This window comes from Oceanithermus desulfurans (genome assembly GCF_014201675.1).
Classification (GTDB): domain Bacteria; phylum Deinococcota; class Deinococci; order Deinococcales; family Marinithermaceae; genus Oceanithermus; species Oceanithermus desulfurans.
In genome coordinates this window covers 55,173-275,174 of the sequence record NZ_JACHEZ010000002.1, presented here as the reverse complement: position 1 = coordinate 275,174, position 220,002 = coordinate 55,173, and the positions used below count along the sequence as shown (strand labels likewise).

Sequence of the window (220,002 nt, the reverse complement as noted above, 5' to 3'; positions counted from 1 at the left end):
CCCGCACCGCATCGTCCACCGCGCCGTCCGCGGCACAGCCCAGGGGGCCGACCACCACGAACTTGTCGGTGTTGTCGCGGGCGTGACGCGAGGGGTCGTTGGGGTCCTCCGCGCCCGCCGGAATGTAGTTGTGCACCTCGTGATCCGGCTCGTAGCCGTCGTCCAGGCAGTTGTGGTTCACCACCACCCGCTGACGCTCCTTCCACTTCGCGGGCACCTCGTCGGGGAAGATCACCAGCTTGGCGAACTGGAACTTTCGGGTCACCGGGTAGGTTCCGGTGGTGCCCAGCGCGAAGAGGTTGGCCGGGTTGGTGAGCCCGTCGTCGGTGTGGTGAACGGCGGTGTTGGTGACGTGGGAGACGATCATGCCGGGATCGTCGAGGCGGGTGTCGTCGATCGCGTCCCAAAAGGCGTCGTCCCAGAAGGGGGAGTGCGGGTAAAGCACGCCCTGGTAGTACGCCGGTCCGTGGTAGGGGGAGGTGGGGTAGTCTTCCGGGTAGTAGCTCATGGGCATGTCGCAGGCGCCGCCGAGGATCGTCCTCGGCTGCCACTGGATGGCGTGGGCGTTGGACGCGCTCTTCTTGTAGTGGTCGTAAACGGTCACGTGGTCGAGCACCACGCGGCTGCACGAGGCGAGCGACATGCCCGCGTTGTTGCCGTGCACCGGCCCCTGGTAGAACCAGGCGTCGCGCCATTCGGGGTCGTCAAAGGGCTGGTTGTGCAGCCCCGTGTTGGCGAAGACGGAGTCGTAAACCACGACGTTCTGGGAATCGAACTTGGCCGCGTGCTTGCCGGAGGCGAAGGGGGGAAGGAGGATCACGTCCTCGGCCCAGCTGGTGTGGATGCGGTCCACGTAGACGGAGTGGGTGGCCCCGCCGCGGGCCAGCACGGCGCGCATGTAGAGCGCGTCGTCGATGGGCCAGGGCGTGAGGTCGGGGTAGCTGCTCACGGGGTCGTCGGGTCCGCCCGGTCCATGCGCCGGGGTTTCGAAGCCGTACATGATGAGCCGCTGGGTGCTCTTGGCGGTGATGGACTGAAGGGTGACCGTCCCCCGGGTCTGCTTCCGGCCGGGGGCGAAGACCACGCCCTGGGCGTGGACCCGCAGGTTGATCACGGTCAGGCGCCACACGGGAACGTCGGGGGCCCAGAGGTAGACGGTGTAGGTTTCCTGGGGTTGCCGGAGGAGCACCGGACGCCGGGTGGAGGGGTCGTAGCGGCCGATGATCCAGACGTCCTCCTGCGCCCTTCGGGCCGTGGGGGCCTGTTTCGGGCCGAGCTCGAGGTCGTGCGTCACTACGATGACGCGCCGCTTGGCTTGGGCGACCGCCTGCTTGAGGGCGTCCGCGTCCGCCGCCTCGACGCAGTCGTGACCGGAGAACTTGGTGAGGTCCAGGTTCGCGCAGCCGCTGACGGGCCGGCCGTCGGTCGAAAAGACCGAGGTGTCGAAGGCCTCCATGTAGCAGTTGTTTTCCCCGTCGCCCACGGGATCGGTGGGGAGGTCGTCCAGCGAGCTGACCCGGTGAAACCCGCGACCGGAGTTCTGGGCGTCGGGGCACCAGACCTTCTGGGCTACACCCTGAGCACCGGGGGTGTCGGGCAGCGGGGTGGAAAAGGGGCTGGACGGGGCTGGAGGTTCGCCGGGCTGGCCCGGGCCCGGGCCGGGCGCACCCGGGTGGCATGCGGCGAGGAGGGCGATCAGCATGGCCAGCGCCGCCAAGGGGCGCAGAGCGCGTGCCTTGGCGGCTATGGAGGCGAGGTAGCGGTAGCGGCCCATGGGTTCATTCTAGCCGCCTCGTGGGCCGGGTGGGGTAAATTCTTCCGTGCCTAACCCATGGACCCGCGCGGCCGCCAGGCCAGCAGACGCAAGGCGTTGGCGGTGACCAGCAGCGTCGCCCCCGTGTCGGCCATGACTGCGAGCCACAGCCCGGTGTAGCCGAGCAGGGTGGTGACCAGAAAGACCGCTTTGAGCCCCAGGGCCACGGCGACGTTGGCGTAGATGTTGCCGAGCGCCGCGCGGGCGAGCTGGAGGAAGTGGGCGAGCCGGGTCAGGTTGGGCTCGACGAGCGCCACCCCGGCCGCCTCGAGCGCTACCTGGGTGCCGCTGCCCATGGCCACCCCCAGGTCGGCCGCGGCCAGGGTGGGGGCGTCGTTCACGCCGTCGCCGACCATACCCACCGGGTGCGGGAGCTCCTGGATGGCGCGCAGCTTGTCCTCGGGCCGCAGCTCGGCCCGGTAGGCGACGCCGCCCAGCTGTTCGGCGAGGCGGCGCACCGCCGGCTCGCGGTCGCCGGAGAGGATGACGGTCTCGATGCCCAGGGCCCGCACCCGCTCGAGCGCCTCGGCCGCTTCGGGCCGGGGGGCGTCCTCGAAGAAAAGCACGGCCACCGTCCGGCCGTCCAGCTTGACCACGCTCGCGGTCTCGCCGTTTTCGCGGGTGCCCTCGGGCAGGCCGCCGGCGGCGGCGGGGCTGCCTACCCAGACCTCGCGGTCCCCGACCCGGCCCTTCACCCAGGCGCCGGGCAGGGCGTCCAGGTCTTCGGCTTCAGGCACCTCGAGCTCCAGTTCCTCGGCGCGCGCCAGCACCGCCTCGGCGATCGGGTGCGCGCTGGAGCGCTCGAGCGCCGCCACCAGCGGCAGGATCTCGCGCTCGTCCGCCCCCCAGACGCGCACCAGCCGCGGACGCCCCTCGGTGAGGGTGCCCGTCTTGTCGAAGGCCAGGCTGGCGAGGCGGCCGGCGGTCTCGAGCACGTCGCCGCCCTTGACCAGCACCCCCATCCGCCCCGAACGGGCCAGCGCCGAGGTGACGGCGGCGGGGGCCGAGAGCACCAGCGCGCAGGGGCAGCCGATCAGCAAGAGGGCGAGCCCCCGGTAGATCCAGACCTCCCAGGGCTGGGCGAAGAGGAGCGGCGGCACCGTCGCCGCCAGCGCCGCGGCGACGACGACGAGCGGGGTGTAGTAGCGGGCGAAGCGGTCGATGACGCGCGTCGTGGGGCTCTTCATCGCGTCGGCGCGCTCGACCAGCTTCTGGATCTGCGCCAGCGCGCTGTCCTCGGCAGGCGCGGTCACCCGCGCCACCAGCTGCCCCTCGAGCAGTACGGTGCCCGCGTAGATGGGGTCGCCCGCCTGCTTGGGCACCGGTGCGGACTCGCCGGTGAGCATCGACTCGTCCACCGCTCCCGTGCCCTCCTCGACCACGGCGTCGGCGGGGATGCGTTCCCCGGCGGGCACCTGGACCCGCTCGCCCACCGCGAGGAGCTCGACCGGCACCTCGCGGACGCTCCCGTCGGCCTCGAGCCGCCGCGCCTTGGTGGGGGCTAGCTTGGCCAGCTCCCGCAGGGTGCCGCGGGCGCGCGCGGCCGCGTGGCCCTCGAGCACCTCGCCGATGAGGAAGAGGAAGACGACGACGAGCGCCTCGGGGGCGGCGTCGATGAGGATCGCGCCCACGACAGCGATGGAGACCAGGGCGTTGATGTCGAGACCGTTGCCGGCGCGCAACACCGCCCAGGCCTTGCGGGCCAGCGGGGCGACGCTGACCAGCGCGCCCGCGCTCCAGACCCAGCGGGCGGCGGCGGGCCAGATCAGCTGGGTCAGCAGCGCCAGCACGATGAAGCCCGCGCTTACGCCCAACATCTTCACCTTGGGGTTCCGCCACCAGGGCGCTTCGCCGGGGGGCTCGCCCTCGGGGCGGACCCGGTAGCCCAGGGGTTCCACTACTTTGGCAACCGCTTCGGGCGCCGCCTCGGCATCGAGCTTGACGAAGAGCTTTCCGCTGCCGTAGGCCACGGACACCTCCTTGGCGCCCGGCAGCTCGCGTACGGCCTTTTCGATTTTCACCGCGCAGTCGGCGCAGTCCAGACCCTCGACGTCGAAGGTGAGTTCACGAACGTCAGCACTCATGGCTCCATCTTATGTAAATATGAGCAGTTGGTCAAGTATTACGTATACGCCAAAACATAATGCAAAGCGTGCTGGCGTGCCGCTACTCTCTAGCGTGCTCGAGCGCGTCTTCCAGGATCTCCTCGACGTGCTGGTCGGCGAGCTGGTAGAAGACCTGGCGCCCCTCGCGCCGCCAGCTCACCAGCCGGGTGTCGCGGAGCACCCGCAGCTGGTGGCTGATCGCGCTCTGGCTCATGCCCAGCAGGTGCGAGAGGTCGCAGACGCACAGCTCCCCCTGCTTCATGGCCAGCAGGATGCGCATCCGCGTGGGGTCGGCCAGGGCCTTGAGCAGCACCGAGGCCCGTGCGATCGTGTCGGCGTCGGGAAGGGCGGCCCGCGCGCGCTCGAGCGCCTCGGGGTGCAGCGTCAACGTGGTGCAGACAGCGTCGTCGTCTCGAGCCACGCCCCCATTCTAGCTGAATCCACCCCTAACGGCAGGGATATAAAGCCGTAGTATGATGAAAAAGCAAGGAGGGAAAGATGAACCACGCGACGAGTGCGGACGGCACCCGTATCGCCTGGACCGCCGAAGGCTCGGGGCCGCCGGTCGTCCTGGTGCACGGGATCACCGAAAACCTGCGGGCCTGGGATCCGGTGGCGCGGCGGCTGGCCGGGGAGCGCACCGTGGTGCGGCTCGACCTGCGCGGCCACGGGGCCTCGGAGCGCGCGGACGGCTACGGGCTGGCGGCGATGGTCGCCGACGCGATCGCGGTCATCGAGGCCGCAGGCGTCGCCCGCCCCGACGTGGTGGGACACTCGCTGGGGGGCCTGGTCGCTACGGCGCTCGGCAACGCCTACCCGGTGCGTTCGGTGGCGAACGTGGACCAACCGCTGGCGCTCGCGGGGTTCAAGGCCATGCTCGAGCCCCTGCGGGCGCCGCTGGAAGACCCCGCTACCTTCGGGCCGGTGATGGAGCAGCTGATGGGCCAGCTCGAGGGCGAGCGCCTGGACCCCGCCGAGCGCACCCGCCTGCAGGCGCTGCGCCGACCGCTCCAGGAGGCCGTGCTGGGCATCTGGCACGACGTCTGGGTCCTTTCGGAGGACGATTTGGCGGTGCTGGTGAACGAGCTGCTCGAGGGGTACCGGACGCCCTACCTGGCGCTCCACGGCATCGACCCGGGGCCGGACTACGTGGACTGGCTGGCGGCGCGCATTCCCGGCGCGGCCGTCGAGGTCTGGCCCGACTACGGCCACTACCCCCACCTTGTCGACCCCGACCGCTTCGTCGAGCGGCTGCGCACCTTCTGGGCCGGGGCCTGACGGGAGGGTTTCGTGAACCCCTTGCGCCATACTGAGGCATGGCGCGGATCCTGATCGTCGAAGACGACCGCGAGATCGCCGCCCTCGCCGCCGCCCAGCTGGAACGCGCCGGCCACGCCGTGCGCGTCGTGCACGACGGCGAGGCGGGGCTGGCGGAGGCGCTCGAGGGCGGCCACGACCTGCTCGTCCTCGACGTGATGCTGCCGGGGGTGAGCGGCTTCGAGATCGTCGAGCGGCTGCGCCGCCGGCCCGGCTACCCGCGGGTGCTGATGCTCACCGCCCGCGCCGAAGAAGTGGACCGTGTGCTGGGGCTCGAGCTGGGCGCGGACGACTACCTGACCAAGCCCTTCTCGCTGCGCGAGCTGGAGGCGCGGGTGCGGGCGCTGCTGAGGCGCGGCGTCGCCGCCCCGGAGGCGGAGCCCGCGGGGCGGCTCGTCTACCGCGGGCTCGAGATCGACCCCGCCGCCCGGCGGGTGCGCGTCGGCGGGCGGCCCGTGAACCTGACGGCCCGCGAGTTCGACCTGCTCTTCGAGCTGGCGCGCCACCCCGGCCGCGTCTACACCCGCGCCGAGCTGCTCGAGCGCGTCTGGGGGGCGGGATTCGAGGGGTACGAGCACACCGTCAACTCGCACATCAACCGCCTGCGCGCCAAGATCGAGCCCGACGCCAAGAACCCCGTCTACGTCGAGACCGTCTGGGGCGTGGGCTACCGCTTCGGAGGCGGAGAGGGGTGAGGAGCCTGGCGGCGCGGCTGGCGCTGGCCTTCTCGCTGCTGGTGCTGCCGCTGGGGGCCCTCTTCGTCTGGGGGGCGCTCGACGCCGCGCGCCGTTACCACCAGGAGATCGCCCAGAACCAGTACCGCGGCCTCGCCGAGAACCTGCTGCACCTGCGGCCGGGGCTGATGGTGGGCGGAGAGCGCGCGGGCGCGCTGGACGCGCTGGCCGCGGAGCTGGCCATGATCAACCCCGGCGTCGAGGTCTACCTGCTCGACGCGCAGGGCCGCATCGTGGGGGCCTCGCCCCCCATGGAGGCGCTGGTGCGAAAGCGGGTGGACCTGCGTCCGCTGGAGCGCTTCCTGCGCGGCGAGGTGCGGGGCCCGCTCCTGGGCGACGACCCCAAGCGCCCCCGCGGCCGCCAGGTCTTCTCCGCCGCGCCGGTGCCCGGCGGCGGCTGGATCTACGTCCTCCTCTCCGACCGCGCCCTCGACTCGGTGGCCGAGGCCGTGGCCGGCAGCACCGTGCTGCGGCTTGCGCTCTGGGCGGGGTTGGGGCTGGTGCTGCTGGCGGCGCTGGTGGCCGCGGGCACCGCCTGGGGGCTGACGCGCCGGCTCACCGCCCTGGAGGCGGCGATGGAGCGCTTCGACCCCGCCACCGAGGTCGGCCTGCCGTCGGCGGCGGCGGGTGAGCGTGACGAGATCGACCGCCTGCACGCGCGCTTCGCCGAGCTGGCGGGGCGGGTGCGGGCGCTGCTGGCCTCCGAGCGCGAGGCCGACCGCCACCGGCGCGAGCTGGTGGCCGGGGTCTCGCACGACCTGCGCACCCCGCTGGCGGTGCTCTCGGGCTACCTGGAGACGCTGGAGCAGGAAGGGGAGCGGCTCGGCGCGGCCGACCGCGTCCGCTACCTGGCCGCGGCCCGCGCCCAGGCGGCGCGGCTGGCGCGGATGACCGACGACCTCTTCACCCTCGCCCGGCTCGAGTCGGGGGCCTGGCCCTTCGCCCCCGAGCCCCTGGCCCTCGCCGAGCTGGTGCAGGACGTGGTCCTCGAGCTGCGGCCGCGCTTCGAGGCCCGGGGGGTGGCGCTCGAGCTGGCCCCGCCGCCGGGGCCGCTGCTGGTGAAGGGCGAGGCGGGGCTGCTGGAGCGGGCGCTCGTCAACGTGCTGGCCAATGCGCTGGAGCACACCCCAAAAGGCGGCCGGGTGGCCGTGCGCCTCGCCGAAAAGGACGGCGAGGCGCGGGTCGCGGTGGCCGACACCGGCTCCGGCATCGCCCCCGAAGACCTGCCCCACCTCTTCGAGCGAACCTTCCGCAAGCGCGACGGCGGCTCCGGCCTGGGGCTCGCCATCGCCCAGCAGGCGCTGCGGCTGCACGGCGGCCGCATCGAGGCGGCGAGCGCACCGGGCGAGGGCAGCCGTTTCGTGCTGCGCCTCCCCGCGATCTGACGCCTCCGGTCCGCCCCCGGCGGTTCATGCCGGGCTCGCCCCGCGCGGGCCGTTCTCCCGGGGGCCGTGCGGAGAGCCCCAGGAGACGGGCGCAGCGCGTCCTCTAGACCGCGCGCTTCCGTGCGGAACCTACAAAGGAAGGGCCCGCACGCAGCGGGCCCGGGTTCGCTGGCGAAGGGGCTTACTTCACCGGCGTGACCGTCACCCGGATCACCGGCCCGGTGAGCTCTGCGCCCATCGCCTCGTGCACCACGCCGCCCTCGTCGGCCCCGTAGTTCTTGCCCATCTGCCGCGGCGCCTGGTTGGGGCCCTCGCCGGCGGGTTCGTTCACCTCGGTGCCGGCGTCCCAGAGCTTGATGAGCGTCGTCACCTCGCCCTCGAGCGGGTGGTCCATGGGGAAGAGCTCGATGCCTTCGGGCCCCGGGGCGTAGAACCAGTCGTTCGACTGCACGAACATCGTGGCCAGCGAAAGCCGCGCCCCCGGGGCGGCGGTCACGGTGAAGGTGTAGGCCTGACCCGGAAGGATCGGGGCGGGGTCCATCTGGCCCTCGGGCACCGCGAAGACGCCCACCACGGCGACCCCCGGCTTCATCTCCAGCGCCGCCGCCAGGGCGGCGGGGTCGCCGTCCTCGGCCAGCTGCTCGAGCCCCAGCCCCGCGGCCCGGCCCGGCGTGAAGAGGGGGTTCGCGCCCTCGTGCACCACCCAGACGCCCGGCGCCAGCGGCACGGCCACGCCGCCCCCCATGGTCTTGAGCGTGCCCGCGGTGCTCACGTTCTCGACCCGCACCTGGAAGGTGTACTCGCCCATCATCTCCGAGCCGCCCATCTTGTCCTTGCCCGCGTCCGAGCCCATCTGCGCCACGGCGCCCAGCAGCAGCCCGGCCAGTCCCAGCGTTACGATCCGTCGTTTCATGTGCGTCTCCTTTCGAGCGTCCAGCTCCCCCGCAGGCTAGGCGCACCCCCTCACGGAACCCTCCCGCAACCATCACGAAGGGGTCACGCCCCCGTGTCGTCTGGGCGACACGGGGGCATCGGCGGGCGGGGTATACTCCCGTGGGCTTTATATGAAACGGTTACGAGAGAGGCTATACCATCTCCGAAACGAGCCGACCAGGAGCAGGATTCCGTAAAGCCCAGGAAAGGATGCCGATGAAGAGACTTGCCCAAGGGATGCGCACCGCAGGCCTGCTTTTGCTCACCGCGGCGGTTCTGGCCGCTTGCGGCGGGGAGGCCGCGCCTCCGCCCGAGCCGGGCTTCACGCTCGCACTCAACCCCGACCAGCTCACCCTGGTGCCCGGCGGCGAGGGCGCCGGGCTGACCCTGACCCTGACCCCCCACGACGGCTTTACCGGAGCGGTGGAGCTGCGCCTGGAAGCCGCGGACGGCACCGCCGCGCCGGCGGGCCTCCACCTGTCCCCCGAGCGCGTCGAGGTGGCCGGCGCCACCGCGCAGCTGACCCTCGACCTCGCCGCCGACCTCACGGTGGCCCCCGACGTTTTGGACCTGCGGTTGCAGGGGCGGGCCGCGGAGGCGACGGCCGCGACGGCGCTGACCCTGACCGTCGCGAGCGGGACGGGGGCCAGCTGGACGCCGCGCTCGGTGGCGCTGCGCGCCGTGGCCTACGAGGCCGACCGCTTCGTGGCCGTGGGGGCGAGCGGCGCCCTCCTCACCTCGCCCGACGGCGCGGACTGGACGCTGCACGCGGCCGACGGGTACCCCCGGTTGAACGGGGTCGTCTACGGCGACGGCGCCTTCGTGGCCGTGGGCGACGCCGGCGCCGTGCTCACCTCGGCGGACGGCGAGGCCTGGAGCCCCCGGACCTCGGGGACGACGCGCAACCTGCTGGGCGTCGCCTACGGCGGAGGGGTCTACCTGGCCGTGGGCGAGGGGGGCGCGGTCTACACCTCGGCCGACGGCGCGGTCTGGGACCAACAGGTCTCGGGTACGGATCAGGAACTCCGCTCCGTCGCTTACGGCAACGGCGTCTTCACGGCGGTGGGGTCCGGCGGCGCCGTGCTCACCTCCCCCGACGGGCGCGTCTGGACCACGCAGGACGCGGGCACGAGCGCTCCCTTGAGCGCGGTGGCCTACGGCGACGGGGGCTTCGTGGCCGCCGGCTTCCGCGGCGCCCTCCTCACCTCACCGGACGGCGCGACCTGGACCGCGCGCGACGCGGGCACGAGCTACAACCTCTCCGCCGCCGCCTTCGGCGGAGGCCGCTACGTCGTCGTGGGCGACGGCGGCGCCGTTCTCAGCTCCGCAGACGGAGCGAGCTGGAGCCTCCACCGCACCGGCGGCTACCACGCGCTGGCCGGCGTGGCCTACGGCGGGGACGTCTACCTGGCCGTGGGCGAGGGGGGCGCGGTCTTCACCTCGTCCGACGCCGCCACCTGGGCGCGCCGCCCGCGCGGCACCCGCGACAGCCTCAACGCCGTCATCGCCGACGGCGGGGGCTTCCTCGCCGTGGGGTACGGCGGGGCGGTGGTGGCCTCCACCGACGGGGCGGACTGGACTGAGCGCGCCCCGGCTTCGGGGTACTCCCTCTACGGCGCCGTCCGCGGGCCCGGGGCCTACGTGGCCGTGGGGGCGGGCGGCACGGTCCTAAGCTCCCCCGACGGCGAAGCTTGGACGTCGCGGAGGTCGGGAACCTACGACGACCTCTCCGCCGTCGCCTACGGCAACGGGGTCTTCGTGGCCGTGGGGTACGGGGGCCAGGTTCTCACCTCGCCCGCCGGCGAAACCTGGAGCAAGCAGGACTCCGGCAGCTACCGCTGGCTCCAGGGCGTCGTCTTCGCCGCGGGCCGCTTCGTGGCGGTGGGCCAGGAAGGCACCCTGATCTCCTCCCCCGACGGCGCGAACTGGACCGCGCACACCAGCGGCACCTACCGCGACCTCAACGCCGTCGCCTACGGTGGCGGCCTCTTCGTGGCGGTGGGCGACGGCGGCGCCGTGCTCACCTCCCCCGACGGCGAGACGTGGACGCTGCGCGACATGGGCGCGGACGCCTCCTTCTTCGGGCTGGCCTACGGCGCGGGCGGCTTCGTCGCCGTGGGCAGCGAGGGGGCCGTGTACACCTCCCCCGACGGCGCGACCTGGACCGCGGCGGAGCGGCCCACGGACGAGTGGCTCTACGCCGTGGCCTACCGCCCGGGCACCTTCGCGGCGGTGGGCCGGGACGGGGTGATCCTGACCTCGCCCTAGGGCTGCGGACGGTCTGGCTACAATGAGGCGATGCGCCGCGAGCCTCTGATCGTCGACACCGACGCCGGGGTGGACGACGCCCTGGCGCTGATGCTGGCCCTGGCCCACCCCGGGGCGCGGGTGACGGCCGTGACCACCGTGGGCGGCAACGTACCGCTCGAGCGCGTGATCCCCAACGTCTTCGAGGTGCTCCACGCGATGGGGGCCGAGGGGGTCCCCGTCTTCCCGGGGTCCGCGGGGCCCCTGCTGCCCGGCGAGCGCGAACACGCCACCGGCTTCCACGGCGCCGACGGACTGGGCGACTACGCGCCGCGACGCGCCCGGGTCCGCCCCCAGCGCGAGGCGGCCGCGGTGGCGCTGGCGCGGCTGGCCCGCGAACGCCCGGGCAAGCTCACGCTGGTGGCGTTGGGGCCGCTCACCAACCTGGCGCTGGCCTTGCGGCTCGAGCCCGAGCTGCCCCGGCTGCTGCGCCGGCTCGTCGTCATGGGGGGCGCCCACGCCGCCCACGGCAACACCCCCCACTGGGCCGCCGAGTTCAACTTCTACTACGACCCCGAGGCCGCGCAGATCGTAGTGCAGGCCTTCGAAGAGCTCACGCTGGTGACCTGGGAAACCACGCTGGCCCACCCCCTCGGCTGGGACGAACACGAGGCGCTGGCTTCGCTGGGCACGCCCCGGGCCCGCTTCTACGACGCCATCACCCGCCGCACCCGGGCCTTCCTGGAGGGCCGCGGCGCGCCGGGGCTGCTCGTCCCCGACCCGCTGGCCATGGCGGCGGCGCTCGAGCCCGGGCTGGTCACCGCCGAGGCGCGCCACCGCGGCTGGGTGGAGACCTGCGGCACCCACACCCGCGGGCAGCTCGTCCTCGACCACGGCCGCAGCGCCGAGCCGCCCAACGTGCGGGTGGTGACCGCCATGAACGCCGCCGGCGTGCGCGCTCTCTTCGAACGCACCCTGCGCGGCTGACCTTTTGTGGCTCGCCCTTTGAACTAACAAACGGCGCACCTCGGCGGCCGGTCTTGTTTCAGCGATAGCTATCGAACCCCATATCCTCGATCCCCACGAGTCGGCTTCTTTGGCGGCGTGTGGTGCGAGGCCTTTTGAACCCACGAGGCAGCACCCATTTGGCGCCGGGTGGGCGGGCCCTGGAATGGGTATAATGAAGCTCACTGGAGGAATCATGGATAGCGGCCAGTACCTGGTGTTGCTGCTCATGCTGGGCGCGGGGGCCTTGTTCATCGTCCTCGGTCGCATGGCCGCGCGCGGCCGACTGAAGCCCAACATGTTTGTGGGGATCCGCACCGACCGCACGCTGGCGAGCGAAGAGGAGTGGTACCTTGTCCACGCCCGCGCCGCCCGGCCCTGGACGGTGGCCGGGGTGCTGCTGGTGGTCCTCAACGCCGCGGTGTTCGCGACCGAGGCCTTTGGGCGCTTGGGCCAGCTGGCCTGGGGGTTTTCCATCGCTGCCGACGTGTTTGTCTTGCTCATTGCCGCCACCATGCCGCTTTGGGGCGAATCGGAAGGGTCGCACCAGGGCGGGCCGGAACAGGAGCGGCTCGAGCGCAACGCCCTGGCGGCTTTGCTGGGCTTCCTGACCTTCGTGCTGGCTGTAGGCGCAGTCTTCGGCTACATGCTCGGCAGCGGATCCATTGGCCCCAACGGCGCCGTCGGCGTGCGCGTACCCGAAACCCTGGCCAGCCCCGAAGCCTGGTACCGCGTCAACCGGCCCGCCGGCTGGGCTTTCCTGGTGAGCAGCCTGGCGGGCGCACTCGCGTGTGTCTGGGGCGCGTTCGCCCTCCCCCGCTCCCGGCGTCCGGGGCGGGTGCTGGCGGTTTCTTTGGCGGTGGTCTTGCTCTCGTTCGCAGCCCTGGTGGTTTATACCGCGCTGCTGCTGAGTGCGCTCGGGGGAGCGTAGCCGATGGCCGGTCCGGTCGGATAGGTGCGGTGCGGGTGCGAATTCGCTCACGCTGTGAACGCAATTCGCTCACGCCGTGAGCGTCTTGCTATACTGTAGCCGTGTTCCCGCGCTACCTGACGCCCCGGCTAACGGCCGCCCTGAACCGCAGCCCCGTCGTGTACCTCACGGGTGCTCGTCAGGTGGGCAAGACCACCCTGGTCCGCCGGCTGGCAGGCGACCGGGGAATGGCCTACTACACCCTCGACGATCCGGCGGTGCTTGCGGCGGCGCGCGCCGACCCCGTGGGCTTCGTTACCGGGCTCGCCGGACCCGTCGTGATCGACGAAGTGCAGCGCGCCCCCGACCTGCTGCTGGCCGTCAAGATGGCGGTGGATTCGGATCGCCGCCCCGGCCGCTTCCTGCTCACCGGTTCGGTGGGGTTCAAGTCCCGTTCGGAAGCGGCGGCGGCGCTGGTGGGGCGGGCCGAGTTCCTTACGCTGCGGCCGCCGGCTCAGGGCGAGCTGGAACGCAGCAACCGCAACTTCGTGGCCGGGCTGTGGGCCGGTGACGCGCGTGAGCTCATGCGGCCCGGGAATGGGCGAAGCCTCGTCCCCCGCGTGTGTGCCGGCGGCTACCCACCCGTTCAGGGCAAGAATGAAGCCGACCGCACGGCCTGGTTCGCCAGCTACCTGGCCGCGCTCATCGAGCGCGACCTAATGAGCCTGGCGCGAATCGAGTACCCCGAAAGGGCGCTGGCGCTGCTGCGGGCCGTGGCAGCAGCCACGGCCACCCCGCAGAACGTGGGTTCGCTCGCGGCCGAGCTGGGCCTCCCCGCAGCCACGGCCCGGCGCTACGAGGAGCTCTTCGAGCGCCTCTTTCTGGTCGAGCGCCTTCCGGCTTGGACCGCGAGCTTGAAAAAACAGCTCACGCGCCGGCCCAAGCTCGTGGTCAACGACACCGGGCTGGCCGTCTACCTGCTCCGAATGAATTGCGAAGGTCTGGACCAACGCCCGGAAATCCTGGGGCGGCTGGTCGAGAGCTTCGTGCTGGCCGATCTGGCCAAGCAGGCCTCCTGGCTTGACCCCGAACCGCAGCGATTCCATTACCGCACGCGCGCCGGCGCCGAGGTGGACGCGGTGCTCGAGCACACCGACGGCCGGGTGGTCGGCGTCGAGGTCAAGTTGGCCGGCAAACTTCCGCGCCGGGCCCTTTCGGGGCTCAAAGCCTTGCGGGAAGACGTGGGAGAACGCTTCCACCTGGGCATCGTGCTCTATACGGGAACGCAGCCCCTGCCGCTGGGTGAGCGGATGCTGGCCCTGCCGATCGCGGCTTTGTGGAGCTAGCTGCAACCTCCCAAGCCGCGGATCCTAGAGCCGACGGCCGCGGGGGCCCTGTTTTTGGAGACCGCAAGCCGCGGACTCCTTCCGGCCCCTTGGGGGGTCGGCGGCGAAGCCTCCGGAGGGGGCGGGACGTAGTGCGTAGTACGTAGTACGTGGTGCGTAGTGCGTAGTACGTGGTAGGTGGTGAATGGGTAGTGGGTTGTGGGGTGTGGGAGGTGGGAACGGCGCAAGATGGGTTTCCGCAGGCCGCCGGTAGCGGCCACAACCACAACCACAAGCTACAGGCTACATGCCACAAGCTACAAGCTACAAGCTACCCACCCCCTTTCCCGCCTCCCCGGGCGAGGCCGGCCTGCCGGCCGAGACCCGGGGTCCATGCCACAAACGACGCCGAGGGTAAGGCTGCTCGCAACCTTTCCACCACGAGCCACAAGCTACGAGCTACAGACCGCTGCTCACGAGCCCATTTTCAAAACCCCCACCCCGGCCCTCCCCTTTGGGGAGGGCGCTTTCGTCTTTCCGCGACGAGCGCGGCGTCCCGACCCCGCCTTTGGATAAGGCCCGGGTCCCGGCTTTCGCCGGGGTGACGAGAGAAGCCGGTGGCGACGGGGCGGCGTGAGCCACACGTTCGACTTTTCAGCTGGTACCGACGAGAAGGTTACGCGGCGCAAATCACAGCCGCGGTTCAGCGGGCTTCCCGCAGCATCGGCCACACCGGCGGGCCCCGCATGAGGCGCACCTCGCGCTGCACCCGGAACCCGTGGCGCTCGTAGAGCCTTCGCGAGCCGGGCGAGCTCGCCACCAGGTAGGCCGGAAGACCGTCGACGTTCGCCCGCGCCAGCCCGGCGTCGAGCAGCGTACCGCCCAGCCCCCGGCCCTGCCGCTCGGGCGCCACCCCCAGGTAGAGCAGCAGCCAGTGCGGAAAGCGCGGCCGCCGGCTTTCTACGAATAAGGCCCAGAAAAGCCCCTTGGGCAGGCGGTCCGCGTAGAGACTCAGGTAAAAGCGCACGTCGGACGCCGTCACCGGCGTACCCGGCGGCACCCAGACGGCCGCGGCGCTGTGCTCGTCGTTCGTCCAGACGGTGCCCCGGGGCAGGTGTTTTTCCAGCACGTGTTCGAAGAGGCGCGTAAGGCGGCGCTCACGTGCACGCGGCTGCGGGTCGAACCAGACCATGACGGGGTCGTCCATGAAGGCTGTGACCAGCACGCGCAAAACGGAGGCCGCGTCATCCGGTCCGGCAGGGCGGGGCTCTGGGGTCACGCTTCCATCCTACGACCGAAACCGGGAACAGGCCGCCAAACCGGTGAGTTCGTACCGTGCCCAAAGAGGAACAAGTATAATCAATGCATGCCCGTGCACGCCGGCCCCGCACAGGCCCCCCTCTTACGGGAGCTCGTGGAGTGCCGCGTGCCCGTGGACGTCCACCTGGTCGTGGACCTGCCGACCGGCTACACTCTCTGGGGTTTGGATCCGCTGCCCGCCCCCGCGCTGGCGGTCACCTTCAACCCGCACCCGCTGTACCTGCTGGACCTCTTCGAGCGCAGGCCCGCGGGCGTGCTGGTCGAGCCCAAATCGCTCAGCGAAATCAACACCGCGCTGGACCTCGTGGCCGCGGGCCGGCGCGTGGGCTCCCCACCCACCGTTCCCTTCGACCTCCCCACCCGTCGCGAGCGGCAGGTGCTGCGCCTGCTGGCCCAGGGGTTCTGCAGCGACGCGATCGCCCGCCGCCTGGGGGTCAAGCGCGACACCGTCTACAGCTACTACCAGGCTCTGCGCGAAAAGCTGGGGGCCGGCAGCCAGCACGAGCTCGCCCTGACCTACCTCGGCTTGATCCCCATCCGGCCGGCCGGTTAAAGACGCGCTCCAAGCCGCCAAGACCCACGGCTGCACGAACCCGAAAAGCGGGTTCTTCCAGATATCTGGGGGGCTCCAGGTTTTGGGATGGAATCCTACGCATTTTCACCCTAGTCTGGAGATGCAAGTCAGGCATGGATGCATGAAAGGAGGGCCATATGCGCTTGTCAAGACCCTATACGATACTGACCTCCTTGGCGCTAGGGCTTAGCATGCTGCTAACTTCATGCCAGAGTTCCGAGACCCAAACCCCAGGCATCCCCGTCAATCTGGACGACGCTGCAAAGGAGCAGGAAGTTCAGGAAACGGTAGCGATGGACGCAACGCGAGACGCAGGGCTGAAGGAAGTGGCTCCAGGGGTCTGGGTTGACGTGCGCGCGGACGGCGTGCGCATTCACATGGACCCCCCATTTTTCACGGAGCGCACGCTGCCCCGGTTTGAAAGTTTCCTACAGAATCTTGACGTGAACAGCATCGCCAAGGACCGCTACGCGGCCGAGATGATTCTGGGCCAGCTCGACCACGCCTTAGACAATATCAGGCTGGGGTGGGAAAACCTTCAGCGGCTCTCGCCCGCCCAAAAGCAAGAGCTTTACGAACGGGTTGTTCTGCCAAACCTCGCTCAGTAGGACGAAAAACCCCATACCTGGATTGCTACCCGCTTGGACCGTGCGCTGGGCCCGGTCCGAGGGCGCGCCCATGCTGGAGGGCTGCGTGAGACCGTTCGCGGCAGCCCGTAAAGCTTTTGCTTTTTAGAAAACCAACTTTCCCGGCCTTGCTCGCTCCGAACCGCATACGAGCATTCGGGTGAGCGCTCCAGATTTTGGGATTGATGCAAGGGAGTCTGGGTGGCTAGCCTGGTGAAAATAGGCGGCGAAGGACTGATGGAAAGGAGGCATAGCAGGGCGGAGACCCTTCCTATTCTCTCCCTTACCCTGTTCGCGGTGATGGGGCTCGTATACGCTCGCAGAACCCAGGTGAAGCCCCCTTCGTCTAGTGCTATTGGGCATGGGGCTTTAGTTGTTGGGCCAGCCCGCTTGCTCCCAACGGCCAGAGCCGGATCGAAAAGATCGACCTTTACAACTACAACGGCTACGAGCACGACCACCACAGCGTCACCTACGGTGGCTGCTGCAGCGACTACTGAGCCAACCAGGGGCGCGCCCGGGCGCGCCCCCCCAGTGACACGCGAGGAGCCGAAGCATGGTCAAGAAAGAACGGCCCCCGGCGGCGCCCATGGCGGGTTCGGCTTGGTGGCTGCCGCGCGCGACCCTTGCGCTGGCGCTGCTCATGGTCCTGGCTGCGGTTGCGGTCGGGGCGTTCCACACCCGCCGCGAAGCGGGGCGGCTGGGAGCCTTGCGGGTGGGCCAGGCGCTCCCTGAGCTGGTTTTCGCCTCCCGGGAGGGCCCGGTGGGCCTGTACAGCAGGCTAAACGACACGGGGCTCACGCTGCTGGCCTTCTTTTCCGCAACCTGCGACGCTTGTCCGGAAGACCTGCGCGACCTGACGGAATGGTTGAACGCGGACCCGTCCCGCCCCTTGCGCGCCGTCGTGATCGCCGACGAGCTGGCTCGGCCCGAGGACTACGAGGCACCGCCCGGCCGCCTCGAATGGCTCTTCGACCCCGGCCTGCGCCAGAGCCGGCGGCGGCTGCGCATCGGCGGCGTGCCGAGCTACGTGGTGGTGGACGAGCAGGGAACGATCGTCTACCTGCAGCGCGGTCGGCGCCTGAAAAGAGGGGCGAACGTCCTGCTCGCCGAGCTCGAGCACCTAGTCGACCACCACCTGGGAGAGGAAGATGAGCCTTGAGATCAAGAACCTCACGCACGTATACCGCAACGGCGTACGGGCACTCGACGACGTAACCCTGGAGATCAACGGAACCTTCGGGCTCGTCGGCCCCAACGGTGCGGGCAAGACCACCCTGATGCGCATCCTGGCCACCCTCCTGCGCCCCACCGCGGGCACGGCGAGGATTCACGGAGTGCCTCTGGACCGGGTTATGGAGATCAGGGGCATGCTCGGCTACCTGCCCCAGAACGTGGACTTCTACCCCACCCTGTCGGCTCTGGAAACGGTCGAGTACTTCGCGCTCCTCTCCCACCTCACACCGCGGCGGGACAAACTGCTGCAAGTTCTCGAGCAGGTGGGCCTGGCCGAAGCGGCGGACCGGCGCGTCGGCGGGTTTTCGGGGGGAATGAAGCGCCGCCTCGGGCTGGCCGTAGCCCTCGTGCACGACCCCCGGGTTGTGATCGTGGACGAGCCCACCTCGGGCCTCGATCCCGAAGGTCGGTTGGAGGTGCGCAGGGCGCTGGGCGCCCTGGGCGGCGACCGAACCGTGCTGCTTTCGACCCACATCCTGCCGGACGTGGAAACCACGTGCAGCCGCATGGCGGTGCTTCACAAGGGAAAGATCCGGTTCACGGGCAGCCCCGCCGAGCTCGCGGCCCGGGCCAAGGGCAGGCTGCTGAAGGTCCGGCTACCGCGGGAAGCGATCGAAAAGATCGAACGAGAACGGGCGGTCGTCTCGATCCGCTACGACGGCGAGCAGGCCGTTGCGCGCGTCTTCTGGGAGGGCGGCGAACCTCCCTGGCCGCACGCGCCCGCCGAACCCTCGCTGGAGGACGGCTATTTCTACCTGCTGCACCGGGAGGAGCGGATCCCGGCCGAAAGGAGCTGAAGGTGCTGCGGCTGGCAACCCTGGAGCTGAAACATCTTCTGCGCTCGTGGCCCGCATTGCTGGTCGCCTGCCTCGCCAGCGCCGCGTACGTGGTGGGCGAGGCCACCCGCCCGTTCAGCGGCTGGGCGCTGCTGGGACGCCTCAGCGGCATCTGGGTGGCGATGTGGTTTTACCTGGCCTATTTTCCCACCGTGCTTTCCCTGGGGTGGTTTCGCAACGACGCAGCCCGGGAGCTCATCTGGGTCCGGCGGGCGGGTACGGTGCGGCTCCTGGGCGCAAGGCTCATCGCGCTGGCGGCGGTGGCGCTGCTGGTATGGGCGGCGAACGTCGCGCTGGCGTTCGTGGCCGCCCAGATCGCGCACCGTCCGGAGACGCAGCACGCATGGGCGCTCTTGAAGATGGCCCTGTTCAGCCTGCCCGCGCCGGGTTTCGGCCTTGCCTTCCTGCTTTTGCTCGCCGCGCTCTTCCAGCGGCGGGAGCTGGCCTACGCCCTGGCCGTGGTTTACTTCCTCCTCCTCGCCCTTGCCACGAACCCCAACCGCTCCGCCTACCTGCTGCCGCACTTTTTCCCTTCCGACCGGCTCATTTCCGAGTTCGTGGGCTTCGGCTCGTTTGCCACGGTCGTCTACCTGCAAAAGGGCTACGTTCTCGCGCTGGCGCTGGCCGCGTGGTTGCTGGCCGTTTCCGCCACGGGACTGCGCCGGAGGGTCCGCGAACCCGCCGCGACGCTCGCGGCGCTGGCCGGGCTCGGGGCCGCGCTGACCTTGGGGGCTGCGCTGCTCGGGCAGCCGCCCATCGCGGTATGGCAGGAAAGGGTCCGTGAGGAGTGGACGGCGCTGGCCACCGACGTAGGCACGGGTGCGCTCCCTCCGGAGGCCGTTTTTTACCGGGGAGTCTACCGCCACCCGGCGCTCCCCGGCGGCTTTGCGGCCTTCGCAAAACCCGCAGGCTGCCAGACGGCCTTTCTGGGACGCTACGTTGCTACGCTGGAGCTGTTCGCCCAGGGCGCGCAGGTCGGCGCCGCGGCCGAGGTGCCTTACCGGAGGAGTTCCGCCGTGCGCAGCAGGGTGCTGCTGGTGCCGGAGCGCTACCGCTTCAGAAAGCGGCCTTGGTGCGAGCGCAGCGCCCTGCGCGAAGCCGCGGGCCTGATCCTGCCCGCACCCGACCGGCGCGTGCTCCTAGAGTCCATAGACTCCCGGAGCCCAGCCGACGTGAAGAAGGTACTGGCCGAGAAAGAGCGGATCGAGACCTTGCGTCTGCTCGCCCAGTGGTATGCCGCATACGCGCTGCTGGGGGGCGCGCGCCTGGAAGAGGAGCTGCGCCACTGGGAGCGGGCCCTCACGGGCGCCATACCCTTCCAGAAGCTCAGCGCCCTTGGGGCAATCGGAAATCGCGTGAGCATCTCTCCGGACGCAATCAAGCAAGCACTTCAACTATGGCGGACGCTCGGCGCCGGGGGCGTCAGAGATTACGTCCTCGAACAACTTCGCCGCGAAAGGAGACGCTCATGAGGCGGCTGTGGCTGGAGCTTACCCTGACCCCGCTGCCCCTGGCCGCGCTGGTCGCAGGGCTGCTGGCGGCGCTTTGGATCAACCCGTACACCCTCTATTTGTCAGGGGCAAGCGGCCCTCTGGCCGTGCGGCTCCTGGACGTGGTCGCTTTCGTTGTGGGGGCCATGCTGGGCGCGCAGCTGCTCACGCCGGAAGAGCAGGGCCGCACCCACGAGGTCGTCGCCGCCCGCCCTTCGGGCGTCTCCGGTGTGCTGCTCTACCGGATCGCGCTCGTGCTTGGCGCCTGGCTCGTCGCCTCGTACTGGATGGCGGCGTTGCTGTTGTGGTCCGACCCGGGGCGGAATGCCGTCTTGCTCACGCTCACCTTCTTTGCGTCGGGAGCGGCGGGGCTGGCGCTGGCGCTGGCGGTGCTGGCACGGACCGGCAGCCCCACGCTGGCCATGTCCGCCGGAGCGCTCGTGCTCGGGGTCTTCCTGGCCCTGCGCGCCGGAGGTCTGGCGACGGGAGCGCTCGAGCTTTTCCCCGCCTACGCGTTTTACCCCGACGGCCTGCTGCTGCGCAGCAAGGCGCTATGGTTGCTGGTGGCTGCGCTGCTCGCGGCCTACGCCGTGGCCGCAGTGCACCGGCCGGTCGCGTTTATGAACGGCGACTAACCCCGCCGGACGGCTCCGGCCGGTACCGAAAGGCCGTCGGCCGGCGGTCTTACCCCAGCGCCACGTCGAGCACCATCATCAACGTGAAGCCGATCATCACCCCGAGGGTGGCGAGGTCGCCGTTGCCCGACGACTGCGACTCGGGGATGATCTCCTCCACCACCACGAAGATCATCGCCCCCGCGGCAAAGGCGAGCGCGTAGGGCAAAAGCGGCTGCACCAGCAGCACCCCCACCGCGCCGACCACCGCGCCAACGGGTTCGACGATGCCGGACAGCTGGCCGTAGAAGAAGCTCTTCCCCGGCGAGAGCCCCTCGCGCCGGAGCGGCATGCTCACCGCGGCGCCCTCGGGCAGGTTCTGCAGCCCGATGCCGATGGCCAGCGTGACCGCGCCCGCCAGCAGCGCCGCCGCTTCCTCGCCCCCGCCCAGCACGTGGGCGGCGCCGAAGGCCACGCCCACGGCCAGGCCTTCGGGCAGGTTGTGCAGGGTGATGGCGAGGATGAGCAGGGTGGTGCGCCGCCAGGTGGTGCTCACGCCCTCGGCGGCCTCGTCGGGCTGGAAGAGGTGCAGGTGGGGGAGGTACTTGTCCACCAGACGCAGGAAGCCGCCGCCGAGCAGGAAACCCACCGCGGCGGGCAGCCAGGGCGGCGCACCCGCGGCCTCGGCCAGGTCGATGGCCGGCAGCAGCAGCGACCAGACGCTGGCGGCGATCATCACCCCGGCGGCGAAGCCCAGCATGGCGTCGAGCCAGCTGCGGGGCAGGTCGCGCGCCAGCAGCACCGACGCCGCGCCCAGCGCGGTCATCCCCCAGGTGAACAGCCCCGCCAGCAGCGCCAGCAGGGCGGGGTGGTAGCCCTGCAACCCCTCGAACACTTCAGACTCCCAGGCCGGCGAAGGCGAGCAGCAAGAGGTTCAGCGCCACGATAACGCCGGTGCTGATCCAGGCCAGGGCGCGGAGGAGGGGCGGGTTGGCGAGGTCGCCCATCAGCCGCCGGTCCGAGGTGAAGAGGACGAGCGGGATCACGGAGAAGGGCAGCTGCATCGAGAGGATCACCTGGCTGAGGACCAGCAGCGTGACCGGGCGCACCGAGAACCAGACGGCCACCAGCGCCGGGGCCATGGTGAGGAGGCGCACGAAGAGGCGCAGCGCCGCGACGTTGCGGACGCGGACGGCCAGGAACCCCTCGAAGACGACCTGGCCCGCGAGGGTGCCGGTGGTGGAGCTGGAGATGCCCGAGGCCAGCAGGGCGATGGCGAAGGTGAGGGCGGCGGCCTGGCCCAGCAGCGGTTTCAGGGTCAGGTAGGCCTGGTCGATCTCGGTGACGAGCAGCCCGTTCTGGTGGAAGACGGCCGCAGCCATGACCAGGATGGCGCCGTTGACCAGCCAGGCGGCGGAGAGGGCGGTGACGGTGTCGACCACGCTCCAGAAGAAGACGCGCTGCTTGCTCTCGGGGTTGTTTCGGGTGCGCGTCTTCACCTGCGCCGAGTGCAGGTAGAGGTTGTGGGGCATGACCGTCGCCCCCAGGATGCCCATGGCGATGAAAAGGGCGGTGGTGCTTTCGAAGACGGTGCCGTTGGGCACGAAGGCGTTCCAGGCCACCGCGCCCAGCGCCGGGTGGGCGAAGAAGATCTCGAGCACGTAGGCCATCCCGATCGTGGCCACGAAGGCGAGGATGACCATCTCGACCCAGCGGAAGCCGAAGCGCTCGAGCCAGAGGATGAGCAGCACGTCGAAGACGGTGAGCACCACCGCCCAGGTGAGGGGGATGCCGAAGAGCAGGTTGAGCGCCAGCGCCACCCCCATGAACTCGGCCAGGTCGGTGGCCATCATGGCCAGGAAGGCGGTGACGAAGAGGAAGCGGGCCACCGGGGGCGAGTAGCGCGCCCGCATGGCCTGGGCCAAATCCATGCCGGTGGCGATCCCCAGCTTGGCCGAGAGGACCTGCATCAGCACCGCGATGGCCGAGGAGAGGGTGACGATCCAGAGCAGCGCGTAGCCGTAACGGCTGCCTGCCTCGAGGCTGGTGGCCCAGTTGCCCGGGTCCATGTACCCGACGGAGACCAGGAAGGCGGGGCCCAGGTAGAACCAGAAGGGTCGTTGAAGGCGAACGTGGGCGGTTTTCATGGGGCTTCCTCCACCTCGAGCGCCGCCGCCAGCTCCGGCGGCAGCAGAAAGCGGCCCTCGGGCAGCTCGACGCGGGCCCCCTCAGGACCGCGCGAGAGCAGCTCGAAGCGCGCGCCGGGAACGAGCCCCAGCCGCGCGAGCAGGGCCAGCGTGCCCTCGTCCTGGGCGCGCACGCGCAGCAGCCGGTAGCGACCCGGCCGGCTCTCGCTCATCCGCGCGCCCTCGGGGTGGGGCAGGGACAGGCCCGCGGTGGGGATGGGGTCGCCGTGGGGGTCGCGTTCGGGGTGGCCCAGCCACTCGGCGATGCGCGCCTCGAAGGCCTCGGAGATGTGGTGCTCGAGCCGCTCGGCCTCCTCGTGAACCTCGTCCCAGTCGTAGCCGAGCGCTTCGGCCAGGTAGGTTTCGATCAGCCGGTGATGGCGCAGCACCTCCAGCGCTACCGCGCGGCCCGCCTCGGTGAGGGTCACCCCCCGGTAGGGGGCGTAGTCGACCAGCCCCAGGGAGGCCAGCTTCTTGAGCATGCCCGTCACCGAAGCTGGGCGCACCCCCATGCGCTGGGCGAGGGCCTGGGTGGTCACCGGCCCCTCCCCCGAGAGCAGCAAGACCTGCTTGAGGTAGTCTTCCTGGGCTTCCGAGAGGTGGGCGCGGTGGGATTTAGTCATACCTAAAACTCCTGGTATAATAGTTTAGACCTACCTAAACCAATCCGCAAGCCCCGGGTGGTATCCTCAGGGATAGGGACGTGCCATGCTGGATAAACTGAAAAAACTGGAAGAAGAATACCGCGCGCTGGAGGGCGAACTTGGGGACCCCGAAGTGCTCGCCGATGCCGCCCGCTTCCGCGAGAAGAGCCGCCGGTACGCCGAGCTGGGCGAGGTGATCCAAACCTTCCGTGAATTCCAGCGTGTGCAGGACGAGCTTGAGCAGGCGCGCGAGCTGGCCGCCGACCCCGAGCTGGGCGAGATGGCCCGCGAGGAGGCGGCGGAGCTGGAGGCCCGGCTGGCCGGGCTCGAAAAGAAGCTGGAGCTGCTGCTGCTGCCGCGCGACCCGGCCGACGTCAGGAACGCCATCGTCGAGATTCGCGCCGGTACCGGCGGGCAGGAAGCCGCGCTCTTCGCCGGCGACCTCTTCGAGATGTACACCCGCTACGCCGAGCGTCTGGGGTACCAGGTGGAGATGCTGGAAAGCCACCCCACCGACCTCGGCGGGTTTTCCAAGGTGAGCTTCATGGTGAAGGGGGACGGCGCCTACGGCGTCTTCAAGTACGAGTCGGGGGTGCACCGGGTGCAGCGCGTACCCGCAACCGAGACCCAGGGCCGCATTCACACCTCCACGGCCACGGTGGCCGTGCTCCCCGAGGCCGAAGAGAGCGACGTGGAGCTCGACATGAGCGAGGTCCGCATCGACGTGATGCGCGCCTCCGGCCCCGGGGGACAGGGGGTGAACACCACCGACAGCGCCGTGCGGGTGGTGCACGAGCCCACGGGCATCATCATCACCATTCAGGACTCGCGCAGCCAGATCAAGAACCGGGAGAAGGCGCTTTCGATTCTGCGTAGCCGCCTGCTGGAAATGAAGCGCGCCGAAGAGGAAGCAGCCCTGCGCAGCAACCGCCTGGCCCAGATCGGCAGCGGCGAGCGCAGCGAGAAGATCCGCACCTACAACTTCCCGCAGTCGCGGGTCACCGACCACCGCATCCACTTCACCACCCACAACCTCGAAGGCGTGCTCGCGGGTGAGCTGGACGAACTGACCGAAGCCCTCAAGAAGGCCGACCAGGAGAGGATGCTTGAAGAACTCAGCGGACAGGCCCAGAACGCTTAGGCGTGAGCTGCTCGTCGCCGCGGCGATCCTCCAGGACGCCCGCGGCCGGGTGCTGCTCGTGGCCAACGACTGGGGCCGCCGCGGGCGGGTGCGCTACACCCTGCCCGGGGGGATGGTCGAGCCGGGCGAGACGATCCCCGACGCGCTGGTGCGCGAGGTGCGTGAGGAGACCGGCCTGGTGGTGCGCAGCGTGGATCAGCTGGCCTACGTGGCCCAGGTGGAGGACCGGCGCAAGCGCGAGCGCACCATCGCCATGGCCTTTACCGCCAGCTGGGACGGGCTCCTCAACCCCCGCGACCCCGACGGCCACATCGTCGAGGCGCGCTTCTTCGACGCCGAGGAGGTGGCTGAGCGCCTGAGCACCCACCTGCCCCTGGCCGAGCCGCTGCTCCATTACCTGGAGACCCACGAGGTGGGGCGCTTCTATGCCTACACCAGCTGGAGCACCCCGGGTCAGCCCATCTGAGCCATGCACGTCGTTCACGTCGCCGCCGAAGCCCTCCCCTTCGTCAAGGTGGGGGGGCTCGCCGACGTGCTGGGCAGCCTGCCGCGGGCGCTGGCCGCGGAGGGGGTGCGCTCCACCGTGCTGCTGCCGCGCTACGCCGAGATCGCGCACCCGCTCGAGCCCCAGGGCGAGTTGGCCTACCGCTGCTGCGGCGAGGCGCGCCGCGCCCGCGTCTGGGGCGCCGAGGCGGGCGGCGTCGCCTACCGCTTCCTCGAGGTGGACCCGGACTGGTCCGCCCCTTACGAGCCCCCGGAGGACGCGCGCTACCTGGCCTTCGCCCAGGCGGCGGCCGCCTGGCTTGCGGGCGAGCGGTACGACCTGCTGCACGCCCACGACTGGCACGCCGCCTACACGGTGCGGCTCGCCCGCCGCCCCACCGTCTTCACCATCCACAACCTGGCCTTCCAGGGCGAGCTCGAGCCCGACCGCTTCGAACGCCTCACCGGTACGGCGCCGGACGCCGAGCTGCTGCACGAGGGCCGGGTCAACCTCATGAAGGGCGCGCTGCTCGCGGCGGATCGCGTGACCACGGTCAGTCCCCGCTACGCCCGCGAGATCCAGACCCCCGAGTACGGCATGGGGCTCGACGGGGTGCTGCGCTCCGTAGCCGACAAGCTCAGCGGCATCCTCAACGGCCTCGACACCGAGTACTGGAACCCCGCCACCGACGGCTTCCTGCCGCAGAAGTACGACGCCGACCACCTGGAGCGCAAGCGGCGCAACCGCATGACCCTGCTGGCCGCCCTGCGCCTCGACCCGGGGCTGCCGGCGGTGGGGGCGGTCACCCGGCTGACCTGGCAGAAGGGGTTCGACCTGGTGCTCGAGACTCTGCCCCAGGTCCTGGATCTGGGGGTCAACTTCGTGCTGCTGGGCACGGGCGAGGCCGAGCTGGAGCGGGGCTTCGCCGAGGCGGCGCGCCGCTACCCGCGGCGGGTGGCTTTTCACGCGGCCTTCGACGAGGCCCGCGCCCATCGCATCTACGGCGGCGCCGACTTCTTTCTCATGCCCTCGCGCTACGAGCCCTGCGGGCTGGCGCAGATGATCGCGATGCGCTACGGCACGCCCCCGATCGCCCGCGCCACCGGCGGGCTGGCCGACACCGTCGAGGACGGGGTGACCGGGGTGCTCTTCGAGGAGGCGAGCCCCGAGGGGGTGCTCGCGGGGGTGGAGCGGATGCTCGATCTCGATGCCGAACCCCTGGCGCGCGCGGGGATGACGCGCGACTTCTCCTGGGGGCCGCGAGCGCGCGCCTACCGTAAACTTTACGAGGAGATCCTGACGTGAACGACGAAGTTTCCACGCTCGTACGCGAGGGGCGCATCGCCGAGGCGCTGGCGCGGGTGCGCCTGAAGGGCGAGGGGCCCCGCGAGGCCCTGGAGGCGCTCGAACGGGTCCGCTTGGCGCTGCGCATGCGCGACGCCGAGGGGGCGCGGGCCGCGGCCGCGGCCGACCGCGAGGCCATCGCCCAGCTGGTCGACGCCGAGGAGCTGGAGCGGGCGCTCGCCGACCTGGCCGAGGAGCGCTTCGAGGCCTGGCTCGAGCACCCGGTGGTGGGCGCCGAGGCCTGGGTGCAGAAGGGCCTGCTGGACGTGGCCGAAGGCCGGCTCGAGGAGGCGCGCGACGCCTTCGCCGAGGCGGCGCGGCGCGACCGCCAGCACTGGCGCGCCTGGACCAACCTGGGTCACGCCGAGCTCGAGCTGGGAAACCTGGAAGCCGCCGAGGCCGCCTACGCCGAGGCCGAGAAGGCCAACGAGAACTACCCCGAGGTCTACCAGGGCCAAGCGGCGCTGGAAAAGCGCCGCGGCCGCATCGACCGCATGGTGCGCCTGCTCAAGAAGGCCCAGCGGATGCGGCTGCGCCCGCGCGAGGAGCAGCTGCCCGGGGCGGTGCTGCCGCCGCGCCGGCCGCGCGCCGGCGCGCTCTTTTCCTGGCGCAACCGCTGGTGGATCTGGATCGCGCTCATCCTGCTGGTCTACTGGTGGACGCGGCGCTAGCCGGAGGCGGGCCGCGCGCGGTAGCCTGATACCCATGACGGGTATACGTTGGCGCGCGGCGGCGCTGGCCTGGCTGGGCGGCCTGGCCCTGGCCGCCGGTGCAGTGGTGCAGGGCGGGCAGTGGGGCACGCCGGCCTGGGAGGCGGCCTACGCGCTGGCAGGCGGCCGGGTCGTGGGCTGGACCGCCGGCGACCTTTTCGGCGCCGCCGGTGGCGTGGACGTCTTCGTGGCGCGCCCCGACGGCGCCGGCGGCTGGCAGTCGGGCTGGCCGGGGCTCGAGCGCGCCTACGCCGCGCTGGAAGCCGGGGGCGGCCTCTTCCTCGCGGGCACGCTGGCCGAGGGCGCGGACGCCCTGCGCGCCCAGACCGACGCCCTGCTGCTGCGGCTGGACGGGCAAGGGCGCGCCGCTTGGCGGGCACGGGTGGGCGGCCGCCTTAAGGACGCGGGGCGCGCCCTGGCCCCGGCCCCGGAAGGCGGGGTCTACCTGGCGGGCGACGGCGAAGGACGCGTCTTCGGACCCGGCCGCGGCGGGCGCGACGTCTTCGTCGCCCGCTTCGACGCCGCGGGCGAACGCCTCCGGGGCGCGCAATGGGGCAGCGACGACGACGACTACCTCACCGCCGCCGCGCCCGACGGGGCAGGCGGCGTCTATCTGGCCGGGTTCAGCGACGTGGACGAAGACTGCCGCCGCGTCAGCGAGCGCGGTTTTCTGCTGCGCTACGCGGCCTCGGGCGAGCTGCTCTGGGCCTACCGCTGGGGTTTCGGCGCGGCCAGCCGGCCGACGGCGCTGGCCGCGGCGCCGGGCGGCGTCTGGGTTCTGGGCCAGACCGACGGGGCGCTCTACGGCCCCTTCGCGGGCGGACGCGACGTCTTCGTCGTCTTCGTCGCCGCCTCCGGCGAGCCCCGCGGCGGCGTGCAGTGGGGCAGCCCCGCCGCCGACCTGGCGCACGCGCTCGTCCGCGACAAAGACGGCCGCCTCTGGGCGGCGGGGGCGACCGCGGGCCGGCTCTTCTCCGAGCCCCGGGGTGCGTTCGACGCCTTCGCCGCCCGGCTCGATGCCTCCGGCCGGCCGCAGGCCGGCTCGCAGGGCGGCACGCCCGCGCGCGACGAGGCGCTGGCGCTGGAGGCGCGGCCCGACGGGTCGGTGCGGCTCGCGGGCGTCACCTACGGCAGCTTTTGGGGCGAGCACGCCGGCCAGGCCGACGCCTGGGCGGCGCTACTTTGGCTTCCTTGAGGCGAGGGCGCGCTCGCCCCAGATGCGGACGTCGAGGTCCAGCTCGCTGACCACCGCGCGCATGGTGGCGAGCGCGTCGGCGTAGCGCTGCAGCCGGCGCACGTCGACGCCCCGGCGCCACAGCGGCGGCGGCTCGAAGAGGTCGGCGCGGGTGGGGAGGGCGAGGTAGAGGGTGCCGTCGATCACCGCTGCGTAGAGCGGGCCGTGGCGGTCGCGGTAGGCGCGCAGCGCCGCCATGAAGCGGGTGCTGAGCACGTAGCGGGCGGTGACGGGGTCGCTTGCGAAGACGACGAAACGCCGCTCGAACTCCGGATCCTCGAGCCGGACCAGCTCGAGCCCCCGGCTGCGCCCGCCCAGCCGCTGCAGACTCTGGGAAAGCGGTCCCAGCAGGCGCTCGCTGCGGTCGGGGTAGACGAGGACGGCGCCCGAAAACGCCTTGGGAAACTCGGCCACCGCGAAAAGCCCCTTGAAGATCGTCACGTACTCGGTGCGGCAGCCGTCCTTGTCGCAGTCCTCGTGCTCGCGCTCGGCGTGCACCTCGGCGAAGGTGAGGGGCACCCCCGCGACCTCACCGCTGAAGCGGTCCTCGCTGGCGTAGCGGTCCGGGCGGGTCGGGAAGAGGCGGCTCGCCAGGTAGACCTCCTGGGGCAGCCCCGCCTCGGGTTCGTGGAGGAAGCCGGGCAGCACCGCCTCGACCAGGGGGGCGAGCACCCGCCGCTTGTAGGCCTCGTGGTAGGGCCGGGTGACCGATTGGTGGCGCAGCAGCGCCCAGACGAGCAGGGCGAAGGCGGCCACCAGGAAGACGAACCAGCCGAAGGGGCCGAGGAGCGGGCCGCTGAGGAGGTAGACCGCCGCCGCGCCGGCGGCGGCGGAGAGCCAGACGCGCGCCACCGCGGCACGCGCGCGCCGCCGGTCGGCCTCGAGCCCCTGTGCGCGGCGGACCAGGTCGTCCAGGTCGAGCCGCGGCGCGCCGGCCTCTAGGGCCACGTCCCCTCACCCCAGATCCTGCGGTTGAGCCCGAGCGCCTCGACGAGCGCGAGGAAGAGCTCCACGTCCTCCAGGTAGCCGCGGAAGACGCGGGGGCTCGCCAGCGGACCGAAGAGCGGGGGCTCGAGCATGTTCTTGCGGGTGGCCACGGCCATGTAGAGCTTGCCGTAGTGGATCGAGAAGGCCACCGGCGCCCCCACCCGCTCGCGGAACTCGGCCAGCTGCTCCATCAGCGCCGGCGTGAGCGCGTAGTGCGCGGTCTCGGGGCTCGAGGCGTAGACGACGAAATGGCGCTCGAAGCGGGGGTCCTCCATGCGCACGTGCACCAGCCCGCCCTCCTCGTGTCGGGGCTGCAGCGCGGCCGCGATCGGTCCCAGGTGCGGCTCCAGGCGGTCGGGGTGCACGACGACCTGCCCGCGGGTGGGCTTGTTGAACTCGGCGACGAAGAAGAGGCCGCGGAAGACCACCTGCTTGGTGCGCAGCTTCTGCCCGCTGCGGGGGGCCAGCGGGGTGGCCGCGCCGCGCGACTCCACTTCGCGGTAGCCCACCACCTCGGAGAACTTGACCTCGACGTCGTCGTAGCGGCCGATGACCAAGTCCTCCCCCTCCACCCCGGTGAAGGGCGCCTGGAAGAGGAGGCTCGCCTCCAGGTCCAGCGGGCTCACCGAGCCCAGCGGGGCGTAGTCCACGTCCCGCAGGAGCTCGCGCATCATCGGGCGGATGACCTTGCGCTTGAACTCGTGCTTGAAGGGGTAGATCAGGCTGGGCGAGAGCCAGGCGGCCAGCGCCGCCGCGGCCAGCGGCGGCGCCAGCAGGTGGAACCAGCCCCCGCCCAGGCGCCAGAGCCAGATCCCCAGCAGCAACCCCGGGATCACCAGCCCCGCCCAGGCGGCGATCAGACTGACCCAGGTCCGGCGCCGTTCGGGCTCGAGCCCGCGGATGCGGGGGACGAGCCGGTAGTAGGCGCGCAGGGGACCCGGGGAGGTGGGCATCGTCCTAGCTGCCGAAGAGGCGGCCGACGTTGGGGACCTCGGACTCGGCCTCGGCCACCTCGAAGACGCGGCGGCGCTTCAGCCCCATCCACCCGGCCACCAGGTTCGAGGGGAACATCTCGATGGCGTTGTTGAACTCGACCACCGCGGCGTTGAAGGCGCGCCGGGCCGCCGAGATCTGCTCCTCGATCTCGTTGAGGGCCGCCTGCAGCTGCAGGAAGTTCTGGTTGGCCTTGAGGTCGGGGTAGGCCTCGAGCTGCACCAGCAGCCGGCCCAGGAGGCCCGACATCTGGCCCTCCAGCCCCAGGCGCTCGTCGTCCGAGCGCGCCTGGCCGATGCGCGCGCGCAGCTCGGTCACCTTCTCGAGCAGCTCGCGCTCGTGCTTGGCGTAGCCCTTCACCGTGGCCACCAGGTTGGGGATCAGGTCGTAGCGCTTCTTGAGCAGGGCGTCGATCGCGCCCTGGGCGTAGTCGATCTGGTTCTTACGGGCAATGAGGGTGTTGTAGGTAAGAACCATAAATGCGCCGACAATGGCGACGAGGATGAGCAAAATCAAAAGGGCCGTCAAAGCAGACCTCCTCGAAAATAGTTTAAGTTAACGGGGTTTTTACACGGAACCCCCAAATGGGGGATGGATCACTCGCCCTCGGGCACGCGCCGCGCGGCGAAGCGTCCCGCCAGCCAGGGGAAGAAGAGGCTGAGGATCGCCAGCGCCCAGAGCACCTTGGAAAGCGGGCTGGCGTAGAGGATCGAGTAGTCGCCGCCGCTGATGGCCAGCGCCCGCCGCAGGTTGATCTCCATCAGCCGCCCCAGCACCAGCCCCAGGATGACCGGCGCCAGCGGAAAGCCGGCCTTGCGCATCAGGTAGCCCACCACCCCGATCCCGGTCATGAAGAGCAGGTCGAAGGCGCTGTTGTTCACGGCGTAGACGCCGATGAAGCTGAGCGCGGCGATGGCCGGGACCAAGAACCAGCGGGGCACCGTGAGGATGCGCGCGAACCAGCCCACCAGCGGCAGGTTGAGCACGAGCAGCATCACGTTGCCGATGTACATCGAGGCGATCAGGCCCCAGACGATCTCGGGCCGCTGCTCGAAGATCAGCGGGCCCGGAGTGACGTTGAACATCATCAGCGCCCCCAGCAGCACCGCGGTGGTGCCGCTTCCCGGCACGCCCAGGGTCAGCATCGGCACCATCGCCCCGCCCGAGGCGGCGTTGTTGGCGGCCTCGGGGGCGGCCACGCCGCGGGGGTCGCCGGTGCCGAAGGTGCCCTCGCGGTCGACGAGGCGCTTTTCGGTGGTGTAGGCCACGGCGCTGGCGATCGAGGCCCCCGCGCCCGGCAGCACCCCGATGAAGAAGCCGATCAGCGAGCTGCGCAGGATCGTCCACAGCGAGCCCATGAAGGTCTTCAGCGAGACCAGCGCGGTCTCCACCTTGACCCGGGTGGCCGTGCCCAGGAAGGTGTGCTCCATCAGCGTAAGCACCTCGCTGATGGCGAAGAGGCCGATGGCCACCACCAGGAAGTCCACCCCGTCGTAGAGCTTGAGCTCGCCGAAGGTGAAGCGCGGCACCCCGCTGCCGGGGTCGATGCCGACGGTGGCGAGCATCAGCCCGAAGACGCTGGCGATCAGCGCCTTGACGGGGTTCTTGCCGGCCAGGCTCGCCAGCGTGGTGAAGGCGAAGACCATCAGCGCGAAGTACTCGGCGGGGCCGAAGCGGATCGCCCACTCGGCCAGGTAGGGGGCGAAGAGGGTGAGGCCGATTACCGCCAGGGTGCCGCCGATGAAGGAGCTGAGCGCCGAGAGCGCCAGCGCCTCGCCGGCCTTGCCCTTCTGGGCCATGGGGTAGCCGTCCAGGGTGGTGATCACCGCGCCGGCGTCGCCGGGGACGTTGAGGAGGATGCTCGAGATGCGCCCGCCGTACTCGGCGCCGTAGTAGACCCCGGCGAGCAGGATCAGCGCCGACTCGGGCGGCAGCTTGAGGGCGTAGGCGATGGGGATCAGGATGGCCACGCCGTTGACGGGCCCGATGCCCGGCAGCGCCCCGATGAGCGTGCCCAGGAAGGCGCCGGCGAAGGCGAGGAAGAGGTTCAGGGGAGCGAGCGCGACCTCGAAGCCGTGGGCGAGTTGTGCGAGAACGTCCACCGCGCCTCCTCTAGGCGGGCCACCAGCGGCCCAGGGGCAGGGGGATGCCCAGCCCGAAGACGAAGATCACGTAGAGCACGACCGCGAGCCCCAGGCCGCCCAGCAGGCCGGTGCGCCAGCTGGCGCCGAAGAGGCGCGAGAGCCAGGCCATCTCCAGCGTGGTGGCGAGGAGGAAGCCCAGGGGGGCGAGCGCGTAGCTGTAGACCACGAAGCTCGCCAGCATGCCCAGCTGGCCGCTGAGCACGTGCGGCGGCGGCCAGGCGGGGTCGGGGTCGGGGCGCACCAGCAGGTAGAGCGAAAAGACCCCCAGGCTGACCGCCAGCAGCAGCGGGAAGGCGCGCGGGCCCAGGGGGTCGGCGAGAAAATCGGCCTGGAGGCGGCTCGCCTCCAGGCCGTAGCCGGCGCTCACCAGCAGCAGGAGCGCGCCCGCGATGCGGTCGGTGCGCCGGCCGCGTTCCACGGTTACTTGATGAGCCCCAGAGCCTTGGAAAGCTCCTTGAAGTCGGCGACCTGCTGCTTGACGAAGGCCTCGAAGTCGGCGCCGCCCTTGAAGAAGGGGCCGAGGCCGCTCTCGTCACGGATCTTGGCCCATTCGGGGGAGGCCTCGAGCTTCTTCATCGCGTCCACCCAGAAAGCGTAGGCGTCGTCGGGCACGCCCGGCGGCATGTAGAAGCCGCGCCACACCGCCCAGACCGCGTCGTAACCGAGCTCGCGCGCCGTGGGGATGTTTGCGAAGTCGCCCTTCAGGCGCTGCTCGCTGAGCACCGCCAGGATGCGGATCTTGCCCGCCTGCATCTGGCCGATCGTCTCCGAGGCGTCGCCCGGGAAGACCTGGACGAAGCCGCCCAGCATGGCCGTGAGCGCCTCGCCGCCGCCGTCGAAGGGCACGTACTTGAGCGCCTTGGGGTCGATGCCCGCGGCCTTGGCCAGCAGCAACACCTTCATGTGGTCCTGGCCCCCTACGGCGCTGCCACCGCCGATGGCGATCTTGGTGGGGTCTTTCTTGATGTCGGCGATCAGGTCGCCCAGGGTCTTCCAGGGGGCGTCGGCCTTGACCGCGATCACCCCGAAGTCGGCGCCGATGGCCGCGAGCCAGCGCACGTCGCCCGCGGTGAAGTCGCCGTACTTGCCCTGAGCCAGGCGCAGGGTGGTGGCCGGCGAGGCGGCGACGAGCAGGTTGGCGTCGCCCTTGCGCTGGGTGACCACGTGGGCGAAGGCGACGCCGCCCCCGCCGCCGGGCATGTTGGTGACCTTGACCGGGCGGGAAACGAGGCCCAGGTCGTAGAGCAGCTTGCCGCCGGTGCGGCAGGTGAAGTCCCAGCCGCCGCCGGGGTTGGCCGGGGCGATGCACTCTACGTTACCGGGGTTGAATGCAAAGGCCCCGCCGAAAAGCGCCAGGGCCGCAGCGAGAACACCGCTCTTCCAGAACCGCTTCATGGCGACCTCCTTTTCCCTTCGAATAAATTTTATCACACCGCGTAACGGTTATATGGAAAAAAATGCGCTGGAGACGGTACGTTGGTCCCGGCGGCGGGGATCAGGCGCGAAAGCCGCCGTGCTTGGCCTCGCTCTCGGGCTCGACGTGGATCACCGTCTCGGCCCCGGGAAGCGCCTCCGCGAGGGCGCGCTCGAGCCGGTCGGTGATCGCGTGCGCCTCCTCGACGGTCATGGCCGCGGGCACCACCAGGTGGAACTCCACGAAGGCGCGGGGGCCGCTCGCGCGGGTGCGCAGGTCGTGGTACTCGAGGGCGCCGTCGAGGTTCGCCGCGATCGTCCGCTGGATGCGCTCGACCTGGTCCGGCGGCAGCGCCTCGTCCATCAACCCGCCCACGGAGCGGCGGACCAGCCGCAGGCCGACGACCAGGATGTTGAGGGCCACCCCCGCGGCCACCAGCGGGTCGAGCCACCACCAGCCCAGCCGCCAGGCGAGGCCCGCCCCGAAGAGCACGCCCACGGTGGAGGCCACGTCGGTGAGCAGGTGCTGGGCGTCGGCCACCAGCGCCGGAGAACGCACGCGCCGCCCCTGGGCCAGCAGCAGGAAGGCCCAGCCGGCGGTGATCGCGCCCGCCAGGGCCACGAGCCCCAGCCCCAGCGCCGGCTCGGTGAAGGGCTGCGGGTTCAGAAAGCGCGCCCAGGCGGCGCGCAGCATCTCGAAGGCGGCGAAGAGGATCAGCGCCCCCTCGGCCACCGCCGAGAAGTACTCGGCCTTGGTGTGGCCGAAGGGGTGGGTGGCGTCGGCGGGGCGGACGGCGACGGCCAGGGCCACCAGCGCGCCCACGGCGGCGACGATGTTGACGATCGACTCGAGCGCGTCCGAGTAGATGGCCACCGAGCCGGTCAGCTCCCAGGCCAGCCACTTGATCCCGAAGACCCCGAGGCCGACGGCCACGCTCCAGCGCGCCAGGCCGAGGGAGCGCGCGTCCTGGGCCTTCACGCCCCGACCTCCACGGGCGCCAGCGCCGCCAGGCCGCCGGCGGGTAGCCGGCCCGCGCGCAGCGCCGCGTCGAGCTGCTGACGCCAGCGGCGGCCGCCGGGCTCGCCCTTGAAGAGGTTGAAGAGCGGCCGCACCAGCACCCGCAGGGGAACCCCCTCGGCGAGGCGTTCGTGCAGGTAGGCCTGGTAGCGCTCGAGCACCGCGCGGCGGTCGGGGGTGTGGGCGTCGCCCCAGAGCAGCCGGTCGGCCGCGGCCCAGCGCCAGGGGCGGTCCCACATCGCCCGGCCCACCATCACCCCGTCCACGTGCGCCAGGTGGGCGCGGGCTTCTTCCGGGGTGCCCACCCCGCCGTTGGTGACGATGGTGAGCTCGGGGAAGTCGCGCTTCAGACGGTAGACCTTGGCGTGCTCGAGCGGGGGCGCCGTGCGGTTGGCCTTCGGGTCCAGGCCCTGAGTCCAGGCCTTGCGCGCGTGCACGACGAAGACCCGCACGCCCGAGGCGGCCACGACCTCCACGAAGCGCGCCAGGAAGGCGTAGTCCTCGTGTTCGTCCAGGCCCACGCGGTGCTTGACCGAGGGGAGCGCCCCGGTCGCCTCGTAGACGGCCCGCACGATCTCGGCCACCCGTTCGGGCGTGCGCATGAGCACGACCCCGAACCCCCCGGCCTGCACCCGCGGCGAGGGGCAGCCCGCGTTCAGGTTCACCTCGTCGTACCCCCACGGTCGGGCGACGGCCACCGCCCGCGCCGCCAGGCCGGGGTCGGCCGAGCCGAGCTGCAGGGCGACGGGGTGCTCGGCGGGGTGGTAGTCCAGGTGCCGCGCCGCGTCGCCGTGGATCAGGGTGCGGTCGACCACCATCTCGCTGTAGAGCCGGGTGCGGCGCGTGATCAGCCGCATCAGGAACCGGAAGTGCCGGTCCGTGCGCTCCATCATCGGCGCCAGGCTGAGGCGGTGTTCGCTCATCTCACACCCCACCCACACCCGGGGCCACCCGGGCGGGTTCGCGGAAGCGGATCCGCTCCCACTCGCCCTCCTCGACGACCTCCAGGTCGGGGAAGAGCCGGCGCAGGTAGGCGAGCACGTCCTGCACCAGGTCCTCGGGGGTGCTGGCCGCCGAGGTGATGCCCACCGCGCCGACGCCCTCGAACCACTCGGGCCGCAGGTCGGCGGCGGTGTCGATGCGTTCGGCGCGCGTCATGCTGCGGGCGATCTCGTAGAGCCGCATGCCGTTGGAGGAGTACGAGCTCGTCAGCACCAGGAAGAGGTCCACGTGGGGGGCGAGGCGCTTGACCTGGTCCTGGCGGTTCTTGGTGGCGTAGCAGAGGTCGTCGCGGCTGGGCAGCACCAGGTTGGGGAAGCGCTCTTTCAGGATCTCGATCGTCTTGTCGGTGTCGTCGACGCTCAGCGTCGTCTGGGTGAGCACGACGACGCGGTCGGGGTCGGGCACCCGGACGGTGCGGGGGTCGGCGAGGCGCGGGTCGCGGCCCACGTGGGTGTGGACGGCCACCAGGACGGTGTGCTCGGGCGCCTCGCCGTAGGTGCCCTTCACCTCCTGGTGGTCGGCCGAGTCGCCGATGAGCAGCACGGTGTAGCCCAACTCGGCGTAGCGGCGCGCCTCGGTGTGCACCTTGGTCACCAGCGGGCAGGTGGCGTCGATGTAGCCCCAGCCCATGGCGCGCACCTGCTCGCGCACCCGCGGCGGGATGCCGTGGGCCGAAAAGACCACGGTCTTCGCCAGCTTGTGGCGCTGCTCCAGCTCGGCGATCTCGGAAAGGTCCTCGACGAAGTGGACCCCGTGCTGCTCGCGCAGCCGGTTCACCACCACGTCGTTGTGCACGATCGAGTGGTAGACGACCAGGTCGCCCTCGTCCGCCAGCTCAAGGGCGGCCTTCTCCACGGCGCGGATGGCCATGACCACCCCGGCGCAGAAGCCGCGGGGCTTGGCGAGGTAGACGCGCAGGCTCACGGGAGCATTGTACTAAGCCTTCTCCGCGACCGCGCCGCCGGCCCGGCCATGCGCGCGCGCCCCGGTTCGGACAGGTCGTGGAACATGCCCCGGCCTACCCCACAGCCTCGTACCGCCCGCCCGGCAGCGCCCGCACGTGGCCCGAGAGCTCGAGCCGGGTCAGCAGCCCCAGCACCTCCGCCGCCCCCAGGTTCAGGTCGAGCGCCAGGTCGTCGGGCAGGGCCTCGCCGCGCCGGCGCAGGGCCTCCCAGAGGGCGCCCGCGGCCCCGTCGGGTTTCGGGCGGTCCGCGCCCGGGGCGGCGGCCGCCATGCCCAGGGCTTCGAGCACGTCGTCCGGGTCCTGGGCCACCCCCGCGCCGTCGGCGAGCAGCCGGTTGCTGCCGCGGCTGGCCCAGTCGGAGGGCCGCCCCGGAACCGCCAGCACCTCGCGCCCCAGCTCGGCCGCCAGCGCGGCGGTGATCAGCGCTCCCGACTTCTCGGGTGCCTGCACGATGACCACCGCGTCCGCCAGCGCCGCGATGAGGCGGTTGCGGCGGGGAAAGCTGCCGGCGCTGGGCCCGCGGCCCAGGGGCAGCTCGCTCATCAGGGTCAGGCGCGCGGCCAGCTCGGCGTTCTCGGGCGGGTAGACGACGTCCACCCCGCTCCCCAGCACCGCGAGCGACGGCCCCCCGCCGGCCAGCGCCCCCCGGTGGGCGGCGGTATCCACCCCCCGGGCCAGGCCGCTGACCACGGCCACCCCGGCCTCGGCCAGGGTGCGGGCCAGCCGCTCGCTGAAGTCGAGTGCCCAGGGCTGGGCCTTGCGGCTGCCCACCACCGCGACCGCGGGGCGGCCGCCGCTCCAGCCGCCCTTCAGGTAGACGAGCGGCGGGGGGTCGGCGAGGTGGCGCAGGGTGGGCGGATAGTCGGCCTCCCACAGGCCCACGGGCCGCACGCCCGACGCGGCCGCCCGCTCCTTTGCGCGCTCGGCTTCGCCCGCCGCCAGCGTGCGGCGGTAGGCGCGCTCGAGCTCGGCCCCCAGCAGCTCGCCCACGCGCTCCAGGCCCTCCTCGCCCGCCTCGAAGACCTTGAGGAACCGCGCCGGACCCACGCCGGGCGTGAGCGCCAGGGCCAACCAGGACATGGTTCCAGTTTAGCGGCTTCCCGGCTGCGTTTCCGGTCAGGGCCTTCGTCGCGGAAACGGCCCGCGGGCTCGAGCGGTTTGACGGCTCCGGCCGGATCTTGATAGAACGAAGACGCGCCGATTTGAGGCTCAGCTTGCGGGCGCGTTACAAGTGCGGCTAAAGCGAGCGGAAAGGCCAGGCTTTTCTGCGCTCGCTCGGACTCCGGGCGCGTTTTTCGTTGGCGGGCCCCACCGGCGCGGAAAGGTGGAGCCATGAAAGAGAGCCGATTCGTTCCCCTGATCGAAGCCCAGCTGGACCCGGAGGTGGAGCGGCGTATGTCCGTTACCATCCTTGCGGTTACGCACGGCACGCGCATCGTCCGCCTCCCCGCAGACTTCCCCGGCCGGGACGACCACCTCGCCCGGGCGCAGGACGAAGCGAGGAGGCACCGCGCGCACTACCGGCAAAGCGGGTTCTGCGCTTCGCTGCCGATCGTGGGCTACCGTTACTTTCCGGCCCCGGACTGGGGCTACGCGCTGGGGCTGGACGGCGAGCTGCGGGGCACCTTTCGCGGGCGCCCCATCCAAGCGGGATTCCGCACCACGGACGGAGAGGAAATCACCTTCGCCCTGCCCGAAGATCCCTAGGGGTGCACCGTCCAGAAGCCGGCCTGCTGCGACCACCACAAGAGCAGCGCCAGCACCGCCAGCAGCAGCGCCAGCGGCCAGAGGCGGCGCACCGTGAGGCGGAAGCGCACCGCGTACCCCACGGCCGCGGTGAAGAGCAGCGCGGCCGCGTTGACGAGCGCCAGGTAGAACGCGCCGGTGGCCGGACCCGCCCAGCCGATGGCGCTGAACACCCCGGAGGCGACGAGCGGAGGCAGCAGCGCGATGGCCACCATCACGCCCACCAGGGTCTGGCCCTGCCCGCGGATGTAGGAGTAGGCCCCCACCGCGCCGGTGACCAGGGCGAGCGCCAGGTCGAAGAGGTTGGGGGTGCTGCGGGCCACCAGCTGCGTGCCCGGCTCGATGGGAACGACGGCCGCGAAGGCGCGCGCCAGCAGCCAGGCCGCCGCCCAGGCCAGCCCCGCCCCCGCCGCGGCGGTAAGGCCGGCCTGCAGCGTGAGCCGGCGGTGACGCCAGAGCAGGCCGAAGCCCAGCGCCATCAGCGGCCCCATCAGCGGCGCGATGATCATGCTGGCCAGCACCAGCAGCGGGTCGTCGCGTACCAGCCCGGCGAAGGCGATCGTGGCCGAGGCGACGGTAAGGAAGGCGAACCAGGGCGTCAGCCGGGCCGCCTGGTCGAGGTCGCTCTCCAGCTCCTCGGCGGGGGTGGGTTCCTCGCGCTCGGCGGCTTCGGGTTCGGGAAAGGTCCAGGCCGGGGTGTCGAGCGCCATCCAGTCTTCGGGACCGAGGACCGGCTTGAGCAGGGTGAGCAGCTGGTCGGCCTCGGCGGTGTCGACGGGCACGACCAGGTAGAGCTGGTCCTCGCTCGAGCGCAGCACCAGCGGGTGCACGCCCTGGTCCTCCATCACCCCCAAGACCGAGGGCATCCGCGAGGCCTCGGTCTGCACGTAGAGCAGGTGGCGCGCCATACCCCAGCTTATAAGCTGGGGGCATGGAAGAGCGGCTCGACCGGGTGCTCGCCCACCTGGGCCTGGGCACCCGCAAGGAGGTGGGCCGGCTCATCCGCTCCGGCGCGGTGCGGGTGGACGGCGCGGTGGTGTGCGACCGCGGCTTCAAGCTCGACCCCGAGGGCGCGCGCATCGAGGTGCACGGCGAGCCGCTGGCGTATGCGCGCTTCTTCTACGTGCTGCTCCACAAACCGGCGGGGGTGCTCACGGCCACCCGCTCGGAACGCGAGGAGACGGTGCTGGACCTGCTCCCGAACGCGCTGTGGCGTGACGACCTGAAGCCGGTGGGCCGGCTCGACCGCGACACCGAGGGGCTGCTCGTGCTCACCAACCACGGCGAGCTGCTGCACCGCCTCACCCACCCCCGCTGGAAGGTGGCCAAGGTCTACTACGCCGAGCTCGCGTCCGCGCTGCCCCCGGACGCGGCGCAGCGCTTCGCCGAAGGGCTTTTGGGCTTCGCCCCCGCCGGGCTGGAGGTGCTGGGACCCCGCGCGGCGCGGGCGACGCTCCGCGAGGGGAAGCACCGGCAGCTGCGGCGGATGTTCGCGGCGCTGGGCGCGCCGGTCGTCTACCTGCGGCGCGAGCGCTTCGGCCCGCTCGAGCTGGGCGGGCTCGAACCCGGCCGGGCGCGGCCGCTGGAGAGCGACGAGGTGGCCGCGCTGCTGGAGGCCGTGGGGCTCGCCTAGCCCAAGAGCGCGCGCACCGCGGGAACCACCTCGTCGAGGCGGCGCACGGTGCGGTCGGCCGAGTAGAGGAGCATCAAGTTGTGCCGGTGGTCGTACTCGGGGCCGGTGTAGATGCGGCGGCGGCCGCTGGAGTAGAGGAGGACCTTGCGCCCCAGGCCGCGGGCGTAGCCCTGCAGCGCCGCGGTCTCGCCGTCCACGTCGGGCCCGTCGGCGAGCGTGACCACCAGCTCGCTGGCGGCCGCCGCGTTCAGGTCGGCGGCGGCCCGCTCGAGCAGCGGGCCCGCTCCCTCGTAGCGTCGCGAGACCGAGACCGCGAACCCCGCGCGCTCCAGCTCGGCCTGCAGCCGCGCCGCCCAGCAGCGCTGCGTCTCGAACTGGCCGCCCCCGAACTCCAGGTGCACGCGACCGGGCGCGGGCGCCACCGCCGGCAGGGGCGGCGGGTGGTGGGGGCGGAGCACCAGCTCCCGGCAGAGCTCCGCCACCGCGGCCTCGGCCTCGTCGAGGGCGGCGGCCACCCGGCGCAGGTAATCCTCGCGGCCGTCGAAGCGCAGGCTCAGGTCGAAGGCCCCCAAGTTCTCGCTGCGGGCGGCGAGGCGGCTGAGCAGCGGCGGGGCCAGCAGGGTCTCCTCGGTCCCGTCGTAGCGCAGCACGAAGAAGTTGAGCCAGAGCAGGACCGCAGGCGTGCCCACGCCGGCGGCGTAGCCCACCTCGAAGGCGATGCCGCTGTCGGCCTGGAGGTCGCCAAGCGGAGCCAGCAGGGCGAAGCCGCGCTCGATGTGGTCGCGGTCCAGGTCGTAGATGGCGCGGCTGAACTCCTCCGTGGGCACGCCCTGGAGGGCGCTGTTGGAGTCGCGGAAGGGCAGGAAGGTGAGGGGGTCGCGCCCCTCGAGCCCCAGCCCTTCCAAGCCCGCGCGCAGGCCGCGCAGGCAACCGCACTCGAGCCGGGCCCCCAGGTAGCGCCCCGAGGGGTCGTAGAGCCGGGTGGCCACGTAAACGGGCGCCTCCCCGGCGGCCAGCCGCCTCGCACGCGTGAGCGGGCTCATCCTTCGCGCGCCACCATGAAGACCCCCGCCAGCACCAGCAGCAGACCCAGCGCCCGCACGGGCGTCAGCGCGATCACGGGGAGCTCGAAGAGGCCGAACTGGTCGATGAGCGCCGCAGCGATGAGCTGGCTGGAGACGATGGTCACCAGCGCCGCCAGCACCCCCAGATGCTGGATAGCGACGATCGTACCCACGACGACCAGGGCCCCCAGGACCCCGCCCAGAAAGGCGAAGGCGGGGATCCCTTCATCGGGCGCGGTGCGGAAGGCCCAGGCCAGCACGGCCAGCGCCAGCACCACGCCGGCGAGCAGCAGAAAGCGCAGGGTACCGTCGGCGCGTGCGGCCGCGGGGCCGCGCTCGAAGAGCAGCAACCCCACCACCCCCACGGCCAACCCCAGCAAATGCACCACGGCCACCATGCCCCAGGTGCCCAGCCGCGCCTGCAGCGCCGCATTCACGGGTCCGATGATCGCGATGAGCACACCCGTGGTCGCCGCGGCCCAGAGGCCCAGATTCATGGGCGACCCACCCGAACGGTCTGGATAGGCTTCATACTTTCATTCTAAACAAGCTTTGGGGGTTTGGCCAGCGGGCACCGGACCGTCAGGACCCGGGGTTCGAGGCCGGCGGGGAGCCGGGGTTCTCCGGAGCCTGGTCTTCCGGCGCCGGCTGGGCGCCGGGGGCGGGGGCCTTGGGAACAGCGGGCGGGGTGAGGCGTCCGCCGGGGTTGAAGGCGTAGTCCTTGCGCAGCAGCTCCAGATCGGCGGCGTTCACCGTACCGTCGCCGTTGAGGTCGGGGTCGAACGCCGGTGCGGCTTCGGCGCCCTTGGCCGCAGCCTCGGCTTCCGAGCTCGCGTCGGGTTTGGGGGTGGCCTCGGGTGACGGGTTCGCCGGCGCCGGCTCGCCCGCCCCGTCGTCCTCGGTCGAGGCTGGCCCGGCCTTGGTGGACGGCGTCGTGGCCGGCGGGGCGCCCGCAGCCTTTTGCGGGGCCGCGAGCTTGCGGTTCCAGGCCGCCGCCAGCGCGCGCAGGTCTTCGAAGGTGTAGCGGCCCATGTCGGCGGGGCGCTTGGGCGGCGACTTGGTGTAGGGCTTCCCCCCCGCGTCAAAGAACTGCGTCTGAGCCTGCACCTTGGGACGCAGCTTGCGGGCGGGTTCGAGCTTGAGGCGGAAGACCTCGCCGCCCTTGAAGGTCTTGGTGAAGGCGCCGTCGAGGTCGATCGTCTGCTTCTCGGCGTCGTAGCGCAGCACGTAGAGCAGCTCGGGTGCCGCCTTGAAGCCGGCGAGGTCGGGCTTCAGGTCCTTGGCCGTGAGGCGCAGGCGCAGGGCGCTGGCGGGCCGCTCGCTGAGGGTGAAGACGGCGATGAAGGGGGCGTCGGTCTCGGACTCGGGAATCTTGATCCGCAGCGCGGGCGGGGGCGGGTCCTTGACCGCGAGCGTGAAGGAGGTGCTGCGGCTGGACAGGGCGGCGTCGGTGACCACCACGGTGATCTTGAAGCTGCCCTTTTCCCGGGGGATGCCGCTGAGGCGGCCGATCGTGAAGTTCAGGCCCTGGGGCAGCTTGCCCTCGAGCTCGTAGCGGTAGGGGCGGACGCCGCCCGAGGCGGGGAACTTGGCCTCGTAGCGCTCGCCAAGGTACGCAGGGGGCGCCGAGCGCACGGTGATGCGGAGCGGCTCGCCGGCGCCGCCCTCGCTGGTGCCGCAGGCGGCGAGCAGCAGCGCGGCCGCGATCAGGACCCCCGCTAGACGCATGGTTTCAAACTAGCTCCGGTGGCGATGAGATGGCTGATGGGCTCACGTCCGCCGCGCGGCGCGTCCGAGGCGGCAGCCCAGCACCGCGGCGGTCCAGGCGAGGACCACGAGCGCCAGCGGCCGTACCCCGGAAGCCAGGTAGGCGAGGAGCTCGTCGATCCGGCCCGCGGCCCAAGCGCCCAGGGCGGTCAGGAGGGCGAAGAGGACGAGGGCCAGCGTGGCGAAAGAATAGCAAGGCTTCTGCATGCCCCTATGCTAGCCCGGGCGCGCGGCCCATTCGGGTGATAAACGCGGGGATAACACGGCGTTTGTCCGGCGTTTACCCCCGGGGCGCACCCTAAGGGCGTCATGAAACGGACACGCATCCACACCACGCTAATCGCCGCCGCCCTTCTGCTGGTGGGCGCGGCCCTGGCCATCGGCAGCTCGAGCTACCTGAACGGGAGCCAAGTCCCCCCTCAGTTCTTGGACCGGGCCTCGACCGTGCTTCTCTTCGATGCCGCGGGCAACCTCATATGGTCAACGGACTCGCCCCCACAGGTGCAGGGCGACGTGTGCATCCTGGCGTCGAGGGTACAAGTGCTGGATGCCGGAGGGCAGATCCTGTTCGAGGGCCCGGTGCAGTGGGCGCCCCAGGGGGCGGCTTACCCCGATGCCTACGTGGATCTGAACGGAACCCTGGTTAGCCTGGAGTACCTCGTATACCGCATTTCCGGGGCTCAGCTTCACGGGAACGCCTACGGCGCACAGCCTGGCCAAGGCTACATGCCCATGGGGGCCATGGACACGTGCGCGAACGACGCGATGTGGGTTCGCGGGAACAACCCGCGCCGCCCGGGCTCGGGGTACAGCGGGCCGCGCCAGAACTGGGGGTGGTAGGTTATGTAACCAGCACCCCAGCCAGCTTCCTCATTCCTAGGGAGGTGTGCGCGCCGGAGCGGCGCGCACACCTCCTTTCCGTTATGCCCCAGTAGAGGTGAGCCCTGGCAAAGGGCGACGAGCCCGCGGCACCGTGTGGAAAACGGCATGGAGGCGGGTTCGTCAGGGTTGCGCCAGGGGGTTGCCGCCGGCGCCATTGCTTTAGGCTCCGGACGCGCAAGGTCTCATCCCCGACGGGGCGCGTTAACAGGTGGATAATGCGGCGGTAACCTTCCGTTTACCCCCGGGGCGCACCCTAAGGGCGTCATGAAACGGACACGCATCCACACCACCCTGATCGCCGCCGCCCTTCTGCTGGTGGGCGCGGCCCTGGCCATCGGCACCCAGGCCCCCAACCCCCAGAGCACGGACGACGTCCCGCCGCAGATCGTCCTCCAGGCGACGTCCATCTTCCTTTACGACGCGGACGGCAACGTCGTTTGGAGCGATACCTTCACGAACGAGGCGGACGACGCCGTCTTGCGGCAGGCCGCGAGCGTCAAGCTCACGGACGCCCAGGGGCAGACCGTCTTCGAGGGTCCCGTGGAGTGGATCGCAGGCGGTAGCGGCGACTCCTCGCCCGACGCCTACGTGACGATCGGCGACCGCCCGGTGAAGCTCGAGCACCTGATCCGCGCCGTCGTGGGCCACGGTTCGGAGGACGGCTCCTTCGAGGACGACGACCACGGCCAGAGCCGCGGCGACTACGAGCACGACGGCTCGGACGGCGACCGCAGCCACGACGGCGACTACCAGAACGACCGTGACGGCGACCACGACCGCGGCCAAGGCAGCATGTCGGACGACGACCACGGCAGCGACCACAACAGCGACCGCAGCCACGACGACGGCGACGACCACGGCAGCGACGACGACTAAACTCCCCAACCGCCGAAAGGGGCCTGCCACCGCGGGCCCCTTGGCTTTTCTGGCCGTCAGCCGAGCCGCGCGTCCAGCTCCGGCAGCTCGGCCAGGCTCTCGATCACGTAGTCCGGCTTCACGTCGGCCCAGTCGAGCTCCTCGGGGCGGGTCACGCCGGAGAGGGTGAGGATGCCCACGAGCCCGGCGCGACGGGCCATCAGGATGTCCGTGCCCAGGCGGTCGCCCACCATGGCCACGCGCTCGGGCGGCAGCTCCAGGCGCTCGAGCGCCGCCCGTACGGTGTGGGGCGAGGGCTTGCCCACCACCGCCTCCACCTTCTTCCCGGTCGTCGCCTCGAGCGCGGCGATGACGGCCGCGGCGTCGGGGATCTCGCCCCCTTCGACCGGACAGGTGGGGTCGGGGTTGGTGGCCACGAAGCGCGCCCCCCGGCGGATGGCCTGGAAGGCGGTGTTGAGCTTGTCCCAGGTGCAGGTGCGGTCGAAGGCCGCCACCACGAACTCGATGCGTTCGGGGTCGTCGGTGAGCTCGAGCCCCGCGGCCTCCAGCTCGGCGAGCAGCGGCGGCTCGCCGATGGCGAAGACGCGCGCCCCCGGACGTTCGTGCGCCAGGTAACGCGCCATCACGTAGGAGGAGTGGATCACGTCGTCCTCGGTCGCCCGCACGCCCAGCCGGGTCAGCTTTTCGGCGTAGTCGGCGCGGGTGTGGAGCGGCTTGTTCGAGAGGAAGACGATCCGCCGCCCCCGCCGGCGCAGCTCGGCGACGGCCCGGTCGGCCCCCGGGATCAGGCGCTCGCCCAGGTAGACGGTGCCGTCGAGGTCGAGGAGGTAGCCCTGGAGGCCCACGTCACTTCTCCGATTGCATGGCGATGCCCTGGGCGAAGCTCTTGCGCAGCGCGATCAGCACCACCAGCGGCGGCACCATCGCGATCACCGTGCCCGCCATGATCACGTTCCACTCGGGGGCGATCTGCTCGCTGGCGATCAGCATCTTCAGCCCGATCTGCACCACCCGCATGTCGGCGGTGTTGGTGACGATCAGGGGCCAGAGGTACTGGCTCCACATGAAGATGAACTCGATCACGAACAAGGCGGCGATGTTGGTACGGGAAAGCGGCACCAGGATCTGCCAGAAGTAGCGCATCGGGCCGGCGCCGTCCACGCGCGCGGCGTCGGAGAGCTCGCGCGGAACGGTCAGGTAGAACTGGCGGAAGAGCAGGATGCCGGTGGTGCTGGCGAAGAAGGGTACGGTGAGCGCGTAGTAGGTGTTGATCCAGTGGAAGCGGTCCATCAGCTCGTAGGTGGGCAGGATGCGCACCGGCAGCGGCAGCATCTGGGTGATCATGCTGAGCGCGAAGAGAAAGCCGGCGCCGCGGAAGCGGAAGTGGGTGTAGGCGAAGGCGGCCAGCAGCGAGAGCACGATCTTCACGAAGGCCACCACCAGCGAGATCACGGTGCTGTTGAAAAAAAGGCGGCCGAACTTGGCGCGCACCCAGGCCTCCTGCAGGTTGTGCCAGAGCTCGCCCCCGGGCAGCAGCCGCGGTGGGTACTGGTAGGCCTCGCGGAAGGTGAGGGTGCTGGTAACCAGCGCGTAGTAGACGGGGAAGGCAAGCAGCACCACCAGCGCGATCAGCGCCAGGTGGGTGAGCAGCTTCAGGCGTGCGGAACGGGTCATCTGCGCCTCCTCACCGGGCGTACACCGCCTTGCGGGTGGCCACGCGCAGCTGCAGCATGGCGGCGATGGCGATGACGATGAAGATGATCACCGACTGGGCGTTGGCGCGCCCCGAGTCCAGGTGGATGAAGGCGTCGCGGTAGAGGTTGTAGACGAGCACGTTGGTGGCGTCGCCGGGGCCGCCCTGGGTCATGATGTCGATCAGGCCGAAGACCTGGAAGAAGGCGTAGAGCATGTTCATGAAGAGCAGGAAGGTCGTCGTGGGGCTGAGCATCGGCAGGGTGATGTAGCGGAAGCTGAGCCAGGGGCCGGCGCCGTCCACGCGCGCGGCGTCGATGAGCTCCTCGGGGATGTTCTGCAGGCCGGCGAGGAAGAAGACGATGTTGTACCCGAGCATCTTCCAGGTGGCCGCGAGCGAGACGACGAAGAGCGCCAGCGGCCCGTTGGTCATCCAGTTGAGGGTGTAGCCGGGGACCAGCAGCCCCGCCAGCCAGGGCACCAGCCCGGTGGCGGGCGCGAAGAGCAGCGCCCAGATCACCCCCGCGACCGCGGGCGAGATCGAATAGGTCCAGACGAGCAGGATTTGATAGAGGCCCAGTCCGCCGATGCGCTGATTGAGCAGGAGCGCAATGCCCAGTGAGGCCGCCAGCCCGACGACGACCACGAAGGCGGAGAAGTAAAGGGTGACCACGACGCTTTGCAGGTAGTCGGGCGAGCGGAAGAGCTCGATGTAGTTCTCGAGCCCTACGAAGACCTTCTTGTTGCCGAAGAAGGAGGTGATGTAGAACGACCCCCAGACGCTCTCGGCGAAGGGGTAGATCAGGAAGATGACGATGACCGCGAGCGAAGGGAAGACGAGCAGGTAGGGCAGGTAGGGGTGACCGGGAAAGCGTTCCTCGATCATGGGCGGCTCCTTGGGGGGGAGCGCGGGGCGCGCGCCCCGCGCTCCGGGCGGGCTAGTGCAGTTTGTTGTACTGCGCCAGCAGCTGGTTGGCCTTGGCCGCCGCCTCGTCCAGCGCCTGCTTGGGCGTGACCTTGCCCGAGACGGCTTTCTCGATCGCGGCCCGCTCGATCTCGCGGATCTGCACGAAGGGGCCGAGGCGTACGCCGGTGGCCGCCGGGGTGTCGCGCCGCCCCGAGAGGATCTGCAGGAAGGCGGTGAGGTAGTTCTGGTCCTTGCTGAACCAGCCCTCGTTGAGGAGCGCCTGCACCGCGTTGTTCACGGTGGGGAAGTAGCCGGTGCCCTTGTGCCACTGCACAGCCACGTCCTCGCGCGCCAGGAACTTGAGGAATTCCCAGACCGCCGCCAGCTCCTCTTTGCTCTGGCCCTTGGTGACCCAGAGGCTGCCGCCGCCGATCACCGAGTTGCCGCGCGGGTAGCCCTCGAAGCGGGGCAGGAAGGTGGTGCCCACCTGGAAGTCGGCGCCCTTGGTGATGCCCGCCAGCGACGAGGTGGACTGGATCAGCATGGCGATCTGCCCGCCCACGAAGGCGGTGTTGGCCGAGTACTCGGGACCGCCGTAGAGGAAGACCTTTTCCTTGGCCAGCCGGGTCCAGGTCTCGAGCACCATCTGCCCGAAGGGCCCGTTGAAGAGCACCTTCTCGGCGCGCCCCTTACGGCCGTTCTCGTGGTCGGCGAAGAGCTGGTTGTGGTAGGCGAACATCTGTTCGAAGACCCAGCCGGGCCAGCCGAACGAGAGCGCGTGGTCCACCACGCCGCTTTCCACCAGCTTCTTGCCGTACTCCTCGACCTCCTTCCAGGTCCGCGGGGGCTTGTTGGGGTCGAGCCCCGCCTTCTTGAAGAGGTCCTTGTTGTAGTAGAGCATCGCGGTGGAGGAGTTGAAGGGCATCGACCAGAGGTTGCCGTCGGTCGAGTAGTAGTTGGTGATCGGGATGACGTACTGCGCCCAGTCCCACTCCTCGCCGAGCATGCCCGGGATCTTGTACACGGGCACGATCGCGCCGCTGTCGAGCATCGTCTGCGTGCCCACCTCGTAGACCTGCACGAGGTTGGGCGCGGTACCGGTGCGGTAGGCGGCCACGTACTTGGTCAGGGTCTCGGCGTACTTGCCGGTGTAGAGGGCGTTCAGCTGAATGTCGGGATGGGTGGCGTTGAATTCGTCGACGATCGCCTCGACCACCTTCAGCCGCGAGCCGCTCATCGCGTGCCACCAGGTGATCTCCACCTTCTTGGCCAGGGCCGTGCCGAAGAGCGCAAGCGCCAGCAGAGCCGCCAGGCCGAATCGCATGCCTTGTTTCATGAACTGCACCTCCCCTTTCCTTTAGCCGGTCAGGCCGTGTCCTCGAGCCAGCTTCCTTTGCCTTCGCTCCCACCCCCTTCCGCGACCGTGAGGCGCACGTCCAGCTCGCCGAACGCGCGCACGAACTCGGCGGGCGGCGGCCGGTCGGTGATCACCGCGTCCACGCCGCCCAGGTCGGCGACGCGCGCGTGGGTGACGACGCCGAACTTGCTGTGGTCGGCCAGCACGAAGGTGCGGCGGGCGCGGTGCACCACCTCGGCCATCACCTCGGCCTCCTCGAGCGAGGGCAGGGTGAAGCCGTGCTCGAGTGAGACCCCGTTCACCCCCACGAAGGCGGCGTCGAAGAAGACGCCCTCGAGCGCCCGCCGCGCCAGCCCGCCCACCATGCCGTAGGAGACGCCGCGCAGGTAGCCCCCCACCACGTAGACGCTCACCCCCGAGCGTTCCAGCAGCGCCCCCGCGTGGTTGAGGGCGTTGGTGAAGACGGCCAGCCGCTCGAAGCGGGGCAGGTGCCGCACCAGCTGCATCGTCGTCGTCCCGTTGCCGACGAAGACCACCGCGCCCTCTTCCAGCTCGCCCGCGGCCGCGCGGCCGATGCGCGCCTTCTCGGCGCTGCGTTGCGTTTCCTTGTCTTTGTACGAGGGTTCGCGGGCGATCGGCTCGTTGGAGACGGCGCCGCCGTGGGTGCGCTTGAGCGCCCCGGCCTCGCTGAGAGCGTTCAGGTCGTTGCGGATCGTCATCGCCGAGACGCCGAACAACCCCGCGAGCTCCGAGGTGCGCACCTCACCCCACGCCCGCACCCGCTCCAGAATCAGGCGCCGGCGCTGCTCGGTGAGCGGGGAAACCCGCTTCCTTTTGCGGTTCATGGCAACCTCTTGCGTTTTTCTTCCTTTGCATTCTAGCACCGCCCGGCCGCCCCGTCTGGAGGGCCTACAAGACCCGGCTCCGACGGCGCGTTAGACTGGAGGGCATGAACGCGAAACAGCGGGCCACGGTCGCGCTCTTCGGGGCCGCCGGCGGCACGGTGGGCACCTTCTTCGCGCTCCGCGGGGGTGAGGATCCCCTGACCGCCCCGGGGCTGCTGCTGGGCTTCCTGGTGGGGTTCGCGGTCTCCTACGGCCTGCTCGCCCTCATCTACCGCTCGCGCGGCGGCTGAACCCGGAGCCGGCGGCGTCAGCGGCCGAGTTCGCGCTCCACCGCCGTCCGCCAGCGCTCGTAGTTCGCCTCGAGCCCCGGGTTGGGGCGCGGCTCGAAGACGTCGGGGGCGCCGCCCGCCTCCCAGTCCGTCGGCCGCCCGGCGAGCAGGAAGGCGGTGCCTCGGGCCGTGGCCTCGAGCCCCGGCGGCCGCTCCACCACGAGCCCCGCCAGGTCGGCGAGCCGCTGGGCCAGCCCGCCCAGGTTCGCCAGCCCGCCGGTCAGGCGGATGCGCTTTGGCGCGGGCAGGTAGCGGGCCTGCTCCTCCAGGTTGACGGCCAGCATGAAGACGATGCTCTCCACCACGGCCGCGGCCCGCTCGGCGAGGCCGCCCTCGCCCTCGAAGCGCACCGGGAAGCGCGCCCGCCAGAACGGCGAGCCCAGTCCGGAGACGCCGTTCAGGAAGACGAGCGGGCTCACCGGCACCTGCGCCAGCCAGCCCTCGAGGCGTTGGGTCAGGTCCTCCACCGCGTAGGTCCGCTCGAACCAGGCCAGCGCCGAGCCGGCGCCGTTGACCGTGCCCTCGAGCACGTACTCCACCCGCTCCCCGTCCGCGTGCAGCACCCCCGAGAGCAGCCGCCCGGCCCGCACCAGCCGGGGGCCGGTGGCCCGCAGCACGAAGGCGCCGGTGCCGGCATTGACGTAGGCGGTGGCCTCGTCCAGCTCGCCGTAGGCGAAGAGGGCGGCGTTCTGGTCGCCGGTGACGAGCGCCAGCGGCACCTCCGGCGCGGCCGCCAGGGCCCCGAAGCCCCAGGCGTTCGGCACCACCGGGGGCAGCGGGTCACGCGGCAGCCCGAACAGCGCCAGCAGCTCGTCGTCCCAGTCGCGCGTCTCCAGGGCCACCAGCTGGGTGCGGCTGGCGTTCACCACGTCGGCCCCGCGCGCCGCCCCGCCCGCCAGCCGCCCCGCGAGCCAGGCGGCCATGGGCCCGTAGCCCAGCCGCCCCTCCTCGTGGGCCCGCCGCACCCGGGGCAGGTGGTCCAGGCACCAGCGCAGCTTGCTGGCGCCGTAGTGGGGCGTCAGGAAGAGACCGGTGCGTTCGTGGATCCAGGCCTCGCGCCCCCGCAGCCGCTCCACCGCGCGCCAGGCGCGGCGGTCCTGCCAGCTGAGCACCGGGCCCAGGGGCTCGCCCGTCGTCCGGTCCCAGCAGGCGGCGTTGGAGCGCTGGGTGGCCAGCCCCGCGGCGACGGGCGCGACGGGCGCGGCGGCGAGGGCCTCGTCCACCGCCGCGGCCACCTGCGCCCAGAGCTCCGCGCCGTCGTACTCGGCCCGCAGGTCGTCGGGCCTACGGGCGCGGATCGCGCGCGTCGCGGCGGCGAGCGTCCGCCCGCGCGCGTCGAAGATGAAGGCGCGGCTGGCGTGGCCGCCCTGGTCGACGACCAGGAAGGCGGTCTCCGGCTCGGGTCGGGGCATGCGCACTCCTCGAACCCAGCCTACAACCCCCGCGCGGGAGTGGCCCTCCCGGCCGGGATGTGCTATAAAGGGTTGGTATGCCCCACAGGGGCCAAGCGTCGCCCAAGACCCCGGGTTCACCAAATCCAAGCGCCGTGCGCTAAAGGGGGAGCACCCTCTGGGGGACTTGACGCGACGCGGCCGCCCGCGGGCGGCGCACAGGAGGATACAGGCGGATGGAAGACAAGGAACCCAAGACCCCGGCGGAGGCCGGAACCGAAACCCCCGAAACCCAAGCCCCCGAAGCTCAGGCCAGCGAGGCCGAGGTGAAGGCGCCCGCGGCGGAAACGCCTGCGGCCGAGCCCGCCGAGGCCGAGGCTCCGGAGGCCGCGCCGGCGGCCGAGCCCGCCGCTCCGGCCGAGATGACGATGGAGCAGGCGCTCCAGGAGGCCGAGTCCAGGCTGGGCGCCAAGGTGCGCCGCGGCCAGGTGCTGACCGGCCGGGTCGTCTTCGTGGGCAGCGAAGGGGTGGCGGTCGACGTAGGCGCAAAGGTCGAAGGCATCATCCCGTTCAACCAGCTGACCGAAGAACCCCTCTCCGAGGAAGAGCTCAAGCAGATGCTCAAACCCGGGGACGAGGTCGAGGTCTACGTGGTGCGCGTCGACCTTCCCAATAACGTCATCATCCTTTCCAAGAAGCGTGCCGAGGCCGACAAGGCCTGGCGCAAGATCGTGGAGCTGGCCGAGAAGGGCGAGCCCGTCGAGGTGACCGTGCGCGAGAAGGTGCGCGGCGGCCTGGTGGCCTACCTGGAGGGCGTGCGCGCCTTCATTCCCGCGTCGCAGGTCGACATCAAGCGGGTGGCCGAGCTCGACGAGTTCGTGGGGCAGACGATCCCGGTCAAGATCACCGAGATCAACCGCAAGAAGGGCCGGGTCATTCTCTCGCGGCGGGTGCTGCTCGAGGAAGACCAGAAGAAGAAGCGCGCCGAGGTGCTGGAAGGCCTCGAGCCCGGCGCCGAGGTGGAGGGCAAGGTCGTCGAGGTGACCGATTTCGGCGCCTTCGTCAACCTGGGCGCGATCGACGGCCTGATTCACCGCAGCGAGCTCTCCTGGGGCCGCTTCGAGCACCCGCGTGAGGTCGTCAAGGTGGGCGACGTGGTCAAGGCCAAAGTGCTCTCGGTGGATCGTGAGCGCGAGCGCGTCAACCTGAGCATCAAGGCGCTCACCCCCGATCCCTGGCAGACCGCCGCCGAGAAGTACGAGGTGGGCCAGCGCATCAAGGGCAAGGTCGTGGGCCTCACCCCCTTCGGCGCCTTCGTCGAGATCGAGCCGGGGCTGGAGGGCCTGATCCACATCACCGAGATGAGCTGGACCAAGCGGCCGCGCCATCCCTCCGAGGTCCTCAAGGAGGGCGAGGAGGTCGAGGCCGTGGTGCTGCGCATCGACCCCGAGCAGCGCCGCCTCAGCCTGGGCCTGCGCCAGACCCTGCCCGACCCCTGGAAGGAGCTGCCCGAGAAGTACCCGCCGGGCACCGTGGTCAAGGGCAAGATCACCGGCGTGACCGACTTCGGCGTCTTTGTCGAGATCGAAGACGGCATCGAGGGCCTGGTGCACATCTCCGAGCTCGACTACGAGCACATCGACAACCCCGCCGAGAAGTTCAAGAAGGGCGAGGAGCTGGAGGTCGTCGTCCTCAACATCGACGCCACCGACCAGCGCGTCTCGCTTTCGCGCAAGCGCCTGCTGCCGCCCCCGGTGCCCACCGAGGACGAGGAGCAGGAAAAGAAGCGCCGCCCCCGCCAGAAGAAGGCCAAGGGCGGGCCCAAGCGCGGCGGTCCGCGCGGTCCGCGCCGCGAGCGCGAGCTGCCCGGCATCGCCACTGCGCAGGGGGCCGACCTGGGCTCGTTCGTCGGCGGCGAGAGCAACACCAGCGTCAAGCTGGGCGACCTCTACGGCGACCTGCTGGCCGACCTGGGCCTCGAAGAGGAAGCGCCGGCGGAGCCGGCGGGCGAGAGCGAAGCCTGAGCCTCACCCGAACCCGGGCCCCCGCCGTGCGCGGGGGCTTTTCGTTCTATCCTGAGGCTGGAGCCATGGGCGAGGCGCGCACGCTGCCCGAGCTGGAGGGGCAAAGCCGGGTCTTCGAGGACCGGGCGGACGCCGGGCGGGTGCTGGCGCGCTGGCTGGCGCCCGCGTGGAAGCGGGCCGCGGGCGGCATCGTGCTGGCCGTGCCCGCCGGGGGCGTGCCGGTGGGGCTCGAGCTGGCCCGGGGTCTGGAGCTCCCCCTGGACCTGATCTTCGTGCGCAAGCTGCACTACCCGGACAACCCCGAGGCCGGCTTCGGCGCCCTGGGCGAGGGCGGCGAGCTGCTCGTCGACCCCGAGGCGGCCGCGGTTCTGGGCCCCCAGGCGGTGGCCCGCGTCGTCGAACACGAGCGGAAAGACCTCGCCCGGCGCGTCCGCCGCCTCCGCGGGGACCGTCCGCCGCCCGACCTGGAAGGGCGCGCGGTGCTCGTCGTCGACGACGGTCTGGCCAGCGGTTCGACGATGCTCGTGGCCGTGCGCGAGGCCCGCGCCCGCGGTGCGGAACGGGTGGAGGTGGCCGTGCCCACGGCCTCCCGGGACGCGGCCCGGCGCGTGGCCGCAGCCGCCGACCGGGTCTGGGTCGCCAACCTGCGCCCCGGCCCGCCCTTCGCCGTGGCCGACGCCTACCGGCGCTGGCGCGACCTGAGCCTGGACGAGGTGGCGGCGCTGCTGCGCGGCTGAGGTGCAGCGCGCCTGGGCAAAATCGCCGGAATCGGGTATGATGCGTTGTTTTATGGAACTCCGCAACCTTGCCATCATTGCCCACGTCGACCACGGGAAGACCACCCTGGTCGACGCGATGCTGAAACAGGCCCACGCGCTCGGGCGGGGCCACGAAGACGACGAACTGATCATGGACACCGGCGAGCTCGAGCGCGAGCGCGGGATCACCATCCTCGCGAAGAACACCGCCGTGGTCTGGAACGGCGTCAAGATCAACATCGTCGACACCCCCGGCCACGCCGACTTCGGCGGCGAGGTGGAGCGGGCGCTCTCGATGGTCGACGGGGTGCTGCTCCTCGTCGACGCCGCCGAAGGCCCCATGCCGCAGACCCGCTTCGTGCTGCAGAAGGCGCTCGAGGCCGGGCTTATGCCCATCGTGGTGCTCAACAAGGTGGACAAGCCCGAGGCCCGGGCCGAGGAGGTGCTGAACGAGACCTTCGACCTGATGGTCGAGCTGGGGGCCACCGACGAGCAGGCCAACTTCCCCTACCTCTACGCCGTCGGTCGCGAGGGCCGGGCCTGGCGCGAAGGTGAGGAGCCGCGCGACCTGACCCCGCTCTTCGAGACGATCCTCGAACACATCCCCGAGCCGCGGGTCGAGGAAGGCCCCTTCCAGCTGCGGGTGGCCAACCTGGACTACTCCAGCTACCTGGGCAAGATCGCCATCGGCAAGGTGCACCGCGGCTCGGTCAGCAAGGGCGAGACGGTGGTCATCGTCGGGGCCGCCGGCGAGCCGCGCAAGGTCAAGGTGACGGCCGCCTTCACCCACCAGGGCCTCAGCCGCCTGGAGACCACCGAGGTCCTCACCGGCGACATCGTGGCGCTGGCGGGGATGGAGGGGGTGCAGATCGGCGACACCGTCACCCACAAGCTCCACCCCGAGCCGCTTCCGCGCCTGGTCGTCGACGAGCCCACCGTGGCCATCACCCTCACCCCCAACACCTCGCCCTTCGCCGGCCGTGAGGGCCGGTACGTGACCAGCCGCCAGCTGGCCGAGCGGCTCTACCGCGAACTGGAGACCAACGTGGCGCTGCGCCTGGTCGAGCCACGGCCCGACACCTTCGAGCTGCGCGGCCGCGGCGAAATGCACTTGAGCGTGCTCTTTGAGCAGATGCGGCGCGAGGGCTACGAGTTCACCGTGGGCCAGCCCCAGGTGCTCTTCAAGTACGAAGGCGGCCGCAGGCTCGAGCCCTACGAGTACCTGGTGGTGGACGTGCCCGAGGCCAAGTTTGGCGGGGTGATGGAGAACCTGGGCCAGCGCAAGGCCGAGATGCAGCAGATGGAGCCTACGGGCGGCCGCATCCGCGCCGAATACGTGGTGCCCGCGCGGGCGCTGTTCGGCTTTCGCAGCCAGCTCCTCAGCCTGACCGGCGGCGAGGGCCTCTCGAGCCACACCTTCCACGGCTACGGCCCCTACGCCGGCGAGCTGAAGACCCGCACCACCGGCAGCGCCGTCTCCATGGAAAACGGCGTGGCCTTCGCCTACTCGCTGTTCAAGTTGCAGGAGCGGGTGACCTTCTTCATCGAGCCCGGCACCGAGGTGTACGTGGGGATGATCGTGGGCGAGAACGCCCGCGAGGGCGACATGAACGTCAACGTGACCAAGAACAAGAAGCTGACCAACGTGCGCGCCGCCGGCTCCGACGAGAACATCAAGCTGGTCCCGCCGCGCCGGATGACGCTCGAGGAGGCGCTTGAGTTCTTGGCCCCCGACGAGTTGCTGGAAGTCACGCCGCGTAGCCTGCGCCTGCGCAAGGCCGTGCTCGACCCCGGCCAGCGCAAGCGGGTGGAGCGGGGCAAAGAGCCGAGGTAGCCCCCGGCTTATTAGTCGCGCGCATCCAAAAAGTAGACAGGTATGAGCGGCAGCAAACGACGGTATTCCTCAGGGATGGTTTTATAGTATTCGATCCACAACTCAACCAATCGCTCTATATCGACAAGCATGACCCTACGGTTTTCGAGGCGCCTGACCTCGTTTTCGGCTTCTCGGGTAAAGCCCCCGATGCTTACAAATACACCAATATCGCCCTCTCCCAATACCGCAATGAAGCCACGCATATCTTTTACGTCTACCCGCGAAGCCTGGCGCTTAACCTGAACCTTAATCCGGGGACCGGACACACCTAGCGGGTCTTGGTGGGCGATGATGTCGATGCCCCTGTCGGGTCCGGGCGGAGCAACCCAATCCACGTGGTAGCCCATGCCACGAAGCAATGCTGCAACAAGTTTCTGAAAATCGTAGGGGTCTAGCCTGTGTAGGTAATCTTGAATTTCTAACCAGGCGCTCTCGCGTGCTTCTTCCAACGCTATGGCTGCATGTTCAACCTCTTGCTCACTGATACCTTCGTCGACTGCCGGTGTCGGCGACTTGGGCTTCTTGTGTTTTCGCCTCCACTCATTGTAGATTTTTCGTAAATCGCGCCCCATTTCTTCGGGGTCAGAATACTTTTCGAGAGCTTTTCTACCTTTGTCCGTAACGCTCCATTGACCCGTTTTTGTCTTGTTTATCCAACCGGCTTTGACCGCGGGAATTGTGGCAATGCGCACATCTCTGTCGTATCGCATGACGCCAGGGGCGCTATCGTATTCACCCATCTCGCGGGGGTAGGCGGAACAACCGATTTCAACTTAGAGATCGCGTCTTTTGCCTGAAGTCCGTCAGGATTCTCGATAAGCAACTCGAGTACGCCCTTGACCAGCTCGCCCTGCCTCCGCAGCCTGTCACTCGCCATATCAATAGTATAAATACAATTTTTATCGTCTGATCTTCGCAAGTTGGCGCGAGGCAATTTCGACACGCTCTTGTTAGGCCATGCTGTAGGATTTTCGGGTTGTGGCTACAACCCCAACACTTCTCTGAGCCGTCCGTCCAGCGCTTCCATGAGGTCCGCGGGAACGTGCCCGATCACCTTGACGACGCGGCGTTTGCTCACGTGGCGGACCAGGTGCGTTTGGGCTTTGCTGTCGCTACGGGTGCCGATGCGGGCCGCGGGCAGCACCAGCTCGCTGGGGTAGACCCGGCTAAGGTTCGAGGTTAAGGGAACGACCACAACCACCGGGGCGGCGGCGTTGACGACGTTGCTCGACACCACGACGGCCGGGCGCGTCTTGGCCGCCTCGCCGGAGCGTGCCGGGTCGAAGTCCACCAGCACCACGTCGCCACGCCAGCAGGTCGGCACCGGCTACCCCCGGTCCATGAGGTCCAGCGTTTCTTCGAGTCCCGAGTCCACCCACGCTTCGTCGGCCTGCGCGTAGTCCCGCGCCATCTGCCGGTACCCCTCGGCCAGCTCGGCCTCGCGCAGGGCCCGCAAGGCCAGAACCAACACCTCGCTGCGGCTCGTCAGGCCGTGGCGCTCGCGGTACTCCTCCACGTAACGGAGCCACTCCTCGGGCAGGCTCACGCTGATCTTGGCGCTACGGACCGTCTTCACCCCTCTACGGTAGCACAACCAGTCCTACTCATGGTAGGAGGCCGGGGACCTCCAGGTAGACTCGCCGCTGCATGAAATTCCATGAGATTACAAGAGTGCGCGTCCTTCCACCTGTTTCACCCTTTTCCTCCGCGACCGTAGGCTGCCTCGACGAGGTCGGCCAGGCGCCCGTCCACGGCCAGGGGGTACGGCCCGTCGATGGTGACCCGGTGGAACTCGGGGTGTTCGGGGTTGAGCAGCACGTTGTACGTTTCGGGAATCAGCACCGAGGGGACGCGCAAGCCCACGGACGGGGCCTCGCGGTGCCAAAGGGTGCCGATCTTTTGCGCAGAAGGCGGGTAGGGGAAGGCGCGCCAATCGTCGGGCAGGGCGTTCGGGTCAAGGCCCAAGATCAGCTCCTCGTCCACGTCCATCCGGAAATAGACGCGCGTTTCGAGCGTGCGCACGTCCTTGTAGTAGGCGAGCAGCTCCACCATCGCGCCGGCCAGCGACTCGGCGGTGTAGACGACCGGGGTGCCCTTCTCGTTCCAGCGCCCTCCGTACTTGGCGGCTCCCTTTCCCGTAAATGCTCCTTGAACCCGGTCCTTACGGGTAATCCGCCAAAGAAGCCGTCGGGCCACTAGACGAAGACCCCTTCCTGCAGGGCTCCGATCAGGTCCATGGCCCGCTCGTAGTCGGGCTGCGACGCGATGGCGTCGATGGGGCGGCGGTCACCGAGGGCGCGGTTGGGCGTCTTGAGCCAGCGAATGGCCCGGACCTGGTCCCCCTCGTGCAGTTCGGTCGCGGCCTCCACCAGGCTGGCGATGCGGTAGACCCGGTCGCTGGCCAGGGCGTTGAGCCGGCCGCTCTTGCGGAAGCGGCTCAGGGTGCGGGGGTCCACCCCCAGCTTGCGGGCGAAGCTCGCTTTGTTGAGGTCGAGCAACGTCCGTATTTCTTCGGCGAGCTGGAAGGGCACGCCCTCGGACATCTCGCGGGTCATGGTCAAGAGGTTGATCCGAACGCCGACCTCTGTGGCTGGCGGCTTGTCCTTGGGCGGCGTGTACGTGCGCATGGGCACCTCCTCGGTCCGGGACTATAGCATATTGTCGCACATGAAAAGACAGGATGCAACAACTTGCCGGCGCGTTCGAGCCACCGCGGGGCCACGTCGCCGCAAAGGTGAGCTTCCCTGCCCGCGCGGACACGCACACCCCCTGATCGCCTCGCAAGAGGTCCAGCTGACCACGCCCGGGTCGCGAACGAGGGCGATGCGCAGGAGTCGTGTGGGGGTTGAGGTGTTCGCGGGCGACCCTACCCCGCATCGAAAGCAGGTATCCCGTAAAGTAGGGCACCAGCCAGATCGTCCAGACGAGCACGCTGAAGCGGTGGAAGCGGTGCTTGGCGGCATCGTCGCCCTTGGCCAGCACCCAGCTGGCCCACAGGGCGTGCACCAGCATCAGCAGCAGCGCGGTCAGGCCGGTGACGCCGTGCAGGTTCAGCTCGAAGCGTCCGCCCATGATGCGGCGCATGGCCTCGGTGCCGGTCGAGTCGCAGACGAAGCCCGCCCAGAAGAAGGCCAGATGGACCGGGCGCAGCGTCCCCGAAAGGCGCTCCCACCAGACGCCGATCGTGTAGAAGACGAGCGCCAGGTTGATGAAGACCACCGCAAACAGCACGTTCGTGGGCATGGAGCCCTCCTTTGGATCTCGCCTTGCGTTTACGAAAGTATAGCGCAACCGGGCGACCGCGTGCCGTCCGTGTAGGATGGAACCCAAAAGGAGGAGCGTATGAAACGATTGTGGATCCTGGTATGGACGCTTGCGGGCCTGGCGCTGGCCAGCACCCCCGCCTACCCCGAGAACAGCGCGGGGCTGGGCTACGCCCACCCGGGCGCGGGCGTGTTCACGCTGGGCGTGCAGCTGCCCGTAGCCCCGCTGGGCCTCGACACCGGCCTGGACCTGGAGGTGCGCTACCCGCGCCTGGGCGTGAGCGCCACCGGAAAGATCTTGGTGCTGCCCAGCCTGAGCGTGGGCGGGCAGTTCATGGCCGTGGGCGCCTTCGGCGAGCTGCGCTACGCCGACCCGGGCGCCTTCGGGGGCTACCTGGGCGGCGGCTTCAGCTGGGACCTGCCGCCGATGGGGCCGGTCGAGGGGGCGCTCAGCGCCAAGCTGGGCGTGGGCTACTTCCCCAAGGGAAGCCTGGCCGCCTCGCTGTTCAGCTACGGGCTGGGGCTCCGGCTCTACTACGACCCCGTAGCGCTCGAGCTGGCCGCGAACGACCGCGACCTCTTCCGGGCGAGCCTGCTCTTCCTCTGGTAACGCCTCCGGCATGAGGATCCGGCCCAAACCCGCGTGGCTGGGGCTGGCCCCATCGCTGGTGGTGCTGGCCGTCTTCGGCCTTTACCCCTTCGTCGAGGTGGTGCGGTTTTCCACCTGGGACTGGTCGGGGCTCTCGGCCCCCCGGGCGGTGGGCCTCGCCAACTACCGCGAGCTCCTCGGCGACCCCGCCTTCTGGCACAGCCTCCAGGTCACCCTGGCCTTCGCCGCGATCACCCTGCCCAGCTTCCTGGTGCTGTCGCTGCTCGTGGCCTTCGCGCTCGAGGGCCAACCCTACGAGCGCTGGGTCAAGGGGCTCTTGTTCCTCCCGGGCCTCGTCACCCTCTCTGCGGCGGCGGTGAGCTGGTACACCCTGCTCTCGCCCGAGTACGGCGCGCTGCAGACGCTGCTGTACGCGCTGGTGCCCGAGGACAGCCCGCTCGCGGCCTGGCTGGTCGTGCCCGCCTGGGACCGCGAGCCCTTCTGGGCGCTCCTCTTGGTGGTGGCCTTCACCCTCTGGCGCTACCTGGGCTACGGGGTGCTGGTGGTTTCGGCGAGCCTTAAGGGCATCCCCCGCTCGCTCCTGGAGGCCGCCTGGGTGGACGGGGCCACGCCGCGGCAGGCGGTGCGTTACGTGACGTTGCCGCTCCTCCGGCCCGCGGTCACCTTCCTGCTCGTCGTGGGCACGATCCTCACGTTGCAGTCCTACGTCGCCGTCTTCCTGCTCACCCGCGGCGGACCCTTCGGGGGCACGCGGGTGCTCGGCTACTTCATCTACGAGGTGGGGTTCGAGCAGTACCGCCTGGGCTACGCGGCCGCGGCGACGATCGTGCTGCTGCTGCTCACGCTGGGCCTCGCCTACGCCCAGGCGCGCTTCATGGAGGAACGCTGATGAGGAACCTCGCGCGCCACGCCTTCGTCGCCCTGCTCGTCTTCGCCGTGGCCCTGCCCTTCCTCTGGATGGCCTACGCCGCCTTTTTGCCGCCCGAGCTCGTCTACGCCGGCGAGATCACCCGGCTGGGCTTCAGCCTCGAGAACTTCCGGGCGCTGGCCCCCGAGGGCTTCTGGGGGCGGCTCGTCTACAGCCTGGGGGTGAGCGGGCTGGCCACGGCGCTGGCGCTCCTTACCGGCTTCCCCGCGGCCTACGCGCTGCGCGAGGGGGCGCCGCTGCTGGGCCTCTACCTCTTCCTGCTCGCGGTGCCGGCGGAGATGCTGCTGGTGCCGCTCTACGGCGTCCTCGCCGGCACCCACCTGCTGGGCAGCCCCTGGGCGCTCGTCTGGCCCTTCGCCGCCAGCCCCTTCGTCGTCTTCCTTCTCTACCAGGGGCTCCGGAGCGTGCCCTGGCAGGTGGTGGAGGCGGCGCGCATCGACGGCGCCGGCGAGGGGGTGGTGCTCGTGCGGGTGCTGCTGCCCATGATGGCCGGGCACCTGGTCACCGCCGGGGTGCTCTCCTTCGCCGCCCACTGGAACCTGGTCCTCTACCCGCGGGTGATGACCTCGGAAACCTGGTGGACGCTGCAGGTCTGGATGGCCGACCTGGTGCGCAAGTACCCTTCGGACTGGGGCCTGCTCTCGGCGGCGGCGCTCCTGGGCACGCTGCCGCTCGCCGGGGTGTACCTGCTCTTCGAACGCAAGATCGTGGAGACCTTCGAGGGAAGTCTGAAAGGTTAAGGTGGAGCTATGAAACGTTGGTGGATCCTAGCCCTGTTCGTCCTGGCGCCGGCGCTGGCGCAGGTGAACGTGACGTTCTGGCACTCGATGGACGGCCCCGCCGGCGAGGCGATCGACCGCTTCGCCGAGCGCTTCAACGCCGCGCAGTCGGACTACCGGGTCGTTCCTCGTTACGTGGGCGACTACCGCGAGGCCGAAACCAAGCTGATCGCGGCGCTGCGCACCGGCAGCGCCCCGGTCCTCTACCAGGCCGAGATCGCCTTCTTCCCGCGCCTGGTGGCCGAGGGCACAGTGCAGCCGCTCGACGCCTTTACCGGCGGCCTGGACCCCGAGTTCGTGGCCGACTTCTTCGAGGCGCCCTGGAACTACGGCGTGGTCGACGGGGTGCGCTACGGGCTGCCCTTCAACACCTCCACGCCGGTGCTCTTCTACAACGCCGACGCCCTGCGCACCCTGCGCCTGCCGGTGCCGGGCGACTGGAAGACCTTCGAGGACGACGCCCTCAAGCTGACCACCCGGCGCAGCAAGGGGTTCATCGCCATCCTCGACTCCTGGATCTTCGAGGCCATGGTCACGAGCCGCGGCGGCAGCCTGGTGACCGCGGACGGCCGGCCCAACTTCGCGAGCCCCGAGGCGGTGGACGCGCTCGCGATGCTGCGGCGGCTGGTGGACAAGAAGGCCGCGATCCCGCGCAACCTGGCCGAGGCGCAGTTCGCCCAGCTCGACTTCGTGCGCACCAAGGGGATGATGGTCTTCGCCTCGATCGCCAACTGGCCGGCGGCCGAGAAGTACTCGTTCGCCTTCGAGCTGGGCGTGGCCCCGGTGCCCCGCGAGCCCGGCGGCAAGGTGCCGATGGGCGGGGCGGAGCTGGTGGTGCTGAAGGGCGCCTCCGCGGAGGAGGCCCGCGGCGCCTTCGCCTTCTGGAGGTTCCTGATGCAGCCCGAGAACCTGGTCGAGTGGATCCACGCCAGCTACTACGTGCCGCTGCGTCGGTCGGTGCTGCCGCTGCTTGAGGACTTCTACGCCGAGAACCCCTACCGCAAGGTCGCCTTCGAGCAGATCGCGCGCGCGGTGCCGCGGCCGCGGGTGCCGCAGTTCGCGGTCTGGCGCGACTACCTGGACGAAGCGCTGGAGAAGGCGCTCAAGGGGCGCACCGACCCGCGGCAGGCGCTCGAAGAGGCCCAGAAGAAGGCCCTGGAGGTCCGGTGAGGCTGGGGTTTTCGGCGGTCACCGCCGGCCTGGTGGACCCGCGCGAGGCCTTCGCGCTCGCCGCGGAGTTGGGGATCGACATCGAGCTCAGCGTGGACCTGCAGGAGATGTTCCCCCAGCTGCCGGGCGCGCGCGAGCTGCGCGAGATGGGCCGGGCCGCGGGGGTGGGGTTCACCGTCCACCTCCCCTTCGTGGACCTGAACCTGGCCTCGGTGGTGGAGGCAGCCTGGACGACCAGTCTGGAGCGGATGCAGCGGGCGCTCGAGTTCGCAGGCGCGGTGGACGCGCGCGTGGGGGTGCTGCACACGGGGCAGATCCCGCTGCGCCATCCGATCCTGATCGAGGCGGCGAAGGAGCGGCTCGCCCGGGCGCTCGAGCGCCTGGGCCCGCCCCCGGTGCCCGTGGCCGTGGAGAACCTGGCCCTCGACCGCCATGACCTGCTCCAGGAACCCGCCGAGCTCGTCCGCCTCGTCGAGGGCGCGGGCGAGGGGTTCGGCTACACCCTCGACCTGCCCCACGCCTACGTGCAGGGCGGCGAGGCGCAGATCCGCGCCTACCTGGAGGCCATGCAGGCCTCCCGGGCGCCCCTTTTGCACCTGCACCTGCACGACAACCTGGGCGACCGCGACGCCCACCTGCCGGTGGGGGCGGGAAGCCTGCCCTACCCGGCGTTCAAGGGGGCGCTCGCGGGGTTCGCGGGTACGGCGGCGCTCGAGGTGACCGGAGGCGTCGAGGGCGTGAAAAACAGCCTGCGGGCGTTGCACGCGGCCTGGGACATTTGACCTAAGCCTGCGCCGATAGGGTGGCCCCTGAACGTGGGCCCCTCCCGCGCCTTGCTGGGCTACAATAGCAAGGACGCGGTTGCCGCGTTGTAGGCGGCGAAAAAACCACGGTTCACGAGGAGGCGAGGAGACGTATGAATCAGAACATCGAGCGGATCGAGGTCTTCCTGGACGAGTCCAAAGAGCCCCTACAGGTGCTCACCAGCCCTCCGTTCAAGGTCACCCTGGACACCCGCCAGATCCCCGACGGACCTCATACCCTCAGGGTCGTGACCACCTTCAAGGGCGGTCAGGTCGAGGAAGAAATCATCGACTTCGAGGTCGACAACCTGCCCAGCCCCTTCATCGACGGCCTCGACGACGGCCAGCAGGTGCGCGGACCCGTCGAGTTCGAGGTCGTCACCGGCGACTACGCGGCGCCGAAGACCGGCGGCGGGCTCTCGATCGTCGGCGCGGTGCTGAGCGCGGTGCTGGTGCTGGGGCTCGTCTGGTTCTACTTTGCCTTCGCGCCCAGCGCCAAGGAGATCGTTAAGGAGACCGGGGCCGCCCCGGTGGAGGAGGCCGCGGCCGCCGCTCCGGGCGCGGGCGACGCCGCCGCGGGCAAGGAGGTCTTCGCCGCCCAGTGCGCGAGCTGCCACGGCGCCAACGCCGAGGGGGCCTTCGGGCCGGCGCTGGCGGGCGCGCCCATCGTGCAGAACGCCGACCAGTTCGACAGCATCGTCAAGAACGGCACCAGCGGCGGCATGCCCCCCTTCGCCCAGCTTTCCGACAAGGAGCTGGCCGACCTGCGCGCCTACCTGAGCTCGCTGGGCGGCGGCGCGGCTGCGGCGCCTGAGGAGGAGGCCGCCCCCGCACCGGCCGCAGCGGCCGCGGTGGACCCGGCGGTGATGAGCGAGGGTGAGAACCTCTACCTGGCCAGCTGCGCCGGCTGCCACCAGCCGAACGGCGCGGGCGTCGCCACCTTCCCGGCCCTCGCCGGCAACAAGAACCTGGCCGACAAGGACCTGGTCATCGACCGTATCCTCAACGGCAAGGTGCCCATGCCGGGCTTCGCCGGACAGTACGACGACCAGCAGATCGCGGCGATCGCGACCTACATCCGTAACAGCTGGGGCAACGACTTCGGCCCGGTCTCGCCGGACGAGGTCGCCGCCAAGCGATAGGGAGGGGAAATGTACCGCAACGACACGGTTCTACCGTTCTTTGGCATCCTGTTCGGGGTGGCCTTGTGGTACATGGCCTACCTGGACGGGTTGCACATCGCCCGCTTGGCCGGCCACCAGCCCGAAGAGCTCTCGGTCGGTCAGCTGGGCCTGATCACCTTCGGTATCGTCTTCTTCCTCTGGGGGGCGATCGGGTACATCTCCGCCTGGCTCGAAGGCGGCGAGCTGCGCCCCGGGCGCGAGGCAGCGGAAGGAGGCGCGGCCCCGATGGTCGTCGTCTTCGTGCTTGCGCTCCTGCTCGTGGGGCTTTCGGGCCTCTTCGTGAGCGCCATCCTCTACGGGTTGACCGAGGGCCCGGTCAAGTCGTCGTTCCTGGGTCAGCTGTCCGCGGCGATCCTGCTGGTGATGACGCTGCTGCTGGTGGTCTACAAAAAGTTCTTCGTCGACGACGAGGTGCTGGTCGAAGACGAACACTCGGAGGTGCCCTGGTAATGAGCAAGAAAACCGACACCACCCGTCGTGCCATCGTGGGCGCCACCGTCGGGGTGGGCCTGGGTCTGGGGGCCATCTCCATGCTGGTGCCCATCGGGGCGCTCAAGCCCAAGAAGGAAGTGACGCCCGAGACCGAGCCCCCCAAGAAGGGCGACGTCTTCGTCTTCGCCGAAGGGGACAAGAAGGGCGACGAGATCTCCTTCGCCGACCTGCCCAAGGAGGGGCCGGCGGTGCTGGCCTTCCCCAAAGACCCCAAGACCGGCGTGATCAAGAACGGCGAGCGCAACAACATGGTGCTGCTCATCCGCCTCGATCCGGGCGAGCTCAGCCCCGAGACGGCCGAATACGCCGCCGACGGCACCGTGGCCTACTCGGCCATCTGCACCCACCTGGGCTGCACGGTGAGCGAGTGGCTGCCCGACAAAGGGGACCTGATGTGCCCCTGCCACAAGGGCATCTACGACCCGCGCCAGGGGGCCAAGGTGGTCGGCGGTCCGCCGCCGCGTCCCCTGCCGGCCCTGCCGCTGCAGGTGCAGGACGACAAGCCCGTCTGCGCCGGAGGATTCACCAGCCCGGTCGGCGTGGTGGCCGGCCTCGAGCCCCAAGGGGGAAGCTGCGCCGTCTAGGAGGGGATCATGTACCGTTGGTTGGATGAACGACTCAGCTTGTCCCGCTTCAACAAGAAGTTCCTGCGCAAGGCGTTCCCGGTGCACCACTCCTTCTTCCTGGGCGAGATCACCATGTTCGCCTTCATCACCCTGGTGCTCACCGGCATCTTCCTTACCTTCAACTACGAGCCCTCGAGCCGGCTGATCAAGTACATGGGCCGCGAGCTGCCCGCCGCCTACGCCTCCATCCTCTACATCGACTCGTTGCCCTTCGGGGCGGTGCTGCGCAGCGTGCACCACTGGTCGGCGAACGTGATGATCGCGGCGGCCTTCCTGCACATGCTGCGCATCCTCATCTCGGGGGCCTACAAGAAGCCGCGCGAGCTCAACTGGCTGCTCGGCCTCGCCCTCCTGGGCCTGAGCGTCGTCACCGCCTTCACCGGCTACTCGCTCCCCTTCGACGCCTTCAGCGTGACCGCCACCCAGATCGGTTACGGCATCGGCGCCTCGATGCCCTACATCGGCGAGTGGGTCTCGCAGCTGATCTTCGGCGGCGAGTACCCGACGCTGCACTCGATCCCGCGCGTCTACTCGCTGCACGTGCTCTGGTTCCCGCTGCTGCTCATGGCCCTGATCGGCGCGCACATGCTGATCATGATCAAGCAGAAGCACACCCAGCCGGCCTACGCCGAGAAGGTGGCCCCGGGCAAGATCCTGGGCGTGCCCATGATGCCCCAGCAGGGCTACATGATGGGCGTCCTCTTCCTGCTCTACCTGGCCGTCGTCTTCTTCATCGGCGGCAGCTACATCGCCCACCCGGTCGAGGCCTTCGGGCCGCCCACGGCCTCCACCCCGGCGGTCAAGCCCGACTGGTACTTCCTTTGGATCTACGGCATCCTGCAGATCATCCCGGGCGACCTCAAGATTCCGCTGCCCTTCGGCGCCGCCATCAACTCCGAGTTCATCGGCGGCGTGCTCGTGCCCGGCCTGCTGGGCATCGCCGCGGTGCTGCTGCCCTTCCTCGACACCCGCAAGACCAAGCAGCGCTACCTGGAGCTGCCCACCCGCCACCCGGTGCGCACCAGCGTGACCTTCGCGCTGATCGCGTTCCTGCTCACCACCTCGCTGGCGGGCTGGAAGCAGGAGTTCGGCTTCTCCAACCTGCAGCTTTGGACGATCATCATCGTGGGCACCCTGGCCACCTACCTGACCAGCTACCTGATCATCGTCTCCTACTGGGGCAAGGCCCCCAAGGGCGAAGCCGGCGAGCTGGAAGAGGCCTGATCCGCCTTTCGTGAACCTGGGGCCGGGCGCAAGCCCGGCTTCTTCGCGTAGCGGGGGTCCGCGCCGCGCCGCGGCCAGCGCCCGGGCACAGCCGCCGAGGGACTCGGGCCTCCACCGCCACCGTCCTTGCCTTAGGGGCCAGCCCCATCCACCACCGACTTCGCTACACGCCACGCGCCAGGTACCGCCGCCGCCCAGCATTCCAGACGAGCGGGCCGCCCGGACCGCGAGATGGACCAAGCCCGAGACAGGGCCGGAGTCGTGCCACGGGCGCCACGAACACCCGTCGCCCCAAACGAGGGGGGCGCGTGGTCCCCGAGATCCCGGATCAGGTCCGTGACGGGCCCGGAGTCGGAATGCGCAAGGTCAAGGGCCCGGCGGTTGGAAGCGCCAGCGGGTACGGCGGTACGCCGGCTCGCCTTCGCCTGAAGCGCGGCCACGATAAGATCCCCGGCGCGCTGCGCCTCGTCGGGGATGACGGAAAGGGGATGGACGGGCGGCCACCACAAGACCGCGGCGTGCGCGGCCAGCGGCCGCTGACCCGGGGTGGCGAGGGGTAGGAGCGGGAGGCGGTGGCCACGCGACCCGACGCGCGCTCGCGGCGCCCCCTTGCGCGGACGACGAAAGGGAAAGGGGGCCGCAGCAGCGGCGAAGGCGGGTCCGCGCGGACCCGCGCCCCGTGCGCGCCCTGGCCGCTAAGCGGCCGGCCTTACGCCTGGGAGGCGGAAGCGGCACCGGCTTCCGCCTCGAGCTTCGCCAGCAGCTCGGCGATTACGTCGAAGCCGCCCTGCCAGAAGCCGGGGTCGGTGATGTCGAACCCCTCGCGCGCCAGCAGCTCGGCGGGGGCGACGCTGCCGCCGGCCTCGAGGATGCGGAAGAGCCGCGGCTTGAAGGCCTCGCCCTCCTCCCGGTAACGCCGGTAGAGCGCCAGCACCAAGAGCTGGCCGAAGGCGTAGGCGTAGACGTAGAAGGGGGTGCCGTAGATGTGGGGGATGCTGATCCACTCCCAGTCGAATTCGTCCGACAGCTCCACCGCCTTGCCGAACTGGTCTTCCAGATTCCGGCGGTAGGCGGCCTTCAGCTCGTCGGCGCTCGCCCCCTCGGGGATCCGCCGGTGCGCCTCGATCTCGAAGAGGGCGAAGTAGGCCTGGCGCAGGATGGTGGCGTAGTTGCCGTCCATCTGGTCGAAGAGGACCTGGCGGCGCACCTCGGCGTCGGACTCGCGGGCCAGCAGGTGGTCCACCAGCAGCATCTCGGCGAAGGTGGAGGCCGTCTCGGCCAGCGGCATGGGGGCGTGGAAGGTAAAGACCGGGTGTGCGCCGGCGAGCATGCCGTGCACGGCGTGCCCCAGCTCGTGGGCCATCGTGCTCACGTCGTCGGGACGGCCCTGGTAGTTGAGCAGCACCCAGGGCACGGTGCCCGGTGCGGGCGTCCAGCAGAAGGCGCCGCCGGCCTTGCCCTCGCGCACCTCGGCGTCGACGTGGCGGCGTTCGAAGACGCGCGCGGCCAGCTCGGCGAAGCGGGGGTCGAAGGCGGCGAAGGCCTCGTCCACCATCCGGCGCGCCTCGGCGTAGCCGTAGCGCTTCTCGGCGGCGGTGACCGGGGCGTAGACGTCGTAGCGGCGCAGCCGCTCCATGCCCAGCACCCGGGCCTTGAGGCGGAAGTAGCGCTGGAAGAGGGGGGCGTTCTTGCGGCTCACCTCGAGCAACGTCTCCACCACCGCGTCGGGCAGGTCGTTGATCTTGTTGCGCACCGCGATGGCGCTCTTGAACCCGCGCACCTCCAGGTACTCGTTCTTCCAGTCGCTGACGATGTTCTGGTAGATCTGCGCCAGCACCGGCGCGTCTTCGGCGTAGACCCGGTAGAGCTCGCGGTAGGCGGCCGCGCGCACCTCGGGCCGCGGGTCGCGGGCGTAGACCATCAGTTCGCCGCGGGTCAGGGTCAGGCGCTCGCCGTCCACCTCGAGCGTGAACTTGTAGCGGCTGGTGATGGTGTCGTAGAGGGTGTCGAGGGCGGTGCGGCCGGTGGCGTTCTTGAGGTTGACGATCTTCTCCTCGCCCTCGCTGAGGGTGTAGGGCTTCCAGGCGCGCATCTGCTCGAGCCAGTAGCGGTAGCGCTCGCCGGCGGCGGCGATGAGGCGGTCGGCCTCGGCGTCGGGAAGGTCCTTGAACCACAGCTCGAAGAAGAGCGTCTGGTTTTCGACCTCGGCCGACTTCTGGCGCACCCGGGCGAGGAGCGCCTGGGCCTCGGGGTTCTGGGTGTCCTCGTAGAACCACAGCCCCGCGGCGGCGTAGGCGCGGTGCATCAGGTCGGCCAGTTCCTCGACCCGGCGCACGATCTCCAGGAAGCGCTCCGGGGCGAGGCCCGGCTTCAGCTCGTCACGCACGGCCTGCAGCGCCGCGGCTTTTTCGTCGAGCGCTTCGAGCGCCCGCATGAACTCGGGCGACTGCGGTCCGCCAAGCAGGTCTTCGAGGGTCCAGCGTTCGGGGGTGAGGGTGGCGTCCATGGAATCCACCATAACCCGCCCGTCTTAGGGGAGTGTGACCGGGGTTTCGGGGCGGAGGAACCGCGTCCAGGACGGTGGAAATGCATAACCTTGCTGCATAGCGCATACCATGGTATATTGATACTTAGGAAGCCCGGGAACGGGCTCTTTTTTATGGTCCCCGCCGTATAATCGGGGCTATGTACGAGCCGGTGATCGGGCTGGAAGTCCACCTCCACCTCAAGACGAAGACCAAGATGTTCTGCTCGTGCAGCGCCGACTACTTCGGCGCCGCGCCCAACACCCACGTCTGCCCGGTCTGCCTGGGGCTGCCGGGGGTGCTGCCGGTGCCCAACGCCCAGGCCATCGACTACGGCATCATGTTCGCGCTGGCGCTCGGCTGCGAGGTGCCCGAGTGGACCCAGTTCCACCGCAAGCACTACTTCTACCCGGACATGCCCAAGAACTACCAGATCAGCCAGTACGACCGGCCCATCGGCGCCCGCGGCGTCCTCGAGGTGGCTGGCGAGCGCATCGGCATCACCCGGGTCCACCTGGAAGAAGACGCCGGCAAGAGCCTGCACCCGGCCGGCGAGGGCCACACCCTGCTCGACTTCAACCGCGCCGGCAGCCCGCTGATCGAGCTGGTGACGGAGCCCGACATCAAGAGCCCGGAGCAGGCGCGCCTCTTTTTGAACCACCTGCGGGCCATCGCCCAGACCCTGGGCATCTCCGACGCCAACCCCGAGGAGGGCAAGATGCGCGCCGACGTGAACGTGAGCGTGCGCCGGCCCGGCGAGCCCTTGGGCACCAAGGTGGAGATCAAGAACCTCAACTCGTTCAGGAGCGTGCAGAAAGCGCTGGAGTACGAGATCGAGCGGCAGATCAAGATCCTCAAGAAGGGCGGCAAGGTGGAGCAGGCCACCCTGGGCTGGGACGAGAACGCCGGCCGCACCTACCTGATGCGCACCAAGGAAGGCGAGGCCGACTACCGCTACATGCCCGAGCCCGACATCCCCATGCTGCACGTCACCAAGGAGTGGAAGGCGCGGGTGCGGGCGGCCATGCCCGAGCTGCCGGCCGAGAAGAAACGGCGCTACCAGGAAGCCGGCGTGAAGGCCTACGACGCCGAGATTTTGGCCTACGACCGCGAGCTTTCGGGCCTGTTCGACGCCGCGCTCGCGGCCGGGGCCCCGGCGCAGGCGCTGGCCAACTGGCTCAACGCCGACGTGCGCGGCTGGCTGGCGGCCGGCGAAAAGACCGTGGCCGAGACCGGCCTCACCCCCGAGCACCTGGCAGCTTTGGTAAAGCTCGCGGACGAGGGCAAGATCACCAGCCGGGTGGCCAAGGAGCTGCTGCCCGAGGTGATGGAGGGGGCCGACCCGGTGGTGCTGGTGAAGGAGCGGGGGCTCGAGGCGGTGAGTGACGAAGGGGCGCTGGCGCAGATCGTGGACGAGGTGATCGCCGCCAACCCGGCGGTGGTGGAGCAGATCAGGGCCGGCAAGACCAAGGCCATCAACGCCCTTCTGGGCCAGGTGATGAAGGCCACCCGCGGCACCGCCCGCCCCGACCTGGTGCGCAAACTGCTGGCGGAGAAGATCGGGGTGGAGGCGTAGGGGCGGGCCCGCGGGGCCGCCCGAGCCGCGCGAAGGGGCGAACGGGCCTGTGGCCTCACCCAGCCCCGGCCCCGGGGTGGGGTTTGAATGTCTTCGGCCTATAGGAGCGCCACGGCGTGCTTTCGGTGCAGGGCCGAACAGGTAGGGGAGGGTTTGAAACCCTCCCCTACGTTTCAGCGCCTGCGGCGGCCGAGCCCCGGCTTTCCTTCCGGCATGGCCCCCGGATCTCGGCGGCGGGGCCGCCCCGTCCGGGGGATCGAAAAGGCGGCAAGCGGCTTGTAGCTTGTGGCCCGTGGTGCGCGTCGTCGCGCAGTAGGGGCAGACCCATGGGTTCGCCCTGTGGGTACGTGGTGCGGGGTACATGGTATGTGGCGGCAAGATGGCCCAAGGCTCGTGGTTTGTGAAATGCAGATAGGCTCCCTCCCCATCGGGGAGGGCCGGGGTGGGGGTCTTTGTAAGCGGCTCGTAGCCTGTAGCTCGTGGATCGTGCCCCGCGGACTGGAGCCGGTCATTTCCCCCTCCCCTGGGGGAGGGTTGGGGAGGGGGTTGTGGGCGTTGCATGAGCGCTTCGTCCGCTGCCGGTTCACATTCTGCCCCACCCACCGCGCACGGCGTACCGTGTAGCACCTCAAACAACCCCCTCCGACCTGCGGCCACCTCCCCCGAGGGGGAGGCGGGAACCCCACGGGGCGGCGGCCACGTCATCTTGGCGGTTCGCGCGGCATGGACCCCGGATCTCGGCGGCGGGGCCGCCCCGTCCGGGGAGTCGGAACGAGCGGCGTATGGGCTGTGGCTTGTGGTTCATGGGCAGCACAACGTCCGCGGCATGCGGTTCGCATCGGATAAAGTCCCCCTCCCTCGGGGGAGGGCCGGGGTGGGGGTTTGGACGGCGGCTGGTAGCCTGTAGCTCGCGGCCTGTAGTTAGCCCTTTAACGGCAGCGCTTCCTTCGGTGCTACCCACTGCAGGGCCCCCGGATCTCAGCGGCGGGGCCACATCGTCCGGGGCTACGTTGGTGGGTCGGGAAAAAGAAAAACCATCGTATCCCCGGCCAAGCGGGCGAAGCCCGCGCGAGCCGGGGCCCACGCCGCACCATGAACCCACGGCCGGGTTGGCGGATCCGGCCCGATGGCCGGCGAGGCTTTCGTCAGCTTGACGCGCCACGGCCCAACCTCGAATGCGCATTTGGCGCGAACCCCCGCGTTCGCAGGGGGCGGGCTTCAGGTCGTGACCGGGCGGGCTCCCATTCGTCCCCCGGTCGCAGGACCTGGCCGTGCAGCAGCGGCCGACCAACCTCGGGCGTTTGCGGTTCGCCTTCGGTATACTGGCTCCAACCGGAAGGAGGCCGCCATGAAGCTGGGGTTCGTGATCCTCTTCGCGCACGACCTGGCGCCGATGCTGGCGTTCTACAAAGACGCCGTGGGGTTCCGGGCGGGTGCCGAATACCCCGAGTGGGTGGAGTTCGACACCGGCTCCGCCCGGCTGGCCTTACACAAGGCCGGTCCCGACGACCCGGAGACCCGGGGCGTGGGGCTCTTCTTTACCGTAGACGACGTGGACGCCCTGGTGCGGCGGCTCGCGCAGCGTGGGCTCGAGCCCCAGACCCCGCCCGTGGACCAGGACTTCGGCTTCCGCACCGTGGCCTACACCGACCCGCTGGGCAACCGGGTCGAGTTCGGCGAACCGCTGGCGCCATAAAATAAGGTCGATGGCGGGCTCGCGCGGGGCGTTCCTTGTGGCCTTCCTGCTGCTGCTGAGCGCCGCTGCGGCGCAGCGGGTGGTTACGCTGGCCGGCATCGAGCACCACCCGGCGGCCTACGATGGCCGCCGGGTGGTGCTGGTCGGCTACACCTGGAGCTGGTTCAGCAAGACGCGGCCGGCGGCCTGCGAAGACGTTCCCCCGGCGCGGGACAACGTCATGCGCACCCGCTCCGACGGCTACTTCTGCGACGGCACCCGGGTGGCCTTCCTGCCGCCCGGGCGCGATGTGAACGTGCTCGCAGGCCCCGGCGAGCGCCACGGGGCGCTGCAGCTGGTGGCGCGGGTGCACGCCGGCCCCGAGGGCTGGTGGCTGGAGCCGCTGGAGCTACGCTGAGTCCAGGGTCCTGCGCAGCTCCTTGACGCGCAGGTACATCCGATCTGCCCCTGGCAGGTAGCTGAACCCGAAGCGCTCATACACCCGACCGGGCTAAGGCGTTTCCACCGCGAGCACCCTGGCGCCCGCCAGGTCCACCAGCGCGGTCAGGATCGTCTTCTCCGGGGTGGCGAAGCTGACCGTCCAGCGCCCTTCCGCGTCGGGTTCGGCGTAAACCTTCCAGCCGTCGTAGGGCTCCAGGAGCTCGCCCACCCGCTCCGAGGCGTAGGCGATCCGAACGGCGCGGTTCCGGGCCCGGCGGCGCTCCTGTTCGGCGTCGAAGGCCAGCGGATCGAACACCTCCTCGACGCGCCAGCGGCCCTCGTCACGCGCGATGCGCACCCCCACCGCGTCCTCGCCGCGCCAGTAGCGCACGTACCAGACGTCGTCCCACTTGTCGTACTCGATTTCTTCCTCCCAGTCGGCAGGGTCTTCCAGCAGCGCCTGCACCTCGGCGTCGCGCGCCACCAGCCGCCGCAGCTGGGGCAGGATGCGCGCGCGCTCGGCCGGGGTCGGGTCCACCGGAAGGTAGACGTCGTGCACCTCCTTCGTGTCCAGGTCCACGTAGGCCTCGCCCAGCCACTCGTCTTCGCGCTCGAACCAGACGTGCCAGACCGCGCCGTCGTCCTCTTCGGCCCCGGCGCTCCAGCCGGGGTAGCGGGCCAAGCGCGGCCGCGCCTCGCGGCTCTTCGCCACCAGGACGATGGCCCGGCGGGCCGCGGGCTCCAGGCTTTTGAACTCCCGGCTCTTCAGGAACGAGCCGGCGGCCAGCACCGGGGCCAGCACCAGCAAAGCGACTCCGAGCCACCTCTTCATCCCTGCACCTCCTCGAAGATTCCCAGCGGCCGCGGCCGGTAGCCGGGGAAGACCTGCGCCACCTCGGGGTTGCCCAGCCGCCTCGTCACCAGCTCGCCCAGCACGTCGCGGAAGTCGGTGGTGACCGCCAGGTCGCCGTCGGCGAGCTGCTCGCGGGCCAGGCCCGGCCAGCGGCCGTAGACCCTGCCGCCCCGGACCCCCGCGCCCAAGAGCCACATCACCCCGCCGTGGCCGTGGTCGGTCCCGGCGCTGGCGTTTTCCTCGACCCGGCGGCCGAACTCGCTCATCACCACGACGGTAACGCCCCGGGCGTCGTCGCCCAGGTCGGCCCAGAAGGCGGCCAGAGCGCGGGCAAAGGCGGCGGCGTTCGCAGCGAAGCGGCCGTTTTGCACACCCTGTCCCTCGTGGGTGTCCCAGCCGTCCGAGTCCACCGTGGCCACCTCGAGCCCCACCCCCGCCTTGATCAGCCGCGCGACCTGCGCCAGGCCGCGGCCGAGGACGTCGTCGGGGTAGGCCTTTTCGCCGCCCGGACTGCGGGCCAGGTCGGCGAGCATCTCCAGCGAGCTCCAGACGCTGCGCGCCACCGGCTCGAGCGGCCCGCTCCCGGCGTAGAGCCGCCGCAGGGCCGCCTGCATCCGCGGCCACTCGCCGTCGCGCCCCTGCAGGTGGAACTCGGCGATCGAGCGCAGCGCCAGCGGGGTAACCGGCCCCAGCAACGCGTCGGCCACCACGTCCCCCAGGCCCACGGCGCGGAAGGGCGAGCCGCTGCGGCGGGCGGTGAGGGCCAGGTGACGGCCCAGCCAGCCGCTGCGGGCGGACTTGGCGCCCGGGGTGCCGAACTCCATGTACTGCTGGGCGTCGAAGTGGCTGCGCGTTTCGTCGGGCGAGCCGGCGGCGTGGACGACGGCCAGCCGCCCCTCGCGGTAGAGGTCGAAAAGCGGCGCCAGCTCCGGGTGCAGCGCGAAGCGGCCGTCCAGGTCGAGGCCGCCGTTCTTGCGCCCCGGTTCGGGCACGGCCGTGGTGGGGCGGCGGTCGTAGTAGCGGTCGCCCTCGGCGTAGGGGGCCACCAGGCCGAGGCCGTCGGCCCCGCCGCGCTGGAAGACGACGACCAGGGCGTCGCGACGTTCGCGGTCGCCCTCGGCGAAGGCCAGCTGGGCGTGGAGGCCTGGGAAGAGGGTGTGGCTCACGCCCAGCACCCCCAGGGTCTTGAGCAGGCTTCTTCGGTTCACGTCTCCTCCTTCAGATCCACTGAAACTCCGGCGCCGAGAGCAGCAGGGCGAAAAGGCCGGCGCGCTTGCGCCCCGCGAGGGTGGGGGTGAGCGCGCGGTCCGCGCCGGCCCCGTCGGAGGCGTAGTCCACCAGCGCCGCCAGCCGGTCGGGTGCGGGCTCGTGCCCCCAGACCTCCAGGGCGGCGGCACGCACCCAGGCCCCTACGGTGGCGGCCGCGGGCGTGCGCCTCTCCAGCTGCGCGAGCAGTCCCCAGCCCCCATCGGGATCGCCGTCGGCCTCCTGGGTCAGCTCGAGCGCCACCTGCCAGCGGGCCAGCAGCCCCGAGGTCCCCGACCAGGCGCGGGCGTGCGTGGGGTAGCCGTCGGGCGTCTTCCAGCCCAGGTAGGGCTGGCCGAGGCGGTTCAGGGTGTCGCGCAGCCGCCACTCGTCGGTGAAGACGGTACCCGTCGCTTCCATGGCGGCGGTCAGGATCTCGAGCGGCGTGCGCAGGCGCCGGCCGGCGGCGGCGTAGAACTCGGGGGCGCCGAAGAGCTCGCGCAGCACGGGCCGGATCCTTCCGCGCTCGCGCCGGAAGACGGCGGCCAGCCGCTCGACCAGGCCCGCGGGCGGGTCGTCGCTCACGAACCACTGCGCCAGCTTGCGGGCGACGAAGCCGGCGGTGGCGGGGTGTCGGGCTGCCAGGTCGAGCAGTTGCAGCCCGTCGGCGATGCCCCGGCCGGCGGGAAAGGCGTGGCCGAGGATACGCTTAGGGCCGTCGTCGTGCTCGTCGCCGTTGAAGTAATAGCCGTCTTCGCTGCGCGGGTGGGTGGTCCAGCCGGTGAGGGCGCGGGCCGCCTCCTTGACGTCGCGCTCGCTGTAGCCGCCGTCCACCCCCAGGGTGTGCAGCTCCAGCAGCTCGCGGGCGTAGTTCTCGTTGGGGTGTTCCTTGACGTTGCCGTCGGCGTTCAGGTAGACGAGCATCGCCGGGTGGCGGGCGCTGACGAAGAGCAGGTCGCGGAAGCGGCCCAGGGCGTGGCGCCCGAGGCTGCGGTGGTAGTGGGCCAGCCAGAACCCGGCGGCTTCGGCGGGCACGTAGAAGTGGTTGACCCAAAAGGCTTCCAGCCGCGCCGCCAGCCGCCGCCGCGAGCGGCTGTGGAGGAGCAGGTGGCGCTGCAGCAGCCGGTAGTAGGCCCGTTCCTCGCCGCCCTCGAGCCGCGCCAGCTCGCGAGGATGAAGCTCCAGCAGCTTCAGCGCCTCGAGGCCACGGTCCACCTCCGGGTCTTCGGGCAGCCGTTCGGGGTGCAGCTGCTCTTCGACGAAGGCTTCCCGGCCCAGCTCGCTCAGCCGCCGGGCCGCCCAGCCGGTGGGCAAGAACCCCAGGCGCAACAGCAGGTGGGTGTCTTTTTGGCTCAGGCTCACGCCGCCCCCTTTCGCCGCCAGGCTAGCGCCGCCGCCGCCCCGATCCGGACGTTGGGCGACGAACGGTCGATTTTGCGCGACAAGCGGGAGGCTGTCGGTTGGGGGAGGACAAGTCGGCGGGCGGAAACGCACGCTCGAACCCCCGAACGCGGGTCTTAAAGGGCCAACCGGACCGGAGCCACTTGCCCGGCCGGTCGCGCGCAAGAGAAGCGAACGACCGTTCGCAGGGACTCCAGTCCGGGAACCGTCGCCGGGCTCGACACGCAGCGTTTCTTCGTCGCCTTTGGAGAAGGGGAGGGTACGGGCACCGCACCGCAGCACCCGCCAAGCCGCGCGTTCCTGGACCGGTGCGGCGGCGGGCGGCGGGGTGAGTTCTCTCCGCGGCGCTTAGGGCTTGGGCTCCGGAATGGGGCCTCCGGTCGCTGCGTGGATCCTTTGCGGGTGCAGGGTTCCGGGCGCGGATCGGGCCGCCGTTTCCTCGGCCGCCGCGTAGACCAAGTAGCGCTGCGGGCCCAGGGGACCCAGGGCGTTCAGCGGGTAGCAGGTGATCAGCACGAGCTCGTCCCTGTCGCTGGCCAGGCGCAAACGGCTCTGGCGCACGTCCACCACGCGGCTACCCTCGACCCGGTAGCCGTGACGGCGGCCGTCGGGGGTTTCCAGCTCCACCAGGTCGCCCGGTCGCAGCTGCCCCAGGAACGAAAAGTGGGTTTCACGGTGGCCGCTGATGGCGGTCACCCCCGGTCGCCCCGGAGGTTGGCTGGCCAGCAGAAAACCGGGGCCGAAGGCCAGGGTGCGGTTGCTGGCACCGGCGAGCACGATCTGCTCCACGCCCAATCGCGGCACCCGCAGGCGCATCAGCGCCCGGGTATCGGCCCAGGGCCAGGGGCGGGCGTCCGCCGCCCCGACCCGCTCCAGCCGCCAGGACCGCTCCAGCAGCACCTGGGCCAGCTGCGCCTTCAGAAAGAGGTAACCGCCGCCGGCAAGCTGCCACACGCCGAAACCTAGCACCAGCGCGGCGGCAGGCCCCAGCCAGCGGCTTTTCAAACGAGCCCCCTGCGCCTGAGTCGTAACAGGTACGCGGCTAGCAGGAGCGCGAGGGCGCCCGTCAGCATCCGCAGCGGAGCCGCGGTGGCGGTGGTGGGGTAGCCGCTGGTCTCCGCAGCTGCGAACGCGCCCCTCACGGTTACCACGGGCCGCTTCAGTATCTGAGGGGGCACCTTTTGCCCTTCGGGGACCTGAAGCGGCACCTCGTCCGTCTGCAGCGCTTTGCCCGAGGGACGGGCCGGGGTCCGGTCCACGGCCACCAGGCTGGTGTAATCGGTGATCAGGTGGTGCGCCAGCGCCACCCTGGTGATTTCCTGTTCCAGCTTCTCGGCGTCTCCGCCGCGAATCATCGCGTCTTTCAGGCTTTCCACCTTCGCCCGCGCCCACACGAGGGCTATGCGGCCTCTCGGGGCGTCGGCAAGGTTGAGGCTGCGCGCCCAGGTGTGCCCGTTGCTCTCGCCGTGGATGGCGACGACGCTGTTCAGGGTGGGCAGGCGGATGCTGACGACCACGGGCTCGCCCAAATACAGGTTGGGCACGAGGGCCGGATAGACTTCGCTGCCGCCGGGGAGCACCATCCGTATGCCGGTGAGCACGGGGTGCTCCAGCATGGCGAAGAGCTCCTGCATCTTGTCCGCGACCTCGGCGACGTCGCCGATGTAGGTGTAGCTGCCGTGCCCGAACTCGGCCGCTTTGCGCATGAAGTAGCTGTTGGGGGCCGAGCCGATGCCGACGGTGAACAGGTTGGCGCCGAGCAGAAGTTTTTCGATCAGTCCGAACAGGTAGGCCTCGTTGCCTACGCTGCCGTCGGTGATGAAGACGACCTGGCGGAGGTAACCCGCCGGGGGCGGTTCCTTCAGGGCCAGCTGGATTGCTTTGGCCATCTCCGTGCCGCCGTCGGCCACAAGGCCGTCCACCAGCCGCTTCGCCATGAGCACGGTCGCCCGGTCGGCCGCCGCAGAGCGGTCGAAGAAAGCGCGCGCTTCGTTGTCGAACTCCACGACGTTGAACCGATCCCTGGGCGTAAGGCGCTCGAGCGCCAGCTTGAGCGCCTGCTTCGCCTGTTCCATCGAAGTACCCTCCATGGAGCCGGAGGTGTCGATGATGAAGATAAGTTCGCGGGCGGGCCGCTCACGCGGAGGATCGAGGGTGGGCGGCATGAGCATGACCAGGGCGTAGTGCTCACCCGCCACTTCCTCGGTGAAGGCGGCCGCGGCGGGAACGCGGGCCACCCCCGGGTTCCAGACCAGCTCGAAGTCGTGGGCGGTCGTGGTTTCCAGCTCGATGAGGTAGGCGTCGCCTTCGCGGGCGGGCTGCACCTCGTGGTAACGGCTCTCGATCTTGTTCAGCGGAAAGCCTGCGTTCAGGCGCACGCGCAGGGTGACGGGGTGTTGCGTACCCTCGGCGTAATGCGGTGTGATTCGCGAGGCGTCGGGCACCTGGTCGGTGTCGGGCGCGAAACCCCGACCATCGCTCTGCTGGGGCAGGGGCGTACCGGGAGTGTAGCGCGGCGTGATCGCCAGAGGAAAACGCCAGGAGAAGACCCCGCCGCGGTAGTCGAGCACCTCGCTGTAGCCGATCTCGACGACGACCGTTTCTCCGGGGGCGATGTTGGCCACCGAGGTGGTGAACATATTGGGTCGTTGCTGTTCCACGAGGCTGGCGCGCTGCCCTTCCCCCCTGGCCTTTTCGTAGGTCTGCCGCGCCTGCTCGCGCGGCTGCACCTCGCCTACGATCACCCGTTCCCCGATCACCATCTTCAGCTGGTCCACCGCGGCGTCCTCGGGCAACGGGAACACGTAGACGGCCTCCACCCAGGCGTCGCTGTCGTTTCGGAAACTCTGCTGTACGCTGACGCGCGCGACGAGGCCGGAGATCTCGGTCTCCACCCTGGTGGCCACCTTGGTGGCCGGGACGTAGACCCCGCTTTGCTCGGTGGTGAAGAGCAGCTCGCCACTGCCCAAATGCTCCAGATCGACCTTCACCGCCGCGCCTGCGAGCGCGAGGCCCGCAACGAGCCAGACGACTGCGAACCCCGCCCATACGAAGGCTGCCGGTAATCCCTTACCTGCTGCTTTCATTGCGCCCCCTTTCGCTACCGCTTGTTGAGTAGTATACACATTATACACAACTACATCAACATACTCATGTATGCTTCGAAACCAGCGTAGCCGAGCGGGATTGGAACGAACCGGAGCGGATCGCGATCTCCGAACGACCCCAAGCAAGCAAATAGGGGGAGTAGTATGGGATCAAACCAATGCACGATCGCCCGCGACGGGCCGATGGGAGGAGCGTGACGATCAACCAGGAACGGGTGGCATGTTCTAAAGAACCGAGCGAGGCCGCAGGGTTTACCCGGTGGGTGACCGGATGAACGGCTCGCCGGGCGGCCTTCGCCTCCTGGCGGCGGTGGGCGCGCTGGGCGGTAAGTTCCGCCTCTTCTGGGGCCCTTACGGCGTCCTCTCCCTGAGCGACGGCTTTCGGCGCATCGCGGTGCTGCTGTGGGTCTACGAGGTCAGCGGCCAGAGCGGCTGGGCGGTGGCGGCGATCATGCTGGCCGAGGTGATCCCGCGCCTGGTGACGGCTCCCTTCGTGGGCGTCTTCGTCGACCGCGCGGGGCCGGGCCGGGCCATCAAGCTGGCGGCCTTCGCGCTCGCTGGCGTCAGCCTGACGCAGGCGGGCGTGGCCCTGGCCCACCAGGGGGTGGTGGTCATGATCGCTTTGGTGGCCCTCGCGGCCCTGGCCGAGCTGGTTTCCGCGACCGCGTCGGAGTCGCTGCTTCCGCGCATCGTGGCGCAGGAGAAGCTGCAAACGGCCAACGCGGTGCTGATGAGCACCTACCAGGCGGCCCTGATCGTCGGCCCGCCGCTGGGCGCTTTCATGTACGAGCGGCTGGGCCGGGCCTCGGTGTTCCTGGCCGACGCCGCCGTCCTCTTCGCGGCGGCGTTGCTGTTGCTGCGCCTCCCCTCCCGCTTTGCCGCCACGGCAAGCGAAGAGGCGCCCCACTTCTGGTCGCAGATGGTCGAAGGCTTCCGCTACCTGATCGGCCACCCCGTCTTGCTGCTGCTGGCGTCCACCAGCTTCCTGGTGGCGTTCTCGGCGGGCATCAACAGCACCGCGATGGTGTTTTTCATGGAGTCGCTGGGGCGGAAGGCGGCCGACGTCGCCTGGCTGGGGTCGGCCAACGGGCTTTTCCAGCTGCTCGCGGGCGGCTTCGTGGTGGCGTTCGCGCGGCGGATCCCCAGCTCTTCCTGGCTCCTGGGCGCGGGGCTGGCCGTCCTGACGCTGGGGGCGGCGGGGCAGGCGGCGGCCACGGGGTTCCTCTGGCTGATCGTGGCGGTGCTCGTCGGCTCCGCCGGCAACAACCCCTTCAACATCGCCTACAGCACCCTCTTGCAGACGCTCACCAAGACCAGCCACCTGGGGCGGGTCAAAGCCCTGACAGGCGCCCTGGTGAGCGTCACCTTCCTGCTGGGCGCGGGGGCGGCCGGGGCGCTGCTCGCGGTGTACCCGGCCCGGGCGCTGCTGGTGCTCTCGGCGACGGCCATTGCCACGGCGCTGGCCCTCTACCTGCTGGTGCTGCGCCGGCGCCTGGGCGACGCGTAGGTTTGTTAAGGGTTTGGGGTGACCGCGCGAAGGACGCTTCGTCAGCGCCCTCCGCCCGCCTTCCAGAACCCCGCCGCGTGACGGCGCGACATCCGCACCGTGGCGCCGTCCTTGAGGCGGATGCGGTAGGTTCCCGAGAACCAGGGCACCACCTCGGCCACGTGCTCCAGGTTGACGATGGCCGCCTTGTGCACGCGCACGAACTCGGGCGGCAGCCAGGCTTCCAGCTCCTTCAGGGTCTGGCGCAGGCGGTAGGGCCCGCCGGGAGCGTGGGCGAAGACCCGCTTCTCGCGGGCCTCGAACCAGGCCACCGCGCCCAGCTCCAGCGGCTTCAGGTTTTCGTTTTCCAGCTCCACCCAGAGGCGCCGTGGCGGTCCGGCGGGGTCGGGCGCGGGCGCTTCGGCCAGGCGGCGGCGCAGGCGTTCGAGCGTCTGCCCCACCCGCACCTCGTCGTAGGGCTTGACCAGGTAGTCGGCGGCCTCGAGCTCGAAGGCGCGGGCGGCGTGTTCGGCGTAGGCGGTGGCGAAGACCACCAGCGGCCGCCGCGGCAGCTCGGCCAGCAGCTCGGCCAGCTGCAGGCCGCTGAGGCCGGGCATGTTGACGTCGAGGAAGACCGCGTCGAACCCGCCCGCATGCAGGAGCCCCAGAGCGGCCGCGGCCTCGGAGGCCTCGTGCACCTCCAGGTCCGGGCCGCTCTGCTCCAGCGCCCAGCGCAGCTCGGCCCGCGCCGGGCGCTCGTCGTCGACGATCAGGACCTTCACCGCGTTCCCTCCGCGTAGCCGGCGGGCAGCGGCAGCCGCAGCTCCACCCGGGTGCCGCGGCCCGGCTCCGACTCGATGCGCAGCCCGCGCTCCTCGCCGTAGAGCATGCGCATGCGGGCGTCGATGTTGGCCAGGGCGATCGAGGTGGTTTCCTTTCCCAGCCGCGAGGTATCGAAACCCACGCCGTCGTCGCGGACCTGCAGCACCAGCTCGTCCCCCCAGCGCTCCACCAGGATGCGCAGGGTGCCGCCGCCGGGCTTGGGGGCCAGGCCGTGCACCACGGCGTTCTCGACCAGCGGCTCCAGTACCAGCGCCGGTACCCGGGTTTCCAGCAGCTCGCCGGAAGGCCTGGACCACTCAACCCGCAGCCGCTCGCCCAGCCGCGCCTGCTCGAGCGCCAGGTAGGCCTCGGCGTAGGCGAGCTCGTCGGCCAGCGGCACGAAGGCCCCCGAGCGCAGCACCCGCTGGAAGACCTCGGAGAGCTTGAGGAGCAGGGCGCGCGCCTGGTCGGGGTCGGTGCGCACGAAGTAGCGGATGGTGTTGAGGGCGTTGAAGAGAAAGTGGGGGTTGATCTGGGCCCGTAGCGCCGCGAGCTCCGCCTGGGTGAGCGCCAGCTCGCCTTCGCGGGCGCGGCGCTCCGCCTCCTGCAGCCGCAGCGCCTGCAGCATCAACCCCAGACCTCCCAGCAGCCCCGCCCCCGCGAGCCCCAGCGGCAGCAGCGTTCCCGCCCCCTCCGCGGGCACCGGCTCGCCCAGCAGCGTGAAGAAGCGCGCGGCGAGCACCAGCCCGCCGCCGCCCAGCGCCCACAGCGCCACCCCGCCGCCCAGCGCCCGGCGCAGCAGCCCGGCGGCGAGGCCGAGCCAGATCAGCGCGGCGAAGTGGCTGGTGTAGAGCACGTACCAGCGGCCGATGTCGGCCCAGGAGGTGGGCTCGGGCGGCCAGGTGAGCAGGTTGAGGGCGCTGGCGCCGAGGCCGGAGAGGACGCCGAGGACCAGGCCCCAACCGGGGCCCAGCAGCAGCCCGGCGAAGGCCGCGACCAGCTCCCCCTGGGTGAGGTGGCCCACCTCGCGGCGCTCGAGCGCCCACAGGTAGGCGAAGTAGACCAGCTGCACCCCGGCCAGTGCGAGCGCCGCCCCCAGGCGGTCGCGGGCGCCGTCCGCGCCCAGCGCGGTGCGGCGGAACGGCCGCCAGAGGGTGAGCAGCCCCACGAGCCCCACAGGCACCGTCCATTCCTGGACCGCGAGCCCCAGCATGTAGGCGTCGAACCCCGGCGGCCAGAACGCCCGGAGCGACCAGGGTTCGTGCTCGAAGAGACGTCGCAGCCCGCCCAGGTAACCCCAGGCCGCCAGCGTGGCCGCGGCCAGTGCGAAGACCGCCCCGCTGCGGGAGGTCAGCCAGGCGTAGGCCCGCACCCACCCGCGGGGAGCCACCCAGGTAACGACGCGCCCCTTGGACATGCTTCGATTTTACGTCCGGCCGCTATAGCCCCACGCCGAAACCCGTCCGCCGCTTCAGCCGCCGAAGGCCTCGGGCGGCGCCGGGCGGGCGATGCCGAAGCCCTGGGCGTAGCGCACGCCGATCGAGGCCAGGTAGGCGAGGTGGCGTTCGTCCTCCACCCCTTCGGCCAGGACCTCGAGCCCCATCCCCGACATGGCGGGCACCAGCCCCTCGAGCAGCGCCCGCGCCTTGGCGTCGTCCCGCTCGAGCGCCCGCAGGATCAGGCCGCGGTCGAGCTTGATCAGGTGCAGGGGGAAGTCGTAGAGCAGGTTCAGGCTGGCGTAGCCGGTGCCGAAGTCGTCGAGCGCCAGCGCGAAGCCCTCGGCCGCGAGCTCGCGGGCGTGGGCGTGGGCTTCGGGCTTGAGGACGCCGTGTTCGGTGACCTCGAACCCCACCCAGCGGGGATCGGGCCGCTGCGGTACGCCCACGGCCAGCGTGGAGGGCAGCAGGTTGACGAAGACGGGCCGGCCCAGCCGGCGGGCCAGCGCCTCAGCCCGGTCGAGGACGTAGGCGTCGAGGGCGGGGCCGAGCCCCACCCGCTCGGCCAGCGCGATGAAGCGCGCCGGCGGTTCCTTCCAGCGCAGGAGGACCTCGAAGTGGGCGTAGCGGCCGTCGCGCAGGTCGAGGATCGGCTGGACGACCAAGTCGAGGCCGCCGCCGGTCAGCGCCGACTTGAGCTCGATCTCCAGCTCCCGCTCGGCGCTGCGGGCGGCTTCCAGCCCGGCGTCGAAGAAGGCGAGGGCGCGCCCCTCCTCGCGGGCCCGCAGCAGCGCCAGGTCGGCCTTGTGCAGCAGCTCGGGCAGGCGGGTGCCGTCGCCGGGCGCCACCGCGACGCCCAGGGTGATCGAGGGCTGCAGCACCCGCCCCTCGACCTGGACGGGCGCGGCCATGGCCTCGAGGATGCGCCGGGTCGCCTTCTCGGCGCCGGCGGCGTCGCAGCCCCGGAGGACCGCGGCGAACTCGTCGCCCCCCAGCCGCAGCACCACGTCGCCGTCGAAGAGCGCCGCTTTCAGCCGGCGGGCCACCTCCTTGAGCAGCTCGTCGCCCGCGGGGTGGCCGAGGGTGTCGTTGTAGGTCTTGAGCCGGTCCACGTCCACCATCAGCAGCGCCGCGGGCTCGCCGCGGTCGGCGCGGGCGATCAGCTTGGAGCCGAGCTCCACGAAGAAGCGGCGGTTGGGGAGACCGGTCAGGGCGTCGTGGTAGGCCAGGTAGGCCGCCTGGTCCTTCTGCTTCTTCCAGCCGAGGAAGAAGCCCAACGTCCCTGCGAGCAGGTCCATGCGCTCGAGGTCGCGCTCGCTGAAGGCGTCCGTGCGGAAGGCGTCGAGGTTGAGGACGAGCTCCTCCTGCCCCTCCAGGGCGATGGGCACGTAGAGCACCTCGCGGATCTCGGCGGTGTTCGCGGCGGCGTAGAGCCGGGGGTGGCGGGCCTTGCTGCGCTGGTGGGCCTCGGGGGAGAGCCGGAAGACGCCCACCTTGTTCTTGGGGATGGGCCACTGCGCGTGGCTGGGCAGCCGCTGGTGCAGCAGATCGGGCGGGTGGCCGCGCAGGGCGACGAAGAGCAGGTCGCCGCTCTCCTCACGGATCATCAGGCTGCTGGCGTCGGCCCCGGGCACCTGCTCGAGCGCGAAGTCGAGCACCAGCTTGTAGGGGTCCTCGGCCTCGACCACGTGCTGCATCAGCCGCAGCAGCGCGTGGCGGAAGGCGGCCTCCTTCTCCAGGTCGGTGACGTCGACGAAGACGGCGACGACCCCCGCGGGTTCCGGGCCCAGCCCCCGGACCGGCTGGGGGTGGACGCGGAAGCTCCGCCCCTGCCACTGGAAGGGCAGCGGCGGCACCTCGCCGCCCCGCCGCAGCTGCTCGAGCCGCTTCATGAACCCCTCGGGCCCCTGGGGGTGAAGGAGCGGGACCGGGCGGCCGCGGTGCTCGTCCTTGAGCTCGAACACCCGGGCTGCCGCCCGGTTGAAGCGCAGCAGCCGGCCGGCGAGGTCCACCATGATCACCGGCTGCGGCAGCGCGTCGAGCACCGCGGTCAGCTCGGCCTTGGTGCGCTCTTCCGCGCCGGTGTCGCGGCCGAAGGCGACGTAGTGCACCCGGCCGCGGGCCCGCACCGGGGCGATCAGGCGGTCGGAGGGGTAGAGCTCCCCGGTTTTGCGGCGGTTGACGAAGGTGGCGCGGAAGGTGCGCCCCGCCTTGAGCGCCTGCCAGAGGCTGCGGTAGAACGACGGGCTGTGGCGGTCCGACTTGAGGATTCGGGGGTTGCGGCCCAGGGCCTCCTCGAGGGCGTAGCCGGTCTCGGCGACGAAGCTGCGGTTGGCGAACTCGATGCGCCCCTCGGTGTCGGTGATCAGGATGGACTCGGGGATCTGCTCGATGACGGCGCGGAAGAGCTCGAGCCGCTCGCCGGTCTCGAGGCGAACCTTTACCTCGCCCAGAAGCTGGGCGACCCGCTCCAGCATCTCCAGCTCCTCCCCCTCGAAGGCGTCGGCCTCGCCGGCGTAGACCGAGAGCACCCCCAGGGGACGCCCCTCCACCGCGAAGGGGAAGGCGGCGTTGGCCCGCAGGCCGTAGCGCTCGGCCGTGGAGCGCCAGGGGGCGAAGGAGGGGTCTTCCAGCGCGTTCTGCAGGACGACGGGCCGTCCCTCCTTCAGCGCCCGGCCGCCGGGCCCGCGGCCGGTGGGCGCGTCGTCGAGGGTGACCTTGATGCTGCGCGCGTACTCCAGGGCGTCGCCGGCCCCGGCCACGAAGTCGAGGGCCGCGCCGCGGCCGCGGGTCCACACCGCGGCCAGCGGGTAGCCGCCGGCTTCCACCAGGGTCTCCGTCAGCGAGCGGGCGAAGCCGGACCAGCTCTCCGCCTCCAGCGCGGCCTCGAGCGCCCGCAGCAGCACCCGCCGCGCCCGATCGGCGCGGCGGTGCGCCCCGGCCGTCTGCTCGTGCCGCACCACCAGCCCCACGAGCCGGGCCGTTTCCTCCAGGAAGCCGCGGGTCGCGGCGCTCAGCTCCTCTTCGGGCGCGAGGCAGAGGTTGAGCGCCCCCACCGACGCGCCGCCGGCGGGGATGGGGAGGGTGAGGGGCTCGCTGGCGGGGCCGCAGGCGCAGGGGCCGGGCCCGGCCGCGTCGCAGCGGGCGCGCTCCTCGGGCTCGAGCCCGTACGCCGCCGCCAGGCGCAGCCGGCCGCCCTCTTGCAAGAAGACGGCCGCCCGCGGGGCCAGGCCCGGCCAGGGGTTGCGGCAGAGCTGGGCCAGCGCCCTTGCCAGCCGTTCTTCAAGGGGAAGCGGTTCGAGGAGGGTGCCGATGAGCCGGCGCTGTACTTCAAACGTTCGCACTTACGCGTCAAATATAACACCAACGCGAGCGGGTGGGCGGTGAGGATGCACACCAAAGAAGCACGGACGGTAACGTTTCCTATCGCGCGTTGGTACTGTTATCAAAATCATCGTAAGGCGCGCGGCCGGGGGGCGGTCCCGGCCGCGCGGCGTCACCCCGGGGCATGGTTGCGGCGGGCCTTCTCCCGGTAGAGACGCTCGTCGGCGGCGCGGAAGGCGGCCTCGAAGTCGCCCGCGGTGGCGTCGATCCAGCCCACCGAAACGTCCGCGAAGCGCTCCCGCACGCGCTCCTTCAGCGCCTCCGGGTCCCTGAGGTCCAGGTGCAGCCCGGCGAACTCGTCGCCCCCGGTGCGGTAGACCCCGTCGCCGCGCCGGGTGGAGTGGCGCAGCGCCTCGGCCAGGTCGCGTAGCGCCTGGTCCCCCGCCTGGTGCCCGTGGCGGTCGTTGATGCCCTTCAGGTCGTCGAGGTCCCACAGCGTCAGCACCAGCCGCCGGCCGGTGCGCTGGGCCAGGCCCTGCATGCGGGCGAAGTCCTCCTCCATGGCGCGCCGGTTGCCCAGCCCGGTGAGGGCGTCGCGCAGCGCCTGGTGGTGCAGCCGCTCGTGGTAGACCTCCAGGCGCCGCAGCAGTTCGTGGTAGCTGACCCCCAGCAGCGCCGAGAGGAGCCAGGCCATCGCGAACAGCTCGGCCGGGTCGGGCCAGCGGAAAAAGTAGAGGATCGTCCCCGCGGACACCGCCAGGGCCGCGAGCGCGCCGGGCAACCCCATCGTCAGAGAAGCGACGTTGATGGGAAAAATGGCCAGCACCGCGAAGGCCTCGCTCCGGTACGACGGGGGGATCAGGTTGGGACTCTGGGCCACGTAGTAGGCGAAGAGGGGGAGCAGGCCGAGGGTGTGGACGAAGCGGCGGTGGTGGGGGCGGCGGGCCGGGAAGAAGTAGAGCGTGACGCTCCAGGCGGCGATCAGCGCGTCGAGGAAGAAGTCGGCGAAGCTGCCGCGGGCGAGCTGCAACAGCACGGCTACGCCCAGCGCCGCGACCACCGTGAGCCAGTACGAGGCCTCGAGGAAGCGCTCCAGAGGGTTGGAGGTCGCGCGGGGCGAAAGCATGGGCATGCTCGTCGCTATTGTACCTTAAAAATATTTTCGGACCAAGCTCAGCGATGCCGTGCGCTCGGCGGTGCCGGGAAATGGTCGGTGCGCAGAGCGGGCCCGGCCCCAGGGGGCCGGGCCCGAAGCGAGACGCGCCCGAACTAGGGTGAGGTGGTGAGGCTGCCCAGCTCGCCCACCGCCACGAAACGGTGGTTGCCGTAGGCGGCTCCCAGGAGGGGAACGTCCAGGCCGCCGGCGTTCTGCGCACTCCAGCTAGCCCCGCCGTCGTCGGAGGTGTAGACGACGTTGCTCGAACGGGTGGTGACGACGAAGAGGCCCACGCCGTCCCAGTCGTAGCCGTAAGTGACGGCGGTTGCGTCGTCGCCGCCCAGCGACCCCGCAGTCCAGCCGCCGCCGTCGCTCGAGGTGAGCACCACCCCGCCCGCGCCTGCGGCCACGAAGGTGCCGTCGCCGAAGGTTACACCGGCCAAGTCTGCGGTTGTGTTGGAGGTGGCGGCGTCCCAGCTCTGGCCGTCGCTGGAGGTGAGCACCACCCCGCCCCTGCCCACGGCCACGAAGGTGCCGTTGCCGTAGGCGACGGCCTTCAGGTCGTTGGTGGGATCGCCGACGTTTGGTGCCACCTGGGTCCAGCTGCTGCCGTCGCTCGAGCGGACGATCAGCCCACCGGCGCCCACGGCCACGAAGGTGCCGTTGCCGTAGGCGACGTCGTTGAGCCCGCCACTGGGGCAGCTGAAGGCGCCGGCCGCGGCTTCTTGCGTCCAGCTTGCGCCGTTGTCGTTGGAGATGAAGATCTCGCAGGCGGCGCCCACGGCCACGAAGGTGCCGTTGCCGTAACCGACGCCCTGAAGGTTGTTGGCCCCGGTGACCGAACCAGCCGACCAGCTCACGCCGTCCGCCGAAAGCGCGGCCACACCCGGGCCGCTCGTCAGGTTGACCCGCTGGCCCCCACCCACGGCGACGAAGACGGGTGCGGCGTCGTCTCCGTTGTAGGCCACGTCGTAGAGGTCGTAGCTCGTGCCGGAGGCCCGCTCCAGCCAGAACACCGTCATCCGGTAGACGGCCAGGTCGAGGGCGCTCTTCCGAACCACGGTTCCGCCGTCGAAGACGACGTCGAGCGAGTAGATGAGGGGCGAGCCGTAGCTCACGGTGCCGTCGACAGCGACGGTGAGGGTGTAGCTGGCGGTGCCGTCGCTCACGCTCAGGACGTCCGGCGTCAGTACGATGCCTGCGGGTACGCTGCCGCCACCGGCGTCTTCCAGTGCGAGGCTCACGGCCCCGCCCACACCATAGGACTCGATGCTGACGTCGAGGGTCCGCTGCCCGCCGCGGGCGATCCCGAGGGTGTTGAAGTCGGTCGGGGTGACGTTCATACCCTTCAGCGTGAGCGCGAGCGGCGCGGTGCGTGCGCGGGTCACGCCGTTCAGCGTGGCCGTCGCCCGGATCTGCAGGCCGTCGAAGACGCCGAGGCTCGAAGTGCCGGCCACGGAGAGCGTGAGGGTTTGCGTGGTCGTCCCCGACACCGTGACGCTGCCGGGCGTAAGCGTCACGCCGGAGGGTGGGGTGTAGCCCGTCTGGGCTTCGAGCAGCAGGCTCACGTCGCCGCCGAAGCCGCCTGCGGGGGTGACGGTGAGGCCGAGGCTGCCCTCCCCGCCCTGCCAGATCGTGAGAGCGGAGCTGTCGAGAGCAATCGCGAAGTCGGCGACCGAGAGCGTGAGGTCGGCCTCCTTCACGATGCTGCCCGAGACGGCGCGGACGCGCAGGGGGTAGACGTCCGCGGCGACGCTGCTGTCGGCTGAGATCGTGAGCGTTTGCGTGGTGGTGCCGGAAACGCTGACGCTGGTCGGGTCGAGGCTGAGGCCGGAGACCGGGTTGCCTTCCGCGTCCACCAGGCTGAGGGTGACGGTGCCGCTGAAGCCCTCCAGCGGCTCGAGGGTCAGCTCGAGCGTGCCCGAGCCCTCGGTCCAGAACGCCAGCTCGGAGGTGCCGAGGCCGAGGGCGAAGCTACGCACCACCAGGGTGAAGTCGGCGCTGCGAGTCACGCCCGCGGCGGCGGCGACCAGCCGCAAGGGGTAGCTGCCCGCGGGGGTGTCGGCTCCGGCGCCGACGACGACGGTCAGGTTGTTGCTGCCCGGCGAGACGTCCGTGCTGGCCGGCGAGAGGCTCAGCCCGGGGGGCAGCGGGCTGCCGTCCTGGGTGGCCAGGCTGAAGGTGACGGGGTTGGGGAAGGTGTCGTAGCTGTTAGGGGTGCTGACGTTGATCGTCAGGGCCAGGCTGCCGCTCGTTCCCGCGTCCAGGGCGAGCGTCGGTGCGCTGGTACCCAGGGAGAGGCTGAAGTCCTCCACCTTCAGGGCGAGGCTGGCGCTCTGGGTGGTCTGACCGTCGCTCGCGTCGAGCTGGAAGTGGTAGTCGTCGACGGCCGCGGTGTCGTCGGTGTTGAGGGTGAGGGTCGTGCTCACCGCCCCCCCGGAGAGGTCGAGGCTCGTGGGCGTGAAGGTGATGCCGTCAAAAAGCGTCCAGCTGTCGGTGCGGGTGAGGCTCAAGTCGACGGTGCCGCTGTAACCGTTGTGGGGGTAGACGTCGAGCTGATAGGTGGCGGCACCGCCCTTGATCACGGTCTGGGAATAGGGCGAGAGCTCGACGGTGAAGTCGGGCAGGGTGGGCACGGTGAGCGTGAAGGCGGCGTAGGCGGTGGTCTGGCTGGAGGCGGCGCGCAGGCGCAGGTCGTAGCTGCCCGACTCGGCGGAGTTCGCGACGTAGAGGGTGACGCTCACGTAGTTGGTGTCGCCAGCCGAGGCCGCCATGCCGAGGCTGGTGGGGTCGATCGTGAACGCGGCGGGCGCGGCGGAGCCGTCGGCCGACTCCAGGGTGAGTTGGATGGTGTCGTTGAAGTCCTGCTGGAAGCTGAGTTCGAGGTAGAGGGTGCCGCTGGCGCCCACGTCGATCGTCAGGTCGCTAGGGCTGACGGCGGCCGTGAACTCGGGCGGTGGCTGCACGGTGAGGGTGAAGTCGGCAACCTGCTCGTTGCCACCCAGGTCGGCGCGCAAGCGCAGGGCGTAGCTGCCGGTCGGAACCGCCGCGTCCACGCTCAGGGTGAGGGTGTAGGGGCCGCCGGGAACGGCGAGGCTCGCCGGCTGCAGGGTGAGGCCGCCCGGCAGCGGGTCGCCGCTTTGGGTTTCCAGGGAGAGGACGGCGTCGCCGCTGACGCCGTACGCGTTCACCGTGAGCCCCACGGTGGCGGAACCCCCCTGAGGGGCGTAGAGCTCGTGGCTGGCGAGGTCGAGCGCGTAGCCGGCGACGCTCACGTCCAGCCCCACCTGGGCGCTCTCGCCCCCGCCCGTAGCGTGCAGGACGAGGGGGTAGCTCCCGGGCGGCTGGGCGGGGTCGACCTGGAGGCTGAGCGCGGCGTCGGTGGGCGCGCCGTTCACGGTCACGCTCGCGGGGTCGAGGGTGAACCCGCTTGCCGGGTTGCCGCTGGCGTCGCTGAGGGTGAGGGCGAGCGTGGCGGCGAACCCTTGGGGGGGAGCGACGTGCAGCGTGGTGCCGGCGCTCTGCCCCTGTTCCACGGTCAGCACGTTGGGATCGAGGCTGAGGCTCAGACCGGCGGGCTCCGTGACCGTGAGGGTCAAATCCACGCTCTTGGCAACGCCTGAAGCGGTACCTGTGAGCTGCAGCGGGTAGCTGCCCGGCGCGACCGTCGGGTCGACGCTGAGGGTCAGCCCGTAGGGGCCGCCCGGCGCCTGCACCTGGGTGGGGGTGAGGGCGATCCCCGGCGGGGCTGCGCCGCCGCCCTGAGCTTGTAGCGCCAGCGTAACGGTGCCGCCGAAACCGCCCTGGACGCTCACGGTCAGTTCGACCGTGGCCGAGCCGCCGGCGGGCGCCTCGATGCGGTCCGTAGCCAGGGTGAGGGCGAACCCCGAAGCCGACCCCGTTCCCGCGGGCGGCGAGCAGGAGGCCAGCAGCAGGATCGTTGAAAAGAGGGTAGCGAACCAAGCGAAACTTGGGCGTTTTCTTCTATACATAGATTCCCCCTAGCCTCAAGGTAGAAAACGGGCTGGAGGGACATTCAAGGTAATTTTCGGCGATGGAGGGTGACCGCGCTGCGCCGCGCTGGGTTCAGCCGAGCCTTTGCCGGAAGAACTCCTGGTAGGGGCCTTGCAGCTCAGCACCTTCGCGCGCCAGCTCGTGTACGCGCTCGGTGCGCCCCAGCCGCTCGTGGTGCAGCAGCGCCGAGGCGAGCACGTAGCCCAGCACCTCCCGGTGGCCCGAGCGCCGCGCCTGCTCGAGCGCCTGCTCGTGAAGACGGTCGGCCTCGTCGTAACGGCCGGCGGCCGCGGCGATCTCGGCGAAGACCCGGTGCGCGTTCGCCTCGCCCGCGAGGTTGCCCCAGCGCCGGAAGTGGGCCAGCGCGGCGCGGTTGTGCTCCTCGGCGGCCCCGAGTTCGCCAAGGGCTACGTGGCTGATGGCGGCGGTGTTGTGGGCCCAGCCGTGAAAGGCCCAGGCTGGGTCGGGATGCATCTCCAGGGCGGCCTCGACGTCTTCCAGGGCCCGGGGGTGCTCGCCACGGGCCTGGACGGCGACCGCACGGATGTAGAGCGCCTCGGCCCGCAGGCGCGGCTCGAGGCCGCCGCTTTCGAGCAGCTCGTTGGCGATGGCTTCGGCCCGATCGAGTTCCCAGCGGTTGAAGTGGAGCCCCGCCCAGCCGAGGCGGATGGCCGGGCGCAGCGCCTCCCGCTCGGGGGCGCGCGCCAGCTCTTCCGCGCGCCGCAGCAGCTGCTCGGCGTCGTTCCAGTCGAGGAGGGCCAGGAGGATGCGGTAGCGGGCCTCCAGCGTCTCGACCTCGACGTCCGGGGCCGCCTCCGGCGGGGCCGACGCGATGGCCTGGCGGTACTGCGCGAGCGCTTCGCGGAACGCGAAGACGCGCTCGGCCGCTCGTGCGGCGGCGAGGTGGTGGGGGGTGGCGCGCCCGGGGTACCCGGCTTGTTCGAAGTGCAGCGCGACGGCGGCAGGGGGCGCCTTCGGGAGGCGCTCGAGCGCCTCGGCGACGATGAGGTGCAGGTGACGCCGCGTCGCCTCGGAAAGCTCGGCGAGCACGCTCTCCACGACCAGGTCGTGCGCGGGCTGACCCTTGCGGAAAAGTCCCAGCTGTTCGAGCTCGTCGGAGGCCTCCGCCAGCGCCAGCGGCCGCAGCCCCAGCGCCGCGGCCGCCAGGGCGGGGGCGTAGACCGCACCCGCCACCGCGGCGAGCTGGCACAGCTTCCGCGCCGGAGCCGAGGCCTGGCGCAGCCGCCGCGCCACCAGTTGCTGCAGGTCCGCGGTCTGGGGGTCCCCGTGGCGGAGGCGGGAGAGGAAAAAGGGATTGCCGCCGGTGTAGGCCGCGAGCGCCCGCGCCCGCTCGCCGTCTACGCCCAGCATGCGCGCCACGGCCTCGGGCCTTAGCGGCTCGAGCGTCAGCTCGATCGCCCGCCCGGAGGCGAGCCGGTCTTCGATCCAGGCCGCCGCGGCCGGGTCCAGCCGACCGCGGCGGTAGGTCACGATGCCGGCGCGGTCCTCGACGAGGTGGGCCAGCCCGGTGACCAGCCCCAGGCTGGCCGGGTCGACGAACTGCAGGTCGTCGATGCCCCAGAGCCGGTCCGGGGTCTTGAAGGGTTCCAGGGCCTGCGCCACCGCCGCCAGCAGCCGGGCGGGGTTCGGTTCCGGGGGCGCCTCGCCCAGCTCCGGGAGCAGGCGGGCCAGCTCGCGCCGGGCCCAGGGTTCGGGGTCGAAGCCCGCTTCCAGGTACTCGCGCAGGGCCCGGGCCAGCGTCGCGTAGGGCACCGCGGCGTCGCCGGGGCGGCCGCGCAGCAGAAACGGCTCCACCCCCTTGGCGCGGACGAACTCGAGCAGCAGCCGCGTCTTGCCGATGCCGGGCTCGCCCGTCACGAAGACCGCCTGCCCCGCGGCGAGCGCTTGCTCGAGCCGCCCCAGCTCGGGCTCGCGGCCGACGAAGGGCGGCGCGCCGGTGGGCGCGGGCCGCTCGCCGCTGCGGATGAGGTGGGCCAGGGCCCGGGTCTCGGCTTCGGGCGGCAGCCCCAGCTCGCGCTCGAGCAGCTCGGCCTGTTCGCGGTAGAGCTGGAGCGCCTTATCGGTTTTTCCGAGGCGCAGGTAGGCCGTCATCGCGCCGCGGCAGGCGGCCGCGTCGAGGGGGTCCTCGGCCAGCAGCCGCAACCAGTGGGCCACGGCCTCCTGCGGCGGGGCGTGGCGGGCCCGCTCCGCCAGCACCGTGCGCTGCGCCTCCTGCAGGCGGGTCCTCTGGTAGCGCGTCCATTCCGCGAATTCGGGGCTCGCCTCCACCTCCAGCCCCTCCAGGAAAAGCCCGCGGTAGAGCGCCTGCGCGCGGGGCCAGTCGGCGGAGCGGGCGGCCGCCTCAAAGGCGGCGACGTCAAGGTCGAGGTCCGCCAGCGCGAGCACCCCGCGCCGCTCAGCGAAAATCCCGGGGATCGCCCGGTCCAGCCGGTGCACCTCCACCCGCAGGTTGCCCCGGCCGCTGGGGGTGTCCCACAGCAGTGCGGCCAGCCGCTCGCGTGGCGTGGGGCCCTCGAGCGCCAGATAGGCGAGCAGGGCGTACGACTTCAGCGAGCGGAGCCGGACGCGCCGGCCCCGGTGCAGCAGCTCCGGAGGCCCCAGGAGCTTCAGCTCGACCCTGGACATGCGTGGCCGTATCTTAGCAGCGTCCGCGGTTCCCGGCCGCGAGCCGGCTCACGATGCCGCAGCCACAGAGAACCGGCCCCCGCGGGGGCCGGCGAGGGGTGCGCGCGGGCCTACTTCGCGTAGTCCACCGCGCGCGTCTCCCGCACCACGGTCACCTGCACCTGGCCCGGGTAGTCCATGTCGCGCTCGATGCGCTGGGCGATCTCGCGCGCCAGCAGGGTGGCCTTGGCGTCGTTGACCTTGCCGGGCTTGACCAGCACCCGCACCTCGCGCCCGGCCTGGACGGCGAAGGCCTGCTCCACGCCGGGGAAGCTGGTGGCGATCTGCTCCAGCTGCTCCAGCCGCTTGATGTAGTCCTCCATGCTCTCGCGACGGGCGCCCGGGCGGGCGGCGCTGATGGCGTCGGCGGCGGCCACCAGTACGGCGTAGGTGGTCTCGGCGTTCTCGGGGTCGTGGTGGTGGGCGATGGCGTCGAGCACCTCGGGCGGCTCGCCGAAGCGCTTGGCCAGGGCGATGCCGATGTCCACGTGGGTGCCCTCGATCTCACGGTCGACGCTCTTGCCGATGTCGTGCATCAGCCCGGCGCGGCGCGCCAGGCCCACGTCGAGCCCCAATTCGGCGGCGAGGATGCCCGCGAGGTGGGCCACCTGGATGGAGTGCTTGAGGACGTTCTGGCCGTAGCTGCTGCGGAAGTGCAGGCGGCCCAAAAGCTGCACCAGGCCGGGCTTGAGCCCCACCACGCCGGCCTCGAGCGCTGCCTCTTCGCCGCGTTCGTAGAGGTAGTGCTTCATCTCCTCCTTGGCCTTCTCCACCACCTCCTCGATGCGGCTGGGGTGGATGCGGCCGTCGGTGACGAGCTGCTCGAGCGCCATCTTGGCGATCTCGCGGCGCACCGGGTTGAAAGAGCTAAGGATGACCGCCTCGGGGGTGTCGTCGATGATCAGGTCCACGCCCGTCAGCGACTCGAAGGTGCGGATGTTGCGCCCCTCGCGGCCGATGATGCGCCCCTTCATGGCGTCGGAGGGGATGGGCACCACGCTCACCGCCAGCTGGGCGGCCGTCTCCGAGGCCTGGCGCTGCACCGCCTGGGCGATCAGGTGGGCGGCCTGCTTCTTGGCCTCCATGCGGGCCCGTTCCATGGCCGCCTTGACGTGGATGGCCTTCTCTTCCTCCAGCTCCTCGTCGAGGCGGGCCAGCAGCTGCCGTCGCGCCTCCTCGCGGGTCAGGCCGGCGATCTCCTCGAGCTTGAGCTCGATCTCGCGCTCGCGCCGGTCCAGCGCCTCGGCGCGCTGCACCAGCTGGCGTTCTTCGGCGTTCAGCTTCTCTTCCAGCTCGTCCAGCCGCGCCGCACGGGCGTCCAGCTGCTCGCCGCGGCGGGCCAGCCGCTCGTCCTGGCGCTTCAGCTCTTCGCGCTCGCGGCGGATGGCCTCGAGGTCGCGCTCGATGCGCTCGCGGTCGCGGGCCAGGTCGGCCTCCAGGCGCTGGCGTTCCTCGGCCAGGCGCTCCTTCATCTCGGCCTCGAGCTTGGCGCGCAGGCGGTCGGCCTCGGCCTCGGCGCGTTCGCGCAGCTGCCGCGCCTCGGCGCGGGCCTCCTCCAGCTCGCGGCGGGCCTGTTCGCCGATGCGGGCCGCCTCTTCGCGGGCGCTTTGGCGCAGCTGCTCGACCTCGCGCTGGGTTTCCTCGATGAGGCGGCGGCGCTCGGCCTCGAGCCGGCTGCGCTCCTCCTCGGCGGTCTGGCGCAGCTTCTCGATCTCTTCGATCAGCGGCGCGCCCCCGGCGCCGCCGCTGCGGCGGCCGGCCAGCAAAGCGGCGCCGCCGGCGAGGAGGGCGGTGAGGACAACGATGACGATGGTTTCCATGGCGGCCCTCCTCCTAGGCTTCGGCTTCTTCGGCGGTTTCCAGACCCAGCACCTTGGCGCGGATCTCGTCGATCATCTCGGGGTTGGCGCGCAGGTAGTCGGCGGCCTTTTCCTTGCCCTGACCCAGCCGGATCTCGCCGTAGGAGAACCAGGACCCCGACTTCTCGATCACCCCCTGGTCCACGGCGACGGTGACCAGGTCGGCCACCGGGTCGATGCCGCGGCCGAAGTAGAGCTCCAGCTCGGCCTCGCGGAAGGGCGGGGCGAGCTTGTTCTTGGTCACTTTGACGCGCACCACGTTGGCGATGGGCTGGTCGCCCTTCTTGATGGGCTGGCCCTTGCGGCGCACGTCGAGGCGGATCGAGCTGTAGAACTTGAGCGCCCGCCCGCCGGTGGTCACCTCGGGGTTGCCGTACATCACCCCCACCTTCTCGCGGATCTGGTTGATGAAGATGGCCGAGGTGTTGCTCTTCGAGAGCACGCCGGTCAGCTTGCGCAGCGCCTGGCTCATCAGCCGCGCCTGCAGCCCCACGTGAGCGTCGCCCATCTCGCCCTCGATCTCGGCGCGGGGCACGAGCGCGGCCACCGAGTCGACCACGATCACGTCCACCGCCCCCGAGCGCACCAGCAGCTCCACGATCTCGAGCGCCTGCTCGCCGGTGTCGGGCTGGCTGAGCAGCAGGTTGTCCACGTCCACGCCCAGCTGGCGCGCGTAGACGGGGTCGAGGGCGTGTTCGGCGTCCACGAAGGCGGCCACGCCGCCCAGCTTTTGCGCCTGGGCTACGATGTGCAGCGCCAGCGTGGTCTTGCCGCCCGACTCGGGGCCGTAGATCTCGATGATGCGGCCGCGGGGGATGCCGCCGACGCCCAGGGCCAGGTCCAGAGCCAGGCTGCCGGTGGGGATGACCTCCACCTCCTGGCGCGGGCGCTCGCCCAGGCGCATGATCGCCCCGGTGCCGAAGCGCTTTTCAATCTGCTTGAGGGTGCTTTGCAAGGCCTTTTGCCGTTCGTTGTTTTCCACGTTCGTCACGCTCCTTTAGGGCAAAGGTGTCCAAAACCGTGTACTGGGGGCCCCTCGGCGTAAGCCGGCTCTCGACCAGCGCGAAGGCCTCCACGGGGAACTCGAGGTCGAAGACCACCGGCGCTACCCGCGGGGCGGGCCCCTTGCGGCGGGCCAGGGTCAGGTGGGCCTTGAAGGCCCGTTCATCGGCGAGAAACTCGGGCAGCGCCTCGCGCAGCGCCAGGGCGAGGGGTTCGAAGCCGTCGCCTTCGGCGCGGGCGAACCAGACGCGCGGCCGCCCCTCGCCCGGGAAGAAGCCGGTGCCCCGCACCCGCGCGACGAAGGGGCCGCTCGCGCGAGCGGCCTCGCGCCCGGCGCGGCGCACCCGCGCCAGTTCGGCCTCGGGCACGTCGCCCAGAAAACCCAGGGTGAGGTGGATCTGGTCCTCCCGCACCGGTTTCCAGTTGCCGCGCAGCGACCGCTGCGCCTCGGCCAGCGTGCGCTGAACGGTGCGGGGAGGGAAGATCGCGTAGAAGAGTCTCATCGGCGGTGGCTCCAAAACAGCGCCAGGGCCGCGTAGGCGGCGCGCAGGCGCACGGCCTCGCGTCCCAGCGGAGGAAAGCGGTAACGCTTCGTTTGGGTGCCGTCCGGTCCGGCCAGCCCCACGTAGACGGTGCCGACCGGGTGCCCTTCCAACTCGTCGGGGCCGGCCACCCCGGTGGTGGCCAGGCCGTAGGTCGCGTTCAGTTCGCGCCGCGCGGCTTCGGCCATGGCCGAAGCGGTCTCGGCGGAAACGGCCCCGTGGGCCGTGAGGGTGTCGGTAGGCACGCCAAAACGGGCCTTAGCGCCCATAGAATAGGATACCACGCCGCCCAAATAGTTCCGGCTCGCGCCGGGAACCTCGGTCAGCAGCGCGGCCAGCAGCCCGCCGGTAAGGGATTCCATGGTGGCGAGGTGGGCCTCCTCGGCACGCAGGCGCTTTAGCACCTGCCCCGGCAGGGTGTCGCCCTCACGGCCCCATACGTAGCCCTCGAGGCGCGCGGCCGCCTGGCCGAGCCAGCGCTCCACCGCCTCCGCCGCGCCCTCGGCGCTCAGGTGCACGCCGTCGGCGTGGGCGTAGATGCCGCTGGTCACCCCGGCGTCCCAGAGGTCCGCGAGGCGCTCCATGATCTGCGACTCGCCGAGGCCGAAGGTCTTGAGTTCGCGGCGCACGGTGCCGCTCTCGGGCAGCCCCAGCCGCGGCAGCAGCCCGGTCCACATCGGCCGCCACTCGGCCGGCGGACCCGGCAGGACCACCAGGTCGCGGCCGCCGGAGCGCAGCCACCAGCCCGGGGCGGTGCCGCGCGGGTTAGGCAGCCAAGCGGCGGCCCGCGGCTTGACGGCCTGCTTGAGGTTGATCCGCGTCATCGTGCGGCCCAGGCGGTCAAACCGCTCCTCGATCGTGCGCACCATGGCCGGGTCTTCCGCGAGCTCGAGCCCCAGCCCCCGGGCCACCGCCTCGGTGGTCACGTCGTCCGGGGTGGGCCCGAGGCCGCCCAAAAAGACGAGCAGCCGCGCGCCCGGCCAGAGCTCGCGCGCCGTCTGCGCCAGCCGGTCCACGTCATCGGCCACGCGCAGGGTGCGCCAGACTTCCAGCGCGTAGGGGCGCAGGCTTTGGGCCACTTCGGCGGTGTTGGTGTCGAGCGTCTCGCCGCAAATCAGTTCGCTGCCGACGCCGACGATCTCGGCGGTTTCCATCGTCGTTCAGGGGGCGTCGCCCCTTTTCAGTCTACCGCCCGGTTAGGGTTTCAAAGGTGCGAAAGGCTCGGGAAGGAGAGCACATGGTCGGATACGAAGCTATCTTACGTATGGTAAGATATCCTTATGCCCATCACCCGCCTATCCAGCAAGGGGCAGGTCGTGCTTCCCAAGGCCGTACGTGAGGCCTTGGCGCTTGAACCCGGGGACGAACTCTGGGTGGAGATCGAGGATGGGACGATTCGCATCATTCCGCGTAAGAAGCACCGCCTTGAGGAGGTACTGGGGCGGCTCCCCGGACATCCGCCACGCAAACATTTTGATAAAGCTGAAGAGCTGCTTGATGCGGAACGCGAGGAGGCGCGTAAGCGGTGGACACGCTGATCGCCGACGCCAACGTACTCCTCAGGCTGATTACCCGCACGCCCCCGCCCATGTACGAAGCGGCGCGACGTTTTCTTGAGAAGGCCGAAGAGGACGGGACGCGGGTTGAGGTTCACCCGGTTCACGCGGCCGAAGTCGTTTACGTGCTCGAGAGCGACCTCTACGGGCTAACGCCCGAAACGGCGGCCGGGGAGCTGCTGACGCTCCTGGATGCGCGCGTCTTTGCACCCATCGACGAGCCGGTGCTCTTGCGGGCCCTCACCGAGTACCCTGATTCGGGGCTGGACTTTCCCGACGTCTTCTTGCTCGCCTGGGCCCGCGAGCACGGCCTGCAGGCGCTGAGCTTCGACCGCAAGCTGGCCCGGGCGGGCAAGGACGTTATCGTTCCGGGTTAACCATTGAGAAAGGCACTTTTTACCTTCGGATCGAGATCCACAAGTATGTAAAGAACGATAAGGCCATACCTGAGCAGGCGTATATCGCGTTGACCTTGGTGGCCGGGAAAAAGCACCTCTTTAGAACCATGGAACAGGTTGTTTCGCATGTCTTTTAGTGCGTAGTGCGGCCACCGCCCTTCCGAGGTCGTGGTCGCCGCAGGGTACATTGGGTCGCCTTTCCCACGTCAAATTTCCATCTACGACACGCTGGATGCGTGGAGGGTTATCTAGCACGCGATTCAGTGCAGAGGCCAGCCTGCGGTTCTCGGCTACATGTTGTTTGAATTCTGTGACGTTCTCTTGTTTATTGGCGTATGCACACCAATCGGGAGTGCGACTTTTACTGAAATATCCGTTTGCCTTTAAGGCGTATTCGAAGCGCGCAAAGACAACAAAGAATTCAAGTACGAGCCGCACGTTGGCGCAGGGGGGAGTGGTCTACATACCTTCTGAACCAGCTGCGGGCGTTCATTTCCTACCTCCCGTCAGCTCATCTCCTCCAGCCACGCCACCACGGCCTCAGCGGCGGCCAGGTTGGTGGCCAGGGGCACGTCGTGCACGTCGCAGATGCGCATCAGCGCGCTCACGTCGGGCTCGTGGGGCTGGGCGGTGAGGGGGTCGCGGAAGAAGATGACCGCGAGGATGCGGTCCTCGGCGATGGCCGCGCCGATCTGCAGGTCGCCGCCAAGCGGCCCCGACTGCACCCGTTCCACCTCGAGCCCCGCCTTCTGCGCGAGCATCTTCCCGGTGGTGCCGGTGGCGACGAGCGGGAAGCGCGCCAAGAGCTCCCGGTGGTCCTTGGCGAAGGCGATCAGGTCGGCCTTCTTCTTGTCGTGGGCGATCAGCGCCAGCGCCTTTTTCATACGCTCAGCTTACCTGCCTATACTGGGGGCGATGAAACCGGAACTGAACCTCAACTTCTTCGAGGAACTCCTGGGCGCGGTGGGCCCGAGCGGCTTCGAGGACGAGGCCGCGCGCGTCTGGGTGCGCGAGGCCGAGGCCTTCGCCGACGAGGTCTGGCGCGACGCCCACGGCAACAGCTACGCCCGCATCCGCCCCGGCGGAAGTCCGCGCATCATGCTGGCGGGGCACATCGACGAGATCGGCCTGATCGTCACCCACGTCAGCGACGAGGGCTTCGTCTACGTCGAGCCCCTGGGGGGCTGGGACCCGCAGGTGCTGGTGGGTCAGCGGGTGCGCTTTCTGGGCAGGAAGGGGCACGTGCTGGGCGTGGTGGGGCGCAAGCCCATCCACGCGCTCGAGCCCGACGAGCGCGGCAAGGCGGTGAAGCTGAAGGACATCTGGATCGACGTCGGGGCGGCGGACAAGGAGGAGGCCCTGGAGGTGCTCGAGGTGGGCAGCGTGGGCGTGATCGACCAGCCGCTGCGCTACCTGATGGGGCGGCGGGTGGTGAGCCGCGCCATCGACAACCGCATCGGCGCCTTCGTGGCGCTCGAGGCGCTCCGGCGGGCCCAGGAGCTGGGCGGTGAGGCCGAGGTGGTGGCCGTGGCCACGGTGCAGGAGGAGATCGGGGCCTGGGGTGCGCGGACCGCCGCCTTCCGGCTCGAGCCCGACACCGCGCTGGTCGTGGACGTGACCCACTGCAGCCGGCAGCCGGGGGTGGACCCCAAGCAGCACGGCGAGGTGGCCCTGGGCAAGGGGCCCAGCCTGGCCGTGGGCCCCTACGCCCACCCCGGGGTGCTGGCGCGGTTGCGGGCGCTGGCCGCGGAGCACCAAATCCCCTACGTGCTCGAGGCCCACGGCCGCTGGTCGGGCACCGACGCCGACGAGATCGCCGTCACCCGCGAGGGCGTGCCCGCCGCGGTGGTGAGCGTGCCCAACCGCTACATGCACTCGCCCTCCGAGATGATCGACCTGGGCGACGTGGAGCACACCGTGGATCTGATGGCCCGCTACGCCGCGGCGCCGCTTACGGAGCTGGTGCGGAAGTGAGCCTGACCCTGAAGGAAGCCCAAAAGCGGGTGGACGCCTGGATCGGCCGCTTCGAGGAAGGCTACTTCCCGCCGCTCCTCATGCTCGCGCGCCTCGCCGAGGAGACCGGCGAGGTGGCGCGGGTGCTGGCCCACGCCCACGGCAAGAAGCCCAAGCCGGGCGAGGCCACGGGCGAGCTGGCCGAGGAGCTGGCCGACCTCCTCTTCGTGCTCATCAGCATGGCCAACAGCCACGGCATCGACCTGGAGGAAGCCTTCCTGGCGGCGATGGCCAAGTACGAAGCCCGCGACTCGGAGCGCTGGACGCCCAAACGGCCGTGAACTTGCTGCGCTCGCGGCTCCTCGCCGCGCCCCACGGCTTCACCACCCGCGCCGGGGGCGTGAGCACCGGGCCCTACACCGCGCTCAATCTCTCTGCGGCCACCGGCGACGACCCCGCGGCCGTGGCCGAGAACCGCCGCCGGGTGCGGGCCGCCTTCGGCGGCGCGCCGCTGGCGCGGCTCAGCCAGGTGCACGGCACCACCGTGCACGCCGTGCGCGGGCCCGGGGTCTGGGAGGGCGACGGGCTCGTAAGCGCCGAACCCGGCCTCCTCCTCGCCGTCAGCGTGGCCGACTGCTACCCGCTTCTGCTGGAAGACCCCGCCGTCGGCGCGGTGGCGGCGTTGCACGCGGGCTGGCGCGGGGTGCTGGGCAACATCCTCGCCGCGGGGATGGGGCGGCTCGCCGGCCTGGGGGCCGAGCCGGCGCGGCTGCGCCTGGCCGTGGGGCCGGGCATCGCCGGGGTCAGCTACCAGGTGAGCGCGGAGCTGGCCGAGCGGTTCGCGGCGGCGGGCTACGCGGACGCCGTCCTCCCCGACCCCGAGCCGGGGCGGGCGCGGCTCGACCTGCCCACCGTGATCCGCCAGCAGGCGCTGGAGCTGGGGATCGGGCTCGAGCGCATCGAATTCGCGGGCCGGGACACCTTCCGCGATCCCGCGCTCTTTTCCTACCGTCGCGACGGGGCGAAGAGCGGGCGCATGTGGGGCCTCATCCAGGTCCCCCCGCGCGCGGGGTAGGCTGGAGCCGATGCGGCTTTTGTGGCCCAAGGCGCGGGTGCGGCGCGTGACCGAGCTGACCCCCGAGTGGCTGGCGGCACGGGGGCTCTCCGGTTTGGTGGTGGACCTGGACAACACCCTGGTGCCCTACGGCGTCGCCCCGCCGGCGAAGGGCGAGCTGGCCGAGTGGAACCGGTCGCTGGCGGAGGCGGGGATCCCTGTCTTCATCGTCTCCAACGCCAAGCCCGGGCGCACCCGCGCCTGGGCGCGGTCGCTGGGCCTCGAGGGCTGGGGCCTCGCGGGCAAGCCCTTTCCCTGGAGCCTGCGCCGCGCGGTGCGGCGAATGGGCCTTGCGCCGCGCGAGGTGGCCGTGGCGGGCGACCAGATCTTCACCGACGTGCTGGGGGCCAACCTGATCGGGGCCTACTCGGTGCTCGTCGAGCCGATCGAGCCGAAGAAGGGGCTTGTGCACACCCGCTGGGTGCGGGCGCTCGAACGCCGCATCCTGGAGCGAATTCCAGGCCCCCAAAACGGGGGTGCACAGCGCTCGGAATCCGGTGAATAATAAACGAACGCAGCAGGAGCGGGCGACTATACTTGAGCCAAGGCAAAGGCCTGTAGCCCGGATTCGGCTGGAGGAAACCGATGAGCGTATTGACGATTGGCGATAAGCGGCTCGGGGCCGCACTTATTGAACTCGGCCACTTGAAGGACGAGGATTTGCAGCGCGCCCTGGAACGGCACCGCGAGATCGGCGGTTCGCTCGCCGAGGTGATCGTGGACATGGGGCTGCTCTCGGAGCAGCGCATGGCCCAGGTGATCGAAGAGGCCTTCGGGATTCCTCTGGTCAACCTGCACGAGGTCGAGATCCCGCCCGAGGTGCGGGCCAAGCTGCCCGCGGAGAAGGCGCGTGAGCTCGAGGCCATCCCCTTCGCCCTCGAGGGCGACACCCTGCGCGTCGCCTTCACCAACCCCCTGGACACCCTGCGCGTGGACGAGGTGGAGGACCTCACCGAGATGCTCGTTGAGCCCTACCAGGTGCTCCGGCCCTCGTTCGAGTACGCCCTGGCGGTCAACTACCCCGAGCTGGGCCTCGAGACCCCGCCGCCCCCCTCACCGATCCAGGACCACGAGATGCGCCTGGGCGAGCTGCTGCTGCAGAAGGGGCTGATCCAGCGGGAGGCGCTCGAGCAGGCCCTGGTCGAGCAGGAGCAGACCGGCGAGCTGCTGGGCCGCATCCTCGTCGGCAAGGGGCTGATCCAGGAGGTCGACCTCTACCGGGCCCTGGCCGAACAGGAAGGGGCCGAGTTCCTCCCCAGCACCGACAAGGTCGAGGTCGACCGCGACACCGCCAACCTCTTCCTGCGCACCGACGCGCTGCGCTACCACGCGATTCCCGTCCAGCAGGAGCGCAAGAGCGTGCGCGTCGTCGTTTCCGATCTGCGCCACAAGCAGGCCATCGAGGGCCTGCTGGGCAAGCGGGTGAAGTTCGTCCTCACCCTCCCCGAGGAGTGGGAAAAGCTCTTCAGCCGCGCCTACCCGGGTTCGGGCCGCCTCGGCGAGTCGCTCGTCCAGGACGGCAAGCTCGACCGCGACAGCCTGCGGCAGGCGCTGAAGGTGCAGGAGCGGCTGGGCAAGGCGCGGCCGCTGGGCGAGGTGCTGGTCGAGCTCGGCTACGTCTCCGCCGACGACGTCGAAGAGGCCCTCAAGAAGCAGCGCGCCGGCGGCGGCCGCCTCGAGGACACCCTGGTCCAGTCGGGCAAGATCAACCCCGAGATGCTGGCTCAGAGCCTGGCCATCCAGCTGGGCTACGACTACATCGACCCTGACGAGAACCCGCCCGATCCCAGCGTGCTGCACCTGGTGGGCGAGAACACGGTGCGCCGCTACACCGTCTTCCCGCACCACCTCGAGGGCGACGCCCTGGTGGTGCTGATGAAGGACCCGCGCAACATCTGGGCGATCGACGACCTGCGCGTCTTCACCAAGCGCGAGATCATCCCCGCGGTGGCCGCCGAGGAGCAGATCGTCAAGCTGATCGAGCGCTTCTACGGCTCGAGCGGCGACCTCGACGAGCTCACCAAGGAGTTCGCCCACAAGCACCGCGAGGAGGAAGAGGTCGCCACCGACCTCGACGACAACGCGGTGGTGCGGCTGGTCAACACCATCATCCGCGAGGCCTACCTGCAGGACGCCTCGGACATCCATATCGAGCCGCGCGAGACCGACGTGATCGTGCGCATCCGCATCGACGGCGCACTGCGCGAATACATGCGGCTGCCCAAGGGCGCGGCCCCGGCCATCGCCAGCCGCATCAAGATCATGGGCAACCTCGACATCGCCGAGCGCCGCCTGCCCCAGGACGGACGCGTGCGCTTCAAAGACCGCAGCATCGACCTGGACCTGCGCCTTTCCACCCTGCCCACGGTCTACGGCGAGAAGTCGGTGATGCGCCTGTTGCGCAAGGCCACCGAGATCCCCGAGATCGAAGGGCTCGGCTTCGCCCCCGACGTCTTCGAGCGCTTCCAGGAGGTGATCAGCAAACCCTACGGCATCTTCCTGATCACCGGCCCCACCGGTTCGGGTAAATCGTTCACCACCTTCTCGATCCTCAAGCGCGTGGCCACTCCCGACAAGAACACCACCACGATCGAGGACCCGGTCGAGTACGAGATCCCCGGCATCAACCAGACCCAGGTGAACATGGCCGCGGGCCTCGACTTCGCCCGCGCCCTGCGCGCCTTCCTGCGCCAGGACCCGGACATCATCATGGTCGGCGAGATCCGCGACTCGGAAACCGCGCAGATCGCCACCGAGGCGGCGCTCACCGGTCACCTGGTGATCGCCACCCTGCACACCAACGACGCCGCCGGCGCGGTGACCCGCCTGGACGAGATGGGCGTCGAGCTCTTCAACATCTCGGCTTCGCTGATCGGCGTGCTGGCCCAGCGCCTGGTGCGCAAGGTCTGCGACCACTGCAAGGTCGAGGTCGAACCCGACCCCTCGGTGCTGCGGCGCCTCAACCTCGACGAGAAGGAGTTCAAGGACGTCACCCTCTACCGCGGCGTCGGCTGCGAGCGTTGCAACGGCACCGGCTACAAGGGCCGCTACGCCATCCACGAGCTGATGGTCATCGACGATGAGATCCGCCGCGCCATCGTCGAGGGCAAGTCGGCCACCGAGATCAAGGAGCTCGCGCGCCAGAAGGGCATGAAAACGCTGCGCGAGGACGGCATCTACAAGGCCATGCAGGGGATCACCACCCTGGAAGAGGTCATGGCCCGCACGATCGAGTAAGGGAGGCAAGGATGCAGAAGGTTCCGGACATCGTCGATCTTCTCAAGCTGTCGGTGGAGCGGGAGGCCTCCGACCTGGTCATCACGGTGGCGCTGCCGCCGATGGTCAAGATCGACGGCGAGTTCCACCCCACCGAATACGAGCCGCTCACCCCCCAGGACACCCGCAAGCTGATGTATGCGCTGATGGACGAGAAGCAGCAGCGGCAGTTCGAGGAGTCGAAGGAGCTGGACTTCTCCTTCAGCCTTCCGGGCAGCGGCCGCTTCCGCGTCAACGTCTTCTTCCAGCGTGGCTCCGTGGGCGGCGTGCTGCGCGTGGTGCCCACCGTCATCAAGTCCTTCGATGAGCTGGGCCTGCCCAAGAACATCGGCGAGCTGGCGCTCAGTCCCCGCGGGCTGCTGCTGGTGACCGGGCCCACGGGGTCGGGAAAGTCGACCACCCTCGCGGCGATGCTCGACTACATCAACGAGAACCGCCGGGCCCACATCGTCACCATCGAGGACCCGATCGAGTTCTTCCACAAGCACAAGATGTCGATCATCAACCAGCGCGAGGTGGGCACGGACACCCAGGGCTTCCACGAGGCCCTGCGCAGCGTGCTGCGCCAGGCCCCCGACGTGATCCTGGTCGGCGAGATGCGCGACTACGACACGATCTCGGCCGCGATCACCGCCGCCGAGACCGGCCACCTGGTCATGGGCACCCTGCACACCAACTCGGCGCCCGAGACGATCGACCGCATCATCGACGTCTTCCCCCAGAACCAGCAGGAGCAGGTGCGGGTGCAGCTTTCCAACAACCTCGTGGCCGTCCTTACCCAGCAGCTCCTGCCCAAGGCCTTCGGCGACGGCCGCGTGCTCGCCTACGAGCTGATGGTGGCCACCCCGGCGGTGCGGGCGCTGATCCGCGAGGGCAAGAGCCACCAGCTCACCAGCGTGATCCAGACCGGCGGGCAGTTCGGCATGATCACCATGGACGCCCACCTGGCCGACCTCTACCGGCGCAAGGTGCTCTCCTACGAGACCGCGCTCTCGCGCGCCGTCGATCCCAAGGAGTTCACCCGGCTGGCCGGCGTGGGCACCGGCGGCAGCGTGCCCGGCGGAACCCCGACCCCCCGGCGTCGCTAGCGTATCGGGAGCGGGTGCAAGGTACCGCGACGGGTTGACGCGTTCCGGGGCCGCGGGAATAATTAAGCCATCCGGCGCTGCCGGTGGCCCCCTATGACGGAGCCGAACGCGTTGCTCACGCTAAAACACGTTACCAAGCGCTTTCCGGGCGTGGTAGCCGTGGACGGCGTCAGCCTGGAGGTGCGCCCGGGGGAGGTGCACGCCCTGCTCGGCGAGAACGGGGCCGGGAAGACGACCCTGGTCAGCCTCCTCTACGGCCTCTACCCCCCCGACGAGGGGGAGATTTTTTGGCATGGGCGGCCGGTGCGGATCCGCTCGCCGCAGGAGGCCATCCGGTTGGGGATCGGGCTGGTGCCGCAGCACCCGCTGCTGGTGCGGGCGCACACGGTGCTCGAGAACCTGGCCCTGGGGATGCCCCGGGGCTTCCTCTTTCCCACCCGGGGGCTGGAGGCCCGCATCGCCGAGCTGACGCGCCACTACGGCTTCCGCTTCGACCCCCACGCCCCCGTCTGGCAGCTCTCCGAGGGGGAGAAGCAGCGGGTGGAGATCGTGCGCGCCCTGCTGCAAGGCGCCAGGCTGCTCGTACTCGACGAGCCCACCTCGGTGCTCACGCCCCAGGAGGCGCGCGAACTCTTCAAGGTGATCCGCCGCATGCGCAGCGAGGGCGAGGCCGTCATCTTCATCAGCCACAAGCTCGACGAGGTGCTCGAGGTGGCCGACCGCATCAGCGTGCTGCGCAAGGGGCGGCTGGTGGGGCAGATGACGCGCGCCGAGGCCGACAAGGCCGAGCTGGCGCGGATGATGGTGGGGCGGCAGGTCAGCTTCGAACGCCGCAAGCCGCCGGCGCGGCCCGGGGAGGTGGTGCTCGAGCTCGCGGAGGTGCACGCCCTGAGCGACCGTGGCCTGCCGGCGCTGCGCGGCGTGGGCCTGCGGGTGCGTGCCGGCGAGATCCTGGGTCTGGCGGGCGTGGCCGGCAGCGGCCAGCGCGAACTCGTCGAGGTGGTCACGGGGCTGCGCCGGCCCCAGCGCGGTGAGGTACGGGTCCTCGGGCGGGCGCCCTGGAGCCGTCACCGCGCGCGCATCGCCCACATCCCCGAAGACCGCCGCCGCCAGGGCGTGGCCGGCGGCCTCGACCTGGCCGAGAACCTGATCCTGCACGACTACGGCCGTCCCCCCTTCGCACGCGGGCCGCTGCTCGACCGCCGCGCCGTCTACGCCTTCGCCCGCGAGCAAGTCGCGCGCTACCGCATCGACCCGCCCGACCCCCGCACGCCGGCGCGCCTGCTCTCCGGGGGCAACCTGCAGAAGCTGATCCTGGCACGCGAGCTCCACGGGGAGCCGCCCCTGATCGTCGCGGTCCACCCCACCTACGGTCTCGACGTGGGGGCGACCGAGCTCGTGCACGAGCTGCTCATCGAGCAGAGCCGCAGCGGTGCGGCGGTGCTGCTCGTCTCCGAGGACCTCGACGAGGTCCTCGCCCTCGCGGACCGGGTGGCCGTGATTCAGGGCGGCCGCATCGTCGGCGAGGTGGACGCGGAGGCGGCCGACCGCGAGCGCATCGGATTGTGGATGGCGGGGGTGGAGGCGTGAGGCGGATCGGCCCCTTCCTCGTCGAGAAGGACCTCGTCGCCCCGCCGGGGCGGGTGCTGGCCGTTTCTACAGCGGCGTTGGTGCTGGCCTTTCTGGTCGCGGGGCTGGTCTTCTGGGCCTACGGGGTCAGCCCCTGGGTGGCCTACCGCACGATCTTCGTGGAAACCCTGCTCAGCCCCAGCGGCTTCGCCGAGGGGGTGCGCCGGGCGATCCCGCTGCTGCTCGCGGGCGTGGGGCTGGTCCTCGCCTTCCGCGGTCAGTTCTGGAACATCGGCGCCGAGGGTCAGCTGCTGCTTGGCGCGGTGGCCGCCGCCGGGGTGGCCCTCTTCGTGCCCCTGCCCGATCCGCTCAAGCTGCCGGCGATGTTCCTGGCGGGCTTCGCCGCGGGCGGGCTCTGGGCGGCGGCGCCGGCGCTGCTCAAGCTGCGCCTGGGCGTGAACGACGTGCTCACCACCCTGATGCTCAACTACGTGGCCGTCTACCTGGTGGAGTGGTTGATCCACGGGCCCTGGCGCGGCCGCACCGCCTTCGGCTTCGCCTACAGCGACCGCTTTCCGGACGCGGCGATGCTGCCGCTCATCCCCGGTACCTACGTGCACTGGCCGACGCTGCTGCTGGCGCTGCTGCTCGCGGGGGCGGCCTGGTTCGTGCTCGCGCGCACCACCTGGGGCTACCCGGTGCGGGTCACCGGTGACAACCCCGAGGCGGCCCGCTACGCCCGCATGCCCGTCTTCTGGGTCGTCTTCGGGGTGGCGCTCGCCTCGGGCGGGCTGGCCGGGCTGGCCGGGGTGGGCGAGGTGGCCGGGGTGCACGGCCGCCTGCTGGGGGCCTACCAGATCTCACTGGGCTACGGCTACACCGCGATCATCGTCGCCTGGCTGGCGCGCGGCAACCCGCTGGGCGCGGTGCTCACCGCGCTCTTCATGGGCCTCGTCTTCGCCAGCGGTGACGTGATGAAGATCGCGCTGCAGATGCCCTTCCGGGTCACCGACGTCTTCAACGGGCTGATCCTCTTCTTCCTGATCTCGACCGAACGCCTGCTCTACTACCGGGTGCGCTGGGCCCCGGCGCGGAAGGAGCGTTGATGGAGGACTGGATCTGGACCACGCTGGTGCGGGCGCTCGCCTTCGGGACCCCGATCTTGCTCGCGGGGCTGGGCGAGATCTACGCCGAGCGCAGCGGGGTCGTCAACCTGGGGGTCGAGGGGATGATGGCCGTGGGGGCGCTAGCCGCCTTCGCGGTCGCGCAGTCGAGCGGCAACCCCTACCTGGGGCTGGCCGCGGCGGTGCTGGTGGGGGCGTTGATCGCGCTGCCCTTCGCGGTCGCCTCGATCACGCTGCGCGCCAACCAGTACGTGGCGGGCCTGGCGCTCACCATGCTGGGCCTCGGCCTGTCGGGCCTCTTGGGCAAGCCCTACGAGGGCGCGCCGCTGGCGCACCCGCTTCCCGAGACCGGCTTCGTCGTGGCCGCGCTGGTGCTGGCCGCGGTGCTGTGGTTCTTCCTGCGCCACACCTTCGCCGGCCTGGTCCTCCGCAGCGCCGGCGAGAACCCCGAGACCGTGGACGCCATGGGGATCAACGTCTACGCGGTGCGTTACGGCGCGGTCGTCTTCGGTGGGGCGATGGCCGGGCTGGCCGGGGCCTTCCTCTCGCTGGCCTACCGGCCCAGCTGGGCCGACGGCATCACCTCGGGGCTGGGCTGGATCGCGGTGGCGCTCGCCATCTTCGCGGCCTGGCACCCGCTCAAGGCGGTGGGCGCGGCGCTCCTGTTCGGCGCGCTCTACCACCTCTCCTACCGCTTGCAGGCGGCGGTGTCGCCCGAATTCCTCAAGGCGATGCCCTACCTGTTCGTGGTGGTGGTTCTGTCCCTGAGCGCCCTCAGGCGGGGTCCGTCGGGGGCCCCCGAGGCGCTGGGAATCCCCTACGTACGGGGGGAACGCAGGTAGTCGAGGAGGAAGGGTATGCGGAAAGGGTTCTTGGCGTTGTTGGTGGTGCTCCTGGGCGCGCTCGGTTTCGCGCAGGGGGACAAGCTCAAGGCGTGCTGGATCTACGTGGGGCCGGTGGGCGACTACGGTTGGAGCCACGCCCACGACCAGGGCCGCATCGCGGCGGAGAAGGCGCTGCCCTGGCTGGAGACGCAGTACGTGGAAAGCGTGCCTGAGGCCCAGGCGGAGGCCTACATCGACCGGCTGGTGAAGCAGGGGTGCGAGGTCATCTTCGCCACCAGCTTCGGCTACATGGACAGCGTGCTGGCGGCCGCGCGCAAGCACCCGGACGTGATCTTCGCGCACGCCACCGGCTTCAAGCGCGCCCCCAACGTGGCCACCTACATGGCCGACTTCTACCAGCTCTACTACCTCAACGGCCTGATGGCCGGGGCGCTGACCAAGACGGGCAAGGTCGGCTACGTGGGCGCCTTCCCCATCCCAGAGCTGAAGCGCCACATCAGCGCCTTCGCGCTGGGGGTGCGCGCCGTCAACCCCGACGCCGAGGTGCTGGTGCGCTGGATCTACGAGTGGTACAACCCCGCCGCCGCCAAGGAGGCCACCGAGGCGCTGATCGCCGAGGGGGCCGACGTCTTCGCCTTCACCGAGGACACCCCAACGGTGATCCAGGTGGCGGCCAAGAAGGGCCTGCCCAGCTTCAGCCACTACTCGCCGATGAAGCGCTTTGCGCCGGACCAGGTGGTGAGCGGGCAGCTGGTGCACTGGGAGAAGATCTACATCGACTTCCTGGCCAAGGTCTACGCCGGCGTCTACACCAACAAGAACCTGCAGGACGTGGACTACTGGTGGCTGCTGCCCCAGGGCGCGGTGGAGCTGGGGGGCGAGTTCGGCGAGCCGGTGAACCCCAAGTTCGTCCCTGCGCTCAAGGCGAAGAAGGTCAACCATCCGGTCTTCGGCGAGATCAGCGTCTACGACCTGGTCATGAAGGAGCTGGCGCTGATGAGCGACGTGGAGCTGGCCGCCGACCCCTTCCAGGGGCCGATCAAGGACCGCCAGGGCAGGCTGCGCGTGCCCGCGGGGCTGCGGCTCACCAAGCACGAGCTCGAGACCATGGAGTGGGCGGCGCCGGGGATCAAGGGTCCCTGGCCCAACGAGCCCAAGTAGCGTCTGCGCGGTGCGCACGGGGCCGGGCGACGCCCGGCCCCTTCTGTGGACAGCCCCCGGCGGGATTGCCTATACTTAGGCTTGCTGCGCGCCAGCGTAGCTCAGCGGTAGAGCAACCGCCTCGTAAGCGGTAGGTCGCCGGTTCAAATCCGGCCGCTGGCTCCAGAGCCGAACACGGACAGGCCGCCCCCTGCGTCAGGGGGCGGAAGCTTTTTGGAGCGCGCCTTCCACGGCCGCCCTTGCGGCGCGCGGCGGCGTCGGGGTAAGCTGGGGACGTGGACATATCGATAAATGTTGATACAACAAACATCGATACAATGGCGCGGGCGTTCAAGGCGCTGGCCGACCCTACGCGGCTGCGCGTGCTCGAGGTCCTGAGCCGCGGCGAGCACTGCGTCTGCGAGATCCAGGCGCACCTAGACCCCCTGCCCCAGAACCTGCTCTCGCACCACCTGCGGGTGCTCAAGGAGGCGGGGCTGGTGCTCGCGGAGAAGCGGGGGCGCTGGGTGCACTACCGCCTGAACGAGCCCCGGCTGGAGGCGCTGCGCCAGAGCGTTCCGAGGCTGGACCCAAACAAGCAGGTCGAGTGCGCCTGCCGAGGGGCGGTGGAGACGAAATGAGCTTACGGGCTTTCAGGCTGAACGCGTCGTGGAAGCTGCTGCCCGCGGCGCTCCTGTGGGGGCTGGCGCTCTGGGCCGACCGTCCTTTCTGGGACGCGCTGCTGTGGCGGGGGCTGCGCCTCGACCCCGGGGTCCGCTGGGCCGAGGCGCTTCACTTCTTTCTCTACGACACCACCAAGATCCTGCTGCTGCTCGTGGGCATCGTCTACGCGGTGGCGCTGGTGCGCAGCTACTTCAGCGTCGAGCGCACCCAGGCGCTCTTGGGCGTCCGTCGCGAGGGCGTGGGAAACGCCTTGGCCGCGGCGCTGGGGGTGGTGACGCCGTTCTGCTCGTGCAGCGCGGTGCCGGCGTTCATTGGTTTCGTGGCCGCGGGGGTACCGCTGGGGGTGACGCTCTCCTTTTTGATCGCCAGCCCGATGGTGAACGAGGTAGCGTTGGTGCTGCTCGTCGGGCTTTTCGGGTGGAAGGTGGCGGCGCTCTACCTGACCGCGGGTCTGCTCGTCGCGGTGGCGGCCGGCTGGGCCCTGGGGCGGATGGGGCTCGAGCGCTGGGTGGAGCCCTTCGTCTACGCCATCCCGCTGGGCGAGCGCAGCGAGGGCGCCGGCGCCCCCAGCTTCGACGAGCGCATGGCCTTTGCCGCCGAAGAGGTGCGCACCATCGTGGGCAAGGTCTGGCCCTACCTGGTCGCGGGCATCGCGCTGGGCGCGGCGATTCACGGTTGGGTGCCCGAGGGCTTCTTCCTTCGCTTGGCGGGACCCGACAACCCCTTTGCGGTCTTCGGTGCGGTGCTGTTGGGCGTCCCCCTCTACTCGAGCGCGGCCGGGGTGCTGCCGCTGGTGGAAGCGCTGCACGCCAAGGGGCTGGCCATGGGGACGCTGCTCGCTTTCATGATGGCTGTCGTGGCCCTCTCGCTGCCGGAGATGCTCATCCTGCGCCGGGTACTCAAGCCGCAGCTGATCGCCGTCTACGTCGCCGTCGTTGCCGCGGGCATCATCGGCATGGGCTACCTGTTCAATGCGGTGCTGGGGTAAGGAGGCGCGATGGGCCAGAAGGTCGCTGAACACCTGAAGCGCCGGCTGCTCTTCTACGCGCTGCTCGCCATCGCCCTGGGCTGGTGGGCCGGCGCGAACGGGGCGGGGTGGGTGACGGCCCAGAAGGGCGCGCTGCGCGTTCTGGCGCAGTTGCTCGTCTTCCTGATGATCTACCCGATGATGATCAACCTCAACCTGGAATTGCTGCCCAAGGAGGCGCGGGAGCCGAAGCCGGTGGGGCTCAGCCTGGCCTACAACTACCTGCTCACTCCGCTGCTGGCCTACCTGTTGGCGCGGATCTTCATTCCCAACCCGGAGCTGGCCCTTGGCTTTTTCCTGGTTATGCTCATCCCCGGCTCCTCGATGGCCGTGGGCTACACCGGGTTAGTGGGAGGGAGTCTCGAGGTGGCCACGGTCACCCAGGCCGTCAACTTCCTGGTGTTGCCGCTCGCCCTGCCGCTCTACCTGACCGCGCTGGCGCACAGCTTCCGGCTCGCCGTTCCGGTGGCCGGCCTGCTCGCGACGGTGTTCTGGGTGTTGATCCTGCCGATGTTCCTGGGCGACCTCACCCGCCGTGCAGTGCTCGGCCGCTTCGGCACTCCGGGCTTGGCCCGCTTGAAGCCCTGGCTCGGGGTCGTGACCATGGTCACCATGCTGGTCTTGGTGGCGCTCATCTTCATGCTGAAAGGCGCGATGCTAACGCTGAAATGGCCGCTACTCCTGCCCCTGGTGCTCGCTTCCATCGTCTACCTGGTACTGATTCTGGGCCTGGCGACCTGGCTCGATCGCGCGCTCGGGTTGGGCTACCGCGAACACATGGGGGTGGCCTTCGTTTCCAGCGGCAAGAACAACGGCACCGCGATCGCGATCGCGGTGACCGCGATGAGCCCGCTCGTGGCGCTGCCCGCGGCCATCCTGCCGCTCGTGCAGATCGTGGCCCTCGTTGGCTACGTTCACCTGGCCGGCGCCGTTTTGCGTTTCTTTGGTGAGCAGGCGGTCGCCTAACCGCTTGTGAAAAGGAGTTGACGATGGAGCTGGAAAAGGCCTTTGCGATGATGCAACAGAACCTCGGATCCGCCCTCCCGCCGGTGATGGAAAAGATTTACCGGCAAGACCCCGGCCTCTTCGCCAGTCACCTGATGGGCAAACAGTTCGCCAAACCCGAGGGCGGAGCTCTGGACGAGCGAACCCGCGTGCTCGTTCACCTGGCGGCCGCCGTGGCCCTGGGGGCCGAGGGCTGCGCCCGTGCCATGGCGCACCGCGGCCGGGCGATCGGGTTGGACAGGGAAGCGCTGCTGGAGGCCGTGTACATCGCACGTTTTGCGGCAGCAAGCAAGGTACTGGAAGACGCCGAGGTCGTCTTCGACGAGCTCGAATGAACCCGCCCGAAGTCGTGCTCCTGACCGCGCCCGGCTGCCGGCGCAGCGAGCGGGTGCGCCGCGCCTTCAAGCGCGCGGGCCTGCCCTTTCGCGAGCTACCGCTCGATGATCCCGAGGGCGCCCGCATCGCGGCGGAGCACCGCATCCTGGCTTCACCCGGCATTCTGGTCTGTGGGCAGCCGGTGGGGGTCTTCGAGCTGTTTCCGGAATGCCGTTTCGACCCCGCCCGCCTGGCCGCCCGCCTGAAGGAGGTGGCCCCGTGTTGATTTCCTGGAGCGTGCTGCTTTGGATCGCTTTGATCGTCGGTTTCGTGACCTCGTCGCTGCGCATCTGGATCGACCGCGTCTTCGTTACGCTGCTGCTGCTCACCATGGGGCATCTGCCCATCGACGCCGCAGTGCGGGTGAACTTGCTGGTCCTGCTGCTCGCGGCGCTGAGCCACGGCCTGATCCGGCGCGAGGGGTGGTTGTGGGGCGCGTTCGGCCGCTTCCCTTCGTGGGAGGGCTGGGCCGCCGTTTTGGGTGGGCTCGTCGGCGGCGCCTTGGGGCGGGTATGGGCCCAGGGTCTGACCGCGGGCGTGCTGGTTGGCGTGCTCGGGGCCTATGCGATCGCCATGGGGCTGCGCCTGCTGCTCGTTAAACCCGGAGAGGGCAAACCGGCGCCCGAGCACCCCGGATGGATCGCCCCGATCGCTCTGGGGGCGGGCCTGTTCACCGGCCTCATCTCCGCAGGCGGCAAGCCCTTTGCCGTACCGCTTTACAACTGGGCCGTGGGGCACAAGCTGCCCGTCGCCTACGCGATCGGTACCTTTGGGGCGATCGCCGCGGCGGTGGGCGCGGTGCTGGCCGGGTACGCCTACGGGCCCGGGTTTTCGGGCTCGACGTGGGCGACGGCGCTGGCGATCTGGTTCGGGGTTTCGCTGGTGGCGTGGCTTACGGACCGGATCTGGAGCCCCAGGTTGATGAAGGTGACCGCCTTGCTGGTTGCCGTCGTGTTGATAGCGATCGGCGTCAAGTTTCTGGTGCAGGTATCGTAAGGAGGGAAGCGTATGACGGTGTTCAAGGTGCTGGGTGCGGGGTGCAAGAACTGCCGGAGTCTGGAGGCGAACCTGAGGAAGGCGCTCGAGCTGCTCTCGGCCGAGGCGGAGGTGGAAAAGGTGGAGGACTACCCCTCCATCCTGAGCTACGGGGTGACGACCACCCCGGCACTGGTCGTGGGCCGTGAGGTGCTGCTGAGCGGCCGGGTGCCGCGGCCCGAGCAGCTGGCGAAGCTGATCGCGGGGTACCTGTGACCGAGCCGGGAGCCGGGAGCCGGAGCCCGTTGCGCCTGCTGGTGCTCTGCACCCACAACTCGGCCCGCAGCCAGATGGCGGAGGGCTGGTTGCGCCGCCACCTGGCGGAGGCGGGGGTGGCGGCCGAGGTCTGGTCGGCGGGCACCGAGAAGACGCGCGTCAAGCCCGAGGCCGTGCGGGTGATGGCCGAGGCGGGGGTGGACCTGGCGGGCCACGCCTCCAAGACGCTCTTCGAGCTGCCCGACCCCTGGAACTTCGACCTGGTGCTCACCGTCTGCGACGCCGCCGCCGAGGCCTGCCCCGCCTACCCGGCGCGCACGCGCCGGCTGCACGTCAGTTTTCCCGACCCCTCGGGCCGCCCGCTCGCCGAGTGGCGGCGGGTGCGCGACGCGCTGGGGCGCATGAGCCGCGCCCTGGCGGCGGCGCTGGCCGCGGGGCGCTGGCCCGACGAGGCCGAGCTGAAGGCGGCCGCGGGACTAGAATAAGGGCGGTGCACCAGGACCCGCTGTTCCCCGAGTGGAACCCGGCGCCGCCCGAGGACGAGGCCGAGCGCCTGGCCGAGCTGCGCGCCTTCGACCAGCTGGGCCGGCTGGCCGAGCGCTACCGCTCGAGCCGGGCCTTCGGCGCGCTGCTCGACTTCGTGATCCGGATGCGGGACCTTTCCCCCTACAACGCCGCTCTTTTGCACCTGCAAAAACCCGGGGCCACCCAGGTGCGGACGGCCGCCGAGTGGCGGGAGCTGGGGCGTCGGGTGCGCCCGGACGCGCAGCCGGCGCTGCTTTTGCACCCGGGCGGCCCCCTGCGCTTCGTCTTCGACGTGGCCGAGACCGAGGGACCGCCGGCGCCGGAGCCCTCCGCCGCCGCGGCGGCGGACGTGCGCGCGGCGCTCGAGGCCCTGGCGCTGCGGGTGAGGAGCCGGGGGGTGGAGGTGACGGGGCCACTCTTCGGGCCCGAGCCGCCGGGGCGGCTGCGCCGGGGCGAGGGGCGGTTCGTCATCCAGCTGGAGGAGGCGGACGACGCCGCGCGCTACGCGACGCTCGTCTACGAGCTGGCCCGCTTCTTCCTGGGCCACCTCGGCGGGTGTGAGGGGTGTGACCTGGAGGACCGCCCCCCGCCCGACGCGATCAGCGGCCGCTTCGAGGCGGGGTCGGTGGCGGCGATCGTCTGCGGCCGCGCCGGGGTGCCCACCGAGGCGGGGGCCTTCGTGCGTGGTTACCTGCAAAGCTTCGCCGAGGTGCCCGAGCTCAGCCTCGACCGGGTGCTGCGGGTCGCCGGCCGGCTCGAGCGCCTTAGCCGCTAGCCGCAACCTCCCAAGACGTCGTTCACAGAGCCGACGGCCGTGGGGACCCTGTTCCGCAGACCGGAAGCCAGGGATTCCTCCCGGCCTCCCCCTAGGGAGAGGCGGCGGCGAAGCCGCCGGAGGGGGGTGGTTGGGAGCGGCACCTAGTGCGTGGTGCGCAGTGCGTGGTAGGTGGCGAATAGGTAGTGGGTTGTGGGGTGTGGGAGGCGGGAACGGCGCAAGACGGGTTCCTGCAGGCCCCGGGTACCGGCCACGAACCACAGACCACAAGCCACAAGCCACAAGCCATGCCCCCACCCACCGCCTTTCCCGCCTCCCCGCATCGAGGCCGGCCTGCCGGCCGAGACCCGGGACCCACGCCGCAAACGACGCCGACGCCAGGGCTACCCGCAACGGGGCCAACCACGAGCTACAGGCCACAGCCCACGAGCCCATTTTCAAAACCCCCACCCCGGCCCTCCCCAAAGGGGAGGGCGCTTTCGCCTTTCCGCGACCGGCGCAGCGCCCCGGCCCCGCCTTTGGACAAGGCCCGGGCCCCGGCTTTCCCTGGAGTGGTGAGAGAAGCCGGTGGCGACGGGTTGGCGTGAACCACGCGTTCGACTTTTCAGCTGGCCGCTACTTGAGGCTTTCCAGCAGCGCCCGCGCCTTTTCCTGATCGGCGCGGTCCACCCAGGTGCGCGCCGGCAGCTCCAGCGCCTTTTCGAGCTGCTCCCGCGCCCGCTCCGGCTTCTTGAGCCGGATCAGGGCGCCGCCGTACTCGAGGCGGTGGGCGATCGCGGTGGGGTTGAGCGCGATGGCCTCCTGGAACAGCGGCTCGACCCGCTTGATGCTGGCGCCGTACATCCAGCCCACGCCCTTCTGGGCGAGCTCGAGGTTCCAAAGCGCCAGCGCCACCAGCGCGCTGTCGTGCTTGGGGTCGAGCTCGAGCGTCTTCTTGAGGTTGTCGCGCACCGAGCTGGCCAGGTTGAGGCTGGCGAGGATGCCGCGGTACTGCGAGAGGCGGCCCTGGGCGCGCGCCAGCTCGAAGTAGCCCTCGGGGTAGGCGGGGTCAGCGGCGATGGCCTTCTTGGCCGCGGCCTCGGCCTTGGAGAACCAGGCTTCCTTGTCCTTGCCCGTGGAGGCCACGTACCCCGCGTAGTAGCTGGCGGCCTTGGCGGCGAGGGCGTAGGACGTGGCCGTGCCCTCGGCCAGGCCCTCCTCGTAGGCCTGCTGGAAGCGGCCTTCGTCGATGAGGGTGGCGGGGTTCGCCCAAGCGATGGCGAAGAGGAGCGCAACTAGGGCCAGAATCTTTTTCATAGACACCTCCAGGGTTTGAACGGTTCCCATTGTAGCAAGACGGCTACCCGGAGCCGGAGAAGGCCCGTGCTAGAGTTTAGGTATGCGTTGGATATTGGGAATTGCGGGGTTGTTCCTGACCCTCGCCTGGGCTCAGTTCAACCCCGGTCCGGCGGAGTATTACGCGCAGTGCCGCACCCTCTACGACGAACAGGTGCTGGCGGGGGCGCGCGCCGCCTGCGAGCTCGCGCTCGTGGCCGACCCCGAGTACGTGCCCGCGCTGAAGCTGCTCGTGCGGGTGCACCTGGACGAGGGCAACCTCGAGGACGCCGGTGACCTGCTCGAGCGCCTCAAGCGCCTCGCGCCCGAGGACCTGGCGACGCGCACCCTGGAGGCGCGCTACCTGCTGGCGCGGGGCCGGCCCGCCGAGGCGCTGGGCCTGGTGGAGTTCGTTCCCGGACCCGAGGCCGCCTGGGTCAAGGGCCGGGCCTACGAGGCGGTGGGGCGCTTCACGGAGGCGCTCGAGGCCTACCGTGAGGCGGCGGTGCTGGGCGAGGAGCGCGCCCGCGTCGACGCGGCGCGGCTGCTCGAGCGGATGGGGCGGCCGCGTGCGGCGCTTGAGGAGCTGGGCGAGGTGGAGGGCCCCGACCGGCTCGTGCTCAAGGGGCGGCTGCTCTGGACTGCGGGCCGGCTCCCCGAAGCCGCCCAGACGCTGGAGCGGGCGCTCGCGGAGCTCTCCAGCGCCGACCCCCGTTACACCGAGGCGCTGGCCACGCTGGCGCGCGTCTACTACGGTATGGGCGACACCCGCCGCGGCGGCCTGACCCTCGACCAGCTCGCGGGCCGGGTCAACCTGGTGGCCGAGCTGCTGCGCGCCGCCTGGCTGTGGCTGCTGGGGCTGGTGCTGCTCGTGGGGCTGCACCTCTACGGCGAGAGCCGCATCGAACCGATCAGCACCCTGGAGGTGCGCACCGACCACGCCTGGGGCGTGGGTCGCGTCTACGGGGCGCTGCTGCTCGCCTGGCTGCTGGGGGCCGCGGCGGCCGTGGGGCTGGGCTGGTACCTGTACCAAAACTGGCTTGCCGCCTTCACCCCGGTGCAGGCGCAGGTGGTGCGGCCGGTCTTCTACATCGTCGCCGCGCTGGCGGCGGGGGCGCTGGGCTGGGGCGCGCTGCGCCCCGCCGAGGAGGGGGCGGCCTCCCCGCTGGGGCGGCGCGAGAGCTGGCTCGAAGGCCTCTGGGTGGGGGTGCTGCTGCTGGCGCTGGTGCTCGGGTACGCCTGGCTGAGCGGCCGCACCGCCTGGCTGGGCCCGGTGCCCTTCAACCCGCTGCTGCCCCTGGGGGCGCTGGCGCTGGCCGCGCTGGCGCTGGCCGAGCCGCTGCTGCGGGTGCGCCTGCCGGCGGCGCTGCAGGCCCGCTACGGCGCGGGGCTGGCGCCGGTCTTTGCGGTGCTGGTGGCCGGCCTCTTCCTGCTGGCCCCGGTGCTGCTGTGGTGGGTCGTGGCCGCGGGCGCGCTGCTGATCTACCTGCGGATGCGCGGCCTGCTGCCGGTGATGGTGGGCTGGCTCGTCCTGGGGGTGCTGCTCCTGGGCGCGGGGTACCTGCCCTGGGCGCGCGCCTTCTTCTGAGATGACCGTCTATTTCCTCTCCGACTTCGGTTCCGCCGACGTCTATGCGGGGGTGGTGCGGGCGGTGCTGGCGCGCCGCGCCCCCGGGGCGCGGCTGGTGGACCTGGCCCACGACCTGCCCCCGGGGGACCTGCGCCACGCCGCGCTGCAGCTCTACGCCGCGGTGCCCCACCTCGCCGAGGGGGGCGTGGTGCTCGCGGTGGTGGACCCGGGGGTGGGCTCGGAGCGCCGGGCGCTGGCCGTCCGCGGCGAGCGCCTGTGGTACGTGCTGCCCGACAACGGCCTGCTCACCCTGGCCGCCGAGCTCGACCCGCCTCGGGAGGTCTGGACGCTCGAGCCCACGCGCTACACGGACGGCCCCGTGAGCCCCACCTTTCACGGCCGCGACGTCTTCGCCCCCGCGGCCGCGCACCTGGCGCTGGGGCTGCCGCCGGCAGCGCTGGGGCCGCGGCTCGACGTGGAGGAGCTGGTGCGCCTGCCCCTCGCCACGGTGGCGGGGCGCGAGGGAGAGGTGATCGCCTTCGACCGCTTCGGCAACGCGATCAGCAACCTGAGGCCGCAGGAGCCGCCCGAGGCCGTGCACCTGGCGGGCCGGCGCATCCCCTTTCGCGCCACCTTCGCCGACGTGCCCGAGGGCGAGGCCGTGGCCTACCTGGGCTCGTCGGGGCTGGTGGAGGTCGCGATCCGGAACGGCTCTCTGCGCGAGCGGCTCAAGCTCTTCGAGGGGGCGGCGGTGAGCCTGCACGGCCCCGAGGAAGAGCCCCCGCCGCTCGAGCTCGACTAACCCTCGAAGGCGGCACGCAGCGCGGGCATGAAGCCGTGCTCCGCGAGGTCGAGGCTGATGGGGGTGATCGAGGTGTAGCCGTCGCGCACCGCCCAGAGGTCGGTCCCCGGGTCCTCGCTGCCCGTGGGCTTGCCCGCGATCCAGTAGTAGGGGACGCCGTTCGGATCCACGCGTTCGACGACCGCGTCCTCGTAGTGGTGGGTCGAGAGCTCGGTGATGCGCACCCCCCTGGGGGCGTTCACCGGGAAGTTGACGTTCAGGAACACCTTTTCCGGCAGTCCGTGGTCGGCGACCCAGCGGGCGATGCGCACCGCCTCGGCGGCGCCGGGTTCGAAGTCCATCTCGGCGCGGCTGTTCACGTCGAGGCTGAAGGCGATGGAGGGGATCCCGATCGAGGTGCCCTCGATCGCTCCGGCCACCGTGCCCGAGTGGGTGAGGTCGAGGCCCAGGTTCACCCCGATGTTGATGCCGCTGACGACCAGGTCGGGGCGGCCCAGCAGGTGCACCCCCAGCACCACGCAGTCGGCGGGGGTGCCGTCCACGCGGTAGGCGGGGATCGGGTCCAGCCCCGCCGCCGCGGTGTGCTTGAAGCGCAACGGCCGGCGCACGGTGATGCCGTGGCCCACCGCCGACTGCTCCACGTCGGGGGCCACCACGTAGACCTCGCCCAGCGCGCTCATGGCCCGGGCCAGCGCCTTGATGCCCGGAGAGAATATGCCGTCGTCGTTGGTGACGAGGATCTTCATACCCCTAAGCCTACACCCGGGGTAAGCTCGGGGTATGTTTCCGCTGGCCGACATCAACCGCCCCCTGCGCCCGCCCGTGGTGGTCAAGGCGCTGGTGGCGTTGAACGCGGCCGTCTTTCTCGTCGAGCTGCTGGCCAGCCCCGCCGCCCGCGAGGCGATGATCTACGGCTACGGCTTCGTGCCCCGGCTCTTCTGGGCCGACCCCCTGGGCGAGGGGTACCGGCTCGTGACCAGCCAGTTCCTGCACGGCGGCTTCAGCCACATCCTCGGCAACCTCTGGTTCCTCTGGGTCTTCGGCGACAACGTGGAAGACCGCCTGGGGCGCTTCCGCTTCCTGCTCTTCTACCTGCTCGGCGGCGCGCTGGCGGCCCTGGCCCAGGGGGTCTTCGACCCCGGCTCCACCAGCCCCATGATCGGGGCTTCCGGGGCGATCTCGGCGGTGCTGGGTGCCTACTTCGTCCTCTTTCCGCGCGCCCAGATCCTGACGCTGGTCTGGATCATCCTGCCCCTCACCTTCTACCTGCCGGCGGCCTTCTACCTGGGCTACTGGGCGTTGCTGCAGTTCGTCTATGCCCTTCTGGGCGGTTCGAACGTCGCCTTCTGGGCGCACCTGGGCGGCTTCGTCTGGGGCTGGGCGGCGCTGCGCTACGGCCTCTTCCCGCCGGCCGCGCCCCCGTGGCGGCGCGGTTAGTCGTCCGGATGACCCTCACTTGGACGGGACGGGTGCTAGTCTAAAGTCTACGAGGTGGACGTGGCGACCGGACGACTCTACCAACGCCAGCTGATGGAGTACGCGCAGGACCTGGCCCGGGCCTACCGGGAGATCCGGGCCTCGCAGGACGACTTCCTTTCCGTGCTGGTGACCCTGGTCGAGCTCAAGGCCCCGGCGGCGCGCGGCCACGCGCGGCGCGTGGCCTTCTGGGCGCTGCGCCTCAACGACGCCTTGGGGCGGCCGCTCGAGCCCGCGCCCCTCAAGGCGGCGGCCTTGGCCCACGACGTGGGCAAGCTGGGCCTGCCCGACCGGGTGATCGCCTCCTGGGTGGGCGAGGACGACGAGGGCCGCGAGCTGCTCGCCACCCACCCCCAGCTGGGGGCCTCGCTGCTCGAGCACGTGGCCGCTTTCCGCGACTGGATCCCCTGGGTGCGCCACCACCACGAGCGCTGGGACGGCGCCGGCTTCCCCGACGGGTTGGCCGGCGAGGCGATCCCGCTGGGAGCTCGTGTCATCGCCGTGGCCAACGGCTTCGACTACCGGATGCACGGCTACGGCCGCGACCCCGCCTACACCCTCGCGGGCACGACCGCCTGGCTGGAGCAGCAGGCCGGCGGCGCCTTCGACCCCGCGCTCGTCGAGGCCTTCGTGGCCATGCCGCTCGAGGCCCTCTGGGCCAACCGGCTCTGGCTCGAGGAGGTGCAGGAGTGAAGGTGCTACTCATCGAAGACGAGCCCGACATGGTGGCGCTGCTCGAGGCCACCCTGAGCCCCGCGGGCTTCGAGGTGCACGCCGAGCGCAGCGGCGACGCCATCGAGGCGCTGCTGGAGCGGCACGATCCCCAGGTGGTGATCGTCGACGTGATGCTCTTCGGCAGCCGCATGGACGGGTTCGAGGTGGTGGAGCGGATCCGCCGGGTGGCCGGGCACGAGGAGACCCTGGTCGTGGTGCTGACCGCGCTCGAGGGCGAGGAGTACGCGCGCCGCGCCCGCGAGGCGGGGGCCGACCTCTACCTCAGCAAGCCCTTCAGCCCGCTGGAGCTGCTCGGACGCCTGCAGAGCGCGGAGCTGCTCACGGACTAGCGGTTTCGCAGGGAAGCTCGAACCAGAAGACCTGCCCCGGGGGGCGCGCCTCCCAGCCGATGCGCCCGCCGTGCTGGGCGACGACCTCGCGCGCCACCGCCAGCCCCAGGCCGTGCCCCTCGCGGCCGCGGTGGCGGGCGAGGCGCGTCCAGGGCTGGAAGATCGCCTCCGCCTCCCCCGCCTCCAGCGGGGGGCCGCCATCGTAGACCTCGACGCGGGCGGTGCCGTCGGCGCAGGCGAGGCGGATGCGCACCGGCTCGCCCTCGGGGCCGTACTTGGCGGCGTTGGTGAGCAGGTTGAGCACCGTCGAGAAGAGGCGGCCCTCGTCGCCGATGACGACGACCTCGCCAGCTTCGGGCTCGAGCCGGAAGCGGCCCGGGAACTGGACCTGCAGCATCTCCGCGGCCTCCTCGATCAGCGCCCCCAGCCGCACCGGCCGCCGCTCGAGCTCGAGGCGCTGACCCGACTCCAGGCGGTAGAGGTCCAGGAAGGTGGCCAGCGTCTGGCCCAGCCGCCGGGCGGCGTTCTGGATGCGCTGCAGGTAGCGGCGGTGGTCGGCCTTGGGGTCGTCGAGCAGCTCGCTGAACCCCACGATGGTGGCGATGGGGGTGCGCAGCTCGTGGGCCACCATGCCCAGGAGCCGGGTCTTGAAGGCCCCCTCGCTCTCCAAATCGGCGATGCGGCGGCGCTGGCCCAGCACCTGGCGCGCCTGGTAGTAGAGGTAGGCCGCGGCGAAGAGCAGGACGATCACGAAGCCGAACAGGGTGTCGCGGCGGTAGTCGCGCAGCTGCACGAGCAGGTTCGAGCGCACCGTGCTGGAGACCTCGGTCGCCTCGATGACGATGGGGTGCACCCGGTCGGCCCAGGCCTCGAGCCGCCCGCAGGGCCAGCCGCGCGCCGACTCGGCCTCGAGCGCCGCCAGCAGCCGCTCCAGGATGCGCCGGCTCTCGGGGGCGAGCAGGGGGAAACTGTAGCTGTGGACGGCCAGGCGCGCGCGCTGCTCCAGGTTGGTGGCGCGCACCGGGTCGAGGCCGCTGCGGCCGCAGATCAGCGCCGCCTTGAGCAGGTCGCGCTCGAGCTGGGAGTACTGGTAGGCGGAGTTGGCGGCGCGGGCGTTGGTGATCGCCGACTCCAGCCGCGACTGTTCGTAGAAGAGCAGCCCGGCGAGCAGCAGCAAGGCGACGATCAGCCCCGCCGCCAGCAGGCTGGGGTTCAGTAGTGGAATTCGACGACGCGGACCTGCCACACCCACAGGGCATTGTACCGGGTGGGGTCGGGCTTCAGCCGGTCGTAGGGGAAGATCACCCGCACCGGACCGTAGTTCTCCAGGGTGAGCGGGCGGCCGTCCTGCACCAGGGCGAGGATCGGCTCGAGCGGCGCCAGCTCCGCCCAGGGCCGGTCGATGCGGTAGTCGTCGAGGGCGACGAAGCGCACCACCAGCCCCTGGGTGTCGAGGTCCAGCTCGCGGATGATCTGGTCCAGCAGCACCCCCTCGAAGGTGGAGGGGGGGTCGGTCTCGTGGGGGTGGTGCCGGGTGGTGCGCCGCACCCAGGTCAGCTGCTCGATCCCGGCGCGGTCGAGATCGTAGCTGCGGCCGTCGGGGGTGATGAGGGTGAGCAGCACCTCGCCCCGGGGCGCGGGCGGCGGACCGTCCCAGCCGCCGCTGCGTACCACGGTGTAGCTGGCGCCGCCCTTGCAGCCGCCGAGGAGCAGCGCGAGGAGCAGGAGCAGGGTTCCGTAACGCATCGTTACGCATTCTATCGGGTGGGCGGGGGCCCGGGGTTGCACGTATACAGTAATAAAAGTTGAGCGTATAATGTTCAATGAGGAGGTGGGCCATGCCCAAGGGACTCTCCGCTGCGCGCAAGGGTGAGACGATCGAGCTCGTGCTCTCCGACGGCACCGCCGAGGAGCGCCTGCGCCTGCTCGCGATCGAGCTGGCCGAGGCGCTGGCGCGGCTCCAGGCCCCCGGCTACCCGACGATGGACCCCGAGGAGCTCGAGGACAAACCCAACGACGCCCCCAACTACACCACCGCGACCGTCGAGCTGCTCGAGCCCGAGGGGCTGCTCACGCTGCGCAAGGTGCGGGTGCCCGGCCCCGACCTGCTCGAGTTCACCACCCCCTCGGGCAGCGTCTACGAGTTCGAGTGGGGGCCGGCCTTCGCCTATCTGGAGCCGCTGCTGCCGCGCTAGACCTCTTCGAGGCCCAGGTCCTCGGGAACGACCCGCGCCGGGATCGGCAGGGGGCTGGCCAGCTCGGTGCGGCGCACGAAGGCGAGCATGAAGTTCCCGATCAGCCGCAGCTGCGAGGCGTGGGCGCGGGCGGCGGCGAGCTTGCGCTCGATCTGCTCGTCCGAAAGCTCGAGCTTGCGCCAGGGCAGCCGCCGCCCGCGGGGCGCCGGATAGAGCGGCAGCCGCGGGTGCAGCCCCTTGGGCAGGGGGTACTCGTAGCCGCCGTGGACGATGTAGTAGCGCAGCCGCTCCTCCCAGCCCAGCTTGCCCATGATGCGCATGGCAAAGTACGCCGCCGCCTGGTGGTCGGGGTGGGCGTCGAGGGGGCTGGGCGCCAGCACCCGGGTGGGCGCGAAGTCGCGCAGCACCGCCTCCAGGTCGGTCTCGAGGTCGCGGCCGGTGTAGCGCGCCCCCGGGCGCAGGCTGCCCGCATAGGCCACCTCGGCCAGGCGCGTGTGGGGGCTGGTGAAGGGGAGGTAGTAGTGGGTGAGGAAGAGGCGCAACAGCCCCTGGTCGGGGTAGCCCAGGAAGATCCGGTCCGCCTCCCCGAGCCCCAGCTGCGCCGTGGCCGCGCGCGCCTCCTCCATGCGCTTCGTCGCGAGCGCGCGCATGGCCTCGGGCCTGGGCGCCGGACGCCCCGAGGCCAGGTCGAAGGCGTCGCCGGCGGTGAGCCAGACCACGCGCACCCGCGCGCCGGCCTCCAGCGCCTGCAGGATCTGGCCGGCGGCGGCGAGCACCTCGTCGTCGGGGTGGGGCGCGAGGACGAGGAGGCGGTCGTCCGCGGCCAGCCCCGCCAGCGGCGGCAGCCGCCGGCTGATCCACGAGGCCCGCAGCGCGTGGTAGTAGGCGAAGATCCAGCGGCCGTTGATGAAGGCCCAGACGCTGAGCGCCAGCAACCCCGCGAGCAGGCGCTCGAGCAGGTCGAGCCGCCACCACAGCCGCAGCGCCTCGCTGACGCCGACGAAGACGACGACGAGCGCGGCGAGCCAGAGCCAGCGGGGCGTCGGGTTCACGGACCTATACTAAGGCAGGACGATCTCATGCCCCCTGCACCCCTGCGGATCCGAGCCGCCACCCCCGCCGACCTTGCGGCCGTGGGCCGCATCTCGCACCGGACCGGGCTGCTGGGCGCGCCGATCGAGCGCTTCTTCCCCGACGAGGCGCTGTGGACCGACGTCTTCGTGCGCCCCTACCTCGAGGCCGGCTGCTGCAACTTCGTGGCCGAAGCGGAGGGCCGGGTCGTCGCCTACGTGATCGGCGCCTGCGACCCCGAGGCCCTGCCCCGCTGGGCCCGCCGGCGGCTGGTGCGGGTGCTGCTCGGGGGGCTGGTGCGCGGCTGCTACCCGCGCTTCTTGCGCGACCTCCTCTACCTCTGGCGGTCGCTACGGCAGCCCGGGGAGCGCGCGCCCTCGGACCGCTTCCCCGCCGAGCTGCACATCAACGCGCTGCCCGAGGCGCGCGGCCGCGGCGTGGGCTCGGCGCTGATGACGCGCTTCCTCGACTGCCTGCGTGGGCGCGGGGTGCCGGGGGTCCAGCTCGCCACCACCGAGCGCAACGAGGCGGCGCTGCGGCTCTACCGCCGGTTCGGCTTCCGGGTCTACGCCCGCTGGCGCTCGCCGTTCTGGAAGCCCTACGCCGGCGAGGCGCTGGAGCACCTGCGCCTCGTCAAGGAACTCGACTAGTCGTCGATCGCGAGCCACCCCGCGGGGGCGCGGAAACCCGTGCGCTTGTGGGTGCCGTCGCAGAAGGGTTTCCTCCCCGAGCCGCCGCAGCGGCACAGCGCCAGCTTCGGGCGCTGTAGGGTGTGCTCCACCCCGTCGAGGACGAAGCGGCTGCCTTCGGGCAGGTCGATCACGAGCGGTCCGTCTTCGCGAAAACGTAGCTTCACCAGCGACCTCCTAAACCGGAAAGGAACGCGTGCAGGCGGGCGGCGTACTCGGGGTGGCGCCAGGCGGAGACGTGGGGGAAGCCCTCGAGGGTCCACAGCCGCGCCTCGGGGTAGGCCGCGTGCAGCCGCAGGGCGTGGTCGTAGGGGACGGTGCGGTCGGCGTTGCCGTGCAGCAGGAAGAGGGGTGTGCCCGCCGCGCGCAGCCGCGCCGTCGCCGCCTCCGGGTCCACGGCGGCGAGGTTCACCCCCAGCAGCCAGCGGCTCGCCAGCGCCGCGCCGGGGTAGAGCCAGGGGCCCATGCGCTGGCGCAGCAGCCGGCTCAGCCGCGCGTAGCCCGAGTCGGCCACCACCGCGCGCACAGACTCGCCCGCGGCCACCCGCAGCACCGTGGACGCCCCCATGCTCCAGCCGTGCAGCACCACGGCCTCGCGGGGGAAGCCGCGCTGGGCCAGCCAGTCGAGGCCGCCCAGCACGTCGCGCAGCTCGAGCGCCCCCAGGGTGGTGCGCCCGCCCGGGGAGGCGCCGTGGGCGCGCAGGTCCAAAAGCAGCACCCCGTAGCCCTGCTGGGCGTAGACGGGCAGCGCCGGCAGCACGTAGGGGCTCGACTTGCTGGCGTTCAGGCCGTGGACCAAAAGCGCCGCCTTGCGCTCGCGCCCGCCGGGCACCCACCAGCCCGCCAGCTCGAGCCCGTCGCGGCTCCTCACCCGGACCTCGCTGAAGTCCAGTCCGTAGAGGGCCGGCGTGAGCCCGGTGACCTCGCGCCGCGGCCGGCTCTGCCGCCAGACGAGCTGCAGCGAGGCGCCTAGGTAGCCCGCCGCCAGCGCCGCGGAGCTGGCGGCCAGCCCCGCTTCGGTCACGGCTCCACCCCCGCGCGCGCCAGCTCCGCGGCCAGCTCCTCGTAGCCGGGGCGGCCCAAGAGCGCGTAGGTGTAGCGCTTGCCCAGCTCCACCCCGGGCTGGTCGAAGGCGTTGACGTCGAAGAGTTCGCCCAGGAACGCGGTCTGCCACATCAGGTGCTGCAGCAGCCAGCCGAGGTGGTAGGCGTCGATCTGCTCGAGGACGATGGTGTAGTTGGGCCGCCGCGCCTCCGCCAGGGCGTGGGCGGTCGCCGCGGCCTCGGCGCGGAGGAGCTGGAAGAGGCTCTTGCCGAAGAGGTAGCCCAGCTCCTCCAGGCCCTCCTCGGCCGGCAGGATCAGGTCGCGGTCGGCCTCGCGGTGGCGTACGAAGACGACGAGCTTGTCAAAGGGCCCCTCGCGGAAGAGCTGCACCTGGGCGTGCTGGTCGGTGGCGCCCACCGCGGGCAGCGGCGTGGGGCCCACGTGAACGCGGCTGCCGGAGCGGTCGTAGGCCTTGCCCAGGCTCTCGGCGTGCAGCTGCACGAACCAGGAGGGCAGGAGCGCCAGCCGGGAAGAGTAGGGCATGAGCACGCTGATCCGCTGCCCCTTGCGCCAGGCCAGGTACTGGGCGAGCGCCGTCTGCGCCGGCAGGTTGCCGCCGGCGTCGGCACGCGCGAGCGCCCCCGCCATGCGCGCGCCCGCGAGCAGGCCGGCGACGTCCACCCCGGCGAGCGCCAGGGGGAGGAGCCCCACGGGGCTGAAGACGCTGAAGCGGCCGCCCACGTCGGGGGGAATCTCGAAGCTGGCCAGGCCGTGCCGCTCGGCGTAGGGGCGCAGCACCCCGCGCTCGGGGTCGGTGGTGACGACGACCCGGTCCTTCCAGCGCGGGCCCAGGGCCCGGCGTAGCCAGTCCAGCGCGATCAGGAAGGCCGCCATCGTTTCGGCGGTCGTTCCCGACTTGCTGATCACGTTGACCAGGGTGGCGGCCGGGTCCAGGCGGTCCAGCAGCGCCGCCACCGGCTCGGGCTCGACGTTGTCGACGAAGTGGAGGCGTGCCCCCGCGCCGCCCAGCGCGGCGTCCAGGGCCTTGGCCCCCAGGGCCGAGCCGCCGATGCCCAGCACCAGCACGTCGCGCACCCCCTCCTGCGCCAGCACGAAGCGCTGCACGCTACGCAGCACGTCGGTGGCCTCGGGGAGGTGCACCCAGCCGAGCATCGCCGCGGGGTCGCCGGCCCGCTCCCAGAGCGCGTCGCGCGCGGCTTCCAGCCGCGGTGCGGCCGCCTCGAGCTCACGGGTCCACTCCACCCCTTGGTCGGGGCCGATACGGGAGGCGTCGAGGTTGGCAAAGTCCACCTGGAGCATACCTCCATGCTAAACCCCCTCCGGCGTGCCGGAGGGGGCGGACCGCGGCGGTCGGCTCAGTCGCAGCTGGCGGCGTCGCCCACCTCGAGCCGGAACCCCGTGGCCCGGGGGACGACGAACTGCGTGCCGGGGGCCGCCTCGCCCGTGCGGCAGCCGGGCTCCAGCGCGCGGCCGTCCGCGTAGACGGTGCCGCCCTTGAAGCGCAGGCTGTAGCGGGCGGGTTTCGGCTCCGAGAGCTGGTAGTTCGCGTCCTCGATGCGCGAGGCGGCCACCACGTAGACCCGGCCCGCCGGCCCTTCGTAGCAGAGGACGCAGCTGCGGTAGCTGCCGGTGAGCGGGGTCTCGAGCTGGCCCGACATCAGCCCCTCGAGGCCGACGCGCTGGATCTCGCGGTAGGTCCCGGCCGCGCCCGTGAGCGTGAACCCCGCCCAGAGCAGCGACATGGCCACAACGAAGCCGCGCGCGGTGGGGCTCTTGCTGCGGGTCCAGCCCAGCCAGGCCCCCCAGAGGGCCAGCGCCAGCAGCGCCAGGTAGAAGAGCGCGATCGGCAGGTACAGGTAGAGTTCGTAGCTCATGCCCACTCCGCCTCCTCCCAAAGCCGCGCCGCCACCACGAGCAGCGCCAGCGTCACCACCAGCCCCACCCAGACCGGCGCGGTGGGGATGCTCTGCACCAGCGGCTCGAGCCCCGCCTTGAGGTCCAGGGCGCCGCCGGTGATGCCGAAGAAGCGACCGACCTTTTCCGGTAGGACGAGATGGGGAAGGGGCAGCTGGGGCAGGAAGCCCAGCCGCTCCAGGGCGAAGCGGCCCAGCCACGACCACCCCGCCAGCACCCCGGCGCTGGCGGCCACGGCGACGATCTGCCCGCCGCGGCCGGGGCGGTAGGCGCTGAGCAGCAGCCCGTAGACCAGCCCCAGCGCCAAGAGCGGCGCCGCCCAACCGGCGACGGTGTAGACCCAGACCGCGAGCGGCAGCCAGGCATCGTAGCGGACCCCCGCCGCCGCGGCCACCCAGTGGACCGTGACCACGAGCACCGCGTAGTAGACGCCGAGGACGGCGAAGCCGACCCCGAAGCGCGCCGCCACGTGCGCCCAACCGCTGCGGGGGCTTTCGAGCAAAAAGGCCAGGGGCCCGGCCGCTTCGCCGGCGAGGGCGCGTGCCAGCACGATCGGCACGAGGACGCCGAAGGGGGCGATGGCCAGCAGCGAGCCCAGCCCCAGCCCCAGCGTGAGCAGCGGGTCGCCGCCGCTCACCCCGCGGGCCAGCCAGGCGACCCAGACGAGCAGGAGCAGGGCGAGGCCAAAGGTCAGGAGCCGGTGTTTGCGCAGTTCCAGGGTGATGAGGTTCACGCCAGCACCTCCCGGAAGGCCTGGGCGACGCTCTGGCCCCGCTCGCGCAGCTCCTCGGCGGAGGCGTTGAGGACCACCCGCCCTTCCTTCATGAAGACGGCGCGGTCGAAGATGCCCTCGGCCTCGGCCACCTCGTGGGTGGAGAGGACGTAGGTGGCGTCTTCGCGCCACTCGCTCACCAGCGCCGCCAGGATACGGTCGCGGGTGATCAGGTCCACCCCGCCCAGCGGTTCGTCGAGCAAGTAGAGCCGCACCTTGCGCGCCAGCGTGGCCGCGAGCAGGAAGCGCGCCCGCTGCCCCTTGGACAGCCGCGTCAGGCTGCGGCGCGGTACCTCGAGCTGATCGAGCAGCTCGTAAAACCGCTCCGGCCGGAAGTCGGGGTAGAGGCTTCCGAAGAGCCCCACCGCGCCCCTGACGTCCAGCCACTCGTACATCTGCCCCCGTTCGGGCAAGAAGGCGATCGCGCCCCGCACCCGCCGTGGCGGCGCGCCGTCGAGGCGCACCTCGCCGGCATCGGGGTAGAGCAGGCCGGCCATCAGCTTGAGCGTCGTCGACTTGCCGGCGCCGTTGGTGCCCAATAGCCCCACCACCCCGCCCGTCGGCAGCTCGAGCGAGAGGCCGTCGACCGCCACGGTGCCGCCGAAGCGCCGGGTCACGCGTTCGAGTTCAAGGTGCATCGGCCACCTCCTTCAGGACCTCGCGGGCCGCGTCCAGATCCACGCCCAACGCCCGTGCGGTGCGCAGGTAGGCGCGCGCGGCCGCTTCCAGCTCGCTTCTACGGATCGCCTCGACGTCCACGTCCTCGCGCACGAAGGTGCCCAGGCCGCGGCGGGTCTCGGTGATGCCCTCGCGCTCGAGTTCGGCGTAGGCGTGCACCACGGTGTTGGGGTTGACCCGCGCCTCCTCGGCCAGCGTCCGCGCCGAGGGCAACTTGCCGCCGGGAGCGAGCTCACCGCGGGCCAGCATGCGCTTCACCTCCGCGGCGATCTGGGCGTAGATCGGCCCTTTCTCGGGTTCGATGTGCCACAAGTACCTCACCTCCACGTGCCGAGTGTACTACAACACTAGTACACCATACAACCCTCAAGGCTGGCTGCGCTAAACTGGGGTATGTCTGTAAAGAAAATTCCCCTCGAAGTCCTCTTCGGCGACCCCGAGCTGGGCGATGTGCAGGTCGCCCCCGACGGCCGAAGCGTCGCCTTCATCGCTCCCTGGGAGGGGGTGAAGAACCTCTGGATCATGGACCTCGCCACCGGTGAGCGCCGCCGCGTCACCTCCGACCGCGGCCGCGGGGTGCTGGGCCACGGCTGGCTCCCCTCGGGGCTGCAGGTCTACGTCCAGGACAAAGACGGCGACGAAAACTGGCGGCTCTACGCGCTGGACCCTGCGGGCGGCGAGCCGCGGCGGCTCACCCCCGGCGAGGGCGTGCAGGCGCGGCCGCTGATGGTCCACCCCGACTTCCCCGACGAGATCCTGGTGCTGCTCAACGACCGCGACCCCAGCCTGCACGACGTCTGGCGCATCGACGCCCGGAGCGGCGCGCGCGAGCGGGTGGTGGAGAACCCGGGTTTCATCGGGTTTACCGCCGACGAACAACTGCAGGTGCGCGTGGCCCTCAAGGCCACCGACGACGGGGGCGGCGAGCTCTTCGTGCGCGAAGGCAAGGCGTGGCGCTCCCTGATGAAGTGGGGCCTGGACGACAGCCTTGGGACCTGGCCGCTGGCGGTGCGGGGCGACACCCTCTACCTTTCCTCGTCCGTCGGGCGCGACACCGCGGCGCTGGTGGCCCTCGACCTTTCCAGCGGCGAGGAGCGGGTGCTCGCCGAAGACCCGCGCTACGACCTGCCCGAGGCCGAGGGGCTGCTCTTCCACCCGCGCGCTGAGCGCCCCGAGGCCGTGGCGGTGATGCGCGATCGGCTGGGCTGGATCGTGCTCGATCCCGCGCTCGAGCCCGACTTCGAACGCCTGGCCGAGCTGAAGGGCGACGCCTACGTCGTCAACCGCGACGCCGCGAACCGCCTTTGGGTCGTCCGCGAAAGCCTGGACGCGGCCAGCCCCCGCTACTGGATCTACGACCGCGCCGCCCGCGAGCTGCGCCGGCTCGGCGACGCCCTCCCCGCGCTGGCCGCATACACCCTGGCGCCGCGACGGCCGGTGCGCTACCGCGCCCGCGACGGCCTAGAGATCGAGGCCTACCTGACGCTGCCGCCGGGGCGGGAGCCGCGCGGCCTGCCGGCGGTGATCCTGCCGCACGGAGGCCCCTGGCACCGCGACGTCTGGGGTTTCGACCCCTGGGCGCAGTGGCTGGCCAACCGCGGCTTCGCCGTGCTCCAGCCCAACTTCCGCGGCTCCACCGGCTACGGCAAGGCCCTGCTCAACGCCGGCAACAAGCAGTGGGGCCGGGCCATGCAGGACGACCTGACCGACGGCGTGCGCTGGCTCGTGGGGCAGGGGATCGCCGACCCGAAGCGCGTCGCCATCATGGGCGGCTCCTACGGCGGCTACGCCACCCTGGCGGGCCTGGCCTTCACCCCCGAGCTCTACGCCGCCGGCGTCGACCTCGTGGGGCCTTCCAACCTCTTCACCCTGCTCGAGATCGTGCCGCCCTACTGGAAGCCGATGATCGCCCTCTTCCACACCCGCATGGGCCACCCCGAACGCGACGCCGAGCTCTTGCGCGCCGCCTCGCCCCTCTTCAGCGCGGAAAAGATCCAAGCCCCCCTGCTTATCGGCCAGGGCGCCAACGACCCGCGGGTCAAGCGCGCCGAGAGCCTGCAGATCGTCCAGGCGCTAAAGGAAAAGGGTAAGCCGGTGGAGTACGTGGAGTACCCCGACGAGGGGCACGGCTTCGTGAAGGCGGAGAACCGCCTCGACTTCTTCCGCAAGGCCGAGGCGTTCTTGGAGAAGCACCTGAACCCTTAGGAGGCGACCATGCAAAGCCCGGCACTGGCCCAGATCTACGAAGCCCTGGGGGAGGAGGGCCTGAAAAAGGCCCGCTGGCAGGAGCGGATGCGCGTCTGGAGCCAGGTGGCCCAGCTGGTCTGGACGGCGCTCTACGCCCTCCTCTGGGTTCCCACCGGCTGGGCGGCGGCCCTGCGCGACGCTTTGGGCGGCAGTGGCGCGCTTCCCTCGCTGCTCTTCGTTTTGGTGTTCATGCTGCTGCTTATTCCCTTCAACCTGCCGCTGGGTTGGTACTTCGGCTACCGGAAGGAGCAGGTTCTGGGTACGAACCGGCAGAGCCTGGCGGGCTGGCTCGTGGACCAGTTCAAGCAGGGGCTCATCGGTGCCCTGCTCCTTGGTCTCTTCTTCTGGGCCGTCTACCTGGTCTTCCGCGCCTGGCCCGGGGGCTGGTGGCTGGCGCTGCTGGCGGTGGTGGCGCTCTTGATGGTCGGCCTCTACCTGGTGCAGCCCCTTCTCATCCGCGCCCAGTTCAAGGCCGAGCCGCTGGAAGACGAAGCGCTGATCGCGCGCCTCAAGGCGCTGTTCGAGCGGGCCGGTTTCCCCTTTGGCGGGGTGGGGGTGCTGCGCGCCGGCGAGAAGACCGCCCGCGGCAACGCCATGCTTTCCCCGAAGGGCGGCAAGCTGGAGGTGCTGGTCTTCGACACCCTGCTGGACGAGGTCGGGCCCGAAGGGCTCGAGTTCGTGGTCGCCCACGAGCTGGGCCACCGCGCCCACAAGGACTGGCCCTGGATGCTGGGCCTCTTCGGCCTGCTCTTCGCCCTCGGCATCGTCCTGGCGCACGCGGTGCTGGTCTGGACCGCCGGCCGCTGGGGGCTGGCGGGCCCGGGCGACGTGGCCACCCTGCCGCTGCTCTACCTGGTGCTCGCCTTCTGGATGACGCTCGCCCAGGTGGTCAGCAACGCCTTCATGCGCGCCCGCGAGTACGCCGCCGACCGCTACGCGCTCGAGCTGGTGCCCAACCTGCCCGCCTTCGAAAGCACCTTCGTGGCGCTGGCCAAACAAAACCTGGCCGACCCCGAGCCGCCGGAGTGGGTGGAGTTCTGGCTGCACAACCACCCCTCGATCGCCCGCAGGCTGGAGGCGGCGCGCCGGGCGGTGCGTCCGGGCTAGCCGCCGCGTAAAGGGCGAGGCGGCAGCCTGCCCCGCTACCTACGAAAACGACGCCGGCGCGCGGTCCTGGAGCGCGGTCGCGCTACGCCCCGGCGAGGGCGCGGGCGAGCCCACGCCGCAGCTCGGGGCGCGAAAGAGCCCGCATCAGTTCCGTCCAGCGCCGCTGCAGCCGCACGAGGTCCGAGAAGGGGTCGCCTGGATCGTCCAGCGCGGCGTGCATCAGCTCGAGCGTGCGCAGCACCTCGCGTGCGCCTTCGGGGTCGCCCTGCCGGCGGTAGGCCTCCGCGAGCGCCCGCGCGGCCCGTTCGGCCCCGAGCTCCAGGTCGTCCTTCAAAAAGGCCCCGGGGTAGGGGTCGAAATCCTCGGCGCGGACCCGGACGGTGCCAGGCAGGCCGGTCTGCCCGCGGATCTTTTCCCGCTCGTAGACGAAGCGGAGCACGTCCTCGCGCAGGCGTCGCCAGGCCGGGTGGGTCTTGGGCGGGGGCCGGTGGCGGATGGCGAGGGTGCGGTCGAGGAAGACCTTGAAGCCGAAGATGCGGGCGTTGATCACGTAGTCGATGTCTTCTCCGCGGGGAACCCCGGGGTCGAAGGGCACCCGGGTGAAGAGCGCGCGGTGGAGCACCAGGTTGCCGCCGAAAGCGAAGGGCGTGACCTTGTAGCGCGGCGGGCGGCCGATGTAGGCCTTGAAGGCCCGGTTCATCGCCTCGACCTGGCCCCAGGCCCGGGCCCACGCCTCGGCGGGCTCGGGGACGAGGAAGCCGCCGTCCGGTTGCCGGTAGTAGCCGGCCACGGCGTAGACGGGCTCGCCGCCGAGGGTCCGGCCGACGGCTTCCAAGGCCTTGTCCATGAAGTCCGGGTCTTCGAAGACCTCGTCGTCGTCGATCAGAACGGCCGTGTCGGCCCCCAGAACATGGGGTACGAAGACGCAGAGGTTGCGCACGTTCGCGTAGCCCCGGAGCCGCAAGAGGTCCTTCAGGTGCCCCAGGCCTCGGCGCTCGAGCTCCGCGTGAACGCGGGCGAGCTGGGAAGGCCCGAAGACGCTCCAGGGAACGGCCAGCCTTACGGCCGCTTCGCGGACGATCGCCTCCACCCGCCGCTCCACCGCCGCTGCGATTTCGTCGCTGGTCGGAACGGCCAGCACCACCAGACGAAAATCGCGGCGCGGCAACACCTGCAGGCTTTCGAGCGTCCTGCGCAGGGTCCCCTCGGCGTCCAGGGGGGTGGGATGGTCGTAGACGGCGTCCCCCGGCCGCCAGACCTCAGGCCGCGGCCGCGACCAGTAGCTGGGGATGACCAGGGCGACCTCGGGCACGCGCACCTCCGCGCGCGGCTTCGCCGCGCCGTTTTCCCATACGGGCCCCGCGCTCAGTCCAGCAGGTCCACGAACGCCTGCGGCCGCCGGCGCTTGCCGGAGCGCTCGAGCACCCGTGCGGTTTCCAGAAGCGTCCGCTCGCCCCAGGCGCGGCCGATGAGCTGCAGCCCCACGGGCAGGCCCGCCTCGGTGTACCCCGCCGGCAGCGAGAGCGAGGGGTGGCCGGTCAGGTTGGTCAGGAAGATGAAGCGCATCAGCTTGGTGACCGTGCCCAGGTCGCTGATGCCGTCGGGCTCGGCGGCCTTGGGGATGGGCGGCGCGACGATGGCCGTGGTGGGGGTGGCGATCAGGTCCACCCGGCCGAGCACCTCGTCCAGCGCCGCCACCATGCGCGCCCGCACCTGCTGGGCGGCCACGTAGTCGGCTCCGGCGGCGCTCTGGCCGATCTTCAGGTTGATGCGGGTGGCCGGGGCCAGCGCGCGCCAGTGCTCCTGGGTGCGCTGGAAGCTGCGCCCCATCTCCACCAGCACGGTCACCGCGTGGGCGATGCGGGCGTCGTCGAGGCCGGGCAGCTCGAACGCGACGACCTCGGCCCCCGCTTCTTCCAGTTGCGCTAGCGCGGCGCGGGCCACCTCGACCACCTCCGGCTCGGCGTGGTCGAACCAAGCGGGCCAGACGCCGACCTTGAGGCCCGAGAGGTCCTCGCGGCGCCAGTCGGGTGCTTCGGGCACCGGAGCCGAGGCGGTGTGGGGGTCGGCCGGGTCGGGTCCGGCGATCAGGCGGTGGGCCAGGGCCACGTCGTAGGCGCCGGCGCCCAGCGGGCCCACGTGGGCCACGCTCCAGCAGATCGGGTAGGCGCCGTGCTCGCTGACGCCGCCGAAGGTGGGCTTGAGGCCGTAGACGCCGGTGAGCGCCGCCGGCACGCGGATGGAGCCGCCGGCGTCGGCCCCCAGGGCCAGGGGCACCAGGCCGCTGGCGACGGCCGCGGCCGGACCCGACGAGCTGCCGCCGGTGTCGCGCGCCGGGTCGTAGGGGTTCTTGGCGTGGCCGTGGTGGGGGTTGTGGCCGGTGGGGTTGGCCCCCAGCTCGTGCATGTTGGCCTTGCCCACGATCAGCGCCCCGGCGGCGCGCAGCCGGGCGACGGCGGTGGCGTCTTCCGCGGCCACCTCCTTCAGGAAGGCGGTGCCGACGGTGGTGGGGTAGCCGGCCACGTCGAGCTCGTCCTTGACGGCCACGGGCACGCCGTCGAGCGGACCCAGCGGCTCGCCGCGGCGCCAGCGCATCGCCGAGGCGGCGGCCTGGGCGCGGACGTCGTCGGGATTCACGGCGATGAAGGCGTGCAGCTTGGGGTTGAGCTCGGCGTAGGCGGCGAGGAAACGCTCGGCCACCTCCTCGGGCGTGGTCTTGCCGCTTTCGTAGGCGGCGACGAAGTCGGCGGCGCTCCGGAAGGGCGCGGGTCCACCGGGGGGCTCGGGCGGGTTTTCGGGAGCCGCTTCGCGGCGAAAGATGGCCACCAAGCGCGAGGCGAGGCGTGGCCTGGGCGCGTGGGCCTCGGGGACGGGTTCGGGGGCGGGCGCGAGCGGCAAGAAGAGCGGGGCGGGCAGGTCCTTGAGTTCGGCCAGCCGGGGCACGCCCGCGTCGGCCATCAGCTTCTTCACCAGGGCCGGGCCGGTGACGCGGCCGTCGAGGGCGGCGGCGAAGGTGCGCAGCGCCCGGCCGGTGAGCACCGGCATCTTGACGTCTTTGAGGTCGTAGCTCATGGGGCCTCCTAGCGGTGGTCGCCCTCGCCCTGGATGGCGCCGCGCTCGAGCCGGTCGAAGAGCTTTTCCAGGTTGGCCTCGGCCACCTCGCGCAGGCTGAGGTCCAGCTCGGTGGCGATCTGCGCCAGGTACCACAGCACGTCGCCCAGCTCGTACTTGAGGGCCTCGCGGTCCTCGGGGCCGATCACCCCGCCCTTGTCGCGGAAGATCTTCTTGACCTTGCCAGCCAGCTCGCCGGCCTCGTTGACCAGGCCCAGGGTGGGGTAGGTGATGGGGTGGTCGGTGTGGATGAGGCTCCAGGTCTTGCGCGACTTCTTCTGGTAGGTGTCCAGGTCGGGTGCGGTGGGGTCGAGGGGCATACCTCATTGTAGTGCCGGCCGCGCTCCTGCCGCTCCGGTGCGGCGAAGGGCCTTCAGCGCCGCTTTTCTTCGACCAGGTAGGCGTAGACGCGCAGGCGCACGCCGCGGCCGCCGCGGCGGCGGTAGCGTTCCCAGAGCGCGGCCAGGTCGCGGCGCAGGGCGTCGGCGTCGGCGGGGGAGAGCTCCAGCACGCCGGCAAAGCCGTCCAAGACGCCGCTTTCCAGGGCCACCCGCCCTTGGGCGTCGGCGGGGCGGGTGAGGGGTTCGCCGCCGTCTGGACCCGTGCCGAAGAACAGGTGGTCGAGCCCGCGGGCCTCCAGATGGCGCGTGGCGGCGCGCAGCAGCGCGGCGTGGTCCGCCGCCGTTCGCTCGGCCAGCCACTCCTCCAGGCCGGCCGCGCGGCTCGCGGAGAAGGGGATCAGGTAGGCGGGGGCGGCGCTCTCCCAGCAGGGCCGGCCGGGTCCCGAGAGGCGCACGAGCAGCCCCAGGCGCTCGAACTTGCGCACCCAGTAACGCATGGCCTGGCGGCTGACCCCGGCGGCGCGGGCCGCTTCGCTGAGGCCGCGCGGCCCGGTCAGGAACGGGGCCAGCATGGCGCGCGCCCGGGGCCGGTCGAGGGTGCGCGCCGCCTCGCTTCCCGGGTCGAGGCGCGTTGGCTCCACGCTTCCAGACTAATCGAAAACGTAAAAAAGAGGAGGTCGTTTTTACACATGGACCCCGCTACGCTGCGGGACATGACGGAGCGTGCGTGGCGCGGTTACTTGTTGGGGTACGGCTTCGAGGTGTCGGCCTGGGTGCTGGCGCTTACCGCAGCGCCCTTCCTGGCCCTGGCGGCGGGCCCGGGCTGGGTGGCCGCGGGGGCGGTGCTGGGGGTGGGGCCGCGGCTCGCCTCCCCCTGGCTCGCGCGCTGGGTTGCGGCGGATCCGCTCGCGCGTCTGGCCTTGGCCGAGGCGCTGGCGGTCCTGGTCTTCCTCGGCGCGGCGGGGTTCGGATCGTGGGTCCCCGGGGCGGCGGCGCTTGCCGTCTACGGGGCCGCGGGCGCGGTGGGCGTGCTCGAGGGGGTCGTGGGCCCGTTGCTGGTGGCGGCCGGGCGCGCCGAGCGGGAGTGGACGCGCGCGAACGCGGTGCTGACCGCCGTGGGTCTGGGGTTGCCGGTCGCCGTCTGGCCGCTCGCGGGGACGCTGACCCAGCGTACGGGCCTGGGGGTTGCACTGGGCGCGGCCGCGGCGCTGTTGGGGGTCCGCGCCCTGGGCCTGGCCCGCCTGGGGCCGGCGCGGGGGGCCTTTTCCCCGGCGCCGCCGGCGGCGCGCGGCTCGGGACTGCGTTCCCCCGTGCGCTTCTGGCCCCTTGGGGTTGCGCTCGCGGGGGCCTTTTCGCTGCTCGGTTACCTGCAGGTGAAGGTACCGCTGTGGCTGGACGCGCAGGGGCTGGGCCCGCAGGCGCTGGGGGGTTACGGCGCCGCGTTCTCGGGCGGGATGCTGCTGGGCGCGGCGGGGGTTTGGGCGCTCGGATTCGTGCGGGAGGGCCGGCTGCTCCGCGGCGCGCTGCTGCTGGCGATGTCGGGGGCGCTGGGGCTCACGGCTCCCACGGGGCTAAGGCTGGTGGCGGGCGCTGCGCTGCTGGGCGCGGGGCTTTCGGGGGTGCAGGCCGCAGGGACGACGCTGTTGCAAAGGCGCCTGACGGGCGTCGCGTTGGGGGCGGCGGTGGGCTGGATCGCCGGGGCGGGCGCGGCCGCCACCGCGCTCGGCGCCGTGCTGGCGGGGCTGCTCCCGGGCGCGTGGAACCCCGCGGTGCCCGCCCTGGCTGCAGTCCTGGTGGTTGCCGGTCGGGTCGGGCTGATGCGTGGGGGGCGTCAGTAGCTGCGCTGCACGGTCTCGAGCCCCTGCGCCTCGAGCCAGCGGACCAGGAGGCCCACGGCCCGCTTGACCCCGGCGGTGACGAGGGAGCGGCCGCTGGGCGGTCTCTTCCGGTCCGGCTCGGTTGCGGCCCCACTCGGCGCTACTACAGGCAGGACGTCAGCTGGAATTCCATAGGAATGCCTTCGCCAGCGTCCAGTCGGTGCTTGTTGTAGCGCTCGATCGCCGGACAGACGAGCTCCTGCCGGCCGGTTAGGTTGGCCACGATCATGGCCAGGTAGGGCTTCAGGGTACGGCCTGCGGCCTCGACCGCCTGCTTTCGCTCGGCCTCGTCCTTGAAGGTTGCGCCGTTAATCGCGAGCAACCTGGCGGCAACCGGGTCGTCGTTGAGGATGGCTGAAAACAGCGGCGAGACCGAATCATCGTCCGGTGGAACGCCCCATTCGGATCGGGTGTTCGGGTTCGCTCCTGCCTCGAGAAGGGTGCGGAGGGCCTCGTGGCGCTTATTAACAATGGCTTGATAGAGCGCCTCGGCCGGCACACCACTCCCCGCGATATCCGCTTTCCCGGGCCGGTCAGCGCCAAGGAGGAGCCGGACAACGTCCGCATCCGTGGCCCAGGCAAGCGCCCGCTTCCGCTCCTCTCGCCCCGGCTTCAGCCCGAGCACGAATCGGACCATTTCCGGGTTCGCCTGCCGGGCGGCGACTTCGAGCAGGCCCGGCGGCGGGACGGCCCCCTTCTCCACCAGGTAGCGCGCCACCTGGAGGCGGCCCTCGTGAACGGCGACCTCGAGTGGCGTAACCTGGTAATAGTCGAATATCACCAACCCAGTCCACGATTCACGATCTATCCAGCCCAAGGGGACGGTGGTGAGGTAGCGCCCAAGCCAGGCCCCGTGCTTCACCAGGAGCCGGACCATCGCGAGGTCGCCCCGGGCGGCCGCCTCGACGAGCGGCGGGTGCAGCTGGAGCGCGTAGCCGTAGCCCTGCCACTCGTAGCTCCGGCCCCGCTCGGGAACCTGGTCGGGGCTCGTCTTGGCCCCCCTTTCGAGCAGGTAGCGAACCACGTGGCGGTGGCCCGACCGTACCGCCTCCGCGAGGGCCGGGCTCGGCAGCTCCGGAGACAGGGGGTCGTTCACCGGCGCCCCGGCTTCGACGAGCAGGCGCACCACCTCCAGGTGGCCGCTTGTTGCCGCCTTGGCCAGGAGCCAGTGGCCGTAGGGCCCGCTTAGGTCAAGGTCCCCGGGCTTCGACTTCAGCATTAGCGCCAAGGCGTTTGCCTGGCCGTTCTTGGCGGCGAGCTCGAGCGGGGCCCCCTCGAAGTCGAGCCGATAACGCCAGGGATCGGGATAGGTGAAGCCTCTGTACTCCTTCGGGGCGGCCACCGGGGTCTTGAGCTTTTCGACGAGGTAGCGGACGACGGCCGGGCGGTCGGGGCTTCTTTCTGAGCGGCCCTCGGCCGGGCCTGCGCCCCTTCGCTTGTAAACCGCGAGCTGCAAGGCCCGGTACTCCGGGCCGCCCTTGGCCAGAAGCTCGACCACGTCGGGCCAGCCGCCGAGGGCGGCGAGTTCTACGGGGGTGAAGTTGGGGAGCGGCTTGTGGCAGCGCGCGTTTCGTTGGGCCCCCGCCTGGAGCAGGATGCGGACGACCTCCAGCTCACCCTGCCAGGCGGCGAGGTGAAGGGGGGTGCAACCCGAGCGCCCCACTTCGTTCGGGTCCTGGCCCTTGCCCAGGAGCTCCCGCACTTTCCGGGCGCTACCATAAAAAGCGGCGCGTTCGAGAGAGGTTAGCATGCGTTCGGCGAGCAGCCACGCGGCCTCGGGGTGATTTCCCAGGAGGGCGTGCTGGAAAGCGTTCGGCCAGAACTCTCTGTCGTGCTCATCTCTGGGCGTGAAGGGGTGGGCCCCCCCTTGGAGCAGGATGCGTACGACCTCCGCGTGGCCGCCCTTGGCCGCCGCCTCCAGGGGTGAAAGGGAACAGCCCCATTCGTAGCAATCTTGGCTTTCCGGGTTTAAGAAGGTGCGGTTGGGATCGGCGCCCACCTTGAGCAGCAAACGGACGACGTCGGCGTGTCCCGCCACCGCGGCGTGGGTGAGGGGGGTGCCCTCAAGGACCTCAAACGCATCGACTTGCGCCCCGGCGGCGAGGAGCAGGCGAACCGCGTCCACATGCCCCGCCTCGGCTGCGAAGTGGAGCGGAGTCTTGAAGTAAGTATCAGGCTGATTCGGCGAGGCGCCGTACGCGAGCAGGTGCCGCATCCAGGAAAGGTTGCCGCTCCAGGCCGCGTAATGGAGGGGGGCGGGTGGGCAGGGTTCACATGGCAGCGTGGACCCGGAGGCCAGGAGGACCCAAGCGAACAGGACGAGGCTCGCTATCTTTTTCATTAACTTCATTATATTACACAACATACACACCATAATCAAGTTGTGTATCTATAGGGGGCCCGATCGCCGAGGAGCGCGGATATGCGTTCCCGCCGGCGGGAACCCCAACGCGGCGCGGCCACACCGTACGGCTGCCCGTGGGGTGTCGGGTGGCGTGGGCAGGGTGTCAGTAGCTGCGCTGCGCGGTCTCGAGCCCCTGCGCTTCGAGCCAGCGGACCAGGAGGCCCACGGCCCGCTTGACCCCGGCGGTGACGAGCGGGCTGCAGCTGGGGCGCAGGCCCACGTAGACCCCCTTGCTGCTGGGCCGGGCCTCGAGCAGCACCTCCTGGGCCAGCTCGGCCTCCTCCACCCGGGCGAGCACGACCAGGCCGGGGCCGGCCTGCCAGGCCTCGAGCAGCACCACGTTGGCCTCGGGAGCGGTCTCCACCTGCTTGCGGAAGGCTTCGGCGGGGGGCGGGGTTCCTTGCATCAGGGCGTGGGGCACGGGGTACCTCCGGATCGGGGGGAAGGCCTCGTCGGCCTCGGCGGTCTTGGCGAAGGCGGCGTGGAAGATGGGCCTCGACTGGTCGAGCCACTTGCGGGCGTACTTGGTGCGCAGGGTCTCGGGCGGGGGCGGGCCCGGGCGCACCTCGAAGAGGCCGCTGGCGCGGGCCTCGGCGGTGGCGAATTCGTAGTACTCGGGGTGGTCGGTGGTGAGCCAGAGCGCCCCGCCCGCGGCCAGCCGGGTCGAGAGCAGGCGGAAGAAGGGCACCTGCAGAAGGCGCCGCTGCGCGTGCTTCTTCTTGGGCCAGGGGTCGGGGAAGTTGACGTAGACGCGCTCGAGCGCCCGCGGGCCCACCAGGTTGCGCAGGAGGAAGCGGGCGTCGCCGCGGAAGAGGCGCGCCTGGGTTACGCCTTCGCGCTTCAGGCGCCGGAGCGCCCGGCTCACGCTGGCCGGGGCCACCTCGGCGCCGAGCAGGTTCCATTCGGGGTGGAGCCGGGCGAGCTCCACCAGAAAACGCCCGTCCCCAAAGCCGATTTCCAGCACCCAGGGGCCGCCGCGGCCGTAGAGGGCCTCGGGGTCGGCGGGGAAGGGTAGATCTGCGGGCACGAGCAGCACGCACCGGTTATACCACCGCGGGGCCGCGGGCCGCTAAAATACGCGTATACTGGTGTCTTGAACACCACGGAGCGCGTATTTATGGAACCGAATCTGAGCTGGATTCTCCTCTTCGTATCGGCCGCGCTCATCGTGGGGCTGGCGGGAACGTGGCGCAAGCGACGTTCGGCGTTGCTGACGGGCCTGGGCCTCGCGTTCACCGCGCTGGGCCTCGCTCTGGGCGGGGCCGCGGGCTGGGGCGCGACCGGGTTGGGCCTCGCCCTGATCGTCTGGGCCGTGGTGGCGCCGCGGCCGCGGGCGGGCAGCCGGGCGCTGGAACTGAGCGTGGACGAGCGGGGGCGCCTGGTGCGCTCCCGCAACCTCGAGCCGCTGCTGGGCTGGGTGACCGAGGAGGTGCACGGCGAGCCCTTCGCCGGGCTGGTCTACCCCGAAGACCGGCCCCTCTGGGAAAAGGTGCAGGAGCAGGTCCTCGAGACCGGCGAGGCCACGACCCTGGAGCTGCGGGCGGTGCACGCCGCGGGCCGCCTCGTCTGGCTGCGCGTCTTCGTGGAGCCGAGCGCCGAGGGGCTGCGGCTCGAGGCCTTCGAGGTCACCCCCTACAAGCTCGCCGAACAGACGCTGCGGCGCCAGGAGCGCCTGCTCAAGGGCGTTTCCGACGCCACCCGCACCATGCTGGCGGCCAAGGACGACCTGGCCTGGCCGCTGAACAAGGCCATGGCCACCCTGGCCATGAGCCTGGGGGCGGAGCGCGCCTACCTCTACAAGGTGGAGGACCACCCCGAGACCGGCCGCCGCCGCGCCTCGCTGCAGGTGGAGTGGGTGCGCGACGTGCTCAAGACGCGGATCGACAGCCCGCTCTCGGGCGAGCTGGTGGAGAACGACCCACGCTTCGCACGCTGGTTCCGCGAGCTCGAGCACGGTCAGGTGATCGCAGGTCCGGTCGCGCAGCTGCCGGGGGAGGAGCGGTTGATGCTCGAGGCCAGCGGCGTGGGCTCGATCCTGCTGCTACCGCTCCTCATCGGCGGGGCCTTCTGGGGCTTCGCGGGCTTCGAGCTCACCGAGACGGGCCGCCGCTTCGGCCACGAGATGATCCGGGTGCTGCGCACCGCGGCGGCCTCGCTGGCCGCCGGGATCGAGCGCGTCGAGCGCACCCGCGAGCTTTCGGTGCAGCGCTCGTTGCTCGAGCGCATCAACGAGGCCGCCGGCGACGGCATCCTGGCCGTGGACGCCCAGTGGCGCCCGCTCTTTTACAACAAGCGCTTCCTGGAGATCTGGGGCCTGAGCGCCGAGGAGCTCTCCACCGAAGGGAGCGCAGGACTCTCGGTGCTGACCCGCCGCACCAAGAACCCCAAGCGCTTCGCCGAAGTGCTGCTGGAGCTGCACGAGCGCCCCGACCGCAACGTCCACATCGAGTTGCGGCTCAAGGACGGCCGCATCCTCCAGGCCTCCTCGGCGCCGCTCGACGGCGGCGAGACCGGGGGGCGCGTCTGGTTCATGCGCGACGTCACCGAGGCCCGCCGCCTCGAGCAGGCGCTGGCCCGCAGCGAGGAGCGCTTCCGCACGATCCTGCAGAACACCTCGGACATCACCGCGGTGCTCGACGAGGAGATGCGCATCCGCTACATCAGCCCCGCGGTCGAGGCGGTGCTGGGGCACAAGGTGCGCGACCTCGTGGGGCTGACGGTGGGCGAGAGCATTCACCCCGACGACCGGCCCGCCGCCGAGCGCTCCCTGCGCGCGGCGCTGGAGGACCCCTCGCGGCCCATCCACGTCACCTTCCGCATCCGCTCGGCCTCGGGCGAGACCCGCTGGCTCGAGGTGCGCGGCCGCAACCTGCTGGCCAACCCCGCGGTGCGCGGCGTGCTGGTGAGCGCCCGCGACATCACCGAGCACAAGGTCTACGAGGCCCAGATCGAGCACATGGCCTACTACGACGCCCTGACCGGGCTGGCCAACCGGCGCATGCTGCGCGAGCGCGTCGAGGAGGCGATCCGCGAGCTCGGCGACGGGGGCGGCTTCGCCTTCGTCTACATCGACCTGGACCGCTTCAAGAACGTCAACGACACCCTGGGGCACGACATCGGCGACGCCCTGCTGGTGCAGGTGGCGCGCCGCCTCGAGGAGCAGACCGGTCCCGGCGACGTGCTGGCCCGCCTCGGCGGCGACGAGTTCGGGCTGCTGGCGCGTCGCGACGATCAGGAGGGGGTGCTCGAGCTGGCCCAGCGCCTCATCCAGGTCCTGCGACCCCCCTTCAACGTCGAGGGCCACCACATCCACGTCTCCGGCAGCGCCGGCATCGCCCTCTACCCCGCCGACGGCGAGACCTTCGAGCAGCTGCTGCGCCACGCGGACATCGCCATGTACCGCGCCAAGGACGACAAGGTCCACCTGCAGTTCTACTCGCCCCACCTCAACGTCTACACCCACGAGCGCTTCCAGCTCGAGACCGACCTGCGCACCGCCATGCAGTCGGGCAGCCTGATCCTCTACTACCAGCCCATCCAGAACGTGCAGGGGGAGATGCGCGGCCTCGAGGCGCTGGTCCGCTGGGAACACCCCACCCGCGGGCAGATCTTCCCCGAAGAGTTTCTGCCCCTGATCGAGGAGGCGGGGCTGGCCACCGGCTTCGACCGTCAGATCCTCACCCAGGCGGTGCGCCAGATCGCCCGCTGGCGCGGCGCCGAACCGCCGGTCTGGGTCAGCGTCAACGTCGGCTACGCCTCGCTCCTCGACCCCGGCTTCCTGGGCTTCCTCGAGCAGCTCTTCAAGGAGGAACGGGTAGAGCCCGAGCGGCTGCTGATCGAGGTCACCGAGACCCAGGCCTCGCGCGACCCCGAGCAGACGAAGCGGGTGCTGGGGCAGCTCAAGGAGCTGGGGGTGCAGCTCGCGCTCGACGATTTCGGCCAGGGCTACTCCTCGCTCAGCTACCTCTCCGACTTCCCCATCGACCTGATCAAGATCGACCGCGCCTTCATCAGCGGCGTGCCCTTCCGCACCAAGGACGCCGGCATCGTGCGGATGATCGTGGCGCTGGCCAGCCAGCTGGGCATCGACGTGCTGGCCGAGGGCGTCGAGACCGAGACCCAGCGCGAGTGGCTCCAGCACGTGGGCGTCCACTACCTTCAGGGCTACGCGATCAGCGAGGCCCTGCCCCCCGCCGAGCTGCCCTTCGGCGAGGCCTCGTAGCCCGCGCCGCGTTCCCCCTTTTTGGCCCCCGGCTCCCCGCCGGCGGCGCGGACGGCAGGCGGAGGTGAGCGAAGATGAAGAAGGCCGCATGGGTCGGGACCTTGGTGCTCGCGTTGGGGCTGGTGTACGCGGCCGACGCGGGCGTTCTCTACGCCCGTTACTGCCAGGTCTGCCACCGGGAGGACGGCTCGGGCACCCCCGGCACCTTCCCCTCCCTGGGGGGCTCGGTGCGGAAGCTGGCGACCTTCGAACGGGGGCGGGAGTACCTGATCGCCGTCACCCTCTTCGGCCTGAAGGGGATGCTGGTGCAGGGTCCGTACACCTACGAGCGCTTCATGCCCGGCTACGCCCCGTTGCTCGACGACGCCGAGGTGGCCGCGCTGCTCAACTGGATCCGCGCGCGCTTCGGCTGGACCCGCCCGGCCCCGGCGCCGGTGCGGCCCTTCACCCCCGAAGAGGCGGCCCGCATGCGGGCCCGGTCGCTGAGCCCCGAGCAGGTGCACGAGCTGCTGATCGAGGCCGAGGAGATCCTGCAGACCGCGCCGTTCCGCGGCGCCCCGCCCCCCTAGCCCCGGACCCGTTCACCGAACCTTCACGCCCTCTTCGCCCTCCGTTCACCGCCCGCGGTGCACCATGGCCGCGGAGGTGAACGAAGATGAAGAAGTTGACGGCGACGCTCCTGCTCCTCGCGCTGGCCCTGGGGTTCGCGTTCGCGGCGGACGGGGAGGCGCTCTACACCCAGTACTGCCAGGCCTGCCACCAGGCCGACGGCGAGGGCCTTCCCGGCACCTACCCGTTCATCGGCGGCCCGATCAAGAACCTCTCCACCTTCGACGGCGGCCGGGAGTTCGTGATCGCCACCACCCTCTTCGGGCTCAAGGGCGAGCTCGTGCAGCGCGGTTACACCTACGACGGCTTCATGCCGGGCTACGCGCCCGTGCTGGACGACGAAGAGGCGGCCGCCCTGCTGAACTGGATCCTCGAGCAGGCCAGCTGGAAGCGGCCGGGCACCCAGGCCGCCGCGGCCGCCTACACCCCCGAGGAGGTGGCGCGGGTGCGCACGTTGCAGCTCTCCCCGGAGCAGGTGCACGAACTCCTGACCAAGGTCGAGGAGGTCATGCACGCCACCAACCCCCCAGGCGGCAACCGTTAGCCCCGACGGCACCCCGGCGCCCGCCGGGCGCCGGGGGAGGAGCGTACAATGGAAGCCATGGCCGAAAAGCGCATTCTGGTCGTCGAGGACGAGGCCCGCATCGCCGACGTGCTCGAGCGTTACCTGCGGGCCGAGGGGTTCGTGACCGAGCGCGCGGCCAGCGGCAAGCGCGCGCTCGAGCTGTGGCGGGCCTTCCGGCCCGACCTGATCCTGCTCGACCTGATGCTCCCCGAGATCGGCGGGCTCGAGGTGGCCCGCACCATCCGCGCCCAGTCGGACGTGCCCATCCTGATGGTCACGGCCAAGGCCGAGGAGGTGGACCGGCTCGTGGGGCTCGAGCTGGGCGCCGACGACTACATCACCAAGCCCTTCAGCCCCCGCGAGGTGGTGGCGCGGGTGCGGGCGGTGCTGCGGCGCGTCGGCGGCGGCGCCCGCGCCGCCCGGATCTACCGCGTGGGCGCGATCGCGGTGGACCTCGACGCCTTCGAGGCCCGCTGCGGCGAGGCGCCGGTCGCGCTCAGCCCCACGCAGCTGCGGCTGCTGGCGGCGCTGGCGCAGGCCGAGGGGCGGGCGCTCTCGCGCCACGAGCTCCTCGACCAGCTGGGCGAGGCCTACGTGGACGCCCGCACCGTCGACGCCCACGTCAAGAACCTGCGCCGCCGCCTCGGCCCCTGCGGCGCCCAGATCGAGACCGTGCGCGGCGTGGGCTACCGCCTGCGCGGTTCGTCTTCTTAACAACTTTTCGACACCGGACCCGTAACATGGTTCCATGCCGCGGGTGACCGTTCAGACCCTCGCCGAGATCCTCCGTGACCTGCGCCCCCACCTGGGCCAGCCCAACTTCCCGCACGCGCTCTACCGGGCGCTGCGGGAGCACGTCAGCCGCCGCGCGGCGGTGGCCGCCGAGGATCTGCGCTTCCCCGATCCGTCGCCCCAGGAGGCGCCGCGGCTGGTCGAGGCCGAGGTGCGGGTCTGGTGGCCCGACGGGCACCCGCCGGCGCTGGAGGAGCTGCTGCGCACGCTGATCCGCGCCCACGCCACCATCGGCGACCTGCGCGGCGAGCTGCTGGCCATCGAGGACCAGTCGTCGCGCAGCGCCCGCATGCTCAGCGTCCTCGCACACGAGATCAAGAACCCCCTCTTCGCGGTGCTCGGCAGCCTCGAGCTGCTCACCCAGCGCGGCCTCGAGGGCGAGGTGCACAAGCTGATCGAGACGGCCCACACCAGCGCCCAGCGGATGCACGCCCTGGTCAACGACTCGCTGCAGCTCGTCGCGCTGGAACAGGAGGGCGTACGCCTCAAGGCGGAGCGGCTCTCGCTGAACGGCCTGCTCGAGGAGCTGGCGGGCGAGGTCGAGCCGGTGGCCCTGGCCTCGGGGGTGCACCTGCGGGTGGTGCCCCTGCGCGGCGACGCCGAGCTTCTGGGCGACCGCCGCTGGCTGCTGCAGGCCCTCCTCAACCTGGCCCTCAACGCCGTCAAGTACACCCCCGAAGGGGGCCGCGTCGTGCTGCGCGCCGTCGCGGACGGCACCCGGGTGGGTGTCCAGGTCGAGGACACCGGCCCCGGGATCGCCGCGGACGATCTGGAGCGGATCTTCGAGCCTTTCCAGCGCGCCGACACCCAAAAGGAGGGGAGCGGCCTGGGGCTGGCCATCGTCAAGCGGGTGGTCGAGGCCCACGGGGGCGAGGTGCGGGTGGAGAGCCAGGCCGGGCGCGGCAGCCGCTTCCGGGTCGAGCTGCCGCGGCTGCAGCCGGGCCGGCGCGGCGGCGCCGGGCTGGGCCTGCGGGTGCTGGTGCTCACCGCACTCGCGGGGCTGATCCTGGCCCGCTTCCCCCTCTTTCCCGTCCCGGTGGAGGCCGACACCCCGGAGGGGCGGGTCGCGCTCACCCAGGAACGGACGCTGCCCCAGGGCGGTACGGTGCGGCTGGGCACGGCGCGTCTGCGCTTCGACCCCGGCAGCCGCGCCCAGGTCAGCGCCCGCCGCAGCCTCTGGGGCGGTGCGCTCAGCGCCGCGGTGCGGCTGCCCGTGGGCGGGGTGGCCGTGCGCCGCGACGGCGCGACGCCGCGGCTGGACCTGAGCCTGAACCGCGCCGAGCTGGCCCCCAGGGGCACCGACTTCCTCGCCCAGAGCGGCGAGGTCGACCGCATCAGCCTCTACGACGGAAAACTCGCCCTCAGCGCCCCCGGGTTCCAGGGGGAGCTGGCCCCGGGCGAGGGGGCGGCGGTGAGCGCCAACGGCGTGGAGAAGCGCCGCCTGCTCGCGGCCCCGCAGGTGCGGCTGCGCACGCTGGACGACGGGCGGCTCGAGCTCCGCTGGCTGCCCGTGGAGGGGGCGGTGCGCTACCGCATCACGCTGCTCGCCGGCGGCGTGCCGGTGCAGGTGGTCGAGGTCGACGCCGGCCCCTGGATCTACGAACCGCAGCAGGACCGCAGCCTGACCGTGCAGGTGCAGGCGCTCGACGACCTGGGGCTCGCGGGCGCGCCCTCCCCGGCGCGGCCCTACGAAGAGCGCGGCTCCTTCTACCGCGGCCACCGCAGCTTCGTCGCCGGCGACTACGCCGCGGCCGCCGAGCTGCTGGCGCAGGCGCTGGAGCAGGACCCCACCCAGCCCGCGGCCTGGCTCGAGTACGGCCTGGCCTCGCTGCGGTTGGGCAAGAACGACGCCGCCCGCGAGGCTTTGGAGCGGGCGGTGCAGCTGGAGCCCGGCTACGAGGCGCGCGTCCTCCTGCCCCTGGCCCAGGCGCTGGAGGCCCAGGGCGACCTCGAGGGAGCCGCGGCCTACTACCAGCGGGCGCGGAGCCGGCAGGAGCTGAGCCGCGAGGCCACCCTGGGGCTGATCCGCGCCTACCTGAAGCTGGACCGCTACGACGCGGCCGAGGCCGCCGCCTGCGCCTGGCTTGTGGGACGGCCCGACGACGCCGAGGCCGCCGAGCTGCTGCGCCGCGCCCTGGACGGCGCCGGTAAGGAGTACGCCGAGCCCGGCTGCCCGCTCTTCCAGAAGCCGGCGCCCAAGCCCGCCCCGCCACCCCCGCCGCGGCCGCGGCCCGAACCCAAGCCCGAGCCCCCGCCGCCTCCGCCGCAGCAGTGCAACCCGTTCTGCAACTAGGGGCAACCTTACGCCCCACCCTTCCGGGTCGTATAATCGCCTGTAAGGTATGCCGAAGATTCTGCTGATCGAAGACGATCCCCAGGTGGCCCAGCTGTTGCGCCTCGCCCTCGAGCAGAAGGGGCACAGCATCTACTGGGCGACCAGCGGCGTCGAAGCCATGCGCTACCTACCCAAGGCCGACCTGCTGGCGCTCGACCTCGGTCTCCCCGACGTGGACGGGGTGGAGCTGCTCCGCCGCGCCCGCGCGCTGCGCCCCCGGCTGCCGGTGCTGGTGCTGACGGCCAAGGATGACGAGCACACCAAGGTTTACTGCCTCGAGATCGGGGCCGACGACTACATGACCAAGCCCTTCTCGGTCCTCGAGTTCACCGCGCGGGTGCAGGCGCTGCTGCGGCGCAGCTACGGCAGCCCGCGGATCCGCGTGGGTCCGCTCGAGCTCGACAGCGAGGGGTACCGCGCCACCCTCGAGGGGCGCGAGCTCAAGCTCTCCAAGACCGAGTTCGCGCTGCTGCGCACCCTGGCCAGCGCCCCCGGCCGGGTCTGGAGCCGTAGCGAGCTCCTGGAGGCGGTCTGGGGGCTGACCTTCGACGGCACCGACCGGGTCGTCGACGTCTACATCAACATGCTGCGCAAGAAGCTGGGCGACGACCCCCGCAACCCCCACTTCATCGAGACGATGGTGGGGGTGGGCTACCGCCTGCTCGAGCTCAAGCGGGAAAACCCGACGGTTTTTTAACCGCGTTTTTACCGATCCTGAGCGTTACTATTCATCCCCCAAACGGGGGATGGCAAGGCCGTAATTCTTTTATATCTTGAGGAGCAGGAGGCTTTGAACCGTCTTCCGTAGATCGGGCGCCTGGAAGACGGGGAGCCAGTGGCGCGACCGGCCTCGTCCGCGGCCCCGGGCCGCGAAGGGGGAAGCATGGCCATTTTCGGAAACCTGAACCACATGTCTTTGGGGGATCTGCTCCCGCTTTTGTCGGTGCAGGACGGCGCCCTGGAGATTTTCAACCTCGAGCAGCACCCGCGGGTCACCCTCTACTTCACGGGCGGTTTGTTGCAGTGCCTCTACGTCGGCGGCCGGGCGGCCGAGCCGCTGCAGGCGCGGAGCATCGTCGGCCGTCTGGTCGCGGCCCGGCGCGGCAGCTTCGAGTTCGCCCCCGGCGCCCGGATGCGCCGCTGCCCCCAGCCGCTGGGCTGGCCCCTGGACCAGCTGCTCCTCGCCACGGTGACCGTGCAGGACGAGATTCAAGGCCTCGAGCGCAGCCTTCCGCACCCCGACACCATCTTCGCGCTGACCGCCGAGCGCGCCCCGGAGGACGCCCGGCTCTCGGACTTCTGGCAGCGCGCCGCGGCGCTGCTGCGCCGCGGGGCCTCGGCGCGCGAGCTGGCGCGGCGGCTGGGAATGCCGCTCGAGCACGCCCGCTACTACCTGCTCAAGCTGCGGCAGCTCGAGCTGCTGGCGCCGGTGCGCGCCCGCGGCGGTCAGGAACGCAGGGCCTCGGCGGCGGCGCGGCTGCTGGGCTCGCTGCGGCGGCGCTTCTTCGGAGACCGGCAGGCGTGGAACCACTAAAGGTCGTCGTCTCGGGGCCGGTGGGCGCGGGCAAGAGCACGCTCATCCGCACCCTCTCGGAGACCGAGATCGTCGACACCGACGCCCGCGCCAGCGAGGCCATCGGTAAGGACCTCACCACGGTGGCCATGGACTACGGCACCCTGCGGCTCGACGACCAGCTGCTCTACCTCTTCGGCACCCCCGGGCAGGAGCGCTTCGACTTCATGTGGGACGTGCTCACCGAGGGGGCCCTGGGGTTGGTGCTGCTCGTCCGCGGCGACCGCCCCCAGGACTTCCCCCAGGCGCGCCGCCAGCTGGACTACCTGCTCTCCCAGCAGCCCGTCCCCTACGTCGTCGGCGTCACCCGCCAGGACCGCCCCCCGGTCTGGGGCCCCGACGAGGTCGCCCTCTACCTGGGGCAGCCGCCGGAGCGCGTCGTGGGCCTGAACGCCACCGAACCCGCGAGCGCGGTCCGCCCCCTCGTGCGCCTCTTGGAGCTCATGCTCTGAGCGGCCTTCCCACCGAATCTACCGGGTTCCCCGGAGAGACCAACCAAGGAGAAACGAACGATGACCAAACAAGAACAGCTGCAACAGATCCTTCGCGAACTCAAGCAGGCCCTCCCCGAGCTGCGCAGCGTCGTGGTGGCCTCCACCGACGGTCTGCCGATCGTCCACGACTCCGCCGACGCCCCGCGGGTCGCGGCCATGGCCGCGACCGCCCTGGGCCTCGGCAAGCGCATCAGCCAGACGACCGAGCTCGGCAGCCTCGAGGAGACGATCGTGCGGGGCAACCAGGGCTACTTCGTCGTCTACGCCGCCGGCGACAAGGGCGTGCTCGCCCTCGCCGCGCCCGCGGGCGCCAACCTGGGCCTCATCCACCTGGAGGCCCGCGAGTTCGCCACCCGCCTGGCGCAGGTGCTCTAGGAGGGCGGCCATGGACTTCCACGCGATCGCCCAGCGCGCCATCGGCGACATGCCGCCCGAGACCCGCTTCCGCCCCGAGGATGCCGAGGTCATCCGCGCCCACCGCGACCTGATCCTGCCCCTCGCCGAGGAGTACGTGACCAGCTTCTACGACGTGCTCTTCGCCCACGAGCCCACCCGCGATGTCTTCGAGGAGGGGGAGCGGCCCGAGCGCGAGGCCACCCAGGTCGACTTCTTCCGGCGCATCGTCGAGGGGCCGCACGACGACGAGTTCTTCGCCTGGCTCGCCTTCGTGGGGCCGGTGCACGTCGTGCGCCAGGTCAGCAACCCGATGATGCTGGCCATGCTCGACTACATGGTGCTCTACGTGATGAAGAAGTTCCGCGGCCACGAGGACGCCGAGGCCGTCACCGAGGCCTTCGTGCGGCTGGGCGCGACCCTGGGCGCGATCATCAGCTATGGCTACGAGGTGGCCTGGCAGGAGGCGCTGCAGAACGTGGTGGGCATGCCGCCCGCGCTGGTACAGCGGATGGTGCACGAAGAAGCGCAGCGGATGTTCCCGCTGCGCAGCCACGGCGCGTCCTGAACATTCGGGGCCGCCCCTTCGCCGCCGCGCGCGAAGCGCACGCTGGCAGCCCTGCGCGCCGCCTCGCTCGCCTTCGCCGTAACCGATGGAGCGGGAAGGTGCGGGTCTCGCGGGCTCCGCTTCATTCCACGCTTCCCCGTCACCCCGGGCACGCGGGCTGCGGCCGCGTGCCCCGATTCTTGCCGTTGCTGCCTGCCCGACCGCTTTTTCGTCATCCCCGACGAGGCGCGAAGCGCCGAGATCGGGGATCTTATGGCGGCTACCGGTTGCGAAGGAAACGACGCGCCGTCCTCACCCCCTTGCTTCGAGCGACCGACTCCTCGTCCGTGCGCATTAAGATTCCGGCTCTCGCGGGCTTGGGGCCCGCTCGTCCGGAATGACGAGAAAGGGTGGTAGGTAGTGCGTAGTATGCGGTGCGTGGTGGGCGCGGCTCGTAGGCAGCGGGCGGTAGGCAGCGGGCGCACCGTTGGCTGAATTCCAGCGCACGCGACCGGGCGTTTGCGCTGCTCGGGTTACCCGCATCCCACTCGTTACCGTCCACCTCCACCATTCGTCATCCCCGACGAGGCGCGAATCGCCGAGATCGGGGATCTTATCGTTGTTGCGGGTTTCGCGTGAACCGACGAGTCGTCGCTACTATCCGTGCAGCGCACGGTAGACCCCCTAGTCGGGTCGAGTAAGATTCCAGCTCTCGGGGGCCACGCGGCCCCCTTCGTCCGGTACGACGGGTGTTCGCGGCGCACGGTCCGGACCCGCCCCGGACTTGATCCGGGATCTCGAGCCGCAGGGTCGGCTCGCCCGCAACGATAGGAGGGGAAAACGGGACTAAGAGCCGCCTACGGTCTACTTCTTCTCGATCCACTCGGCGTCGGGGGGGAAGGCCACCAGGTCGTCCGCGGTGAAGCGGGCGGTCTTGAACGCCGTCCACTCCAGGTCGGAGAGCGGCTGCCCCTCGGCGTCGTAAAAGGCCGTGCGCAGCGGCCGCTTCTCCTCGCGGTCGATCCAGACCTCGACGCGCGCGAACCCCGAGGCGTCGGGGTCGGGGGCGCGGCCGACGACGTGCCAGGCGGGCCGTTTCTGGAAGCGGACCTCCTGGGGCGCGTCCCAGACGACCTCGCCCTCCTCGCCCAGCTTGCGCAGGTCGCCCATCCGCGAGAGGTCGAAGCCCAGCCCTTCGATGCGCGCCTTGGCGCGCGGGTAGACGACGACCTGGTTGGTGAGGAAGAGGTAGTTGTAGACCTTGTCCGGGGTGATGACCACGTAGTTGTCGGCGAGCGCGTCGGGCTTCTGGAACTCGATGCGCACGATCTGCTTTTCCGGAAGGGTCTTGACGATCAGGTCGGCCTCCTGGGCGTCGCCGCCGGGGGTGACGATCCGCCCCTGCAGGCGCGCCTCCCAAGGGCTCTGGTCGAGCACCTGGGCCACCTGGTCGAACAGGGCCTCGGCGCTCACGGCGAGGGCCGGCAGGCCGAGCAGGACGAGCAGGGCCAGCCCCCGCCGCATCACAGGCCCTCCAGCGGCAGGGTGTAGCGCAGGTAGAACTCGTAGCCGGCCTGGTCCACCTCGGCGTCGAGCGCCCAGGCGTCCCAGGCCACCCCCGCCTGGGCCCGCGCCGGATAGGCGAGCGTCAGGTGCGCCTTGTAGCTGCGGTCGGCGTAGTCGAGGCGGAACTCGTTGAGGGTGCCCAGGCGCAGCCGCCCCTCCACCACCGCGCCGTCGTAGGGCGTCCGGTAGCCGAGCACCGCGTAGGCGTTGCTGGCCCGGTCCACGCCGCCGGCCCCCAGGGTGAAGGTCTGCCGGTTCACCCGCCAGGCGAGCGCCGCCTCGGCCTGACCGCCGCCGCGGTGGAAGTAGCCGCGGGCGAGCAGCGTAAGGTGGCGGTCGATGCGGAACTTGCCGCCAAGGCGGGCGTAGGTGCCCAGCGTCTCGCCCTGCAGGGGCCAGAAGTGGCTGGGGGTGCGGTTGTAGGTGTGGCCGACGCTGAGGTCGAGCGCCGCCTTGCCCAGCGCCACGCTCCCGAACCCCTCGACCCAGTAGTGGGCGTCCATGCCGATGAAGCCGCGCGCGCCGACCTCGCCGCGGCCCGCGGGGCCGGCCTCGAAGGCGCGGCGGGCCCCCAGGCCGAACGAGATCTCGTCGGTGTTGGGCAGGTAGGCGCGCAGGTAGGCGTCGAAGGTCCAGTCGCCCCTGGGCAGGTTGAGGTTGACCGTGGGGCCGACCGAAAGGCCCGGACCCCCCGCCCAGACGCCGAACTCGAGCGACTGGGCCGTAGCGAGCGGCGCCAGCAGCAGCAGGAGTGAAAACCAGAGTTTCTTCATACTTCCTCCTTTATACCGGCTCTCGGTGAGCGCCGCCTAAAGCAGGCGTTTGCGGAAGCTCAAGGTGGCGAGCACCAGCATGAGTGCGGTGAAGACGACGAGGGCCGCGAAGGGGGCGTAGAGTACGTCGAGGCCGACGCCGCGCAGCATGACGCCGCGGGCCGCCTCGAGGAAGTAGCGCAGCGGGATCAGGTAGGTGACCGCCTGCAGCACCCGCGGCATCCCCTCGATGGGAAAGAAGAGGCCCGAGAGGAAGATCGAGGGCAGGTAGTAGACGAGGGTGCCGAAGATCGCCTGGATCTGGGTACGCGCCCGCGCCGAGACGACGATCCCCACGGCCAGCGAGCCGAGCACGAAGAGGAAGATCAGCAGGAGCAAGAGCGCCAGGCTGCCCCGCATCGGCACCGCGAAGACGACGTAGCCCACCCAGAGGACGAGCAGGGTGTCGGCGAAGGCGATGACCAGGTAGGGCAGCACCTTGCCGATGACCAGCTCGCCGGGGCGCACCGGCGTGGCGATGAGCGACTCGAGCATGCGCGTCTCCTTTTCGCGCACGATGGCCAGGCCGGTGAGGATGACGGCGATCTGGGTGAGGATGATCCCCACGATGCCCGGCACCATGAAGGCGGCGGTGTTGCCCTCGGGGTTGTAGAGCAGCTCGGTCTCGAGCTCGAGCGGCAGCGGCTGGGCCTCCCCGGCGAGCATGCGGGCGGCGATCAGGCGGGCGTTCAACCGGCCGACCGCCTTCTGCAGCCCCACCTGGGCCTGGAAGGCGAAGGTGGGGTCGGAGCTGTCGACGAGGGCGCGCAGCCGGACGCCCCGGCCGGCCCGGACCTGCTCGACGAGCCGGGGAGGGATCTCGAGCCCCACGCGCGCGGTCTGGCGGTCGATGAGCCGCTTGAGTTCCGCCTCGTCGTTGACCCGGGCCACGAGGTCGAACTTGCCGTCTTTGCCCAGCTCGCGCACCAGGGTCTGGGCGATGCGGTCGTCCGCCCGGTCCCAGACGGCGATCGGGATGTGCTTGAGGTTAAAGTTCACCGCGTAGCCGAAGAGCAGCAGCATGGCCACCGGCAGGATGACGATGACCCGCAGCAGGATGGGGTCGCGCCGCAGCTCGAGCATCTCCTTCTTGGCCACCGCCCGCACCCTAGACCAGCGCATGGGCGTCCTCCTCGCGGATCTTCAGGACGAAGACGTCTTCCATCGTGGGGTCTTCCGGTGTCGCTTCCGGCGGTGCGGGCGCGTCCGGCTCGAGCACGATCCGGGTCTGGCCGCCGCGCTGCCAGGCGTCGACCACCCCGGGCCGCCCCCGCCAGGTTCCGGGCTCGCCGGCCGGGATCCGGTAGAAGCGGTAGCGCGCGCGCACCTGCTCCTTCAGCGCCTGGGGCGTGCCCAGCGCCACCAGCCGCCCCCGGTAGATCAGCCCCACGCGGTGGCAGCGCTCGGCCTCGTCCATGTAGTGGGTGGTCACGAGCGCGCTCATTCCCCGCGCCGCCTCGGCGTAGACCAGGTCCCAGACGGCGCGCCGCGCCAGCGGATCGAGGCCGGTGGTGGGCTCGTCCAGGAAGGCCACCCGCGGTCGGTGCACCACCGCCTGGGCGATGGAGAGGCGCTGGCGCCAGCCGCCCGAGAGCTCGCCGGCGCGCCGGCCGGCCACCCCGCCCAGACCGAAGCGCGCCAGCGCGTCCTCCACGGCCTCGCGCGCGGCCGGGCCCTCCAGGTACATGGCGGCGCGGAACTCCAGGTTCTCGCGCACCGTGAGGAAGGGGTAGACGCTCGCCTCCTGGGTGGCGTAGCCGATGCGCGCCTTCACCTGCTCGGGTTCGCGCACCACGCTGGCCCCGTCCACGGTGGCGTCGCCGTGGGTGGGGGTGAGCACCCCGCTGAGCATCCGCACCAGGGTGGTCTTTCCCGCCCCGTTCGGACCCAAGAGGCCGAAGACCTCGCCCTCGTAGACCTCGAAGCTCACCCCCGCCACCGCGAGCAGGTGACCGAAGCGGCGCTCGAGCCCCCGGGCCGCTACCTTCTCGCGAACCCCTTTCACGGCGACCACCCCCTGAGAAAACCGTGCACGTGGGCCTCGACGTCGAGTTCGGGCGCGCGGCTCAGCGCCGTTTGGAAGAGCGCCGAGGAGATCAGCGGCCCGAAGAACGCGTGGACCAGCGTCCCGGCCGGGGCCGGCCGCAGCGCGCCGCGCTGCTGGTAGTAGGCGAAGAAGCCCGCCACGGTCGCGATCCTCCCGGCCATGGCCTCCTCGAGCGCTTGCCGCAGTTCCGGCTCGCGCGCGGCCTCGCCGGCCATCACGAAGATCAACGAGCCCGCGCGCCTGAGCTGAGCGAGGTAGCGCTCGGCCATCGCGAGCAGGTCGCCCTGCAGGTCGCCGCTGGGCCGGCCCGCCACCTCCTCGAAGGCCGCACCGGCGCTGCGCACCGCCTCGGCCATCAACCGCGCCTTGGAGCCGAAGCGGCGGAAGAGCGTCACCTCGGCCACCCCCGCGCGCTCGGCGATCTGGCGCGTGGTCGCGCCCTTGTAGCCGCGTTCGGCCAGCAGCTCGAGCGCGGCCCCGAGCAGCCGTTCCTCGGTGGAGCCTGTATGTAAGCGCATACTAACACCAGCATACGCCGGCCCCCCGCCGCGCTCAACCCCCGGGCTAAACTGGGGTATGCGCAACTTCCTGGCTCGCTGGATCCTCAACACCCTGGCGCTGTGGGTGGTGGCCCAGCTCTACGGCGGCGTGAACTTCGCCCCCGGCAGCAGCCTCGCCGACTACCTGATCGCCGGGTTGGTGCTGGGGCTCGCCAACGCCCTGGTACGGCCGCTGCTGCTGCTCTTCACCCTGCCGCTCAACCTGCTCACCCTGGGGCTGTTCACCCTGGTGGTGAACGCGCTGGTGCTGCTGCTCGTCGCCCAGGCGACGGCGCTCGAGGTGGTGGGCTTTGCCGGCGCCTTCTGGGGGGCGCTGCTGCTTTCCATCGTCTCCTGGGTCCTCGACGTCGTCTTCGGCGACGGGGCGCGGGTAGAATGACCGGGTCATGACCCATCTCCTGCGACCCCTCGTACTGTCGGCCCTCCTCGCCCTGCCGGTCCTGGCCCAGTCCGGCCCGATCGTCACCGGCACCGACGCTCCCCAGGTGGCCGCCTGGCTGGCCGCCAACGGCTACACCTTCAGCCTCGACAAGGACGGCGAGGGCATGCCCCTCTTCCACCTCGAGCTGAAGAGCGGCTACAACGCCCTGCTCTTCTTCTACGACGACAACCCCGACCGCCCCGGCTACGAGAGCCTGCAGCTCTACGCGGGCTTCTCGACCGACGGTGAGGTCGCGCTCGAGGCCGTCAACGCCTGGAACTACAACTACCGCTTCGCCAAGGTCTACCTCGACGACGAGCGCGACCCCGTGATCGAGAGCGACCTCGACCTGTCCGGGGGCGTGGACCTCGAGGGGGCGCTGGCGGTCTTCTTGCAGAACTTCGAGGCGGCCTTCGAGACCTTCGCCGGCGAGGTCGTGGGCGAGTAGCCCGGGCCCGGCCAGGGACGGGGCCCTGCGGGGCCCCGTCTCATTTATTTACGGCGCGGTTGTGGTTGACTGACCCCGAGATGGCGACCCGACCCGCTCCCACCGTAACCTTGAAGAGCCTGGCCGTGCCCAACGAGCACGGGGGCTGGGGCTTCACCCTCGAGCCCGTGATCCTGGGCCTGCTCGTCGCCCCCAGCGCCGCGGGCTGGGGTCTGGGCCTGATGGCGCTGGCCAGCTTCTTTGCCCGCCACCCCACCAAACTGGCCGCGGGCGACCTGCGCCGCGGCCACGTCTACCCGCGCACCCGGCTGGCCCTCTTTTTCGCCCTCCTCTACGGGGGGCTGGCGCTCGCGGGCCTGCTCGTCGCCTGGCTGACGGGCGAGCGCGCCTTCGTAGCGCCGCTCCTCGTCGCGCTGCCGCTGGTGGTGGTGCAGGTCGTCTACGACGCCCTGGGTAAGGGGCGCACCCTGATCGGCGAGCTCTCCGGCTCCCTCGCCATGGGCGGCGTGGCCACGGCCATCATCCTCGCCGCCGGCGGCGACGCGCGCCTGGCCTGGGGGGCCTGGCTGGTGCTGGCCATGCGCGGCTTGGTGGCCATTCGCTACGCCCGCGCGCAGGTGCGCCGCGCCTACGGCAAGCCGGTGAGCAAGATCTCCACCTTCGCCACCGCGGTGCTGGGCGTCTTCGTCCTCTTCCTCGGCGCCGTCTGGGGCGTGAGCCCCTGGCTGGGGATGTGGGCGGTGCTGGCGCTCGCGGTCTACGCGGTCTACATGCTCGAACGGCCTCCGGTCACCGCGCGCCACGTCGGCTGGAGCCAGATGTTCTTCGGCTGGCTGGTGGCCCTCCTGACCGCGTTGGGCATCCGCGCGGGCTGGTAAGTCCCGCGACGGCGAAACGCGACGCCCCGCCGAGCGGCGGGGCGTCGTTCGCGGACGGGTTCAGCGCCCGGGAGGCAGGAAGGTGAGGTGGTCGCCGGTCTTCAGCCGGGTGGCCAGGCCCTCCAGGTAGGCCACGTCGCGGCCGTTCTTGAGCAGCGCCCAGCGCGGCTTGAAGCGCCAGCGCGTCACCTCTTCCATCCAGCCGGCGTGTTCCTCGGTGTCCTGCACGGGCTCGAGCGCGATGTCGCGCAGCTCCGGACGGAAGGTGAGCACCTTACAGGCGGCGTCCAGCACCGTGCCCCCCTGGGGGATGCGCACCTCCAGGGGCTCGGGCAACGCCGGCAGCGCCAGCCCCAGCGCGTCCACCTTGACCGCGGTGCGGCCCTTCTCGAGCTCGAGCGCGGCCTCGAAGCCGGCGCGCATCACCTCCTGCTGCACGCCCAGGTAGCTCGTCCACAAGCCCAGCCGTTCGGCGGGGACGACGGTGCTGAACATGCGCAGGATCAGCGTCAGCGAGAGGCTCACCCACTCGGGCGGCACGAAGCGACGGTCGGGGCCGTAGCCGGCGTGGACGCGGCCGGCGTGGAAGAGGTAGCGGGCGAACTCGCCTGAGGTGTCTACGCCGATGGTGCGGCCGATCCAGCCCGAGAAGAAGGTGCGCCGCAGGTAGAGCTCGTCTTCGGGGATGCGCCCCTCCCAGCCCAGCGCCTTGGCGGTGGGGGCGAAGCGCGAAAGGTGGTCGTAGGCCGCGGCCACCCAGTCGGCGGCGTGAGCCAAAAGCGGCTCGCCGTCGAGGTACATCTGGCGTTTGGCCGTTTCGTTCAGGCCCACGAAGGCCAGCTGCTCGCGCATCTGGGCCTCGGGCGGGGGCGGCAGGTCGAGCACCTGGGTCCAAACCGGTTGTTCAGTCTTCGGGGGTGTCGCCATGGTTCTGCCTCGCTTCCCTCATCTTACGCAGTTTCCAAAGCATTTCATTAGTAACGACGCGCCGCTGCATGGCGTAGGCGAAGAGCAGCACCGCCGCGAACTGGAGCAGCGCGCCCAGGACGAGCAGCGCCTGCAGCGCCTCCGAGCGCTGGGCCAGCGCAAACGGCTCGAAGACCAGGCGCAGCACCAGGCCGCTGTTGAGGGCGTAGAAGGTGGCCGCCTCCAGACCCGGCTGCTTCAGCTGGCCCGGCCGCGGCATCATCCAGTAGGCGACCCCGAAGACCATGTTGAGGAAGAAGCCCACCAGGCCCGCGTGCACGTGCGAGCTTCGCAGGTAGGCCATCCAGCCGGGCTCCAGGTAGAAGAGGAAGCCCAGCAGCGCCGTGTAGATCAGGTAGACCAGCGAGGCGCGGACGAAGAGGTATTCGTAGAAGAACATTTCAGCGGACGACCAGGACGGGCCCCACCGCGCGACGCAGCACCAGCTCGGCGGTCGAACCCAGGAGCAGCGTGCGGATCAGCCCCTTGCCGAAGGCTCCCATCACCAGCAGGTCGGTGGGCGCCTCGGCCTCCAGGATGCGCTCGTCGGGGTCGCCGGCGGCCGTTTGGGTGCTGGCGGTGGCCCCGCGTTCGGCCAGGTAGGCCACGGCCTCGGCGGCCAGTGCCTCGGCGCGCATGGCGTCGTCGTCCACGGTCAGCACAAAGGCGGGCAGCGCCAGCCCCGCGGCCAGCTCCGCGGCCAGGTGGAGGGCCCGGGTGGCGGGGTCGGAGCCGTCGTAGGCGAGGAGCAGCCGGTCGGGCCGCACCGGCTCGAGCGGCGCCACCAGCACTGGCGTGGGCGAGGTGCGCACCACCCGCTCCGTCGTCGAGCCCAGCCCCGTGGCCTCGTGGCCGCTGGCCTCGCCGGCGCGGCCCAGCACCACCAGGTCGGCGGTGCGCGCCTCCTCGACGATGACCTGGTAGGGCACCCCGGTGCGCACCGTCGGCTCGACCTTCACGCCCGCCTGCTCGGTCTCCTCACGCACGCGCTCCAGCACCGCCTCGGCGCGCGCGGTCAGCACCTTTTCCATCTCTTCGTGGTAGACCGGCATGGGCATGCTGATCGCGCCCCAGTCCATCAGCTCGGGCATGCGGATCAGCCGGATGTCCCGCACGTACAGGGCCTCGAGCACCGCTTCCAGCTCGTAAGCCAGGTAGCCCGCCAGCCGCTCGGCCCCCAGCGCGGGGGTGGAGCCGTCGGTGGCGAGGAGCAGACGCTTGATCATGGGACACCTCCTGCCCTCATTCTACGCCGGCGGCGCCGGAGGCGGCGCAGGCCGCGTGCTACAATCCGGTTTGTGCGTCGGGTTCACCCAGGGCTCAAGCTAGGCCGCTATAAAGAAAAAAGTGGTGCGCCCGACAGGATTCGAACCTGTGGCCTTCGGCTCCGGAGGCCGACGCTCTATCCAACTGAGCTACGGGCGCACTCGCACCCAGCAATCTAGCACCGCCCGAAGGAGGACGTCAAGTGAAAATAAGTAAACGCGCCATCACCATCATCTTCGGCATACTGGCTGCGGCCTTTGCCATCGGCACCATCTTCCTCTTCACCCCGCAGGGGAACCCGCAGCAGGAGGGCCGGCCCATTCTCTACGTCAACGGCCAGCCCATCAACGAGCTGGAGTTGATGCGCAAAGCCCAGACGAACCCGCTCTTCACCCTCAACCCCACCGGGGTGCTGCGGCCGCTGATCGACACCTACTTCCTGGAGCAGGTCATCACCCTCGAGGCGCTGCGGCAGGACGCCGCCCGCATCCGCGTCTCCAGCTCCGAGGTCAAGCAGCAGGTGGACCAGCTGCGCGAGCGGCTGGGGGTCACCGACCGCGAGGGCTACGACCGCTTCCTGCAGTCCATCGGCTACACCGACAGCCAGCTGCGCGACGAGATCCGCACCCAGCTGCGCATTCAGAAGCGCATCGACGAGCTGCGCAAGAAGGTCAAGCTCAGCGACAAAGAGGCCCGCTTCTACTACGAGCTGCACAAGGGCGAGTACGCTGCCGAGGACCGCGTCAAGGCGCGCCAGATCGTCCTCGACGACCAGGCCACCGCCGACCAGGTCTACAAGCAGCTGATCGGCGGCGCCGACTTCGCCGAGCTGGCGCGGCAGTACTCCAAGGTGGGCGCGGAGCAGGGCGGCGCGGTGGGCGCCGAGCCGGGCTCGAGCGAACCCGGCCCCGTTACCCGCCTCGTCTTCCCGACCCCCGTGGCCGACGCCGTCTTCCAGCTCAAGAGCGGCGGCATGACCGAGGTCATCGAGACCGGGGGCCGCTACTACATCGTCAAGGTCGAGGAGTTCCTGCCCGGCGGCGACGTCCCCTACGACCAGGTCGCCGACCGCGTCAAGAGCGACGCGCTCCAGGTCAAGCAGAACGGGGCGGTGGAGAACTACATCCGCGAGGTGCGCGACCGCGCCGTCGTCAAGTTCACCGAGGAGCAGATCCCCTACGAGTACAAGAACCCCGACGTGGCCAAGGTGGGGGACAAGACGATCAAGCTGGCCGACGTCATTCAGGTGGTCTTCTCCGACCAGCAGGTGCCCCAGCTGATCCAGCAGGGCCTGGGCGAGCTGGCCGTCTCCTTCTTCTTCCCGGCGGCGACGGATCAGCTGATCACCGAGGAGCTGCTGTTGCAGCAGGCCGAGGCCTCGGGCGAGCCCTTCATCGGGACCCGCGCCCAGAAGGCCCAGGACGTGCAGCTGTGGAAGACGAAGGACGTCACGGTGACCCCGGAGGAGGTGCGCGCGTACTACGAGGAGAACCCGGCGCGCTTCAGCATCCCGGCGTCGGCCACCGTCAAGACGGTCAGCTTCAAGGACAAGGAGACCGCCGACAAGTTCCGCGAAAAGCTGATCGCCGGCGACCCGCTCGAGGAGCTGGCCAAGGGGCTGGGCGGCCAGGTGAGCGACCTGGGCACGGTCAACCCCGGCAGCGGCCTGCCGCCGGTCGTCGAGCAGCTCGTCTTCGCCACCGACGCCGACTACGACCAGGCGGGCGGCTGGGGCGTCTCCGAGGTCGTCGAGCTGCCCGGACAGGACAACCAGAAGACCTACATGGTCGTCCTCGTCAAGGACAAGAAGGCCGAGGTCAAGAAGCCCTTCGAGGCCGTCAAGGCCGAGGCCGAGCAGCTGGCGCTGGCCGCCAAGCGGGCCAAGCTGGCCGCCGAGTGGATCGACCAGCTCAAGCAGGAGGCCGGCGTGGAGAACCGGATCGTCGACGTGCTCGGCAGCCTCGCGCCCAAGACCGAGGAGCCCGCGACCCAGCAGGCGCCCGACCAGGCTGCGCCGGAGCCGCCGGCGCCCGCCGAGACGCAGCCCGCGGGCGAAGGCGCCAACTAGCCCTCCGAACCCGAGCGGTGCAGGCCGGCCCCTGGGGGCCGGCCTTTTTGCGGTAGACTGGAGGTATGCAAGCCGACCCGGGTTTGGAACGCGCCTTCCGGAAAGTGCGCCTGCTGCTCGAAGGGGACGAGCGCACCCCCGGCCTGACGCGGCAGGACCTGGAGCGGATGGTCGGTTACCCCGAGCGCGGCCAGGGGCCGCTCTCGTACACCCTGCCGCCGCAGGAAGGCCTGGAGGGCGTGCGGGCGGTGCGCTTCTTCTACTACCCCAAGGACCCGGAGGTCACCCTCATCATCGAGGTCGAGGACCATCAGGGGCGGCGCCACCTGCGCCACCTGAAGTGGAACGGCCTCGCCTGGATCTCGCCTCCCAGCGGGCTGAAGTCGGAACTGGTGCCCACGCGCGAGGTCCTGCCCGAGGGCTACGTCGAGATCGGCGGCGACTACTACGTGGGCTTCGCCTCCGAGGAGGCGCACGAGCTGGCCGAGCGCGTCTACCTGGGCGAGGCCGGGGGTCAGAAGTACCTGCTCTGCCCCCAGGACTCCACCCGCATCTTCTACGGCCCCTCGGTCGCCCCCGCGGGGCTGATCTGCCCCATCTGCGGCAACACCTCGCTGCTCTTCAAGGCCATTCCCATCGAGGTCTCGCGCCGGGCCCAGGAGGAGCAGCAGGCCTCCGAGGGCAAGCTCGAGGCCAAGCTGGAAACGCTGGTCGAGCAGAACCGCGAGCTCAGCCAGCAGCTCGCCGAATTGATCCACCTCCTCAAACGCAACCTCGGCTAGCGGCAACCTTCCAAGGCGCCCTTTCCGGAGCCGCCGGCGAGGGCTCGGTGTTGAAGTTCCTAAGCGGCCGGCTCCTTTCCGCCTCCCCGCGGGGAGGCGGGGGGCGGTACGTGGTGCGCGGTGTGGGCTGCGGCGTGGGTGACGGTTGGCACCGGATGCGCCCTACGCGCCGGTGGCTAGGGGTTTTCCGCAAGCGACGGGCCGGTTTCCACCGCCCCATCCCGACCCTCCCCTTTTGGGGAGGGCGCTTTCAACCTTCCGCCGCCGGGGTCGCGCCTCCACCCCGGCCCCTGAAGGGGTCCTGGACCCCCAGCCTTCGCCGGGGCGACGAGGGAAGCGGCCGGCGGAGAGGGGGCAGGGGGAACCACGGGTTCGGGCGGCGCGGCCGGCCTGCCTCAGGGAGGGAGCGTCTCCCGGCCGTCCGCCACCTCCGGCGGGGGCGCCTTGCGGTAACCGGCCTCGGCGCGGCGGAGCAGACCCCGGCCCACCAGCGCCTCCAGGGCGAACTCGGCCCAGGCGGCCCCCTCGACTACGGTCGCCGCGTGGGGCGTAGCCAGTGCGAAGAGCGGCTCCACCTCCCGGACGCGCGCCCAGGCGGCCTCCGCCGCGTCGGGCAGCTCCAGCACCCGACCCTCCTCGAACCAGGCGGCCACGGCCTCGAGCCCCGGGCGCTCGCCCCACTCCTCGGCGAAGGCGCGGGCGATCAGCTCCCGCGCCAGCGCCTCGGCCCCCACGAGCTCGCCCTCGTACTCGAGCTCGAGCTTGCCGGTGATCGCCGAAAGGCCGCCGTAGACGTCGCGCGGCCGCGCCAGCGGGGCCTCGCCCTGGCTCAGGGCGCGGGCCTCGGCCCCCGCGGCCACCTGCTCGAGCAGTGCAATGGCCAGGCGCTGGCTCACGCCGCTCGCCGGGTCGACGCGCGGGTCGCGGCGGGCCAGGAAGGCCACCCGCTCCACCGCGCGGGCCACGAAGTCGGGGATCCGCACGCCCTCGGGCAGGCGCGCCTCGGCGCGGGTGATGCGCATCCCGGCCTCGAGGCTCCGCGGGTAGTGGGTGCGGATCTCGGCGTCGATGCGGTCCTTGAGCGGCGTGACGATGCGGCCCCGGGCGGTGTAGTCCTCGGGGTTGGCGCTGAAGACGAGCCAGACGTCGAGCGGCAGCCGCAGCGGGAAGCCGCGCACCTGGACGTCGCCCTCCTCGAGCACGTTGAACAGCGCCACCTGCACCCGGGCGGGCAGGTCGGGCAGCTCGTTGACGGCGAAGACGCCGCGGTTGGCGCGGGGGATCAGGCCGTAGTGCACCGCCTCCAGGTCGGCCAGCCCCTCGCCCCGGCGCGCGGCCTTGATGGGGTCGAGCTCGCCGATCAGATCGGCCACGGTCACGTCGGGGGTGGCCAGCTTCTCCACGTAGCGGTCCTCGGGGGTGAGCCAGACGAGGGGAGCGTCGTCCCCTGCTTCGCGCAGCAGCCGCCGCCCCTCGGGGCTCACCGGCGCCAGCGGGTGGTCGCGCAGTGGGGTGTCGAGCGCCGGCAGCTCGGGGTCGAGCAGGCGGATCAGGCTGCGCAGGATCCGGGTCTTGGCCTGCCCTCGCAGCCCCAGCAGGATGAAGTGCTGCCGCGCCAGCACCGCCCGCACCAGCGCGGGGATGACGGTCTCCTCGTAACCGTAGATGCCCGGAAAGAGCGTCTCGCCGCCGCGCAGCTTGGCCGCCAGGTTTTCCCGCGCCTCGTCGCGGACGCTGCGGCGCAGCCGCGCAAGCGGCCAGCCGCCGGCCTTCAGCTCGCCCAGGGTGCGCGGCCGCTTCATTCTTCCGCGCCCAGGGCCCGGGCCAGGATGCGCCCGTTGGCCTCCCATACGGCCAGGTAGTCGTCCGCCGTCTGGTTCAGCAGGTCGAGCAGCGCCGGCTTCACCCCCAGGGTGCGGGCCACGCGCTCGGCCTCGCCTTCGAGCTGCAGCGGCGCGACCAGGTAGCCGAGGCCGCTGCCCGCGAGCACCTTCGCCGCCTCGGCCAGCTCGCGGGGGCTGGGCTGGGCGGCGGGGTTGGGGGTGATCAGGTAGACGCGCTCGAGATCGTAGCGGGCCACCAGGTAGGTGAAGGGGTTCTTGAAGGCCACGAAGCGGTTCGTGGGCGCCGCGGCCAGCCGCTGGCGGATCCTCCGGTCGAGCTCGGTGAGTTCGCGCGCGTAGGCGCGGGCCCGCTCCCGGTAGGCCGCGGCGTTCGCGGGGTCGAGCTCCCCGGCGGTGCGCGCGAGGTCTTCGACGACGAAGGTCATGGCGACCGGGTCGGTCCAGACGTGGGGGTCGGCAGCTCCCGAGGGCAGCGGCCGTACCAGCGGCCGCACCGAGTCCTCGGCGCGGAACACCCGGGCGGCCAGGTTGTTGGGACGGACCAGCTTCGCGAGCAGCCACCCGTCGAGGTCCAGCCCGTTCATGATCACCAGCCGTGCCCGGGCCACCTTCTTCACGTCGGCGGGGGTGGGGCTGAAGACGTGGGGGTTGGCCCCCGGCGGCACCAGGCTTTCCACCTGCCAGCCGTCCCCCAGCACCGCGCGGGCGAGCGCGGCGTACGGGGGAATCGTGGCCACGGCCAGGGGGCGCTCGGCGAGCGCCAGGCCGGCAAGGAGGGTGAGCAGGGCGAGAACGCGCTTCATGCCCTCATCTTAGCCCCGCAGGTGAAGGGTTTCCTAAGTGCGCGGCCGGATGCCCAGGCCCGGCCCCGCGGGCAGGCGCAGCCGCGCGCCGTGGTAGTCCAGGCCGGTGAAGGGGTCGTTCTTGATGAGCAGGGGGCCGTCGAGGTCGGCGTGGTCGGCCAGCGGCGCCAGGTGGGCGGCCGCACCCACGGCCAGGCGGGTTTCCACCATGCAGCCCAGCATCACCTCGAGCCCCAGGGCGCGGGCGGTCTCGATCTGGGCCCGCGCCGGGGCGATCCCGCCGCTCTTGGCCAGCTTGACCACCACCCCGTCCACGTAGGGGGCCCAGTCCACCACGTCGCGCACGGTCTTGATCGGCTCGTCGGCGAAGAGGGGCAGCCCCCGGCCCCTCAGCTCGGCGTAGGCCGCGCGGTCTTCGGGCGGCAGCGGCTGTTCCAGGAACTCGACGCCGAGGCGCACCAGCTCGGGGAGGAGGCGGCGGGCGGTCTCGGGCGTCCAGCCGCCGTTGGCGTCCACGCGGATGCGGGCGTCGGGGCGGGCGGCGCGCACCGCCTCGAGCCGGGCCAGGTCGTCCTCCGAGCCCACCTTGAGCTTGAGGACGGGCATCCCGCTGGCGCGGGCCAGCCCGGCCATCTCCTCCGGCGCGCCCATGGCGACGGTGAACGAGGTGGGCGGCGCGCGGTCCGGGTCGAGGCCGAAGAGCCGCCACAACGGCGCCCCCAGCGCCCGGCCCCAGAGGTCGAAGAGCGCCATCTCCACGGCCGCCCGCGCCGCCCGCGAGCCCTCCGCGGGCAGGCGCTCGAGCCGCCCCTGAAGGGTGTCCGGCGCGTCCGCGAGCCGCTCGCGGGCGGCCTCCAGGTAGGCCGTCACCGCCTCCACGCTCTCGCCGTGGTAGGGCACCACCGCGGCCTCGCCGAGGCCGCCTTCCAGGTCCACGAAGACCGCGGTCCGCGTCAGGCTGGTGCCGTGGGCGATGCGGAAGGGGTGGGCCGGCTCGAGGGTGTAGGTCTGCCAGTCGAGGCGCACGGTCAGACGCGGCCGAGGGCGCGCAGAACGGCCCAGGCGTAGGCGGGGGCTTCGTTGCAGGCGAGCTTGCGGTAGGCCACCGGGCCGGCGAGGGGGGTGCCGGCGGCGGCCAGGCGGGCGGCCTTTTCCAGGCAGCGGCGGCGCAGGGTGTAGGTCTTGCCGCTCGAGCCCACCCGCACCACCGCGGTGTTCTCGGTCACCTTCTCGACGGTGAAGGCGTCGCCGCGCTTGGTGGCGAGGCGGCGACCCTTGAGGGCGCGTACGGCCTCCCAGTCGAACGCATCGGGGGTGGGAGAAGAGGCCCCCCGGTCCGTTTTGGCCTCCTCCACGGGCCGCGCCTCCAGCTCGACCAGGCCGCGCACCACCGCCACCACCAGCCGCCCGGGGCCGTGCACCCCCTGCACCATGATCTGGCCGATGTCGGCCGACTTGCTGGGGCCGGAGTGCAGCGCCAGGGCGCTGGGAGGGTCGTCCGCGAGCCGCCCCAGCACCTCGCCCAGGTGCTGGACGACCTCGGCCTCGTCCACCCAGACCAGGTGCGCCGGCGGCAGCAGCTGCAGCCGCCGGCCCTCAGCGCTCGAGAGCAGCACGCTGCCGGTGTCGGCCACCGCGGCGAGCGCGCGGCTCACGCCCAGCTCGGCCTCCTCCGGTGGCGCCGCCGGCAGCGGCGGGGCGAGCGGGGCGGGCACGCGCGGGCTGGTCGCGGCGCTCTTAAAGGCCGCGGCCCAGTCCGAAAGCCAGGCGCGCGCGGCGTCCGGGCTCTCGAAACGCCGCGCCTCCACGCCGCCGGCCTCGGCGTGGGCGAGGAAGCGCGCCACCGCACCCGCGGCCTCCACCGCGGGGCGCCAGGGGCCGGTGGGCGCTTCCACCGGCCAGCGCCCCGCGAGGGCGCGGCGCACGCGGCGAAGGATGCGGTGCTTGGCGTCAGGCACCTTCGAACTCCTCCTCCCAGATCTCGCGGAAGCTCTTGGGGCTGGGCTCGAGCGCCCCGTGGCCCGCGGCCCAGGCACCCAGGACGGGCAGCCAGGGCGCGCCGGTGAGGGGTGCGGCGAGCCGCAGCAGCTTGCCCGAGAGCTTGTAGAAACGCGGCCGGGTCATCAGCGCAGCGTAGCTGCGGAAGGCCGCCCGCTCCGTCGCCGGGGCGCGGCCGGCGCTGCGCACCCGCCAGGCGAGGATCTGCTTCGGCAGGGGGATGCGCACCGGGCAGACGTCGGCGCAGGCGGTGCAGAGGCTGCAGGCGTAGCCCAGCTCGTCGGCCAGCGCCGGGTCCTTCAGCCCCGGGGTGAGCACGATGCCGATGGGCCCCGAGTAGACCTGGCCGTAGGCGTGCCCGCCGGTCTGGCGGTAGACGGGGCAGGCGTTGAGGCAGGCGCCGCAGCGGATGCAGCTGAGTGCCTCGTGCATCTCGCGGTCGGCGAGGACGCTGGTGCGCCCGTTGTCCACGAAGACGACGTGCAGGTGTTCGGGGCCGTCGGGCTCGTCCGGCCGCCGCGGACCGTTGATCAGGCTCACGAAGGTGCCGATCTTCTGACCGGTGGCCGCGCGCGCCAGCAGCTGCAGGAAGACCTCCAGGTCGCACGCGCGCGGCAGCAGCTTCTCGATCCCCACCAGCGCCACGTGCACCTTGGGGGCGCTGGTGGTGAGGCGGATGTTGCCCTCGTTCTCCACCAGCACCACCGTGCCCGTCTCGGCCACCACGAAGTTGGCGCCGCTGATGCCCATCCCGGCGGTCAGGAAGGCCTCGCGCAGCACCCGGCGGGCGGCGGCGGCCAGTTCCTCGGGGCTCGCGTCCGGGGGCGTACCCAGCTTCTCGCGGAAGAGGGCGCGGATCTCCTCGAGCCCCTTGTGGATCGCCGGGCCGACGATGTGGCTGGGGGGCTCGCCGGCGAGCTGGATGATGTACTCGCCCAGGTCGGTCTCGAAGACCTCGACGCCCAGGCGCTCGAGCAGCCCGTTGACCTCCAGCTCCTCGCTGAGCATGCTCTTTCCCTTGACCACCCGCCGCACCCCGTAGCGCCCCACCAGTTCCCGCAGGATCCGCTGGGCGTCTTCGGCGTCTTCGGCCCAGTGGACCTCGGCGCCGCGGGCGGAAAGGCGCTGCTCGGCCTCGAGGAGGTAGCCGTCGAGCCGGCTCAGGGTGTGGCGCTTGGTCGCCGCGGCCCAGTCGCGCCAGGCCTCGGCCTCGACCTCGCCGAAGGCGCGTTCGCGGTTCTGGTCGAAGTGGAGGGTGGCGCGGGTGACGGCCTCGCGCACCTCGGGCTGCTGCTCGAGGGCGCGCCGCGCCGCTGCCTTGTACCCTTTAACCGCCACGGTGGGCCTCCCAAAGCAGGCTGGCGACGTGCCGCACCGGCACGCCCAGCCCGCGCTGCTTCGCGCGTCCCGCCAGGTGCAGCAGGCAGGCGCCGTCGGCCGAGGTGAGCACGTCGACCTCGGGCACGGTGTCGAGCTTGCGGTCGGCCATGGCCAGGCTGACGGGGGCGTTCTTGACCGCGAAGACGCCGCCGAAGCCGCAGCATTCCTGGTCGGCCTCCCAGGGCACCACCTCGGCCCCGGCCGCCTCCAAGAGCCGCAGCGGCTCTTCCTTCACGCCCAGCTCGCGGCTCACGTGGCAACCGTGGTGGTAGGCCACCCGCCGGCCCGCGAGTCCGCGCCCTACGCTCTCGGCGTTCAGGACCTTGACCAGGAACTCCACCAGCTCGTAGCTGCGCCCGGCCAGGTCGAGGGCGGCCTCGTAGCGCGGCCGGTCCCCCTCGAAAAGCCGCGGGCTGTAGGCCCGCAGCATCGTGGTGCACGAACCCGAGGGGAGCACCACGTAGTCACACCCCTCGAAGACCTCCTGGGTGTGGGCGGCCATCTTGCGCGCCTCGTCCCAGTGCCCGGCGTTGTAGGCGGGCTGGCCGCAGCAGGTCTGAGCGCGGGGAAAGCGGACCTCCGCGCCCAGCGCCCGCAAGAGCCGCACCGCGTCGGCGGCGGCTTCGGCGAAGAACTGGTCGGCCAGGCAGGTGACGAAGAAGCAGACCCGCATCTATGGGGCGATTATACCGGTGCAGCTAGGCCGAACGCCCCGGCGGGGTGGGGGTGGCGGCGAACTTCAGCTCCACCTCGCGCAGGCTCTCGGGGCTGCCCATAACGGTCACCTTGTCGCCCAGGCGCAGCTGGGTGTAGCCGTGGGTGACGATGGCCTGCCCCTCGCGGTGGATGGCCAGCACCAGGGTGTCGGGCGGCAGCCGCAGCTCGCGCAGGAGCGCCCCGTGCAGCGCCGGGTCGCGCAGCTCGATGTCCACGACCTGCTTGCCCTTCTCCAGGCCCAGCAGCAGGCTGGCCGCCTGGGGGGCGCGCACGAACTGCTCGAGCAGGCTCAGGGTGGCCATGTTGGGGTCCACCACCAGCGCCCCCAGCTCGGCGAAGCGCGGGGCCCACTCGCGGTCCGCGAGCCGCACCACCAGGCTCTCGGTGCCGTACTTCTCGTAGAAGGTCTCGCAGATGCGGTGGTTCTCGGCGTCGGAGAGCAGGCAGACGACGGCGTCGGCCCCCTCGGCCTGGAGCGCCGCCAGCGTCGCGTCGTCGAGCTCGCGGTAGGCCACGACGGGAAACCCCGCCCCCGCCAGCTCGTTGGCGCGCTCCGGGTCGGGCGTGGCCAGCCGCACCTGCCAGCCGTCGTCGGTAAGGCGGCGGGCGAGGGCGAGCGTCTGGTCGTCGTCGCCGAAGAGGATGACGTCGCGCACGCCGTCGAACTCGCCGTGACCCCGCGGGTGGGCCTCGCCCACGGCCAGCAGCGACCACTTGAACAGCGGCGGCCCCACGAGCTGGTTGAGCACGATCAGCCCCACGATGACCGCGGCGAAGGGCTCGCCGAAACCGCTGAACTCGTCGGCCACCTTCTTGGTGAGCCCCAGGGCCACCCCCGCCTGGGTCACGAAGGCGAGGCCCGAATAGCTGGCGTGGCGCAGGGGCTCGCGCGCCAGCAGCGCGCCCAGGAAGGAGCCGGAGAAGATGCCCGCCATGCGCGCGGCGAAGAGGGCGAGGGCGATGGGCCAGGCGCGGCCCAGCACGTCGAGCGCCAGCCCCGCGCCGGTGAGGGTGAAGAAGGCGATGTAGACCGCGGGCCCCAGGTCCTCGAGGATCTTGGAGAACTCGTCGCGGAAGCCGGTGTAGTTGACGAGCAGGAAGCTGGCGATCATGCCGATCAGTAGGGGCTCGAGCGTCACTGGGGCGTGCAGGAAGCGGTCGCTCGTCTCGCGCAGCAGGTGGCTCACCACGAAGATGCCGTACCCCGCGGCGAGCACGACCGCGCCCTTGAACCAGGCGTGCAACCGTGTGCCCATGAGGCGCCGGAAGAAGGCGGCGAGCAGGTAGCCGAGCGCCACCGAGGTGGCGATCTCCACCGCCAGCAGCAGCAGGAAGCCCAGGCCCAGGGGCCGGCCGTGCACCCAGACGAGGGCCAGCTCGTAGGCCAGGGTGAAGAGGACGATGACGACCACGTCGGTCACGACCGTGACCCCCAGCACCAGCTGGGTGAAGGGGCCCTTGGCGCGCAGCTCGTTGATGATGGCGATCGTCGAGGAAGGGGAACGCGCCACCAGCACCACCCCGGTCATCAGCGCCACCGCGCGGCGCGCCGGCTCGCCGAGGTCGGGGATGAAGCCGAAGAGGTGGTAGGCGGCCCAGGCGCCCGCGATCGCGATGGTGACGGTCTGCACCGCGGTCATGACCGCGATGGGGCGCAGCCGCGGACGCACCTCGCCCAGGTAGAGCTCGGCCCCGGCGGCGAAGGCGATGAAGGCCAGCGCCATCTCGTCGACGAAGCGCAGGCGCTCGAGCTCCTCGCGGCTGATCATCCCCAGCACGTAGGGCCCGATCAGGATCCCGGCGAAGAGGAAGCCGCTGATCAGCGGCAGGTTGTAGCGGGTGACGTACTGCCCGATCGTGTTGGCCGCGAGCGCCAGGATGAAAAAGCCGCCGACGAGGACGAGGATTTCGCTGAGGGCTTCCATAGGACGGTCCGCCGGGAGCGGAACACCTAGCAGCTTACCCGATGGGCTCCAGCACGCGCAGCACGACGAACTTCAAGTAGCGGCCCTCGGGGAACTCGGGGCGCAGCGGGTGGTCGGGGGCGTGGCCGGCCTCGTGCACGATCTGGGTGCGCACCCCGGCGCGCCGCGCCGCTTCGGCGAGCACCTCGCGGAAGGCCTCGGGGCTCACCTGGGCGGTGCAGCTGGCGGCGGCCAGCCAGCCGCCCGGCCGCACCCGCCGCAGCGCGCCCGCGCCCAGCCGGGTGTAGGCCCGCAGCGCCGCCCGCAGCTGCCCGCGGTTCCGCGCCAGCGACGGGGGGTCGAGGACGACGAGGTCGTAGCGCTCCTCGTGCGCGTCCAGGAACTCGAAGACGTCGGCCCGCACGCCCTCGTGCCGCTCCGCGAAGCCGTTCAGCCGCGCGTTCTCCTCGGCGTCGGCGAGCGCGCCCTCGCTCGAGTCGACGCTGCGGGCGAAGGCCGCGCCCCCGGCAAGGGCGTAGACCGAGAAGCCGCCGTTGTAGGCGAAGAGGTTGAGCACCCGCGCCCCGGCGGCCAGCTCGCGCACCGTGCGGCGGTTCTCGCGCTGGTCCAGGAAGAGGCCGGTCTTCTGGCCGTGGTAAAGGTCGGCGAGGAAGCGCAGGCCGTGCTCGCGCACGGTCAGCTTCGGCGGGGGCGGCTCCCCGTAGAGCGGCTCGAGCCCCCCGGCCGCGCGCAGCACGATGCCCCGGGGCCGCTCCGCGCGTCCCAGCGCCTTCACCACCGCCGGCAGCACCGCGCGGCGCACGCCGGAGCTGTAGGTCTTCACCACCAGGTAGCGCCCGTAGCGGTCGGCCACCAGGCCGGGCAGGAAGTCGCCCTCGCCCGCGAGCAGCCGGTAGGCGTCGGTCTCGGGCGGGATCCGCTTCCGGCGCAGCGCCAGAGCCTCGCCCACCCGGGCGGCGAACCAGGCGGCGTCGGGCACCCCGGCGCGGGCGTAGATCCGCACGGCCACCTGCCCCTGGGCGTCGTAGACCCCCACGGCCTCGGCCCGCCCGGCGACGAGCCGCACCCAATCGCCGTCCTCGAGCCGCTGCGGCGGCAGGTGGTTGCGGTAGATCCAGGGGTGGCCCGAGGCCAGCGCCGGCTCCAGGGAGGGGTCGAGGGTCAGGGTGGGGAGCTTCATCCGCCGCAGCATACCCCCGGCGGCCGCGGCGGGCCCACCTGTGGCAACGCTTTCGCAACGGGGCCGCCCCTAGGCTCGTCCTACCGCCCCCCCGTGGGCGGGCCGAGGGGGTGAGGGTCGTGTTGAGGTACGGAATGATCGTAAGCGTATTGGTTCTGGTGCTGGCCGCGTGCGGCGCGCCCAAGAACCCTGGAGGGATCAGCGACAAAGGCGGTTTCGACCCTGAGCTCATGGAGCAGTACCTCCGCAACGCCTACGAGGGCAACGTGGTGGGCTTCTCCTACGCGATCAACCACGAGGGAAAGCTGGCGCGCTCGGGGGCCTGGGGCCTGGCCCGGCGGGCGGTCGACGGCGAGCAGGCCATGGCCGCCGGCACCCGCCAGCTTCTGGCCAGCGTGAGCAAGACCGTGAACGCCATCTTCTTCCTGCAGGCAATGCGCCGCATCAACGACGCGTTGGGGTACGCCTACGTGGACCTCGCGAGCCCCGTGGCTCCCTGGCTGCCCGACGCCTGGGCGGTGGGGCCGGGGTTCACCGGCGGCAACCCCCTCACCTTCCGGCACCTGCTTGCGCACACGAGCGGCTTCGGGCAGATCTTCGACGGGCTCACAGACGCCGAGAAGGCGCTTTGGGGCAACGGCTGGAGCGGACTCGAGTACGTCGTCGGCCTGGGGGCGATGCCCGGCTCCCCGCGCGACTACAAGAACGCCAACCCGGCGCTGTTCCGCATCCTGATCCCGCGGCTGTTCCAAAAGGCGGGGCTGTCGCCCTTCGAGGTGAACGAGAACACCGCCGGCGCCCTCTACGTGGCCATGCTCAACGAGCAGATCCTGCTGCCCCTGGGCATCGGCCGGGTGGAGTGCAGCTTCCAAAGCGCGGGCAACTACGCCCTCTACTACGACTTCGAAAACCCAACGCAGCCCGGTACCGACGCCAGCCGGGCGCTCAAGGACTGCGGCGGCCACAGCGGCCTGTTCATGTCGGCGGTGGAGCTCGCCAAGCTGCTGGCCTACGCCCGCTACGACGACGGGATCCTGGACGACGAGGCGCGCGACCGCATGGCGCAGCAGGCCCTGGGCTGGTACAACCGCGTCAGCACGGGCGACCCCGACACCGCGCGGCTGCGCAAGCGGGGCGACTACTACAGCTGGTACGTGGACAAGAAGGCCTACCCCTGGCTGGCCAACGAACAGCACACCTGCGCGATCTGGTACCCGCGCCAGGTGGAGGCGGTGCTGCTGGTGAACTCTTCGGTCGGCAACGGCGCGCCCATGCCCTGCGACCTTCTCGATCAGGCCTACCAGGCGGCGGTGGCGGGCCCGTAGCGGCGGCGGCGCGCGAGCGGCGGGGCCCGGCGCCCCGCCGCTTTTTGTAGAGTGGGCGGTGGAGACGGGGCCCTTCGGGCTCGCGGGAGGTGAAATGCTCGAGCTCAGGCAAGACCTCAACCCCAGCGATCAGGTAAGGCATGAAATCGAAGAAGTGCTGGCCGTAGGGCGCACCGCCTGGCAGCACTACTTGTTTTTCCGGAGCAAGGTCCACGGCGTCTGCGTCGCCCTCGACGGCGACCTGCAGTCGTGCGAGGCCGACGAGGGGCTGTACCACGAGGCGCTGGTGCACCCCGCGATGCTGGCCCACCCGGCCCCCAGGCGGGTCCTCATCATGGGCGGCGGCGAGGGGGCGACGCTGCGCGAGGTGCTGCGCCACCCCAGCGTGAGCGAGGTGGTGATGGTCGACCTGGACGAGGAGTTCGTGGGTCTGTGCCGGCGCCTCATCCCCGACTGGGCCGAGGGGGCCTGGGACGACCCGCGGCTCGAGCTGCGGCACGAGGACATCGTGCGCTACCTCGAGCACACCCCCGGCGGCTTCGACGTGGTGGTGGGCGACCTCATCGACGCCAGCGATGCGGAATCGCCGGCGTCGGGACTGTACGCTCCCGAGTTCTACCGCCGCCTGGCCGCGGCTCTGGCCCCGGGGGCGGTGCTGGCCACCCAGGCGGGGCCGCTCGCCCCCGGGGCGATCCGCGGGCACCGCCGCGTACGCGCTTCGCTCGCCCAGGCCTTCAGCCGGGTGCACAGTTACGGGATCTACGTGCCCAGCTTCACCGGCCTTTGGGGTTACGTCCTCGCGGGCGCGGCCGACCTGATTCCCGGCGGCTACGCCGAGCACCGGGCGCTCTTCGAGCTGCGCGCCCGCGAACGGGGGCTCGACCTCGAAGCCACCGGCCCCGAGGCCCTGGCCGCGGCCTTCGCGCTGCCGCGCCGCCTGACGGCCGCGCTGGAGGGCGGGGCATGAGCCGGCTCAAGCTCAGCGGCTTCAACAACCTGCGCAAGCTGCTCAGCTTCAGCTTCTACGACTTCGTGGTGGCGACAGACGAGGACGACCGCAAGAGCTACGCCGCCTACCTGAACGAACGTTACGCCGCGGCGCGCGTGCGCGCGCTGCTGGAGCGCATTGCCGATATCATCGACGCCGAGGTGCTCGCCTCCAGCGAGCAGGACTACGACCCTTACGGGGCCAGCGCGCTGCTGCTGCTCTCCGACGAGGCGGGCTCGGGCGCGGCGCCCGCCTGGGCCTCCTCGGTGCGGATGCACCTCGACAAGAGCCACATCGCCGCCCACACCTACCCCGACTTCGCCCACCCCGAGGGGATCCTGGGCTTCCGCGTGGACATCGAGCTCTCCACCTGCGGCGAGATCAGCCCGCTGCGCTCCCTCGACGAGATCTTCCGCTTCTTCGACACCGACGTGGTGGTCATCGACTACCTGGTGCGCGGCTACACCCGCGCCGAGGACGGCTCGCACGTCTTCATGGACCACGAGGTGCCCTCGATCACCCGCTTCATCGACCCGGAGATCCTCGCCCAGTTCGAGCGCGTCGAGCGCGCGCTGCCCGCCGCCCACACCTGGCAGCTCAAGCTGCTGCGTACCCGGATCGACCCCTCCGAGTACTTCGCTCCCGCAAAGCCCGTGGACGAGGTGCAGCTGCAGGGCGTCCTCGACGAGATGGCGGCGGTCTACCGCGGCCTCTGAACCTTACCGATTACGGGCGCGTTCCAAAGACCGGCGACGCGTGATAGCATGCGCCTACACGCTTTAGCGAAGGAGGACGCATGCCAACGAACCCTTTCTTGATCCGTACGGCGCTCGTCTGGGCGCTGGCTATCCTGCTGGCCGCCTGCCAGCCCGGTGGAACGGACGGCGCGGGCGGATCCGGCGGCGGAGGCGGGCCGGGCGGCGGCGCCGGCGGGAGCTGCGGCTTCGCCGCGGACTACCCCGGCGTTCCCTGCCCCGATCCCACGACCGACAGCCTGCCCGCGGGCATCATGCCCGATCTGCCCACGCCCCGCGCGGCGCCGGGATGGGAGGGGTACGACCCCGTCGCCATTCCCACCCCGGCGCCGGAGCGCTGCACCACCGAGTACGCCGCGGGCGAGGCGCTGCCGCGCGACCTCGTGCTCGCCGCGGGCGACGTCGTCTGCTTCAGCGGCCAGGCCTCCGCGACCCGCACGCTGCGCGTCGACGCCACCGCCTGCACCGCCCAGGCCCCCTGCTGGTTCGCCGGGCGCGGCGGCGGGCTCACCTCGAGCGCCCAGCCGGCGGTCGAGGTCCAGGGCCGGCACGTGATCTTCGACGGGTTGCAGCTCAACGTGGTGCGCTCGGGGATCGACATCCTGCCGGGAAGCCGCTACATCACCGTGCGCAACAGCACCATCGTCGGCGACGGCAGCGACGGCGGCGGGGCCGGGATCGACATCGCCGGCGACGCGCAGGGCGAGATCCGTTACGTCATGGTCTACGGCAACCGCTTCGACAACATCGGACCCTCCGACGGCGGCCCGCTTGGCGGCGAGGCGCACCAGGTGCGCCCCTCGTGGTACGCGCGGTACGTCTGGATCGTGGACAACGTCTTCGGCGATTCCGACGGCGACGCGATCCAGGGCGGCAACTCCAAGACCCCGAGCCAGCGCAGCGGCGAGGGGCAGAACGCCGCGAAGTCGCCCCACTACGTCTGGATCGCCGGCAACCGCTTCGAAGGCGTCTCGGAGAATGCCGTCGACCTCAAGAACTCCTATCACGTGGTGATCAGCGGCAACGAGGTCGTCACGCCGGTGCGGGAGACGGTCATTATCCTCTCGCAGGACAGCGAGGGCTTCTGGACCGGCTACCACTGGGCGATCGCCAACCGCCTGATTGGCGGCGGGGGCGAGTGCATCGGCGTGCGCGGCAACGAAGAGAACTTCTACGGCACCTTCTACGACTACAACTTCGTGATCGCCAACACCGCCTACGACTGCAACGGACTGCTCAGCTTCCAATCGGGCAACAGCGCCACCGCGGGGCCGGAAACCTACGTGCTCTACAACACCTTCGTCAGCAACCTCGCCACCCCGTACACGCGTCGCGCTCCCGTCTACAAGGCCCAGAACCGCCAGGAGAACGTGGTGGAGTTCATCGGCAACATCTTCTACGGCAACTTCGATCCCACCAACGGTTCGGGGGGCAGTTCCTACATCACCGCCAACGATTACCTGACCGTCACCTTCACCGCCTACGACAACCTCTACTACCAGGTGGACGGGCTGGACCTTCCCTTCCTCAGCCGCATCAACGCCAACCACCTCAACGTCGCGGGCAACCGGCACGCCGACCCCCTGTTCACCGACGAGGCCGCGCACGACTACTCGCTGCGGGAAGGCAGCCCGGCGCGAAACGCCACCGAGCGCAGCTCGAGCGCCTTCGACCTCTTCGAGCGTTTCTACGGATTCGACCTGCGCACCGCGCTCGGGCTGGACGGCCGTAACAACATTGGGGCGTCCCAGTAGCTCAAGGTGCCTCACCGCGCAACGTTTCGACGCGGTTGATACGGGATTATTGTTAAGGTAGGTGTTAAATATAATTAACACAATATATGGTAATATGTCCTTACCTACGTAAAGTAGGGGAGGATATATGCTCAAGAATCTACGCATCCGGTGGACGGTCCCCGTACTCACGATCCTGTTTCTGCTGGCCGCCTGCCAGCCGGGCAACGGCAACGGTAACGGTAACGGCAACGGTAACGGTGGCGGAGGAGGCGGTGGCGGGGACGATCCCCCGCCCTACAACCCGGTCGTCTGCGAGCACACCGGAAGTGGTCAGGACTACCCCGTCGGCCCGGGGCAGACCTACGCCACCCCGGCCGACGTACCCTGGGACGAACTGGGCCCCGGCGACACGGTGCGCATCTTCTACCGCGAGGAGCCCTACCGCGAGAAGATCGTGATCCGCACCGACGGCAGCGAAGACCAGCCTATTCGCCTGTGCGGTGTGCCCGGACCGAACGGCGAACGCCCGATCCTGGATGGCGACGGCGCGGTGAACGACCCCGACGACGCGGACGCCTACACGACCTACGGCCCCATGGAGGGGCTGGCCATGATCATGCTGTACAACCCGGACTACGACCTCAAGGTTCACAACGTGGTGATCGAGGGGCTGCACATCCGCAACGTCAAGAACAACTTCAGCTACACCCGCATGAACGGCACCACGGACAACTACGAAGACGGCGCCGCCTGCATCCGCATCCAGGCCGCCGACAACGTGGTGATCCGCGGCAACGAGCTGGAGAACTGCGGCAACGGCATCTTCACCATGTCGCAGGGCTACAACGAGGCCCACCTGACCCGCAACCTGCTCATCGAGGGCAACTACCTGCACGGCCACGGCCAGCCCGGGAGCTACCTCGAGCACGGCCTCTACATCCAGGCCATCGGGGTCGTCTACCAGTACAACCGCTTCGGCCCCAACGCCCCCGGTTCCGACGGGGTCACCCTCAAGGAGCGGGTGGCCGGCTCGACGATCCGCTACAACTGGTTCGACTCCGGCAGCGCCCGCATGCTCGACCTGGTCGAGGTGGAGGACGCCGCACCCTGGTACCTCGTCTCCGAGTACCTGCGCGAACTGGGCTGCACGGACGTGAACAACTGCCCCGACCTCGACCCCGACCGCCTCGCCAAGGTGCAAGAAGCCGACGCGGCCTACCGCAAGACCTACGTCTACGGCAACTTCTTCCGCCACGTCGGCAGCGAGACCGCCGCGGGCAACATCGTCCACTACGGCAGCGACAACGACCCGGCGCTTTCCCACAACGGGACTCTCTACTTTTACAACAATACTGTTCTGGTTCTGCAGGATCGTGACGACGTCTGGCGCTTCCGGCTCTTTTACCTGGGCAACCGCGACGCCCCCTCGCGTTCGCTGGAGACCGTAGAGATGTTCAACAACATCGTCTACGTGGCCGGCGAGACGGGCGAGCCGTCCTACTTCTGCCTCGACGACACCAACCAGGGAACGATCAACTTCGGGGTGAACTGGTTCACGAACACCTGGCAGGACGTCGCGGTACAGGAGGAGTGCTACTACGGCAGCGCCGCCGACGGCCCCACGGTCACCGGCGTCGAAAACCTCCTCGACGTCGCCGGCGCGCCCGTGCCCCTGGACCTCACCACCCTCGACCCGGTGGACACCCCGCTGGTACGCGACCAGGCCCAGCCGCTTCCGGACGGCCTGCCCGCCGTCGACTACCAGTACCTGCGCCACCTGCAGGCCGAGGAGCGCCCCGACGTCCGCGACCTGGGCGCGCGCGATCTGCCCTAAGGCCCCCTCCTCCGCTCGCCGCCCCCGCGGGGGCGGCGAGCTGCTATAATCAAACCTTGCGGCCCGCGTCGGGCCAGCCCACGAACGAAAGGGGGTGAACATGCCACAGTACGACGTGGGGATCATCCTGAACCCCAACCTCGAGCCGACCCAGTTGCAGCTGGAGAAGGACATGATCCAGGCGGCGCTGGACAAGCACAAGGCCGAGGTCAAAGCGATCGACGAGTGGGGCAACCGCCGCCTCGCCTACCCCATCGAGAAGGACCCGGAAGGTTACTACATCTTCTATACGGTCGAGATGGAGGCGGGCGAAGCCGCGCCCCTGGAAGCCGAGTTGCGCATCCGCGACAACGTGCGGCGTGTGCTCATCGTGCGCGACCGACCCGAGTGGAAGACCAAGAAGGGCTAGCTTAAGCTAGAATGTTCCTATGGCGAAAGGTTTGAACCGAATCCTGCTGATCGGGACCGTGACCCAGACCCCGGAGATGCGCTACACCCCGGGCGGTCTGGCGGTGCTCGAGGTGACCGTGGCCGGCAACGACCGCGTCACCACCGAGACGGGCGAAGAGCGCGAGCTGGCCTGGTACCACCGGGTCAAGATGTTCGGGCGCTACGCCGAGATGCTGGTCGAGCAGCTCACCGCCGGCACCCCGGTGCTGGTGGACGGCCGCCTCGACTACCGCAGCTGGGAGGCCGAAGGCGGTCGCCGCAGCGCGGTGGACGTGCGCGTCGACCGCATCGAGGTGCTCGACCGGGCGGACAAGGGGGACGAACAGACCGTCTCCGACGCCCGTGGTCAGGAGCGCCTGCGCGAAGGCCTCAACGAGGTGGTCCTGATCGGCAACCTGACCCGCGACCCCGAGCTGCGCTACACCCCCCAGGGCACCGCGGTCATCCGCATCGGCCTGGCGGTGAACGAACGCTACGTCTCGCGCGGCAGCGAGCAGGAGAAGACGCACTTCTTCGACGTGCAGGCCTGGCGCGAACTCGCCGAGTGGGCCGCCAACCTGAAGAAGGGCGACGGCCTTTTCGTCATGGGACGCCTGGTCAACGACTCGTGGACGACGCAGACCGGAGAGCGCCGCTTCACCACCCGCGTAGAAGCCAACCGGCTCGAACGCCTCGCACGTGGCCCCGGACGTAGTGGTGGGACCGGTGCCCCTGCCAAGCAGGCCCAGACGGGCGGGGTGGATATCGACGAAGGCCTCGAAGACTTCCCACCGGAGGAGGATTTACCGTTTTGAGCAGCAGAAGACCCCGCGGACCCCGCAGGTTCCGCAAACCCAAGGTGTGCCAGTTCTGCACCGGCGAGCTGGAGATCACCGACTACAAGGACGCCAAGATGCTGAAGCGCTTCATCTCGGAGACCGGCAAGATCCTGCCGCGTCGCCGCACCGGCACCTGCGCCAAGCACCAGCGGCGCCTCGCCACCACGATCAAGCGCGCGCGCATCCTGGCGATCATCCCCTTCACCGAGAAGCTGGTCCGTAAGTAGGAGGCCCCGCGTGAAAGTCATCCTGCTCGAACCCGTGGAAAAACTCGGTGACGTGGGCCAGGTCGTCAACGTCAAGCCGGGCTACGCCCGCAACTACCTGCTCCCGCGCGGGCTCGCGGCCCTCGCCACCGAGGCCAACCTCAAGGCGCTCGAGGCCAAGATCCGCGCCCAGGCCAAGAAGGCCGCCGAGCGCAAGGCCGAGGCCGAGCGCCTCAAGGAGATCCTCGAGCCGCTCACCCTGACCCTCAAGGTCAAGGCGGGCGAGACGAAGATCTACGGTTCGGTCACGAGCCGCGACATCGCCGAGGCGCTCGAAAAGCAGCACGAGATCACCATCGACCCCAAGCGCCTGCTGCTGGCCAAGCCCATCAAGGAACTGGGCAGCTACGAGCTGGTCTACAAGCCGCACCCCGAGGTGCCCATCCAGCTCAAGGTCGTGGTCGAGAGCGAAGAAAACGGCGGCTAACCGTTCCCCGCCGTACGGAACCGCCGCCCTTGGGGGCGGCGGTTTTCGCGCGTGTGGCTGCCCGGGCTAGGGGGTCGGGGGCTGCGGCAGGATCAGGACCTCCTCGAGCCGCTCGCCGCCCGCCAGCTGCGCCAGGTCGCCGCTGGGCAGCGCGTAGCCGTCGGCCGCAGCGTAGTTCACCGCGTACCCCAGGTCGGCGAGGCTGCCGACGGTCACCCGGCTCAGCGGCGCGACGGCGCCGTCGATCCACCCCGTCATCAGCTCGGTGTCGAAGGTGGCCTCGCGCCAGTGGCCGCACTTCGTCCCTGCTCCCCCGGTGTTCTCCACGTGCACCTCGCCCACCGCCCCGAGCGCGTGCCAGGCGTCCATGGCGGCGGGGCCGTCGTAGGTGACGTCGCTGGCGTCCTGGCAGCTGGCGGCGTTGTGGTTCAGGAAGGCGAACGGCCCCGCCTCCCAGAGGGTGCCGAGGCCGAGCACGTGCCCCATCTCGTGCAGGATCACGACCTCAAGGGTTCCGTTCTGCTTCATGCGGTCCAGGTCGGCCGAGTCGAACTTCATGATCCCGAAGTAGGGCAGGTAGTAGTCCGCCTGACCGGCGTCGCCGCGCACGTAACAGGGCCCGGCGCTGCCCAGGATGCCGTAGGCGCCGTCGATGGGCACCACGTCGGCTACGATCAGGAGGTCGTCGATCGTTCCCTGGTAGCCGGGGTTGCTGTCCAGGCAGGACCCCGCGGAAACGTTGGCCTGGACGTCGCGCAGGTCGCCGGTGAGGACCTGTTCCCAGCGCACTGCGGCGTTTTCGAAGGCGGCGCGCACGTCGGGGTCGGCGGGCTCTTCGACGAACAGGATCTGGATGTCGAAGGCTCCCGGGTTGGAAGGAGCGGCGACGCGCACCAGCGCCTCCGCCGAGGCACGGCCGCCGCGGCCGTCCTCGACCGAGAAGACGGACCGGTAGGTGCCGGGCTGGTCGTAGCTGTGGGCGACGCTTCCGCTGCAGCGCGCCAGGCTCTGCCCGTCGCCGAAGTCGAGGCTGCAGGTCAGCGCGTCGCCGTCAGGGTCGGAGCTCGTGAGCGCGAAGGTCACGTTCAGCGGGGCGGTGCCGGAGTCCGGGTCGGCGGAAAGCGTGGCGGAGGGCGGCTGGTTGGGCGACGCCGCCTCGACCGTCTGCTCCGCCCGGGCGGTGCCTCCCTGACCGTCGCGGACGGTCAGCACCGCGGTGTACCGGCCGGCGGCGGCGTAGGTGTGGCCGACGGCGGTGCCGCAGTCGAGGGCCGCCGAGGAGCCGTCCCCGAAGTCGAGGCTGCAGGTCAGCGCGTCGCCGTCGGGGTCGGAGGCGGAGGTGGTGAAGCGCACGGTCAGGGGCGGTGCCCCCGTGGTCGGGTCGGCGGCCAGGGCGGCGGCCGGCGGCCGGTTCTGCGGCGAGGCGCAGTTGCGCACCACCGTGACCTCGGTCTGGGCGCCCCCGCCCGCAAGGGTCAGGCGGGCGCTCGTGCGGCCGGCCGCCTCGCAGGCGGCGACGCGGACGGCGAGCAGCGTCTCCGCCGCGGGATCCAGCGTCCCGGCCGACGGGTTCACCGTGAGCCAGGCGCTATCGGCGGTCGCCGTAAACGAGCCGGCGGCGCCCCCGGCGTTGCGGAGGCGCAGGTTCTGAGGGTCGGGGGCGGTTCCGCCGACGACCGCGTCGAAGGTCAGCTGGGTGGGTTCGGCCACCCAGGTGGGCGCATCGACGGCGCCCACCGCGATCGTGCGGGTGGCCTGGGTGCCGGTGCTGCCGTCGCTGACGGTCAAGACCGCGGTGTACCCGCCGGGCTCGAGGTAGCTGTGCGCCGTTTCCCCGCTGCAGACACGTGCGGGCGCGGTGCCGTCGCCGAAGTCGAGCTCACAGTCGAGCAGGTCGCCGTCGGGGTCCGAGCTTTCCACGCTGAAGACGACGCGCAGCGGCGCCGCTCCCTGCTGTGGCGACGCCGTCAGCACCGCGGTCGGCGGGGCGTTGTCGCTGGCGCATTCGTGCACCACGCGCACCGTGGCGCGCGCGCCCGGCCCGCTGACGGCGATCAGACCCGCGCGCAGCTCCGCGTCGGTGCAGCCGCTCACGCCGACGCGCAGCGTGGCCGACGCGCCGGGGGCGAGCCGGCCGGTTTTGGGCTCGACGAGGATCCAGTCGCTGCTGGGTTCGACGCGAAAGTCGGCGGCGGAGCGGCCCGCGTTGCGCAGGACGAAGGAGGCGGTGGGAGCGGTAACGCCCGCAGCCCCGCGAAACAGCAGCGTGTCCGGCTCGACCTCCCAGGTGACGGGATCGGGTTGGAACGGGTTCGTGCAGGCGGCGAGCAGCCACAGCCCGGATACGACGGCCAGGGCCCTGGCCGCACGGCGGAGGGTGGGGTTCCAGCGTTGGTTCACGTGTGCTCCTCGTCCCGGGTACAGGTTGGCGGCAGGGTTCCGGGGGCGGCGCGCCGGCGCGGCCGGGTGCGTCGCCTGCGGCCATCCTACTGCAGCCGCGTTCGTTTTCACCACCCGCGGACCGGTCGCTGGTAGCATAAGGTCCCTTTAGGGGGACGTATCGGGAGCTCGATATCATGGCCGAACCGGCGAGAAGCCTGCCCACGGGGCGTATCCCCCCCCACAACCTGGAAGCCGAGGCCAGCGTGCTGGGCTCGGCTCTTGTGGACAACGAGGCCATCGACCGCATCGAAGGCCTGATCACGCCCGACGTTTTCTACAAAGAGGCCCACCGCAAGATCTGGCGGGCCATGGAGGCGTTGCGCACGCGCAGCGAGCCGGTGGACCTGGTCACCCTCTCCGAAGAGCTCAAGAAGGCGGGCGAGCTCGACGAGGTGGGCGGCCTCACCTACCTGGTGGGGCTGAGCGAGGCCACCCCCACCGCCGCCTACGCCGAGCACTACGCCCGCATCGTCGCCGAGAAGGCGGTGCTGCGGCGCCTCATCGCCGCCGCCGGCGAGGTGATGCGGCTGGCCTACGACGAGGCCGGCAGCGTGGAGGAGATCGTCGACCAGGCGGGGAAGCTCATCCTCGACGTGGCCACCCACGGGCCCCGGCACGACTTCCAGGAGATGCGCGAGCTCGTCACCGAAGCCCACGAGCGCATCGCCCGCCTGCGGGAACACGGGGTTGCCGGCGACATGCTGGCCACCGGGTTCGCCGACCTGGACCGCATGATCGGAGGGCTGGGTCCGGGCAGCCTCAACATCATCGCCGCCCGCCCCTCGATGGGCAAGACGGCCTTCGCCCTTACCATCGCCCAGAACGTGGCGCTGCGCGACGGGACGCCGGTGGCGCTCTTCTCGCTGGAGATGCCCGCGATCGACCTGGTGCTGCGCATGCTTTCCAGCGAGGCGCGGGTGGACATGAACCGCATCCGCCAGGCGCAGCTCTCGGACCGCGACTACGAGCGGCTGGTCACCGCCGCCGGCCGCATCTACGAAGCGCCGGTCTTCATCGACGACACCCCCGGCCTCACCCTGATGGAGCTGCGCGCCCGGGCGCGCCGGCTCGCGGTGCACCACAAGGTGGGCCTGATCGTCATCGACTACATGCAGTTGATGAGCGGCGGCCAGTCCACCCGCAGCGGCGAGAACCGCCAGCAGGAGATCGCCGCGATCAGCCGCGGGCTCAAGGGCCTGGCGCGCGAGCTGGAGGTGCCGGTGGTGGCGCTCTCCCAGCTCAGCCGCGCGGTGGAGAGCCGTCCCAACAAGCGCCCCATGCTCAGCGACCTGCGCGAGTCGGGGTCGATCGAGCAGGACGCCGACCTGGTTCTCTTCATCTACCGCGACGACTACTACAACGAACACTCCGAAAAGGCGGGCATCGCCGAGATCATCATCGGCAAGCAGCGCAACGGTCCGGTGGGCACGGTCGAACTGCAGTTCCACGCCGCCCACGTGCGCTTCAACGACCTGGCGCACGGTGACTTCTAGCTTCGGGGCTTGAACCGCTGCCACAACCGGCGCAGCTCAGCACGCATGCGTTTAGGGTCATCGGCGTAGGCCGCCTCGATGCGCGCCTGTTCGGTGCGGAAGGCTTCGAGCCGCGCCGCCGCGTCGTAAGCCGGTTCCGGAGCGATCTCCATGCCGTCGTGGGCGAAACCCACCCAACCTCCCGCGTGCGCCGCCACCGCGTCCAGCTCCTCGGGGGTCATGCCCACGCTTTCGTAGACGTGGGTGAAGACCAAGCGGCGGGTGCGGCCGCGCCAGGCCTCCAGCGCCTCGTCGAAGGTGTAGAAGCTCCGCCAGGCCTCGTGCTCGGGAGGGAGCTCGAAGGGGAGGGCGTCCAGGGGCGGGATGGGCATCTGCACCACGGCCCAGTCCAGCGGTCCCTCGGGCAGCGGCAGGCTGCGCAGGTGGTCGGGGGCGTAGAGGCCGCGGCCGCGGTCCGATTCGAAGAGGTAGGCGAAGACGGGCTCCTCGTGTGCGTGCGCGAGCGGCGTGACCCGGACGTCAGAGAGTTCGAAGGGTCGGTCCGGCGCCACCAGGTGCAGCTCCAGGTGGCCGGCGTCGACCAGGTAGGCGAGCGGGTAGCGCTCGGCCAGCACCGGATAGAGGGGCCGCGGCAGCCAGCCCTCGACCGGTTTTCCCGAGGCCTGCGCCAGGAACTGCACCACCCGCAGACCGGCGGCGTGGTCGGGATGGGCGTGGGTCCAGGCGACGCGGCGCGGGGCCAGGTCGTGGCCGGTGAGCTGCAGGTTGGCCTCCTCGGGGGTGTCGATCAGCAGGTCCGCCTCGGGCAGGTAGAGGCTGGGGCCGGTGCGCACCGCCCGGCCGCCTTCGCGCCGGGCGAGCGTGCACAACCGGCAGCCGCAGCCCGCCTTGGGGGTGGGTTGCGAGCCGGCGCTGCCCAGGACGAGGGGGCGCATGGGTTCAGCTTACTTGGCGGGTTCCACCTTGTCGCGCTGCAGGAGTTTGTGCAGGTAGTAGCGGACCTGGTCGAGGGGGAGCCGCAGATCGTGGGCGATCTCGCGCGCGGTGGCGCCTTCGTCGCGCAGCAGCAGGGGGCCGGCGGCGCGCAGGAAGAGGCTGCCGTCGGGGTTGGCCAGCGGGGTGAGGCGGAACCGCCGGTCGGGGTCGGGGAGGCGGTCGAGGTAGCGCTGGCGTTCGTCGTACTGGGTGAAGACGGTGAGCAGCAGCTTGTCGAGCGGCCAGTTGAGCGGCGGTTCGCAGGGGGTACGGAAGGGTTTGGCCGTGAACTCGAAGGCCGCCGGGGCGCCCGCGGCCAGTTCGGCCATCAGCGCCTTGGCCTGCAGGGGGTCGAGAAAGGCCCCGTTCATGCGTACGCAGCGCAGTTTCTTGCGCTTGATGAACAGTTGGGCGGAGCGGCGGCGCGGCAGGTTCCAGAGCTCGAGTACGCCCTCCATGTTCGCGATCAGCGCGACGAGCTGCGCAAAGTCCAGCTCTTTAAGATTGCCGCTAAGTTCCATGTAGTGCTTCACCCCGCTCGACGATTCCTCTCGATTATAGCGGGTTGCTGGGGCGCGGTCGGGTTCAGTTCAGCTCTTCGCGGTAGACGAGGGCCTCGGCCACGTGCGCTTCCGTCACGTTCTCGCGGCCGCTCAGGTCGGCTACGGTGCGCGCTACCCGCTGCACCTTGTCGAAGCTGCGGCCGGTGAGCTGGAGCTTGCGCGCGGCCGCCGCCAGCAGTCCCCGGGCGCCCGCGTCAAGGCGCAGCGCCTCCGCAAGCTCGCGCCCCACCAGCTCGCCGTTGGGCCTGCCCTGGCGGGCGCGCATGCGCTCGCGCGCCGCCAGTACCCGTTCGCGCACCGACGCGGTGGGCTCGCCTTCGGGAGCGCGGGAAAGCTCCGCCGCGGTCAGGCGGGGCACCCCCACGACCAGGTCGAAGCGGTCGAGCAGCGGTCCGGAGATGCGGCCGGTGTAGCGCCGGCGCGCAGTCAGGCTGCAGGAGCAGGCCCGCTCGGGATCGCCGTACCATCCGCAGGGACAGGGGTTCATGGCCGCGACCAGCAGGAAGCGCGCCGGGAAGGTCAGGCTCGCCTTGGCGCGGCTGACCGTGACCACGCCGTCCTCGAGCGGCTGCCGCAGCACCTCGAGCGTGCGCCGGGGAAACTCGGGCAGCTCGTCGAGGAAGAGCACCCCGCGGTGGGCCAGGCTGATCTCGCCCGGTTTGGGCACCGCCCCGCCGCCGATCAGGCCGGCGTCGGAGGTGGTGTGGTGGGGACTGCGGAAGGGGGGGCGCTGCACCAGCCCGCGCATCAGGCGGCCGGCGGCGGCGTGGATGCGCGTCACCTCCAGCGCCTCCTCGCGGCCGAGCGCCGGCAGCAGGTAGGGCAGCCGGCGAGCGAGCATCGTCTTTCCGGAGCCGGGGGTGCCCACCATGAGCAGGTGGTGGAAGCCGGCGGCGGCGATCTCCACCGCCCGCTTGGCTTTGGCCTGGCCCTTGACGTCGGCGAGGTCGAGCAGCTCGTCCAGCGCGACCGCGGGGTCGGGAGGGGCGGCCCGCTCCAGTTCGACGTCGCCCAGCAGGAAGGCCACGGCCTCGCTGAGCGTGCGCGGCGCGTAGACCTCGAGCCCCTCGATCACGCTGGCCTCCTCGGCCGAACCCGGGGGCAGCAGCAGCCGCGTCTGCTCGTTCTCGAGCGCCCCCAGCGCCAGATTGATGGCGCCGCTGATGGGCCTGAGTTCGCCGTCCAGCGCCAGCTCCCCCGCCACCGCCCAGCCCTCCAGGTTCTCGGGCGGCAGCACCCCCTGGGCCGCCAGCAGCGCCAGGGCGATGGGCAGGTCGTAGAGCGGGCCCTCCTTGCGCAGCTCGGCCGGCGCCAGGTTGACCACGATGCGCATCTGCGGGTAGGGGAAGCCGCTGTTCTTCAGCGCGGCGCGCACCCGGTCGCGTGACTCGTTCACCGCCGCGTCGGGCAGCCCCACCACGGTGAACCCCGGGAAGCCCGGCGAAACGTCGGCTTCGACGACGACGGGCAGGGCGTCGAGGCCGTGGAGGGTGAAGGAGCGGGCGCGCGCGAGCATGGTTTGGAGCTATTTTACCTGCATATGTCTTAAGTCCGGGGCGTCCGGGCGGTGCCAGGCGGAGAAGGTACGTACTCAAGCTTGGGTGGGTCCAGGCGGCTGTAGGTCCAGGTGGCCAGGACCAGCGATGCTGAGTCGATCATCATCTCCCAGGAGGAGCCTGAGAGACCGAGCGCGGGCACGACAAAGTTGTGCATCAAGCTCACGGTGATTCCCGACAAGAAGGCCATGGCGATGAGGTTAGGCTCGTGGACCTCCACCCCGGGCGGCAGCCGCACCCCGCGGCGGCGGTGGTGGACGAGCAGCTTGAGGACGCCCTGGTGGCGGCGCCAGTCGGGCAGGCCCAGGTCGGGACGGAGCTCGCGCAGGCAGTCCCAGACGTCGTGCCAGCCCTCGAGGCCCAGCTCCAGGGGCCAGCTCTCGCGCCCCAGCTGCAGCAGCAGCGCGGGCCGCCACCCATCCCAAACGCTGGGTCGGTGCCAGTCGAGCCGGGCCACGCCCAGCTCGCTGAGCTTGCGGCAGTCGCCTTCACGGCAGATCCACAGCCGCGAGACCTCGTACCGGGTCGAGCGCCGGGGACGCACCGCCTCGTAGCCCAGCCACACCCCGCCCAAGACGATCAGGACGGGGAGGATCCGGGGCGTGAACCCCAGCGCCCAAAAGCGCAGCCCCAGCGCCACCAGGGCCAGCGCCAGCACCGCGTAAGCGATGCGCTGAGGCGGCCGCAGCTGCGTTCGCTCGGCGACGGCGCAGGGGCTGCCGGGGGCGCGTGGCGAGCTCATGGACCTCCTCCCTCCCCGCTTCGCCGGGTGGGAACGTCCAAGCGAATTCTGCGGGTCTTGCGCTCCACGAAGAGCGCCGCAGCCCCCGCGAGCCCGAACCAGAGCTCGCTGGGGACCTGCTGCAAGGCCGGGAAGGGCAACAATCCCAGGAGCAGCAGCCCGCCGCCCAGCCCCAGCTGGAGCGCGCGCGCCCAGCCGGGCATTCCCAGGTTGTCGGTGGTCACGCCCGCCGGCAGCTGGTAGGGAACCTCGCGTTCCTGGGCTAAGGCGCGCAGCAGCGCAGGGTGCCGCCGCCAATCGAGCATTCCCGGCCGACGCCCTTGCAGCCGCTCCCAAAGACGCTCCCAGTTTTCGTGCGTCAGGGGCACGGCCCAGCGCACCCCCTTCCCCTCGAGCACCAGCCGCAGCACGGGCAGCCGGCCGATGCGCAGCGCGTAGGGGCGGAAGGGCTCGAGCGCCACCCGGTCCACGCGGTCCAGCGGCAGGCAGCGGCCCTTGAGACAGAGCTCCTCCCCGTCGAGGAGCCAGGTGGGGGCCCACCGCAGCCGTACGATGCCCTGCAGATCATCGACGCCCAGCAGCACCATCGCCGCGCCCACTACGGCGAAGAGGGGGTGGCTCGTATGCTGTGAGCCCATCACCAGACCGAGGCCGATCAGGACGGCGGCCTCGAGGGCCTGATGCCCAAAGCGGTTCTTGAGCGCGTACCCTGGCCCGATCAGCAAGCGATGGCGTAACCGCGGCCGGTGGCTTCGTTCCCCGGACCGAACCGGGCTTGTGTGGGCCGGATCCACGAAGCGATTCTACACCCCGTCCAGCCAAGCGCAGGTTCAGGCGCCGCCGCTAGAATGCGAGTATGAGCCGACGCTGGTGGACCGTCGACCTGCGCAGCCGGGAGGTGCACCAACGCGCGCTCGGCGCCCGCGAGGTCCTGCACGGCGGGCGCTGGCGCACCGTGCACACGTTGCTCGATCTAGAGGCGGCGACCGTGAACCCGCTCGGCGGCGAGAACCCGCTCGTCCTCGCCGCCGGCCCCTTGGCCGGCTCCGGCTACTCCAACGCCAACCGCATCAGCGTGGGGACCAAGAGCCCGCTGACCGGCACGGTCAAGGAGGCCAACTCGGGGGGCACGCTGGCCTACGCGCTGGGCCGTCTCGGCGTCGCGGGCCTCACCCTCGTGGGGGCGGCCCCGGACTGGGTCGTGCTGGTGCTGGGTCCGGACGGGGTGCGCTTCGCCGACGCCGCGCCCTACCTGGGCCTCGGCAACTACGAGGCCGCCGAACGCTTGTGGAACGACTTCCCCGCGGCCGCCAGCCTGGCCCTCGCCGGGCCGGTGGCCGAGTACCGCGGACTGCTGGCGGGTCTGGCCATCGTCGACACCGACGGTCAGCCGGGGCGGCTGGCCGCCCGGGGCGGGGTGGGCGCCGTCTTCGGCGCCAAGCGCGTCAAGGCGATCGTCGTCGAAAAGGGCGAGGCGCCGGCCTTTGCCGCTCAGGCGGCGTTCAAGGAGGCCATGCGCGGCTACGCGCGGGCGCTCCTGGCGTCCGACGGCATCAAGCGCTACACCAGCGTGGGCACCGCGGGGATGGGCGACTTTCAGAACATGTTCGGCGGCCTGCCGGTGAGGAACTTCTCGCGCGGCCGCCTGGCCGAGGGGGAGAACCCGCTCGGCGGCGAGGCGCTCCGGCGCTTCATCCAGGAGCGCGACGGCGAGGGGGCCACGGCCCATGCCTGCATGCCGGGCTGCGTGATCCGCTGCTCCAACAAGGTACCCGACGCCCGGGGGCGGGTCGTGGTGAGCCCGCTGGAGTACGAGACCCTGGGCCTGATGGGCAGCAACCTGGGCTTCGATGACCTCGACGCCGTGGCGCGGATGAACCGCTGGGCCAACGACCTGGGCGTCGACACCATCGAGTTCGGCGCCACCCTGGGGGTGGCCATGGACGCGGGCCTGGGCGCCTGGGGCGACCTCGACTTCGTCGAGCACGTCTACCGCGAGCTGCTCGCGGGTTCCGAAGAGGGGCGCCGCTACGCCCAGGGGGCCGCACGGTTCGGCCGCGCGCTGGGGCAGGCGCGCGTGCCGGTGGTGCGCGACCAGGGGATCAGCGCCTACGACCCGCGCGTCGTCGAGGGCACCGGCGTGACCTACATGACGACGCCGCAGGGAGCGGACCACACCGCGGGCAACGTTCCCCGCGAAAACCCCGGTGAGCGCAGCCTCGAAGAACTCATGGACCTGAGCTTCGCCGCCCAGGTGAACGCCGCCGCCTCGGACGCGCTGGGGCTGTGCATCTTCGGGGGCAGCGTCACCTACAGGCAAAAAGACGCCATCATGGAGGCCGCGGCGCTGGCCGCGGGCCTGGACGAGGAGCCGGACGCCGCCGCCTTCGACCGCCTGGGCCGCGAGGTGCTGGCCATGGAGCTCGCCTTCAACCGCGCCGCCGGGCAGCCGGACGTGGCCCCGCTGCCGCGCTTCATGTACGAAGAGCCGCTGCCGCCGCGCAACCTCACCGCACGCCTCGACCCCGAGCGGATCGCCGGCTTCTGGAAGCGGCTCGAGCGCTAGCGCGCGGCCACGCCGTAGAGGAAGACCTCCTCGATCAGCCGGCCGTCGTAGGCGTCCTCGTTGTCGGGTTCCACGAACCCCTTGGCGGCGGGGTGGAAGAGCAGCGAGAGGAAGAGCTCGGCCAGGTCGTGCGCCGGTTCGGGGCGCACCTCGCCGGCGTCGATGCCCTTCTGCAGGATTCCGGCGACGACCCCCACCAGCCGGTTCTTGAGCGCCACGAAACGTTCGTCCTTGGTCAGGCTGGGCAGCGAGTTGGCGGTCAGCAGGGCGTGGAAGGCGCCGCGGTTCTGCTTTTGAAAGGCGATGGCCGAGCGCACCAGCCGCCGCAGCTGCGGCTCGAAGCCCCTTGGCCCGTCGCCGGCGATCGCCTCGAACTCGGCGATCAGCTCCTCCATCTTCCACTCGACCAGCGCCTTGAGGATCGACTGCTTGTCGCGGAAGTACTTGTAGAGCGCGGGGCGGGTGAGCAGCGCCCGCTCCGCGATGTCGTCCATCGTCGTCTTGGGGTAGCCCTTCTCGGTGAACACGTCGAGCGCCGCGCTGAGGATCTCGCGGATCCGCTTCTCGCGCCGCTTTTCCTGTAGGCTGGCCGTCTCCGTGTTCATCGACGCCCCCATTATGGCAGACTCCCCGCACCCCCGCGAGGGAAGGCTTGACACAGTGTATAGCAAAGTATACAGTCTGTAAACGTGTTAGATACCATGTCCTATGAAAGGGGCGTAACTCAACGTGCATCTGCTTAGTCAAACGGCCCTCCGGCACCCCTGGCGGGTGATCCTGCTCTTCCTCGTCCTGAGCGCGGCCTTCGGGGCCGGGCTGCGGGGGCTCGAGCTGGACAACTCGCCGGAGTCGCTGGTGCCGCCCGACCTGCCCGCCAAGCTGCTGCTCGACCAGGCGCGCGAAACCTTCGGTGGCGGCGATATGGAGCTCGCCGCGCTGGAGGGCGAGGTCTGGACCCCGGAGGCGCTCGAGCAGCTGCGCGCCGCCACCGACGCCGTGGCGGGCATCGAAGGCGTCCAGCGCGTCACCAGCCTGGCCAACGCCAAGCGCATGGAGGAGGACGACGGCTTCCTGCTCGTCGAGGACCTGCTGCCCGAGACGCTCAGCGAGGCCGACGTCGCCGGCATCCGCGCCTACGTGGAAGGGCACCCGCTCTACGCCGGCCGCCTGGTCAGCGGCGACGGCCGCTACGCGGCGGTGATCGTCGAGGTGGACCCCGCCGCCGACATGAAGCGGCTCAACCACGAGATCGGCGCGGCCCTGGCGGCCAACTGGAACGGCCCGGTGCACCTGGCGGGGACCCCGGCGCTCTCGGGGTACATCCTCGACACCATGGCGCGCGACATCCCCCGGCAGCTGCTGCTCGCGATCCTGATCATCGCGCTCGTCTTCTTCGTCAACTTCCGCAGCCAGCGCGGGGTGCTGCTGCCGCTGCTCACCGTGCTGGTGGCGCTGGTCTGGGCGCTGGGGCTCGGGGGCTGGCTCGGCTTCAAGCTGGGGATGATCAGCTCCATCCTGCCCGTCGTGGTGCTGGCCGTGGGCAGCTCGTTCACCCTGCACGTGCTCAACCGCTTCTACCACGAGCTGGCCGCGGGGGCCTCGCGGCGCGAGGCCGTGCTGCTGGCCACCCGGGAGACGGGGCTGGGCGTGCTCGTCTCCGCGCTCGCCGCGGGTGCGGGGTTGGCGGCGCTGTTTTCCTCGAGCATCCCCCAGATCAAGTCGTTCGGGCTGCTCGCCGCCTTCGGGGTGCTCGCCGCCTTCCTGGCCTCCTCGCTGCTCGTACCCTCGATCCTGGTGCTGCTGAAGAACCCCCGCCGGATCATGGACCCCGAACGCCCCGACGCCATCAGCCGCGCCATGCGCGGCCTGGGGGGCTGGCTGCTGGGCGCCCGTAAGGGGGTGCTCGTGGCCGCGGTCGTCTTCCTGGGGGTGATGCTCTACTTCATCCCCCGCATCCAGGCGGAGACCAGCTTCCTCTCCTACTTCCCCAAGACCGCCGCGCCGCGCGAGGCCACCGAGCTGGTGGACCGCGTCTTCGGCGGGTCGGACAACGTCATCCTGATCGTCGACGGCGACCTCAAGGATCCGGAGCTGCTCGGGGCCATCTACCGCTTCGAGCAGAAGGTGGCGGCCTACCCCGAGGTGGGCTCGGCGGCCTCGATCGCCGATGTGATCCGCGAGCTGCACAAGGCCCTGACCGGCGCCTACGGCCTGCCCGACAGCCGCGAGGGGGTGGCCCAGGAGATCCTGCTCTACCAGATGTCGGGCGACCCCGAAGACCTGGCCCAGTTCATGGACGAGGCGGCGACCACGGCCCAGGTCACGGTGCAGGTGCGCTCCCTGCCTTCGGGGGCGATGCAGGACCTGGTGGACCGCATCCAGGCCGACGCCGAGGCGATCATCGGCCCCCACGCGAACGCGGTGGACACTACCGGCAGCTCGGTGCTGATGCTCGAGACCATGCGCCTGATCCTGCACGACCAGTACGTCTCGCTGGCGCTGGCGTTCTTCCTGGTGGCGCTCTTCAACGCGGTGCTGCTGCGCTCGTGGATCGTGGGTCTGGTGAGCATCGTGCCGCTCGTGCTCACGGTCTCGGGTCAGTTCGGGCTGATGGGGCTGTTCGGGATTCCCCTCGACACCGCGACCGCCCTGATCGGCGCGATCGCCATCGGCGTGGGCGACTACTCGGTGCACATCATCGTGCGCTACCTGGAGGAGCTGCGTAAGGGCCGCTCCCCCGACGACGCCGCCCGCGAAAGCGTCTACGTCTCGGGCCGGGCGGTCTTCTTCACCGCCCTGGCCATCGGCGGCGGCTTCATGGCCCTGCTCTTCTCGGGCTTCGCGCCCATTCAAACCTTCGCCAAGCTCATGGGCTTCACCGTCGGCGCGACCGCGCTCTTCGCGCTCACGGCGCTGCCCGCTGCGTTGTTGGTCTTCGTCCGCAAGGACAGAAAGCACGAGGTGGTTCAGGATGCGTAAGGTACTCACGACGGCTTTGCTTCTTTCGGTTTCCCTGGCGCTGGCGATCAGCGGCGAGGAGGTGATGCAGAAGGTCGACGCCCACCCCAGCCCGGCCTCGATGGAGGGTACGATGGTCATGCAGCTGATCGGCAAGCAGGGCAAGGTGCTCACCCGCGAGATCCGGGTCTGGAGCAAGAAGTCCGGGGACGAGGAGAAGATGCTGATCAAGTTCCTGGCCCCTGCCGACGTGAAGGGCACCGCCTTCCTGACGATCAAGAAGGGCGGCAAGGAGGAGATGAAGCTCTACCTGCCCGCCCTCAAGCGGGTGCGGCGCATCGCCGGCAGCCAGAAGAAGGGCTCGTTCATGGGTTCCGACTTCAGCTACGACGACATCTCCAACCTGAGCGGCCTGGACATCGCGGACTACACCCACGAGCTGCTGCGCACCGAGAACGAGGGCGGCGTGAAGGTCTACGTCGTCGAATCCACGCCCAAGCCGGGCGTGGACAGCAGCTACTCCAAGCAGATCGCCTGGGTTCCCGCGGACACCTTCGTGCCCCGCCGCATCGAGTTCTACAAGAAGGGCAAGCTCTACAAGGTGCTGACCAACCGCGAGGTCAAGCCCTTCGCGGACGGCAAGTACCTGATCCCCACGTTGCTGGAGATGGAGAACGTGACCACCGGGCACAAGACCGTGCTCGAGCAGAAGGACCTCCAGATCGACGTTCCCATCGACGACGCCGTCTTCACCGAGCGCTTCATGAAGAAGCGCTAGCGGGAGGATCACGATGAAACGGACCCGCTTGTTTACCCTGCTCCTGGCCCTCACGGCCGCGCTGGCCCTGGCCCAGCCCGAGTTCTCCGGAAGCTTCCAGACGGGCTTCGGCCTGCGTACCCAGGACCTGGCCCTCGCGCTCGACCGCACCCGGTTCGACCTGGGGGTGCGCTACGACCTTGACGACGCCGCCTTCACCGGCGAGCTGCGCTTCGCCTACGACGCGCTTACCCGCACGCCCGAGTTCACCCTGGGCGAGGCCTACGCCACCCTCTTCCTGCCGAGCGTGGACCTGAGCGCGGGGCGCGAGGTCGTCGCCTGGGGGCGGCTCGACCTGCTGAGCCCCCTCGACGTGCTCAACCCGCGCGACCTCAGCCGCCCGCTGGACCAGGCGAAGCTGCCGGTGGGCATGGTCCACGCGACGGCCTACCCCGACGCCGAGGGGCGCTACCAGCTCGAGGCCGTCTGGATCCCGCTCTTCACCCCCAGCAAGCCGCCCGCGGGCGCGTGGGCGCCGCCCCAGACGCTGCCGCCCGGCGTCACCCAGGTGCGGGTGGAGGAGCCGCAGGCGGAGCTTTCCAGCGGCACCTTCGGCCTGCGGGCGACGGCCAGCCTCGACGTGCTCGAGGGGCTCGACCTGGGCGGTCAGGTCGTCTACGGTTACTTCCCCTTCCCGAGCCCGCAGGGCGTGGAGCCGGTGGACCCGGCCCAGCCCGCCGGCCCCTTCCGCCTGGTGCTGGGCTACGACCGCCGCACCCTCGTGGGAGCGGACTTCGCGCTGGCCTTCTCGATCCCCGGCGTCGCCGAGGGGCTGGTGCTGCGCGGCGAGGCGGCCTACGCCCTTACCGCCGACCCGGACGGGGCGGACCCCAACGTCCAGAACCCCTACGCCGAGGGGGGGCTGGCCCTCGAGTACGCCTGGAGCGACGGCCCCACCACGGTGCTGGCCTACGACCTCCGTTGGGCTAAGGCCGACGCGCCCGCCGCGGACGTCTGGACCCAGACGCTGGGCTTGATGGCCCGCTACGAGTACGACGAGCGCCTCACCCTGCAGGGGGCGTGGCTGCACACGATCTCCGACGGCTCGGGCCTCGTGCGGCCGGGGCTCGAGTACGCCTTCGCCGACGGCGTGACCGGACGCCTGAGCGCGGCCTTCTTCTACGGCGCGGACGCCACCCGCTTCGGGGTGTGGCGGAACAACGGCGAGCTGCGCACCGAGCTCGAGTACAGCTTCTGAACGAACCCCACCCCGCGCGCGCCCGCGGCCGCGGGCGCGCGCCTTCGTGGCCGCAGGCGGCGGCCGGCGGGTAGAATGCGCCCATGCCGCAGAGCGTCACCTGCCCGCTCGACTGCCCCGACCGCTGCCGCCTGCTGGTGACCGTGGAAAAGGGGCGGGTCGTCCGCGTGAGCGGAGACCCCGACCACCCCACCACCCGCGGCTTCGCCTGCGTCAAGACGAACCGCTGGGGCGAGCGCCAGCACCACCCCGACCGCCCTCTCTACCCGATGCGGCGGGTGGGGCCCAAGGGCGCGGGCCGCTTCGAGCGCGCGAGCTGGGACGAGGCGCTGGACGCCATCGCCGAAAGGCTGAAACGGGTGCTGGACGAGCACGGTGGCGAGGCCGTGGCCCGCTACCACTACGCCGGCACCACCGGGCTGAACGAAGGGCGGCGGCCGGTGGCCTTCTTCCGCGCCATCGGCGCCTGCGAGCTCGACGAGACGATCTGCGCCAGCGCCGGCGGCGAGGCCTGGGAGCTGGCCTACGGCCCCCACAAGACCGGGACCGACCCCGAGAACGTGGGCGGCGCCGGGTTCGTCGTGCTCTGGGGTTCGAACCCGCTTTCCACCAACGCCCACCTGGTGCCCTTCCTGAAGGAGGCCCGTAAGCGGGGGGCCGAGATCTGGCACGTCGACCCCTACGAAAACCGCACCAGCCGCTTCGCAGATCGCCACCTGAAGCTCCGCCCCGGCAGCGACGCCGCCCTCGCCTACGCGGTGGCGCGGGTGCTCTTCGAGGAAGGGCTGGTGGACTGGGGCTACGTGAACGCCCACACCGAGGGGGTGGAGGCCTTCCGCGCCGCGGCTGAGCGCTGGACGCCGGAGCGGGCCGCGGAGGTGACGGGCCTCGAGCCCGCGAACATTCTCGAGCTGGCGCGCCGCTTCGGCCGCGCCCGGCCGGGGTTCGTCCGCGTCGGCTACGGGATGACCCGGCAGCCGGGGGGCGCGGACGCGCTGCGGGCGGTGATCCTGCTGCCGGCGCTCACCGGCGCCTGGAAGCACCCGGCGGGCGGGGCGCTGCTCAGCACCAGCGGCGGCTTCCGGCTCGCCGGCGAGCGGCTCGAGGGCGGCCACTGGCTGAGGCGCGCCAGCGGCCCGGCGGGCTACTTCCGCCCCGACCCCGGGGTGCGCACGGTCAACCAAAGCGAGTTCGCCAGCGCCCTCACCCGCTGGGACCCGCCGATCCGGATGCTCTTCGTCTTCAACGCCAACCCCGCGGTCAGCACCCCCGACTCGGCGCGGGTGCGGGCGGGCCTGGCGCGCGAGGATTTGTTCACGGTGGTGCTGGAAAACGCCCTCAGCGAGACCGCCCGCTACGCCGACTGGCTGCTGCCGGCCACCACCTTTCTGGAGCACCCCGACCTCTACACCAGCTACGGCACCTACTGGCTCCACTGGAACGAAGCGGTCATGGAACCTGCGGGCGAGGCGCGGCCCAACACCTGGGTCTTCGCCGAGCTGGCGCGGCGGCTGGGGCTCGAAGCTCCCGAGCTCTACTGGAGCGCGGAGGAGGCGGCGCGGGCGGCGCTGGACGGGGCCGGCCACCCCTACCTGGCGAACATCACCTTCAAGAAGCTGCGGGCCGCCGGAAGCCTCAAGCTGAACCTGCCCCGGCCCTTCGCCCCCCACGCCGAGGGAGCGAACACCCCCAGCGGCCGGGTGCGCTTCGGTCCGCCGCCCCAGGTGACCGCCCCCGCGACCACGGAGGCCTTCCCCTACCTGCTGATGACCCCGCCGGCCCACCACTTTCTGGGCACGATCTATGCTCCGCTCGAGCGCCTGCGCGCCGCCGAAGGGGGCGAGCCGGTGGTCTGGATCCACCCCCACGACGCCGCGCGCGAAGGGCTCGCGGACGGGGCCTACGCGACGCTCGCGAGCGAGGCGGGGCGGGTGCGGCGGCGCGTGCACGTCACCGAACGGGTGCAGCCCGGGGTGCTGGTCATGGAGGGCACCTGGCCCGCAGGCGCCGCGCCCGACGGCGAGCCCGCCAACACCCTGACGCCGGAGCGGCTTACCGACCGGGGGCGGCAGGCGGTGTTTCACGCTACGGCCGTGAGCCTGCGCGCGGTGGAGTAGAATGCGCCTAGCCATGCGCCGCGCCCTCGCGTTCCTGCCCCTGCTGCTCGTCCTGGCCGCCTGCAGCCAGCCCAAGCCGCTGGCGCCCGAGCTGGTGGAGCTGCTGGAGCGCATCAACCAAGTGCGCGCCGCCGGTGTGACCTGCCACAAGGACGGCGCCGACAACGACATGCCGCCCGTGGGCCCGCTGCGGGCGAACACCCAGCTCAACTGGGCCGCCCAGCGGCACGCGGAGGACATGGACGCCGCCGACCAGCTCAGCCACACCACACCGGTGGGGGCGGTGCACTTCGGCCCCGGTACGGATCCGGGGGAACGCATCGCCCAGTCGGGCTACCTGGCCGCCGCCTGGGGCGAGAACATCGCCTGGGGCTACACCACCGCCGAGGAGGTGCTGAACGGCTGGCTGGCCAGTACGGCCGGCCACTGCGAGGGCCTCATGAACGGCAACTACCAGGACGCCGGGCTGGGGCGCAGCGGCAACTACTGGGTGCTCGACATGGCCCGGCCCCAGTAGCGCTAGACTGACCCTATGGAAACCAAGGTCGCGCTGGTCACGGGTTCGAACCGCGGCATCGGCTTCGAGGTGGTGCGCAAGCTCGCGCGCCGCGGCTACCGGGTGGCGCTGGCGGCGCGGCGCCGCGCCGCGGCCGAGGAGGCGGCCTCCAAGCTCACGGCCGAGGGGCTCGACGTCTGGCCGCTCGAGCTGGACGTCAGCGACGACGCCAGCGTGCAGGAGGCGCGCCGGCTCGCCGAGGAGCACCTGGGCCGGCTCGACGCGCTGGTCAACAACGCCGGCGTGCTCCTGGACGAGGACCGCCGCCTGCCGGGGCTCGAGCTTCCCGTAGCGGCCGTCCGTGCGACCTTCGAGGTCAACACCTTCGGCCCCCTGCGCGTCACCCAGGCCTTCGCGCCGCTGCTCCTGCGGCAGGGCGGCAACGTCGTCAACGTCTCCTCGGTCATGGGCCAGCTCGCCTCGGCGGGCCCCGGCTACCTGGCCTACCGCAGCTCCAAGGCGGCGCTCAACATGGTCACCCGGGTGCTGGCCGCCGAGCTCGCGCCCCACGGCGTGCGCGTCAACGCCGTGCACCCCGGCTGGATCCGCACCCGCATGGGCGGCCCCGAAGCTCCCGGCCGCCCCGAGGAGGGGGCCGAGCCCATCGTGGCGCTGGCCACGTTGGGCCCCGACGGCCCCAGCGGCGGTTTCTTCGGCCCCGACCTCGAGCGGCTCGAGTGGTAGCCCGGGCCTAGTCGTCGCCTCCGGGCCCGTCGTGGCAGTCGTAGCAGCCGACCTGATGGCCGCGGTCGAAGCTCTTGGTGCCGTGCTCGACCTGGAAGGTGCGCGCGCTCCATACCGCCGAAAGCGGTGATCCCCGGTAGTCCCGGCCGTGGCAGCTCTGACAGCGGCCGGTGTCGTGCTCGGCGACGTCGCCGTGTTCGTCGACCCACCAGTCGCTGACCGCGTGCATGCCGTGCGGACCCTCGTCCGCCGTGCGGGGCGGTTCGGCGTGGCAGGAGGCGCATTCCGCCACCGTGCCGGCGTGGCCCTGGATGCTCTGGCTGAGCAGGTTGTCGGCCTCGTGGGCGGGATAAACGGCGTGGGTGGCTCCGTGGCAGGCCTCGCACTGAAGTCCGCCGTGGCCCTTGCTGAACCGGTAGAGGCTGTACCCGCTGGCGGGCACGTTGCCGTTGGTGGCGAAGCGGGTGTCGCTGACCTGGCGAAGGCGGCCGGTGGCGGGATCGATCGCCGAGGTTTCGCGCAGGCCGTCGTGGTGGCAGGCCTGGCAGTTGGGTTCGTCGAGCCAGCCCTCGCGCGCTTCGTCGCCCACCGCTTTCATGGGGCCGTGGCAGCTCTGGCACTGCATCTTCTGGCTGCCGTCGGGGTTCTTGGCGTCGCCCATCGCGCCGCGCAGGCAGGCGGTCACCGCCCCCGGGTGGCAGGCGTAGCAGGTTTCGCGGTTGTTTGCGTCGTTGAGCTTCATGCCGTTGCGGGGGTCGACCACGTCCGCGTGCTTCTTGTGGATGGCGTTGGTGAAGGGCTTGATGCCCAGGCCCACGCCCGGCAGCGCATTCGATTGGTGGCAGGCGGCGCAGAGCACCGGGGTGCCGCCCCGGGCCGTGGCCTCGAGCCCGGCAGGGTCGTAGGCGTAGCCGAGGTTATCGAGCGCATCCTGGCGGTCCCTCACGGCGTCCGCGTGCTTCTCGTCGTGCAGTCGCAGGATGTTCAAACGGTAGTCCTTTTCAGGGTTCGGATCCCGGACCCAACCGCCCTTGGGTTTGGCGTCGTCGCGACGGGCGTCGCTGCCGTGGCACAGGCGGCAGTCCATCTCGTCGCTGACGGGCAGCACCACGTTGGCGCTGACCAGCACTTCGCCGCTCGAGGCGTCGCGCGCCACCACCTTGACCAGCGGGTAGAAGTTCTTGCTGCCGTCGTCGTTGTACGGCGTGAGGGGAATGCCCTCAGCCTCCCACCAGCCCCAGGCGGCGTTGAACTCGAGTTCGGCGGGCCGGCCGGAGGGCGTGGGATGCCCCTTGAGGCCGGTGTCGGGCGGCAGGGCGACCCCGAAAAAGGCCGCGGCGTGGTCCCAGAAGTTGGTTTTCCCGGCGCTGTAGGTGTTGATCTGACCGTCCGTGCCCGTGGTGGCCTCGTACGTGATCACGACCCCCGACGTCACCAGCGAGCCGTTCTTGCGTTTGAGCTGGGCGTGCAGGTTGTTGTAGGGCGGTAGGATCGAAAAAACCGCGTAGTCGCTGTCCATGCAGTGCATGCCCAGGTCGTTCCAGGCCGTGAGAACGTATCCCTGCTGGGGTGGGTTGTCGGGAGGGCCGCCGCCGGGCGGAGGGTTGGGGTTGTTGCCGCCTCCGCCACCTCCGTCACCCGGGGCTTCGGGGTTGCAGGCGAACAAGAGCACGGCCGAGAGCAGCCACAAGAGCCGCCATTTTCCACGCATGCCACGCCTCCTTTCAAAACATCGCGGCAGGTTACCAGGCTGAGGTTAACGCGAGGTAAACGGCGGATCCGGTCGGTGCCGGCTTCTAGCGGGTGCTCGGCCTGAGCCCGTGGCTGCGGGCCTTCGATCCGAAGGCTCGCTCGACGGGGCGGGGCGGCACGGTTGCGGGCACCGCAAGGGGCGCCCGCGAGGTTGCCATCCCGCGCACCGGCGCCTCAAAGGGCCGGGCGGCCCTTGACGGCGACTAGTCCTCCTCCGTCTCCGCTGCCGGCTCTGCGCGGCGCAGCCCCGCGCGCCACTCGAGCCCCGCCCAGATCAGATCGTCCAGGTCGCCGTCGAGCACCTTGTCGGGGTCGTGGCGCATCAGGCCGGTGCGGTGGTCCTTGACGTACTGCTTGTCGAGGACGTAGCTGCGGATCTGGCTGCCCCACTCGATGGCCTTTTGCTCGCCACGCAGCTTGGCCATCTCCTCCTGGCGCTTCTGCCACTCGCGTTCGAAAAGGCGGCTTTTCAGCACCTTCATGGCCAGCTCCTTGTTCTTGTGCTGGCTGCGTGTGGCCTGGCTGGTGACGATGATGCCGGTGGGCAGGTGGACGATGCGCACCGCGCTGTCGGTGGTGTTCACCCCCTGGCCGCCGTGGCCCTGGGCGCGGAAGACGTCGATGCGCAGGTCCTCGGGCTTGATCTCGATCTCCACGGTGTCGTCCACCTCGGGGCTCACCTCCACCGAGGCGAAGCTGGTGTGGCGGCGGCCGGTGGAGTCGAAGGGGCTGGGTCGGACCAGTCGGTGCACGCCGCGCTCGGCCGAGAGCAGCCCGTAGGCGTTCTCGCCCCGCACGATCAGCTCGGCCGAGTCGATGCCGGCCTCGGGGCCGGGGGTTACGTCCACCAGCTCCACCTTGAAGCCGTGGCGTTCCGCCCAGCGGGTGTACATCCGCAGCAGCATCTCGGCCCAGTCCATCGCCTCGGTGCCGCCGGCGCCGGGTTTGATGGTCAGAATGGCGTTCTTGTCGGCGTGCTCGAAGCCGAGCAGGGTCTGATGGTAGAGGTCTTCGAGCTTCTTCGCGGCCTCTTCCAGCTCAGGCTCCAGCCCCTCGCGGTCTTCCGCAGAAGCCTCGTCCCAGAGCTCGATCAGACTTTCGAGGTCGCCCGAGAGCTGCTCGTACTCCTCCACTATCTTCTTTAGCCGCGCCGCTTCCTGCGTCAGCTTTTGCGCCGCGGCCGGGTCGTTCCAGAGGTCTTCCTTGCTCAGTTCGCGTTCGAGTTCCGCAAGCCGCGCCTTCTTGCCGGCGATGTCAAAGATACCCCCGAAGGGCGTCGAGTTTCTGCTTCAGTTCACGTGCGTCCATGGCCCCTTACTCTAGCAAGTTTCCGCGCGTTCGTCACCCGCCCAGCGCCCGGGCGAGCCACACCACCTCGGCCCCGGGGGCGTGCCGCAATATTGGTACGATGATGAAAAGGAACTTACCTATGCCCAGATTGTGCCACAAGAACCCAGCCCGCTAGAGCCCGGCGATCGAGGGTCGCGCTTATCGCTGCCGCGCAGCGTGCAGCGCTAGCGTGGATCGCGCTAGGGGAAGAGGGAGTCTATACGTAAACCTCAGTTAAACGTAAAACGGTTGCGCTAATGCGCAACCGAGAGGGCAGGAAAAATGAAAACACCTTTGTGCGTCCCAAGGGTTCTTCTATTGGGATCGAGTTTCCTCGGCGGCCTTTCGGGTTCCGTCGTGCAGTTCGTCTTCGCGTGGGCTTCCAGCCAGTACGGTGCCGTCGCACTTGGTGGGACGTTGCTTGCCGGGATGCTTCCTTCTTTGCTGCTCACCTTTGTGGGCGGCGTCTTTGCGGACCGGAACGACGCTCGCCGCATGCTGTTTGCGGGTGCGGTGGTGAGCGCCGTCGTCCTGTTTACGACGACTTGGTGGCACGCCGTTGCTCCTGCCGCTGTCGTTTTCATGGTGTCCAACTTTGCGCTCTCGGTGACGGGTGCCGTATTCGGAGGATCGTCCTATGTGATACCCGCCGCGCTGTTTCCTAAAGACGAGCTCGTTCGTATCAACGCGAACCTAAGTCTGGCCGACGACGCCGCTTACCTGGTAGGACCGTTGCTGGCAGCTGCGATTTTTCTAGCCACGGGGGTGGTGGGCTCGCTGTTGTTCGCCGCAGCCGTTGGCTTGGTTGCGGGTGCATGGTTGCTTGCCTTGCCTCCTGTACCCCGCTCGGAGGCCACCGAGGCTTTGAACCTGAAGTTCGTAGCAGCCGGATTCGTTTACATCAGCAAAACCGCGAGCACTATGCGCCTGGTGCTTTTCTTTGCCACTACCAACGTGCTTGCAGCGGCGTTTCAAGTAGCTAGCCCCTTCTTTGCGGATGCGTTGGGGGGAGCTCAGGCCTACGCGCTGTTGCTTTCGGCCATGAATCTGGGAATGACCGCTTCGAACCTCGCGCTTTCGGCGGTTCCAATACGAGCGAGTGAAAAGCTGATCTTTGCTAGCGGCCTATTCCAAGGGCTCGCCCTGGCTGCTTTGGGGCGCAGCCGTTCGTTACCAGGAGCCGTAGTATTTGGGGCTGTTCACGACGCAATGGCCAACATGAGTTCGACGGTTTTCATTTCGTACCTGCAGGCCAAGGTGCCCGAGGCGCTCTTGGGCCGTGTCTTTGCCGCCGTAAACACGCTGGCCATGCTGCTGACGCCGCTTGGTTTTGCGTCGGCGCCTTGGTTGATCGCCCGGCTGGGTGCAGCCACGTCCGTCGTGGCTTTGGGGTTGGTTTCGGCGGCCGTCGCGGCCATCTTCTGCGGGTTGCGCGGGTGCTTGGCGAAGGAAAGCTAAGCATCGTGTGCTGCCGATCGTAAATCCCGGGGTTGCATGGTGTAGAATCTATCTGAGGAAGGAAGCAGATTGAGGGGTTCTATGCTCGAGGTTCGTGCGGTCGTGAAGCGCCGCGCCTGGCGGCACCCCGTCTCCCTCGCGGTCGAAAAGGGGGAGCACGTGGCCATCGTCGGCAGGAACGGCAGCGGAAAGAGCACGCTCCTGCAGACCATGATTGGTGTGTTGCAGCCCGATGCGGGACGGGTGCGGCTGTTGGGCCGCGACCCCTACCGCAGCCCGCAGGTGCGCCGGCGGGTGGCCGTGGCCTTCCAGGACATTTCCCTGGATTCCAGTTATCCGGTTCGGCGCACACTGGGTTTGCACGCAGCGCTTTTCCGCGTTCCCCGCAAACGTATCGGCGAGCTGGTGGATCGCTTCGAGGTTCCGCTCGACGCCACGCCCTTTCACATGTCGGGCGGCAGCAGAAGCGCGCCGAGCTGGTTAAGGCGCTGATGCAGGACGCCGACGTTTATTTTTTCGACGAGCCTACCGCCGGCCTCGACCGCTCGGGGATCGAGCTGCTCGAAACTGAACTGAAGCGGTTGCGCGACCGAACCGCAACCGTCGTTATCGTCACCCACGACCGCGAACTCCTATCCATGGTGGATCGGGTGGTCGATTTCGACGAGCTCAAAGAAAGGAGCGCGCTAATGGCGGGAGAAGTGCAGAAGCTGGAGCTGGAGTTGAGCACCTGGAAGCCGGAGCTCGACGCCAAGATCAAGGCCATCCGATCCGTAATCGGCTACGAGGTCGAGCCCAACCCCGAAGTTTTGAAGCGGTTGGGCATCCCGCCGGAGCTCTTCAAGGGCGTGGTTTTCGTGGAGGACGAAGTCGCAAGCGCCGGCCTGCCCGAAGCCGGGGCGGGCGGGGGTGTGCCGATCTCAATGGAGGCCCTGTTCGAGCGTTGCCGCCTGCGGCTGGAGACCAGCGACAACAAGGGGGTGCTGCCCGAGCTGCTGAAGCTGCTGGTGGAGCACGACGTGCAGGTGCTCGGGGTTTCGGAGGAGGCCTAGTACGGCGTGCCGCTACATGAGCTGCTGATTGTCGCCCGTTACGAAGCAGGCAGCGCCGTACGGCGGTGGGAGCTTTGGTTGCCGTACATGTTTTCGGCCACGCTTGGGCTGTTCATGGTGTCGCTAGGGTTCGGTGCCTTTGGTGGAAAAGCGGCGCAGCGGTTCTTCGTGCTGGGTTGGGTTCCCTTTTCCACCGTCACCGCCGCCAGCCTGGGGACCATCACCGTGGTGCTCGGCCTTTCGCACCAACCGCTGCGCTACTGGCTCAGTCTGCCGCTTTCGGTGCGGCAGGTGGTGGCCGTCAAGCTGGTCATGGGCGTAACCATGGGGCTGATCGTCGCTGCGGCCACGTTGGCGTTTTCGGTCGTCTGGATATTGCGCAGCCTGGCGCTGCTCAACTCCGTGACCGCCCTGGTGCTGTTTCTGCTCACCGTCGCCACCAGCGGCTTGCTGGCGGCGCTCTCGATCCTGGTGCGCGACATCACCAAGATGTCGATCCTGACCATCCTCATAAGCTCTATCTTGCAGTACCTCAGCAGCGTTTATGTGCCCATGGATAGCCTGGATCCCTGGTTGCGCGCGCTGCTGCTCGTCAACCCCGTCACCCTGGCGAGCGAAGTGCTGCGGACTGGCGATGCGGCCTTGCTCGCGGCGCTGGCGGCGGAGGCGTCGCTGTTCTTTGTGGCCGGGGTCTACGTGCTGGCGCTGCGGGTGCGGACTCAGCTCGAATGAGCCAGCGCCCGGGCCAGCCGCACCACCTCGGCCCCCAGTTCGTGCAGGCGCCGGGCCTGCTCCGCGTCGGTCAGGCGCCCGGCGGCGTCGAAGAGCTTTTCCGCCTCGGGCAGGGCCACCTGCTGGGGTACCACGTAGGCGTGCAGCTGGCGCAGCACGATGCGCAGCACGTGGGCGGTGGTGACGGGGCTGACCCGGCCCCCGGCCACGGTGACGAGGCCCGCGGCCTTGCCGCGGAAGTGGCGGCCCGTCAGGTGGTCGAGGGCGTTCTTGAGGACGCCGCTGGGTCCGCCGTGGTACTCGGGGGAGGCGAGGACGAAGGCGTCGGCCGCTTCGGCGGCCGCCTGCAGGCGGGCGACGGCCGCACGGTTCGCCGCCGTGTAGCGGGCTTGATCGTCGTCGTAGAGGGGCAGATCGAGCTCGCGCAGGTCGAGCAGCTCGGTTTCGGCGCCGGCCGCGGCGGCGCCCTCGAGCGCCAGCGTCAGCGCGGCGCGCGCGGTGCTGGCCGCGCGCAGGCTTCCGGAAATTCCCAGGACGTTCACAGGGAACATTATGCGCGCGCCCGCGCCGAGCCCGGGTAGCCCGCCCTACCTTCGCCCCAGGGGCACGCCCCCCAGGAACCCGAGCACGATCAGCACCCATCCCAGGGGAAAGGGCTTGACCAGTGCGCCGATCGCCAGGGCTCCCAGAAGGAGCCCGCCCAAGACGCGAAAGCGCCCCCAGCTTCGTCCGGCGAGGTAGCCCAGCACCAGCGGCAGGGCCCACAGGGCAAGGCGTAGCAGCGCCGCGGCGCCAGGGGTCATGCTGCTCAGTCTAGCCGAACCGGGCAAGGGCAGGAATGTGATTCGCATTACCTAAACACAACGGAATTCACCGCTGCCATCGGAAAAACGTGGGCCAAATGCCCTTGAGCTCGGATGCGGAATATACGTAGAATACCTCGTGTAGGTATAACTTTTGCAGCGGAGGTGAAGCACATGTTCAAGCGAATTAGCATCCTGGTAGGAGCCCTCGCCCTGGCCGCGCTGGCGCCCATGGCGCTGGCGGTCAAGCCCGTCACCATCAAGTTCTCCTTCGTCACCACGTTGAACACGCCCAAGGGCAAGGCGGCCCAGGCCTTCAAAGAGTACGTGGAGAAGGCATCGGGCGGGGCCATGAAGGTCGAGCTCTACCCCTCGAGCCAGCTGTATAAAGATAACGCAGAAGGCCTGAACGCGCTTATTTTCAACAACATCCAGCTGCTCGTTCCCTCGGCCACCAAGCTGAAGGGCTACAACCCGGCCTTCCAGTTCGTGGACATGCCCTACCTGTTCCGCGACAACGACCACTTCAAGAAGTTCACCCAGTCGGATGCGGCGCAGAAGCTGCTGACCAGCCTTGAAAAGGCCGGGTTGGTGGGCCTGGGCTTCTGGCCCAACGGCTTCAAGCACTTCACCGCCAACAAGCCGCTGCGCCGTCCCGCGGACTTCAAGGGGCTGAAGTTCCGCACCCAGACCTCGGGCGTGCTCGAGGCGCAGATGAAGGCGCTGGGTGCCACCGCCGTGCCGCTGGCCTTCTCCGAGGTTTACCAGGCGTTGCAGCAGGGCGTGGTGGACGGCCAGGAGAACACCCTGTCGAACATCTACACCCAGCGTTACTACGAGGTGCAGAAGTACCTCTCGCTTACGGGCCACGGCCGCCTCGACTACGTGGTGATCACCAACAAGATCTTCCTCAACAGCCTTGACCCCGAGCAGAAGAAGATCTTCATGGACGGCATCGCCCACGCCAACGACGTGGCCTTCGAAGAGGCCGTCAAGCTCAACGCCGATGCACTGGCCAAGCTGAGCGAGCTTATGGAGGTCGTCAAGCTCTCGGACGAGGACCGCGCGGCCATGGAAGCGGCCATGAAGCCCGTCTACGACGAGTATGGGCCCAAGGTGGGCTGGGATCTGATCAACGCCATCAAGGCGCTCAAGTAGCCCGCGGTCCCCAGGTCTTGGAATGCTCGCCGGGGGGCCCGCCCCCCGGCGCTCCGTCCGGGAGGTGGAGCATGGTAAGCACGCCCGAACTCATGGCCTGGACCGCGGTCGTCACCGCTGCGATGCTGGCCCTGGCTTGGCTGGCGGAACGGCTGCCCTTTTTCAAAGCGGCGATCGCCGTGGTCGAAGACGTGCTCTCGGCCGTGTACCTTACCGCAGGCCTCTCCGTCGTCATGATCAGCGTCGTCACCCGCTACGTGTTCAACAACCCGCTGGGCTGGGCCGATGAGTTCGCCCGCGTCTTCGTGGCCTGGGGGGCGATGTTTGGATTCTCGGTCGCCCTGCGCGAACGGCGTCACATCGGCGTGGACCTGCTCTACACGGCAGTGAGCGATCGCGTCAAGCACGGCATGGACCTGCTGGCCAACTTCATCGGCTTGGTCTTCGCGGCCTTCATGTCCGTCACGGGTTGGAAGCTCGTCGTCTTCCTCAAGATGTTGGGGCTCAAGTCGATCTACACCGACATTCCCGAGTGGATCCTGCAGCTGATCATCCCCCTGGGCTTCCTGCTTTTTGCGCTGCAGTTCGCCATCAACCTGTTCGACGTGCTGCGGGGCCGCGAGCCGATTCACGAGGAGGTGGCGGGCGTATGAGCGTGGGCCTCGCGATGACCATCCTGTTCGGCACCTTCGTCGTCCTGCTGCTCGTGCGTGTGCCTATCGGGGTTTCGCTCGCCGTCGCCAGCCTGATTACGTTCTGGGTTCAGGGCGACTTCAACATCCTGCAAGCGGCCTCGCGCATGTTCGAGGGCATCAACTCCTTCGCCCTCCTCGCCATCCCCGGCTTCGTCTTCACCGGGGTGGTGATGGCCCGCGGGGGCATCGCCAAGTACCTGGTGGAGGCGGTGCGCGCCTGGGTGGGGCACCTTCCCGGCGGCCTCTCGGTGGTCGTCGTCGTTTCCTCGATGATCTTCGCGGCCATCTCGGGCTCGTCCCCCGCCACCGCGGCCGCGATCGGGTCGGTGACCATTCCCGCCATGATCCAGAATGGCTACTCCAAGCGCTACGCCATGGGTCTGGTGGCCACCTCGGGTACGCTGGGCATCCTGATTCCGCCCAGCATCACGATGATCATCTACGGGATCACCACCGACCAGTCGATCGGCAAGCTCTTCATTGCCGGCATCATCCCCGGCATCCTGCTGGGGGGCAGCCTCATCGTCTTCGCCATCTGGTACGCCATCAGGAACAACTACGGGCGGCTGCCCCGGGCCGGTTGGCCCGAGCGCTGGCGCGCGCTCTTCGTGGCGCTGCCGGGGGCGTTCCTGCCCTTCCTGATCATGGGCACGATCTACAGCGGCATCGCCACCCCGACCGAGTCGTCGGTGATCGCGCTCTTCTACGCGGTGCTGGTGAGCCTCTTCATCTACCGCGAGACCACCTGGCGTGACTGGATCGAGATCGTGCGCGAGAGCGTGAGCATCACCTCGATGATCTACCTCATCGTGGCCGCGGCCATGCTCTTCTCGCTCTACATGACGCAGAAGCAGGTGCCGCAGCTGGCGGCGGAATGGATCGCCGCCACGGGCATGGGCCGCTACGCGGTCTTCGCCGTCACCTCGGGTATGTTCATCGTCCTGGGTATGTTCCTGGAGGCCGTTTCGATCATCCTGATCACGCTACCGGTACTCCAGCCCATCCTGGAGACCGTGGGCATCGACCTGATCCACTTTGCGGTGGTGATGACGATCAGCATGGAGCTCGCTATGATCACGCCGCCGGTAGGGTTGAACCTCTTCGTCATCTCGGGCATCACCCGGGCCCCGCTGGGCGAGGTGGTGCGCGGGGTGATCCCCTTCTACTCGGTGCTGCTCTTCGTCCTGGTGCTGCTCATCTTCTTCCCCGAGCTCAGCCTCTGGCTGCCGGGTTTGATGAAGTAACGCCGCGGTTATCCGGCGCCCGGGCGAAGGCCCGGGCGCGCCTTCTTGCGTTTGGGGCACTGGGGGTGGGGGGCCACGACCACGAGCGCGACGACCGGTTCGTCGCCCGCGTTTTCCAGCGAGTTGACCGCCCCCGCGGGAACCCGCAGCGCCTGGCCGGCCGCCAGGTCGGCCGACTCGCCGTCCACGGAGGCGCGCAAGACGCCCTCGAGCACGTAGACGATCTTGTCGGACCGCTTGAAAGCGAAGGGCCTTTGCCGCTGCCCCGGCAGCAGCGTGTAGAGGTCGTAGTACAGCTGCGGGGAGTCGAAGATCGGGATCTTTTGCTTCTTTTCCGCGTCGAAACGAACCAGCTCCCTAAGCGTGCGTACCTCCATGGGCACCCTCCAGGATCTTGGCCAAGCGCAAGAGGCTGTGGCGATGGGTGGGTTCTTCGTCGAGCTCCGGCAGGCGGGTGACCCGGACCGGGCTCTCTGCCCGCCAGCGCTCGACCCAGGCGCGTTGCCGGGATGCGCGGGCGGCGTAGGGCGGGCAGTCTGGGCAGGCCTGCGGGTCCAGCACCCGGTTCAGCACCGCGAGCTCGAGCCCGATCCCGAAGCGCGCCAGCGCCGCCATCAGCTCGAGCCCCTGCACCACCGGCAGCCGCTCGGGCTGGGCCACCACCACCGCGCGCGTACGCTCGCGCAGCATCGCCAGAATCTCGCCCGTGAGCCGGCGCCAGCCCTCGATCAGCGGGGTGGGGTCGGCGCCCTTGAGGTAGCCTTGCAGCTTCAGGTAGAGGCGGTGGGCCTGGGTGAGGTGGTCGTAGAACAGCGCCTGCGCCTCCAGCAGCGCCAGCGTGCCCGCGGTGGGGGCGCTGTCCCAGACGATGCGGTCGTAGCGCCCCGAGGCCTCGGCCTCGAGCAGGTAGCTGAGCAGGAACTCCTCTTCGAGGCCGGGCACCCCTTCGAGGTAGTCGAGGATCTCGCGCTCCACCGGAAGCAGGCTGCGCAGCACCCGGTAGACCTCCTCGCCGAAGCGCTCGCGCCAGTGCGTCAGCACCACGCGCCGTGTCAGCTCGACGGCCTCGAGCCCCGGGGCGACCTCGCGCGCCTCGTCGCCCACGCCGGGGAAGATCTGCCCCAACGCCCCGGTGGGGTCGGTGGAGACGAGCAGCACCCGCCGCCCCCGCCGCGCCTCCCAAAGCGCCAGCGCGCTGGCGACCGTGGTCTTGCCCACGCCCCCCTTACCGGCCACGAGCCGCACCGTGTGCACCTTCTCAGCCTACCGCCCGGTAAGCTGGAGGCGTGACCTACGACGAGTTCGTGGATCTGGTGACCCGGCTCTGGGACGAGATCCCCGAGGAGTTCAAGCGCGAGCTGCAGGGGGTGCACGTCCTGCCCCAGGCGAAGCACGACCCCAGCGGCCTGCCCGGGGTGGTGCGGCTCGGCGAGTACACCGACCCCGGCCCGCCCTCGGTCTTCGCCGGGCACGTGCACCTGGGCCGCCACATCGCGCTCTACTACGGCTCCTTCGCCGAGATCGCCCGCGGCGACCCCGGCTTCGATTGGGAGGCCGAAACCTGGGAGACGCTGCTCCACGAGCTGCGCCACCACGTCGAGAGCCTGGCCTGGCGCGACGACCTGATCCAGGAGGACGTGCGCCAGCTCGAGGCCCTCAAACGCCGTCGTGGCTAGAGCGCACCCATCAACTTGAGCGCCACCGGCACGAGCAGCAGCGCCACCGTGCGCACCTGCCCCCGGTGGGGCAGGCGTTCGAAGAGCCGCGCCCCCAGCCACAGCCCCGCCAGCGTGCCCGGCAGGCTCAGCAGCGCCAGCCGCACCAGCTCGGCGGTAAGCAGCCCCGCCTGCCAGTTGGCCAGCGTCCAGACCAGCGTGCCCAGGCCGAAGGCGCTGGTGAAGAGGGCCCGCATCGCCGCGGGCGGGTAGCGCAGCGGCAGGTAGACGAAAAGCGGCAGCGCCCCCGCCCCCAGCGTCCCCACGAGGAGGCCGCCCGTGAGCATCACCAGCGCGAGCCGGGCGAGCTCGGCGGCGTTCAGAGGGGGTGCGGTCTCGGGGCTGGGCAGGCGCACCAGACTCCACAACGCGAAGACGAGCAGCACCAATCCCAGGGCGAACTTGAGCCGGGCTTCCGGCAGCGTCACGAGCAGGCGGGTGCCCAGCACCAGCCCCAGCGCGTAGGCGGCCGCGGCGGGGAGGTCGCGCCGGGGCTCGAGCCCCTGGCGCACCAGCCAGAGCATCGGCAGGTTGGCCAAAAAGAGCAGGAAGGCGGTGTAGGGCACCACCTGGCGCAGCGGCCAGAAGAGGCCGAGCACCGGCACGATGAAGAGGGCGGGACCGAACCCCGCCAGCCCCTTGATCGCGAAGGCGAAGACCGCGAGCAGGTTGAGCCCCGGCACCATGGTTCAGCCGTCCAGGTCCCAGCCGGCTTCCAGGTGGGCCGCGTCGCCGACGGCGTGCACGAAGCCGCCGCCGGTCACCCCTTCGGGGAAGTGCAGCCGGGTGATCGAGGTGTTCTCCAGGCGGATGCGCCAGGGCACCGCGCTTTGGGCCTCCAGCACCCCCAGCACCGCGGCGCGGATCGCGCCGCCGTGGGAGACGACCAGGTGCCGGCCGTCTGCGAGTTCGCGCAGGAAGGCCCAGACGCGGTCGTAGAGCTCGGCCAGGGTCTCGCCGCCGGGAAAGCGGGTGTGCCAGGGGTCCTGCTGCGAGCGGGTCACGTAGTCCGCGAAACGGGCCTGCACCTCCGGACGGGTGAGGCCGGCCAGCTCGCCCACGCAGACCTCGCGCAGCCGCCGGTCGCGGCGCGGTTCCAGGCCCAGGCGCGCGCCCACGATCCGCGCGGTCTCGAACGCGCGGCTGAGGTCGGAGGTGCGGAGCGACGTCCAGGTGAGGTCCAGCCGCGCCAGCCGTTCGGCGAGCCGCCGCGCCTGCGCCCGGCCCTCGGGGGCGAGGGGAACGTCGCGCTGCCCCTGCCAGAGGCCGTTTTGGTTGTGAGCGGTGACGCCGTGGCGCACGAGCCAGACTTCCACCCCTCCACCCTAACACCGCCCGGTAGACTGGGCTCGTGAAGACCGCGAGCGAACTGACCCGGGCCTACGCGCGCGGCGCGGCCTCGCCGCTCGAGGTCGCCGAGCGGGTCCTCGCCGAACTCGAACCCGGGCCCGTGGTGGCGGCGCTCACCCCCGAGCGCGCCCTCGCCGCGGCGCAGGCGAGCGCCGCGCGCTACGCCGCGGGGCGGCCCCTGGGCCCCCTCGACGGGGTGCCCGTCCTCGTCAAGGACCTGCTCGACCTGCGGGGCACTGTGACCGGCGCGGGCTCGGCGGTGCTCGCTCGGCTGCGTGCGCCCGCGCGCGAGGACGCGGCGGCGGTGAGGAACCTCGTGCGCGCCGGTGCGGTGATCGTGGGCAAGAGCCAGCTCAACGAGCTTGCCTTCTCGGGCCTCGGCCTCAACCCCCACTTCGGCACGCCCCCGAACGCGCTGGACCCCGAGCGGGTTCCGGGCGGGTCGTCCTCGGGCTCGGCCGTCGCGGTGGCCCGCGGCCGGGTGCCGCTGGCCGTGGGCAGCGACACCGGCGGCTCGGTGCGCATTCCCGCGGCCTTCAACGGCCTCGTCGGCTTCAAGCCCAGCTGGGGCCGGATCCCCACCCGCGGGGTGACGCCGCTGGCCGTGAGCCTCGACACCGTCGGTCCGCTCGCGCGCAACGTGGAGGACGCCTGGAGCCTTTTTCTGGGTCTCGCGGGGGAGCCCCCGCGTCCCCTGCCGGCGGCCCCGGCGCGTCCGCGGCTGCTCGTGCCCGCGGACCTGCTCACCCGGGCGCGCCCCGAGGTGGCCCAACCCTTCGAGCGCGCCCTCGCGCGGCTCGAGGCGGCGGGGGCCCGGCTCGAGCGGCGGCCGCTGCCCGGCCTCACGGAGGTCTACGCCCTTTACCGCCGCTACGGCGCCCTGGCGGCCCACGAGGCCTTCGCGTACTGGCGTGACCTGATCGCCGAGCACGGCGCCGAGATGGACCCGCGGGTGGTGCGGCGGGTGCTGGCCGTGGCCGAGCGCCCCGGCGTCCACCATGCGCAGCTCAGGCGCGAACGCGCCCGCCGCGTGCCCGCGTTCTGGGGCGGGCTTGGGGGCATGGACGCCCTGGTCCTGCCCACCGCCCCGGTGCCGCCGCCGCTCTTGGCCGAAGTGGAGGCCTCCGAGGAGGCCTACTTCCGGGCCAACGACCGGGTGCTCGCCTACACCATGCTCTTCAACTTCTACGGCGGGCCGGCGGTCAGCCTGCCCCTCGCGCCCGGGGTGGGCCTGATGCTCGCGGCCGCGCCCGGACGCGACCCCGCACTCTTCGCCCTCGCCGCCTGGGCCGCGGCCGCTTAGGCCACCCCGCCGGCGAGGTCGTTCACTTCGCGAGCGTCACGTCGGCCACGCCCACCGCGGCCCCCGAGCGGGCGAAGGGGCGGCGCTCGATGCGGAAGAGGGAGGCCGCGTTTTCCTGGTACCACCAGCCCATCGTGTAGTTGTCGAGCTTCACGACGGGCAGGGTGACGGGCTGGGGGCCGACCGTGGTCTGGTTTTCGAAGTCGTTCGCGAAGACGGTCCGGTAGCGGTCGCCGTCGCGAACCGCGCCCACGACGTCGTCGAAGAAGACGAGGGGCCGGCCCGACTGGGTGGCCCACTTGCGCGCCCGCACCGCGCCGACGAGGTAGATCGTGCTGCCGCGGTCGAAGGGCATGTAGTTGGGGTAGTCGAGGGGGATGCTGGAGAGGTCCAGGTGGCGCGCGAGCCCACCGCCCTCGATCGCGAACCCCAGAAAGCGGCGGCTCGCGAAGTCGGCCGTCACCCGCACCCGGTACCAGGTGTCGGGCAGGAGCGCCTGGCCGAGTTCGAACAGCTTCCAGTTGCGCTCGCGGCTGGGGGTGCCGGCGAGCGCCGCGTCGCTGCCGCCACCCACCCAGACGGTGCCGTCGCGCTGGAACCCGACGAAGGCCATCCAGTCGCCGCCCTTGGTCCAGCGATGGTTCGTCACGCCCTCGAGCAGCTCCTGGTCCACGAAGATGATCACGTCCGCGGGCAGGTCGGCGCCGAAGCGGACGTAGGCCTCCACGTAGCCGGTCCCGGGGTCCGCGAGGAAACGCACGTCCTCCGCGAAACCCACCACCCCGCTCAGGCGCGTGTCGTAGCCGTCGGGGTTCCCCGCGCAGGCGCCGAGCAGCAGCGCCAGGAGACCCCACAGGATGCGCGTACCGGTCATACCCCCCTCCCTTTCGCTACCGCTTGTACCCAAGGATACGGCACCGCGGCGGGGCGCGCGTGAGTCGGCCGCCACAGGGCGCTAGGATAAGCCCATGCAGATCCTCGACTTCCGCTCCGACACCGTGACCCGCCCCAGCCCCGCGATGCGCAGGGCGATGGCCGAGGCCGAGGTGGGCGACGACGTCTACCGCGAAGATCCGACCGTCAACCGGCTCGAGGCCCTGGCCGCCGAGCTGCTGGGCTTCGAGCGGGCCGTCTACATGCCCTCGGGCACGATGACCAACCAGGTGGCCCTGCTGGTGCACACCCGCCGGGGCCAGGAGATCATCGTCACCGAGGGCGCCCACGTCTACGAGTTCGAACCCGGGGCGATGGCCAACCTCTCGGGCGCCTCGCCCCGCTTCGTGCCCTCGCCCTACGGCGTGCCCGACCCCGAGGACGTGCGCCGCGCGGTTCACACCTCGCCCCACCAGGCGCCCACCGGCCTGATCGCGCTCGAGAACACCCACAACACCGCCGGGGGCACGGTGGTGCCGCTCGCGGTGCAGCGGGCGGTGCAGGCGGTGG

213 protein-coding genes, 2 tRNA genes, 1 pseudogene and 1 riboswitch (2 of these 217 running past the window's edge) are annotated in these 220,002 nt (G+C 70.7%); of the genes and pseudogenes, 113 read left to right on the top strand and 103 right to left on the bottom strand.

What is annotated here, in order from left to right:
• From HNQ05_RS03690 to HNQ05_RS03680, 3 genes are all read right to left on the bottom strand, one after another.
• On the bottom strand, positions 1-1,774 hold the 5' portion of the coding sequence (locus HNQ05_RS03690) for a hypothetical protein (RefSeq protein WP_147147294.1). The gene continues 56 nt to the left of window position 1, outside the view; 1,774 of the gene's 1,830 nt are visible here — the first part of the coding sequence; it begins with the start codon at positions 1,772-1,774; its stop codon lies beyond the left edge, outside the window.
• A gap of 50 nt (positions 1,775-1,824) precedes the next feature.
• Positions 1,825-3,897, bottom strand: a complete 2,073-nt coding sequence (locus HNQ05_RS03685; RefSeq protein ID WP_147147296.1) for a heavy metal translocating P-type ATPase — start codon at positions 3,895-3,897, stop codon at positions 1,825-1,827.
• 82 nt (positions 3,898-3,979) lie between these two features.
• Positions 3,980-4,339, bottom strand: a complete 360-nt coding sequence (locus HNQ05_RS03680; RefSeq protein WP_147147298.1) for an ArsR/SmtB family transcription factor — start codon at positions 4,337-4,339, stop codon at positions 3,980-3,982.
• Between the two features lie 77 nt (positions 4,340-4,416).
• Here HNQ05_RS03680 and HNQ05_RS03675 point away from each other — a divergent pair, with 77 nt between their 5' ends.
• The 3 genes from HNQ05_RS03675 to HNQ05_RS12305 are packed head-to-tail and all read left to right on the top strand — an operon-like array spanning position 4,417 to position 7,354.
• The gene (locus HNQ05_RS03675) at positions 4,417-5,196 is read left to right on the top strand and encodes an alpha/beta fold hydrolase (RefSeq protein WP_147147300.1); all 780 of its coding nucleotides are present in this window, start codon (positions 4,417-4,419) and stop codon (positions 5,194-5,196) included.
• Between the two features lie 38 nt (positions 5,197-5,234).
• Positions 5,235-5,930 carry a response regulator transcription factor gene (locus HNQ05_RS03670; RefSeq protein ID WP_147147302.1) on the top strand — a complete coding sequence of 232 codons (696 nt, stop codon included), beginning with the start codon at positions 5,235-5,237 and terminating at the stop codon, positions 5,928-5,930.
• Complete coding sequence (locus HNQ05_RS12305) at positions 5,927-7,354, top strand: sensor histidine kinase (protein ID WP_147147304.1); 1,428 nt, start codon at positions 5,927-5,929, stop codon at positions 7,352-7,354. Before HNQ05_RS03670 ends, HNQ05_RS12305 begins: the two co-directional genes overlap by 4 nt.
• Positions 7,355-7,535: 181 nt before the next feature.
• On the opposite strand, the gene HNQ05_RS03660 is transcribed toward HNQ05_RS12305, so the two are convergent.
• Complete coding sequence (locus HNQ05_RS03660) at positions 7,536-8,267, bottom strand: spondin domain-containing protein (RefSeq protein WP_147147306.1); 732 nt, start codon at positions 8,265-8,267, stop codon at positions 7,536-7,538.
• A 236-nt stretch (positions 8,268-8,503) separates the two neighbouring features.
• On the opposite strand from HNQ05_RS03660, the gene HNQ05_RS03655 reads away from it, so the two are divergent.
• The 4 genes from HNQ05_RS03655 (at position 8,504) to HNQ05_RS03640 (ending at position 13,795) form a co-directional block, all read left to right on the top strand.
• Complete coding sequence (locus HNQ05_RS03655; RefSeq protein WP_183677592.1) at positions 8,504-10,555, top strand: WD40/YVTN/BNR-like repeat-containing protein; 2,052 nt, start codon at positions 8,504-8,506, stop codon at positions 10,553-10,555.
• Between the two features lie 30 nt (positions 10,556-10,585).
• Positions 10,586-11,521, top strand: a complete 936-nt coding sequence (locus HNQ05_RS03650; RefSeq protein WP_147147308.1) for a nucleoside hydrolase — start codon at positions 10,586-10,588, stop codon at positions 11,519-11,521.
• 193 nt (positions 11,522-11,714) lie between these two features.
• The gene (locus tag HNQ05_RS03645; protein ID WP_221266719.1) at positions 11,715-12,470 is read left to right on the top strand and encodes an SdpI family protein; all 756 of its coding nucleotides are present in this window, start codon (positions 11,715-11,717) and stop codon (positions 12,468-12,470) included.
• 101 nt (positions 12,471-12,571) lie between these two features.
• Entirely contained in the window at positions 12,572-13,795 is a 1,224-nt protein-coding gene (locus tag HNQ05_RS03640; protein ID WP_147147312.1) for an ATP-binding protein, read from the top strand.
• Between the two features lie 682 nt (positions 13,796-14,477).
• On the opposite strand, the gene HNQ05_RS03635 is transcribed toward HNQ05_RS03640, so the two are convergent.
• Positions 14,478-14,999: a GNAT family N-acetyltransferase gene (locus HNQ05_RS03635; protein ID WP_147147314.1), complete on the bottom strand. Its 522-nt coding sequence runs from the start codon at positions 14,997-14,999 to the stop codon at positions 14,478-14,480.
• Positions 15,000-15,140: 141 nt separating this feature from the next.
• Between HNQ05_RS03635 and HNQ05_RS03630 the strand changes: the two genes are divergently transcribed.
• From HNQ05_RS03630 to HNQ05_RS03605, 6 genes are all read left to right on the top strand, one after another.
• Positions 15,141-15,647: a helix-turn-helix transcriptional regulator gene (locus HNQ05_RS03630; RefSeq protein ID WP_147147316.1), complete on the top strand. Its 507-nt coding sequence runs from the start codon at positions 15,141-15,143 to the stop codon at positions 15,645-15,647.
• A 158-nt stretch (positions 15,648-15,805) separates the two neighbouring features.
• Positions 15,806-16,276, top strand: coding sequence for a hypothetical protein (locus tag HNQ05_RS03625; RefSeq protein WP_147147317.1), 471 nt, complete (start codon positions 15,806-15,808; stop codon positions 16,274-16,276).
• Between the two features lie 574 nt (positions 16,277-16,850).
• Positions 16,851-17,456 (top strand): TlpA family protein disulfide reductase, encoded by a 606-nt coding sequence (locus HNQ05_RS03620; RefSeq protein ID WP_147147319.1) that lies wholly within the window; start codon positions 16,851-16,853, stop codon positions 17,454-17,456.
• A complete protein-coding gene (locus HNQ05_RS03615) occupies positions 17,446-18,327 on the top strand; it encodes an ABC transporter ATP-binding protein (RefSeq protein WP_147147321.1) in 882 nt (293 codons plus the stop codon). The genes HNQ05_RS03620 and HNQ05_RS03615 overlap by 11 nt, the downstream gene beginning before the upstream one ends.
• A 2-nt stretch (positions 18,328-18,329) precedes the next feature.
• On the top strand, positions 18,330-19,838 hold the full coding sequence (locus HNQ05_RS03610; RefSeq protein ID WP_147147323.1) for a hypothetical protein: 1,509 nt from the start codon (positions 18,330-18,332) through the stop codon (positions 19,836-19,838).
• Positions 19,835-20,491, top strand: a complete 657-nt coding sequence (locus HNQ05_RS03605) for a hypothetical protein (protein WP_147147326.1) — start codon at positions 19,835-19,837, stop codon at positions 20,489-20,491. Before HNQ05_RS03610 ends, HNQ05_RS03605 begins: the two co-directional genes overlap by 4 nt.
• Before the next feature lie 49 nt (positions 20,492-20,540).
• On the opposite strand, the gene HNQ05_RS03600 is transcribed toward HNQ05_RS03605, so the two are convergent.
• The 3 genes from HNQ05_RS03600 to HNQ05_RS03590 all read right to left on the bottom strand — a co-directional run bounded on the left by HNQ05_RS03600 (position 20,541) and on the right by HNQ05_RS03590 (position 23,279).
• Positions 20,541-21,296, bottom strand: coding sequence for a ZIP family metal transporter (locus HNQ05_RS03600; RefSeq protein WP_221266750.1), 756 nt, complete (start codon positions 21,294-21,296; stop codon positions 20,541-20,543).
• Between the two features lie 70 nt (positions 21,297-21,366).
• Positions 21,367-22,617, bottom strand: coding sequence for an Nramp family divalent metal transporter (locus HNQ05_RS03595; RefSeq protein ID WP_147147329.1), 1,251 nt, complete (start codon positions 22,615-22,617; stop codon positions 21,367-21,369).
• Positions 22,614-23,279, bottom strand: coding sequence for a metal-dependent transcriptional regulator (locus HNQ05_RS03590; RefSeq protein WP_147147331.1), 666 nt, complete (start codon positions 23,277-23,279; stop codon positions 22,614-22,616). Before HNQ05_RS03590 ends, HNQ05_RS03595 begins: the two co-directional genes overlap by 4 nt.
• Positions 23,280-23,364: 85 nt before the next feature.
• Between HNQ05_RS03590 and prfA the strand changes: the two genes are divergently transcribed.
• Genes prfA through HNQ05_RS03565 form a run of 5 tightly spaced genes read left to right on the top strand, consistent with a single transcriptional unit; the run spans position 23,365 to position 28,174 of the window.
• Positions 23,365-24,441, top strand: coding sequence for a peptide chain release factor 1 (gene prfA, locus HNQ05_RS03585; protein WP_147147333.1), 1,077 nt, complete (start codon positions 23,365-23,367; stop codon positions 24,439-24,441).
• Positions 24,407-24,907 carry an NUDIX hydrolase gene (locus HNQ05_RS03580; protein WP_147147335.1) on the top strand — a complete coding sequence of 167 codons (501 nt, stop codon included), beginning with the start codon at positions 24,407-24,409 and terminating at the stop codon, positions 24,905-24,907. Before prfA ends, HNQ05_RS03580 begins: the two co-directional genes overlap by 35 nt.
• Before the next feature lie 3 nt (positions 24,908-24,910).
• The gene (locus tag HNQ05_RS03575) at positions 24,911-26,230 is read left to right on the top strand and encodes a glycogen synthase (RefSeq protein WP_147147337.1); all 1,320 of its coding nucleotides are present in this window, start codon (positions 24,911-24,913) and stop codon (positions 26,228-26,230) included.
• Complete coding sequence (locus tag HNQ05_RS03570) at positions 26,227-26,940, top strand: tetratricopeptide repeat protein (protein WP_147147339.1); 714 nt, start codon at positions 26,227-26,229, stop codon at positions 26,938-26,940. The genes HNQ05_RS03575 and HNQ05_RS03570 overlap by 4 nt, the downstream gene beginning before the upstream one ends.
• Positions 26,941-26,974: 34 nt before the next feature.
• Positions 26,975-28,174, top strand: a complete 1,200-nt coding sequence (locus HNQ05_RS03565; RefSeq protein ID WP_147147341.1) for a hypothetical protein — start codon at positions 26,975-26,977, stop codon at positions 28,172-28,174.
• Here HNQ05_RS03565 and HNQ05_RS12300 read toward each other — a convergent pair.
• The 10 genes from HNQ05_RS12300 to dprA all read right to left on the bottom strand — a co-directional run bounded on the left by HNQ05_RS12300 (position 28,157) and on the right by dprA (position 37,814).
• Positions 28,157-29,161 carry a DUF3137 domain-containing protein gene (locus HNQ05_RS12300; protein ID WP_147147342.1) on the bottom strand — a complete coding sequence of 335 codons (1,005 nt, stop codon included), beginning with the start codon at positions 29,159-29,161 and terminating at the stop codon, positions 28,157-28,159. The genes HNQ05_RS03565 and HNQ05_RS12300 overlap by 18 nt on opposite strands.
• Positions 29,152-30,153 carry a DUF3137 domain-containing protein gene (locus HNQ05_RS03555; protein ID WP_147147345.1) on the bottom strand — a complete coding sequence of 334 codons (1,002 nt, stop codon included), beginning with the start codon at positions 30,151-30,153 and terminating at the stop codon, positions 29,152-29,154. Before HNQ05_RS03555 ends, HNQ05_RS12300 begins: the two co-directional genes overlap by 10 nt.
• A gap of 4 nt (positions 30,154-30,157) precedes the next feature.
• Positions 30,158-30,721 (bottom strand): LemA family protein, encoded by a 564-nt coding sequence (locus HNQ05_RS03550; RefSeq protein WP_147147347.1) that lies wholly within the window; start codon positions 30,719-30,721, stop codon positions 30,158-30,160.
• Positions 30,722-30,789: 68 nt separating this feature from the next.
• Entirely contained in the window at positions 30,790-32,295 is a 1,506-nt protein-coding gene (locus HNQ05_RS03545) for a tripartite tricarboxylate transporter permease (protein WP_147147349.1), read from the bottom strand.
• A gap of 10 nt (positions 32,296-32,305) precedes the next feature.
• Positions 32,306-32,755 (bottom strand): tripartite tricarboxylate transporter TctB family protein, encoded by a 450-nt coding sequence (locus HNQ05_RS03540; RefSeq protein ID WP_147147350.1) that lies wholly within the window; start codon positions 32,753-32,755, stop codon positions 32,306-32,308.
• 2 nt (positions 32,756-32,757) lie between these two features.
• Positions 32,758-33,732, bottom strand: coding sequence for a Bug family tripartite tricarboxylate transporter substrate binding protein (locus tag HNQ05_RS03535; RefSeq protein WP_147147352.1), 975 nt, complete (start codon positions 33,730-33,732; stop codon positions 32,758-32,760).
• A gap of 100 nt (positions 33,733-33,832) precedes the next feature.
• A complete protein-coding gene (locus HNQ05_RS03530) occupies positions 33,833-34,729 on the bottom strand; it encodes a cation diffusion facilitator family transporter (protein ID WP_183677590.1) in 897 nt (298 codons plus the stop codon).
• The gene (gene dusA, locus HNQ05_RS03525; RefSeq protein WP_147147354.1) at positions 34,726-35,691 is read right to left on the bottom strand and encodes a tRNA dihydrouridine(20/20a) synthase DusA; all 966 of its coding nucleotides are present in this window, start codon (positions 35,689-35,691) and stop codon (positions 34,726-34,728) included. The genes HNQ05_RS03530 and dusA overlap by 4 nt, the downstream gene beginning before the upstream one ends.
• A 1-nt stretch (position 35,692) precedes the next feature.
• A complete protein-coding gene (ispH, locus tag HNQ05_RS03520; RefSeq protein ID WP_147147356.1) occupies positions 35,693-36,694 on the bottom strand; it encodes a 4-hydroxy-3-methylbut-2-enyl diphosphate reductase in 1,002 nt (333 codons plus the stop codon).
• Between the two features lie 94 nt (positions 36,695-36,788).
• The gene (dprA, locus tag HNQ05_RS03515; RefSeq protein WP_147147358.1) at positions 36,789-37,814 is read right to left on the bottom strand and encodes a DNA-processing protein DprA; all 1,026 of its coding nucleotides are present in this window, start codon (positions 37,812-37,814) and stop codon (positions 36,789-36,791) included.
• Positions 37,815-38,066: 252 nt separating this feature from the next.
• Here dprA and HNQ05_RS03510 point away from each other — a divergent pair, with 252 nt between their 5' ends.
• On the top strand, positions 38,067-38,441 hold the full coding sequence (locus HNQ05_RS03510) for a hypothetical protein (protein WP_147147360.1): 375 nt from the start codon (positions 38,067-38,069) through the stop codon (positions 38,439-38,441).
• Here HNQ05_RS03510 and HNQ05_RS03505 read toward each other — a convergent pair.
• The gene (locus tag HNQ05_RS03505; protein WP_147147362.1) at positions 38,438-39,388 is read right to left on the bottom strand and encodes a TIGR00341 family protein; all 951 of its coding nucleotides are present in this window, start codon (positions 39,386-39,388) and stop codon (positions 38,438-38,440) included. The genes HNQ05_RS03510 and HNQ05_RS03505 overlap by 4 nt on opposite strands.
• Before the next feature lie 23 nt (positions 39,389-39,411).
• Here HNQ05_RS03505 and HNQ05_RS03500 point away from each other — a divergent pair, with 23 nt between their 5' ends.
• Positions 39,412-40,113, top strand: a complete 702-nt coding sequence (locus HNQ05_RS03500; protein WP_147147364.1) for a pseudouridine synthase — start codon at positions 39,412-39,414, stop codon at positions 40,111-40,113.
• Here HNQ05_RS03500 and HNQ05_RS03495 read toward each other — a convergent pair.
• The 4 genes from HNQ05_RS03495 to HNQ05_RS03480 all read right to left on the bottom strand — a co-directional run bounded on the left by HNQ05_RS03495 (position 40,110) and on the right by HNQ05_RS03480 (position 43,151).
• A complete protein-coding gene (locus tag HNQ05_RS03495; RefSeq protein WP_147147366.1) occupies positions 40,110-41,156 on the bottom strand; it encodes a nucleoside 2-deoxyribosyltransferase in 1,047 nt (348 codons plus the stop codon). The two genes, HNQ05_RS03500 and HNQ05_RS03495, sit on opposite strands and share 4 nt — an antisense overlap.
• Complete coding sequence (locus tag HNQ05_RS03490; RefSeq protein ID WP_147147368.1) at positions 41,153-41,674, bottom strand: DMT family transporter; 522 nt, start codon at positions 41,672-41,674, stop codon at positions 41,153-41,155. The genes HNQ05_RS03495 and HNQ05_RS03490 overlap by 4 nt, the downstream gene beginning before the upstream one ends.
• A gap of 85 nt (positions 41,675-41,759) precedes the next feature.
• Positions 41,760-42,905 carry a putative Ig domain-containing protein gene (locus HNQ05_RS03485; RefSeq protein WP_147147370.1) on the bottom strand — a complete coding sequence of 382 codons (1,146 nt, stop codon included), beginning with the start codon at positions 42,903-42,905 and terminating at the stop codon, positions 41,760-41,762.
• A 42-nt stretch (positions 42,906-42,947) separates the two neighbouring features.
• On the bottom strand, positions 42,948-43,151 hold the full coding sequence (locus tag HNQ05_RS03480; RefSeq protein ID WP_147147372.1) for a hypothetical protein: 204 nt from the start codon (positions 43,149-43,151) through the stop codon (positions 42,948-42,950).
• 102 nt (positions 43,152-43,253) lie between these two features.
• Here HNQ05_RS03480 and HNQ05_RS03475 point away from each other — a divergent pair, with 102 nt between their 5' ends.
• Together HNQ05_RS03475 and HNQ05_RS03470 are read left to right on the top strand one after the other, a co-directional pair.
• Entirely contained in the window at positions 43,254-43,784 is a 531-nt protein-coding gene (locus HNQ05_RS03475; protein ID WP_147147374.1) for a hypothetical protein, read from the top strand.
• A 306-nt stretch (positions 43,785-44,090) separates the two neighbouring features.
• Positions 44,091-44,702 carry a hypothetical protein gene (locus HNQ05_RS03470; RefSeq protein ID WP_147147376.1) on the top strand — a complete coding sequence of 204 codons (612 nt, stop codon included), beginning with the start codon at positions 44,091-44,093 and terminating at the stop codon, positions 44,700-44,702.
• Positions 44,703-44,758: 56 nt separating this feature from the next.
• On the opposite strand, the gene HNQ05_RS03465 is transcribed toward HNQ05_RS03470, so the two are convergent.
• Genes HNQ05_RS03465 through HNQ05_RS03445 form a run of 5 tightly spaced genes read right to left on the bottom strand, consistent with a single transcriptional unit; the run spans position 44,759 to position 49,503 of the window.
• Positions 44,759-45,547: an HAD-IIA family hydrolase gene (locus HNQ05_RS03465; RefSeq protein WP_147147378.1), complete on the bottom strand. Its 789-nt coding sequence runs from the start codon at positions 45,545-45,547 to the stop codon at positions 44,759-44,761.
• Between the two features lies 1 nt (position 45,548).
• Positions 45,549-46,376 (bottom strand): carbohydrate ABC transporter permease, encoded by an 828-nt coding sequence (locus HNQ05_RS03460; RefSeq protein ID WP_147147380.1) that lies wholly within the window; start codon positions 46,374-46,376, stop codon positions 45,549-45,551.
• Between the two features lie 10 nt (positions 46,377-46,386).
• Positions 46,387-47,280: a carbohydrate ABC transporter permease gene (locus HNQ05_RS03455; RefSeq protein WP_183677587.1), complete on the bottom strand. Its 894-nt coding sequence runs from the start codon at positions 47,278-47,280 to the stop codon at positions 46,387-46,389.
• A 52-nt stretch (positions 47,281-47,332) separates the two neighbouring features.
• Positions 47,333-48,637, bottom strand: a complete 1,305-nt coding sequence (locus tag HNQ05_RS03450) for an ABC transporter substrate-binding protein (protein WP_147145443.1) — start codon at positions 48,635-48,637, stop codon at positions 47,333-47,335.
• 29 nt (positions 48,638-48,666) lie between these two features.
• On the bottom strand, positions 48,667-49,503 hold the full coding sequence (locus HNQ05_RS03445) for a DeoR/GlpR family DNA-binding transcription regulator (protein WP_147145445.1): 837 nt from the start codon (positions 49,501-49,503) through the stop codon (positions 48,667-48,669).
• Positions 49,504-49,607: 104 nt separating this feature from the next.
• Here HNQ05_RS03445 and HNQ05_RS03440 point away from each other — a divergent pair, with 104 nt between their 5' ends.
• Positions 49,608-49,793, top strand: coding sequence for a hypothetical protein (locus HNQ05_RS03440; protein WP_147145447.1), 186 nt, complete (start codon positions 49,608-49,610; stop codon positions 49,791-49,793).
• A 17-nt stretch (positions 49,794-49,810) separates the two neighbouring features.
• Here the strand turns inward: HNQ05_RS03440 and HNQ05_RS03435 are convergent, their stop codons facing one another.
• Positions 49,811-51,244, bottom strand: a complete 1,434-nt coding sequence (locus tag HNQ05_RS03435) for an FGGY family carbohydrate kinase (protein ID WP_147145449.1) — start codon at positions 51,242-51,244, stop codon at positions 49,811-49,813.
• 215 nt (positions 51,245-51,459) lie between these two features.
• Here HNQ05_RS03435 and HNQ05_RS03430 point away from each other — a divergent pair, with 215 nt between their 5' ends.
• The 3 genes from HNQ05_RS03430 to typA all read left to right on the top strand — a co-directional run bounded on the left by HNQ05_RS03430 (position 51,460) and on the right by typA (position 55,839).
• Positions 51,460-53,247: a 30S ribosomal protein S1 gene (locus HNQ05_RS03430; protein ID WP_147145451.1), complete on the top strand. Its 1,788-nt coding sequence runs from the start codon at positions 51,460-51,462 to the stop codon at positions 53,245-53,247.
• A gap of 65 nt (positions 53,248-53,312) precedes the next feature.
• Positions 53,313-53,984 (top strand): phosphoribosyltransferase, encoded by a 672-nt coding sequence (locus tag HNQ05_RS03425; RefSeq protein WP_147145453.1) that lies wholly within the window; start codon positions 53,313-53,315, stop codon positions 53,982-53,984.
• Positions 53,985-54,036: 52 nt separating this feature from the next.
• Positions 54,037-55,839, top strand: a complete 1,803-nt coding sequence (gene typA, locus HNQ05_RS03420; RefSeq protein WP_147145455.1) for a translational GTPase TypA — start codon at positions 54,037-54,039, stop codon at positions 55,837-55,839.
• Positions 55,840-55,850: 11 nt separating this feature from the next.
• Here typA and HNQ05_RS03415 read toward each other — a convergent pair whose 3' ends face one another.
• The 6 genes and pseudogenes from HNQ05_RS03415 to HNQ05_RS03390 form a co-directional block, all read right to left on the bottom strand.
• On the bottom strand, positions 55,851-56,621 hold the full coding sequence (locus HNQ05_RS03415; protein ID WP_147145457.1) for a restriction endonuclease: 771 nt from the start codon (positions 56,619-56,621) through the stop codon (positions 55,851-55,853).
• Between the two features lie 242 nt (positions 56,622-56,863).
• Positions 56,864-57,205, bottom strand: a complete 342-nt coding sequence (locus tag HNQ05_RS03410) for a type II toxin-antitoxin system PemK/MazF family toxin (protein WP_147145459.1) — start codon at positions 57,203-57,205, stop codon at positions 56,864-56,866.
• Between the two features lie 3 nt (positions 57,206-57,208).
• On the bottom strand, positions 57,209-57,457 hold the full coding sequence (locus tag HNQ05_RS03405; protein ID WP_246104075.1) for a ribbon-helix-helix domain-containing protein: 249 nt from the start codon (positions 57,455-57,457) through the stop codon (positions 57,209-57,211).
• A 116-nt stretch (positions 57,458-57,573) separates the two neighbouring features.
• The gene (locus HNQ05_RS03400) at positions 57,574-58,077 is read right to left on the bottom strand and encodes an RES family NAD+ phosphorylase (protein WP_147145460.1); all 504 of its coding nucleotides are present in this window, start codon (positions 58,075-58,077) and stop codon (positions 57,574-57,576) included.
• Complete coding sequence (locus HNQ05_RS03395; RefSeq protein WP_147145461.1) at positions 58,077-58,508, bottom strand: Xre family toxin-antitoxin system antitoxin; 432 nt, start codon at positions 58,506-58,508, stop codon at positions 58,077-58,079. Before HNQ05_RS03395 ends, HNQ05_RS03400 begins: the two co-directional genes overlap by 1 nt.
• 307 nt (positions 58,509-58,815) lie before the next feature.
• Positions 58,816-59,124: pseudogene (locus HNQ05_RS03390) on the bottom strand (HsmA family protein); the annotation flags it as partial.
• Positions 59,125-59,223: 99 nt separating this feature from the next.
• On the opposite strand from HNQ05_RS03390, the gene HNQ05_RS03385 reads away from it, so the two are divergent.
• The 9 genes from HNQ05_RS03385 to HNQ05_RS03345 all read left to right on the top strand — a co-directional run bounded on the left by HNQ05_RS03385 (position 59,224) and on the right by HNQ05_RS03345 (position 66,960).
• A complete protein-coding gene (locus HNQ05_RS03385; protein ID WP_147145463.1) occupies positions 59,224-59,754 on the top strand; it encodes a bioflim formation protein in 531 nt (176 codons plus the stop codon).
• A gap of 16 nt (positions 59,755-59,770) precedes the next feature.
• Entirely contained in the window at positions 59,771-60,643 is an 873-nt protein-coding gene (locus HNQ05_RS03380; RefSeq protein WP_371862321.1) for a carbohydrate ABC transporter permease, read from the top strand.
• Entirely contained in the window at positions 60,643-61,422 is a 780-nt protein-coding gene (locus HNQ05_RS03375) for a carbohydrate ABC transporter permease (RefSeq protein ID WP_147145467.1), read from the top strand. Before HNQ05_RS03380 ends, HNQ05_RS03375 begins: the two co-directional genes overlap by 1 nt.
• A 9-nt stretch (positions 61,423-61,431) precedes the next feature.
• Positions 61,432-62,631: an ABC transporter substrate-binding protein gene (locus HNQ05_RS03370; protein WP_147145469.1), complete on the top strand. Its 1,200-nt coding sequence runs from the start codon at positions 61,432-61,434 to the stop codon at positions 62,629-62,631.
• A complete protein-coding gene (locus HNQ05_RS03365; protein ID WP_147145471.1) occupies positions 62,628-63,413 on the top strand; it encodes a sugar phosphate isomerase/epimerase family protein in 786 nt (261 codons plus the stop codon). Before HNQ05_RS03370 ends, HNQ05_RS03365 begins: the two co-directional genes overlap by 4 nt.
• A gap of 134 nt (positions 63,414-63,547) precedes the next feature.
• Positions 63,548-64,576, top strand: a complete 1,029-nt coding sequence (locus tag HNQ05_RS03360) for a c-type cytochrome (protein ID WP_147145473.1) — start codon at positions 63,548-63,550, stop codon at positions 64,574-64,576.
• A gap of 9 nt (positions 64,577-64,585) precedes the next feature.
• On the top strand, positions 64,586-65,068 hold the full coding sequence (locus HNQ05_RS03355) for a DUF7318 family protein (protein WP_147145475.1): 483 nt from the start codon (positions 64,586-64,588) through the stop codon (positions 65,066-65,068).
• Positions 65,068-65,694, top strand: a complete 627-nt coding sequence (locus tag HNQ05_RS03350; protein ID WP_147145477.1) for a QcrA and Rieske domain-containing protein — start codon at positions 65,068-65,070, stop codon at positions 65,692-65,694. The genes HNQ05_RS03355 and HNQ05_RS03350 overlap by 1 nt, the downstream gene beginning before the upstream one ends.
• Before the next feature lie 9 nt (positions 65,695-65,703).
• On the top strand, positions 65,704-66,960 hold the full coding sequence (locus HNQ05_RS03345; protein WP_147145479.1) for a cytochrome b: 1,257 nt from the start codon (positions 65,704-65,706) through the stop codon (positions 66,958-66,960).
• Between the two features lie 709 nt (positions 66,961-67,669).
• Here HNQ05_RS03345 and HNQ05_RS03340 read toward each other — a convergent pair.
• Positions 67,670-69,466, bottom strand: a complete 1,797-nt coding sequence (locus HNQ05_RS03340) for a M3 family oligoendopeptidase (protein ID WP_246104076.1) — start codon at positions 69,464-69,466, stop codon at positions 67,670-67,672.
• 179 nt (positions 69,467-69,645) lie between these two features.
• Here HNQ05_RS03340 and gatB point away from each other — a divergent pair, with 179 nt between their 5' ends.
• The 3 genes from gatB to HNQ05_RS03325 all read left to right on the top strand — a co-directional run bounded on the left by gatB (position 69,646) and on the right by HNQ05_RS03325 (position 73,154).
• Positions 69,646-71,061 (top strand): Asp-tRNA(Asn)/Glu-tRNA(Gln) amidotransferase subunit GatB, encoded by a 1,416-nt coding sequence (gene gatB, locus HNQ05_RS03335; protein ID WP_147145482.1) that lies wholly within the window; start codon positions 69,646-69,648, stop codon positions 71,059-71,061.
• Positions 71,062-72,409: 1,348 nt separating this feature from the next.
• Positions 72,410-72,757 carry a VOC family protein gene (locus HNQ05_RS03330; protein ID WP_183677585.1) on the top strand — a complete coding sequence of 116 codons (348 nt, stop codon included), beginning with the start codon at positions 72,410-72,412 and terminating at the stop codon, positions 72,755-72,757.
• Between the two features lie 10 nt (positions 72,758-72,767).
• Positions 72,768-73,154 carry a hypothetical protein gene (locus HNQ05_RS03325; protein WP_147145487.1) on the top strand — a complete coding sequence of 129 codons (387 nt, stop codon included), beginning with the start codon at positions 72,768-72,770 and terminating at the stop codon, positions 73,152-73,154.
• Between the two features lie 93 nt (positions 73,155-73,247).
• On the opposite strand, the gene HNQ05_RS03320 is transcribed toward HNQ05_RS03325, so the two are convergent.
• The 5 genes from HNQ05_RS03320 to HNQ05_RS03300 form a co-directional block, all read right to left on the bottom strand.
• Positions 73,248-74,009, bottom strand: coding sequence for a hypothetical protein (locus HNQ05_RS03320; RefSeq protein WP_147145489.1), 762 nt, complete (start codon positions 74,007-74,009; stop codon positions 73,248-73,250).
• The gene (locus tag HNQ05_RS03315; protein WP_147145491.1) at positions 74,006-75,238 is read right to left on the bottom strand and encodes a DUF1501 domain-containing protein; all 1,233 of its coding nucleotides are present in this window, start codon (positions 75,236-75,238) and stop codon (positions 74,006-74,008) included. The genes HNQ05_RS03320 and HNQ05_RS03315 overlap by 4 nt, the downstream gene beginning before the upstream one ends.
• 10 nt (positions 75,239-75,248) lie before the next feature.
• Positions 75,249-76,637: a DUF1800 domain-containing protein gene (locus tag HNQ05_RS03310; protein ID WP_183677583.1), complete on the bottom strand. Its 1,389-nt coding sequence runs from the start codon at positions 76,635-76,637 to the stop codon at positions 75,249-75,251.
• Positions 76,638-77,024: 387 nt separating this feature from the next.
• Positions 77,025-77,681 (bottom strand): class GN sortase, encoded by a 657-nt coding sequence (locus HNQ05_RS03305; RefSeq protein ID WP_147145495.1) that lies wholly within the window; start codon positions 77,679-77,681, stop codon positions 77,025-77,027.
• A complete protein-coding gene (locus tag HNQ05_RS03300) occupies positions 77,678-79,762 on the bottom strand; it encodes a marine proteobacterial sortase target protein (RefSeq protein ID WP_147145497.1) in 2,085 nt (694 codons plus the stop codon). The genes HNQ05_RS03305 and HNQ05_RS03300 overlap by 4 nt, the downstream gene beginning before the upstream one ends.
• Before the next feature lie 292 nt (positions 79,763-80,054).
• Between HNQ05_RS03300 and HNQ05_RS03295 the strand changes: the two genes are divergently transcribed.
• Positions 80,055-81,290 carry an MFS transporter gene (locus HNQ05_RS03295; protein ID WP_147145499.1) on the top strand — a complete coding sequence of 412 codons (1,236 nt, stop codon included), beginning with the start codon at positions 80,055-80,057 and terminating at the stop codon, positions 81,288-81,290.
• A 41-nt stretch (positions 81,291-81,331) separates the two neighbouring features.
• Here HNQ05_RS03295 and HNQ05_RS03290 read toward each other — a convergent pair whose 3' ends face one another.
• From HNQ05_RS03290 to HNQ05_RS03245, 10 genes are all read right to left on the bottom strand, one after another.
• On the bottom strand, positions 81,332-82,051 hold the full coding sequence (locus tag HNQ05_RS03290) for a LytR/AlgR family response regulator transcription factor (protein WP_147145500.1): 720 nt from the start codon (positions 82,049-82,051) through the stop codon (positions 81,332-81,334).
• Positions 82,048-83,508 (bottom strand): sensor histidine kinase, encoded by a 1,461-nt coding sequence (locus HNQ05_RS03285; protein ID WP_147145503.1) that lies wholly within the window; start codon positions 83,506-83,508, stop codon positions 82,048-82,050. Before HNQ05_RS03285 ends, HNQ05_RS03290 begins: the two co-directional genes overlap by 4 nt.
• A 54-nt stretch (positions 83,509-83,562) precedes the next feature.
• Complete coding sequence (locus HNQ05_RS03280; RefSeq protein WP_147145505.1) at positions 83,563-86,871, bottom strand: bifunctional diguanylate cyclase/phosphodiesterase; 3,309 nt, start codon at positions 86,869-86,871, stop codon at positions 83,563-83,565.
• A 152-nt stretch (positions 86,872-87,023) separates the two neighbouring features.
• The gene (locus tag HNQ05_RS03275; protein WP_147145507.1) at positions 87,024-87,983 is read right to left on the bottom strand and encodes a GGDEF domain-containing protein; all 960 of its coding nucleotides are present in this window, start codon (positions 87,981-87,983) and stop codon (positions 87,024-87,026) included.
• Between the two features lie 137 nt (positions 87,984-88,120).
• Positions 88,121-91,999: a DUF6242 domain-containing protein gene (locus tag HNQ05_RS03270; protein ID WP_147145509.1), complete on the bottom strand. Its 3,879-nt coding sequence runs from the start codon at positions 91,997-91,999 to the stop codon at positions 88,121-88,123.
• A 94-nt stretch (positions 92,000-92,093) separates the two neighbouring features.
• Positions 92,094-94,667, bottom strand: a complete 2,574-nt coding sequence (locus HNQ05_RS03265; protein ID WP_147145511.1) for an ATP-binding protein — start codon at positions 94,665-94,667, stop codon at positions 92,094-92,096.
• 110 nt (positions 94,668-94,777) lie between these two features.
• Positions 94,778-96,526 (bottom strand): ribonuclease Y, encoded by a 1,749-nt coding sequence (gene rny / locus HNQ05_RS03260; protein WP_147145513.1) that lies wholly within the window; start codon positions 96,524-96,526, stop codon positions 94,778-94,780.
• A gap of 13 nt (positions 96,527-96,539) precedes the next feature.
• Positions 96,540-97,547, bottom strand: coding sequence for a recombinase RecA (gene recA / locus HNQ05_RS03255; RefSeq protein ID WP_147145515.1), 1,008 nt, complete (start codon positions 97,545-97,547; stop codon positions 96,540-96,542).
• A complete protein-coding gene (gene thpR / locus HNQ05_RS03250) occupies positions 97,495-98,070 on the bottom strand; it encodes an RNA 2',3'-cyclic phosphodiesterase (RefSeq protein ID WP_147145517.1) in 576 nt (191 codons plus the stop codon). Before thpR ends, recA begins: the two co-directional genes overlap by 53 nt.
• Entirely contained in the window at positions 98,067-99,263 is a 1,197-nt protein-coding gene (locus HNQ05_RS03245) for a CinA family nicotinamide mononucleotide deamidase-related protein (RefSeq protein ID WP_147145519.1), read from the bottom strand. Before HNQ05_RS03245 ends, thpR begins: the two co-directional genes overlap by 4 nt.
• A gap of 126 nt (positions 99,264-99,389) precedes the next feature.
• Here HNQ05_RS03245 and HNQ05_RS03240 point away from each other — a divergent pair, with 126 nt between their 5' ends.
• Together HNQ05_RS03240 and HNQ05_RS03235 are read left to right on the top strand one after the other, a co-directional pair.
• Positions 99,390-99,647 (top strand): AbrB/MazE/SpoVT family DNA-binding domain-containing protein, encoded by a 258-nt coding sequence (locus HNQ05_RS03240; RefSeq protein ID WP_147145521.1) that lies wholly within the window; start codon positions 99,390-99,392, stop codon positions 99,645-99,647.
• Positions 99,635-100,042 carry a type II toxin-antitoxin system VapC family toxin gene (locus HNQ05_RS03235; RefSeq protein ID WP_147145524.1) on the top strand — a complete coding sequence of 136 codons (408 nt, stop codon included), beginning with the start codon at positions 99,635-99,637 and terminating at the stop codon, positions 100,040-100,042. The genes HNQ05_RS03240 and HNQ05_RS03235 overlap by 13 nt, the downstream gene beginning before the upstream one ends.
• A 527-nt stretch (positions 100,043-100,569) precedes the next feature.
• On the opposite strand, the gene mgsA is transcribed toward HNQ05_RS03235, so the two are convergent.
• Positions 100,570-100,947, bottom strand: coding sequence for a methylglyoxal synthase (mgsA, locus tag HNQ05_RS03230; protein WP_147145526.1), 378 nt, complete (start codon positions 100,945-100,947; stop codon positions 100,570-100,572).
• 31 nt (positions 100,948-100,978) lie between these two features.
• On the opposite strand from mgsA, the gene HNQ05_RS03225 reads away from it, so the two are divergent.
• The 20 genes from HNQ05_RS03225 to HNQ05_RS03130 all read left to right on the top strand — a co-directional run bounded on the left by HNQ05_RS03225 (position 100,979) and on the right by HNQ05_RS03130 (position 117,814).
• Complete coding sequence (locus tag HNQ05_RS03225) at positions 100,979-102,037, top strand: M42 family metallopeptidase (RefSeq protein ID WP_147145529.1); 1,059 nt, start codon at positions 100,979-100,981, stop codon at positions 102,035-102,037.
• Positions 102,034-102,357, top strand: coding sequence for a nucleotide pyrophosphohydrolase (locus HNQ05_RS03220; protein WP_147145531.1), 324 nt, complete (start codon positions 102,034-102,036; stop codon positions 102,355-102,357). Before HNQ05_RS03225 ends, HNQ05_RS03220 begins: the two co-directional genes overlap by 4 nt.
• Positions 102,354-103,091, top strand: coding sequence for a peptidoglycan editing factor PgeF (gene pgeF / locus HNQ05_RS03215; RefSeq protein ID WP_147145533.1), 738 nt, complete (start codon positions 102,354-102,356; stop codon positions 103,089-103,091). Before HNQ05_RS03220 ends, pgeF begins: the two co-directional genes overlap by 4 nt.
• A 10-nt stretch (positions 103,092-103,101) precedes the next feature.
• A complete protein-coding gene (locus tag HNQ05_RS03210; protein WP_147145535.1) occupies positions 103,102-103,635 on the top strand; it encodes a YqeG family HAD IIIA-type phosphatase in 534 nt (177 codons plus the stop codon).
• Between the two features lie 80 nt (positions 103,636-103,715).
• Positions 103,716-106,367 carry a type II/IV secretion system protein gene (locus HNQ05_RS03205; RefSeq protein WP_147145537.1) on the top strand — a complete coding sequence of 884 codons (2,652 nt, stop codon included), beginning with the start codon at positions 103,716-103,718 and terminating at the stop codon, positions 106,365-106,367.
• Positions 106,368-106,378: 11 nt separating this feature from the next.
• On the top strand, positions 106,379-107,494 hold the full coding sequence (locus tag HNQ05_RS03200) for a type IV pilus twitching motility protein PilT (RefSeq protein ID WP_147145538.1): 1,116 nt from the start codon (positions 106,379-106,381) through the stop codon (positions 107,492-107,494).
• Between the two features lie 93 nt (positions 107,495-107,587).
• On the top strand, positions 107,588-109,084 hold the full coding sequence (locus HNQ05_RS03195) for an ABC transporter ATP-binding protein (RefSeq protein ID WP_183677581.1): 1,497 nt from the start codon (positions 107,588-107,590) through the stop codon (positions 109,082-109,084).
• Complete coding sequence (locus tag HNQ05_RS03190) at positions 109,081-110,169, top strand: ABC transporter permease (RefSeq protein ID WP_147145540.1); 1,089 nt, start codon at positions 109,081-109,083, stop codon at positions 110,167-110,169. The genes HNQ05_RS03195 and HNQ05_RS03190 overlap by 4 nt, the downstream gene beginning before the upstream one ends.
• Entirely contained in the window at positions 110,169-111,029 is an 861-nt protein-coding gene (locus tag HNQ05_RS03185; protein ID WP_147145543.1) for an ABC transporter permease, read from the top strand. The genes HNQ05_RS03190 and HNQ05_RS03185 overlap by 1 nt, the downstream gene beginning before the upstream one ends.
• Positions 111,030-111,044: 15 nt before the next feature.
• Complete coding sequence (locus tag HNQ05_RS03180) at positions 111,045-112,193, top strand: BMP family ABC transporter substrate-binding protein (RefSeq protein WP_147145545.1); 1,149 nt, start codon at positions 111,045-111,047, stop codon at positions 112,191-112,193.
• 90 nt (positions 112,194-112,283) lie between these two features.
• Positions 112,284-112,358 (top strand) — tRNA-Thr (locus HNQ05_RS03175).
• Positions 112,359-112,468: 110 nt separating this feature from the next.
• Entirely contained in the window at positions 112,469-112,813 is a 345-nt protein-coding gene (locus HNQ05_RS03170; protein ID WP_246104077.1) for an ArsR/SmtB family transcription factor, read from the top strand.
• A complete protein-coding gene (locus HNQ05_RS03165; protein ID WP_147145547.1) occupies positions 112,810-113,844 on the top strand; it encodes a permease in 1,035 nt (344 codons plus the stop codon). Before HNQ05_RS03170 ends, HNQ05_RS03165 begins: the two co-directional genes overlap by 4 nt.
• 9 nt (positions 113,845-113,853) lie before the next feature.
• On the top strand, positions 113,854-114,849 hold the full coding sequence (locus tag HNQ05_RS03160; protein WP_147145549.1) for an arsenic resistance protein: 996 nt from the start codon (positions 113,854-113,856) through the stop codon (positions 114,847-114,849).
• A 23-nt stretch (positions 114,850-114,872) separates the two neighbouring features.
• Positions 114,873-115,223 carry a carboxymuconolactone decarboxylase family protein gene (locus HNQ05_RS03155; protein ID WP_147145551.1) on the top strand — a complete coding sequence of 117 codons (351 nt, stop codon included), beginning with the start codon at positions 114,873-114,875 and terminating at the stop codon, positions 115,221-115,223.
• Positions 115,220-115,489, top strand: a complete 270-nt coding sequence (locus HNQ05_RS03150) for a glutaredoxin family protein (RefSeq protein WP_147145553.1) — start codon at positions 115,220-115,222, stop codon at positions 115,487-115,489. Before HNQ05_RS03155 ends, HNQ05_RS03150 begins: the two co-directional genes overlap by 4 nt.
• Complete coding sequence (locus HNQ05_RS03145) at positions 115,483-116,259, top strand: TSUP family transporter (protein WP_183677579.1); 777 nt, start codon at positions 115,483-115,485, stop codon at positions 116,257-116,259. Before HNQ05_RS03150 ends, HNQ05_RS03145 begins: the two co-directional genes overlap by 7 nt.
• A 12-nt stretch (positions 116,260-116,271) precedes the next feature.
• Entirely contained in the window at positions 116,272-116,514 is a 243-nt protein-coding gene (locus tag HNQ05_RS03140) for a thioredoxin family protein (protein WP_147145556.1), read from the top strand.
• 29 nt (positions 116,515-116,543) lie between these two features.
• On the top strand, positions 116,544-116,999 hold the full coding sequence (locus HNQ05_RS03135) for an arsenate reductase ArsC (RefSeq protein WP_147145558.1): 456 nt from the start codon (positions 116,544-116,546) through the stop codon (positions 116,997-116,999).
• 5 nt (positions 117,000-117,004) lie between these two features.
• Positions 117,005-117,814 carry a hypothetical protein gene (locus HNQ05_RS03130; RefSeq protein ID WP_147145560.1) on the top strand — a complete coding sequence of 270 codons (810 nt, stop codon included), beginning with the start codon at positions 117,005-117,007 and terminating at the stop codon, positions 117,812-117,814.
• 615 nt (positions 117,815-118,429) lie between these two features.
• Here the strand turns inward: HNQ05_RS03130 and HNQ05_RS03125 are convergent.
• Positions 118,430-119,110 (bottom strand): hypothetical protein, encoded by a 681-nt coding sequence (locus tag HNQ05_RS03125; RefSeq protein WP_147145562.1) that lies wholly within the window; start codon positions 119,108-119,110, stop codon positions 118,430-118,432.
• 82 nt (positions 119,111-119,192) lie between these two features.
• On the opposite strand from HNQ05_RS03125, the gene HNQ05_RS03120 reads away from it, so the two are divergent.
• Both HNQ05_RS03120 and HNQ05_RS03115 read left to right on the top strand, forming a co-directional pair.
• A complete protein-coding gene (locus HNQ05_RS03120) occupies positions 119,193-120,716 on the top strand; it encodes a tetratricopeptide repeat protein (RefSeq protein WP_147145564.1) in 1,524 nt (507 codons plus the stop codon).
• A gap of 1 nt (position 120,717) precedes the next feature.
• Positions 120,718-121,500 (top strand): (R)-S-adenosyl-L-methionine hydrolase, encoded by a 783-nt coding sequence (locus HNQ05_RS03115; protein ID WP_147145566.1) that lies wholly within the window; start codon positions 120,718-120,720, stop codon positions 121,498-121,500.
• On the opposite strand, the gene surE is transcribed toward HNQ05_RS03115, so the two are convergent.
• Positions 121,497-122,246 carry a 5'/3'-nucleotidase SurE gene (gene surE / locus HNQ05_RS03110; protein ID WP_147145568.1) on the bottom strand — a complete coding sequence of 250 codons (750 nt, stop codon included), beginning with the start codon at positions 122,244-122,246 and terminating at the stop codon, positions 121,497-121,499. The genes HNQ05_RS03115 and surE overlap by 4 nt on opposite strands.
• A gap of 34 nt (positions 122,247-122,280) precedes the next feature.
• Here surE and HNQ05_RS03105 point away from each other — a divergent pair, with 34 nt between their 5' ends.
• Genes HNQ05_RS03105 through HNQ05_RS03095 form a run of 3 tightly spaced genes read left to right on the top strand, consistent with a single transcriptional unit; the run spans position 122,281 to position 124,040 of the window.
• Positions 122,281-122,937 carry a rhomboid family intramembrane serine protease gene (locus tag HNQ05_RS03105; RefSeq protein WP_147145571.1) on the top strand — a complete coding sequence of 219 codons (657 nt, stop codon included), beginning with the start codon at positions 122,281-122,283 and terminating at the stop codon, positions 122,935-122,937.
• 60 nt (positions 122,938-122,997) lie between these two features.
• Positions 122,998-123,669: an HD-GYP domain-containing protein gene (locus tag HNQ05_RS03100; RefSeq protein WP_147145573.1), complete on the top strand. Its 672-nt coding sequence runs from the start codon at positions 122,998-123,000 to the stop codon at positions 123,667-123,669.
• Entirely contained in the window at positions 123,666-124,040 is a 375-nt protein-coding gene (locus HNQ05_RS03095) for a response regulator transcription factor (protein WP_147145575.1), read from the top strand. Before HNQ05_RS03100 ends, HNQ05_RS03095 begins: the two co-directional genes overlap by 4 nt.
• Here HNQ05_RS03095 and HNQ05_RS12295 read toward each other — a convergent pair.
• Both HNQ05_RS12295 and HNQ05_RS03085 read right to left on the bottom strand, forming a co-directional pair.
• Positions 124,030-125,286 (bottom strand): sensor histidine kinase, encoded by a 1,257-nt coding sequence (locus HNQ05_RS12295; RefSeq protein WP_147145577.1) that lies wholly within the window; start codon positions 125,284-125,286, stop codon positions 124,030-124,032. The two genes, HNQ05_RS03095 and HNQ05_RS12295, sit on opposite strands and share 11 nt — an antisense overlap.
• Complete coding sequence (locus HNQ05_RS03085; RefSeq protein ID WP_147145579.1) at positions 125,253-125,786, bottom strand: putative pterin-binding protein; 534 nt, start codon at positions 125,784-125,786, stop codon at positions 125,253-125,255. Before HNQ05_RS03085 ends, HNQ05_RS12295 begins: the two co-directional genes overlap by 34 nt.
• 92 nt (positions 125,787-125,878) lie before the next feature.
• Between HNQ05_RS03085 and HNQ05_RS03080 the strand changes: the two genes are divergently transcribed.
• Positions 125,879-126,235, top strand: coding sequence for a TFIIB-type zinc ribbon-containing protein (locus tag HNQ05_RS03080; RefSeq protein WP_246104078.1), 357 nt, complete (start codon positions 125,879-125,881; stop codon positions 126,233-126,235).
• Here the strand turns inward: HNQ05_RS03080 and HNQ05_RS03075 are convergent.
• On the bottom strand, positions 126,232-127,287 hold the full coding sequence (locus HNQ05_RS03075; protein ID WP_147145583.1) for a PIG-L deacetylase family protein: 1,056 nt from the start codon (positions 127,285-127,287) through the stop codon (positions 126,232-126,234). The genes HNQ05_RS03080 and HNQ05_RS03075 overlap by 4 nt on opposite strands.
• A 27-nt stretch (positions 127,288-127,314) precedes the next feature.
• Between HNQ05_RS03075 and HNQ05_RS03070 the strand changes: the two genes are divergently transcribed.
• Entirely contained in the window at positions 127,315-127,956 is a 642-nt protein-coding gene (locus HNQ05_RS03070; RefSeq protein WP_147145585.1) for a GNAT family N-acetyltransferase, read from the top strand.
• Here HNQ05_RS03070 and HNQ05_RS03065 read toward each other — a convergent pair.
• From HNQ05_RS03065 to HNQ05_RS03035, 7 genes are read right to left on the bottom strand one after another with little or no spacing between them, the layout of a single operon-like run.
• Positions 127,953-128,162, bottom strand: a complete 210-nt coding sequence (locus tag HNQ05_RS03065) for a CDGSH iron-sulfur domain-containing protein (RefSeq protein ID WP_147145587.1) — start codon at positions 128,160-128,162, stop codon at positions 127,953-127,955. The genes HNQ05_RS03070 and HNQ05_RS03065 overlap by 4 nt on opposite strands.
• Positions 128,159-129,019: an alpha/beta hydrolase gene (locus HNQ05_RS03060; RefSeq protein WP_147145590.1), complete on the bottom strand. Its 861-nt coding sequence runs from the start codon at positions 129,017-129,019 to the stop codon at positions 128,159-128,161. The genes HNQ05_RS03065 and HNQ05_RS03060 overlap by 4 nt, the downstream gene beginning before the upstream one ends.
• Positions 129,016-130,359, bottom strand: a complete 1,344-nt coding sequence (locus HNQ05_RS03055; RefSeq protein ID WP_147145592.1) for a phosphoglucose isomerase-related protein — start codon at positions 130,357-130,359, stop codon at positions 129,016-129,018. The genes HNQ05_RS03060 and HNQ05_RS03055 overlap by 4 nt, the downstream gene beginning before the upstream one ends.
• 56 nt (positions 130,360-130,415) lie before the next feature.
• Entirely contained in the window at positions 130,416-130,934 is a 519-nt protein-coding gene (locus HNQ05_RS03050; RefSeq protein WP_147145594.1) for a hypothetical protein, read from the bottom strand.
• Positions 130,931-131,707, bottom strand: a complete 777-nt coding sequence (locus tag HNQ05_RS03045) for a hypothetical protein (protein WP_147145596.1) — start codon at positions 131,705-131,707, stop codon at positions 130,931-130,933. The genes HNQ05_RS03050 and HNQ05_RS03045 overlap by 4 nt, the downstream gene beginning before the upstream one ends.
• Complete coding sequence (locus HNQ05_RS03040) at positions 131,704-132,384, bottom strand: ABC transporter ATP-binding protein (RefSeq protein WP_147145598.1); 681 nt, start codon at positions 132,382-132,384, stop codon at positions 131,704-131,706. The genes HNQ05_RS03045 and HNQ05_RS03040 overlap by 4 nt, the downstream gene beginning before the upstream one ends.
• Positions 132,374-132,751, bottom strand: coding sequence for a GntR family transcriptional regulator (locus tag HNQ05_RS03035; protein WP_246104079.1), 378 nt, complete (start codon positions 132,749-132,751; stop codon positions 132,374-132,376). Before HNQ05_RS03035 ends, HNQ05_RS03040 begins: the two co-directional genes overlap by 11 nt.
• Positions 132,752-132,817: 66 nt before the next feature.
• Here HNQ05_RS03035 and HNQ05_RS03030 point away from each other — a divergent pair, with 66 nt between their 5' ends.
• Both HNQ05_RS03030 and HNQ05_RS03025 read left to right on the top strand, forming a co-directional pair.
• On the top strand, positions 132,818-134,629 hold the full coding sequence (locus HNQ05_RS03030) for a S9 family peptidase (protein ID WP_147145600.1): 1,812 nt from the start codon (positions 132,818-132,820) through the stop codon (positions 134,627-134,629).
• A gap of 9 nt (positions 134,630-134,638) precedes the next feature.
• The gene (locus HNQ05_RS03025; RefSeq protein WP_147145602.1) at positions 134,639-135,778 is read left to right on the top strand and encodes a M48 family metalloprotease; all 1,140 of its coding nucleotides are present in this window, start codon (positions 134,639-134,641) and stop codon (positions 135,776-135,778) included.
• A gap of 82 nt (positions 135,779-135,860) precedes the next feature.
• Here HNQ05_RS03025 and HNQ05_RS03020 read toward each other — a convergent pair whose 3' ends face one another.
• The 4 genes from HNQ05_RS03020 to HNQ05_RS03005 are packed head-to-tail and all read right to left on the bottom strand — an operon-like array spanning position 135,861 to position 139,871.
• Positions 135,861-137,090 carry a glycosyltransferase gene (locus HNQ05_RS03020; protein ID WP_147145604.1) on the bottom strand — a complete coding sequence of 410 codons (1,230 nt, stop codon included), beginning with the start codon at positions 137,088-137,090 and terminating at the stop codon, positions 135,861-135,863.
• 53 nt (positions 137,091-137,143) lie between these two features.
• A complete protein-coding gene (locus HNQ05_RS03015) occupies positions 137,144-138,850 on the bottom strand; it encodes an amidase (RefSeq protein ID WP_147145606.1) in 1,707 nt (568 codons plus the stop codon).
• An 8-nt stretch (positions 138,851-138,858) separates the two neighbouring features.
• Positions 138,859-139,209, bottom strand: coding sequence for a nucleoside triphosphate pyrophosphohydrolase family protein (locus tag HNQ05_RS03010; protein WP_147145608.1), 351 nt, complete (start codon positions 139,207-139,209; stop codon positions 138,859-138,861).
• Positions 139,210-139,262: 53 nt separating this feature from the next.
• Positions 139,263-139,871 (bottom strand): MerR family transcriptional regulator, encoded by a 609-nt coding sequence (locus HNQ05_RS03005; RefSeq protein ID WP_147145610.1) that lies wholly within the window; start codon positions 139,869-139,871, stop codon positions 139,263-139,265.
• A gap of 72 nt (positions 139,872-139,943) precedes the next feature.
• Between HNQ05_RS03005 and HNQ05_RS03000 the strand changes: the two genes are divergently transcribed.
• Positions 139,944-141,068: a hypothetical protein gene (locus HNQ05_RS03000; RefSeq protein ID WP_147145612.1), complete on the top strand. Its 1,125-nt coding sequence runs from the start codon at positions 139,944-139,946 to the stop codon at positions 141,066-141,068.
• 142 nt (positions 141,069-141,210) lie between these two features.
• On the opposite strand, the gene HNQ05_RS02995 is transcribed toward HNQ05_RS03000, so the two are convergent.
• Both HNQ05_RS02995 and trmB read right to left on the bottom strand, forming a co-directional pair.
• Positions 141,211-143,448 carry an ankyrin repeat domain-containing protein gene (locus HNQ05_RS02995; protein WP_260147163.1) on the bottom strand — a complete coding sequence of 746 codons (2,238 nt, stop codon included), beginning with the start codon at positions 143,446-143,448 and terminating at the stop codon, positions 141,211-141,213.
• A 166-nt stretch (positions 143,449-143,614) separates the two neighbouring features.
• Positions 143,615-144,547, bottom strand: a complete 933-nt coding sequence (gene trmB, locus HNQ05_RS02990) for a tRNA (guanosine(46)-N7)-methyltransferase TrmB (RefSeq protein WP_147145617.1) — start codon at positions 144,545-144,547, stop codon at positions 143,615-143,617.
• Between the two features lie 57 nt (positions 144,548-144,604).
• Here trmB and HNQ05_RS02985 point away from each other — a divergent pair, with 57 nt between their 5' ends.
• The 10 genes from HNQ05_RS02985 (at position 144,605) to HNQ05_RS02940 (ending at position 155,062) form a co-directional block, all read left to right on the top strand.
• Positions 144,605-147,733 carry a sensor domain-containing protein gene (locus HNQ05_RS02985; protein WP_147145619.1) on the top strand — a complete coding sequence of 1,043 codons (3,129 nt, stop codon included), beginning with the start codon at positions 144,605-144,607 and terminating at the stop codon, positions 147,731-147,733.
• 74 nt (positions 147,734-147,807) lie between these two features.
• Positions 147,808-148,302 (top strand): c-type cytochrome, encoded by a 495-nt coding sequence (locus tag HNQ05_RS02980; RefSeq protein ID WP_147145621.1) that lies wholly within the window; start codon positions 147,808-147,810, stop codon positions 148,300-148,302.
• 86 nt (positions 148,303-148,388) lie between these two features.
• The gene (locus HNQ05_RS02975; RefSeq protein ID WP_147145623.1) at positions 148,389-148,886 is read left to right on the top strand and encodes a c-type cytochrome; all 498 of its coding nucleotides are present in this window, start codon (positions 148,389-148,391) and stop codon (positions 148,884-148,886) included.
• Positions 148,887-148,934: 48 nt separating this feature from the next.
• The gene (locus HNQ05_RS02970; RefSeq protein WP_147145625.1) at positions 148,935-149,621 is read left to right on the top strand and encodes a response regulator transcription factor; all 687 of its coding nucleotides are present in this window, start codon (positions 148,935-148,937) and stop codon (positions 149,619-149,621) included.
• Positions 149,622-149,655: 34 nt separating this feature from the next.
• Positions 149,656-151,992, top strand: a complete 2,337-nt coding sequence (locus tag HNQ05_RS02965; protein WP_147145627.1) for an ATP-binding protein — start codon at positions 149,656-149,658, stop codon at positions 151,990-151,992.
• 49 nt (positions 151,993-152,041) lie between these two features.
• The gene (locus HNQ05_RS02960; RefSeq protein ID WP_147145629.1) at positions 152,042-152,731 is read left to right on the top strand and encodes a response regulator transcription factor; all 690 of its coding nucleotides are present in this window, start codon (positions 152,042-152,044) and stop codon (positions 152,729-152,731) included.
• 77 nt (positions 152,732-152,808) lie between these two features.
• Positions 152,809-152,893, top strand: a riboswitch (cyclic di-GMP riboswitch).
• A gap of 24 nt (positions 152,894-152,917) precedes the next feature.
• A complete protein-coding gene (locus HNQ05_RS02955; protein WP_147145631.1) occupies positions 152,918-153,568 on the top strand; it encodes a DUF4388 domain-containing protein in 651 nt (216 codons plus the stop codon).
• The gene (locus tag HNQ05_RS02950) at positions 153,556-154,059 is read left to right on the top strand and encodes a GTP-binding protein (RefSeq protein WP_147145633.1); all 504 of its coding nucleotides are present in this window, start codon (positions 153,556-153,558) and stop codon (positions 154,057-154,059) included. Before HNQ05_RS02955 ends, HNQ05_RS02950 begins: the two co-directional genes overlap by 13 nt.
• A 60-nt stretch (positions 154,060-154,119) precedes the next feature.
• Entirely contained in the window at positions 154,120-154,476 is a 357-nt protein-coding gene (locus HNQ05_RS02945; protein ID WP_013456803.1) for a roadblock/LC7 domain-containing protein, read from the top strand.
• A 10-nt stretch (positions 154,477-154,486) separates the two neighbouring features.
• Entirely contained in the window at positions 154,487-155,062 is a 576-nt protein-coding gene (locus tag HNQ05_RS02940) for a protoglobin domain-containing protein (RefSeq protein ID WP_147145635.1), read from the top strand.
• 843 nt (positions 155,063-155,905) lie between these two features.
• Here the strand turns inward: HNQ05_RS02940 and HNQ05_RS02935 are convergent.
• Genes HNQ05_RS02935 through HNQ05_RS02915 form a run of 5 tightly spaced genes read right to left on the bottom strand, consistent with a single transcriptional unit; the run spans position 155,906 to position 159,984 of the window.
• On the bottom strand, positions 155,906-156,565 hold the full coding sequence (locus HNQ05_RS02935) for an outer membrane lipoprotein carrier protein LolA (protein ID WP_147145637.1): 660 nt from the start codon (positions 156,563-156,565) through the stop codon (positions 155,906-155,908).
• The gene (locus HNQ05_RS02930; protein ID WP_147145639.1) at positions 156,565-157,380 is read right to left on the bottom strand and encodes a hypothetical protein; all 816 of its coding nucleotides are present in this window, start codon (positions 157,378-157,380) and stop codon (positions 156,565-156,567) included. Before HNQ05_RS02930 ends, HNQ05_RS02935 begins: the two co-directional genes overlap by 1 nt.
• Positions 157,381-157,416: 36 nt before the next feature.
• Positions 157,417-158,541 (bottom strand): ABC transporter permease, encoded by a 1,125-nt coding sequence (locus HNQ05_RS02925; RefSeq protein ID WP_147145641.1) that lies wholly within the window; start codon positions 158,539-158,541, stop codon positions 157,417-157,419.
• On the bottom strand, positions 158,528-159,424 hold the full coding sequence (locus HNQ05_RS02920; protein WP_147145643.1) for an ABC transporter ATP-binding protein: 897 nt from the start codon (positions 159,422-159,424) through the stop codon (positions 158,528-158,530). The genes HNQ05_RS02925 and HNQ05_RS02920 overlap by 14 nt, the downstream gene beginning before the upstream one ends.
• Positions 159,421-159,984, bottom strand: coding sequence for a TetR/AcrR family transcriptional regulator (locus HNQ05_RS02915; protein ID WP_147145645.1), 564 nt, complete (start codon positions 159,982-159,984; stop codon positions 159,421-159,423). Before HNQ05_RS02915 ends, HNQ05_RS02920 begins: the two co-directional genes overlap by 4 nt.
• Positions 159,985-160,042: 58 nt before the next feature.
• On the opposite strand from HNQ05_RS02915, the gene HNQ05_RS02910 reads away from it, so the two are divergent.
• The 3 genes from HNQ05_RS02910 to HNQ05_RS02900 all read left to right on the top strand — a co-directional run bounded on the left by HNQ05_RS02910 (position 160,043) and on the right by HNQ05_RS02900 (position 161,773).
• Positions 160,043-160,405, top strand: coding sequence for a phage holin family protein (locus HNQ05_RS02910; protein WP_147145647.1), 363 nt, complete (start codon positions 160,043-160,045; stop codon positions 160,403-160,405).
• Positions 160,406-160,412: 7 nt separating this feature from the next.
• Positions 160,413-160,895 (top strand): YbjN domain-containing protein, encoded by a 483-nt coding sequence (locus tag HNQ05_RS02905; RefSeq protein WP_147145649.1) that lies wholly within the window; start codon positions 160,413-160,415, stop codon positions 160,893-160,895.
• A gap of 80 nt (positions 160,896-160,975) precedes the next feature.
• Positions 160,976-161,773 (top strand): YwiC-like family protein, encoded by a 798-nt coding sequence (locus HNQ05_RS02900; RefSeq protein WP_183677575.1) that lies wholly within the window; start codon positions 160,976-160,978, stop codon positions 161,771-161,773.
• Positions 161,774-161,833: 60 nt separating this feature from the next.
• On the opposite strand, the gene HNQ05_RS02895 is transcribed toward HNQ05_RS02900, so the two are convergent.
• The 4 genes from HNQ05_RS02895 to HNQ05_RS02880 all read right to left on the bottom strand — a co-directional run bounded on the left by HNQ05_RS02895 (position 161,834) and on the right by HNQ05_RS02880 (position 164,164).
• Positions 161,834-162,700, bottom strand: coding sequence for a protoglobin domain-containing protein (locus HNQ05_RS02895; protein ID WP_147145653.1), 867 nt, complete (start codon positions 162,698-162,700; stop codon positions 161,834-161,836).
• Complete coding sequence (locus tag HNQ05_RS02890; protein ID WP_147145655.1) at positions 162,678-163,139, bottom strand: hypothetical protein; 462 nt, start codon at positions 163,137-163,139, stop codon at positions 162,678-162,680. The genes HNQ05_RS02895 and HNQ05_RS02890 overlap by 23 nt, the downstream gene beginning before the upstream one ends.
• Position 163,140: 1 nt before the next feature.
• On the bottom strand, positions 163,141-163,965 hold the full coding sequence (locus HNQ05_RS02885; protein WP_147145657.1) for a universal stress protein: 825 nt from the start codon (positions 163,963-163,965) through the stop codon (positions 163,141-163,143).
• Positions 163,966-164,087: 122 nt separating this feature from the next.
• Positions 164,088-164,164 (bottom strand) — tRNA-Arg (locus tag HNQ05_RS02880).
• Positions 164,165-164,207: 43 nt separating this feature from the next.
• Here HNQ05_RS02880 and HNQ05_RS02875 point away from each other — a divergent pair.
• The gene (locus tag HNQ05_RS02875; protein WP_147145659.1) at positions 164,208-166,073 is read left to right on the top strand and encodes a peptidyl-prolyl cis-trans isomerase; all 1,866 of its coding nucleotides are present in this window, start codon (positions 164,208-164,210) and stop codon (positions 166,071-166,073) included.
• A gap of 65 nt (positions 166,074-166,138) precedes the next feature.
• Positions 166,139-166,855 (top strand): hypothetical protein, encoded by a 717-nt coding sequence (locus tag HNQ05_RS02870; RefSeq protein ID WP_147145661.1) that lies wholly within the window; start codon positions 166,139-166,141, stop codon positions 166,853-166,855.
• A gap of 395 nt (positions 166,856-167,250) precedes the next feature.
• Here the strand turns inward: HNQ05_RS02870 and HNQ05_RS02865 are convergent, their stop codons facing one another.
• Genes HNQ05_RS02865 through HNQ05_RS02830 form a run of 8 tightly spaced genes read right to left on the bottom strand, consistent with a single transcriptional unit; the run spans position 167,251 to position 176,702 of the window.
• Positions 167,251-168,657, bottom strand: a complete 1,407-nt coding sequence (locus HNQ05_RS02865) for a sigma 54-interacting transcriptional regulator (RefSeq protein WP_147145663.1) — start codon at positions 168,655-168,657, stop codon at positions 167,251-167,253.
• Positions 168,654-169,502 carry a metal ABC transporter substrate-binding protein gene (locus HNQ05_RS02860; protein WP_147145665.1) on the bottom strand — a complete coding sequence of 283 codons (849 nt, stop codon included), beginning with the start codon at positions 169,500-169,502 and terminating at the stop codon, positions 168,654-168,656. Before HNQ05_RS02860 ends, HNQ05_RS02865 begins: the two co-directional genes overlap by 4 nt.
• Positions 169,503-169,535: 33 nt before the next feature.
• Positions 169,536-170,528 (bottom strand): dipeptide epimerase, encoded by a 993-nt coding sequence (locus HNQ05_RS02855; protein WP_147145667.1) that lies wholly within the window; start codon positions 170,526-170,528, stop codon positions 169,536-169,538.
• A 2-nt stretch (positions 170,529-170,530) separates the two neighbouring features.
• Positions 170,531-171,460: a LutC/YkgG family protein gene (locus tag HNQ05_RS12290; RefSeq protein WP_183677573.1), complete on the bottom strand. Its 930-nt coding sequence runs from the start codon at positions 171,458-171,460 to the stop codon at positions 170,531-170,533.
• On the bottom strand, positions 171,453-172,838 hold the full coding sequence (locus tag HNQ05_RS02845) for a LutB/LldF family L-lactate oxidation iron-sulfur protein (protein ID WP_147145670.1): 1,386 nt from the start codon (positions 172,836-172,838) through the stop codon (positions 171,453-171,455). Before HNQ05_RS02845 ends, HNQ05_RS12290 begins: the two co-directional genes overlap by 8 nt.
• Entirely contained in the window at positions 172,828-173,553 is a 726-nt protein-coding gene (locus HNQ05_RS02840) for a (Fe-S)-binding protein (RefSeq protein WP_147145672.1), read from the bottom strand. Before HNQ05_RS02840 ends, HNQ05_RS02845 begins: the two co-directional genes overlap by 11 nt.
• A gap of 25 nt (positions 173,554-173,578) precedes the next feature.
• Positions 173,579-175,522 (bottom strand): monovalent cation:proton antiporter family protein, encoded by a 1,944-nt coding sequence (locus tag HNQ05_RS02835; protein ID WP_147145674.1) that lies wholly within the window; start codon positions 175,520-175,522, stop codon positions 173,579-173,581.
• Between the two features lie 34 nt (positions 175,523-175,556).
• On the bottom strand, positions 175,557-176,702 hold the full coding sequence (locus HNQ05_RS02830; RefSeq protein ID WP_147145676.1) for a class I SAM-dependent rRNA methyltransferase: 1,146 nt from the start codon (positions 176,700-176,702) through the stop codon (positions 175,557-175,559).
• A gap of 134 nt (positions 176,703-176,836) precedes the next feature.
• Here HNQ05_RS02830 and HNQ05_RS02825 point away from each other — a divergent pair, with 134 nt between their 5' ends.
• The 9 genes from HNQ05_RS02825 to rplI all read left to right on the top strand — a co-directional run bounded on the left by HNQ05_RS02825 (position 176,837) and on the right by rplI (position 185,301).
• Positions 176,837-178,027, top strand: coding sequence for a serine hydrolase domain-containing protein (locus HNQ05_RS02825; RefSeq protein WP_147145678.1), 1,191 nt, complete (start codon positions 176,837-176,839; stop codon positions 178,025-178,027).
• A gap of 58 nt (positions 178,028-178,085) precedes the next feature.
• A complete protein-coding gene (locus HNQ05_RS02820) occupies positions 178,086-178,994 on the top strand; it encodes a spermine/spermidine synthase domain-containing protein (protein ID WP_246104080.1) in 909 nt (302 codons plus the stop codon).
• Positions 178,991-179,731: an S-adenosylmethionine decarboxylase gene (locus HNQ05_RS02815; protein ID WP_147145680.1), complete on the top strand. Its 741-nt coding sequence runs from the start codon at positions 178,991-178,993 to the stop codon at positions 179,729-179,731. Before HNQ05_RS02820 ends, HNQ05_RS02815 begins: the two co-directional genes overlap by 4 nt.
• 80 nt (positions 179,732-179,811) lie before the next feature.
• Positions 179,812-181,524, top strand: a complete 1,713-nt coding sequence (locus HNQ05_RS02810) for a polysaccharide lyase domain-containing protein (RefSeq protein WP_147145682.1) — start codon at positions 179,812-179,814, stop codon at positions 181,522-181,524.
• Positions 181,525-181,651: 127 nt separating this feature from the next.
• A complete protein-coding gene (locus HNQ05_RS12285) occupies positions 181,652-183,340 on the top strand; it encodes a right-handed parallel beta-helix repeat-containing protein (protein WP_147145684.1) in 1,689 nt (562 codons plus the stop codon).
• Between the two features lie 100 nt (positions 183,341-183,440).
• Positions 183,441-183,749 (top strand): 30S ribosomal protein S6, encoded by a 309-nt coding sequence (rpsF, locus tag HNQ05_RS02800; protein WP_013456829.1) that lies wholly within the window; start codon positions 183,441-183,443, stop codon positions 183,747-183,749.
• Between the two features lie 19 nt (positions 183,750-183,768).
• Positions 183,769-184,584 (top strand): single-stranded DNA-binding protein, encoded by an 816-nt coding sequence (locus HNQ05_RS02795; protein ID WP_147145686.1) that lies wholly within the window; start codon positions 183,769-183,771, stop codon positions 184,582-184,584.
• Complete coding sequence (gene rpsR, locus HNQ05_RS02790; protein WP_147145688.1) at positions 184,581-184,835, top strand: 30S ribosomal protein S18; 255 nt, start codon at positions 184,581-184,583, stop codon at positions 184,833-184,835. Before HNQ05_RS02795 ends, rpsR begins: the two co-directional genes overlap by 4 nt.
• A 10-nt stretch (positions 184,836-184,845) precedes the next feature.
• The gene (gene rplI / locus HNQ05_RS02785; protein WP_147145690.1) at positions 184,846-185,301 is read left to right on the top strand and encodes a 50S ribosomal protein L9; all 456 of its coding nucleotides are present in this window, start codon (positions 184,846-184,848) and stop codon (positions 185,299-185,301) included.
• Positions 185,302-185,367: 66 nt separating this feature from the next.
• Here rplI and HNQ05_RS02780 read toward each other — a convergent pair whose 3' ends face one another.
• Positions 185,368-187,701, bottom strand: coding sequence for a PKD domain-containing protein (locus HNQ05_RS02780; protein WP_183677571.1), 2,334 nt, complete (start codon positions 187,699-187,701; stop codon positions 185,368-185,370).
• 176 nt (positions 187,702-187,877) lie between these two features.
• Here HNQ05_RS02780 and dnaB point away from each other — a divergent pair, with 176 nt between their 5' ends.
• Positions 187,878-189,236: a replicative DNA helicase gene (gene dnaB / locus HNQ05_RS02775; RefSeq protein WP_147145695.1), complete on the top strand. Its 1,359-nt coding sequence runs from the start codon at positions 187,878-187,880 to the stop codon at positions 189,234-189,236.
• On the opposite strand, the gene HNQ05_RS02770 is transcribed toward dnaB, so the two are convergent.
• The 5 genes from HNQ05_RS02770 to HNQ05_RS02750 all read right to left on the bottom strand — a co-directional run bounded on the left by HNQ05_RS02770 (position 189,233) and on the right by HNQ05_RS02750 (position 193,797).
• Positions 189,233-190,171 (bottom strand): MBL fold metallo-hydrolase, encoded by a 939-nt coding sequence (locus HNQ05_RS02770; protein WP_147145697.1) that lies wholly within the window; start codon positions 190,169-190,171, stop codon positions 189,233-189,235. The two genes, dnaB and HNQ05_RS02770, sit on opposite strands and share 4 nt — an antisense overlap.
• Before the next feature lie 9 nt (positions 190,172-190,180).
• On the bottom strand, positions 190,181-190,732 hold the full coding sequence (locus tag HNQ05_RS02765) for a hypothetical protein (protein ID WP_147145699.1): 552 nt from the start codon (positions 190,730-190,732) through the stop codon (positions 190,181-190,183).
• A 64-nt stretch (positions 190,733-190,796) separates the two neighbouring features.
• Entirely contained in the window at positions 190,797-192,290 is a 1,494-nt protein-coding gene (locus tag HNQ05_RS02760; protein WP_147145701.1) for a YifB family Mg chelatase-like AAA ATPase, read from the bottom strand.
• A 29-nt stretch (positions 192,291-192,319) separates the two neighbouring features.
• On the bottom strand, positions 192,320-193,072 hold the full coding sequence (locus tag HNQ05_RS02755) for a hypothetical protein (protein WP_147145703.1): 753 nt from the start codon (positions 193,070-193,072) through the stop codon (positions 192,320-192,322).
• Entirely contained in the window at positions 193,069-193,797 is a 729-nt protein-coding gene (locus tag HNQ05_RS02750; RefSeq protein ID WP_147145705.1) for a hypothetical protein, read from the bottom strand. Before HNQ05_RS02750 ends, HNQ05_RS02755 begins: the two co-directional genes overlap by 4 nt.
• Before the next feature lie 131 nt (positions 193,798-193,928).
• On the opposite strand from HNQ05_RS02750, the gene HNQ05_RS02745 reads away from it, so the two are divergent.
• Complete coding sequence (locus tag HNQ05_RS02745; protein WP_147145707.1) at positions 193,929-195,638, top strand: aldehyde ferredoxin oxidoreductase N-terminal domain-containing protein; 1,710 nt, start codon at positions 193,929-193,931, stop codon at positions 195,636-195,638.
• Here the strand turns inward: HNQ05_RS02745 and HNQ05_RS02740 are convergent.
• On the bottom strand, positions 195,635-196,243 hold the full coding sequence (locus HNQ05_RS02740; RefSeq protein ID WP_183677569.1) for a TetR/AcrR family transcriptional regulator: 609 nt from the start codon (positions 196,241-196,243) through the stop codon (positions 195,635-195,637). The two genes, HNQ05_RS02745 and HNQ05_RS02740, sit on opposite strands and share 4 nt — an antisense overlap.
• Positions 196,244-196,367: 124 nt before the next feature.
• Between HNQ05_RS02740 and HNQ05_RS02735 the strand changes: the two genes are divergently transcribed.
• The 6 genes from HNQ05_RS02735 (at position 196,368) to HNQ05_RS02710 (ending at position 203,968) form a co-directional block, all read left to right on the top strand.
• On the top strand, positions 196,368-198,617 hold the full coding sequence (locus HNQ05_RS02735) for an efflux RND transporter permease subunit (RefSeq protein WP_147145711.1): 2,250 nt from the start codon (positions 196,368-196,370) through the stop codon (positions 198,615-198,617).
• Complete coding sequence (locus tag HNQ05_RS02730; RefSeq protein ID WP_147145712.1) at positions 198,610-199,374, top strand: outer membrane lipoprotein-sorting protein; 765 nt, start codon at positions 198,610-198,612, stop codon at positions 199,372-199,374. Before HNQ05_RS02735 ends, HNQ05_RS02730 begins: the two co-directional genes overlap by 8 nt.
• Positions 199,375-199,387: 13 nt before the next feature.
• Positions 199,388-200,611: a hypothetical protein gene (locus tag HNQ05_RS02725; RefSeq protein WP_147145714.1), complete on the top strand. Its 1,224-nt coding sequence runs from the start codon at positions 199,388-199,390 to the stop codon at positions 200,609-200,611.
• An 83-nt stretch (positions 200,612-200,694) separates the two neighbouring features.
• On the top strand, positions 200,695-202,728 hold the full coding sequence (locus HNQ05_RS02720; RefSeq protein WP_147145716.1) for a molybdopterin-containing oxidoreductase family protein: 2,034 nt from the start codon (positions 200,695-200,697) through the stop codon (positions 202,726-202,728).
• Positions 202,729-202,741: 13 nt separating this feature from the next.
• A complete protein-coding gene (locus HNQ05_RS02715; protein WP_183677567.1) occupies positions 202,742-203,245 on the top strand; it encodes a CAP domain-containing protein in 504 nt (167 codons plus the stop codon).
• Positions 203,246-203,260: 15 nt separating this feature from the next.
• Positions 203,261-203,968: an SDR family NAD(P)-dependent oxidoreductase gene (locus HNQ05_RS02710; protein WP_147145719.1), complete on the top strand. Its 708-nt coding sequence runs from the start codon at positions 203,261-203,263 to the stop codon at positions 203,966-203,968.
• A gap of 7 nt (positions 203,969-203,975) precedes the next feature.
• Here HNQ05_RS02710 and HNQ05_RS02705 read toward each other — a convergent pair whose 3' ends face one another.
• Entirely contained in the window at positions 203,976-205,679 is a 1,704-nt protein-coding gene (locus HNQ05_RS02705) for a multiheme c-type cytochrome (RefSeq protein ID WP_221266718.1), read from the bottom strand.
• Positions 205,680-205,923: 244 nt separating this feature from the next.
• Positions 205,924-207,028, bottom strand: a protein-coding gene (gene prfB, locus HNQ05_RS02700) for a peptide chain release factor 2 (RefSeq protein WP_147145721.1) whose coding sequence is annotated in 2 segments (ribosomal slippage) — positions 205,924-206,976 and positions 206,978-207,028 — 1,104 coding nt in all. Because the reading frame shifts where the segments join, the coding sequence is not laid out codon by codon here.
• 303 nt (positions 207,029-207,331) lie between these two features.
• On the opposite strand from prfB, the gene HNQ05_RS02695 reads away from it, so the two are divergent.
• From HNQ05_RS02695 to HNQ05_RS02680, 4 genes are all read left to right on the top strand, one after another.
• A complete protein-coding gene (locus HNQ05_RS02695) occupies positions 207,332-208,507 on the top strand; it encodes an MFS transporter (protein WP_147145722.1) in 1,176 nt (391 codons plus the stop codon).
• An 81-nt stretch (positions 208,508-208,588) separates the two neighbouring features.
• Positions 208,589-208,999, top strand: a complete 411-nt coding sequence (locus tag HNQ05_RS02690; RefSeq protein WP_147145724.1) for an ATP-binding cassette domain-containing protein — start codon at positions 208,589-208,591, stop codon at positions 208,997-208,999.
• Positions 208,999-209,559 (top strand): P-loop NTPase family protein, encoded by a 561-nt coding sequence (locus tag HNQ05_RS02685; protein WP_147145726.1) that lies wholly within the window; start codon positions 208,999-209,001, stop codon positions 209,557-209,559. The genes HNQ05_RS02690 and HNQ05_RS02685 overlap by 1 nt, the downstream gene beginning before the upstream one ends.
• A 6-nt stretch (positions 209,560-209,565) precedes the next feature.
• Positions 209,566-210,291 (top strand): ABC transporter permease, encoded by a 726-nt coding sequence (locus tag HNQ05_RS02680; protein WP_147145728.1) that lies wholly within the window; start codon positions 209,566-209,568, stop codon positions 210,289-210,291.
• Here the strand turns inward: HNQ05_RS02680 and HNQ05_RS02675 are convergent.
• Entirely contained in the window at positions 210,279-210,833 is a 555-nt protein-coding gene (locus HNQ05_RS02675; RefSeq protein WP_183677563.1) for an NADPH-dependent FMN reductase, read from the bottom strand. The genes HNQ05_RS02680 and HNQ05_RS02675 overlap by 13 nt on opposite strands.
• A 45-nt stretch (positions 210,834-210,878) precedes the next feature.
• Positions 210,879-211,094 (bottom strand): hypothetical protein, encoded by a 216-nt coding sequence (locus HNQ05_RS02670; protein WP_147145732.1) that lies wholly within the window; start codon positions 211,092-211,094, stop codon positions 210,879-210,881.
• Between the two features lie 174 nt (positions 211,095-211,268).
• On the opposite strand from HNQ05_RS02670, the gene HNQ05_RS02665 reads away from it, so the two are divergent.
• From HNQ05_RS02665 to HNQ05_RS02655, 3 genes are all read left to right on the top strand, one after another.
• Positions 211,269-212,252: a TRAP transporter substrate-binding protein gene (locus HNQ05_RS02665; protein WP_147145733.1), complete on the top strand. Its 984-nt coding sequence runs from the start codon at positions 211,269-211,271 to the stop codon at positions 212,250-212,252.
• Positions 212,253-212,323: 71 nt separating this feature from the next.
• Positions 212,324-212,905 (top strand): TRAP transporter small permease, encoded by a 582-nt coding sequence (locus HNQ05_RS02660; protein WP_147145735.1) that lies wholly within the window; start codon positions 212,324-212,326, stop codon positions 212,903-212,905.
• Entirely contained in the window at positions 212,902-214,191 is a 1,290-nt protein-coding gene (locus tag HNQ05_RS02655; protein ID WP_147145737.1) for a TRAP transporter large permease, read from the top strand. The genes HNQ05_RS02660 and HNQ05_RS02655 overlap by 4 nt, the downstream gene beginning before the upstream one ends.
• Before the next feature lie 8 nt (positions 214,192-214,199).
• Here the strand turns inward: HNQ05_RS02655 and HNQ05_RS02650 are convergent, their stop codons facing one another.
• Both HNQ05_RS02650 and HNQ05_RS02645 read right to left on the bottom strand, forming a co-directional pair.
• On the bottom strand, positions 214,200-214,568 hold the full coding sequence (locus HNQ05_RS02650) for a cupin domain-containing protein (protein ID WP_147145739.1): 369 nt from the start codon (positions 214,566-214,568) through the stop codon (positions 214,200-214,202).
• Entirely contained in the window at positions 214,549-215,445 is an 897-nt protein-coding gene (locus HNQ05_RS02645) for an ArsA family ATPase (protein ID WP_147145741.1), read from the bottom strand. The genes HNQ05_RS02650 and HNQ05_RS02645 overlap by 20 nt, the downstream gene beginning before the upstream one ends.
• A gap of 32 nt (positions 215,446-215,477) precedes the next feature.
• Between HNQ05_RS02645 and HNQ05_RS02640 the strand changes: the two genes are divergently transcribed.
• Entirely contained in the window at positions 215,478-215,867 is a 390-nt protein-coding gene (locus HNQ05_RS02640) for a metallopeptidase family protein (protein WP_147145742.1), read from the top strand.
• Here the strand turns inward: HNQ05_RS02640 and HNQ05_RS02635 are convergent.
• Entirely contained in the window at positions 215,864-216,592 is a 729-nt protein-coding gene (locus tag HNQ05_RS02635) for a sulfite exporter TauE/SafE family protein (protein WP_147145744.1), read from the bottom strand. The two genes, HNQ05_RS02640 and HNQ05_RS02635, sit on opposite strands and share 4 nt — an antisense overlap.
• A gap of 3 nt (positions 216,593-216,595) precedes the next feature.
• Positions 216,596-217,222 carry a histidine phosphatase family protein gene (locus HNQ05_RS02630; protein WP_147145746.1) on the bottom strand — a complete coding sequence of 209 codons (627 nt, stop codon included), beginning with the start codon at positions 217,220-217,222 and terminating at the stop codon, positions 216,596-216,598.
• A 35-nt stretch (positions 217,223-217,257) separates the two neighbouring features.
• Between HNQ05_RS02630 and HNQ05_RS02625 the strand changes: the two genes are divergently transcribed.
• The gene (locus HNQ05_RS02625) at positions 217,258-218,559 is read left to right on the top strand and encodes an amidase (protein WP_147145748.1); all 1,302 of its coding nucleotides are present in this window, start codon (positions 217,258-217,260) and stop codon (positions 218,557-218,559) included.
• 22 nt (positions 218,560-218,581) lie between these two features.
• On the opposite strand, the gene HNQ05_RS02620 is transcribed toward HNQ05_RS02625, so the two are convergent.
• Positions 218,582-219,433, bottom strand: coding sequence for a hypothetical protein (locus tag HNQ05_RS02620; RefSeq protein WP_147145750.1), 852 nt, complete (start codon positions 219,431-219,433; stop codon positions 218,582-218,584).
• Positions 219,434-219,527: 94 nt separating this feature from the next.
• On the opposite strand from HNQ05_RS02620, the gene HNQ05_RS02615 reads away from it, so the two are divergent.
• Positions 219,528-220,002: the 5' end (the start) of a threonine aldolase family protein gene (locus tag HNQ05_RS02615; RefSeq protein WP_147145752.1), read on the top strand. Its footprint extends 539 nt past the window's final position; only the first 475 of its 1,014 coding nucleotides appear in the window; it begins with the start codon at positions 219,528-219,530; its stop codon lies off the right edge, out of view.

What these genes read in the sequence shown, in the direction of transcription:
- HNQ05_RS03685 (WP_147147296.1), bottom strand. Translation starts at nt 3,897, where the DNA reads ATGAGTGCTGACGTTCGTGAACTCACCTTCGACGTCGAGGGTCTGGAC.
- HNQ05_RS03675 (WP_147147300.1), top strand. Translation starts at nt 4,417, where the DNA reads ATGAACCACGCGACGAGTGCGGACGGCACCCGTATCGCCTGGACCGCC.
- HNQ05_RS03670 (WP_147147302.1), top strand. Translation starts at nt 5,235, where the DNA reads ATGGCGCGGATCCTGATCGTCGAAGACGACCGCGAGATCGCCGCCCTC.
- HNQ05_RS03660 (WP_147147306.1), bottom strand. Translation starts at nt 8,267, where the DNA reads ATGAAACGACGGATCGTAACGCTGGGACTGGCCGGGCTGCTGCTGGGC.
- HNQ05_RS03655 (WP_183677592.1), top strand. Translation starts at nt 8,504, where the DNA reads ATGAAGAGACTTGCCCAAGGGATGCGCACCGCAGGCCTGCTTTTGCTC.
- HNQ05_RS03650 (WP_147147308.1), top strand. Translation starts at nt 10,586, where the DNA reads ATGCGCCGCGAGCCTCTGATCGTCGACACCGACGCCGGGGTGGACGAC.
- HNQ05_RS03645 (WP_221266719.1), top strand. Translation starts at nt 11,715, where the DNA reads ATGAAGCTCACTGGAGGAATCATGGATAGCGGCCAGTACCTGGTGTTG.
- HNQ05_RS03630 (WP_147147316.1), top strand. Translation starts at nt 15,141, where the DNA reads ATGCCCGTGCACGCCGGCCCCGCACAGGCCCCCCTCTTACGGGAGCTC.
- HNQ05_RS03625 (WP_147147317.1), top strand. Translation starts at nt 15,806, where the DNA reads ATGCGCTTGTCAAGACCCTATACGATACTGACCTCCTTGGCGCTAGGG.
- HNQ05_RS03620 (WP_147147319.1), top strand. Translation starts at nt 16,851, where the DNA reads ATGGTCAAGAAAGAACGGCCCCCGGCGGCGCCCATGGCGGGTTCGGCT.
- HNQ05_RS03615 (WP_147147321.1), top strand. Translation starts at nt 17,446, where the DNA reads ATGAGCCTTGAGATCAAGAACCTCACGCACGTATACCGCAACGGCGTA.
- HNQ05_RS03605 (WP_147147326.1), top strand. Translation starts at nt 19,835, where the DNA reads ATGAGGCGGCTGTGGCTGGAGCTTACCCTGACCCCGCTGCCCCTGGCC.
- HNQ05_RS03600 (WP_221266750.1), bottom strand. Translation starts at nt 21,296, where the DNA reads ATGACCGCGCTGGGCGCGGCGTCGGTGCTGCTGGCGCGCGACCTGCCC.
- HNQ05_RS03595 (WP_147147329.1), bottom strand. Translation starts at nt 22,617, where the DNA reads ATGAAAACCGCCCACGTTCGCCTTCAACGACCCTTCTGGTTCTACCTG.
- HNQ05_RS03590 (WP_147147331.1), bottom strand. Translation starts at nt 23,279, where the DNA reads ATGACTAAATCCCACCGCGCCCACCTCTCGGAAGCCCAGGAAGACTAC.
- prfA (WP_147147333.1), top strand. Translation starts at nt 23,365, where the DNA reads ATGCTGGATAAACTGAAAAAACTGGAAGAAGAATACCGCGCGCTGGAG.
- HNQ05_RS03575 (WP_147147337.1), top strand. Translation starts at nt 24,911, where the DNA reads ATGCACGTCGTTCACGTCGCCGCCGAAGCCCTCCCCTTCGTCAAGGTG.
- HNQ05_RS03565 (WP_147147341.1), top strand. Translation starts at nt 26,975, where the DNA reads ATGACGGGTATACGTTGGCGCGCGGCGGCGCTGGCCTGGCTGGGCGGC.
- HNQ05_RS03555 (WP_147147345.1), bottom strand. Translation starts at nt 30,153, where the DNA reads ATGCCCACCTCCCCGGGTCCCCTGCGCGCCTACTACCGGCTCGTCCCC.
- HNQ05_RS03535 (WP_147147352.1), bottom strand. Translation starts at nt 33,732, where the DNA reads ATGAAGCGGTTCTGGAAGAGCGGTGTTCTCGCTGCGGCCCTGGCGCTT.
- dusA (WP_147147354.1), bottom strand. Translation starts at nt 35,691, where the DNA reads ATGAGCGAACACCGCCTCAGCCTGGCGCCGATGATGGAGCGCACGGAC.
- dprA (WP_147147358.1), bottom strand. Translation starts at nt 37,814, where the DNA reads ATGTCCTGGTTGGCCCTGGCGCTCACGCCCGGCGTGGGTCCGGCGCGG.
- HNQ05_RS03510 (WP_147147360.1), top strand. Translation starts at nt 38,067, where the DNA reads ATGAAAGAGAGCCGATTCGTTCCCCTGATCGAAGCCCAGCTGGACCCG.
- HNQ05_RS03505 (WP_147147362.1), bottom strand. Translation starts at nt 39,388, where the DNA reads ATGGCGCGCCACCTGCTCTACGTGCAGACCGAGGCCTCGCGGATGCCC.
- HNQ05_RS03500 (WP_147147364.1), top strand. Translation starts at nt 39,412, where the DNA reads ATGGAAGAGCGGCTCGACCGGGTGCTCGCCCACCTGGGCCTGGGCACC.
- HNQ05_RS03495 (WP_147147366.1), bottom strand. Translation starts at nt 41,156, where the DNA reads ATGAGCCCGCTCACGCGTGCGAGGCGGCTGGCCGCCGGGGAGGCGCCC.
- HNQ05_RS03490 (WP_147147368.1), bottom strand. Translation starts at nt 41,674, where the DNA reads ATGAATCTGGGCCTCTGGGCCGCGGCGACCACGGGTGTGCTCATCGCG.
- HNQ05_RS03485 (WP_147147370.1), bottom strand. Translation starts at nt 42,905, where the DNA reads ATGCGTCTAGCGGGGGTCCTGATCGCGGCCGCGCTGCTGCTCGCCGCC.
- HNQ05_RS03480 (WP_147147372.1), bottom strand. Translation starts at nt 43,151, where the DNA reads ATGCAGAAGCCTTGCTATTCTTTCGCCACGCTGGCCCTCGTCCTCTTC.
- HNQ05_RS03475 (WP_147147374.1), top strand. Translation starts at nt 43,254, where the DNA reads ATGAAACGGACACGCATCCACACCACGCTAATCGCCGCCGCCCTTCTG.
- HNQ05_RS03470 (WP_147147376.1), top strand. Translation starts at nt 44,091, where the DNA reads ATGAAACGGACACGCATCCACACCACCCTGATCGCCGCCGCCCTTCTG.
- HNQ05_RS03460 (WP_147147380.1), bottom strand. Translation starts at nt 46,376, where the DNA reads ATGACCCGTTCCGCACGCCTGAAGCTGCTCACCCACCTGGCGCTGATC.
- HNQ05_RS03455 (WP_183677587.1), bottom strand. Translation starts at nt 47,280, where the DNA reads ATGATCGAGGAACGCTTTCCCGGTCACCCCTACCTGCCCTACCTGCTC.
- HNQ05_RS03450 (WP_147145443.1), bottom strand. Translation starts at nt 48,637, where the DNA reads ATGAAACAAGGCATGCGATTCGGCCTGGCGGCTCTGCTGGCGCTTGCG.
- HNQ05_RS03445 (WP_147145445.1), bottom strand. Translation starts at nt 49,503, where the DNA reads ATGAACCGCAAAAGGAAGCGGGTTTCCCCGCTCACCGAGCAGCGCCGG.
- HNQ05_RS03440 (WP_147145447.1), top strand. Translation starts at nt 49,608, where the DNA reads ATGAACGCGAAACAGCGGGCCACGGTCGCGCTCTTCGGGGCCGCCGGC.
- HNQ05_RS03435 (WP_147145449.1), bottom strand. Translation starts at nt 51,244, where the DNA reads ATGCCCCGACCCGAGCCGGAGACCGCCTTCCTGGTCGTCGACCAGGGC.
- HNQ05_RS03430 (WP_147145451.1), top strand. Translation starts at nt 51,460, where the DNA reads ATGGAAGACAAGGAACCCAAGACCCCGGCGGAGGCCGGAACCGAAACC.
- HNQ05_RS03425 (WP_147145453.1), top strand. Translation starts at nt 53,313, where the DNA reads ATGGGCGAGGCGCGCACGCTGCCCGAGCTGGAGGGGCAAAGCCGGGTC.
- typA (WP_147145455.1), top strand. Translation starts at nt 54,037, where the DNA reads ATGGAACTCCGCAACCTTGCCATCATTGCCCACGTCGACCACGGGAAG.
- HNQ05_RS03415 (WP_147145457.1), bottom strand. Translation starts at nt 56,621, where the DNA reads ATGGGTGAATACGATAGCGCCCCTGGCGTCATGCGATACGACAGAGAT.
- HNQ05_RS03395 (WP_147145461.1), bottom strand. Translation starts at nt 58,508, where the DNA reads ATGCGCACGTACACGCCGCCCAAGGACAAGCCGCCAGCCACAGAGGTC.
- HNQ05_RS03385 (WP_147145463.1), top strand. Translation starts at nt 59,224, where the DNA reads ATGAAACGATTGTGGATCCTGGTATGGACGCTTGCGGGCCTGGCGCTG.
- HNQ05_RS03375 (WP_147145467.1), top strand. Translation starts at nt 60,643, where the DNA reads ATGAGGAACCTCGCGCGCCACGCCTTCGTCGCCCTGCTCGTCTTCGCC.
- HNQ05_RS03370 (WP_147145469.1), top strand. Translation starts at nt 61,432, where the DNA reads ATGAAACGTTGGTGGATCCTAGCCCTGTTCGTCCTGGCGCCGGCGCTG.
- HNQ05_RS03360 (WP_147145473.1), top strand. Translation starts at nt 63,548, where the DNA reads ATGAATCAGAACATCGAGCGGATCGAGGTCTTCCTGGACGAGTCCAAA.
- HNQ05_RS03355 (WP_147145475.1), top strand. Translation starts at nt 64,586, where the DNA reads ATGTACCGCAACGACACGGTTCTACCGTTCTTTGGCATCCTGTTCGGG.
- HNQ05_RS03350 (WP_147145477.1), top strand. Translation starts at nt 65,068, where the DNA reads ATGAGCAAGAAAACCGACACCACCCGTCGTGCCATCGTGGGCGCCACC.
- HNQ05_RS03345 (WP_147145479.1), top strand. Translation starts at nt 65,704, where the DNA reads ATGTACCGTTGGTTGGATGAACGACTCAGCTTGTCCCGCTTCAACAAG.
- HNQ05_RS03340 (WP_246104076.1), bottom strand. Translation starts at nt 69,466, where the DNA reads ATGGACGCCACCCTCACCCCCGAACGCTGGACCCTCGAAGACCTGCTT.
- gatB (WP_147145482.1), top strand. Translation starts at nt 69,646, where the DNA reads ATGTACGAGCCGGTGATCGGGCTGGAAGTCCACCTCCACCTCAAGACG.
- HNQ05_RS03330 (WP_183677585.1), top strand. Translation starts at nt 72,410, where the DNA reads ATGAAGCTGGGGTTCGTGATCCTCTTCGCGCACGACCTGGCGCCGATG.
- HNQ05_RS03325 (WP_147145487.1), top strand. Translation starts at nt 72,768, where the DNA reads ATGGCGGGCTCGCGCGGGGCGTTCCTTGTGGCCTTCCTGCTGCTGCTG.
- HNQ05_RS03320 (WP_147145489.1), bottom strand. Translation starts at nt 74,009, where the DNA reads ATGAAGAGGTGGCTCGGAGTCGCTTTGCTGGTGCTGGCCCCGGTGCTG.
- HNQ05_RS03300 (WP_147145497.1), bottom strand. Translation starts at nt 79,762, where the DNA reads ATGAAAGCAGCAGGTAAGGGATTACCGGCAGCCTTCGTATGGGCGGGG.
- HNQ05_RS03295 (WP_147145499.1), top strand. Translation starts at nt 80,055, where the DNA reads ATGAACGGCTCGCCGGGCGGCCTTCGCCTCCTGGCGGCGGTGGGCGCG.
- HNQ05_RS03285 (WP_147145503.1), bottom strand. Translation starts at nt 83,508, where the DNA reads ATGTCCAAGGGGCGCGTCGTTACCTGGGTGGCTCCCCGCGGGTGGGTG.
- HNQ05_RS03275 (WP_147145507.1), bottom strand. Translation starts at nt 87,983, where the DNA reads ATGCCCATGCTTTCGCCCCGCGCGACCTCCAACCCTCTGGAGCGCTTC.
- HNQ05_RS03270 (WP_147145509.1), bottom strand. Translation starts at nt 91,999, where the DNA reads ATGTATAGAAGAAAACGCCCAAGTTTCGCTTGGTTCGCTACCCTCTTT.
- HNQ05_RS03265 (WP_147145511.1), bottom strand. Translation starts at nt 94,667, where the DNA reads ATGTCCAGGGTCGAGCTGAAGCTCCTGGGGCCTCCGGAGCTGCTGCAC.
- rny (WP_147145513.1), bottom strand. Translation starts at nt 96,526, where the DNA reads ATGGAAACCATCGTCATCGTTGTCCTCACCGCCCTCCTCGCCGGCGGC.
- thpR (WP_147145517.1), bottom strand. Translation starts at nt 98,070, where the DNA reads ATGAGACTCTTCTACGCGATCTTCCCTCCCCGCACCGTTCAGCGCACG.
- HNQ05_RS03245 (WP_147145519.1), bottom strand. Translation starts at nt 99,263, where the DNA reads ATGGAAACCGCCGAGATCGTCGGCGTCGGCAGCGAACTGATTTGCGGC.
- HNQ05_RS03240 (WP_147145521.1), top strand. Translation starts at nt 99,390, where the DNA reads ATGCCCATCACCCGCCTATCCAGCAAGGGGCAGGTCGTGCTTCCCAAG.
- mgsA (WP_147145526.1), bottom strand. Translation starts at nt 100,947, where the DNA reads ATGAAAAAGGCGCTGGCGCTGATCGCCCACGACAAGAAGAAGGCCGAC.
- HNQ05_RS03225 (WP_147145529.1), top strand. Translation starts at nt 100,979, where the DNA reads ATGAAACCGGAACTGAACCTCAACTTCTTCGAGGAACTCCTGGGCGCG.
- HNQ05_RS03210 (WP_147145535.1), top strand. Translation starts at nt 103,102, where the DNA reads ATGCGGCTTTTGTGGCCCAAGGCGCGGGTGCGGCGCGTGACCGAGCTG.
- HNQ05_RS03205 (WP_147145537.1), top strand. Translation starts at nt 103,716, where the DNA reads ATGAGCGTATTGACGATTGGCGATAAGCGGCTCGGGGCCGCACTTATT.
- HNQ05_RS03200 (WP_147145538.1), top strand. Translation starts at nt 106,379, where the DNA reads ATGCAGAAGGTTCCGGACATCGTCGATCTTCTCAAGCTGTCGGTGGAG.
- HNQ05_RS03195 (WP_183677581.1), top strand. Translation starts at nt 107,588, where the DNA reads ATGACGGAGCCGAACGCGTTGCTCACGCTAAAACACGTTACCAAGCGC.
- HNQ05_RS03185 (WP_147145543.1), top strand. Translation starts at nt 110,169, where the DNA reads ATGGAGGACTGGATCTGGACCACGCTGGTGCGGGCGCTCGCCTTCGGG.
- HNQ05_RS03180 (WP_147145545.1), top strand. Translation starts at nt 111,045, where the DNA reads ATGCGGAAAGGGTTCTTGGCGTTGTTGGTGGTGCTCCTGGGCGCGCTC.
- HNQ05_RS03165 (WP_147145547.1), top strand. Translation starts at nt 112,810, where the DNA reads ATGAGCTTACGGGCTTTCAGGCTGAACGCGTCGTGGAAGCTGCTGCCC.
- HNQ05_RS03160 (WP_147145549.1), top strand. Translation starts at nt 113,854, where the DNA reads ATGGGCCAGAAGGTCGCTGAACACCTGAAGCGCCGGCTGCTCTTCTAC.
- HNQ05_RS03155 (WP_147145551.1), top strand. Translation starts at nt 114,873, where the DNA reads ATGGAGCTGGAAAAGGCCTTTGCGATGATGCAACAGAACCTCGGATCC.
- HNQ05_RS03150 (WP_147145553.1), top strand. Translation starts at nt 115,220, where the DNA reads ATGAACCCGCCCGAAGTCGTGCTCCTGACCGCGCCCGGCTGCCGGCGC.
- HNQ05_RS03140 (WP_147145556.1), top strand. Translation starts at nt 116,272, where the DNA reads ATGACGGTGTTCAAGGTGCTGGGTGCGGGGTGCAAGAACTGCCGGAGT.
- HNQ05_RS03125 (WP_147145562.1), bottom strand. Translation starts at nt 119,110, where the DNA reads ATGAAAAAGATTCTGGCCCTAGTTGCGCTCCTCTTCGCCATCGCTTGG.
- HNQ05_RS03120 (WP_147145564.1), top strand. Translation starts at nt 119,193, where the DNA reads ATGCGTTGGATATTGGGAATTGCGGGGTTGTTCCTGACCCTCGCCTGG.
- HNQ05_RS03115 (WP_147145566.1), top strand. Translation starts at nt 120,718, where the DNA reads ATGACCGTCTATTTCCTCTCCGACTTCGGTTCCGCCGACGTCTATGCG.
- surE (WP_147145568.1), bottom strand. Translation starts at nt 122,246, where the DNA reads ATGAAGATCCTCGTCACCAACGACGACGGCATATTCTCTCCGGGCATC.
- HNQ05_RS03105 (WP_147145571.1), top strand. Translation starts at nt 122,281, where the DNA reads ATGTTTCCGCTGGCCGACATCAACCGCCCCCTGCGCCCGCCCGTGGTG.
- HNQ05_RS03085 (WP_147145579.1), bottom strand. Translation starts at nt 125,786, where the DNA reads ATGCGTTACGGAACCCTGCTCCTGCTCCTCGCGCTGCTCCTCGGCGGC.
- HNQ05_RS03080 (WP_246104078.1), top strand. Translation starts at nt 125,879, where the DNA reads ATGCCCAAGGGACTCTCCGCTGCGCGCAAGGGTGAGACGATCGAGCTC.
- HNQ05_RS03070 (WP_147145585.1), top strand. Translation starts at nt 127,315, where the DNA reads ATGCCCCCTGCACCCCTGCGGATCCGAGCCGCCACCCCCGCCGACCTT.
- HNQ05_RS03055 (WP_147145592.1), bottom strand. Translation starts at nt 130,359, where the DNA reads ATGCTCCAGGTGGACTTTGCCAACCTCGACGCCTCCCGTATCGGCCCC.
- HNQ05_RS03050 (WP_147145594.1), bottom strand. Translation starts at nt 130,934, where the DNA reads ATGAGCTACGAACTCTACCTGTACCTGCCGATCGCGCTCTTCTACCTG.
- HNQ05_RS03040 (WP_147145598.1), bottom strand. Translation starts at nt 132,384, where the DNA reads ATGCACCTTGAACTCGAACGCGTGACCCGGCGCTTCGGCGGCACCGTG.
- HNQ05_RS03030 (WP_147145600.1), top strand. Translation starts at nt 132,818, where the DNA reads ATGTCTGTAAAGAAAATTCCCCTCGAAGTCCTCTTCGGCGACCCCGAG.
- HNQ05_RS03025 (WP_147145602.1), top strand. Translation starts at nt 134,639, where the DNA reads ATGCAAAGCCCGGCACTGGCCCAGATCTACGAAGCCCTGGGGGAGGAG.
- HNQ05_RS03015 (WP_147145606.1), bottom strand. Translation starts at nt 138,850, where the DNA reads ATGAGCTACGACCTCAAAGACGTCAAGATGCCGGTGCTCACCGGCCGG.
- HNQ05_RS03010 (WP_147145608.1), bottom strand. Translation starts at nt 139,209, where the DNA reads ATGCCCCTCGACCCCACCGCACCCGACCTGGACACCTACCAGAAGAAG.
- HNQ05_RS03000 (WP_147145612.1), top strand. Translation starts at nt 139,944, where the DNA reads ATGACGGAGCGTGCGTGGCGCGGTTACTTGTTGGGGTACGGCTTCGAG.
- HNQ05_RS02995 (WP_260147163.1), bottom strand. Translation starts at nt 143,448, where the DNA reads ATGAAAAAGATAGCGAGCCTCGTCCTGTTCGCTTGGGTCCTCCTGGCC.
- HNQ05_RS02980 (WP_147145621.1), top strand. Translation starts at nt 147,808, where the DNA reads ATGAAGAAGGCCGCATGGGTCGGGACCTTGGTGCTCGCGTTGGGGCTG.
- HNQ05_RS02975 (WP_147145623.1), top strand. Translation starts at nt 148,389, where the DNA reads ATGAAGAAGTTGACGGCGACGCTCCTGCTCCTCGCGCTGGCCCTGGGG.
- HNQ05_RS02970 (WP_147145625.1), top strand. Translation starts at nt 148,935, where the DNA reads ATGGAAGCCATGGCCGAAAAGCGCATTCTGGTCGTCGAGGACGAGGCC.
- HNQ05_RS02965 (WP_147145627.1), top strand. Translation starts at nt 149,656, where the DNA reads ATGCCGCGGGTGACCGTTCAGACCCTCGCCGAGATCCTCCGTGACCTG.
- HNQ05_RS02960 (WP_147145629.1), top strand. Translation starts at nt 152,042, where the DNA reads ATGCCGAAGATTCTGCTGATCGAAGACGATCCCCAGGTGGCCCAGCTG.
- HNQ05_RS02955 (WP_147145631.1), top strand. Translation starts at nt 152,918, where the DNA reads ATGGCCATTTTCGGAAACCTGAACCACATGTCTTTGGGGGATCTGCTC.
- HNQ05_RS02945 (WP_013456803.1), top strand. Translation starts at nt 154,120, where the DNA reads ATGACCAAACAAGAACAGCTGCAACAGATCCTTCGCGAACTCAAGCAG.
- HNQ05_RS02940 (WP_147145635.1), top strand. Translation starts at nt 154,487, where the DNA reads ATGGACTTCCACGCGATCGCCCAGCGCGCCATCGGCGACATGCCGCCC.
- HNQ05_RS02935 (WP_147145637.1), bottom strand. Translation starts at nt 156,565, where the DNA reads ATGCGGCGGGGGCTGGCCCTGCTCGTCCTGCTCGGCCTGCCGGCCCTC.
- HNQ05_RS02930 (WP_147145639.1), bottom strand. Translation starts at nt 157,380, where the DNA reads ATGAAGAAACTCTGGTTTTCACTCCTGCTGCTGCTGGCGCCGCTCGCT.
- HNQ05_RS02925 (WP_147145641.1), bottom strand. Translation starts at nt 158,541, where the DNA reads ATGCGCTGGTCTAGGGTGCGGGCGGTGGCCAAGAAGGAGATGCTCGAG.
- HNQ05_RS02915 (WP_147145645.1), bottom strand. Translation starts at nt 159,984, where the DNA reads ATGCGCTTACATACAGGCTCCACCGAGGAACGGCTGCTCGGGGCCGCG.
- HNQ05_RS02910 (WP_147145647.1), top strand. Translation starts at nt 160,043, where the DNA reads ATGCGCAACTTCCTGGCTCGCTGGATCCTCAACACCCTGGCGCTGTGG.
- HNQ05_RS02905 (WP_147145649.1), top strand. Translation starts at nt 160,413, where the DNA reads ATGACCCATCTCCTGCGACCCCTCGTACTGTCGGCCCTCCTCGCCCTG.
- HNQ05_RS02900 (WP_183677575.1), top strand. Translation starts at nt 160,976, where the DNA reads ATGGCGACCCGACCCGCTCCCACCGTAACCTTGAAGAGCCTGGCCGTG.
- HNQ05_RS02895 (WP_147145653.1), bottom strand. Translation starts at nt 162,700, where the DNA reads ATGGCGACACCCCCGAAGACTGAACAACCGGTTTGGACCCAGGTGCTC.
- HNQ05_RS02890 (WP_147145655.1), bottom strand. Translation starts at nt 163,139, where the DNA reads ATGTTCTTCTACGAATACCTCTTCGTCCGCGCCTCGCTGGTCTACCTG.
- HNQ05_RS02885 (WP_147145657.1), bottom strand. Translation starts at nt 163,965, where the DNA reads ATGATCAAGCGTCTGCTCCTCGCCACCGACGGCTCCACCCCCGCGCTG.
- HNQ05_RS02870 (WP_147145661.1), top strand. Translation starts at nt 166,139, where the DNA reads ATGCAAGCCGACCCGGGTTTGGAACGCGCCTTCCGGAAAGTGCGCCTG.
- HNQ05_RS02865 (WP_147145663.1), bottom strand. Translation starts at nt 168,657, where the DNA reads ATGAAGCGGCCGCGCACCCTGGGCGAGCTGAAGGCCGGCGGCTGGCCG.
- HNQ05_RS02860 (WP_147145665.1), bottom strand. Translation starts at nt 169,502, where the DNA reads ATGAAGCGCGTTCTCGCCCTGCTCACCCTCCTTGCCGGCCTGGCGCTC.
- HNQ05_RS02840 (WP_147145672.1), bottom strand. Translation starts at nt 173,553, where the DNA reads ATGCGGGTCTGCTTCTTCGTCACCTGCCTGGCCGACCAGTTCTTCGCC.
- HNQ05_RS02835 (WP_147145674.1), bottom strand. Translation starts at nt 175,522, where the DNA reads ATGGAAGCCCTCAGCGAAATCCTCGTCCTCGTCGGCGGCTTTTTCATC.
- HNQ05_RS02830 (WP_147145676.1), bottom strand. Translation starts at nt 176,702, where the DNA reads ATGAAGCTCCCCACCCTGACCCTCGACCCCTCCCTGGAGCCGGCGCTG.
- HNQ05_RS02825 (WP_147145678.1), top strand. Translation starts at nt 176,837, where the DNA reads ATGATCGTAAGCGTATTGGTTCTGGTGCTGGCCGCGTGCGGCGCGCCC.
- HNQ05_RS02815 (WP_147145680.1), top strand. Translation starts at nt 178,991, where the DNA reads ATGAGCCGGCTCAAGCTCAGCGGCTTCAACAACCTGCGCAAGCTGCTC.
- HNQ05_RS02810 (WP_147145682.1), top strand. Translation starts at nt 179,812, where the DNA reads ATGCCAACGAACCCTTTCTTGATCCGTACGGCGCTCGTCTGGGCGCTG.
- HNQ05_RS12285 (WP_147145684.1), top strand. Translation starts at nt 181,652, where the DNA reads ATGCTCAAGAATCTACGCATCCGGTGGACGGTCCCCGTACTCACGATC.
- rpsF (WP_013456829.1), top strand. Translation starts at nt 183,441, where the DNA reads ATGCCACAGTACGACGTGGGGATCATCCTGAACCCCAACCTCGAGCCG.
- HNQ05_RS02795 (WP_147145686.1), top strand. Translation starts at nt 183,769, where the DNA reads ATGGCGAAAGGTTTGAACCGAATCCTGCTGATCGGGACCGTGACCCAG.
- dnaB (WP_147145695.1), top strand. Translation starts at nt 187,878, where the DNA reads ATGGCCGAACCGGCGAGAAGCCTGCCCACGGGGCGTATCCCCCCCCAC.
- HNQ05_RS02770 (WP_147145697.1), bottom strand. Translation starts at nt 190,171, where the DNA reads ATGCGCCCCCTCGTCCTGGGCAGCGCCGGCTCGCAACCCACCCCCAAG.
- HNQ05_RS02765 (WP_147145699.1), bottom strand. Translation starts at nt 190,732, where the DNA reads ATGGAACTTAGCGGCAATCTTAAAGAGCTGGACTTTGCGCAGCTCGTC.
- HNQ05_RS02760 (WP_147145701.1), bottom strand. Translation starts at nt 192,290, where the DNA reads ATGCTCGCGCGCGCCCGCTCCTTCACCCTCCACGGCCTCGACGCCCTG.
- HNQ05_RS02755 (WP_147145703.1), bottom strand. Translation starts at nt 193,072, where the DNA reads ATGAGCTCGCCACGCGCCCCCGGCAGCCCCTGCGCCGTCGCCGAGCGA.
- HNQ05_RS02745 (WP_147145707.1), top strand. Translation starts at nt 193,929, where the DNA reads ATGAGCCGACGCTGGTGGACCGTCGACCTGCGCAGCCGGGAGGTGCAC.
- HNQ05_RS02740 (WP_183677569.1), bottom strand. Translation starts at nt 196,243, where the DNA reads ATGAACACGGAGACGGCCAGCCTACAGGAAAAGCGGCGCGAGAAGCGG.
- HNQ05_RS02730 (WP_147145712.1), top strand. Translation starts at nt 198,610, where the DNA reads ATGCGTAAGGTACTCACGACGGCTTTGCTTCTTTCGGTTTCCCTGGCG.
- HNQ05_RS02725 (WP_147145714.1), top strand. Translation starts at nt 199,388, where the DNA reads ATGAAACGGACCCGCTTGTTTACCCTGCTCCTGGCCCTCACGGCCGCG.
- HNQ05_RS02720 (WP_147145716.1), top strand. Translation starts at nt 200,695, where the DNA reads ATGCCGCAGAGCGTCACCTGCCCGCTCGACTGCCCCGACCGCTGCCGC.
- HNQ05_RS02715 (WP_183677567.1), top strand. Translation starts at nt 202,742, where the DNA reads ATGCGCCGCGCCCTCGCGTTCCTGCCCCTGCTGCTCGTCCTGGCCGCC.
- HNQ05_RS02710 (WP_147145719.1), top strand. Translation starts at nt 203,261, where the DNA reads ATGGAAACCAAGGTCGCGCTGGTCACGGGTTCGAACCGCGGCATCGGC.
- HNQ05_RS02705 (WP_221266718.1), bottom strand. Translation starts at nt 205,679, where the DNA reads ATGCGTGGAAAATGGCGGCTCTTGTGGCTGCTCTCGGCCGTGCTCTTG.
- HNQ05_RS02695 (WP_147145722.1), top strand. Translation starts at nt 207,332, where the DNA reads ATGAAAACACCTTTGTGCGTCCCAAGGGTTCTTCTATTGGGATCGAGT.
- HNQ05_RS02690 (WP_147145724.1), top strand. Translation starts at nt 208,589, where the DNA reads ATGCTCGAGGTTCGTGCGGTCGTGAAGCGCCGCGCCTGGCGGCACCCC.
- HNQ05_RS02685 (WP_147145726.1), top strand. Translation starts at nt 208,999, where the DNA reads ATGCAGGACGCCGACGTTTATTTTTTCGACGAGCCTACCGCCGGCCTC.
- HNQ05_RS02670 (WP_147145732.1), bottom strand. Translation starts at nt 211,094, where the DNA reads ATGACCCCTGGCGCCGCGGCGCTGCTACGCCTTGCCCTGTGGGCCCTG.
- HNQ05_RS02665 (WP_147145733.1), top strand. Translation starts at nt 211,269, where the DNA reads ATGTTCAAGCGAATTAGCATCCTGGTAGGAGCCCTCGCCCTGGCCGCG.
- HNQ05_RS02660 (WP_147145735.1), top strand. Translation starts at nt 212,324, where the DNA reads ATGGTAAGCACGCCCGAACTCATGGCCTGGACCGCGGTCGTCACCGCT.
- HNQ05_RS02655 (WP_147145737.1), top strand. Translation starts at nt 212,902, where the DNA reads ATGAGCGTGGGCCTCGCGATGACCATCCTGTTCGGCACCTTCGTCGTC.
- HNQ05_RS02650 (WP_147145739.1), bottom strand. Translation starts at nt 214,568, where the DNA reads ATGGAGGTACGCACGCTTAGGGAGCTGGTTCGTTTCGACGCGGAAAAG.
- HNQ05_RS02635 (WP_147145744.1), bottom strand. Translation starts at nt 216,592, where the DNA reads ATGGTGCCGGGGCTCAACCTGCTCGCGGTCTTCGCCTTCGCGATCAAG.
- HNQ05_RS02620 (WP_147145750.1), bottom strand. Translation starts at nt 219,433, where the DNA reads ATGACCGGTACGCGCATCCTGTGGGGTCTCCTGGCGCTGCTGCTCGGC.